Raw genomic sequence first — 230686 nt, forward strand, 5'->3', positions numbered from 1 at the left:
AATATCGACGCGATCGCCACCGCGAGCCCGCGCGTGCAGACGCTGGTGTTCGGCCCTGCCGATTTCATGGCCAGCATCAATATGCGCACGCTGGTGGTCGGCGAGCAGCCGGAGGGCTACGACGTCGGTGACGCCTACCACCACATCCTGATGACCATCCTGCTCGCCGCCCGCGCGCACGGCATCCAGGCGATCGACGGTCCCTACCTGCAGGTTCGCGATGTCGACGGGTTCCGGCGGGCGGCCGGGCGTACCGCCGCACTGGGTTTCGACGGCAAGTGGGTGTTGCACCCCGACCAGATCGACGCGTGCAACGAGATCTTCAGCCCGCGCCAAGCCGATTACGACCGCGCCGAGCTGATCCTGGAGGCCTACGCCTTCCACACCTCCGAGGCGGGCGGCGCGCGTGGCGCCGTCATGCTGGGCGATGAGATGATCGACGAAGCCAGCGCGAAGATGGCGCAGGTCATAGCGGAGAAGGGCCGAACTGCCGGAATGACGCGCACAACGCGTTTCACTCCGCCACAGCCGGTCCAGAACTAGCAGAATGGGACTATGACGAATCCCTTGGGCAACCCGAATCGCGGACGGCAGGCGTTGCCGACGCCGCCGTCGGGCTGGCCGGTCGGCTCGTATCCGACCTACGCCGAGGCGCAGCGCGCGGTCGACTACCTGGCCGACGGGCAGTTCCCGGTGCAGGACGTGACCATCGTCGGCGTCGACCTCATGCAGGTGGAGCGGGTGCTGTACCGGCTCACCTGGGGCAAGGTCATCGGCGGCGGCGTGGTGTCGGGCGCCTGGCTCGGCCTGTTCCTCGGCCTGCTGCTGAGCCTGTTCACCACCACCGGCGGCGCGCTCGGGCCGCTGGTCGTCGGCCTGGTCGGTGGCATCGTGTTCGGCGTGATCACCACCTCGATCCCGTACGCGGCCACCAAGGGCCAGCGTGACTTCGCCTCGTCCATGCAACTGGTCGCGGGCCGCTACGACGTGCTGTGCGACCCGAAGACCGCCGAGCGCGCCCGCGACATGCTGGCCCGATTGGCCCTGTGACGCAATGGATGTGGTGAATTCGGTCCGCACCGCGGTGCTGGACCATTACGGCGTCGAGCGGGCGCAGGTCGACTCGGCCTCGGTCACCTTCCTCGGGCTGGAGCCGATCGAGATCCTGCGCATCCCTGGCGAGGACGCGATCCACTACGCCACCCTGGGCGGATCACGGCACCCGATGGGCGATCCGGCCGACCTGCTCGCCGACCCCGTGCGCGGCCCGCGCGCCGAGCTGGTGCTGACGCTGCTGGCCGGCGCCGGACCGCAGGCGGGCGTCGCGCGCACGCTGGGTGTCCTCGTCGCGACGCCGTCGGTGGAAGGCGTTGTGCTGCAAGCCGACGCGCTGCTGGACCTGGGCGAACCGCTGTGGCACAACGCCGGCTTCACCGCGGTCCTGCTCGGCGAGAGCGACATCACCGAGGTGGCGCTGCCCGAACCCGCCGATCCGGTGCGCTATCTCAGCGTCACCCCGATCACCGCGACCGAGGCCGCCTGGGTGCGCGTGCGCGGTGCGCAGGCGCTGCGCGATGCGTGGTCCGAGGCCGGTATCGATGTGCGCGACCCCGCTCGGGGCGCGGTGAACCTCTAGATCCACTTGTTGCGGCGGAAACTGCGGAACAGCACGGCGCACAACACCACCATGACCGCCACCACCACCGGGTACGCCCACGGCTGGTGCAGTTCCCACATGTAGTCGAAGTTCATGCCGTAGACACCGGCGATCATGGTCGGCACCGCGGCCATGGCGGCGTAGGCCGCGATCTTGCGCATGTCGGTGTTCTGCTGGACGCTGATCTTGGCCAGCGCCGCGTTGACCAGGCCGCTCAGCGCTTCGTCGAAGTAGGCGATGTGCTCGGTGACATTGGTGTGGTGGTCGGCGACGTCGCGCAGATAGCGGCGAATCTCCTTGGGTACCGGCATTTCCTGGTCGTGCACCAGGTACTGCAGCGGCGGCCCCAACGGCGAGACCGCCCGGCGCAGTTCCACCACCTCCCGCTTGAGCTGGTAGATCGCGCCGATGCCGACTTTCGAGGCCGGGGTGAACACCGCCTCCTCCATCTCGTCGATATCGGACTCGACCGATTCGGCGACATCGACGTAGGAGTCGACGACGTGGTCGGCGACGGCGTGCAGCACCGACACCGGGCCGAGTCGCAGGTGATCGGGCCTGCCCTCCAGTTCGCGGCGCACCCCGGCCAGTCCGGTGTGCTCGCCGTGGCGGACGGTGATCGCGAAGTGGGCGCCGGTGAAGACCATGATGTCGCCGGTCTCGACGATCTCGCTGATGGCGTGGATGTCGTGCTCGACGTAGCTGACGGTACGCATCACCAGGAACAGGGTGTTGTCGTAGCGCTCCAGCTTGGGGCGCTGGCGGCCGTGGACCGTGTCCTCCGCCGCCAGGGGGTGCAGGCCGAAGATCTGGGCGACATCGGTCATCTGCCCTTCGTCCGGATCATGCAGGCCGAGCCAGACGAACCCGTCCTCGGTCTTGCCCGCCTCGGTCAGCGCCTGCTGCGGGGTGAAATGTCCGGGCACTCGCTTGCCGTCGACGTAGACGCCGCAGTCGACGATCGCGCGCGCCGTCGGCACCGGGATCCGCGGCCGCGGTGACCCCGGCCTGCTCGGCCCGCGAAACGACGGCATCTGCGGTAGGGAGGGCACGACCTGGATGCTACGGCCAACTGCCGAGTCGGCCCAGGACTGCACCTCCGCCGAGACCGCACTGTAAGACTGAGGGTGTGCGCATCGATCTGCATACCCATTCGACGGCCTCCGACGGCACGGACAGCCCGGCCGAGCTGGTGCGTCGCGCCGCCGCGGCCGGCCTCGACGTCGTCGCGATCACCGACCACGACACGACCGCGGGCTGGGCCGAGGCCGAGGCGGCGCGTCCGCCGGGGCTGACGCTGGTACGCGGCATGGAGATGTCGTGCCAGGGGATGGGCGAGGACGGCAGGCCCGTCCCGGTGCACCTGCTGGCGTACCTGTTCGACCCCACCGACGCCGGTTTCGCCGAGGAACGCGAGCGGCTGCGCGCCGAACGGGTGGCCAGGGTGCGCGCGATGGCCGACAAGATGGTGGCCGACGGCCTGCCCATCGATCCCGACGCGGTGCTGGCCGGCGCCGGTCCCGCGGCGGGCCGCCCGCATCTGGCGCGGGCGCTGGTCGCGGCGGGCGTGGTCGACAGCGTCGACGCCGCGTTCCTGGAACTGCTCGCCCCGCACGGTCCGTACTACGCGGAGAAGGCCGACACCCCGCTGACCAGGGCGGTCCAGCTGATCGCCGCCGCTGGTGGCGTCAGCGTGGTGGCCCATGTGCGCGCACGCAAGCGCGGCAGGCTGCTCGCGCTCGACGAGATCAGGGAGCTGGCGGCGCTCGGGCTGGGTGGGCTCGAGATCGATCACCCGGACCATTCCGACGCCGATCGCGCGGTGCTGACCGATCTTTCGGCCGAGCTCGGCCTGCTGCGGACCGGCTCGTCGGACTATCACGGCAGCAACAAGACCATCGAGATCGGCGCCTGCCGGACCGATCCCGAACAGTTCGAGGCGCTGATCGGCAAGGCGAGCGGGGTGCCGGTGATCGCCCCGTGACGCTGCTGCGCGGGCTCAGCGGCATCGTCGCGGGCGGGGTGGTCGTGCTGCTCTGCGTCGTGGCGGGCGCCGCGGTGATCGGTTCGCGCAGGGACTTTCCCGGGCCCGGTGCCGAATCGCTGACCTGGCATGTGCTGGCCGCGATCGTCGTCGTCGGCGCGCAGGTCTTCGCCGACCGGCGGCGCGGGCCCGCGGCGTTCACGGGGTCGGCGGTAGTCCTGGTCACGACCGGTGTATTGCTTTGGACACAATGGTGGGGCTGACGGCCGCGTAATGGTTGCGCCCGGGTGAACTGTGCCCGAATATTTCTCTTTGTGAGCAACATCGAGACGGATGTTCTGATCCTCGGCGGCGGGCCCGCCGGGCTCTGGGCCGCCGTCTCGGCCGCAGGCTCCGGCGCCAGGGTCGTCCTGGTGGACAAGAGTCGTTGCGGTTCCAGCGGTCCAGCGGTCTACGGCACCACCACCCTGTGGGATATCGCGCCTGGTCAGGCCAGGTCGAACGCGGTCGATCGGGCACTCGCGCGCGGTGGCGGTCTCGGTGACGCCACCTGGCTGCACCGGGTGATCGAGGAGACCCATCGGCGGCTGCAGGTCTGGTCCGGCACCCGGCACCGGGTACCCGACACCGCGGGCGGCGATCCGGTGGTGCACCTGGACGGCGCGAGCTATCTGCGCAGGCTGCGCCGTGGCGCCCTGGAAGCCGGCGTCCGCATTCTCGATCATCATCCGGCGCTGCATCTGCTCGTCGACCCGGCGGGCACCGTGGTCGGCGCCGCAGGCGTCCAGCACCACAACAAGTTCCGGCCGTGGACTGTCCGCGCGGGCGCGGTGGTGCTCGCGACCGGTGGTTGCGCGTTCCTGTCCGGCGGTGCGGGTACCGACGTGAACACCGGCGAGGGCCTGCTGATGGCGGCCGAGGCCGGGGCCGAGCTGTCCGGCATGGAGTTCTCCGGTGCGTACGGACTGGCGCCGGTGCTGTCCCGGGTGCACCCGAATCCGGCTGTCGCCCCCGGACTCTCGGTGCACTTCGCCGTGCTCTACGACGAGTCGGGCGTCGAACTCCCGGGCGCGTACCACCCGGCGGCGCTGGGCGCGCTCGCCGACGGCAGACGGGTCTACGCCGCGCTGCACGAGGTGCCCGACACGGTCCGGCACTGGCTCGGCAGGCACGGGGCGATCGACGCCGCGGGCCGGGTGCCCGTGCGCGCGGTGCTGGAGGGAACGGTCCTCGGGGCAGGCGGCTTGGCGTTGTCGGGATCGGACTGCATGACGACGGTCCGCGGCCTCTTCGCCGCGGGCGCCGTCGCGGGCCGGGAAATCGTCGCGGGTGCCGCGGGTGTGACCGGCGGCCTGCGCGGTGCGTGGGTGCTGGCCTCCGGAACCTGGGCCGGTGCGGGCGCGGCCGCCTTCGCGATGGTCACCGAGCGCGCGACCAGCGCGCGCCCGGTGCCGGGGGCGGGACTCGGTCCGCACGCCCACATCGATCCGCGCTCGGTGATCGGCCTGGTGCAGGAGCACACGCTGCCGCTGCGGCGCAGTTACCGTCGCAGTGCGGGCAGTCTGCGCGACAGCATCGCCGAGCTGGATACGATGTGGCCGGGCGCGCAGTTCGAACTGGGCGGCATCGGCGCCGGGCAGCTGCGGGCCAGACAGGCGGCGGCCCTGCTCGCTGTCGCGCGGTGGGCGGGCTACAGCGCGCTCGTTCGCACCGAGAGCCGCGGCATCCACCGGCGCATCGACCACCCGGACGCGGTCGCGCACTGGCGGGTCAGACAGCGCTGTGGCGGGCTCGACGACGTGTGGGTCCGCCGGGCCGATTCGCCCGATCCGTGGGACGGCGAGCTCACCGCGAGCCGACCCGCCGCGGTGTGATTGTTCACCGGATGTTCCCCGCCAGCTGCGAGTTTTCTCTAACGCCATGGCAATTCGGCGCGGATACCCTCGACACATGACGCTCGGCCGGATGACACACGGGACCGGTTTGGCAACTGGTCGGCCCGGCTGGCAGAATGTTGCGGATTCCCTTCCCTTGCCACCGCCGGGTTCGGGGAACATGGTGACCCTTCGCCTCGCGACGCACCGTCGCGGCCGGGGGTCGACCCGTTTGTCTGCCCGGACCACCCGTCCGGCTCCGCTCGGCGGATCAGTGCCGCGCCGCGCAACCGGCTTTTCCGGTATTCGCCCTGGCTGCGCACCCTATGAGCGTTATGCAAAACCGTAATCCCGATATACCCGGCGGTAACCGTCCCCCGGTTGAGTCCGACTCGAGCAGGAGTGAAATCGTGTCACCTGTGACTGACGCACCGAATGCCACCGCGGCGCCCCAGGCCGATGACGCAGCGAGTCTTGCTGCCATCACCCACGACGAGATCTTCGCGGGTCACCTCGGCGGCAAGCTGTCGGTCGAGCTCAGTGCCCCGCTCGAGACCCAGCGTGATCTGTCCATCGCCTACACCCCCGGTGTGGCGCAGGTCAGCCGTGCGATCGCGGAGGACCCCGCGCTCACCAAGACCTACACCTGGACCGACCGCCTCGTGGTCGTGGTCAGCGACGGCACCGCCGTGCTCGGCCTCGGCGACATCGGCCCGCGCGCCTCGCTGCCCGTGATGGAGGGCAAGGCCGCGCTGTTCAAGAAGTTCGCGGGCCTGAACTCGATCCCGCTGGTGCTCGACACCACCGATCCCGACGAGATCGTCCAGACGCTGATCCACCTGCGCCCGAGCTTCGGCGCGGTCAACCTGGAGGACATCTCGGCGCCGCGCTGCTTCGAGATCGAGCAGCGTGTCATCGAGGCGCTGGACTGCCCCGTCATGCACGACGACCAGCACGGCACCGCCATCGTGGTGCTGGCCGCCCTCAAGGGCGCGGCCGCGCAGCAGGGCCGCGACATGTCGGCGCTGAAGGTCGTGGTGTCCGGTGCCGGTGCGGCCGGTGTGGCCTGCGCCAACATCCTGCTCGCCGCGGGCGTCCCCGATGTGGTCGTGCTCGACTCCAAGGGCATCGTCAGCGCCGGTCGGGACGGCCTCAACGGCGTGAAGGCCGAGCTGGCCGCCCGCAGCAACCCGCGTGGCCTGACCGGTGGCGCCGCCGAGGCCCTCGCCGGTGCCGACGTGTTCCTCGGCCTGTCCGCGGGCACCATCCCCGAGGAGCTCATCGCCTCGATGGCGCCGGAGTCGATCGTGTTCGCCATGTCGAACCCGGACCCGGAGATCCACCCCGACGTGGCCGCCAAGTACGCCGCGATCGTGGCGACCGGCCGCAGCGACTTCCCGAACCAGATCAACAACGTGCTGGCCTTCCCCGGCGTGTTCAAGGGTGCGCTGGACGCGGGCGCGCGCCGGATCACCGAGGGCATGAAGGTCGCCGCGGCCGACGCCATCTTCGGTGTCGTCGCCGACGAGCTGTCCGTCGACCGGATCATCCCCAGCCCGCTGGACCCGCGCGTGGCTCCGGCCGTCGCCGAGGCCGTGGCCGAGGCTGCCCGTCGCGAGGGTGTCGCCTAGTTCCGCAGTGGTCAACCGAGAGCGCCCCGTTCCCCGGAACGGGGCGCTCTCGCGTTGTCTGGGATCATCGGGTGATGACCACGATCACCGTGCAGCTCCCCGACGAGGTGCACGCACAGCTCGCCGAGGCCGCCGATTCCGATGGACTGTCGATGAACGCGGCCGTCGTGACGGCTGTTCAGGAGTGGATCCAGTCGCGGGCCCAGCGGATGCAGGAGCGCGCCCGGATGCAGCAGGTGCTGGCGGCCGATCCGCACTTGCGCGCACTGCTCGGCGACGACTGAACTACTCGGTGAGCAGTGACGCGTCGGTGCCGACGACTGTCCCTCGCGCGAGTCGTCCGCTGCCCGGCGCGCTGACCCAGACCGCCGCCGCCAGAATCGCGTCCAGCACCAGCGCGAGCACCGCCACCAACAGCGCCCCGACCAGGACCAGGTCGTAGCGATAGAGACCGATCCCGTCGAAGATGTAGCGGCCGAGCCCACCGAGGTTGACGTAGGCGGCGATGGTCGCGGTGGCGACCACCTGCAGCGTGGCGCTGCGCAACCCGCCCAGCATCACCGGCAGCGCGTTGGGGATCTCGACCCGGAACAGGATCTGCCGCTCGGTCATCCCCATCGCACGCGAGGCGTCGACCACATCGGCCTGCACATTCGCGATGCCCGCGTAGGCGCCCGCCAGCAGCGGCGGAATGCCGACGGTGATCAGGGCGAGCAGCGGCGGGATCAGCCCGAGCCCGAGCAGCAGCACCAGGAAGGTGAGCAAGCCCAGCGTCGGCAGCGCCCGCATGGCATTGGCGAAACCGACCAACGCGGCGCTACCCCGCCTGGTGTGCCCGATCACCAGGCCCAGCGGCACCGCGATCACCGCCGACAGCGCGACGGCCAGGAAGCTGTACCAGAGATGTTGCAGCAGTCGGGTTTCGATCCCGGCCGGGCCGCCCCAGTTCGCGCCGTCGCTCAGGTACTGCCAGGCGTCGACGAACAGATTCATGCCGGGTCCTCTCGGCGGGCCGTGGTCGGGCGCGGCGCGCTCATCCCGCCGCTGCCCGCGGTGTTCGCTGCCTGCGAGCGTCGGCGCGGGTCCACGGGGTGGCGATCCGGCCGAGCAGGAACACCAGCCGGTCGAAGATCAGCGCCAGCGCCAGCGTGACGATGATGCCCGCGACGATCTGGTCCGGGTAGTCGCGCTGATAGCCCTGGGTGAACAGCTTGCCGAGCCCGCCGACGCCGATCAGCGCGCCGACCGACACCATCGCGATATTGGTGACCACCACGACCCGCAGCGTCGAGACGAACACCGGCAGCGCCAGCGGCATGTCGACGGTGGGCGTGCGGCGCAGCCTGCCGAATCCGATCGCATCGGCCGCGTCGACCACACCGACGGGCACGGTATCCAGCGCGGTCGGCACCGCGATCAGCAGCAGTGCCGTCGAATACACGGTGAGCGCGATGATGACATTCAGGGGATCGATAGCGGAGATGCCGACCAGCGGCGGGATGATCACGAACAGCGCCAGCGACGGAATGGTGTAGGCCAGGCTCGACGCCGTCGTGGTGATCTTCCTGGCCAAGCCGCGGCCGCGGATCACCGCGCCGAACGGGATGGCGATCACCAGGCCGAGCAGCAGCGGCACCAGCGCGAGCACCAGATGCGTGCGGGTGATCGCCATGATCTCGGCGAAATTGTCGATCAGGTATCGCACGCGACGTCCTGGTCGAAGAACTCCCGGTTGCGTTGCGCGTCCTCGATGCCGCGCTGCTCGGCGAGCTGGGTGAGCACGTCGACGGCCAGCAATCCGCCGCGCACGGCACCCGCGTCGTCCACGGCGACCCCGATGCCCGACGGCGAGGAGATCGCCGCGTCCAGCGCCTGCCGCAGATCACCGTCCGGCGTGAACAGCGAACCGCCCGCGGACACGCTCGCTGCCAGGGACTTTCCGGCGCGAACCGCCTCGACGCCGGTGACATCCACCCAGCCGCCCGGCTTGCCGTCGGCGTCGACCACCAGAGCCCATTCGCCCTGTTCCAGCCGCAATCCGGCGACCGCTCCTGCCTCGACGGTCCGGATCGGCGCCAACGCAACGGCATCGGCGGTCCGGAACGACAGCGCGCGGTAGCCGCGATCCCGGCCGACGAACCCCGCGACGAAATCGGTGGCCGGCTGGGCGAGGACCCGTTCGGGCGCGTCGAACTGCTGCAACACCCCACCGCGCCCGAACACCGCGATCTTGTCGCCGAGGGTGATCGCCTCGTCGATGTCGTGGGTGACGAACACGATCGTCTTGTGCAGTTCGGCCTGCAGCCGCTGCATCTCGGACTGCAACTCCGCCCGCACCACCGGGTCCACCGCACTGAACGGCTCGTCCATCAGCAGCACCGGTGGGTCGGCGGCCAGCGCCCGCGCCACCCCGACGCGCTGCTGCTGACCACCCGAGAGCTGCGCCGGATACCGGTCGGCCAGACCGCGATCGAGACCGACCCGGTCGAGCACCTCCAGCGCGGCGGCGCGCGCGGACTTGCGGGACGCGCCGAGCAGCATCGGCACCGTGGCCACATTGTCGATCACCTTGCGGTTGGGCAGCAGCCCGCCGCTCTGGATCACATAGCCGATGCCGAGGCGCAGCTTCACCGGGTCGACCGTCGCGATGTCACGGCCGTCGATCGTGACGGCGCCCGCGCTGGGATTCACCATCCGGTTGATCATCCGCATCGAGGTGGTCTTGCCGCAGCCGGACGGGCCGACGAACACGGTGAACGATCCCGATTCGATCCGCAGATTCAGCTCGCGTACCGCCCGGGTTCCGTCCGGGTAGGTCTTCTCGATATCGCGGAATTCGATGTCGGACAAGGGTTCTCCTAGCGAACGCCGACGTGCCTAGCCGATGGGGGCGTTGAGCCCCTGCGCGGTGATCCAGGCGAGCGCGGCGGCTTTCGGCTCGATCTTGCTGTCACCCGAGACGGCCGTGTTCAGCGAGATCAGCTCGGTGGTGGTGAGTTTGGCCGACACCGCGTCGAGCACCGCCACCGCTTTGTCGGTCTTCTTCGCGGCATTGAACAGCGGCACCACATTCTGGGCCGCGAAATTGTGCTTGGGATCGGCGAGGACGACGAGGTTGTTCTGCGCGATCGCGGGGGAGGTGGTGAAGATATCGGCCGCGGTGACCTGGCCTTCGACGAGTGCGCGCACCGTCGCGGGCCCGCCGCCGTCGGCGATCGGCACGAAATCGGCCTCGCCGATCTCGAGTCCGTAGATCTTCTTCAGACCCGGCAGACCGCCGGGCCGCTGCGCGAATTCCGCGGGCGCGCCGAATGTCACGTCGGCCGAATGCGGGGCCAGATCGGCGATGCTGCGCAGGTTCCACCGGTCCGCGGTCGCGCGGGTGACGACCACCGCGTCGGAATCCTGGCCGGGGGCGGGCGTCGCGATGGCCAGGTCGCTGCCGAGGGCGGCGGTCAGCGCCGCGTTCACCTCGGGCTCCGCGGTGGCGGTGGCGTCGGAGTCCAGGTACTGCAGCAGGTTTCCGGTGTACTCCGGAATGAGCGAGATCGCGCACTGGCGTAATGCTGGGATATAGGCCTCGCGACTGCCGATGTTGAACTTCGTGTCGACCTTGAAACCGTTGATCCGCAGGACCTCGGTGTAGATGTTGGCCACGGTCTCGGACTCCGGGAAATTGGCCGAGCCGATGATCAGCGCGTCACTGGCGCAATCGCCCTTGGCGGCCAGCGGATCGGAGTTGCCGCACGCGGAGATGATCATGGCGGCGGCCAGCGCGACAGCGGCTGCCAGCACCCGGCCCGCCCGTGCCGCGAGGCGGCGCGCCGGGCGACGTTGTCCCTGCGAAGAGGAGGTGAACGCGGTTTTCACTGGTGTCCTTCCGGCAAAGGCGGGCAGTGCGCTGTGCATGCGACCCGGGGGTCGCAGGTACATTCTGGTTGGTAATACTGCCCGCGTCGCGCCGAATTGCGTGGGTTGACCGCAAATACAGGAAGTTGGTGTCGCGGGATGGTGGCGGGATCGGTGCGCCGGACAGTCGCTGCGCTACTGGTCACTACCTGGTCTTTCGCCGCGGTTTCCTGTGCGGCCGAGCAGGCTCGGACGGTGGTCGCGGTTGGCGCGGATTCCTCGACCGAATCAGTTGTGCTCGCCGAGATCTATTCGCAGGCGCTGGCGCGGACCGGTACCGATACCATTGTCGTCCGCGATTCGGCGTCCCCGACGGCTGATCTCGACGCGGGCCGGATCGCGGTGCTGCCCGACCGCAACGGCGGACTGCTCGACCGCTGGAACCCGTCCGCGCAGGCGCGCACACCCGAGGCCGTGGTGGCCGCCGTCAATGCCTCGCTCCCACAGGGTCTGTCGGTCACCGACGCCGCCGACGGGACCGACCTGCGCGCCCGGCTGCTGGTCACCGAGGAGTTCGCGAGCCGCGACGGCGTGCGCGCGGTCGCCGCGCTCGTCCCGCGCTGCGGCGAACTCGCCGCCGGTTACGCCGAGCTCCCCGGACTCGCCGGGGGCGCGCCGTCACCTGGCATGATCTCCGGCTGCGCCTTCGCCACGACTACGCGCTACCCCGATCCGCAGGCGCTGCGAAAAGCATTGCAGGACGGGGAGATCCAGGTGGGAATCGTCAACGGACCACCGGCCGGCGCGGACTCGGCGGGCCTCGTAGTCCTCGACGACCCGAAATTCGCCCTGCGTGCCCAGAACCTGCTCGCCGTCTACCGCTCCGGCATCTTCGACCGCGCTCAGCTGAAGAAACTCAACTACGTCGCCGGCGAACTCACCACCGAGGGCCTGGTCGACCTCGTGCGCCAGGTCGACGCGGGCACCGACCCCGCCGCCGCCGCCCGTACCTGGCTCGACGCCCACGGACTCTAGCGGGTCGAGCTCAACACCCACGGTCTGTCGGATCCGGTAGCCGGGCGCACTCAGCGCGTCGGCCTGCAACACTCTTGCCAGCCTCTGTTCCGCTCCGTATATTCCTACTGGAATATTTGGTGTGGAACAGATCCCGCGCGGGGGCGTGGGAGTGGAGGTGAGCGTTGTGGGGCAGCCGGGGCGCAATGCGATGACGCCGTTGGCGATCGCGGTGCTCGCGCTACTCGACGAGCGACCCATGCATCCGTACGAGATGTATCAGCTGCTGATCGCGCGGCGGGAAGACCTGCTGGTCAAGGTGCGGCCGGGGTCGTTGTATCACGCGGTGGCGCGGCTGGTGGCGGATGAGATGGTGCTGGCCGAAGGGACCGAGCGGGAGGGGAATCGGCCCGAGCGCACCATGTACCGGATCACCGATGCCGGGCGTGAGGCGCTGCGGGGGCGGATCGCCGAATTGCTGCGCACGCCGGTGCCGGAGTACCCGATCTTCCGGGTGGCGCTGGCCGAGGCGCACAACCTCCCGCGGGAACGGGTCGTCGCGTTGCTCGGTGAGCGTGTCGAACAGCAGGGCCAGGCGCTGGCCGATCTCGACGCGATGATCGAGTGGGCGCGGGTCAACGCGGTGCCGCGCCGGTACCGCGTCGTCCTGGAATACATGCGCGCGACGACCAAGGCCGATCTCGACTGGATCCAGCAGTTCACCGCCGAACTCGACAGCGGCGCCGTCGAGTGGGAGCAGTTCGATCCGGTCACCGGCGAACGGCTCACCCTCGACCCGGCCCGTAGCTGACCTCTTCCGATAGGAACGAATTCGATGACCACCCAACGTAATCCGTGGCTGGCGCTGTTCGCGCTGGTGGTCGGGTTCTTCATGATCCTGCTCGACATGACGATCGTGGCGGTCGCCAACCCGGCGATCATGGAAGAGCTCGACAGCGACATCTCCAATGTCATCTGGGTGACCAGCGCCTACCTGCTCACCTACGCGGTGCCGCTGCTGGTCACCGGCCGCCTCGGCGACAAGTACGGCCCCAAGAACATCTATCTGATCGGCCTGGCGATCTTCACCGGCGCCTCGCTGTGGTGCGGGTTGTCCGGCAGCATCGGCATGCTGATCGCCGCCAGGGCCGCCCAGGGCATCGGCGCCGCGCTGATGACACCGCAGACGATGGCCGTCATCACCCGCACCTTCGCGCCGGACAAGCGTGGCGCCGCGATGGGCCTGTGGGGTGGTGTCGCCGGCCTCGCCACGCTGGTCGGCCCGATCCTGGGCGGTGTGCTGGTCGACAACCTCGGCTGGGAGTGGATCTTCTTCGTCAACGTGCCGGTCGGCATCATCGCGTTCGGCCTGGCCGTGTGGCTGGTGCCCGCGCTGCCGACCAACGACCACAAGTTCGACTTCGTCGGTGTCGCACTCAGCGGTATCGGCATGTCGGCGCTGGTCTTCGGCATCCAGGAAGGCAATGCGAACGACTGGTCGCCGCGGATCTGGCTGCTGATCGCGTTCGGCGCGCTCATGCTGGTGGCGTTCGTGGTCAACCAGGCCCGGAACCGGGGCGAGCCGCTGGTGCCGATGAGCCTGTTCCGCGACCGCAACTTCTCGCTGTCGAACACGGCGATCGCCGCGATGGGCGCCGCGGTCACCTCGATGATGGTGCCCTCGTACTTCTACCTGCAGGCGGTGCGGGAGATGTCGCCGACGGTCTCGGCGCTGGTCTTCGCGCCGATGGCGATCGTCACCGGCGTCACCGCGCCGTTCGTCGGCAAGTTCTCGGACCGGCTGCCGCCGCGGCTGGTGCCGACCATCGGCTTCACGCTGTTCGCCGGCTCGGTGTTCGCCTTCGCCGTGTTGATGACACCGGATTCGCCGATCATCCTGTTCCTGATCGCGGCCGGAATCGCGGGCTTCGCCAACGCGTGCATCTGGGCGCCGCTGGCCTCGACCGCCACGCACAACCTGCCGGTCGCCCAGGCCGGTGCGGGCGCCGGTGTCTACAACACCACCCGCCAAGTGGGCTCGGTACTCGGCAGCGCCGCGATCAGCGCGTTGATCGCCGCCCGCCTGACCGCCAACGGCCTCGACGGTGGCGGCCCCGTCGGTGAGGGTGCGGCCACCGGCCCGCTCCCACCCCAGATCCTCGACGAGTTCAGCACCTCGCTGGCCCAGTCGATGCTGCTCCCCGCCGCCATCCTGCTCATCGGCGTCATCGCCTCGGCCCTGTTCGTCGGCCACGGCAAATCCGGCGCAGGCCGGTCACCCGAACCGGCGAAAGCCGACGCGAGCGCCTGACAGCACCTCCCGTCCCCGCTCCGCAAGCCGGGGTCAGGCGACCTGGATGGTCAGGGTGGGGTAGCCGGTGGCGCCGTCGGGGATGACGTCCTGCTGGAGCGCTGTCTGTGGGGTGCCGGTGCTGTCGGTGGTGCGGGCGCGGATGGTGTGCTGGCCGGGGGTGGCGTCCCAGTCGTAGACCCACTGGCGCCAGGTGTCGATGGAGACCTCGGTGGACAGGCGGGCGGGTTGCCAGTCGCCGTTGTCGATCTGGACTTCGACGGCGGTGACGCCGCGGTGCTGGGCCCACGCGACACCGGCGATCGTGGTGCGGCCCTGGGGAATTCGGCCGCGGCCGCGTGGGGTGTCGATGCGGGTGCCGGTTTTGATCGGGCCCTGCGCCGACCAGCCGCGGCGGGTCCAGTAGGCGGTGGCCTTGTCGAAGCGGGTGACCTCGAGTTCGGTGACCCATTTCGTGGCCGAGACATAGCCGTACAGGCCGGGCACCACCAGCCGTGCCGGATAGCCGTGCTGGAGTGGAAGCGGTTCGCCGTTCATGCCGATCGCCAGCAGCGCGTCGCGGCCGTCGGTGAGGGCCGCCAGTGGTGTGCCCGCGGTCCAGCCGTCTTTGCTGGTCGAGAGCACCATGTCGGCGTCGGGCAGGGGGCCCGCCTCGGCGAGCAGTTCGTCGAGCCGGTAGCCGAGCCAGCGGGCATTGCCGATCAGGTCGCCGTTGATCGGGTTGGACACGCAGGCCAGCGTCACCAGCTTTTCGACCGGCGTGCGGCGCGCGAGATCGTCCCAGCTGAGGGTGATTTCGCGGTCGACCATGCCGTGGATGCGCAGCGACCACGAGTCTGTGGACACCTGGGGAACGATCAGCGCGGTGTCGATCCGGTAGAACTCGCTGTTCGAGGTGAGATAGGGGGTCAGGCCGGGAACCCGCAGATCGGCGTCCGGCGGCAGGCCGGGCAGTGGGGTCGCGGGCCCCGGCAGTTCGACGGTCGCCCGCTCGGTCGACACATCGGTGCGCGCCCCGCCCAGCAGGCGCCCGGCCAGCCCGGCGCCGACGGCGAACACGCCGGCGGCCGCGATCCCGCCGAGCACCCGTCGCCGCCCCGTGCTCGCCTGGCCGGTTTCGTCCTCACCGGCATCGGACTGGTCGGCGTCGATCCGCCGGGTCAACCCGCGCAACGCGAGAATCCCCGCGGCGGTACCGATCAGCGCGGGCAGCGCCCCACTGAATCCACCGACCCGGCCCGCCCCGACGACGGCCGCGAGCACCCCGAAGACGCCGAAGGTGATCGACCCGATCGGCCTGCTGACGCGCTCGAGCGCCCCGGCCAGACCAGCGATCACCACCGCCACCACGCCCATGCACACGAACAACACGGCCTTGTCGTTCGTCCCGAAGGTCTGGATCGCCCATTCCCGGATCCCGTCCGGCGTGTGATCGACGACGGTAGCCCCGAGCGCGTACGCGGGCGCACTGCTCGCACCGGTGAACACCGCCACCAGTTCGGCCACACCGAGGACCAGTGCGGCAGCCACGATCCCGGCCACCACCCGCAACAACGCCATGGGGCGAGCCTACTTCCGCCCGCGGTGACCGATTCGTGACGGCCGAACGCCTGCGGAAGGACAGCCCTGAAAACTACACTGCGTAGTAGAGCTGATCCCTGCGGCAGGAGAACCCATGCCCGAGACGATTTCCCCCGAGACCACCCTGTGCATCGCGACGGCCGTCTTCGCCGTCGCCCTGCTCGTCCACGGCGCCGACCACCTACGGCGCGGAATGGATGTCACGTCGGCGTTGGTGAACGCCCTCGGCTCCCTGCAACTGCTGTTCGCGCTGTTCACCGTGTTCCTGGTGTTCCGCAGGCACCCGGCAGCGCCGCGGGCCGCTGTCCTGATCGGTTTCGCGAGCGCGATCGGCTTCACCGTCGTCCACCTGCTGCCCGACTGGTTCGGCCCGCTGAGCGACAGCTTCATCGCCGCCCCGCCCGAGAATCGCGTCACCGGCTTCTCCTGGTTCGCGGCCCTGTTCGAGATCACCGCCGACCTCGCCATCGCCTTCGCTGGTCTGCGGGTCCTGCGCGAGCGCTCGACGGCCATTCCCGCCTGATCCGAGCCGGCGGGTCGCCCGTACTCCGGTGTCTGGGCGGTGACGGCGAAGTATGTTGCACGAGAAGATGATTCGTCGTTCTGGGTGAACCGTCGACCGGGAGGCGCGGATCACCGCGATCCGTCGGCGGCATCAAAATACCGGCGACCGGTCGGTTTCTTCTGTTCATTCTTTTCTCACCGCTGGTGACGAATCGCGGTGCCGGTATGGGGACCGGGCGGATCGGTGACTCGGGTCACCACCCGGCTCGCGGCCGTACCCGCGGTGAGGTTCGCGCCACGCGGCCGTCGGTTCCGGATCACCCGGAATTCACTCTCCTGCGGAACCTTCGCCGCGTATCCGGATCTCCCCGGGCGCTGAGCAGAGGAACCGAAACCGTGACGTCCCAACGTAATCCGTGGTGGGCGCTGGCCGCGCTGATCGTCGGCTATTTCATGATCCTGATGGACATGACCATCGCCGCGGTCGCCAACCCGGCCATCATGAGCGACCTGGACGCCGACGTCACCGAGGTCATCTGGGTCACCAGCGCCTATCTGCTCGGCTTCGCGGTCCCGCTGCTCGCCGCAGGCCGGCTCGGCGACCGGGTCGGACCCAAGTACCTGTATCTCGCCGGCCTGACCGTGTTCACGCTGGCCTCGCTGTGGTGTGGCCTGTCCGGCACCGTCGACATGCTGATCGTGGCGCGCGGCGTCCAGGGCATCGGCGCCGCGCTGCTCGTCCCGCAGACGATGGCGGTGATCGCTCGCATCTTCCCGGCCGATCAGCGTGGTGCGGCGATGGGCGTCTGGGGCGGCGCGGCCGGGCTGGCGACCCTGGTCGGCCCGCTGCTCGGCGGAGTCCTGGTCGACAGCTTCGGCTGGCAGTGGATCTTCTTCCTGAACATCCCCGTCGGCATCCTCGCGCTGGCGCTCGGCGCCTGGCTGCTGCCCGTCCTGCCGACCGGCATGCACCGCTTCGACCTGGTCGGGGTGCTGTTCAGCGGCATCGGCCTGTTCCTGCTGGTGTACGGCATCCAGGAGGGCGAGCATCAGCACTGGTCCGCCCAGGTGTGGCTGCTCATCGGCGGCGGACTGGTGACGATGGTCGTGTTCGTCATCCACCAGGCGCAGGCCGACGGTGAGCCGCTGGTGCCGCTGAGTCTGTTCCGGGATCGCAATTTCGCGTTGTCGAGCCTGGCCGTCGCGGCGATGGGCGTCGGATTCAACGCGGCGATGGTGCCCGCCTACTTCTATTTCCAGGGGGTGCGCGGGCTCTCGCCGACCGCGGCGGCGCTGGTCCTCGCGCCGATGGCGCTGGGCACCGTGGTCTGCGCGCCGCCGGCAGGCCGCTTCGCCGCGCGGCTGCACCCGGCCGTCCTGCCCGGCGCCGGTTTCGCGCTGCTGGCGAGCGTCATCGGCGGACTGGCGCTGCTGGTGGCCGACCCGGATGCCCCGCTGGTGGTCTTCGCGGTGATCGCGGCCTTCGGCGGGGTGGCCAACGGCTGCATCTGGGCGCCGCTGCCCGCCATCGCCACCCGGAATCTGCCCGCGCATCAGTCCGGTGCCGGGTCCGGTGTCTACAGCACCACCCGCCAGCTGGGCGCGGTACTCGGCAGCGCGGCCATCGCCGCCCTGATCGCGGCGCGGCTGTCGGCGCACGGTTTCGACGGCGAGACCGAGGTGCACGGCGCGGTGACCGGCACCGTGCCGCCCGCGCTGCGGGCTGCGTTCAGTGCCGCGATGAGCGAGTCGATGTACCTGCCCGGTCTCGCCCTGCTGGCCGGGGTGATCGCCTCGATGCTGTTCGTGCGCAACCGCCCGGAGCTACTGCCCGCGCCGGCCACCGTGCTCGACCGGGATGCCGAACTCGTCTCGCTGTGATCCGGGAACGCGAAACGGCCGGTCGCCCTGGAAGGCAACCGGCCGTTTCGGCGGTACTGATTACCCGATCACGAGTAGATCTTGTCGACCTCGCCCGCGTACTGCTTCATGACGACGGCGCGCTTGAGCGACATCTTCGGGGTGAGCTCGCCACCCTCCTGGGTCCAGTCGACCGGGAGGATGCGGATCTTCTTGATCGCTTCGGCCTTGGAGACCTTCTTGTTGGTCTCGTCGACCGCGGCCTGCACCTCGGCGACCAGCGCCGGGTTCTCGATCAGGGTCTCGATCGCGGTGTCGGCGGCGACGCCGTTGCGGTCCTTCCAGCCCGGCAGCGCTTCCGGGTCCAGGGTGATCAGCGCGCCGATGAACGGCTGACCGTCACCGACGACCATGACCTGGCTGATCAGCGGGTGCGCGCGCAGGGAGTCCTCGAGCACGGCGGGGGAGACGTTCTTGCCGCCCGCGGTGACCAGGATTTCCTTCTTGCGGCCGGTGATGGTGACGAAGCCGTCGGCGTCGATGGCGCCGAGGTCGCCGGTCTTGAACCAGCCGTCCTCGAACGCTTCCTCGGTGGCCTCGGCGTTGCCCCAGTAGCCGTTGAACACGACCGAACCCTTGAGCAGCAGCTCGCCGTCCTCGGCGATCTTGGCCGCGTGGCCCTGGATCGGGCGACCGACCGAGCCGACCCGGATGAACTGCGGGGTGTTGACGGTGAACGCGGCGGTGGTCTCGGTCAGGCCGTAGCCCTCGTAGATCGTCACGCCTGCGCCACGGAAGAAGTGGCCGAGGCGCGCGCCCAGCGGGCCGCCACCGGAGACCGCGGCCAGGCACTGCCCGCCGAGGGCCGCGCGCAGCTTGCTGTAGACCAGCTTGTCGAAGACGAAGTGCTTGAGCTTGAGCAGCAGGTCGGGGCCGCCCTTGGTCTCGAGCGCGGTGCTGTAGGCGATGGCGGTCTCGGCCGCGGCGTCGAAGATCTTGCCCTTGCCGCCGTCGTGCGCCTTCTGCTTGGCGGAGTTGAACACCTTCTCGAACACACGCGGCACCGAGAGGATGAAGTCCGGCTTGAACTCACCGAACTGCTCGACCAGCGTGGTCCAGTCCGAGCTGTGCCGGATGGTCACCTTGGAATCGAAGGCGATCAGCGCGACCGCGCGGGCGAACACGTGCGCCAGCGGCAGGAACAGCAGGGTCTTCTGGCCCTCGGAGACGAAGGCGGACAGCTCGATGCCGCCCGAACGCGACTCCGCCCACAGGTTCGCGTGGGTCAGCTGCACGCCCTTGGGGCGGCCGGTGGTGCCCGAGGTGTAGATCAGGGTGGCCGGGGAGGCCGCGCCGACCTGCTTGCGGCGGGTGTGCACGACCTCGTCGTCGAGATCGGCGCCGCGCTTGGTCAGCTCGTCGACCGCGCCCTTGTCGATCTGCAGGGTCTCGGCCAGCGCGGGCAGCGAACCGGCTTCGATCTCGTCGATCGTGGCGCGGTGCTTGTCGTTCTCGACGACCAGCAGCTTGGTCTCGGAGTCCTGCAGAATCCACTTGGCCTGCTCGGCGGCCGAGCTGTCGTAGATCGCGACGGTCACGCCACCGGCGGCCCAGATCGCGAAGTCCAGCAGCGTCCACTCGTAGCGGGTGGCCGCCATGATGGCGACGCGGTCGCCCAGCTCGATGCCCGAGGCGATCAGGCCCTTGGCGACGCCGGTGACGGCCTTCTCGAACTGCGCCGCCGTCACGTCGTTCCAGCCGCCGCTGCCGTTCGGGACGTTGAACAACACCGTGTTCGGCGTCTCCTTGCCGAAGCGGAAGACGTTGTCGGAATTGTTCGCATCGTCCGGGATGGTGTAGGAAGCCGGAACTTCGAACTCTCGCATCTGTGCCCTTCCAGTGGGTTCTACTCGCCAGTAATCTACGACACGTTCGCGCGGGTCGCGATATCGCCGCCCGAATTGCCCGTCACCAGGCCTTATCGTAAATCGTCGATCGATACCGGCTGAATTGCTTCTCGCAGGAATTCCGCGAGTTCGCTGAGTGCCAGCGCTGCCTCGGTGACCAGCGCGGCCTGCAGTTGCGCGACGTGCCAGAGGCCGCGGGTTTCGGTGAAGCGGACGTGCACACCCGCCCCACGCAGGGCTGAAACGAGCTGGCAGCACTGATCGTGCAACAGTTCGCTCACATCGGCCTGCACGTAGGTGGGAGGCAGGCCGAGCAGGTTTCCGGTGAGCGGGGCGTAACCCGCATCGGTTGCGGCGCCGTCGCCGAGGTAGTAGGCGGCGCAGGCTTGCGACCACGCCCGGTTGATCACCAGGTCGCGGGCTTTGGCAGGCACCTGGGTCGGGTCGACCCAGGGTGCGATGAGGCCGAGGGCGGCGGGCGTCATCTCGTGCCGTTCGATCAGCCGCTGGGCCAGTGCCAGCGCCAGGCCGCCGCCCGCCGAGTCACCGGCCAGACAGATCTGGTCGGGCCGGTAGCCGACGTTGTGCACCAGGTCCAGGAACGCGGCCTCGGCGTCGTCGAGGCCGGCCGGGAGCGGATGTTCGGGCGCGAGCCGGTAGTCCAGCGCGTAGACCGCGCACGAGGTCTCCTGCGCCAGGTGCGCCACCAGCGAGCGGTGCGTGGTCAGCGAGCCGACCACATAACCGCCGCCGTGCAGGTACAGGATCGCGCCCGCGGCACGCTCCGGCGGGACCGCCCGGGTACGCGAACCCGGGATCGCGGTCTCCGCGATGACCCGCTCGGCCGGGCGGCCCCCCAGCTGCAGGTGCTGCACGACGGAACCGTCGGGCACCAGCTGTATCAGGGAGACCGCGTCGAGCAGAGCGCGCTGCACCGCCACCGGCAGCCGGGTGTTGAGCGTGACCCGGAAGACCGGGTCGAGCAGCACGCGGGCGATCGGCAGCGGAATCTTGAACTCGCGCATGGGGTTACCTGAATTCCGCTCGGGTCAGTGCGGCATGAAGCGGCCGTTGACCACGGCCGAGATCCGGTTGTAGCCCGAGGCGAGGAAGCGCACGCTCACGTCGAGCATCTTGGCCTCCCAGCCGATCAGCACGCGGGCGTGACCCTTGCGCACACCCTCGGTGATGGTCTGCGCGGCCATCTCCGGCGTGTGGATCGCCAGGTACTTGTCGAACAGCGAGGCGGCCTCGGCGCCATCCATGCCTTCGGCATAGGTGGCGTTGCGCGCGACGGCGGTCTTGATGCCGCCGGGATGCACACAGGTGACCTTGACCGGCGCCTTGGAGATCCGCATCTCCTGGTAGAGCGCCTCGGTGAAGCCGCGGACCGCGAACTTGGCCGAGTTGTAGGCCGCCTGGCCGGGCACGGTGACCAGGCCGAACAGCGAGGACACGTTGATCACGTGGCCGTCGCCGGACTCGATCAGCATCGGCAGGAACGCCTTGGTGCCGTTGACGACGCCCCAGAAGTCGACATCCATGATGCGTTCGATGTCTTTGAACTCGGTCTTGATGACATCACCGTGGTAGGCGATACCGGCGTTGTTGTAGATCTGGTGCACGACGCCGAAGTGCGCCTTCACCGAGTCGGCGTAGACGAGGAAGGACTCGCGCTCGGCGACGTTGAGCCGGTCGGACTTGACCTGCGCGCCCAGTCCCTCGACGATGCGCACGGTCTCGGCAAGGCCCTCGGCGTCGATGTCGGACAGCGCCAGCTTGGCGCCACGACGGGCCAGGTTCTCGGCCAGCGCGCGGCCGATGCCGGACCCGGCGCCCGTGATCACACAGACTTTGTTCGTGAAGTAAGCATCATTGCTCACTGTGCTGCCACCACTTTCAGTTCGGTGTCGGTGTCGGTCGAAGTAGTCGTGTCGTAGGCCGCGACGTCGAAATTCTTGGTCAGCCTACGGAACTGGAAGGTGAAATCGGGCCACAGTGTGGTGTTGTTGCCGTGCTTGTCCAGGTACCAGCTGGCGCAGCCGCCGTTCATCCAGACGCTGTCGGCCATCTTCGCCTGCAGTTCGGTGTTGTACGCGCGCACGGCCTCGGGACGGACCTCGACGGTGCGCAGGTTCTGCCTATCGATGGTAGCCAGCGCATCGGCGACGTAGTTGATCTGCGATTCGATCATGTACACCATCGAGGTGTGGCCGAGGCCGACGTTGGGGCCGAGCAGGAAGAACATGTTCGGGAAGTTCTCGATGGCCGCGCCCTTGTAGCCGCGCTGGCCGACCTCGTCGAACTGCTCGGACAGGGTCTGCCCGGCGCGGCCGGTGATGGTCTCGAACGCGGGGGAGTCGGTGACGTGGAAGCCGGTGGCCACGATCAGCGCGTCGATCTCGCGCTCGGTGCCGTCCTTGGTGACGATCGAGCCCGCCTTGACCTCGGCGATGCCGTCGGTGACCACCTCGACATTGTCGCGGTCGATCGCCGGGTAGTAATCGTTGGAGATCAGCATGCGCTTGCACCCGATGCGGTAGTTCGGGGTGACCTTGGCGCGCTTGACCGGGTCGCGGACCTCGGCCAGCAGCTTGCCGCGGGAGATGGTCTCGAAGATCTTCATCAGCGCGGGGTACTTGGCCAGGCCGACGACCTGGGTCTCGCGGGCCGCGTAGATGGCCGCGCGGGACAGTCGCTGCACGCCCGGAATGTACTTGAACGCCAGGCGTTCCGGCAGGAAGTACGGGCGGTCCATGCGCGGCAGCAGCCACGGCGCGGTGCGCTGGTACAGGTCGAGGTGGGCGACCTTGCTCGCGATGGCGGGCACGATCTGGATGGCCGAGGCGCCGGTGCCGATCACGGCGACCCGCTTGCCTGCGAGCTCGACGTCGTGGTCCCAGCGGGCCGAGTGGAAGATCTCGCCTTCGAACTCGTTGATGCCCTTGATGTCGGGCAGCGACGGCTCGCACAGGGCGCCGACCGCGGAGACCACGGTCTCGGCGGTGAAGTCGCCCTTGCTGGTGGTGATGTCCCAGCGGGCGGTCTCGGCGTTCCAGCGCATACCGAGCACGTCGCAGTCGAACAGGTGCTTGTCGAGGACGTCGTTCTGCTCGGCGACCTTGCGGATGTAAGCCTGGATCTCGCCCTGCTTGGAGAACGAGCGCGACCAATCCGGGTTCAGCGCGAACGAGTACGAGTACAGGTGCGAGGGCACGTCGCAGGCGGCACCGGGGTAGGTGTTGTCCCGCCAGGTGCCGCCGACATCGCTGCCGCGCTCGAGAACGAGGAAGTCATCGCGACCCTGCTGATGCAGCCGGATGGCCATACCGAGGCCCGCGAACCCGCTGCCGACGATGATCGTCTTGACATGGCGGGCGGCGCGGTTGCCGACGACTTTGTCTGTAACCTTGCGACTCATGTAAGGCAGCTTACGTTCCTATTGAGCCGGAGTCAACAGCTATTGAGCAGAGTTCAGTAGTGGCTAGGATGGTCGATGTGAGTATCAGGAGTACGGGAGAGACCAAGCGCGTCCGGCTCAGCCCAGAGGAGCGCCGGTTGCAGCTGATCACCCTCGGCGCCGAGATGCTGGCCGAGCGCCCGCTGGAGGACATCTCGGTCGACGACATCGCCAAACAGGCGGGCATCTCGCGTGGGTTGCTGTTCCACTACTTCGCCTCCAAGCAGGAGTTCCACGAGGCGATCGCCCGGCACGTGAGCGCCGAGTTCTACACGGCTGTCATGCCCAACCGTGACCTGTCGTTGTTCGACATGCTGCGCGACTCGATCGAGCGTTTCGTCGACTACGCGACCGAGCACTCGGCGTCCTATCGCTCCGTGCTGCGCGGCCCCGCCAGTGTCACCCCCGACATGGTCAGCTACGTCAACGAAACCCGCGCCGCCATCGCCGATCTCATCGTCTCCGAACTCCCCTTGCCTCCCGACGACCCCGACCTGGCCCGCCTGACCCTGGCCATCCGCGGCTGGATCGCCTTCGTCGAGGAAACGATTATCACCTGGATGGCCGAAAAGCCCATCACCCGTGAGCAATTGGTCGACCTGCTGGTCGAATCGCTTCCCGCACTGGCTCTCAGCCCCGCGCTGATCGCCGCGTTGCAGAGCTGAGCCGCCGCTGTTCGGTTCTGTCGACCGCGATCAGTCGGAGTTCTTGGGGCGGGCTCGGAAGTGGGCTCGTTCGCCCTGTTTGCCGAAGAGGCTGAGGAATTCGACGGGGTGGTCGTCGGCGGCACCGAACCAGTGGGGGATGTGGGTGTCGAATTCGGCGGCTTCGCCGGGGGTGAGGACGATGTCGTTGTCGCCGAGGATCAGGCGCAGGCGGCCGTTGAGGACGTAGAGCCATTCGTAGCCCTCGTGGACCTGGGGTTCGTCGGGGCGGTTGCGGGCGTTGGGGGCGATGATCATCTTGAAGGCTTGGATGCCGCCCGCGCGTTTGGTCAGCGGTAGCATCGTCATGCCGTGGCGGGTGATCGGGCGCATGTGGATGCGTGGGTCGCCGGTGGGTGGGGCGTCGACGAGTTCGTCGAGGGTCACGCCGTGTGCCTTGGCCAAGGGGAGCAGTAGTTCGAGGGTGGGTTTGCGGTCGCCGGATTCCAGGCGCGACAGGGTGCTGACCGAGATGCCGGTCTCGGCCGACAGATCGGCCAGGGTGGTCCGGCGCTGTTTGCGCAGGGAGCGGAGCCGGGGGCCGACCGATCCCAGGGTCTCTTCGAGGTCGTCCATGGTTACCAGTTTGCCATGTCAGCAAGAAATATTGCCACGTGTGCGGGTGTAGATGCACGGTGGTCGCCGAAGGAGGCTTCAGATGACAGAGTTGAACGACACCTACGACGTGGTGGTCCTCGGCGGCGGTGCGGCCGGGCTGAACGGGGCGCTCATGCTGGCCCGCTCGCGGCGCTCGGTCGCCGTGATCGACGGCGGGTCGCCGCGCAACGCACCGGCCGACGGTGTGCACGGTTTGCTGGCGCGGGAAGGGATGCCGCCGCTGGAACTGCTCGAGCGGGGTCGCGCCGAGGTGCGCGGTTACGGCGGGCATGTGGTGTCCGGTCAGGTGGTCGCGGTCGAGCGCAGATCGGGTGTGGAATCGCCAGCGAGCGTGGATGATTCGGCGACAGTCACCGAAACCGAGACGTCGTCGGCGGTAGGGATCCCCGGCGGCGCAGGTCCCGAATTCCTGGTGACACTGGCCGACGGACGCGCGGTGGCGGCGCGCCGGATTCTCGTCGCGACCGGCCTCGCCGACGAACTGCCCGAGGTCGCCGGCCTGCGCGAACGCTGGGGCAACGAGGTCCTGCACTGCCCCTACTGCCACGGCTGGGAGGTGCGCGACCAGCGCATCGGGATCCTGGCGACCGGCCCGATGTCGGTGCACCAGGCCCTGCTGTTCGGTCAGCTGAGCGACGACATCGTGTTCCTGACCCACACGTCCGCCCCGCTGAGCACCGAGGACGCGGAAAAGCTTGCCGCCCGGGGCATTCGGATCGTCGACGGCGAGGTTGTCGAAGTATTGGCGACCGACAAGCTCACCGGCGTCCGCCTGGCCGACGGCACGGTCGTCGACCGCGACGCCCTCGTCGTTGCCCCGCGCATGAACACCCGCGCCACCTTCCTCACCGACCTCGGCCTGACCCCGGAACCGCACCCGTCCGGCATGGGCGACCACATCCCCGCCGACCCGGTCGGCCGCACCGCGGTCCCCGGCGTCTGGATCGCCGGCAATGCCACCGACCCGTCGGCCCAGGTCGGCGCGGCCGCGGCGGCGGGAGCGATGGCCGGTGCGCAGCTCAACGCGGAACTCGTCATGGCTGATACCGGGCGCGCGGTCGCCGCACTCCGGACCGCCCAGGGCGCCGGCGTCTCCGCCTGACCATGTCCTCGGCGCCCGTTCGCCGGGCGCCGAGGACGCCCGGCATGCGAGGCTGAACATAGGTGCGTAAGGGGCGAACTGGCTGAGGAGGGCGCTCGTGAAGGATGGACGACCGTTTCGAGAGCTCGCTGTCGTCACCATGCACCTGAACGGTGGATTCACCAAAGTTGTTCTCGGGCAGGCACACGGCGAGTTCGGTACTGCTTGGGACATCCCCACCGAAACCATTCCCGTTCACCTTCGAGCCATCGGAAGCCGGATGCTCCTCGTCGGTCGATTCCAAGTTCCCGAGGCCGGCGATTCCGGCGAAGACATCAGGCGAGCCCTGCGGCATCCAGAAGTCCTGGAGGTCGACGATCCGACCTGGGCGGGGGATCTGAAGGGTTCGGCGTAGGTCGGTCCGCGCCGGTGAATCCTGTTCCTGCTCAGCGTGTTCGGGCCAGGGCTTCGTCGATCGCGGTGGTCAGCAGAGTGTGGGCGGCTTCGGCGGGGAGTTGGCCGAGAGCGACGTGCAGGGCCAGCCCGTCGAGGAGGGCCAGCAGAGTGTCGGCCGCGGTCACCGGGTCGGGGTGGTCGGGGAGCATGCCCGCGATGTGGTCGCGGAAGGCGCGGCCGTTGGTAGCCAGGGTTTCGGCGACCTGGGGGCGGACCGTGGCGAAGGCGAGGTAGCCGATCAGCGTGCGGGTGTCGGAGGCCGAGTCGGGGTCGGTGGGGAGTAACGCGGTCAGGATGTGGTGCAGGTCGGGGTCGGGGCCCGCGGCGGAGATGCGGGCTGCGATCCGGTCGGCGATGGCGCTCGCCGCGAACTCCATCATCGCGTCCTTGCTGGGGAAATAGTGCTGCACCTGGCCGGGGGAGACGCCTGCCTCGGCGGCGACATGGCGCAGGCTGATCGCCTCGAGGCCGTCGCGCGCGAGCAATCGCAGCACCGCCTCGCTGATCGTCGCCCGGCGTGAGTCGTGGTCCACCCGTTTCGGCATCCGCCCATCTTTTCATGATGCAGTTGTATTGCCATACCGGCCTCGCGCTCTTTACAATGCAGTTGTATTGCGAAGGAGGGCATCATGCGCCCGATCATGCAGCTCGGACGCCGTTTCGTCCGGCTGGAAATCGACATCTGGGTGAGCCTGGCGCGGGCCGTCACCCGCAGGCCCGATACCGCCGACGGCACACTGATTCGCTACGCGGGCGCGGAATCGGCCGTCATCTGGGCATTCATCGTGGTGAGCGTGGTGGAGATCCCCGCGGTGCACCTGCTCATCCCGTGGCCGTCGGTGCGGTTCGCCGCTCTGGCACTAGGCATCTGGGGATTGTTCTGGATGTTCGGCATGCTCGCCGCACACCACATGTACCCGCACGTCCTCGCCCCGGACCGCCTCCGGATCCGCTACCTGCGCCGCACCGAACTCGGTATCCCGCTCGACACCGTCCGCGCTGTGCGCAACGATCTGCGCGCCTACGACGGCTCGAAGTCGTTGCAGCTCACCGGCAACGACACTCTTGCCGTCCAGGTCGGCAGCTCCACGAATGTCCGGGTGGACCTGACCGCGCCGCGGACCTTCACCACCCCGCAGGGTGAGTACACGGTCCGCACCGTCGCCTTCTGGGCCGATGATCCGCGCGCGGCGGTCGCGGCGATCAGGGCGGCGGCGCCGAGTGAACGCTCCGGCGCAGCCTGACCCCGTCAGGTGCCGGGAACCGGTGCGTCCATTCAGCTGGGTGTGATGCGCTGCTGGCGGAATTCGGGGAGCGCGCGAGCGATGGTGAGGAAGTCGGTGTCGTTGTGGACGACGGTGGCGTCATGGCGCAACGCGACCGCGGCGATCTGGACATCGGTGGTCTGTGCGCCGCGGCCTGCTCCGATCTTCCACAGGGCGGTGCGGATGCGGCGGACGTTGTCCTCGACCGTGTCGTCGGCGGGTAGCCAATGGAAGACCGAACCGTAGAGCTCGGTGAGATAGCCGAGGTCGGTGGCGTTGCGTGCGCTGAATCGCGCCTTGTCCATCGTGACCGTCGACGAGCACAACGCTCCGGTGATGGCGAGCTCGTCGATGGCGCGTTCGACCGCGGTGTTTGTCCGATAGTGCGACATGACCGAGTGGTCGAGGAGGTACCTCGGACGGACGGTTGCCGCGCTCACCGGGCCTCGGCGTGATCGGAGGCGAGTTCATCGCCGGTCAGGAACGGGTTGTGATCCATCCGCTTGAGTCGCGCCAGGGCTTCACGCTGGCGATAGCCCTGGACGAGTTCGGACATGGCGAGATTGATGACCGCCTTCTTGGTCGGCAGGCCGGTCAGCCGCAGGGCCTCGGCGAGTAGCTCGTCCGGGATCTCCACCGTCGTCGCCATGATGCCTCCATATTTCGAATCCCCGATATTCATAATATCAAGGATTCGTAATATGGCGGCGGCTGGATCGGCTACTGCGGGCCGAAGGATTCGAGGCCGGTGACGCGGAGGAGGTCGAGGGCGGTCGCGGTGGGGGTGTTCGGGGGCGCGGAGTAGATGATGATGGTCTGGTCGGTGTCGGGGACGTGCATGGCGTCGCAGTCGAGGGTGAGGGTGCCCAGGTGCGGGTGGGCGATGGTCTTGGTGAGGCTGTGCATGACGCTGGAGCGGCCAGCCTGCCAGTGCTGTTCGAATTCGGCGCTGCCGGTGCGTAGTTCGGTGAGCAGCCGGGTGAGGTCGGGGTCGTCGGGGTAGGTGGCCTTGACCGCGCGCAGGCAGCCGACGCAGGCGGCGGCGTTGCTGTCGGCCTCCTCGGGTGTCATCACCACGCGACCCATGCCGGTGCCGAGGAATCGCTGCCACATGATGTTGCGTTGTGCGGGCGGGATCGCGGAGAAATCACCGAGCAGCGCCGCCGACAACGGATTCCAGGCGAGGATGTCGGATTTCGCCGACAGGACCAGCACCGGCAGATCGGCCAGCCGGTCCAGCAGCCGCTGCACGCTCGGCCGGATGACCAGCGGAATGCGCCCGGCCTGCGGCGGTTCGGACCCGGCCAGCCGATAGACCAGATCGCGATCGACATCGGTGAGCCGCAGCGCCCTGGTCAGCGCGCCGAGTACCTGATCGGACGGCTTCGGCCCGCGTCCCTGCTCCAGGCGCACGATGTAGTCGACACTCACCCCGGCCAGGCTCGCCACCTCCTCGCGCCGCAAACCGGGCACCTGCCTGCGCGATCCGGCGGGCAGGCCCGCGTCGGCGGGGGTGAGCCGGGACCGCGCGCCGCGCAGGACCGTCGCCAATTCCGCTCTGTCCACGTTGTCCATGGTGCCGCAGGTCCTCAGGTGCGGGGTGGTACCGCGGATCCCACCCGGACCGCCTGTGGCGCAGACCATGCCGCTGGAATTATACGGGTCCGTATAGATGGCCGGTATGCTGCGTCTTATACGCTTCCGTATAGATGTGAGGGGTTCGTGATGGAGCGACAGAGCGTGAATCGGATGATCAAGTGGGCTGGGGTGGTGCTCGCGATCATCGGCGGCGGACACCTCACCATCGGACTGCTGCTCAGCGCGTCCTCCTTCGACGAATGGCTGTCCTTCGAGCTGTGGGGCCACTGGTGGGAGGACACCCCGGCGGCCAACAGCTTCTGGGCCAACCCCGCCGGTTTCGGCTGGCCGCTGCTGCTCGTCGGCTCGCTCATCGTGTGGATGGACCGGCGCGGCATTGTTCCGCCCGAATTCCTCGGGTGGGCGGTGCTCGGCTGGGGTGTGGTGTGTGCCGTCATCGTCGAACCGACGCCGGGGCCGGTGGTGGTGATCGCCGCGATCGTGCTGCTGCGCGGCATCCGCGTCGCCGGCGCACAGGAAGGGACGCCGGTTCTGGCGTCGTAGGCCCTGGTATCGCCCGTCCTATGCCTCGTCGGCACTGGAGCGCGGCCCGTCGGGGCGCGAATCTGAGTGCATGACAAAGACGATCGCCCTGGTCACCGGGGCCAACAAGGGACTGGGCCGGGAAACGGTCCGCAGGCTGGCCGGGTCCGGCTGGCGGGTGTATCTGGCCGCGCGCGACACCGCCCGAGGCGAAGCGGCGGCGGCCGAATTCACCGCGGCCGGGCTCGATGTCCGGTTCGTCGCGCTGGACGTGACCTCCGACGACTCGGTCGCCGCCGCCGCGGACACGGTGAAAGCCGAGGCGGGCCGCCTCGACGTACTGATCAACAATGCGGCCATCGGCGGCCCGCGCACCGCACCGGGCGACACCAGGCCCGACGACCTGCGCGAGGTGTTCGAGACCAATGTCTTCGGCCCGATCCGGGTGACCGGCGCCTTCCTGCCGCTGCTTCGCCTGTCGCAGCATCCGCGGATCGTGATGGTCTCCAGCGGCATCGGCTCGATCGCCACCATCACCGATCCGAAATGGGCGGGCCTGCTGCCACCGGCTCTCGGCTATCCGAGCACCAAGGCGGCGCTGAACATGCTCACCGTCATGTACGCGAGTGAACTCGACGGTATGAAGGTCAATGCGGTCGATCCCGGCTACACCGCCACGGACCTCAACGGGCACAGTGGGTTCCAGACCGTCACCGAGGGCACCGATGCCATCGTGGCCATGGCGACGGTCGACCGGGACGGGCCCAGTGGCGGCTTCTTCGACCGCGCGGGTGCCACATCGTGGTGAGAGCAGGCGTCCTGTTCGCGACAGTGCTCGCGGGAGTGGGCGTCATCGTGTATCTGATGAGAACGGAGGACGCAGTGGCACAACAGAATCCGCAGACGGTGCTGTCGATCGGCCTGCACCCCAGCGCCGTCGACTATTCGCGCTACCCGCAGCTCGACGAGGCGACCCTGACGGCCCGCATCGCCGCGGGCGAAACCGCGTTGCGCGAAGCGGGTTTCGACCTCGTCAGCTGTCAGCTACCCGCCGACCCCGACGCGGCGGAGGCGAAGCTGCGCGAGTGCGTGGCGGGCGGAGAGTTCCGGGTCGCGATGATCGGCGCGGGCGTTCGGATGGCACCGGAACACACCCTGCTGTTCGAGCGCCTGATCAATGTCACCTCGGAGCTCGTTCCGGGAATCCGGTTCTGCTTCAACACCTCTCCGGAAACGACGATCGACGCGTTGCGTCGCTGGGTGCAGCCGAGCTGAGTGCGGCGACCCGGCCCGCGCCTACTTGTGGCCGCCTCCGTGGTCGTGACCGCCGCAGGTATCGGTGCGCCGACCGTCCGTGGCGCTCGCCTGCCCCGCGCCATGGCCTTCGAGCGCGGCGAACGGTCCGCACTGGTGCGGGGCGATCCAGACGTGCACCATCGGATTGCCCGATCCGGGATTGATCGAGTTGGGCGGGCAATTGCCTGCCGCATCGGTGACGCCCGCGACCTGGGGGCCGTTGTCGCCCGCCTTCCAGCACAGGTTGTCGTGGACATGCCACTGCATCAGCGAACCGGCGTATTCGGTGAGAGCGGGGTCGTCGATCTTCTTGCCCTTGGCGATGTACATGGCCGAGACCAGGGTGCGGTTCTGCCCGTCCACCCGATAGACCAGCGACTCGGGGCGGTTCGCGTCGAGGAAGCTGTCGTCGCGGATGTAGCCGGTGTTGATGTAGTGCTCGTAGCCGGTGGCGGAGTCCCCGATCGAACGGAAGCCGAGCGCGCCGACGGTCGTGACATCGGCGAAGGCGGGCAGCCCGGCCATGGTGCTGCGGATCAGGTCGGCCGCGCGCTGTTCCTGCTCGGCGGTCACGCCGGGCACGCCGGAGACGTCGATCGGCTGGGCCGGGTCGAACGGGCGCGGCCACGCGTCGCCGGTGTCACCGTGCTCGTCGCCCGCCGCGTGCGAATGTCCGTCGCCGCCTTCACCGTGACTGTGCACGTGCCCGACACCGTTGAGCATCGCCGCCACCGCGAGCACACCCACCGCGGCGGCCGCGATCCCGGACCGCATCGGCGGCAGCGTCGCGGCGGGCCGGACCAGCGCGATGGCCGCACCGATTACGGCGAGCGCGGCCAGCGCGGCGCACGCGGTATCGGCGACACCCGGTGACTCCGCGGTCAATCCGGTGACCCACGGGATATCGGCGAAACGGGTGAATCCCCACACCGCCACCGCGAACGCGTTCACCGCGACCAGCGACGTCACCACGAGCTTGCGCTCGCTCAGCAGTACCGCCAATCCGGTGGCGCACTGGATCGCGGCGAGCACGACCATCAGCCGCGCCAGCGTGGCGTGCTCGGTGTGCATTCCGGCCGCCAGGAAATGCACCGCGCCCGCCCCGACCGACGAGATCCCGCCTAGTAGCAGGAATCCGTTTCGTCCGCTCACCTGTGCCACCTCTCCCACTCGATAGTCCGCGGACATTACCGGGCAACAGTGAGGGCCGTGTGCCAGGCGATTAAGAGGACTCTGTGACCCACGTCTCTCCGGCTGTTGCCGCATTGAGACCATTATCGTGGTTAACGATCTCCGGGCGAGTGGCGAATTCCAGAACATGAGTCTGAAAAGCACACAACGTCAACGGGTTTCGGTTCAGGTCGGGGTGGCCGCCGCAGCGGCCGTTGCCGCGCTCGTCGGGTTCAGCGGTCCCGCGACGGCCTTGCCGTCCGATCAAGTCGTCCAGTTCAACCCGACCCTCGCCCGGGTGCCGGGGAACGGCTGCGCGGCCATCATCAACGCCGAAACGGTGCCACAACCACAGGCCGGACAGCTAGGAGTCCGGGTGAAAATCGTCCAGACCGGGGAGAACTGTGAGGGCTACCGAGTCTCGGTGCGGTGGAAGAACCTCGACACCGGCGTCGCGAACGGCCAGTCCCACAAGGTCGACAGCAACGGCGTCATCGAACATGCCCCCGACGGCGTGATCACCGGCATGGGCATGGCGCCCGGCCCCGGCCGCGTCGAGGCGACCATCGTCGCCACCACTGACAGCTACCCGAACCACTGGGACCTGGAACAACTCTCGGGCATGGCCTGGATCACCCTGAACAAGTAGGAAGTAGACGATGGGGGCGGATCCTGAACGGACCCGCCCCCCATCCGGCCGTATAGCGGTGATTACGTACTCGGCCATGTCATCGAGTGACCATCAGAGCGACGGATGACGTCCAGCGGTGCTCGGCAGGCGTCCGTGGATGTGGTCGCCGGGGCGACCAGGAGCGGCCGCCCGCCAGTGAGGGTGGGGCGGCCGCCTGCCGACGGTGGTGAATCGTGCGGGCAAGCCTTCGCGTCGGTCTCCGTGCTCACCCCTGCGCGACGGCACGCGCCTGTCGATCCGCGAGCGCCGTGGTGCGGATGTTTTTGACGATCGCGACGATTCGATCTACATCTTCCTCGGAGAAGATGTCTTCTGGACCACTCGGTGCCACCGACTTGAACGGCGGCTCATACAGCGCGCCCACGTCGATCACGCCATTCTTGGTGAGGAAGTCGACCAGCAGCTTCAGGTAGTGGAGCTGGTTCGCGGTGAGGTTGCGGCCGGTGTGGAATTCGTCGAACTCGGCGGCTGCCGCGGTCGCATCGAGGCCGACGAGGGATCGCAGAAACAGCCCGAGGCCGCCATGAGTGCTGGCGGCGTGTTCGATGTCTTCGGCGGTGCCGAAGCTGTTGTCGAGGAAGATCTGTTCGAGTTCGGCGAGGTCGTCGGAGGTGATCTGCTTGTTGCGCAACAGTTTCTGCACGGCGAGCTTGTCCTCATGGCTGCGCATGTAGGTGCGGACCTTGGACTCGAAGCGTGCCAAGCCCTTGCCGCCGCCGGGCAGTACCGTCATCTCGACATCGGCGACTTCGCCGAGCTCGTCCTGGAAATCGGTGTAGAGCGGATTCTGTGCGCCCTTGGGCGGAATCGCCTTGACCAGACCGCGCAGTCGTCGCCGGAGTGTTTCCAGCATGGCGACGGTGACATCCTCCCACCACGCGTCACCGGCAACATCTTCGAGGAAGTCGTGCCGCTGACGAATGGCGGTGATGGTGTTGAGGCCAGGGTCCAGTAGTGCGCTCGCGATCTCCTGGACCTTCTCGCGCAGCGCGTCGTATCCGGTGTCGCCGGTGAGCCGCGCCAACTGCAAGCGATACGCCAGCAGATCGAACCGTTTGGCCGCGGGGCTCGGATCGTCGTCTCTGAACTGGGTGGGCAATCCGGCCAGTGCGCCGACCTCGACCCGGATCTCCGGAGTGACGATGTCCCAGCTACCCAGTTCGGCGTACTTCTCGACGTGCTGCAGTTGTTTGCGCACCTCCACATTCCGGGTATCCATGCCCGCAACCTCCACCCGGAGATGTTCGGCGAGCTGCCACCGCACGTCCGGCAGGTCCATGGGTTCACGGTCCGGGATCTCGGCGGGCCTACCACCCGGGGGTTGGAGCTGGTCGATGTCGCGCAGGAGGTCGGCGCGGGCGGCGAACACCTTCTCACTCATCGAGGCATGAGTGCGGCCTTCGGCGGTGGGCAGGTCTTGATTGAAGTACTCGACGTTCTGGCACAGGTCGAACACAAGGAACCGTTCCTTGTCCTTGTTCGGTGCGTACAGGTCCGGGCACAGCCGGGTGCCGCGACCGATCATCTGCCAGTACTTGGTGCTGGTGCGTACAGCCTTGGCGAACACCAGGTTCGCGACGGCGGGCACGTCGAGGCCTGTGTCGAGCATGTCGACCGAGACAGCGATGTGGGGTGCCTTGCCCGGGTTCTCGAACTTGTCGATGAGGCTCTGGGCATGGCTCACACTGTGGGTGATCATCTCGATGAAATCGCCCGGCAGGTCGGGATAGAGCACCCGGAATCGTTGCACGATCAGTTCGGCGTGGCGATTGTTGCGGGCGAAGATGATGGTCTTGCCGATGCGTTCCCCGTCGGCGACGCGGTCGCCCTGTTCCATGAGGACGAGCAACATCTGGTCGATGGTGTCGTGGTTGAACAGGAAGCTGTTGAGCGCGTGCGCGTCGACGGAATCGGGGATGTCCTCGTCGTCGCGCCACTCGAGGTCTTCCCAGTATTCTTTCTCGTCCTCGGAGAGTTCGTTGTAGCGGATGCCGGTGCGCAGGAACTTCAACGGCACCGATTTCGCTTCCGGTGCAACGAGATAGCCCTCTTCTACGGCTTGCTTCAGATCGTAGGCGTCGGTCGGCACGCCTTCCTCGAGATGGAACAGCCGGTAGGTATTGCGGTCGATCTCGTCCTTCGGGGTGGCGGTCAAACCCACCAGCAGCGAGTCGAAGTGCTCGAAGATCACGCCGTACTTCTGATACACCGACCGGTGCGCCTCATCGATGACGACGAGGTCGAAGTAGCCAGGCCCGAACCGTCGCTGCTCGGTGTCATCGATCTCGTTGATGAGGTTCAGCATCGTCGGATACGTGGACACGTAGACGCGGGCGTTGTTGTCCTTCTCGGTGAGCAGGTTCACGGTCGGCACGCTCGGCAGATGGGTCTTGAACGCGTTCGTCGCCTGTGACACCAGTACCTGCCGGTCGGCGAGGAACAGCACCCGCTTCACCCAGCCGGCCCGGATCAGCTGATCGACGAGAGCGATCACGGTGCGGGTCTTGCCCGTACCGGTCGCCATCACCAGCAGCGCTTGGCGCTGTTTGTCCTTCTCGAACGCATCGCCGATGCGCCCGATCGCTCGCTTCTGATAATGCCTGCCGGCGATGATCTCGTTGACGGGTTCGGTGGCCAGCGTCTTGCGTCGGGCCCGTCGCTGAATCAGAAGCCGCAGTTGGTCTTTGGTGAAGAAGCCCTGGACCGGGCGGGGCGGGTAGAAGGCATCGTCCCAGATCTGGGTTTCGTAACCGTTGGTGTAGAAGATGATCGGGCGCTGCCCGTGCTGCTGTTCGAGAGCATCGGCGTACAGCGACGCCTGATACTTGCCCGACTCCACGCTTTTGGATGTGCGTTTCGCTTCGACGACGGCGAGCGGCTTGCCGTTGTCGTCCCACAGCACGTAATCGACCTTGCCCTTGCCGCTGTCGGTCGGCATCCCCGTCACCGGGTATTCGCGGTCGTCGGGGCCGTTCAGCGCCCAGCCCGCCTCCATGAGCAGCAGGTCGATCAGCTGAGTGCGGGTCTGCGCCTCGGAGTAGTCGTGGTGATCCGGCACCGTGGCATTGGCGACCTTCGCCGCCTTCACCTCGGCCCGCAGCCGCTTGACCTCGTCGTCGAGTTCCTTGCGCTGCTTCCGCTCTGTTGCCAGCTCTGCCTGCTGCGCCGCGAAATCCGCGGCCATCTGCTGAACCTCGGCGTACTTCTTGCGTTGTACCTCGGCCGGGACCGGGCGCGGGATCAGCGAGGTGTCGAACCGCTGCCCGTCGAACGGCTTGCCTTCCTCGGTGCGCGCGTAGGTGCGGCCCAGCCAATACAGCACATGGAACAGCTCGCCGACCGCGTTCACTGCATCCTGCGCAGGCACCTCACCCGAGCGATGCACCGCGACATTCCCGCGCCGCCGCACCACATCCATCTTCGTGACGATCACCGACCCTGCCACCTGCACCAGGGTCGGTTCCTTGAGCTTGGCGTTCAAATCATCGCGATACGGCATCCGCAACGTGTCATCGGCCTTGAACACCCAGTTGACCGCCAACTCCAACGCCCGCCGCGCGAAGAAGCACGCCACCCGCGGATCACCCACCGCGCTCCGCTCCGCACGCGCAGCCTCGGTGAACAGGTCCGGCCACTCGGCTTGCAGGAAGTCGAAGTTGCTCTTGGCCACGAAAGGTCCTCCCCTTAAAGATCTTTCAGGTCATCTTGCCAGAGTTCCCCGCGGAAGGCGCGGAACTGGATGGAGGCGAAGAGGGTGTCTAGTCGGCGGAGATGTCGTTCCGCAGTGGATCGCGCTTCTCGGATTTGCCGGATGCGCTGCGCGTAGCTTTCTTGCAATCGCAGAGGTGGGAGGGCGACAGGAAGAGACTTGATAATGCCCATGTTCAGTCCGGACATGATCGCCCCCTTTGCGGTCTGTCGAAGGTACTGTTGCGCGATCGGGTGCTGAAGAAAGTAGCTGTGAAGGTATTCGGGTAGACACGCGCGCTGATCTAGCGTAATGCAGCAAAGGTGCTTGGTGTTGATGGCAGTAGGAATATCGTCTGGTACAACCGCGCAACGCCCGCAGGTTCCCATGATTGTGATCAGCACGTCGCCGGGGAATACGGTGTAGCGCTGGAGCTGTCGGTACTTCGTATCTGTAATGTACCGTGACTTGCCCCATTTGAATTCGTTATCGACAGCGTTATCAATGCCGAGAACTGGTACTCCTTCATCTACGAATTCCTCGTGTAGAAGCTGGCTTCCGAAAGGCCCGGTGCGGATGGAGTTCTTGGTTTTTGCAGCGAGTTCCTCGACAGTGGTCGATTGGAGCTCTGAACTTGCGCTGCTAAACATGTCGAGGAAGATCGATTGAGTGAGGTCGTCGAGGAGGGAGATGGACTTCCGTCGCTTCCCCCGCAGCGCATCCACCTGATCCAGCACCTCCGCAATTCGCCGCTGCTCATGCATTGCGGGCAGTGGCACTGCGATTCGAGCCACGAATGCGGGTCGGGCTCGGAGCAGTGAGCCGCCGACGCCAGCCACGGTGTTCATGAACTGTCGATGGAATGCGTCGCTCATGAGGAGATGGCGCAAGTAGTTCGGATCGAAGGTGTTTGATCGGAAGATAATCCACTCGCCCGAGGCGATCAGCCGGGAACCGGTGTGAGGGCTGACTATCCAAGCCCGGCGGATATGAGGAACGATCTTCGAAAGGAGAACGTCGCCGCCTTGGACTATCTGCTTGGTTGATCCGATTTGTGCTCCGGCCGTAATATCTGGTTGTCCCGCGTCGTATGCCGGGATGCTGTACAGCTCAAATATCTCATCGGGATGCTTTGCTGGGTCGACGCTACCGGCGCGGCTGACCATAATTTCCGATAGCTCGACGGATGTGGCAGATGTTGTCATGCCAGCAGGCCCTTCAGGTCGGAAAGGCCTTGCTGAATCTCCGACTCGATCAACTCCAACTCTTCGATGATCTCCAGCGGCGGCCGGTGCTCCGCTTCCTCGTGGACGATCTCCTTGTACCGGTTGAGGCTGAGGTCATAGTCCTGGGCGGCGACGTCGGCCTTCGGCACGCAGAAGCTCTGTTCGGTGCGGGCGCGCTCGCGTTCGGTCGTGGTTCGCTGGGACCAGCGGGCGAGAACATCGGGGAGGTTGTTCTTGGTGTGCTCATTCGCAGTGAGAGTGGCACCCACGCCGAGCTTTTCGTCGGCGAGCAGAGGGTTGCGTTTGTCGTCGAGGCTGAATCCGTCGGCGGCGACGTCGTAGAACCACACCTGGTCGGTCTCGTCATCCTTGGTGAAGAACAGGACTGCCGTCGAGACACCGGCGTAGGGCTTGAATACGCCCGAGGGCAGTTTGACCACGGCGTCGAGGCCGTGCTCTTCAACGAGAAGCTTGCGCAAATCCTTGTGCGCCTTGGTCGAACCGAACAGCACGCCGTCGGGAACGATCACCGCCGCCCGCCCACCGGTCTTGAGTAGGCGCAAGAACAGTGCGAGGAAGAGCAGCTCCGTCTTCTTCGTCTTCACTACCTGGAGCAGATCCTTGGCGGTGGTTTCGAAGTCGAGGCTGCCTGCGAACGGTGGGTTGGCGAGGATCATCGAGTAGCGACCGGCTTCGCTGGCAACGGACTCGGCGAGGGAGTCGCGGTAGCGGATGTCGGGGTGCTCGATCTGGTGCATGAGCATGTTCATGCTGGCGATGCGCAGCATGGTGGAGTCGAAGTCGAAACCGTGGAACATGCTGCGGTGGAAGTGATCCTGCTGTGCGGAGTCGAGCAGGGCGTCGCGGTGGGTGTGCTGGATGTACTCGGCGGCGCCGACGAGGAAGCCTGCGCTGCCGCACGCCGGATCGCAGATCTCGTCGTTGGGGCCGGGCGCCATCATCGCGACCATGAGGTCGATGATGTGGCGTGGGGTGCGGAACTGACCGTTCTGGCCCGCGGTGGCGATCTTGGACAGCATGTACTCGTACAGGTCGCCCTTGACGTCGCCGTCGCCGAGCGGCAGTTCGTCGAGCATGTCGACGGCCTTGGTGAGCAGGCTCGCCGTCGGGATCGTGAACCGGGCGTCCTTCATGTGCTCGCCGTAGGTGGACTCTTCGCCACCGAGCAGCCGCAACCAGGGGAACACGTCGTCGCGGACGGTCCGCAGCAGCTGATCCGGCCCCAGTTCCCGGAACTTCGACCAGCGCAGCGAGTCGGTATCGGCGTCGTAGATCGGGTTCTCGATCGGCCGCCCGCTGCGGTTGGCCTTGCGCTCCTTGCCGGTCTGTAGCTCGTCCAGGCGCTTGAGGAACATCAGGTAGGTGATCTGCTCGATCACCTCCAGCGGATTCGAGATACCGCCCGACCAGAACGCGTCCCACAGCCGGTCGATCTTGCTCCGCACGTCCCCTGTAATCATGCCGATGAGGTTATAGGAGGGCGGTGACTCGACTCTGCAGAGTGGAAGATCGGCCGCCGCTCGGAGGGGCCAACGGACACCCCGAGGTGCGCCTAGCTCGTGAAAGCGGAGACAAGATGCCGCTCATCTGTTCGAATGGTCGACAACGGGGAATCTCGACGGGAACTGGCTGGGCAGGAGCCGATCGTGGATGGGGTGCGAGCGTCGGAGTGGTTGCATCGTGACGGAGACGGGGTCGCGGCGCGCACCGTAGGCCAGATCGTGCGTGAGTATCGACTCGCTGGCGGGTCCAATCAGGCAGCAATCGCTGACGCGTTGGGAATCACCCAGCAGTTCCTGAGCCAGGTCGAGAAGGGAACTCGCAAGGCAACGCTGGAGCAACGGCAGGGGTTTGCTCGGGTACTGGGAATTCCGCCCGAGGAACTGGGTATCGCGAGCCGCGTTCACGGACGCGCAGACACCAACGGCACCCCAGCGGTGTCCACGAGTCGAGGCCGATGGCGAGTCCAGCGTCACTGGATGAACCAGCACCGCCACGATCTGGCAAAGCTTGCGACCCAGTGGTACCCGGCCGAGCATCGTGTATCGAGGACCTCGCTGATCACCCGTGATGGGTGGATGCCCTCCGCACCCGTGGATCTGGATTCGCTCCACCTAGAACTGGACGAAGGACCGCGGGCTGTCGGGATCACTGGAGCCGAAGCTGAGACCGCGCCCGTTCGTCCCCTACGCGCTCCCGGACTCGCCTTCGAGACGTATTCCGCCGCGGTCAAGCATCTTGATCCACCGCAGCTGTTCGAGTCGAGGCCGAGCTACCGGTATCTCGGCGGCACTGTCACCGCTGGTGCGTTGGATTTTGGGCTGGCAACCTACTTCGACAAGCTCGATGTCAGCGAGGCGCTGGCACATGAACTGGCTGCTGCGTATCTGGCTCATCCGACCACCATCATCTCAGACATGAAGGGCCGCTTACGCTTCCGCGAGCTCATCGGTGACCCTTTCGATCCGGCACGCCGCGCAATCATCCCGGCCGTCACCACGTTGACGATTCGGTTGCGCAGGTTCCCGGCACCGCCGTCGTTCCTCTTGCATTGGCGAGATCCGTCGCGCGTTGCCACCGCAGCCGGTGTCTACGATGTGATACCGGCAGGCGAGTTCCAGCCGTCGAGTATTTCGCTGTGGGATCGCCGCAACGACTTCTCCATCTGGCGCAATATGGTCCGCGAGTACTCAGAGGAGGTGCTTGGCTATCCCGAGCACGATGGGACTCGAAGCGCCCCGATCGACTATGCCGAGTGGCCGTTCTACCAGAACCTCTCCGCCGCTCGTGACCAGGGCAAAGTGACGGCGCATCTACTTGGATTCGGTCTCGATGCACTGACGTTGGCGGCGACATTGCTGACGGTTGTCGTCATCGATAATGACGTCTTCGAAGAGTTTTTCGGCGCTGCGGTGCAGTTCAACGAGGAGGGCGAGGTGGTCGGTGTCGGTGATGGTCGAGCCGCCGACGGCGTGCCCTTCACCGAGGACTCGGTGGCGCGGATGCTGGAGTCTGAACCGATGGCCGCGCCGGGAGCAGCATGTCTGGCGCTGGCATGGCAGCATCGACACAGCTTGATCAGCTGAGACGAAGCCGGAGATGCTATGCCCACGCAATCGCGCACGTTGACCGACAGCGAGCAAGCCTGGGCTCGAACACGTTCTTATCTCCGTGAGCACCGAACCGAACTGGACCTCGCTGCTGCGCGCGAGTACGCAGGAACGGACCGCGTGGTCGGTTCTCCGCTCCTCGCGCGACGTGAGTGGATTCCGGCCTCGCCTATCCCGGTGGGTGATATTGCGTTGGAATGGTCACCCACGGAGGCTCTGTCGTCGCCCGCCGATTCGCGGCGGAGTTCCGTCCTGCCTAGGCGTGCCGATGGTGGACAGTATGAGACATATTCCACAGCGGTTGGTGAGATAGCAGCGCCAGCCATCTTCGAGAATCGGCCGACCTACCGTTTGCTCCACGCTGATCTAGCTGGTCGAATGCCGACTTTACGATTCGGGTTGGGGCATTACTTCGACAGCGTGGATGTGGGCGAAGCGGCTGCGCACGAGTTCGCGGTGGCCTATCGCGACGGAGCGGTCGCGCCGGGGGTGCGCGCTGCGATCACAGACCCCTGTGACCTCGGGCAGCGGTTCGCGAATCTTGCAATCAGCACGCTCACGATCCGGCGGGACGTTGATACCGGCGAGCGGACGTTCCTGCTGCATTGGCGGGACCCGAACAAGGTTGGACATGCCGGCGGGATGTACCAGGTAGTCCCGGTGGGCATCTTCCAGCCCTCGGGATACGCCGAGTGGAATGTCGAGAATGACTTCTCGCTGTGGCACAACATGATTCGTGAGTTCGCAGAAGAGCTGTGCGGGAGCGATGAGGATCATGGCAGCGAGCAGGCCCCGATCCGCTACGAGTCGTGGGACTTTGCGTCGAGGCTTACAGACGGTGTCGAAGACGGATCGGTAGCGGCATACTGTCTCGGACTCGGCGTCGATCCGCTGAGCTTTGCCACGGATCTGTTGACAGCCGTTGTGATCGACGGCCCGCTCTTCGACGAGCTGTTCGACGGGATTGGCGCCGACAACGACGAGGGGCGAGTGCTCGAGTTGCAGCCTTTCACCACGGAGCGGATCGAGCAGATCCTCGCTGAGGTTCCGATGCAGGCCGCCGGCGTCGCAGCTCTCCGACTGGCGATCGCCCACCTGTCCTGACCTCGATACAACAGCCTGTTGTACAGCAGCCTGTTGTTGGAACTCAGCACCGCGCCGGAGAGACGCTGGGGCAGTGAATAATTCAGAGAACAGGGCGACCGGTTCCGCGGTCGCGGTAGGTGCGACACAGCTGGAACGGGCCGGCTTCGACCCCGGGAGTGAGGCTCCCATCGCTCTGCTGCACCGGGCTGTCGACGTCGGATTGCGGTTCAAGAACAACCCCGAGATCTTCGGTCGGCGCATGACCACGTGCGAGATTCGAGACACTCTGCTTACCGACCTCCCAGTAGAGCCCACGCGCGGGGAGGAGGTCATGTCCGAGTTCATGGACCGCGTTTTGCCGCTGTGCAAGAACGAGGCCTCGCCGCGGTTCATGGGTTTCGGGGATACCGGCGACGATCCACTGGCGTTGACCGGCAGTGTGCTGGCGGCACTGACACAGCAGAACATGATCAATCAGTCGTTCGACAGCCCGAGTGCGACGTTTGTCGAAATCTCGGTGTTGCGGTGGCTGCGTGACCTGCTCGGATACCGGAATCCGCCGGTCGACGATGTGCGCACGGTGTGGGATGTGGGCGGCATGATCACTCCGGGAGGCACAACTAGCAATACCGTGGCGATGATGCTGGCCCGGGAAGCGAAAGCGCCGGGCACGATGCAGACGGGAGTAACCGACCCGGGTCGGCTGGCAGTGGTGGTTCCGAAAGGAATCGGGCACTACAGCGTGAAGGCGGCGTTGACGTGGATCGGATGCGGTGCACAGGTTATCGAGGTCGACACCGACGGATTCCGATATGACAAACCAGAACTTGCCCGCACGCTGCGGGAGCAGGGTGACCGGGTGATGGCGGTGGTCGCCTACGCCGGTGACAGTCGAACTCAGACGGTAGAAGATCTACGGGCGGTCCACGATCTCGTGCGGGCGGTCGATTCGAACATTTGGCTACACGCCGACGCGTGCTGGGGGCTGCTGGCGGCGTTCAGCCCGGCCCTGCGGCACAAGATCGACGGGATCGCCCAGTTCGACAGCATCACGGTGGATCCACACAAGATCATGGCGGTGCCCTACGGGCTGAGTGCGCTGCTGGTACGTGAGCCCGCTGCAGTGCGGTCGATCTCGACGTACTCGGACCTGATCATGCAGGAGGACTTCGCTTTCGGGCAAGTCACTCCATTTCTCGGCACCAAGGGATGGATGTCGCTGAAGCTGTGGATGATGATGCTCGGCCGTGGCAGATCTGGGCTTGCGGAATTGGCTGACCACCGGTGCCACCTGGTCGCCAAGTTCGCCTCGTTGGTCGACGCACACCCCCGGCTGGTCCGTCTCAACGATCCCGACCTTGCGGCAGTCGTCTTCGCCTACTTGCCCGCAGGTATCAGGGCCGGAGGGCTCGACGAGGTCGGTCTTGCCCGCGTAAACCAACTCAACCTCGCCATCCATGAGCGCATGCTCGCCGAAGGGCATTGGCACCTACACCAATTCAGTTTGCCCGACGACCTGGGCCGCCTCCGTAAGGGTGCAGTCGTGCATCCACTGCGGTTCATGGCCAACAACCCAGGGCTCACCGAATCCCACATGCACGACGTCCTCGCCTACCTCGACCATCTCGCTTCGGATCTGGAGGAACAAGCAGCATGACGAACTCGAGTTTCCGTGCGGTGTACGAGACGGAAGGCACCTACGACAAGCTGCTGTTGCGGCACTTCTACGGCGGTACCGAAGACATCGACCTGGTTGCAGACTGGCTCACAGCGCATTACGTGGCACCCAGCGGTGCGTTGAGGGTGGTCGAATTCGGTTGCGGCACAGGAAGAATTACGGAGGCGATCGCGCCGTACGCGGGCGACTTGATACTGGCCGACTACAGCACGACCATGGTGGCAGCGGTGGCCCAGAAGTTCCCCAACGCGCGAACGATCTGCGCTGACACGAGCGACGCTGTGACCTCGCTGCTGGCGGCAAACCGTCGGGCGAGCTTCGACCTGGTGTCGGCGTTCTGGTCGCTGAGTTACCCGATCGGCGAATTCTTCGAGGAACTGTCGCCCGCTGGTGTGCGGCCGCGGCGCGACCAGGCTGTGGCCACGGGTCAGGCACGGAAGTTCGTGGGCGACCTCGTCAGTTTGGTTGCCCCTGGAGGTCATCTGCTGGCGATGTTGTTCGACGCTGAAAGCCCTGAACAGCAACTGGTGACCCGTGCCTGGGAAACGGTCGCTCCGTTTCCCGACGGTGGCCGGGCATACACCCGGCACGTCCTTGTCGATGCGCTGCGCGACGCTGAGAACCGTGGTGACGGCACGTTGACCCACACCCGGCTCGGCGGTGTGGCGTGGGCGCCGTCGCGTGACGCTGCCCGTGAGTGGTTTTTCGGTGTCCATTTCAAGCACCACCCGCAGCTGCTCGGCGACCCTCAGCTCGAGGAGGCTGTGGAGGATTTCATCGACGAGTATCGAACACCGGAAGGTGGTGTCGCGTTGCCGAGCGGTGTTCATTTCATCGACTTCCACGCAGTCGCGCACCCCCACGCATCGCTTCCCGAGGAGTTGGCCTCGTGACGCCCGAGTTGTTCGCCGCTGCGGCGCAGATTTGTCGCAGGTTCGTCCCGGCCGGCGGGTACGGGTTGGTCTACGGGTCACAAGCCGCCGGAACCGATCGATCGGATTCGGACCTGGACATGGTTTTGCTCGGACGCCCGCGCCTGGGATATCACGCCATGGACGAGTTGATCACCGCGGTGTGCTGCGTCCATGACGATTTCGGTCTGCCCGCCGACACGGAAGTCAGCTACGAGACAAAGCTTTTCGCCACCTATGCCGATGTCGATCGCGCGGTCGGATTGCTGTGCTTCCCGCGGATTGCGGGCGTGCTCAGGCCGGGCCCGGTCGTTGTCGAACCGTCCTGGCTCAACTCGCCGACGTTCGCTCAACGGCTCCTTCTCAATGCCTTGACCAGCGAACATGTGTTCCTAGGTGGAAATGTCGCACGGTATCGCGCCGACCGGTCGAGAGCCGAACAGGCTATCGCGGTGCTGGCGATCTCAATGCTCGAAGGACCTGAGATCACTGTGCCCGACGCGGTCCGGGTGCTCACCGAGGCTCCCAGCGGGGCTCGCGGCAAAGACTTCCTGGGCTACACCCCTGGCTCACGACTGTGTTCGACTGTGCAGTCGGGGTTGGCGTCATTGGTCGCCCGGAACATGGTCGAAGTTGTCGACGGCGCGCGATTCCGGCGGTGTCACGGCCGTGGTGATCAGGTTGGTCCAGGTCATGCCGCGTGATGGACCTGCCACACTAGGTTCACCACTCCCCATCGAAAGGAACCCAAGGTGAGCTCTGCCGGTGTTGTACCGCTGCTCGGACGTGTCGCTGCCGCTGTGTCGGAGGCGATCGCCCGAGTCCGTCCGGAAACGGCGGATGCGGACCCGGTAGTGCGACGATCCGATCGCGCCGATTTCCAATCGAACGCAGCGCTGCCGTTGGCGAAGCGGGTCGGTTTGGCGCCGCAACAGCTCGGTGCCGATCTTGCCGCCGGGGTTGATCTCACCGACGGTGTGATCGCTGACGTAAAGGTGTCGGGCCCAGGGTTTTTGAACATCACCCTGGCCGATTCGGCGGTGTGGGAAACCGTCGCCGCGCGGCTTGCCGATGACCGGCTCGGAGTCCCCACCACCGAAGACGGGCAACGGGTCGTCATCGATTACTCGGCGCCGAACGTGGCGAAGGAAATGCACGTCGGGCACCTGCGGACAACCATCATCGGCGACAGCCTGGCCCGGGTCTTCGGGTTCCTCGGTGCCGACGTTGTACGCGCGAACCACTTGGGCGACTGGGGCACCCAGTTCGGCATGCTCATCCAGTACATCGACGAGCATCCCGAATCGCCTTGGCATACAGAGGAACTGGGCTCGGACACCAGTTCGGTGTCGGCGCTCGACAGCCTGTACAAGGCGGCCCGGAAGCTGTTCGATTCCGATCCGGGTTTCGCCGACCGGGCGCGGACCCGTGTGGTTGCGCTGCAAGCGGGTGACCCGGACACGGTGGCGCGGTGGCGGGAGATCGTCGCCGAGTCCGAGAAGTCGTTCGGCGCGATCTACGACCGGCTCGGTGTGCTGCTCACTCCCGATGACTATGTCGGTGAGTCGTTCTACAACGATCAGCTCGCCGACACGGTCACCGAACTGGTGGACAAGGGCGTCGCGGTCGACAGCGACGGCGCGGTTGTGGTGCTGTCCGAACAGGTCACAGGCCCTGATGATCAACCGGCAGTGCTGATGGCCCGCAAACGCGACGGTGGCTACGGCTATGACAGCACCGACCTGGCGACCATTCGGTACCGCATCGCCTCCCTGCACGCCGACCGGCTGCTGTATGTCACCGACTCGCGGCAGGCGCTGCATTTCCAGCTGGTGTTCGAAGCGGCACGGCGGGTGGGCTGGCTGACCGACGCGATCGAGGTCGACCACGTCGCCTACGGCACCATCCTCGGGCCGGACGGTAAACCGTTCAAAACCCGTGCGGGCGGGACAGTTCGGCTGATGGACCTGCTCGACGAGGCCGTCGCGCGGGTGCGCGCGGTGGTCGCCGAGAAGAACCCGGACCTGTCGTCGGCCGAACTCGACACCATCGCCGAACAGGCGGGGATCGGTGCGGTCAAGTACGCGGATCTGTCGACATCCAGGGTCAAGGACTACAGCTTCGACCCGGACCGGATGACCGCCCTCAACGGCAACACCGGCGTCTACCTGCAGTATGCCCACGCCCGGGTGTGTTCGATCCTGCGCAAAGCAGGCGCCGCAACCCCGGCTGTGGTCGATAGTGCCGGTCCACTCGAGCCGGCGGAGCGGGAACTCGCCTTGGCCCTCGACGGCTATGGAACAGTACTCGCCGAGGCCGCTGACGCGTTGGAGCCGCACCGGCTTGCCGGCTATCTCTACGATCTCGCCCGTGCCTACACCAGCTTCTACGACTCGTGTCCGGTCATCACGGCGGACGAACCGATCCGTTCGAACCGAATTGCACTGTGCCAGTTGACTGCGCGTACTCTCGCGCTCGGCTTGGGGCAGCTGGGAATGGCTGCACCGCAACGGATGTGATCGCCCACCGTGCGGTAGGGATACATCGGTTCGGTTTGCTGGGTGCGGTCGGTCCGTGATCTCCTTATCGGTTCCGAACTTCGGAACTGCTTCCAAGAGGAGATCTTTCGAATGAGTTTCATGGGTAAGGCCGGCTTCGCGGTGGCGGCGTTGGGTCTTGCGGCCGGGTCGGTGCTCGGTGCCGGTTCGGCGAACGCGGCGGGCGATCTGTGGGGTGCGTACGCATTCAGCTCGCAGCAGTGGGAGAGCTGGTCGGCGGTGAACTGGCCCACCGCGGAGGCGGCGGCCGCTTCCGTGCTGGATGGCTGTGGGGGCGGGGATGACTGCCAGGTCATGACGTGGGCCAACGGGTGTGGGGCGTTGGTGTGGAACGACCAGGGGTGGGTCACCGGCGCGTCGGGCCCCACCCGTAGCGAGGCCATTCGCAAGGCCATCGACAAGCTGTCCACCCGCGTCCCGATCGCCGGGCTGGCCAACTTCGGGTCCTCCGAACTCAGTGGCACCGAGGTCGTCGACGTGGTCTGCACGGCGAACGCGCGCTGATCACCGACCGGCCGAATACGGCGAACGCCGGGTGGATCGTGGTGATCCACCCGGCGTTCGCCGTTGTGCGGTAACCGATTACGCGGTCGGCTCGAAGGCCTCGGCGATGATCTCGGCCTGTTCCACGGCGTGCACCTTCGACGAACCCGAGGACGGGGCCGACATGGCGCGGCGGGAGATGCGGCGCAGTTTGCCAAGGCGGTCGGGGAGGACCTCCGGGAGGTTGAGGCCGAAGAACGGCCAGGCGCCCTGGTTGGCGGGCTCCTCCTGGACCCAGGCGATGTCGGTCGCGTTGGGGTACTTGGCCAGTGCCTCGTTGAGGCGGTACGTCGGGATCGGGTAGAGCTGCTCGACCCGGACGATGGCCACGTCCTCGCGCTTCTGCTTGGCCTTCTCCGCGGCCAGCTCGTAGTAGAGCTTGCCCGAGGTCAGCAGGATGCGCTTGACCTTGGTGGTGTCGCCGATGCCCTGCTCGTAGGTGGGCTCGTCGAACACCGAGCGGAACTTCGACTCGGTGAAGTCCTTGATGTCGGAGACCACGGCCTTGTTGCGCAGCATCGACTTCGGGGTGAAGACGATCAGCGGGCGGCGGATGCCGTCCAGCGCGTGGCGGCGCAGCAGGTGGAAGTAGTTCGCCGGCGTCGACGGGACCGCGACGGTCATCGAGCCCTCGGCGCACAGCTGCAGGAAGCGCTCGATACGACCCGAGGTGTGGTCGGGACCCTGGCCCTCGTGGCCGTGCGGCAGCAGCAGCACGACGTCGGAGAGCTGGCCCCACTTGGCCTCACCGGAGGAGATGAACTCGTCGATGATCGACTGCGCGCCGTTGACGAAGTCACCGAACTGCGCCTCCCACAGGACCAGCGCGTTCGGGTTACCCAGCGAGTAGCCGTATTCGAAGCCCACCGCGGCGAACTCGCTCAGCGCCGAGTCGTGCACCGCGAACCAGCCGGGCTTCTCCGAGCCGATGTTGTGCAGCGGGGTGTACTCGTCGGCGTTGAGGCGGTCGATGATGACCGCGTGGCGCTGGGTGAAGGTGCCGCGGCGCGAGTCCTGACCGGTCAGGCGCACATCGTGGCCCTGGTCGATCAGCGAGCCGAAGGCCAGCAGCTCGGCGAAGGCCCAGTCGACCTTGCCCTCGTAGGCCATCTCGCGGCGCTTCTCCAGCACCGGCTTGACGCGCGGGTGCACGTTGAAGCCGTCCGGCGGGGTGTTGAACGCGTCGCCGATGCGCTGCAGGACCGACTTGTCGACCGCGGTCTGCACGGTGGCAGGCACCTTCTGGTCGTCCTCGACGGACTCCGACGGCTCCGGAACGTACTTCTCCAGCTCGCGGACCTCGTTGAACACGCGCTCCAGCTGACCCTGGTAGTCGCGCAGCGCGTCCTCGGCCTCCTTCATGGAGATGTCGCCACGGCCGATCAGCGATTCGGTGTAGGCCTTGCGGACCGAACGCTTGGTGTCGATGACGTCGTACATCTCCGGCTGGGTCATCGAGGGGTCGTCGCCCTCGTTGTGCCCGCGGCGGCGGTAGCAGACGAGGTCGATGACGACGTCCTTGCGGAACTTCTGGCGGAAGTCGACCGCCAGGCGCGCGACCCAGTCGCAGGCCTCCGGGTCGTCACCGTTGACGTGGAAGATCGGCGCGCCGATGAACTTCGCGATGTCGGTGGAATACTCGGTGGAGCGGCTGTTCTCCGGCGCGGTGGTGAAGCCGATCTGGTTGTTCACCACGATGTGGATGGTGCCGCCGACGCGGTAGCCACGCAGGCCACCCAGGTTCAGCGTCTCGGCGACCACGCCCTGACCGGCGAACGCGGCGTCACCGTGGAGCATCAGCGGCATGACCGAGAAGCCCTCGGGACCGTCGCCCTTGTTCAGCAGGTCCTGCTTGGCGCGCACGAGGCCCTCGAGGACGGGGTCGACCGCCTCCAGGTGCGAGGGGTTCGCGGTCAGCGACACCTCGATCTCGTTGTCGCCGAACATCTGCAGGTACTGGCCCTGCGCGCCGAGGTGGTACTTCACGTCGCCGGAGCCGTGGGTGGCGGCCGGGTTCATGTTGCCCTCGAACTCGGTGAAGATCTTCGAGTACGGCTTGCCGACGATGTTGGCCAGCACGTTGAGGCGGCCGCGGTGCGGCATGCCGATGACGACCTCGTCGAGCGCGTGCTCGGCGCACTGGTCGATGGTGGCGTCCATCATCGGGATGACGGCCTCGGCGCCCTCGAGCGAGAAGCGCTTCTGGCCGACGTACTTGGTCTGCAGGAAGGTCTCGAACGCCTCGGCGGCGTTGAGCCGGTTCAGGATGTACTTCTGCTGGGCGACCGTCGGCTTGACGTGCTTCTGCTCGACCCGGTCCTGGATCCACTTGAGCTGCTCGACGTCGAGGATGTGGGTGTACTCCACACCGACGTGGCGGCAGTACGCGTCGCGCAGGATCGACAGCACGTCGCGCAGCTTCATCCGCTCCTGGCCGTGGAAGCCCGCGACGTTGAAGGTGCGGTCGAGGTCCCACAGCGTGAGCCCGTGCTGGGTGACGTCGAGGTCGGGGTGGCTGCGGAACTTGTCCTTGACCAGGCGCAGCGGATCGGTGTCGGCCATCAGGTGACCGCGGTTGCGGTAGGCCGCGATCATCTCGAGCACGCGAGCGCTCTTGTCGACACCGCGCTCGCTGATGTCCTTGCGCCAGCGCACCGGCTCGTACGGCACGCCCAGGCCGTGGAAGATCTCGTCGTAGAACTCGTCGGAGATCAGCAGGTTGTGGATGGTGCGCAGGAAATCGCCCGACTCGGCACCCTGGATGATGCGGTGGTCGTAGGTCGAGGTCAGCGTCATCAGCTTGCCGACGCCGATGTCGGCGAGGCGCTCGTCGCTCATGCCCTGGAACTCGGCCGGGTACTCCATGGCGCCCGCACCGATGATCGCGCCCTGGCCCGGCATGAGGCGCGGCACCGAGTGGACGGTGCCGATGGTGCCCGGGTTGGTCAGCGAGATGGTGACGCCGGAGAAGTCGTCGGCGCCGAGCTTGCCCTCGCGGGCGCGGCGGACGATGTCCTCGTAGGCGGAATGGAACTGACCGAAGCTCATCTCTTCGGTTTCCTTGATGGCCGCGACCACCAGCGAACGGTTGCCGTCCTTACCTGCGAGGTCGATCGCCAGGCCCAGGTTGGTGTGCGCGGGGGTGACCGCGTTGGGCTTGCCGTCGATCTCGGCGAAGTGGCGGTTCATGTTCGGGAACGCCTTGATCGCCTGGACGATCGCGTAACCCAGCAGGTGGGTGAACGAGATCTTGCCGCCGCGGGTGCGGGCCAGATGGTTGTTGATCACCAGGCGGTTGTCGATCATCAGCTTGGCCGGGATCGCGCGCACCGAGGTAGCGGTGGGGATCGTCAGCGAGGCCGACATGTTCTTCGCGATGGCGGCGGCGGGGCCGCGCAGCACCTTGCTCTCGTCGGCAACGGCGACAGCGGCGGCCTTGGGCGCGGCGGCCGGTGCGTTGGACACCGGAGCCGGCGTGGTCTGCGGCGCGCGCACGGTGGCGGGAGCAGGCTTGGGGGCAGGCGCCGGCGCCGGAGCGGGGGCGGGAGCCGGAGTGGGCTTGGGCTTGGGGGCCGCGGCGGCAGGCGCGGGGGCCGGTGCCGGAGCAGCGGCGGGAGCCGGAGTCTGGCTGTTACCGGATTCGGTGGCCTCCGGTGTGTAGTCCGCGAGGAACTCGTGCCAACTCGCGTCGACCGAGGATGGGTCCTGTTTGAACTTCTGATACATCTCGTCGACTAGCCACTGGTTCTGTCCGAACTGGGAAGTTGAGCTGCTCACAGCTGGTGTTCGCCTCATTTCGTTCTTCGCGCTGCGACGTTTGTGACGTGCCCGGCAGGGGTATCAGCGGATGGCTGCCGATGCGCCCTCACCGAGCATATGCCCAGCGGCATACCCGTGTTGCTACTGACCCGATCTCCTCGGTGACGACCGGTCACGCGCCGACAGTATTCCCTCGGCTTCGGCGCCCGCCGCCCAGAGTCGCGCGTAACGTCCGCCCCGGGCCAGCAGTTCCTCGTGCGCGCCGAATTCCACGACCCTGCCCTGCTCGACCACGCCGATCAGGTCGGCGCGTGCCGCGGTGGCCAGCCGGTGCGCGACAACGACGGTGGTCCGGCCCCGCGCCAGCGATCGGCTCGCTACCAGCACCGATGCCTCGGTGTCCGGGTCGAGGGTGGAGGTGGCCTCGTCGAGCAGGAGCAGATCGGGATCGACCAGTTCGGCGCGTGCCAGCGCGATCAGCTGACGCTGCCCGGCGGACAATCCGCGCCCTCTTTCACCGACCGGTTGGTTCATTTTTCGGGGCAATCCGGCGATCATTTCCGCCGCGCCGACCTTCTCGGCCGCGATGCTGATGTCCACCGTTGTGGCGAACGGTTGCCCGAATGCAATGTTGCTCGCGACGTCGCCGGTGAACAGGTGAGCTTCCTGGGGAACAATTCCCAGCCGCGTCCGGTAGTCGGTGAGCACAAATTTACGTAAATCGACGCCGTCGACGCGGATCGAGCCGGCGGCGGGGTCCTCGGGGAGGTCGTAGAGCCGGGCCAGCAGCTTCACGATCGTCGATTTGCCCGCGCCGGTCGCGCCGACGAGCGCCAGTGTCGTCCCGGCGGGGACGGTGAAGGAGACGCCGTCGAGTGCGGGGGTGTTGGCGCCGGGGTAGCGGAAGTGGACGTCGTCGAAGACGATCTCGCCGGCGAGCCGGTCGATGGTCAGCGCGTCCGGCGGATCGGCGGCGATCGAGGACTCGGTACGCAGCAGGTCACCGATGCGGCGCAGGCCGACCCTGGCCTGCTGGTAGCCGTCGAACACCTGCGAGAGCTCCTGGATCGGGCCGAACAGCAGGCCGAGATACAGCACGAAGGCGACCAGGGTGCCGGTGGTCGTTCGCCCGCCGGCCACCGCGTTCGCGCCGAGGTAGACCACCACGGCCAGGGCGAGGTCGGCCCAGGCCAGGCCGAAGGAGAAGTAGGCCGCGATCGCGCGCTGGGCGCGGATGCGAGCGTCGCGATAGCGGTGCGAGTACTCGGTGAAGCGGCGGGCCGCGGTCGGTTCGTTGCGCGCGGCCTGCACCGCGCGCAGGCCCGCGATGTTCTCCTGAAAATCGGCGTTGACCGCGGACACCCGCTCGCGGGAGACGGAGTAGGCCACCGAGGACACCCGGCGGAACGCCAGCGTCGCCAGCAGCATCGGCGGCACCGTGGCCAGCACGATCAGCGCGAGCCCGGCATCGATGAACACCAGGCCGGCGGCGACGCCGATCAGGGTGATCAGGCCGACCAGGCCGGTCGCGACGCCGGTCTGCAGGAACGTCGAGAGCGCGTCGACGTCGGTGGTCATCCTGGTCATGATCCGCCCGGACAGTTCGCGCTCGTAGAAATCCAGGCCGAGCCGCTGCAACTGCGCGTAGCTGCGCACCCGCAGCCCGAACAGCACGCGTTCGCCGGTGCGTGCGGTGAGCACGGTGACCGCGACGCCGACCACCAGCCCGGTCAGCACCAGCCCGATCCCGATCGCGCCGGCGACGGCCAGCGCGGTGCCGTCGCCCGCGGTGACACCGGTGTCGATCGCGTAGCGGACCAGGGGTGGGAAGGCGACGCCGATCAGCGCGTCGGCGATCAGCAGCAGCATGACCGCAGCCACCAGGCCGCGCACCGGGCGCAGCAGCGCGCGCAGGCCGAAGTCGGGCTGGGGAGCGCGTAGGTCGCCGGGCAGGCCGGGTTCCTCGGTGGCCGGTGGCAGCGCGTCGACGGCGGCGCGCAGTTCGGGGGTTTCGCTGAGATCTGCCGAGGCGGCCGACATCGAGCGTGGCCTGCCGCCGTCGGGGAGGCGTTTGGTGAGCGAGGTCGCCACCGGCACCGCCGAGCCGGTGGGCGCGGGCAGCCGGATGACGCGATCGGCCTGGGCCAGCGTGGACTCGCGGTGGGCCAGGATCAGCGTCGTCCGCCCGCCCGGATCGGGCAGTCGGCGGAAGATCTCGGCCTCGGTGACCGCGTCCACCGCCGAGGTGGCGTCGTCGAGGACGAGCACGCGCGGACGGGTGAGCAGCGCTCTGGCCAGGGCGATGCGCTGGCGTTGCCCGCCGGACAGGGTGAGGCCGCGTTCGCCGATGACGGTGTCGTAGCCGTCGGGCAGGGCGGCGATGAACTCGTCCGCGGCGGCGGCGGTCGCGGCGGCCGCGATCTCGGCGTCGGTGGCCTCGGGACGGCCGAGCGCGATATTGGCGGCGATGGTGTCGGAGAACAGGAACGGATCGTCGAAGACGACGCCGAGCGCGCCGCGCAGGTCCTCGGCGCGCAGGTCGGCCAGGTCGGCCCTGGTGCCGTCGGCACCGACCAGACTGATCCGGCCCGCGTCGGGTGCGTAGAAACGGGGCAGCAGCAGCGACAGCGTCGACTTGCCCGAGCCGGCGGGACCGATGATCGCGACCGTCTCGCCGGGCCGCACGGTCAGGTCGAGGTTCTGCAGCACCGGCTGATCGGCGTCGAAACCGAAACTCACCGCGTCGAATTCGATGCCGAGCGGGCCGGGCGGCACCGTGACCGGCTGTTCGGGATCGACCAGCACGGGCGCGGCGTCGATGACCTGGAAGACCCGGTCGACGGCGGCCTTGGTGAGCTGGCCCATGATCACCACCGAGGTGATCGTGCGGGCCGAGGACGTCATGGTGGCCAGGTAGGCGGTGAACGCCAGGAAGGTGCCGACGCCGATCGCGCCGTGCCTGGCCAGCACACCGCCGACGATGATCACCGCGACCAGCCCGGCCTGCGGCAGCGCCGAGACCACCGGCGCGAACCTGGCATTGATCCTGGCGGCGCGCAGCCGCTCGGCGAACAGGCGGCGGCTGTGGTCCTCGAGCACGTCGACCATCCGGGCTTCCTGCCCGAACCCCTTCACCACCCGCACTCCGGTGACGGTCTGCTCGACGTGTTCGGCGAGGTCGGCGGCGCGCTGCTGGGCCGACCAGGTCGCCGCGTACAGCCGCGGCCGCAATCGCAGCACCACCACCGCCATCGCGGGCGCGACCAGCAGCGCTGCCAGCGCCAGCGGCGGGCTCAGCCACACCATCACCACCGCCGACAGCACGAACTGCAGCACCGCCAGCCCCGACCACGGGACCATCGCCAGTAGTCCCTGCACCAGTTGCAGGTCGGTGATCGAGCGCGAGACCACCTGTCCGGTGCGGATCGCGTCCTGGCCGGCTCCGTCGAGCCGTTGCAGGGCGGCGAGCAGCGAAACCCGCAGGCTGTGCTGCACTTCCAGCGACAGCTTGCCCGCCCAGAGCCTGCGCGCGAAGGTGACGAAGAACCGGCCGACGGCGAGCAGCGCGAGCAGCGCGGCGGCGGTGCCGATGACGGTGGTGTCGCCCGCGACGGCGGCGTCGACGGCGCGTTTGGTCGCCAGCGGCGCGGCGATCGACACCGCCGCACCGGCCAGCACCGAGAAAGTGATGCCCGTGAGCAGGCGGGGGTGCTGCAGGCTCAGGTGCCAGAGTCTGCGGATCCAGCCGGGGTCGGTGGCGGCCACCGGCGCTACAGGTCGCGGGTGCGCAGGTCCCACCAGCCCGCGGCGCCGATCGCGGCCGTCCACAGCACGAGCATCACCAGGGCGGCCGGTGTCGGTGCGAAGACCTCGGCCTCCTGGAACGAACCGGCGCTCACCCCGGCGACGGTCGCGGAGACGGGCAGGATGGCCGCGAAGCCACCGGCCCCGAAGCCCTTGGCCACCACCCAGATCAGCGGCTCGAGCACGAACGCCCAGCCGAGCACCAGCCAGATCGCCCCGCTGACCGTGCGCAGCAGCAGCCCGATGCCCGCCCCGATCACCGCCCAGCACATGGCGACCAGCAGGCCGGCGCCGAGCACCTCGATCAGCTGCCAGCCCAGCTCGAACTTGCCGCGCCCGGCGACCAGCAGCGCCAGGAGACTCGCCAGTTCGGCGGCCAGCGCCACGGCGAAGGCGAACGCGGCGGTCGTGGCGTACTTCGCGGTCGCCAGCCGATCGCGGTCGGGCGCGAACAGTACGGTCAGCGCCATGGTCTTGCGCCGGTACTCGCCGCCGGTCGCGGCGATGCCGAGCATCGCGGCCACCACGAACACCGCGATCATCCCGAGATAGAGCCCGATCGTGGCAGCGCCGGTGGCGGGCTGACCCTTCGGATCGGCCGGCCCGGACATGAGCGCGGTGATCAGCGTCGCGACCAGCGCCAGCACGACGGGCGCGCCGAGCAGCAGGCGGGCCGGGCGCACCGCGACGATCTTGCGCGCCTCGGACTCGATGCCGGGCAGGAGATCGGCGGGCAGCACAGAGGTCATCGTGGCATCCCATACGAGGTCGGCGCCGGGGCGAACGCGGCGGGGTTCGCCGCCTGCACGGGCGGGGAGTGCCGGTGCCTGCGCGGTTTGGTCAGCGAGGCGAGCACCCGGTCGGGGTGGATCGGGTCGGTGACGATGCTGCCGATCCGCACCTGCGCGGCCTCGGCGACCGAGCGGATGGTCGACTCGCTCGCCTCGGCGACGGCCAGCCGTCCGTCGGGTCGCATCACCGCGTCGGTGAAGCCCTGTGCGGCCAGCGCGGTGGCCAGCGCGATCGAGGGCGAGGCGGCCACGACCAGCCGGTCGGGGTGCCCGCGCCGCAACTTGGCCGGAGTGCCCTGCCAGACGACGGTGCCCTCGCTCAGCACGACCAGCTGGTCGGCCGTCGACACCACGTCGGCGAGCTTGTCGGAGCTCATCAGCACGGTGCCGCCGCGGCCGACATGGCTGCGTAGCAGTTCGTGCAGCCAGCCGCGTTCGAAGCTGTCGGCGCCGGTGAACGGATCGTCGAGCACGAGCAGCGGGGGATCGGCCAGCAGCGCGGTCGCCAGCGCGAGCCGGGTCTGCTGACCCGGATGCAGCTGGGCGACAACGGTATCGGCGATCGCGGCGAGCCCGGTCTCCGCGAGCACGGCGTCGACGCGCCGCCGCCTCGCTCCGGCGAGCGGGGCGTAGCAGCGCAGATGATCGCGGACCGTGCGCTCCGGATGCAGGCCGCGCGGGCTCAGCACCGCCCCGACCGAGCCCGGACCGGTGCCGGGTACGCCGATGTCGACGCTGCCGGTGGTCGGCTGCTGCAGACCGAGCACGATCCGCAGCAGCGTCGACTTGCCCGCGCCGGTGGGCCCGACGAGCGCGGTGACCGCACCGGCGGGCACCGCGAAGTCGATGTCGTGCACGGCGCCGACCAGGTCGAACTGTTTGCCGACGCCGCGCACTCGCACAGCGTCGCCGGGCCGCCCGCTCACCGCTTCTTCGCCGGCGCGGCGTTCTTCGCCGGGGTGGCGTCGATGGCGGGCAGCGGATCGGCGTCGATGACGCGGTGCAGCGGGGTCGGCCAGAACGCGGGCGCCGGCCCGAAAGCCTTGCGCGCGTTGTCGACCGTTATCCTGCCCAGCGCCCGGTTACCCGCACCGCCGATGGCCGCGCCGATGCCGGCGGGCAGGATCTTGCCCGCCATCAGCGCCGCGCGCTTGGTGATGAACCGCTTGATGAATTGCTGGAGCAGCTTGTTGTTGATGGACGAGAGCCCGGGCACCTTGTTCGCGACCATGCCCGCCCAGTTCTTGGACGAGGTACCGAGGCCCTTCTGCACGATCGCCATGCCGGTGTCGCCGAGCACGACCGCGAGCACCATCGCGCGCCGCGTCTCTTTGTCTTCGGGCTCGATGCCGTGGACGTAGGCCTCGGCGAGGGTGAACAGGGCCGAGGCCTCCATGAAGAACGCGGTCTCCGCGCTGATGGCGCCGAGCGCGGCCAGGGTGCCGATCCCCGGGACAGCCGCGGTCGCGCCGACCGCGGCGCCGCTGCCGGTGACGGCGAGCAGATACTGCTTCTCCAGCCGTTCCACGATCTGGGCGGGGCTCTCACCGGGATGACGTTCACGTAGGAATTCGACGTAGCGACGCACGGCGGGCGCCTGCAGTTTCGAACCGGTGTCGAGTACGTCGACCACGGCCTTTTCGATCGCTTTGTTGAACACGGCGTCGTCCTCCTCTTCGCCCCGACGAAACGAACTGTAGGGCACCGAGGTCCCCGACAGCTCATCATCTCAACGAGCACCGACACCCCGCTGGTTCCGCGTTGTGGGCGCGATCTCTACCCGGCGGGCACTGTCCGGAGAACCGACGCGGGTTCTACGCTGACCGGATGAGTGCAACGCAGCCGACCCGATTGACGCGCGAGTTCACCGAAGCCGGTGCCGAGATCGCGACGATCACCCTCGCCCACCCGCCGCTGAACCTCTTCGATCGCGAGCTCATGAACTCGCTCATCGCCGATATCGCCGCGGTGACCGCGCAGCCGCCGCGTGCGGTGCTGCTCAGGGCCGAGGGCAAGGTCGTCTCCGGCGGCGTCGACGTCAACGTCTTCGACGGGCGCAGTGTCGAGGAGGGCGCGCAGCTGTGGCGTGAGTTGTTCGCCCAGATCATCCACCCGCTCGAGGCGCTGCCGTGCCCGGTGGTGTTCGCCGCGCACGGGCTCACCCTCACCGCGGCCTTCGAGATCTCGCTGGCCTGCGACATCATCCTGGCCGCGCCGAAGGCGAAGTTCGGGCTGGTGGAGACGGTCGTCGGCCTGACCCCGTCGATGGGCGGCCCGCAGCGGCTGGCCGAGCGGGCCGGTTCGGGTCGCGCCCGCGAATTCGTGATGACCGGCGACCTCTACGACGCGGCGACGATGGCGGAGTGGGGCGTGGTCAACGCGATCCACGAGGATCTCGACACCGCCGCCCGCGCGCTGGTCACCCGCCTGGCCGACGGCCCGACCCGCGCGCACGCCGCGACCAAGCAGATCATCGAGGCGTGGCGTTCCGGCGGTGTGGCACACGCGGATTCGGTGACGCCGAAGGTCTCGGGCGAGCTGTTCGCCACCGACGACCTGCGCGGTGCCGTGCGCAGTTTCCTCGAGGTCGGACCCGGTAAGGCGACCTATCGCGGCGAATGACCGCGCCGACTGCCTGACAATACTGTGATCCACGTCATATAGTCACAGGTGCGGTGCTGCATCGACGTACGTGGAGGTCCGGATGGGTCAGAGCGAGCACGAACCGGGCGCGACCATCATCGAGTTCCCTGCCAAGGGCGCGGCCGGGCGGCTGACCAGGGGCTCCGACGGCATCCTGCGCTACGGAGATCTCAGCCCGGCGCTCACCGAGCTGCTCGATCTGCGGGTGCACTCGTTCACCGGGCGGGAGGCGATCGTCGAGGTCGGCGGGCCGCGTCTGACCTATCGGGAACTGTGGCACAGCGCCTCGCGGATCGCGGGCGGCCTGCAGGACCACGGCGTCGGCTACGGCGACCGCGTCGCGGTGCACATGCCGACGAGCGCGCGCTGGGTGCAGGCCTTCCTCGGCGCGCTGCTCTCCGGCGCGGTGCCGGTGCTGGTGCCCGACTCGCTGCCCGCCGCGATCGCCGAACGGGTGATCGCCGACAGCCGCGCCGATTTCGTGCTCGGCCCCGACGGTCCGCTGCCCGACAGCGCCGCCTACATCGATGACGGTGCGGCGCTGGATGATCCGGCGCTGCTCTGCTACACCGGCACCGCGGCCAGGCGGCCGGTGCCCACCGGCGTCGAGCTGACCAACGAGAACCTGCTCTCGGCGGTGTCCTCGGTGATCGGCGCGCTCGACCTGTCCGCCGACGGCATGCGCAACCTGGTGCTGTTGCCGCTGGCCCACGCCAGCGGTTGCGTCGACCAATTGCTGCCGACCTTCGCCGTCGGCGGCACGGTGGTGCTCGCGCCGGGCACGCGCGACCTCGCCGACGTGCTCGAGACCGAGCGGATCGACACCGTCTCGGCCACGCCGCGCATCTTCACCGGACTCCTGCCCGAACTCGCCGCGCGGCCGACCGGCGCCGGCGTGCGGCGGATCAGCAAGGCCTGTCACCGGTCCGAACGGGCCGCCGCCGCGGCGCCTGCCACGCTGACCGCGGCGCTGCGCGGGCTGTTCCCCGCGGCCAGGCAGTGGTCGGTCTGGGGCGCCACCGAGACCAGCGGCATCGGCCTGATGGTCGACGACACCGACCTCGCCGAATCCGGGTCGGCCCTCGGATTCGCCTTCGGTGGCACGGAATTGGCGTTGTCCGGGCCGCAGGCGAGCGCGGGCCGCGGCGAATTGCTGTGCCGCGGACCGAATGTCAGCAGGCGCTACTGGAACGACCCCGACGCCTCGACGGCCCGCTTCAGCGGAACCTGGTTCCACACCGGCAATCTGGTGAGCATCGAGGCCGACGGCCTGGTCCGCGCGGTGCTGCCGGTGCGGCAGCGCCGGGTCAGCGGGCTGTAGGTCAGATCAGGCGGGTGCGCAGGGCCTCGCGCAGCGGGCCGGTGAGCCCGATCGCGCTGAGGTAGCCCTCGGTGCCGCCGTAGGTCTCGTGCACCGAAACGTCGGCGGTGCGCAGGTACTCCTCGTGCACGCCGAGCAGGTCGATCGACAGTGCCCCGTCCGTGGCGATCTTCGGCTCCAGCATCATCCGCAGCGGTTCGACGGCGGCATTGCTGGCGAGGTAGTCGGTGTAGACGTCGTCCTCGGTGACGCCGACCGCGCGCAGCACGGTCGCGACCGCCCAGCCGGTGCGGTCCTTGCCCGCCGCGCAGTGCACCAGCGCGGCGCCGTCGCCCTCGGCGACGGAGGTGGCGAGGCGGATGATCGCCGCGTGCGCCTCCGGCATCACCGGAAACAGCCGGTAGACCTCGATCATGTGCGCCCGCGCGGAGGTCTTCTGCGCCTCGTGCGGCGGCGCCTCGCCCATCCTGGAGTCGAACGGGGTGACGTGCAGGCGCACGCCGTCGGGCAGGGTGTCGTGGCCGATGTGGTCGATCTCGGCGAGGCCGCGCAGATCGTGCACGTCGGTGACGCGCAGTGTGCGCAGGGTGTCGTGGCCCTTCGCGTCGAGTCCGCTCAGCTGAGCCGAGCGCAGCAGCACCCCGGGGCGGGTCGTCGTTCCGTCGGCGGTGCGCAGCCCGCCCACATCGCGGAAATTGAAGGTGCCGCTGATGGCGAACTGGTCGGCAGGAGGCGAGAGAGTCACTTGTCCAGGTTATCGACGCGACGCCGGGCTCCGCGATGGAGTTCGCGGATCCGACACGCACTGTGTGGTGTCCGTTCCGCGGAGTGCCACTGTGCTGTCGCCCACAGACACCCGGGGGCCGCCCGCGGTGACTTGTACACTCGACCAGGGGTCAGATGATGGCGTGGGGGTGCCGGATGCTGGGAATGCGAAGTAATTCAACCGTATGGTCGGTTTTACAAAAGGTCGCATTCGGATAACAAAACAATCTTTCAGTCTGAAAAGGACGGCTGAATCAGTTCGTGAATCCAGAAAACCTTCTAAGATCGAGCTCGCTGGATAGGTTGATCGCACCTGATCGATCTTCTCCACTTAGCTCGCATCGCCGCGGGCAGCGAAATTTGTTGCCGAGGAGTTGTCGTTGAGCGCCAGTCGTGAACTTACCGAAACATCCGTGCGACCTGCCGTATGCCTGGCCGTGGAACAAGCCGCCGCGGGATGCGACGCCACCGGTATCCGGGCGCTGCGCATGCTGCTGCACGCGGGCATGAGCGCCTACTGGCCGTTGGTGAAGGCCACGCCCTCCCGTCAGGTCGAGGCCTACGAGGCCACGCTGCAGACGCTGCGGCAGCGATGGTCGCCCGCGGGCGGCAGCGTCGGCGACCCGACCGCGGCCGCGCTGTTCCATCAGCTCGACGACGAGGCTGCCGCCTTCCTCGGCCTGTGTGCCGAGCGCTCGGGCACGCAGTGGCTGGAGCCGCTGGACTCGGTGGCCACCTACGTGGTCTCGGTCCTCTACGGCGCGGTACTGCGCTGGCTCGCCGACGGCAACGACGAGACCACCCTCGTGGTGATCGACGACCTGGTCGGCTGCCTGACGCTCAAGGCCGTCGAAAGCTGACCCGTCCGATGCTGGACGACTGACCAAATTGGTGGTTCAGTAGTCGCGTGACCCAGACGACACCGCTGCCCGGTCTGCACGCGGCGACCGCCGAACTCGACCCGCCGCTGGCCGCTCTCGACCTGACCGCCCTCGACGCCAATGCCGCCGATCTGGTCCGCCGCGCGAACGGCGTCGCGGTCCGCGTCGCCAGCAAGTCGGTGCGCTGCCGCGCCGTGCTCGAACGCGTCCTCGGTGCCGGCCTCACCGCGCAGGGCGGCTTCGCGGGCATCATGGCCTACTCGCTGCGCGAGGCCATCTGGCTGACCCGCCTCGGCGCCCGCGACATCCTGCTCGGCTACCCGGTCACCGACCGGGCCGCGCTGGCCGAACTCGCCGCCGACCCGCTCCTGCTCGGTTCGATCACCCTGATGATCGACGACGTTGCCCAGCTCGAACTCACCCGTGCCGCACTCGGCACCGATCTGGTCCGCCCCCGCGTCTGCCTCGACGTCGACGCCGCCCTGCGGATCGGCCCGCTGCACCTGGGCACCCGCCGCTCGCCGGTGCGCACCCCCGATCAGGCCGCCGTGCTGGCCACCGAGGCACGCAGGCGCGGGTTCGACGTGGTCGGCGTGATGACCTACGAGGCCCAGATCGCCGGCCTGCCCGACAGCAACCCCGCGGTGCGGGTGGTCAAGCGCCTGTCGGCCGTCGAGATCGGCCGCAGGCGCGGCCAGGTGCTCGACGCGGTGCGCATGGTGACCGGGCCGCTCGAGATCGTCAACAGCGGCGGCACCGGGTCGATCGAGGTGTCGATCACCGATCCCGATGTCACCGAGGTGACCGCGGGGTCCGGGCTGTATGTGCCGACCCTGTTCGACCACTACCGCTCGTTCACCCCGCGCCCCGCGCTGTTCTTCGCCACCCCGGTGCTGCGCAAGCCGACCCCGACCATCGCCACCGTGTTCGCGGGCGGCTACATCGCCTCCGGTCCGGCGGGACCGAGCCGGGTGCCGCTGCCGGTGTGGCCCGCGGGCCTGAAGCTGCTGGGCTCCGAAGGCGCCGGCGAGGTGCAGACCCCGCTGGCGGGCGGCGCGGAACTCGAGATCGGCGATCGCGTGTGGTTCCGGCACGCCAAGGCGGGCGAGCTGTGCGAGCGGTTCGACCAGATCCACCTGGTCGACGAATCGGGTTCGCGGACAACGGTTCCGACCTACCGCGGCGAGGGTCGGTGCTTCGGCTGAGCCGGCCCTAGCCGAGCAGTTCGGTCACCTCGTCGTCGGCGAGCTGATGGAAGTCGCGGTAGGCCAGGCCGACTCCGCCGAGTTCGGCGGGCGTCCACAGGCAGACCAGCTCGTCGCACTCGTGCCGGACCCGGCGCACGGCCTCGGGCGAGGACACCGGCATCGCGACCACCAGCCGCTCGGGATCCTGGGCCCGCGCGACCCGGCACGCGGCCACCACGGTCGCGCCGGTCGCCATGCCGTCGTCGACGATCACCACGGTGCGCCCGGTCAGCGGAACCGGATCGGTCGTCCGCAGCGCGTGCCGCCTGCGGGCGAGCTCGGCGCGTTCGACCCGCTCGACCTCGTCGAAGGCGTCCTGGGAGACTCCGCTGCGGTCGATGACGTCCCGGTTCAGCACGAGCACACCGCCCTCGCCGAGCGCCCCCATCGCCAGCTCCGGTTGCCAGGGCAGACCCAGCTTGCGAACCAGCAGAACGTCGAGCTCACCGCCGAGGACCGAGCACACGCCCGCGGCCACCGGGACACCGCCGCGGGGGAGCCCGAGCACCAGCGGATGCGAGTCGCGCAGGTGTTCCAGGGCCGTGCCGAGGACGCGGCCCGCCGCTGCTCGATCCGGGTAGACCACGTCTCGAACGCTACTCCGCGACGGGCTCCGGTGATACGCGCTCGGTGATCGCGAAGCGGCGCAGCGCCAGGCTCGGGTTGGCGGTGCGGACGCGGGCGATGTGGGCCGGGTCGATCGTCGCGGTGAGCACGCCCGGCTCGTCACCGAGTTCGGCGAGAACGGCACCTGCCGGGTCGACGATCATCGACGCGCCCGCCCCGCGCGGCGCGCACTGATCGGCGGCCGCCACGTAGATCGTGTTCTCGATCGCGCGGGCGCGCAGCAGCGTGGTCCACTGGTCGACCTTCGCCGGGCCGGGAATCCACTGCGCGGGCAGCAGCAACACGTGGGCGCCCGCCGCCGCGACACGCCGACATCCCTCCGGAAAACGGAGATCGAAACAGGTCTGCATGCCGAATATCACACCGTCGATCGCGAAGGTGGCGGGCGCGACGAGCGGACCGGCCTCGACGACATCGGATTCCAGATGGCCGAACGCGTCGTACAGATGCACTTTCCGGTACACCGCGACGCGCGCGCCGTCGGGCCCGTGCGCGACGAGCGTATTGCTGATCCTGGTCGCTCCCGGCGTCGGCTGCTCGACGACACCGGCGACCAGAGAGACCCCGAATTCCGCGGCGAGAGCACTGAGTCCGGTGGTGAACGGCCCGTCGAGGGGTTCGGCGATCGCCACCACCCGCGCGTCGAGCCGGGTCACCGCAAACATCGAGTATTCGGGCGCGAGCACCAGCCGGGCACCCGCCTCGGCGGCCGTGCGGACGTGCTCACGCAGCGTCGCCAGGTTGGCCGCGGGGTCGGTCTGGGGAGCGAATTGGACGACCGCGATCGGCACCGCGTCCGGTGCCGGTTCCTGATGCGCTGACCCGTTCTGCAGTTGCATAGGTCTCACCGTATTCACCCGGTGGCCGGGACAGCTACCGTCAGGCAGTAAACTGCTGGTCAATGAGTACCAATGAGGTCGACAGCGTTCCTGCCGACGACGACAGGCACGAAGAAGGCCCGACATTCGCCGATCTCGGGATCGATGACCGCGTCCTCGCGGCCATCGCCGACGTGGGCTACGAATCGCCGTCCCCGATCCAGGCGGCGACGATCCCCCCGCTGCTGTCCGGCGCGGATGTGGTCGGCCTCGCCCAGACCGGCACCGGCAAGACCGCTGCCTTCGCGATCCCGATCCTGATGGGTCTGGACACCGCCCAGAAGAAGCCGAGCGCGCTGGTGCTCGCCCCGACGCGTGAGCTCGCCATCCAGGTCGCCGAGGCCTTCGGCAAGTACTCCTCGCACATCCCCGGTCTGCACGTGCTGCCGATCTACGGCGGGCAGAGCTACGGCGTGCAGCTGTCGGGCCTGCGCCGCGGCGCGCACGTGGTCGTCGGTACGCCCGGCCGCGTGATCGACCACCTGGAGAAGGGCACGCTGGATCTGACCCAGCTGCGCTACCTGGTGCTCGACGAGGCCGACGAGATGCTCAAGATGGGCTTCCAGGAAGACGTCGAGCGCATCCTGCGTGACACCCCGAACGACAAGCAGGTCGCGCTGTTCTCCGCGACCATGCCGGGCGCGATCCGCAAGATCTCCAAGCAGTACCTGAACGATCCGGTCGAGATCACGGTCAAGTCCAAGACCCAGACCAACACCAACATCACCCAGCGCTATGTGCAGGTGTCGCATCAGCGCAAGCTCGATGCCCTCACGCGCGTCCTCGAGGTCGAGGACTTCGAGGCGATGATCATCTTCGTGCGCACCAAGCAGGCCACCGAGGAGCTGGCCGAGAAGCTGCGCTCACGTGGCTTCTCCGCCGCGGCGATCAACGGTGACATCGCGCAGAACCAGCGTGAGCGCACCATCGGTCAGCTGAAGTCGGGCGCGCTCGACATCCTGGTCGCCACCGACGTGGCCGCGCGTGGTCTCGACGTCGAGCGCATCTCGCACGTCGTCAACTACGACATCCCGCACGACACCGAGTCCTACGTGCACCGCATCGGCCGCACCGGTCGCGCGGGCCGCTCGGGTCAGGCGCTGCTGTTCGTCGCGCCGCGCGAGCGTCATCTGCTCAAGTCGATCGAGCGCGCCACCCGGCATCCGCTCACCGAGATGCAGCTGCCCAGCGTTGACGACGTCAACGCGACCCGTGTCTCGAAGTTCGGCGACATGATCACCGAGAACCTGTCCTCGGACAATGTGGCGCTGTTCCGCAAGCTGATCGAGGACTACGAGGCCGAGCACAACACGCCGCTGGTCGACATCGCGGCGGCGCTGGCCGTCGGCGGCTTCGACGGCGACAACTTCTTCATGGAGCCCGAGCCGGAGCCCGCGCCGCGTCGCGAGCGTGATCGGGACCGCGACCGGGATCGGGAGCGTGCCCCGCGCCGCTACGACGACGAGGACGGTGGCCCCCGTCGTGCCCCGTCGTTCTCCCGGGAGAGCGGCCAGGAGCTGGCGACCTACCGGATCAGCGTCGGCAAGCGGCACCGTGTGGTGCCCGGCGCGATCGTCGGCGCCATCGCCAACGAGGGCGGCCTGCGCCGCAGCGACTTCGGGCACATCAGCATCCGGCCCGATTACAGCCTCGTCGAGCTGCCCGCCGACCTGCCGAACGAAACGCTGGAAGCGTTGCGCCGCACCAGGATCAGCGGTGTGCTGATCCAGCTGCAGCCCGATCAGGGCCCGCCCGCGCAGCGGCTGAACTCGCGCGGCCCGCGCCGCGATCGCGAGGCGCGTCCGCGGACCGAACGGCGCAAGCCGAGGTCCTGACGCCGGGCGCCTTCGCTGGATCGGCGAAGGCACACCCCGTGGCGAAGTTCGACATGTCCGCGGGTAGCGCCCGCCTCGGCCGCGGTGCTGGTTAAGGTGTTTGCCGTCGGGTGTGCGTAAACACAGGAGGGCCGCGTTTGTTCGTGTCCGGTGATCGGGTGATCGGTGCCGTCGGCGACCTCGTGCGCGCCGCGGACTGTGAGTTCGCGCTGCTGCGCGCCGTCGACGCGGCCCTCGGCAACCTCCCCGGCGCGCCGGACGCCGCTGCCTCTGTCATCCGCACGGCCGAGGTCGCGCCGGAGTTGCTGCGCCACTTCGGTGACGCCCTGATCCGCATTCCGTCACCCGAGGTACCGGGCGCCACACCGGCCGCCCGGATCGCCGCCCTCACCACCGCCGCCGAGCAGACCATGGCGGCGCTGCACGACGGAGCCGCCGCCATCCACGGCGCGATCTTCTTCGACGGCCGATTCGCCTGCGGTGCCGGCCTTCTGGTCCGTGATTCCGGATCCCAGCGCTACACGCTGCACACTGCCATCGGCTCTGCCGAGGTCGGGGTGCCTGCCGAGCTGCGCACCGATCGCCCGTCGACAGAGTTCGATACGCCTGCGGCGCCGCACGCCGGGGCTGTGCCGGTCGAGGACTGGCTGTCAGAATCCGACGTCCACCCGCGTGGTGGCATCGGGCCTGACCTGCCCGACGATGTCGACTCCCCGGTGGAAGCTCAGGGGCTTGCGGTCGATGCCGCCGCGGTGGAATCCGTCGAGCAGACGGTGTCCGAGGCGACCGATGCGCGATTCGGTTCGCCCTCGGAGGATTTCCGTGCGCTGCGTCGCGAGCTTGCTACCGGCCGGACGCCGTTCGAGCGGGCCACCGCGTCGGTCGGTGCGCTCGAGGTCGACATACCGCGCGAGTCGTTGCGTGCCCGGATCGCGTTCGCGGCGTGCGCGGAGGCGCTGACCACTGCGGGGGTCGGCCTCGAGCCGTGGGCATTCCTGTCTACGCCGGCCGGCGTGCAGCGCACGCGGACCGAGGAGCTCAGGTCGGTGTATCTGGCGCGTCGGGCGCGGGTTGAGCGGATTGTCGAGGAGAAGCTGACCGAACTGCTGCCGGTGCAGTGGGGGGATCCGCGCTACCTCGCGTGTGGGCGGTGCGCGAGCTGTCGCGTGGCCGCTGCCACCGCGCGGGATCTGTTGCTGGTGGCGGGGGTTCGGCCTACCCAGCGGGCTCGATTGCGCGAAGCGGGCGTGCTGACCATCGACCGGCTCGCCACGACGACGACCCCGGTCGCCGGGCTGGCTCCGCGCACGGTGACCGCGCTGCGCCGCCAGGCCGAGATCCAGGTGCAGCGGGAGCGGACCGGCGAACCGGCTTTCGCCCTGCGCGACGCGACCGCGCTGGGTGCGCTGCCCGCGCCGAGCCGCGGCGATCTCGCGCTGATCGTCGACGTCGACGAGCGCGGCGCCGTCACCGCCGTCGAACTGTCCGACGCGAGCTCGGTCGTCTATCGGCCCACGATCAGCTGGGTGCGCGGGGCGCAGGAATACTCGGATCGGTTCACCGCCGCCGGCTCGGGTGACGTGCTCGACGAACTGCTCGACATCATCGGTGACCACCGCGCGGCGGACCCGAATGTGCGCGTGTACCACTACGGTTCGGCCGTCAGGACGGCGCTGCTGGACTGGTCCGGCCGCCTCGGCAGCGGCGCCGACCTGCTCGACGAGCTGCTGGCCGACGGCGCCCTGTTCGATCTGGCGCCGATCGTGCGCACCGCGCTGCTGATCGGCGAACAGTCCTACGACACCACCGGCTTGGCCGGGCTGTTCCCCGCCACCGAGAGCCGCGCCACCACGGTGCTCGCCCTGCGCGACTGGCTGCTCGCGCGCGCCGCCGACGCGGGTGTCGACGTGCCGGGCACCCGGTTCGCCGTCGCCGAGTCCGACGCGCCGCCGTCGCTGCGACCTGGTTCGCTGGAAGCCGCGCTCGCCGAATTCGCCGCGGCCGCCGAGGGTGACGCGGCCCGCGCCGCCGCCCTGACGGCCGCCGTCCTCGGCTACCACCGCCGCGAACGCCAGCCCCGCTGGTGGGCCCACATCGACCGCCTCGGCCACCCCGTCGGCGAATGGGCCGACGCCCCGGGCGTGCTCGTCGCGGAATGGGGCACCGTCGACACCAAATGGCATCGCACACCCCAGCTTCCGACGATGCGCCGCTACCTGACGCTGACCGGCCGCCTCGGCACCGGCGCGACGCTCACCCCGGGCACCCAGATGGTCACTATCTACGACGGCGCCGCCGCCGCGGGTATGACCCAGACCCTCGGCCGCCGCGCCACTGCCACGGCTACCGTTCTCGGCTGTGCCGTCGACGCGAACTTCGACGACACCGTCCGCCTGGAGGAACTGCTCCCCGCGGGCTGCCCGCCCTACGACGACCTCCCCGCGGCCATCGCCCCCGGCCCGCCCGACGGCGAGGCCGATATCGAAGCGGCACTGGAGTTCACCGCCCAGGACCTGCTCATGACGCTGCCCGCGGTCCCCGAGACCGCCGTCTACGACCTGCTCCTGCGCCGCGCGCCCCGCCTGCGCGACGGGATGGCGCTGCCGCAGGTGCACGGCGACATCGCCGCGGCACTGGCGAACGCGGTGGGCGCCCTCGACGCCTCGTATCTGGCCGTGCACGGCCCGCCCGGCACCGGCAAGACCGGCACCACCGCCCGGGCGATCGAACGGCTCGTCACCCGGCACAAGTGGCGGATCGGCGTGGTCGCGCAGTCACACGCGGTGATCGAGCGGATCTTCGACGCCGTCGTCGAGGCCGGATTGCTGCCCGAGCTGGTGGCCAAGAAGGACGTCGCCTCGGTCGGCCCGGAATGGTCGGCCATCGACGCCGACCGGTACCCGCGGTTCCTCGACAATGCCGTCAACGGGTGCGTGATCGGTGGCACCACCGCCGATTTCGTCGACGACACCCTGATCGCGCCGGAGGCGCTGGACCTGCTGGTCATCGCCGACGCGGGGGAGTGCTCGCTGGCCGACACCGTCGCCGTCGCGGTGAGCGCGCGCAACCTGCTGCTCATCGGCGATCCGGTGCCCTCGCCCGCGCAGGCGGCGCATCCGGAGCGGGTGCAGGTCTCGGCGCTGGAATGGCTGTGCGACGGCGCCGCCACCCTGCCCGCCGAACGCGGCTACTTCCTCGATCGCACCTGGCGCATGCATCCCGCGGTGTGCGAGCCGGTGTCGGCGAGCTGCTACGACGGCAAGCTGCGGGCCAGCGAAACCATCACCCTCGCCCGGGATCTGGCCGGTATCGCGCCCGGCGTGAGCACCGTGCTCGTCGAGCATCGCGGCAGCGCCACCGAATCCGATGCCGAGGCGCGCGAGGTGGTGCGCCGGGTGCGCGCCCTGCTCGGCGAGACCTGGACCTCCGGTGGCCGGGCGCGCCGCCTGCATCCGCACGACGTGTTCGTCGTCGCGCCGTATGCCGCGCAGGTGGCGCGGATCCGGACCCTGTTGGCGCGCGCCAAGATCGAGGACGTCCTGGTCGGGACGCCCGACCGGTTCCGCGGCCGCGAAGCCGCCGTCGTCGTGCTGTCGATGACCACGTCCACGCCCGCCGACGCGCCGTTCGGAATGCGACCGCTGTTGTCGCGCACCGTGATCCACGCGACGCTGTGCCGGGCGATGTGGAAGGCGATCGTCATCCGCTCGCCGCTGCTCACCGAATACCTGCCGGACACCCCGGAAGAGCTGGCCGCGCTGGCCGGCTTCCTGCGGCTGGGCTAGCCGGTCACACGCTGCGCAGCAACCTGCGCAGCCAGTCGGCCGCGCAGTCCGGGGTCGCCGGGGCGATGTCGACGTGATGGGCCGCGTGCACCAGATAGCGCCCGTCGCCGGTGACATCGATCCAGGACAGCACGCCGGTCGGCGCTTCGTCCCGGCCCGCGCCGACCAGGATCTGCCCGATGCCGCTGCGTGGACGCTGCAGCAGTTTGCGGATGCGGGCGGCGTCGGACGGTCCGGCGACGGGCGCGGTGACCAGGTCGCGGCTGTCCTCGCGGACCTTGGCCGCGAGTGCGGAGATCCGGTTGCCGGTCCCGGCGAGCTGCGCGGGAATCCGCGAGAACACCTGGGCGGCAAACCGTTTCGTGCTGCCGACCTGGACGTGGACGCTGCCGCCGCGGTCGTCCGTGCTGCCCGGTGCCTGCACGGCGAGCACGGCCACGTCACCGGTGACGGCACCGAGCATCCGGACCGGCGCGGCGGCCTGCCCGCAGACTTCGACCCGGATCTCCGGCTTGGCGAGCACCCGCAGCGCCGCCGACAGATCGGCGTCCAGGGTCCTGGCGCACCAGGCGTCGAGCGCGGGCTGCTTGGCCGTGCGTTCGGCGGTGTCGCGGGCCGAGGCGCGCACGGCGAGCGGATACGGGATCCGGTCGCCGTCGATGCGCGCCCAGGCCAGCGCGAACTGGTCCGGCGTGAGGTGCCAGTTCACCCCCGCTCGGTCCACTCACCGAGCACGGCGGGACTGGTCGGCTCCATCTTGCCGATCAGCGCGTTCACCTCGTCGGCGGGTTCCAGATAGGTCGGCTCCTCGTCGAGGAACCGCAGGAACTCGTCGTCGTCTTCCTCGTCGTCCTCCTGCGACGGCTGCGGACGCGGACCGTTCGCCGGGCGGGTCGTATCGGCGGCCATCATCGCGCCGCCCATCATCCCGCCGATGGCGCCCGCGCTCATGCCTGCCGCGGCGTCGCCCCCCGCGGCGGCAGTGTCGTGACCGGTCGACGCCGTCGCGGTGTCCGTTCCGGAGCTCGTAGCGCTGGTGGACTGTTGCGCGCCGGTCGAACCCGTCACGGCGGGCTGGGCCGATGCGGATTGGGTTGCCGCGTTCGAGGTTTTGTCGTTCGCGGGCTGACCGGCGGAGGGACGGTCGCGGCGGGTTCGTGGGTTCGCCGAGGGGACGAATCCGGCCGGGGCGGTCGAGGCCGGGCTGGCCGCTACCGAGGTCGTGGCGGTGCCGCCGCTGTTCGACTGCGCGACCTGTGCAACCTGCGTGGGTGCGACCGCAGCCGCGGCAGTCGCGGTCGGCGCAACGGAAGTCCCTGTCGGCGTAGTGTTTCCGCTCACCTGCGCTGCTGCCGCGGCCGTTGCGTCCTCGGCGCCTGCCGTATCCGCGGGGGTTCCGGCAGCCGAGGCGGTGTCAGTCGCGGTCGTGACCGGTGCTGTCACGGCCCCAGGTCCGGTGGTGGCCGGAGCCCCCGCGACACCATTCGGCACGGCCGCAGCGGGCAGAGCCCCTGGCTCCGTGGTGATTTCAGGGAACGACGGCACCCCGGACCCCGTCGGCACGAAAGCCCCGGCGTAGATCGTCTCCATCGCCCGCACAGCGTCGAGGCGAGCGTTCTCGGCCTGCCGCACGATCGCGGCATTGTCGGACGCCTGCTGGGAATCCAGCAATGCCGCGGCCGGATCAGGCTGCACACCGTCGGGTTCCGCGATCGCGGCACGCACCGACTCGGCGGCATCGCCCGCCTGACTGAGCCGAACGCCGACCGCGGTCAGCACATCGGCGATCCGCCTGCCCGCCTGCTCGAAGTCACGCACCGCGTCGCTCGCCTGCTGGGCGGCGGATCCACGCCAGCCGTCGGCGATGGCGGCCCTGATCTCGCTGTGCGCGTTCTCGACCTCGTCACCGAGCCCGGTCGACGCGGCCAGGAACACCTGGCCCGCACCGGCCAGCGCCGCCGGATCGAGCTGCCGGACAGCCTGATAGATCTCGTTGTGCGAGAGATTGTCGAAGACCTCGACGGTGGGGCAGTAGTCAGGATCGGTGCCCGGTGCGGAAATACTACGCATGGCTCGCTCCCGGAACCTCGATCGCGGCGACCGCGCCAGCCAGCGCCTGATCACCCTCCTGATAGGCGACGCCCGCGGCACGGAAGACGGCGGCGAGCGCCCGCGCGGTGCTCGCGTAGGCGCGCAGCTGTTCCAGCGCCTCCCCCGCTTTGCCCTCGAATCCGGTGCGCAGCGCGGCACCCGAGGCGAGTCCGCCGAAACCGGGAATCACCTCGGCGCCGCCGAGCGCCTGCACCTGGGCCTCCACCGCGGCGGCCAGCCGCTCGTAGCGCTGGGCGCAGCGTTCCGGTGCACCGTCGGCGACGAGCACGCCGTCGATCCACAGTCCACCCTCGTCCACGGCCTGGCCGAGGGCCGCCGTATTCGGCAGCCCCGTTCGATTCGGTTGCACCGTTCCCCCTTCGTCGTTCATCGCACCGCGGCCAATACCCACTCCGCGATATCGGCCGTCACGCGCTGCCGTACCGGTTCGTGCAACAGGTCGTGTCCGGCGTCGGCGTACTCGCGCAAATCTACCGATCCGTGCCGCGCTGTCCATAGCCGGATCACATCGATGGGCGCCCGCCGGTCGTCGGCTCCGTGCACCGCGAGAACCGGCAGACGCGGGTCGGGCGCGATCTCGGTCGCGCGGCGCGGTGTGCCGCAGAGGACGAGTCCGCCCAGGTCGCCAGGGTTTTCGGCGGCGACGGCGAGCGCGGTGACGGCGCCGAGCGAATGACCCATCAACACCGGCGCCGCCGCTGTGACCTCGCCGAGCAGTCCCCGTGCGTCGGCGGCGAGCTCATCGATGGTGCCCGGCGCCTCCGGATCGCCTTCGCTCAGGCCCTGACCCGCGGTGTCCAGCGTCCACAGCTCGATCCGCGCGAGCCGTTCCAGCGCGGTGGCGAAGCGGTGATAGTGCCCGCTGTGCTGGCCGGTGCCCGGCAGCAGCACCAGCGTCGCCGCGGGCGAGTCGACGGACCACCGCCGGTAATGCAGCCTGCCACGGGCGCTGTCGAAATAGGGCACGCACCGATTATGACCGCCGGGCCAATTGTCGTGTGCGACAGAACCGGTGCGCGATACCGTTGCTGTGCACGATGCGTGGTGGCGACGTGGTTCGCTGTGCAGAGTGGGCACACCACTACCCGTGGGTAGCCGTTAGACTTCGCGCGTCGAGCTGGGTCAACTGAGTCGAGGTCTTGCATGTCGTCGTTCCGCCGTTGCGTCGCCCACGTTGCTGTCGGCGCGGCCATCGTGACCACCGCTTCGCTCGGTACCGGCCAGGCAGCCGGCGCCCCACTCGCCAACTGCGGTAAAGCGCGCCAAGATGTCGCGATCCGCTCGAGTGTGCCGCTGCTGGACTGGTCGGAGAACTTCGGCCTCGACACCGCCGGGAATCTCTGGGTCGCGCGGGTCATGCGCGGCGAGGTGCAGCGCTACGACCGCGAGGGCAGACTGACCGCCACCGTCGAGGTCGCGGCCCCGGGCGCGGTTCGGCTCGGCCCCGACGGACTGCTCTATGTCGTCACCGGCAATTCGCCGCTGGCGGGCTCGGGTGGGATCGTCCGCTTCGACCCCATGGCGGCCGACCCGGTGCCCACCCCCTTCGCCACCGGCTTCCCGCAGCCCAACGGCGCCGCGTTCGACGCCGACGGCAACCTCTACGTGACGACCGCCAACGGCCTGCACCGGCTGCGCCGCGACGGCAGCGAGGACATGGACTGGTGGGCGCGCGTGAAGGTCGAGGGCTCCAACGGCGTTGTGGTAGCCGGTGATTCGGTCTATGTCACCGCCAACTTCGTCGCCACCGACGGCGCACCGGTCGGCCGGGTCCTTCGCCTGTCCCGCACGAACCCGGCCGACAGCACCACCGTCGCCGACCTGACCTCGTTCGGCGCCCTGCCCGATTTCGTCGACGATCTGGTCGTCCGCGACGGCGCGCTGTACGTCACCACCCTGGCCGGCCACCTCGTCCGCGTCGACCCGAAGTCCGGCGCCGCGTGCAACGTCGTCTCGACCCAGCCGTTGACCGCGGTCGTCGCCGACCCCGCCGACTCGTCGGCCCTGCTGGCCGGATCCGAAGAAGGCACCGTCCTGCGCATCCGCCCGAACAGCTAGCTCGATCCGGCGGGCGTCACCGATCCGGTAGACGCCTGCGCGCGGTCGATATCAGGTAGCCGGTCCGGCGGCATCACCGATCCGGGAGAGGCCTGCGCGGTCGATTGGAACGCCGGCCGCAGGCCGAACGTCGTGGAATCAGCCGTCGACGGTGAGCGCCGACGGCGGGTTGGCCGGAGCCGGCGCGGGCTGCGGTGTTTCGGCGGGCGCGGGAGCCGGTGCCGGAGCGGCGGTTTCCGGTGCGGGAGCCTGCGACTTCGGCGCTCCCGTGCCGGCCTCGCCCGAGCCGGGGCTGGTGGCCTGCGGTGCGGGCGCGGGCGGCACGGCGGGGGCTTCGGTGGCCTGGACCGGCAGGTCGGGGACGACGAAAGTGCCGACGGTCGGGGTCATCACGCAGCGGGCGCCCGGGTAGTCGATCGTGCCCCACATCGAGGCGATCACGGTGCCCGCGCCGCTGTGCACGGTCTTCGACAGCGACGGCAGCTGGAATTCGGTCTGGTCGTCGAGCGCGACGATGCCGCTCTGTCCCGTGTTCACGTTCACCCAGGCCACGCTCAGGCCCGAGGCCAGCGCGAAACCGGTGTGCCGCGGGCTGGCGCTGAACCGGATGTCACCGGGCGCCATGCTCGTCTCGGTGCGCGGGCCAGGCCCCTCGACGGTGGCGGCGGCGATGATCGTGGTGATCGGGCCGTTGCTGCCGCAGCCGAAGGTCGGCGCCGCGTAGGAGAACGGGATGAACTGGGCCGAGATGTCGCGCAGGGTGTCGGCGCCGACCAGCTTGGTGAAGCTGTCCAGCGCGCCGACGCCGGCCTTCGCCGAGACGTCCTCGCCCGCGAGGTGGGTCAGGTGGCCGATGCCGTCCTCGAGCGGGGTCGGGGCCGCGCTCGCGGTCGAGGCCAGCAGTGCCAGCGCGCCGATGCTCGCCGCGGTGACCGCCGCTGCCCTGCCTGCGATGGATCTGCCGTTCACCCGTAACTCCTCGGTGGATGCTCGTCACCGGTTCCCCGGCTCGTCTGGCAACGTACCAGGTCGCCGACCGGGTCGCCGAGCCACCGGCGAGCATGCGACCGCAAGGGCTGAGCATGGGCAAGTGTGATGTAGTCGACACTGGCGTTTACTCAGGGGTAAGTTTTTCTCGACGGCTACCGACGACGCTGGGAGACCCGGATGAAGTTAGCCCTTTCCCCCGAAGAGGTCGCCTTCCGCGACGAGCTCCGGCAGTTCTACAAGACCGAGATCCCGGTCGAAATCCGCGACCGCGTCAAATACGGCCACGAGCTGTCCCGCGACGACATCGTCACCGCGAACAAGATCCTCAACGACCACGGTCTCGCCGTGCCCAACTGGCCGGTGGCCTGGGGCGGCAAGGACTGGACGCCGATGCAGCGCCACCTGTGGCTCGACGAGATGCAGCTGGCCTCGGTGCCGGAGCCGCTCACGTTCAACGCCTCGATGGTCGGGCCGGTCATCGCCCAGTTCGGGTCCGAGGAACTCAAGCAGCGCTTCCTCCCGCCGACCGCCGCGCTCGACATCTGGTGGTGCCAGGGCTTCTCCGAGCCCGACGCCGGCTCCGACCTCGCCTCGCTGCGCACCACCGCGGTCCGCGACGGCGACTCCTACATCGTCAACGGCCAGAAGATCTGGACCACGCTCGGCCAGTACGCCGACTGGATCTTCTGCCTCGTCCGCACCGATCCGAGCGCCCCGAAAAAGCAGGCGGGCATCTCCTTCCTGCTGTTCGACGTGAAGTCGCCCGGTGTCACGATGCGCCCGATCAAACTGATCGACGGCAGCTACGAGGTCAACGAGGTCTTCTTCGAGAACGTCCGGGTGCCCGCCGATCAGCTGGTCGGCGAGGAGAACCAGGGCTGGACCTACGCCAAGTTCCTGCTCGGCAACGAGCGCACCTCGATCACCGGCGTCGGCAAGACCAAGGTCAAGATCGGGCTCGCGAAAGACTATGCGCGCCAGACCAGGACGGGCCACGGCACGCTGCTCGAGGACCCGGTGTTCGCCGCCCGCGTCGCCGAACTGGAGAACGAGCTGCTCGCGCTGGAACTCACCCAGCTGCGCGTGGTCTCCAATTCCGCCGACGGCAAGCCGAACCCGGCCTCCTCGGTGCTGAAGCTGAAGGGTTCCGAGTTGCAGCAGGCGGCCACCGAACTGCTGCTCGAGATCGCGGGCACCGACGCGCTCCCGGTCGACGCCGACGGCATCGCCTCGCCCGCCTGGGCCCAGCACGCCGGTCCCGGCTATCTGAACTACCGCAAGGTCACCATCTACGGAGGCTCGAGCGAGGTCCAGCGCTCGATCATTTCCTCCACGATCCTCGGATTGTGAGGCACTGACATGGATCTCGAACTCACCGACGAACAGACGATGCTGCGCGACACCGTGCGCGAACTGCTGCACCGGTTCTACGACGGCGAAGCCCTGGCGAAGGTCGGCGAGACCGATCCCGGCTGGAACCGCACGGTCTGGAAGCAGCTGGCCGAGCTGGGCGTGCTCGGCCTGACCATCGACGAGGACGACGGCGGCGTCGGCGCGGGCCCGGTCGAGGCGATGCTGGTGCAGGAGGAGCTCGGTCGCGCGCTCGCCCCGGAACCGGTGCTCGACGCGGTCGTGATCCCGGCCGAGCTGCTGAAGCTGACCGGCAGCGCCGAACAGCGCGGCCGCCTGCTGCCCGCGCTGGCCGCGGGAGAGAAGCTGCTGGCCTTCGCGCACGCCGAGCCGGGTATGCGCTGGCCGTCGACCGAGATCACCACGGCCGCCACCGCGCAGGGCGACGGGTACACGCTGACCGGCGTCAAGAACCCGGTGCTGCGCGGTGACTGCGCCGACGAGCTGATCGTCAGCGCGGTGCTGCCCGGCGGCGGGACCGGCCTGTTCCTGGTCGACCCGACCGGGACCGGGGTGACCAAGCGCGCCTACCGGACCTTCGACGGCAGGCGCGGCGCGCAGTTCGACTTCGACGGCGCCACCGGCGAACTGCTGGGCGACACCGTCGACGCGGCCGAGCAGATCGCGCTGGTCCAGGGGTACGCGCAGGCGGCGCTGTGCGCGGAATCGGTGGGGGCGATGGAGATCGCGCTGACCCTGACCACCGACTACCTCAAGACCCGCAAGCAGTTCGGCGTCACCCTGTCGAAGTTCCAGACGCTCACCCAGCGGGCCGCGGACTGCTACGTCTCGCTCGAACTGGCCCGCAGCTTCAGCCTGTTCGCGACGGCGGCGCTGGCCGACGGCGGCAACGATCCGGTGGTGGCCTCGCGGGCGCGGCTGCAGGTCGGGCGCTCGGCCGAGCACATCGGGCGCGAGGCGATCCAGATGCACGGCGGCATCGGCGTCACCGCGGAATATCCGGTGAGCCACTACATCGCCCGGCTGACCGCGATCGGGCAGACGCTCGGTGGCGCGCTGGAACACCGGCGGGTGCTGGCCGACCGGGTCGGCGGTTACGACCTGCCGGAGCTGTAGGACGGATCGGGGATGGTGCGTGCCCCAGGCGGGGTGCGCACCATCGCTGTGTCAGCCCTCGTCGTCGGTGGCGGTCGTCGCCGGCTCGGTGGTCGCGCCCGGCGTCGGGGTGGCGCCGGTGTCGGCCGGGGTGGCGATCGACGGGGTGGTGTGGTCGTGCTCGTGCGTCGTCGGATAGTCCGGCTCGGTGGTCTCCTCGACCGGGGGAGTGGTCCGCGGCGGGGAGGTGCGCGTCGGCACCGGCCGGGTGGTGGTGCTGTGCGGCGAGGTCGTCGTGGACTGGTCCTCGGAGGTGGTCGCGGGCGGACGCGATTCGGTGGTCGCCTCCGCGGGCCGGGACTCGGTCGTCGTCTCGCCCTCGGGCGGCGGTTCCGAGGGTGAGGTCTCGGTCGAGCTGAGGCTGAACGGTTTCCGCGGCGACATGTACGGCGCGATCCGCCAGCTGGGGGAGGGCGGGATCGAGATCCGTACGGTCGTCGAGGACGTCTCCTCGGCGATCCGGCTCGGTGCGGCGGCCAGATTCGCGTTCAGCGGCGGCGGCGGAACGTAGACGTCCTGCTGCCCGACACCACACGCACCGATGACGATCAGTCCGAGTGACACCGCGCCAACAGCGATTGCCGGACCTACGAGCTTGGTCCTGCTGTCATCCATCGCGTGCACTCCTCGTCGGCTTCGAGTCGCCTCACAGTAGTGCAGGACCGGCGATTCGGCAGTACGGGTCCGGTGAATCAGTACTTTTTAAACATTTATGATTCAGATATCGGATTGATTTCGTCAGCGTGTCGCGGGGACGTGTCGCGCGCGAACGGCGTCGCCGAGTCGTAGCGTGTGTGAGCAAAGTTACGCGTGAGACGCCCGGAACGACCACTGACGCGCGAAGGTTGCGCGACGTAAGAATCTGATCGGACGTCATCGAGGAGAATCTGATGGGAGCTTATTCGACACCCCGGCTGAAACCTGCGGCGGCGAACAGCGATTCGGCCGCAGCGGCAAATATTCAGCACGCACTGTCGAACCCGCCGGGCAATCGCGCTGTCGCGGTCGCCGCACGGGTCATGGGCTGGTTGTTCTTCGTCGGCGGTCTCGTCGGCGCCGGGCTCGGCATCGCCGGCCTGCATGTGGAGATCACCGTGGCCGGCCTGATCCTGGCCTGCACCGCGGGTCTGATCCTGCTGAAGCTGCGCACCGACCGGGACGTGCTCGAGAAGGACTGAGCAGCAGCGGAATTCAGGTGCGATCGGCCTCTCTGAGGCCTACCGTCGATGCTGTGCGCATCGACATCACCGGCGACGCCGCCCACTTCCTGGCCGAGGCCGAGAATTTTCTGCGTCGAGACCCCTTGCGGCATACGGTGATCGCCACCGCCGTCGCCAACGAACTCGGCGGCCGGGCGGGCGGCGCGATGACCCGATTCCTGACGGTGCGCGACGACGCTGGTCAGGTCGTCGGCGTCGCGACCAGTGCCTTCGGCGGCAGGGTCTACCTCGGCGAGCTGCCATCGCACAGCATCTCGGTCGTTGCCGACGCCTTCGCGGCGGAGCAGGCGCCGACCAGCGTCGAAGGCGTCCAGGCCGACGCGGCTGCGTTTGCCCGGTACTGGTCGCAGGTGACGGGTGGGGTCGGCGCGGAGTCGTACTCGGCCCGCCTGTTCCGGCTCGGAACCCTGTTCGTGCCCGAGGCGGTGGGCAAGCCGCGTCCGGCCACCGAGCGCGATCTCGCCGTCTGCCGCGCCTTCCTCGAGGCCTTCTGTGCCGAGACCGGTGAGCCGCGCCCGTTCGACGAGGACGCCGCGCTGCGGCGGATCGACGCCGGGTTCTGGTGGCTGTGGGAGCACGACGGGGCGCCCGCCACCTTCGTCGGCCGGAACGCCGAGATCCTCGGCTGGGCCAGGATCGGGCCCGTCTACACGCCTCCGCAACTGCGTGGCAACGGTTTTGCCAGTGCGCTGACCGCCGCCGTTTCCGCGGTCGTGCGGGCCGAGGGGGCCGACGTCTGCCTGTTCACCGATCTGGCCAATCCGACGTCGAACAAGATCTACCAGGCGATCGGATACGAGCCCGTGCGCGACTTCGTGCACTACACGCTGACCGCCGCGGGTTAGGTCAGCGGCGCGGTGTGCCACCACTCGAGCATCTGCGCCTCGTCGGCGATGAACCCGCGGCTGTACATGAGCATGGCCGCGCGGTCCGGGTCGGCGTCGAATCGGGTGACCATGCGCGGTGACTTCGGCTGGCTGTCGTGCAGAACGAAGTTCGTGTAGGCGTGACCGGTGTGCGTCGTGGCCCGGACATCGTGGGCGGGCAGCGCGTCGACGGCCTGCTGTGCCTGGTCGGCGGAGGGGTAGAGGAAGAACTCGTAGATCGCCTTGTTGCCGCCGCCGAAGCAGTGCCACATGACCACCCAGTCGCCCATGTCGGCGTCGGTGGTGTCGCGGCTCGCGGTGGCCCGGTCGTAGGCGAAGCAGCCCGCATTGCCCAGGCCCGTGCCCGCGTGGACCAGGTTGCTCGCGGAGGTGTGCGGCAGCATGCGCGGGAACTGATCGCTGAGCTGCGCGGCGTTCGCCCCGATGACCTTGCGATCGCTGGTCGTCGGCGAGGCGCTCGACGTCGTGCGCTGGGCGACGGAAGTGGCTGTGCGCGACGCCGACTCGGTCGTGGTCGGCGCGCCCGACGAGGTGGTGTCGCCGGGACCGGTCAGCTGACCCACGACCAACCAGGCAACCAGCCCGAGCAGGATGATGAAGGCGGCCCAGCTTACCGGTGACGCCTGCCAACGAGAGTTCCGCTTCGGACCGAGATAGTCCTCGGCGACCTTCGATCGCTCGCCCTCGCCACGCGGCGCCGAAGCATCACGCGGTCGCTCGGCCAGCGCATTCGGCGCGGAACGATTCGGCGAGAAACCGCCCTGCCAAGACCCGTGCTGTACCCCGGCACCCGGCCACGAGGGCTGTTGTGCGCCTCCCGGCCACGCCGCCTGCTGGACGCCTGGCGACGAAGACTGCTGGAAACCGGGCGATGACGGCTGCGGCGCGCCTGGCCACGACGCCTGCGGTATGCCGGGCGATGATGGCTGTTGCATGCCAGGTGACGAAGGCTGTTGCACGCCTGGCCACGACGCCTGCGGCATCCCGGGTGATGACGGCTGCTGCGGGTTCTGCCACGACGGAGTGCCGGCGGCGGGCCACGCGTTTGGCCCGGATGCCGCATCCGAGCCGGTGAACGGGGTCATCCCGGCGACCGGGTAGCCCGGCGCTGGTGTGTAGGGCGAGTTCGGCGGATACGTTCTGGTCTGGGCTGACGCCGGGAACCGTTGTCCTGCCGTCGGATCGGCCAATGCCTGCCCCGCGGCTGCGGCGAATTCGGCGCACGAGGCGAACCGCTCGTCCGGCCGCTTGGCCATGCCTCGGGCCAGCACCGCGTCGAGCGCGGGCGGGAGGTCCGACCGCAGGGTGCTCGCGGGTGGGGGTGGCTGCTGGAGATGGCCCTGGATCACCGCGACCGGGTTGCCCGCCTCGAACGGGGTGGTCCCGGTGAGCAGGCGGAACAGGGTGCAGGCCAGGGAGTACTGGTCGGCGCGGCCGTCGAGCGCGATTCCGGACAGCTGTTCCGGGGAGGCGAAAGCGAGGGTGGCGGTGAAGGTTCCGGTTTGGGTGAGCTTGGCCGCGTTGTCGTCGTGCAGGCGGGCGATGCCGAAGTCGGTGAGGTAGACGCGCTCGCCGCCGTCGACCGGCTCGAGCAGGATGTTCGCCGGCTTCACATCGCGGTGCAGCACGCCCCTGCTGTGCGCGAAGTCCAGTGCCGCCGCGGTCTCGGCGACGATGCGCACCGCCCGCGCCGGGTCGACGGGGGCCGACAGCGAGGCCGCGTCGGCGCCGTCGATGTAGCGCATCGAGATCCACAGCTGGTCGTCCTCGACGCCGCGGTCGTACACGGTGACGATGTTCGGATGCTCGAGCTGCGCGACCAGGTCGGCCTCGCGTTCGAACCTGGCCCTGATCTCGGTGTCGAAGAACAGTTCCCGGTTCAGCAGCTTCATCGCGGTGCGCCGGGGCAGCCGCGGATGACGCGCCAGATACACCGAGCCCATGCCGCCGCGGCCGAGCAGCCGCTCGATGGTGTACCCGGCGAAAACGCCGCCCTCGTCGATCATTCGCTCAGTTCAGCGGTGCCGAGCGCCACCAGCGCAGCACCTCGTCGGCCGTGCCGTAGGCGTCGGTGAACATCAGGAACTGCGCGCGGTCGGGGTCGCCGGTGAACTGGGTGATGATCTTGTTCCCGTTGTCGGTGTACTTGTAGTTGGTGTACTGCTTGCCGCCGTTGGTGTCGACCGACTTGGTGTTGGCGGGCAGCCCGTCGATCACGGCCTGCACGTCGGCCGCCGAGTTGTAGACGTAGAACCGGTAGAACGGATCGTCGCCGCCGCTACCGCCACCGTCGTAGCAGCGCCACTGCCAGACCCACGCGCCGAAGTCGGGGTCGCCGTCGTTGGGCGAGGGGGTGTAGCCGGTGTCGGTCTCCCAGCAGGACGCCCCGTTGTAGCCGGTGTCGCCGTCGGTGTTGGCGGGCACCATCCGGCCGAACTCGGCGCTGATGGCGTCGGCGTCCGGGGTGACGTGCTTGCCCGCCGCGACCGAGGTCGTCGTGGTGGTGGAGCCGCCGGAATCGTCGTCGCTGACCGCGACCCCGATGCCGATCAGCAACGCGAGCACCACGACGACGGCGACGACGATGCCGACGATCAGGCCGGTGTTCGACTTCGACGGCGGTCGCGGCCCCTGCGGGTACTGGCCGAAACCCCCGCCCGTCGGCGGACGCGGCGGAGCGGGCGGCGTCGGATATTGCGGCCGGGACTGCTGGGCGTACGGGTTGTGCGTGGCCGCACCGCCGGTCAGCGGCGACGCCTGATTGGCCATCGGGCCGCCGGTCATCGGGCCAACGGTGCCCATCGGTCCGCCGGTCATCGCACCTTGCGTCGCGGTACCCATCGGCCCACCGGTCATCGGCCCTTGCGCGGCAAGGGGATACGGCGACCCGGTCTGCGGAATCGCGCCGCCGGTGGTCGGACGAGGACCACCCGTGACCGGGATCGCCCCGCCCGTGGTCGGACGCTGGCCGACGATCGGCATGGCCGGCGCACTCGGGTTGTTCAGCGCGGCGATCGCGGCATTCGCGAAATCCGAGCAGGAGTCGAACCGGTCGTCCGGCCGCTTCGCCATGGCCTTGGCCAGCACCGCGTCGAGGGCATAGGAAAGGCCGGGGCGCACGCTGCTCAGCGGCGGCGGCGGTTGCTGCAGATGTCCCTGGATGACCGCGGCGGGATTGGTCGCCGTGAACGGCCCCGACCCGGTGAACAGCCAGAACAGGGTGCAGGCCAGCGAGTACTGATCCGAGCGGTGATCCAGGGAAGCGCCGGTGAGCTGCTCGGGGGAGGCGTAGGCCAGGGTCGCGGTGAACGTGCCGGTCTGGGTGAGATGGCCGGTGTCGTCGCGCAATCGGGCGATGCCGAAGTCGGTGAGGTAGACCCGTTCGCCGCGGCCGGCGCCGGAACGCGCGAGCAGGATGTTGGCCGGCTTCACATCGCGGTGCAGCACACCCATGCCGTGCGCGTAGTCGAGCGCGTCGGCGGTCTCCTTCACGATCTGCAGCGCGCGGGCGGGCGGCAGCGTCTGCGGGTCCACCGACGCGGCGTCGATACCGTCGATGAACTGCATGGAGATCCACAGCTGTTCGTCGTCGAGACCGCGGTCGTAGACGGTGACGATGTTCGGGTGATCCAGGCGCGAGACCAGATCCGCCTCCCGTTCGAACCGCGCCCGCACCTCCTGATCGAAGAACATCTCGCGATTGAGCAACTTCAGCGCAGTCATGCGCGGTAGGCGAGGGTGCTTGGCGAGGTAGACCGAACCCATGCCACCGCGGCCGAGTTGCCGTTCGATGACGTAGCCGGCGAAGACATCTCCGTTGGCCAGCATGTCTGCTCCACTTCCCGCCGTGCGCCGGGACCCACCAGCGCACGCGCGTACAGCAAGAAAGCCGCGGCCGGGTGGCCCGCCACGGGAAAATCAACGAAACCTTAGCAGCAGCCGACCGGGCGGATGGTTGCTCGTATAGCGACCGTCCAGCCCGCGCCGATCACGGTGGCCGCCTCGGCTGCGGCGGCACGATATAGCCGGGATGGTTACGGCCGCCGGGGAAGTCGATGGTGCCCGGCCGCTGCGTCCCTCGTCGCGGCGGGACCCCGCTCGTCGGCGGCCGCGGTACGTGCTGATGCGGTTGGGCCGGGGTGGTCGGCGGCGCCTGCTGATGCGGCTGCGGCGGCGTGGCCGGTCGCGCCTGCGGATACGGCTGTGGCGGCGTGGCCGGTCGCGAATAGTGCTGCTGCGGATACGGTTCGCGCGCTCGCAGCACGACGCCGGTCGCCGTCGTCTGCTGGTGGTGATGCCACGGGCCGGGGACCGCGAACAGCGCGGCCTTGGCGGCCTGGGCGAATTCCGTGCAGCTGGCGTACCGCGCCTCCGGCTGCTTGGCGGTGGCCCTGGCCAGCACGGTCTCCAGGGTCGGCGGCAGATCGGGACGCAGGCTGCGCAGCGGCGGCACCGGCTTGCTCAGGTGCGCCTGGATCACCGCGGCCGGGTTGGGGCCGGGGAACGGCACCGAGCCGGTGAGCATCCAGAACAGGGTGCAGGCCAGCGAGTACTGGTCGGCGCGGTGATCGAGCGGAGCGCCCGTGATGTGTTCGGGGGCGGCGTAGGCCAGGGTGGCGGTGATCGTGCCCGCCGAGGACAGCGTCGTCTCGCTGTCGCGCACGGCCGCGATCCCGAAGTCGGTGAGCACCACCCGTTCCGGGCGCCCGATCGGCGGCTTCGCGAGCAGGATGTTGGCCGGTTTCACGTCGCGGTGCAGGACACCGCCCGCGTGCGCGAAATCCAGCGCGGTCGCGGTCTCGGCGACGATCTGCACCGCCCGGTCCGGGGTGAGCACGTTGACATCGGCCGTCGCGACATCGGTGCCCGCCACGAACTGCATGGAGATCCACAGCTGATCGTCGTCGTTGCCGCGGTCGTAGACGTTGACGATGTTGGGATGCTCGAGCTGGGCGACCAGGTCGGCCTCGCGCTCGAACCGGCGGCGGCTCTCGTCGTCGGCGGACAGCTCGCGGTTGAGCAGCTTCAGCGCGGTGAGCCGGGGCAACCGCGGATGCCGGGCCAGATAGACCACGCCCATCCCGCCGTAACCGAGCACGCGCCGGATCGTGTACCCGGCGAACACGTCGCCTTTGCGCAACACCGCGAAGTCACCCCCTCCAGGGCAGAAGCACCCGTCCGAATTCTACCGATGTATCTCCTGATGCCCGCCCAGTGCAACATCGCCGATCATGTCGGTGCCGCGGATTAGGGTGACATCATGCGCATTGGAGCACACGTTCGCGACGAGAGCGATCCGATCGGCTTCGGTGAGAAGCTCGACGCCGAGGTCATCCAGATGTTCGTGGTCGATCCGCAGAGCTGGGACAAACCGCAGCCGCATCCCAAGGCCGCCGAAATCCTGGCCAGCCCGATCGACGTCGTCGTGCACTCGTCCTATCAGATCAATGTGGCCAGCCTGAACAACCGGCTGCGGATGCCCTCGCGCAACGCGGTGGCCCAGCAGGCGAAGGCGGCCGCCGAGCTCGGCGCGTTCGGCCTGGTCGTGCACGGCGGGCACGTGCGCTCCGACGCCGAGCTCGACACCGGAATCGACAACTGGCGCAAGCTGTTCGAACGTCAGCAGGACAAGGGTGGATTCGCGGTGCCGATCCTGATCGAGAACACCGCGGGCGGCAATCACGCGATGGCCAGGCACTTCGATTCGATCGCCCGGCTCTGGGACGCGGTCGGCGACTACGGCGCGGGCTTCTGCCTCGACACCTGCCACGCCTGGGCGGGCGGTGAGGACCTGGTCGGCGTCGTCGAGCGGATCAAGGCCATCACCGGCCGGATCGACCTGGTGCACCTGAACTCCTCGCGCGACGAATTCGATTCCGGCGCCGACCGGCACGCCAATTTCGCCGACGGCACCATCGATCCGCAGCTGCTGGCCGAGGTCTGCCGGACGGCCGGGGCGCCGGTCATTCTGGAGACGCCCGCCGATGGTGTCGCCGAAGACCTCGCCTACCTGCGGGAGAACCTCGGCTGAGCGTTCCGATCACCCGGAGGGAAAACCTGTCAGTCGAACGGGATTCGCGGTGTGCTTGATGCATATCAACCGATCCACAACGACAGAGGTGATCCCCCATGACGGTCGACCACGCCACCCCCGCCACCGTGACGGTGACCAAGCTCGGCGCCCACATCGGCGCCCAGGTCGACGGTGTTCGTCTCGGTGGTGCCCTCGACGCGGCGACCGTCGCGACGATTCGTCGTGCGCTGAACGAGCACAAGGTCATCTTCTTCCGCGGCCAGCAGCACCTGACCGAGGACGGCCAGCACGAGTTCGCCCAGCTGCTCGGCAGCCCGACCACCCCGCACCCGACGGTGAAGTCGCAGGGCATCAAGAGCCTGGCCATCGATTCCGAGAACGGCCGCGCCAACTCCTGGCACACCGATGTCACCTTCGTCGACCGCATCCCGAAGGCGTCGATCCTGCGCGCCGAGTACCTGCCGACCTACGGCGGCTCGACCACCTGGGCCTCCACCGTCGCCGCCTACAACTCGCTGCCCGAGCCGCTCAAGGCGCTGGCCGAGAACCTGCGCGCGGTGCACACCAACGTCTACGACTACGCCGCCCGCAATGTCGAGCCGCTGCGCCCGAAGTCCGAGGAGTATCGCGCGGAGTTCCAGTCGACCTATTACGAGACCGAGCACCCGGTGGTGCGCGTGCACCCGGAGACCGGTGAGCGCGCGCTGCTGCTCGGCCACTTCGTGAAGAACTTCGTCGGCCTGTCCACCAGCGAGTCGCAGGCGCTGTTCCGCCTGTTCCAGGACCGCGTCACCCGCCTGGAGAACACCACCCGCTGGACCTGGTCCGACGGCGACGTCGCCATCTGGGACAACCGCGCCACCCAGCACTACGCCATCGACGACTACGACGACCAGCCCCGCCGCCTGACCCGCATCACCCTCGCAGGCGACATCCCGATCGGCGTCGACGGCAAGTCGAGCACCGTCATCGAGGGCAACGCCGAGCACTACTCCGTCATCGAGGAGCCGCAACGCCTGGCCAGCTGAGATCCGAACTGGCAACCAACTGACCAGGGGAAGGACATGGGTAACTCCCCAACCACCTCCCACCTGCCGGACACCCGAGGTGAGACCGACAGCCAACGGTCGAGTTGCCGGACGGCACGCCGAAGTCGCGGAGAGGCGGGTGGGCTAGAGTCGCGGGGTGGCGGACAAGTGTATTCGGCCGTTGGACGGAGTGCGTGTCCTGGAACTCGGCAACTATGTTGCCGCTCCCACTGCCGGACGTATTCTGGGCGACTTCGGCGCCGAGGTGATCAAGGTGGAACGCCCCGGAACGGGCGACGAGTTACGGAACTGGCGGCTCTACGGCGGCGACACCTCCATGCTGTATCGCACCGTGAACCGCAACAAGAAGTCGATCGTGCTCGACCTGCGCACCGAGGCGGGTCGCGCGGTGGTGCTCGATCTGCTGCGGCACTGCGACGTGCTGCTGGAGAACTTCCGGCCCGGCATGCTGGAGAAATGGGGCCTTGGTCCCGAGGTGCTCGAGGAGGTGAACCCGAAGCTGGTCATCACCCGCATCTCCGCCTACGGCCAGACCGGCCCGATGGCCGCGCGCCCCGGTTTCGCCGCGGTCGCCGAGGCCGTGGGCGGTCTGCGTGAGCTCGTCGGCGATCCGGATCGCCCGCCGGTGCGGGTCGGGGTGTCGATCGGTGACTCGATCGCGGGCATCTACGCCGCGTTCGGCACCGTGATGGCGCTGTTCCAGCGCGAGCGCGTGTCCGGTCAGGTGCCGCAGATGGAGCGGATCATCGATGTCGCGCTCAACGAGTCGATCCTGTCGGTGATGGAATCGCTGGTCCCCGACCACCTCGCCTACGGCATCAACCGGGAGCGGGTCGGCGGCCGGATGGAGGGCATCGCGCCCAGCAACGCCTACCCGACCAGCGACGGCTACAGCATCATCATCGGCGGCAACGGCGATGCCATCTTCCAGCGCTACATGCAGGTCATCGGCCGCCCCGACCTGGCGGCCGACCCGGAGCTCGCCGACAACGCGGGCCGCTGGCGCAACCGGGAACGCCTGGACGCCTCGATCGCCGAATGGTCGATCCTGCGCACCCGCGACGAGGCGCTGAAAATCCTCGACGACGCCGCCATCCCCTGTGGCCCGATCTACACCGCCGCCGACATCGTGGCCGACGAGCAGTACCGCGCACGCAATATGATCCAGTCGTTCCCCGTCGACGTGGGCGAGCCGGAACCCAAGCAGGTGGGGTTCCCCGGCATCGTCCCGGTGATCGGGGGACAGTCGCTGCCGATCCGCAACGTCGGCCCCGACCTCGGCGAGCACACCAGAGAAGTGCTCGGCGGGCTGCTCGGGATGAGCGAAGATCAGATCGACGCGCTGGAGGCATCGTGAGCAGGCGAGTACACGGCAGACGCCGCCCACCGGTGCGCAGCAAGTGGGAACAGCGCGGACCGGGCCATGTGCGCCCGACCGTGCACCCGACGCCGGCCAGCGTCGGTGACAAACCGTGCGGCGGCGTGATGTGCGTGCCCGCCCAGGAACCGGACCAGCGGCGATGACCGCCCCGCTGCTGCGGGATGTGACCCTGCGTGACGGCTTGCAGCTCACCGGCAAGGTGCTGCCCACCGAGCAGAAGATCGACGTCGTCCGGCGGCTGCTGGCCGCGGGCGTGCCCGCGCTGGAGATCGGCTCGATGGCCCGGCCGGACCTGGTGCCGCCGATGGCCAACTCGCTCGAGCTGATCGCCGCGCTCACCCCGGACGAGCTGGCGAAATGCTGGGTCTGGGTGGCCACGCCCCGGCACATCGAGAAGGCGGCCGCCGCCGGTGCGCGCAACTTCCAGTACTGCTTCTCGGTCTCCGACAGCCACAACAAGGCCAATATCGGCCGCGACACGGAGGCTTCGGTCGCGGCCATGCCCGATGCGATCCGCCTCGCTCAGGAGGCGGGCGGTGAGATCCAGCTCTGCCTGGCCACCAGCTTCACCTGCCCCTTCGAGGGTGCGGTCGACCCCGCGCGGGTCCTGGCCATCGCCAACGATCCGCGCACCGACGGCGCCGCCGACATCGTGCTGGCCGACACCCTCGGCCAGGCCCACCCCGGTCAGGTGAGCGCGCTGGTCTCGGCGGTCCGCGACCGCACACCCTCGCGCCGCATCGTCTTCCACGGCCACGACACCTGGGGCATGGGCGTGGCCAACACCCTCGCCGCCGTCACGGCGGGCGCGACGATGGTCGACGGCTCCCTCGGCGGCCTCGGCGGCTGCCCCTTCGCCCCCGGCGCCAGCGGCAACACCGCCTCCGAGGACATCCTCTTCGCGACCCGCCCCGACTGGTTCACCCCGGCCGCCCTGGCGAGCCTGGTCGGTCTCACCGAGGAGCTGCTCGCCGACCTCGGCGAACCCAATCGTTCCCGCACCGCGGAAGGCGCGCGCTCGAAGGCAGCAGCCTTCGACTGGGTCATCACGTAGGCATCGGGGAGATCCCGGATGGCGCGGTTCCCGGTCGGCAGACAGACTGGACACCATGACTTCGCACGCCATGGGCACCGAGGCCGTCGATGCGGCGGCCGCCACCGAGATCGCGGCCGCCGCGCAAGACCTGGTCAAGTTGTATGGATCGGGAGACACACAGGTCAAGGCCTTGGACGGGGTGTCGGCTGACTTCGCGAAGGGGGAGTTCACCGCGATCATGGGCCCCTCCGGCTCGGGCAAGTCGACGCTGATGCACTGCCTGGCCGGGCTCGACAGCGCGAGCGAGGGCCATGTCCGCATCGGCGACACCCCGCTGACCGGGCTGTCCGACAAGCAGATGACCGCGCTGCGCCGCGACCGGATCGGGTTCGTCTTCCAGGCGTTCAACCTGGTGCCGACGCTGACCGCGCTGGAGAACATCACCCTCCCGCTCGACATCGCGGGCCGCAAGGTCGACCAGGAGTGGCTCGACACCGTCGTCAAGCGCCTCGGCCTCGGCGACCGGCTCGAGCACCGGCCCTCCGAGCTGTCCGGTGGCCAGCAGCAGCGCGTCGCGTGCGCCCGCGCCCTGGTGGGCAAGCCGGAGATCATCTTCGGCGACGAGCCGACCGGCAACCTGGACTCGCACTCCTCCGGTGAGGTGCTCTCGATCCTGCGCGCCTCGGTCGACGAGTTCGAGCAGACCGTCGTGATCGTCACCCACGACCCGCGCGCGGCCGCCTACGCCGACCGCGTGGTGTTCCTCGCCGACGGCCGCATCGTCGACGAGCTGCGCGATCCGACCCAGGATTCCATCCTCGACCGGATGAAGGCGCTGGAGACCCGATGAACAACCCGATGCGCAAGGTCGCCTTGCGCAATCTCGCCGCGCACAAGGTGCGGCTGGCGTTGACCCTGCTGTCGGTGGTGCTGGGCACCGCCTTCATCTCCGGCTCGTTCGTCTTCACCGATACCTTGCAGCGCACCTTCGACGGCATCTTCGAAGGCCAGGCCCAGGGTGTCGACGTGCGCGTCGGCCCCAAGGACCGGCAGTCGCTCGGCGTGCCGACCAATATCGTGGACGCGCTGGCCAAGACCGACGGCGTCGACCGCGTCGCCCCGGCGATGAACGGCCCGGTGGTGCTGCTCCAACCCGACGGCAAGAAGGCCGTGCAGACCGGTGGCGCACCGAGTTTCGGTCTGTCCTACCTGCCGCCGGACAAATCGGTCGAAGAGCCGAACACGTTCGTCGCGGGTGCCGCGCCCACTCAGCCGAACGAGATCGCGCTCAACACCAGCGGCGCCGAGAAGGCCGGGCTGCGGGTCGGCGACAAGACCAAGGTGCTCATCCCGTCCAAGGGTGACCCGTTCGAGGTGACCCTGTCCGGCGTCTACGAGATGCCGGGTACCGAGGGCGGCGGCGTTGTCGCGGTGATGTTCACCGAACCGCAGGCCCGCAAGCTGTTCACCGACGGCTCGCATGTCGCCTACGCCGATATCGCGGCCGCACCGGGCGTCTCGGCCGACGACCTGCGCGACCAGCTCGCCGCCGGCCTGCCCAACTACAAGGTGCAGAACGCCGACGAGGTCCGCGAGGACATGAAGAAGGAGGTCTCCGAGGCGCTCACCTTCATCAACTACTTCCTGCTCGCCTTCGGCGCGATCGCGCTGATCGTCGGCACGTTCATCATCTACAACACCTTCTCGATGATCGTGGCCCAGCGCCTGCGCGAACTGGCGTTGCTGCGCGCGATCGGCGCGAGCCGCCGGCAGGTCGGCCGGTCGGTGGTCGGTGAGGCCGTCGTGATCGGCCTGATCGGCAGCGCGATCGGTCTCGCCGCGGGCATCGGGCTGGCGTTCGGGTTGTCGGCGTTGCTGAACGCCTTCGATCTTGGCCTGCCCACCGGGTCGCTGACGGTGCTGCCACGCACCGCGATCGTCGCCCTGCTCGTCGGCCTGATCGTCACCGTGGCCAGCGCCTACGCGCCTGCTCGCCGCGCCGCGAAGGTGCCGCCCGTGGAGGCCATGCGGTCCGAATTCGCCAGCGCCGGTGACTCGTTGCATGTGCGCACCGCCGTCGGTGCGGTCATGGCCGTGGCCGGTGGCGTGCTCGTATACGTCGGCGCCCAGGGCACCGGCAAGGGCTCGGCGGTGACCGTCGGCATCGGTGCGCTCGGGTTGATCCTGGCCGTGCTGCTCGCCGCGCCCGCGCTGTCGCGGCCCATGGTGCTCGTGCTCGGTGTGCTCACCCGGCCGTTCGGCTCGATCGGGCAGATGGCCCGCAACAACGCCGTGCGCAATCCGCGCCGCACCGCGGCCACCGCGTTCGCGCTCACCCTCGGGCTGATGCTGGTCTCGGCGATCGGCATCCTCGGCGCCTCGGCCAAGACCAGCGTCGGTGTGCTGATCGACAAGGGCGTGAAGGCCGAATACGTGCTCGCCGGTCCGCAGATGATCGGTGCGCCGCTCGGTGCGGTGGACGCCGTGCGCACCCAGGTGCCCGGGGTCAGCGATGTCACCGGGATCAGGGTCGTCGCGTTCAAGGTCGGTGACGAGCAGATCGTCGCCACCTCCCCGGACGGCCCGATCGACCCGGTGATGGACATCGACGTGCTCAGCGGGTCCACCACGATCGGTGCGAACGAGCTGCTCGTCGACGAGACCGAGGCGGGCGATCGCGGCTGGAAGGTCGGCGACAAGATCACCATCACCAGCCTCGACAGCAAGAAGCTCGAGCTCATCGTCGGTGGCGTCTTCGCCAACTCGCCGCTGCTCGGCGCGATGGTCGTCGACCCCGGTGTCTACGAGCAGTTGATGCCGCCGAGCCTGCGCACCAATGCCTTCGTGCTGGTGAAGGCGGAGCCCGGCACCGATCTCACCGCCATGCGAACGAACCTGGAGAAGGCCACCGAACCGTTCGTCGTCGTGCAGGTGCAGGACCACGAGCAGTTCAAGGGCGCACAGGGCCAGCAGATCAACACCCTGCTCGCCATCCTCTACGGCCTGCTGGCGCTGGCGGTGGTGATCGCCGTCCTCGGCATCATCAACACCCTCGCCCTGTCGGTGGTCGAACGCCGCCGCGAGATCGGCATGCTCCGCGCCGTCGGCACCCAGCGATCCCAGGTGCGCCGCACGATCTACCTGGAGTCCATGCTGATCGCCATCTTCGGCGCGATCGTGGGCCTGGTCTTGGGCATCGCCCTCGGCGTCGGCTTCCTACGCACCCTGCGTGACCTGGGCATCGACCAGATCACCATCCCGTGGTCGCAGTTGGTCGCCGTGCTGATCGCCTCCGGTATCGTCGGCGTCCTCGCCGCCGTCTGGCCCGGCGTCCGCGCGGCCCGCACACCCCCGCTGGCCGCCATCGCAGACCTGTAGATCTTCGAACGGGCTCGCTGGTGACGCCGTCGGTGGCGAGCCCGTTCGCAATTAGGCCGGATTACGGGCTGCGGCTGGCGGAATCTACCAGCGAGGCAACAGAGTTCGCGATTGCACTGGCTAAGGTCTCCACCATGAGTGAGCGTGTTGCAGGAAAGACGTTCTCCACGCCTGAAGAGGCTGGCGTTGAAGCTCCTACACCCGAGGAGATCAGGGAGTTTCGGCGCATGTTCGACGAGGCTGAGCGGTTGCGAGATGCAGTCGCGCCAGAAGATCGAATCATGATGGGGCCGAAGTTCTATGACGATATCGCGGGGACCGAATTCGAACAGCGTTGACCTGGTCCCATGCCTGGTATGTGACGGCTTTTTCTGACTTGGGTCGGTCCGTTGTTTCTTCGAGCTACCGGGGTATCGGCCCGATCCGCCTACGCCGGGTACCGGTCGCGCCAGTCCTGGGTGGGTAGTCCGTCGTCGGTCTGGGGTGGGGTGAGGCCGAATTCGGTGCAGTAGTCGGTGGCGAGGCGGTCCAGGGCGGTTCGGGCATCGACGGTGTCGGACCAGCGGCGGGGGAGTGCGGCGCGGCCGTAGCGGGCGCCGAGGAGGCTGCCTGCGATCGAGCCGGTGGCATCGCTGTCCCCGGAGTGGTTGACCGACAACAGGAGTCCCGTGCGGACGATCTCGTTGGCCGCGCCGCCCCGGAATTCTGCGGCGAGCACGGCGAACACGGCGATGGCCAGTGCCTCGGGGCCGATCCAGCCCTGGCCGAGGGATTCGACCTCCTCGGGGGTCGGTCCGCGACCGGCGCGCGCGGTTGCGTCGGCCAGCGCGACCGCGGAATCGAGGGCAGCCGAGGTTTCCTCGTGGTCGGGGTAGGTCGCCAGTTCGGCTCGGGCGCGGGCGAGCGCCGTCGTGGTGTCGTTTCCCCGGGCGAGCTGGTAGATCAGCGCCGACAGGGTGCCCGCGGGCAGCCAGCCGCTGGGATGGCCGTGCGTCAGTGCGGCCGCGTCGCAACCCAATTCGAAGATTGCCCCGGTGGCCGCGCCGGAACGGTCGGCGGCGTAGCCGAATCCACACGGTGCCGCGCGCATCACCGCGCCGCTGCCCTTGGACTGGTTGATCGGCTGTTGGCGGGTGCCCAGCGGTGCGGTGGGTGCGCGTCGCGCCGCGGCCTGCCGCAGGGCCGTGTACACCGAATTCGCCACGCCCCGTTGCTCGATCAGTTCGGGGTAGCCGCTGAGTGAACTGTGCAGCGCGAAGGGTTGGTCGGGCAGCTCGACGACCTGACCTCGTAACCAGACGAGCATGCCCTGCTGCAGCAGGCCCATGGTCGCTCCGCCGATGCCCTTGGCCCGCGCCCGCACCGAACCGCGGATCAGCGCCTCCACCGTGAACGCGGTCAGCTGCGTCTCCTCCGAGATCCGCAGTGGGTCGGCGTCGGTGAGGCCCGCCTGCCCGTAGTGCGCACGGATCTGCCGCAGCGACCTGGTCTCGATCGGTGCGCCGAGCGCGTCTCCGATCGCGCCCCCGATCAGGCAACCGTGCACCGCGTTCAGCCACACCGAGCCTGCACTGGCCACGGCGTCGCTGCTGCGGCGCGGGTATTCGAGCCGGGGTGCCAGGGCAGCCGAGCCGTCACCTCGCTGCCCGGCGCGCCGACCGGATGCCGGGGAGGCAGCGGCGGTGTCGGAGTGCCGGTCCGGGTGCCGGGTGTCGATCCGTGGCCCGCTGCCGACCGACGTCATGCCACGCGCGGTCGGGTCGAGCCGGTGCGACAGGTCCGGTTCCGCGGCTCGACGTGGCTGGGACTCCGTGCGGGCCGGATTCGCGGTACCGGTCGCGGGCCCAGGGCCGCTTCCACGGAGGTCGGGCCCGGGCCGGGATTCCGGGCCTCGGCGGCGGATGGCTTCGGCGAAGGCCGCCGCGAACTCGGTGCAGGTGGGGAACCGCCGGGCGGGTTCCTTGGCCATGGCCTTGGCGAGAACGGCGTCGACCGCGGCCGGCAGCGGAGCCGATCGCCGGGTGCTGGCCCGCGGGGGAACGGCGGTGAGGTGGCCGAGCATGACGGTCGCCGGATTGGGTGCGTCGTACGGACCGGTGCCGGTGAGCAGCCGGAAGATGGTGCAGGCTAAGGAGTACTGGTCGCCTCGACCGTCCAGGGGCGCGCTGCTGAGCTGTTCGGGGGAGGCGTAGGCGATGGTGGCGGTGAACTGGCCGGTGCGGGTGAGGCCGCCGGTGTCGTCGAGGAGTTTCGCGATGCCGAAGTCGGTGAGCAGCACCCGCTCGTCGAAGCCCGCGCCGACGCCCGCGGTCCGGGACAGCAGGATGTTGGCCGGTTTCACGTCGCGGTGCAGCACGCCCTGACGGTGCGCGTAGTCCAGCGCGCTCGCCGTCTGGGTGACGATCTGCGCGATCCGCTCCACCCCGAACTGCTGGGCAGGCACCGCCGCCGCGTCGACACCGTCGACGAACTGCATGGCGATCCACAACCGGTCCTCGTCGACGCCGCGGTCGTAGACGGTGATGATGTTCGGGTGGTCGAGCTGGGCGACCAGATCGGCTTCCCGTTCGAACCTGGTCCGGATCTCGAAGTCGGTGAACAGGTCGCGGTGCATGAGCTTGAGCGCGGTCAGCCGCGGCAGCCGCCGATCACGGGCCGCGTACACCGCGCCCATCCCGCCGCGCCCCAGCTCCCGTTCGATGACGAACCCGGCGAACACCTCCCCGCGCCGCAACATCGCCTCACCCCGTTCACCGAACCCGACCGCTGTGCAGCCTAGCGAAACTCACGGTCTCACACGGCCGGAGCGTGAGTGTCGGCCCAGTGCGTGATGTCGCCGCGGTCCAGGGCGGTGGCCAGCAGGTCGGGGAATTTGTCCGGGGTGCAGGCGAAGGCGGGGATGCCGAGAGCCGCGAGCGCGGCGGCGTTCTCGTGGTCGTAGGCGGGCGCGCCCTCGTCGGACAGCGCGAGCAGGACCACCACCTGCACGCCTGCCTCCTTCATCGCGTTGCACCGGCGCAGCATCTCCTCGCGCACCCCACCCTCGTAGAGATCGGAGATGAGCACGAACAGGCTGTCGGTGGGCCGGGTGATCAGCGACTGCGAGTAGGCGATGGCGCGATTGATGTCGGTGCCGCCGCCGAGCTGGGTGCCGAACAGCACGTCGACCGGATCGCTGAGCTGCTCGGTCAGGTCGACGACCTCGGTGTCGAACACCACGAGCGACGTCTTCAGCGAGCGCATCGACGCCAGGACCGCACCGAACACCGACGCGTAGACGACACTGGCCGCCATCGACCCGGATTGGTCGATCGCCAGCACCACATCGCGCTGGATCGACTGCGCCTTGCGCCCGTAGCCGACCAGCCGTTCCGGGACCACGGTCCGGTGCTCGGGCAGATAGTTGGCCAGGTTCTTGCGGATGGTGCGATCGAAATCGATGTCGCGCAACTTCGGCCGGTGGGTACGGGCAGCGCGATTGATGGCGCCCGAGACCGCGGCGACGGTCTTGGCAGCGATGCGCCGCTCGATCTCACGCACCACCTTCTCCACCACCATCCGCGCGGTGGCCTTCGTGGTCTCCGGCATCACCCGATTGAGGCCGAGCAACGTACCCACCAGATGCACATCGGGTTCCACCGATTCCAGCAGTTCGGGCTCGAGCAGCAACTGCGTGAGATTCAGCCGCTGCACGGCATCGCGCTGCATCACCTCGACCACGGTCGCGGGAAAGTAGGTGCGGATGTCACCGAGCCAGCGCGCCACCCGCGGCGCCGAACCTCCCAGCCCGCCGGACCTTTTCGTCGACCCGCCCGCCTCCCCGGTGTTGTAGAGCGCGCCGAGCGCCTGATCCATCGCCTGATCAGGGCCGGAAGACAGGCCGCCGAGCTGTTCTTCGGCGGCTTGGCCGAGAACGAGCCGCCATCGGCGCGAATGGGTTTCGTCGGTACCGGTCATGCGTACTGCTCCTGGTGATCGAGCGAGGTCGGGTGCGGGGCGTCGGCGCGCGCCATACCGGTCTGGGATCTCCCGCCGGGAACGGGTTCGCTGCTCGCGGGCGGTGAGGTCGTCATCCGGCGGCACCCAGGATCGCGGTGGCGGCGCGCAGGGCCAACTGGCCGCGGGCGGGGTCGATGGCGGTGGCGCCGGTGGGGGTAGGCGGTGTGGAGCCGGTGTCGCGCAGGGCCTGGCCGATGGCGCGGCGTTCGCCGGATTCGAAGGAGCCGAAGGTGCGGCGCAGCAGCGGGAGGGTGGCGACGAACTGGTCCTCGGCGAGTTCGCGGAGCCAATCGTCGATGCGGCGCAACAACTCCCGGTCGTGCACCAGGAGCAGGCCGCGCCCGCCGAGGAAGCCGTCGATCCAGGCGGCCTTGGCGGCGGGGGTGTTGCCGATGGACAGGGCGGCGGCCAGGCGGCGGGCCGAGTCGGCGTCGTCGATGCGTTCGGCGTCGCAGAGCAGGCGGACCGCGCGGCCGCCGATCGCGCCGTGCACATCGTCACGGTCGGCGATGCGCTGCAGAGTCGCCAGCCATTCGGTGGTGGCGTGGTCGTCGTCGCGGGTGCTGATGGCGGTGTGCGCGGCGTCGATCTGGGCGCGCAGGGCCTCGGCCGCGTCGGTGTCGAGACCGGTGACTGCGCCGGGCAGGCCGGCGCAGATCCGCACCAACAGGCCGTCGGCGACATGGGCCAGCGCCTTGGTGTCGGTGCCGCGGACATCGCCGTAGCGCAGCGTACGGGTCAACCCGGGCAGGGCGCCGAGCAGGTGGGTGACGTCGTGGTCGAGGGCGGCGGCCGCTTCGAGCCGGGTGATCAACCCGTCGGTGGCGCCGCCCAGGTCGGCGAGCAGGGCCATCTCCAGCGCGTCGGCGAGTTCGGTGACGGACACGCCGTCCCGGCTCGCGGTGTCGAGGATATTGGCCTCGGCCGCGGTGCGCAGCGTCGTCCCCCACACCGCCGCCTCGACGATGCGGACCTCGAATTCCGGTTCCCAGCGCAGCGTCCAGGTCTCCCGGAAGGTGCCGGTGTTACGGACCTCGCCGACGGTCGGTGTGCCCCAGTCGATGCCGAGCAGCCGCAGCCGGTGCAGCAGATGCGAGCGCTCGACATCGCGCTCCTTGCGCAGGTCCAGATCGACCGTGCGGGCCAGGGCTTCCTGTTTGAGCCGCAGGGTCTTGCTTCGCGCGCGCAGATCCGCCGCCAGCGGCACGGTCGGGGTGTCCTCGGGGACGCCGCCGAGGGTCTCGCCGACGACGAGCTCGTCGACCACCAGCCGCAGCATGGTCTCGTCCCCACCGCACATCACCGCGCGCACGGCCTCGGTGACCTCGGACAATCCGGCCAGCGGACGCCCACGCAGCGCAGCAAGGGTGTCGGCCAGGCGCACCGACTCGATGATGTGCGCGCTCGACACGGGCAGATCGTGTGCCCGCAGGACCCCGGCGACCTTCGTCAGCCATCGCGCGACCGGGCGCTCGGTCTCGGTGAACAGGTGGTGGTACCAGCCCGGTGAGGTGACGCCCGCCCCGTACCCCGAGCCCGCCGCCAGCCGCGAATGCGTCCACGGCACCCAGGTCAGCGCGGTCTTGGTCTTCGGCAATCCCTTGAGCAGCCGCGCGTCCGGCGCGGCTGGTCCGAGTGCCCCGGCCAGGGCGGGTGCGTGCCAAGCGCCGCACACCACGGCCAGCCGCTTCGCCCCGTCCTTGAGCGTCTGCCGCATCACCTGCCGCATGTACGCCTCGCGCCGCAGGGTGTGCCGGTCGACGACCAGCGGTGCGAGCGCGGGGTTCCCGGGATCGGCCGCTAGCGGAGAGCCCGATCCAGGTGCGGGCGAGATGCTGTCTGCTGGTTCAGATGCGGTCGAGGGTGCGCCCGCAGGAGGCGGCGCATCATCGGGTCGCGTCGATGGACTGCGGGGGGCGCTGCCGGCCGTCTCCTGGTCGGAGTCCCCGGCCGGCGCGTGCAGGATCGCGTCTTCGCGCAGGGTGGCCATCGCTTCGGTGATCGCGTCGAAAGCCGCGCTGTCCGGGACGGATTCGACGACGGCATCCCACCAGCGTTCGGCGTCGTCGTAGCCTGCCGCTGAGGCCAGAGCTGCCAGCGGGTCGGTGCGATCGCCGCGGGTATCGTCGTCGGCGGCCAGGACGTTCGTGGCGGGGAGATCGCAGAAGCGAACCGGCACGGCGTGGTCGACGCCGTAGCGCATGGCCTGCCACTCCGGCGAAAACACCGCGAACGGCCAGAACGCCGCGCGAGCAGGGGAATCCGGGACGTAGGCCAGCAGCGCGACCGGCGGGGCCATGGTGTCGGCGGCGACGAACCCGACGAGCGGGTCGGCATCGGCGGGGCCTTCGATCAGGATGGCGTCGGGCCGGAACTCCTCGAGCGCTTGGCGCAGCGACCGTGCCGAGCCGGGCCCGTGGTGACGGATGCCGAATACCCGCGTCACGGCATCGGCATTGCTTGCAGGAGCGGGCACCGCACTCGCCGTGCGGGTCTCCCCGGTCTGTTCACTCATCGAAAACCCCATGTGTGCTGTCTGTGCCGTCCTCCCCGTCGGTCTGGCGTCAGTTCGCGATCTCGCGGCAGGCGCGGTAGAAATCGGCCCAGTCCGGGCGTTCCCGCACCACGGCCTCGAGGTATTCGGTCCAGATCACCGAGTCGGCGACGGGGTCCTTGATCACCGAACCGAGGACGGCGCCCGCGATGTCGGAGGCGCGCAGGACGCCGTCGCCGAAGTGGGCGGACAGGGCAAGGCCGTTGGTGATCACCGAGATCGCCTCGGCGGTGGACAGGGTGCCCGAGGGTGACTTGAGTTTGGTGCGGCCGTCGGCGGTGATGCCGGAGCGCAGTTCGCGGAACACGCGCACGACCCGGCGTACCTCCTCGGCGGCGGCGGGCACCGTCGGCAGCTCCAGGGCGGCGCCGAGCTGTTCGACGCGCCTGGTGACGATGGCGACCTCGGAATCCTCGTCGGCGGGCAGCGGCAGCACCACGGTGTTGAAGCGGCGGCGCAGCGCCGAGGACAGGTCGTTCACGCCGCGGTCACGATCGTTGGCCGTGGCGATCACGTTGAAACCCTTGGCGGCCTGCACTTCTGCACCGAGCTCGGGCACCGGCAGCGTCTTCTCGGACAGGATGGTGATCAGCGCGTCCTGCACATCGGAGGGGATGCGGGTGAGCTCCTCGATGCGGGCGATCGCCCCGGTCCGCATGGCGGTCATCACCGGTGAGGCGACCAGCGCCGCATCGCTCGGGCCCTCGGCGAGCAGCCGGGCGTAGTTCCAGCCGTAGCGAATCGCTTCCTCCGCGGTGCCGGAGGTGCCCTGCACCAGCAGGGTCGACTCGCCACTGATCGCGGCCGAGAGATGCTCGGACACCCAGGTTTTCGCGGTGCCCGGCACTCCGAGCAGCAGAAGCGCACGGTCGGTGGCCAGGGTCGCGACGGCCACCTCCATCAGCCGGCGCGGGCCGACGTACTTGGGCGTGATGACGGTGCCGTCGTCGAGTGTCCCGCCGAGCACATAGGTGACCACCGCCCACGGCGACAGCCGCCAGGACGGCGGACGCGGCCGGTCGTCGACGCGCGCCAGCGCGGCCAGCTCGTCGGCGAAGGCCTGTTCGGCATGGGGACGCAGCAGGGTGGTTGCAGATTCAGCTGTAGTCATCGGCTTGTCGACGTTGCAACTCGGGTTGTTCGAGACCTGGTAGCAACGCCATCTCCTTCTTTACATAGTTGTGTCGTATTGTGTGAGTCCTGTCGAAGGCGGTGAAGCGGGCGTATAAGTTCCGCTTCTACCCATCCCCCGCTCAGCGCGCAGAGCTGACTCGAACATTCGGATGCGTTCGTCTGGTCTGGAACAAGGCTCTCGATGCCCGTACACGGGCCTGGGCAGCCGGTGGACGCAGCACTACCTACGTGCAGGCCTCTGCCGCGCTGACCGAGTGGAAGCGGAGTGATGGGCTGGCATTCTTGAACGAAGTCAGTTCGGTTCCGTTGCAGCAGCCATTGCGCCACCAGCAGGCGGCGTTTGCTGCATTCTTCGCCAAACGCGCCCGATATCCGAGGTTCAAGTCGCGCAAGAAGTCCACGGCGAGCGCGGAGTACACTCGGTCGGCATTCCGATGGCGCGACGGACAGTTGACCCTGGCGAAAATGACTGAGCCGCTCGATATTCGATGGTCGCAGCCCCTGCCCGACCGTGCGATGCCGTCTACGGTCACTGTGTCCCACGATGCGGCGGGCCGCTGGTTCGTGTCGATTCTCGTTGAGGAGACCATCGCTCCGCTGCCGATGGTTGAGGCAACGGTCGGTGTGGATGTGGGACTTTCCTCGTTGGCCGTGCTGTCGACCGGCGAGAAGATCGCCAATCCGCGATACGAGCGCCGCGATCGACGGAAGTTGGCCAGAGCGCAACGGGACCTGTCTCGTAAGCAGGATGGGTCGAACAACCGGAAGAAGGCTCGCCGGAGGGTGGCTCGCGCGTACGCGCGGATCACCGATCGGCGTACCGACTTTCTGCACAAACTGTCCACGAGGTTGATCCGCGAGAACCAAGCGGTTGCCATCGAGGACCTGTCGGTGCGCAATATGATCACCAATCACACTCTCGCCCGTGCAATTTCGGATGCGAGTTGGCGACAACTGCGCAGCATGCTCGAATACAAGGCCGGCTGGTATGGACGCGAGTTGCTGGTGGTGGACCGCTGGTATCCCTCGACCAAGGTGTGCTCGGCGTGTGGTGTGCTCACCGACCGGTTGCCGCTGCAAGTTCGCCTGTGGACATGCCGATGTGGTGCTGGCCACGACCGTGACGTGAACGCGGCCCGCAATATCCTCGCTGCCGGGCTGGCAGAGAGGTGAAACGCCTGTGGAGCCGGCATAAGACCTGGAGGGAGTTTTCCCTTCGGGCGGCTGGTTGTGAAGCAGGAATCCTGGTTCTTCGGGGCCGGGAGCAGTCAATGCAGCTCCTCGAGCATGGTCGCGCGGTCGGTGAGATCGTGGGCGAGTCGGTGGAAGGCCTGTTGCCAGGCGGGGTCCTCGGTGGTGTCGGCGAGCGCGGTGACGCGGGTCGCCAGGTCGACGGGCAGGTGCACGCCCGCGGCGGTGAGCAGGGCACGGTCGGTGTACACGCCGGCGGTGGCGTGCGGCTGGCGGGCCGTGGTGCGGGCGCGCTCGCCGAGCAACCGCAGCACGTGGTCGGCGACCTGCCGCGGCCAGGGATGGTCGAGGCCGGGCAGGATCGCGTGCAGCTCGGTGAGCTGGTGGGCATCGAGGTCGAGCACGTGCTCGATCCGGTCGGCGGCGTCGAGCAGGGTGAACAGTTCGCGGCGGCGCAGCACGGCTTGTTCGGTGGGCGTCGCGTGCGCGAACAACGCTCGGGCCCAAGTGGTGTCGCGCTGGGCAAGGGTGGCGTCGACCCAGCCGTCGACGATCGCCTTGGCGTAGCGCGGCGGCAGGGTCATCGTCAGCGCGGCGGTCGCGGTGTCGGATCCGGTGACGAGTGAAGCCCACGTGGTCAGTGGTGTCGCCGCGATGGCCTGGTGCAGGGTCTTGACCGTCGAATCGGGGGTGTCCCAGCGCATCTTGGGTTGATCGGTGCTGTCGGTGATGCCGTCGCGCCTGGCTTCGGCGTCGACCTCGGCGGGCACCGTGACGGTGACCGTGCCGTCGGCGTCCACCCGGACCCACGAGGACACCCGCGCCGCCATCCGCTGCCCGAAGGCCGAACCCGGCAGCCGGGCAAGCAGCCCCGCCGCGGTGCGCCGGACATCGCCGCGCCGGTCGTCGAGAGCCCGCTCGAGCAGGGGTTCGTCGTCGAGGTTCAGTCCGTCGCCGAGCAGCGCCAGCAATTCGGCCTTGATCGGGCCGGACTCCTTGGCCCAGGCACTGCTCAGCGTCTCGCGGGCGGCGGCGGGATCGGTCCGGCGCAACAGTGCCAGCCAGTCCTTGCGCTCGCCAGGCGCGCCGAACAACCAGATGTCTTGTGTACCAGCAGAGTCGGATTCACCGGCATTCGTCTCGACCGTCGCGGCTCGATCGACCGGGAACGAATCCAGCAGACCCGACCACGCGGGATTGCGAGCCGCGAGCCAGCGGCCGCGCCGACCTGCCAGCCGGAGCAGCGGCGAGCGCAGACCGCTGTCGGAGGCCGCGGTGAGCGCCTGAACACACAGCACATCCGGCAGCCGGAAGTCGAAGGGTGCCGCGGCGGCGAACCATTCGGGCAGGAACGCCGACTTGTCGGCCAGCAGGCGGCTGAGCCGATCGGCCGCCTGCCTCGGCAGCAGGCGCCGCGGATCGTCCAAGGCGGCGTCGGGTTTCGGCGCCGAGCCGGGCAGCCGACCACCGCGCAGGTACAGATCCTGCAGTGCCGCGGTGTCGAGCAGTCGCACGGCGGGCTCGCCGGAGCGCTGCGGCACCGCGGCCGCGACGGCCCCGGCCAGTTCCACACTGTCGGCATTGCGGCGCGCGGTGCCGAGCAGGGCGACCGAAACCAGGTCGGCCAGTTCGGGAGTCGCCGCGGCCTGCGTCGGGAACTCCGTCTCCAGATCGGTCACCTCGCCCGCGGCGAACACCGAGATCGGGTCGAAACCGTCGGCACGCCATTCACCGGTGACCGTCACCGGATGACCACCCGAGACGGCGACCAGCCGCCACGGCCGCGCCCCCGCCGACAACGGCAAGGCCACGCCGTCGGCGTCGACGAGCTGCCAGCCGTGTTCGCCGAGCACCGGCACGACCTCGGTCAGCAGGGCGGGCCAGGCGCGCAGCCAGGGATCGTTGCTCAGCGCGCCCGCGTAGGCGTCCAGCGCGTCATCGATCGTGGTGCCGCCGGTCGAGGGCACGGTGGTGAAAGATTCGGGGGCGCCGTGGCGGGTGCCCCACTGGACGCGCAACGGCGCCGCGCCGGGGTAGTAGTGCAGGTCGGCATCGACCTCGTGGCCGGGCACCGGCACCTCGCCGGTGAAATTCGGTGTGCCGAAGGAATGCTCGATCAGCACCGCCCAGCGCCCGCTGCCGCGCGCCCGCAGCCAGGTACGCCGGGTGTGCAGACGCTCCTCCTCGCTGACGCGCATACCGAGCACCAGCCAGCGATCGCGCACGGCGGGCTCGGCCAGCACGGACTCGGCCTGGGTCGGGTAGCCGACATGGGTGCGGATGCCTGCCTGCAGCGGCTCGGGCAGCGCGTCGAGGGTGCGATGAGCCAGCACCAGCAGATGCAGCCGGGCGTACTCGCGCAACAGCAGCTCGGGCCAGTGCTCGGTGGTCACCACCTGTGCGGGCAGCCGGCGCAGCGTCGCCGCGACACCGGGTGCCTGGGCATCGACCATGCGGGCCGCGATCGCCTCGTAGGCGGCGAACGAGCGATCGGTCTGGGCCAGCCCGGTCCGGATCTGATCGGTGAGCCACACCTCGAGCTCGGTCAGTCCCGCGGATACCCGGGCCCGCCGTTGCTCGACGGTTGCCTGCGAGGGTGTCGCCGCGGCCTTCGCCTTAGGTGGCGCCGCGGCCTTGGCGGCCCGGCCCGCCAGCCACTCCGCGGCGAAATCGGCGGGCGCGTCCTGAACGGGCACCGCGCCACCTGACCAGGTGAGCAGCAGCGACAGCGCGTGCTTGCAGGGGAACTTGCGGCTCGGGCATGAGCACTTGTAGGCGGGCCCGGCCAGGTCGACAATCGTCTGATACGGCTTGGACCCGCTGCCCTGGCACAGGCCCCACACGGCGGTTCCGGCGGCGCCGGTGGCCCGCCAGCGACCGGCCAGCTTGCGTGCGGCAGCCAGTGAGCTCGCGTCCGGTGCGAGAGCGCGGACCTGGTCCTCGGTCCACGGCGCCTGTCGGTCGGTCATCTGTTCCCCCGTTCTCTGTCGCCGAAATATCTACCGCAGCCCACCGACAACTGCCGTCCAGGCGAACGAACCCTCTGGAAAACGCTGCTGCTGTAGCGGATTCGCGCTTCCCGACTTGCCGCCTGCGGAAAAGTCTGGCATTCTGACCTGTTCGGCTCGCCCGGACCGCCCGTGCCGCTCAGCGCAGCGTATCGCGGGTGTGAGCACCTCATCGAGCTGCCCGCCGGGGTGGGCGAGGGGTGGACATCGAGGGCCCGCCGCGGCACCACGATGACCATTCCACTCCCGCGGGCAGATTCGCTGGGGCACTGCGCATCCCCTGGGCGAACGCTCCGCGATCAGGTAGCGTTTGCCGAGGAGGATCTCGTCGGCCTGGCACATCGGCCGCCGCGTTGCGCGCGGGCGCGAAGGGGGATGTCGCACATGTGCTCGGATCGGATCGCCGAGGTGGTCGCGCGCGAGCTCGCGGCCGACCCCGCTGTGGAAGCGCGGGTCGCCGAGTGCGTGCTGGCCGCCCTGTCCGAGGCCGACGACGACCGGGCCGCACCGGAGTCCGGTGATACCGGCGTCTTCCTGCGCTCCATCACCGTGCACGGTTTCCGTGGCATCGGGCCGACGGCCACGCTGGGACTGAACCCGGGACCTGGACTCACCCTGGTGGTCGGCCGCAACGGCAGCGGCAAGTCCAGCTTCGCCGAGGCCGCCGAATTCGCGCTGACCGGTGGCAATCGGCGCTGGGACGGCCGGTCGACCGCGTGGCGGGAAGGGTGGCGCAACCTGCACGAACCCGATCTCGCCCGGATCGAGGTCGAACTGCTCACCGCGGGGGCGAACACCGAGCTCACGGTCGCCACCCACTGGGCGCCCGGCAGCGAGCTGGGCGAGGCGCACTGGACGGAACAGCGTGGATCGGCCCGCCCCGTCCCGGTCGATCCACGCAGCAGGCGCCAACGCCTCGACCTGTACCGGCCGTTCCTGTCCTACAGCGAGCTCGGCGCACTGGTCGACGGCAAACCGAGCGACCTGTTCGACGCGCTGCACCGGCTGCTGGGCCTCGACGAGCTCGCCGCGGCCGCCGAACACATCCGCCTGCGCAAACTGGAACTCGAACGCGCCGTGCGGGATTCACGTCAATCCAGAACCGACCTGCTGGCCGAACTCGCCGAAGTCGACGACGACCGCGCCCGCGGTGTCGCCGACCTGCTGCGTGCCCCCGAACCCGACCTCGACGCGGTGGCGGCCGCGGTGGCAGGTTCGGTGCTCGGCGTCGACGGCCCCGACGGACTGCGCGCGATCCTGCGCCTGGCCCTGCCCGACGCGGCACAGGTCGCGGCGACGGTGGACCGCCTCGCCGATGCGGCCGCCGACCTGTCCCGGCACGCGACCACCGACGCCGAGTCCGACCTCCGTGTCCTCGAATTGCTCACCCGCGCACGCGAACACGTCACCGCGAGCGAAACCTGCCCGTGCCCGGTCTGCGGCCGCGGCGACCTCGATGCCGCCTGGCTCACCGCAGCCGACGCCGAAATCACCCAGCGCAGTGCCCATTTAGCTGCGCTGCGTTCCGCTCGCGCCGAGTTCGACGCCGCGTTGACGGCCGCTCGCTCGCTCACCTCGCGTGTGCCGGCCGAACTGGGCGCGAACTCGATGGCTGTACAGGTGGATGCCTCCGTCTCGGCGGGCCGGACTCCGGCTGCCGGAGCTTCGCTTCTCGGCGCGCGGCTTGCGGCGGTTCGGCGTCTCTGGTCGCTGTGGGCTGAGCTCGGTGAGGCCGATTTCGACGACGGGTTCGCCGCAGGCTTCCGTGCTACGCACGCGGACCTGTCCGCCGAACTCGCAGCCCTGCACCGCGATACGCGCACCGAGCTGGAACGGCTCGACTCGGTGTGGTCGCCCTTGGTGCCGAGAATTCTCGCCTGGCTCGACCCCGCTCGCGCCGTGTCCGCCGACGCGGCCGAGCTGCGCGTGGTGAAGAAGGCGGCCGACTGGCTCAAATCAGCGACGGCGACGATCCGCGGCGAGCGGATGCGGCCGTTGGAGAGCACCGCCAGGTGGGTGTGGAGCACGCTGCGGCAGCAGAGCAATGTGGAGCTCGGCGCGATCCGGCTGCAGGGCAGTGCGGGGACGGCGCGGCGGGTGCTGCTCGATGTCACCGTCGACGAGGTCGACGGCGCGGCGCTCGGGGTGATGAGCCAGGGTGAGTTGCACGCGCTCGGACTGTCGCTGTTCCTGCCGCGAGCGACGATGGCGCACAGCCCCTTCCGCTTCGTCATGATCGACGATCCGGTGCAGGCGATGGACCCGGCGAAGGTCGACGGGCTGGCCAGGGTGCTCGCCGAGGTGGCGATCACCCGGCAGGTGGTGGTGTTCACCCACGACGAGCGCCTCGCCGAGGCCGTGCGCCGCATGCAGCTCGATGCCACGGTGCTCGAGGTCCAGCGCCGCGAACGCTCCATCGTCGAGGTCAGGGTGACCGGCGACCCGGTCCGCCGCTACCTCGACGACGCCCGCTCCCTGCTGCGCACACCCCAGCTGCCACCCGCGATCGCCGACGAACTGGTCGCCACGTGCTGCCGGTCAGCGATCGAAGCGGCCGGGCTGGCGAAGGCCCGTCACGAACTGCTCGCCACCGGCCTCGACCACGCCGAGGTGGAACGGCGCGTGCGCAACGCCCACACCACCCGCGCCATGATCACCCTCGCGATCATGGGTCCCGGCGCCCGCGTCGACGACCTCAACAAGCACCTGAGCGCGGTCGGCGGCCGCTGGCTGGTCGGCGTCCTGCGCGACGCCACCGCGGGCGCGCACGTGCCGATCGACCGGCCGATGCGCGAATTGATCAGCGACACCGAACGATTCATCGTCTGGTTACGCGCCCACGAGCCCGCCGCGGTCCGCTCGTGAATCCGCCGGTGAACCGCAGGCACCGGCCGCGACGCGCGAAGTACACCCCGCGCCCCTCGGTGGCCGAACGGCTGGAGGCGGCCGAACATCTCCTGTCCGGCGCCGTATCGGATGCCGGTGGCGTGTGGTCGCGGGCGGTCGCGTGGATTCTGCGGCTCGCGCTCGAGCAAGCGGTCGACGAACTGTGGGCGCAGATCGCCCCGGAACTCATGCGCTGTCCGATGCGCGCGCAGCTGCTCGCGCTGCGCGTCTACGCGGGGCCGGAGACCGCGGGACAGGTCGGCGCGCTGTGGGCCGCGCTGTCCCGGGCGGCCCACCACCTCGACTACGAGATGGCGCCCAGCGTCACCGATCTGCGGCGCTGGCGTGATCAGACCGCCGACCTCGCCAGGTCGCTCGAACTGGTCCCACTGGCGCACCAGCCCTTCGGCTGAGCCCGCGTGGCCGACGGACGCCGCGACCCGGCAGGATGACCGGCATGGGTGAAGCGAAATCGTGTCCGTGCCGCCGCGGCGAACCGTTCGACAGCTGCTGCGGGCCGATCCTGGCAGGCACGCGACCCGCGCCGACCGCCGAGACCCTGATGCGCTCGCGCTATACCGCCTACGTCGTCGGCGACACCGACTACCTGCTGCGGTCGTGGCACCCGAACACCCGCCCCGACAGTCTGGAACTCGACCCCGACCAGCGGTGGCTGTTCCTGGAGATCGTCGGCACCCAGCGTGGCGGCCCGTTCGACGACAACGGCACCGTCGAGTTCATCGCCCACTACAAACTGGACGGCGTGCGCGACGCGATGCACGAGCTGAGCACTTTCGTGCGGGTCGACGGCGCGTGGGTGTATCTCGACGGCACCTTCCAGGCCTGACACACTGACCTCGTGCCCAGGATCGCGATCGAATACTGCACCCAATGCCGCTGGCTGCTGCGCGCGAGCTGGATGGCACAGGAACTGCTGACCACCTTCGCCACCGACCTCGGCGAGGTGGCCCTGGTGCCCGGCCAGGGCGGCATCTTCCGGATCACCCTCGACGGCGAGCAGCTGTGGGAACGCAAGGCCGACGGCGGTTTTCCCGATATCGCCGTCCTCAAGCAGCGCGTCCGCGACCGCATCGCCCCGGATCGCGACCTCGGCCACGTCGATCGGCGCGACTGAACCTCAGGCGAACAGGACGGCTCCTGCGACCGACAGTCCCAGAATGACCGCGGGCGGTCCGGCATGGCCGAGATCGCGGTGGATGGCATGCGCGATCAGCGCGAGGACGAAGTAGACCACCAGGCCGAGTGCAGCGGCCAGACCCAGCGGCGTCCACCACAATCCGGCCACCAGACCACCCGCCGCCGCGAACAGCACGGCCGCGAGCAGCGGAAGTCTTCGCCGTTCGACCCCGACCCTGGCGTAGGCCGCCACGACCTCGGGCTTCCCCGACAATTTCGCACGGGCCGAGTAGACGAGCAGGGCGGCCAGCAGCAAGGCGACCACGATACGCGCGACGGTCATGGCGCGTCTTCTTCCACGAGCGGATAGGTCTCCTCGATTCTATACGTTTGTATAGATTCGTTCTAGGGTCGAAGCATGAGCCCGCAACCGAGTAACCGCACCGCCTTGCTCGAGGGCGCGCTGCGTTGTCTGGCGCGGATGCCGGTCGATCAGGTCTCCGCCCGCGCGGTCGCCGCCGAATCGGGCGCGAACCTGGCGTCCATCGGCTATCACTTCGGCTCGAAGGACGCACTGGTGACCGCGGCCGTTGTCGCGGGCCTCGATCGCTGGCTGGACGAGATAGCCGCGCGGGCGAGCGTCGTGCGCGCGGGCGCCGATCCGGCCGACCGTTTCCGGCGCGCTGTCGACGCGGCCGACGCCTCGCGTGGCGAACACGAGGGACTGGCCCGTGCCTATGTCGTGGCGCTCGGCCGCGCGCAGCACGACCCGGTCGTCGCCGAGCGGCTCATCGACGGTTTCCGTCGCACCAGACCCGCGGTGGCCTCGGTGCTCGGCCTCGGCGTCGACGATATCGGTGTCGACGCGGGCGCACTGATGCACGCGATGTTCACCGGCCTGCTCGTCCAATCCCTGCTCGACGAGGATCTGGCACTGTCCGGTGACCGGATCGCCGACGCGCTACGGCGCATCGCCGATACCCTTGCGGGCCAAGGCAACTGACCTCAGCAGCAGCCGCCCCCGCCGCAGCAACCGCCACCGGCCGGCCGGGGCGCGGCGACGGGCGCGGGCGCGGCGCCGCGGCCGACGGTTCCGAAGGTGGTCAGCAGTTTGACCGTGTCGTCGTGCCCCGCGGGGCAAGCGGCCGGATCCGAAGCCTGCGCCATCGGCCGGTTCACCTCGAACGTGTCGCCGCAGGAGCGACACCGGAAGCTGTAGTTCGGCATCGGCACAGTGTATGCAGTCGGGCCGAGGTTGTAGGCCGCCGATGTCGGCATACTTTCGGCTATCTCGATGGGGTGTCATCCGGGTGGGGTCTCGGCGCGGGATGGCGACCGTGTGGAATCGATGCTCTGGGTCGCGTCCGTGCCTGAAATCACAGTGTGACCGGTTCGCGGTGCGCTGGAGGGGGAGATTCGCGTGTGTCCGCGAAGTAACTGTTACCTGCGGGAATCGTGCGTTGCGAGGCCGTTCGGGGCGGGCGGACGTACTCTCGTAGTGAGTCACCAGGTGCTGCGGCCTGCGGGAGCAAATACACAGGCACCCGTGGGTTCGCGCCGGCAAGGAGGTGTGCGATGAGCATTCAGTCCGATCTCCACCCCGAAGTGGGGATGCGCGAGGCCGAACCGCTGGCGCGGACCGAGTACGGAATCGTCAGCGGGACCTGGGACGGGCCGATCGCCGTGTGGCGCAGCGTGCCGTATGCCGCGGCGCCTGCCGGACCGGCCCGCTTCTCCCTGCCGCGGCCCCCGGAGCGCTGGGACGGCGTGCGCGACTGCGTCGTCTTCGGTGACATCGCGCCGCAGGCCATGGGCTCGATGGTCCCGGTCGACTCCGATCTGGCCATGGGCGAGGACTGTCTGTGGGTCAATGTCTGGTCGCCGCGACCGGAGCCGAGCGAGGACGAACCGCGGCCGGTGATGGTGTGGCTGCACGGCGGCGCGTACTGCCTCGGCACGGCCGCCCAGACCATCTACGACGGACGCAAACTGGCCGAAGCGGGCGACGTGGTCGTGGTCTCGGTGAACTACCGGATCGGGGTACTCGGCTTCCTTGACCTGTCCTCGTTCGGTGCGCCGTTCACCCCGAACCTGGGCCTGCACGATCAGCTGGCCGCGCTGGCCTGGGTGCGCGACAATATCGCCGCGTTCGGTGGTGATCCGGGCAATGTCACGGTGTTCGGTGAGTCCTCGGGCGCCGGCTGCGTCACCGCCCTGCTCACCTCGCCCGCCGCGGCCGGGCTGTTCCACAAGGCGATCGCCCAGAGCCCGCCCGCCACCACCGTTTTCGGGCAGGAACGCGCGGCTGTCGTCGCCCAGCGCTATCTGGAACTGCTCGAACTCGGTCCCGGCGAGACCGATCGGCTGCTCGAGCTGCCGATCGAGCAGCTCGTCGAGGTCGGCGCGGTGCTGCTGGACGAGGTGCCGATCAAGGAACCGGGCAGGCTCGCGGCGGCGCCGGTCGTCGACGGTGATCTGCTGCCCGGCTATCCGATCGACCGCTTCCAGCAGGGCCGTTCGCATCGAGTGCCGCTGCTGATCGGCACCAATCGCGACGAGGCCTCGCTGTTTCGCGTGCTGCGGTCACCGATCATGCCGGTGACTCCCGACGCGGTGAACGCGATGCTCAACGATGTCGCGGCCTCGCATCCGGAGATGTCGCCCGAGCGGATCGCCGAGATCACCTCCGCCTACCCCGATCTCACGAAAACCCGCGGGGCGCTGGCCATGTCCACCGACGCGGCCTTCCGGATGCCCGCAGCCTGGGTCGCCGAGGGGCACGCCCAGCACTCACCGACCTGGATGTACCGCTTCGACTACGCCACCCCGATGTTGAAGGCGGCGCGCGTCGGCGCCGGGCACGCCACCGAATTGCCTTATGTCTTCGGCAACTTCGGCACGCTGAACCACGATCCGACGTTCTGGCTGGGTGGTCGCAAGGCCTCGGTCGCGGTGTCGGGCCGCATGCAGCGCCGCTGGCTCGCCTTCGCCGAACACGGCGTGCCCGCGGCACTGGACGGCTCCAAGCATTGGCCGCACTACCGGCCCGCCGCGCGCACCACCTTGCTGATCGACACCATCGACCGCGTCGTCGACAACCCCGACGCCGACCTGCACACGGCATGGGGCGACCAGGCCGTCGGCTTCAGCTGATCGGGCCTAGCCGAGCAGACCCGGGATCGGCGCACCGAGCGCGCCCAGCCACTGCGCGAGGGCGCCGAGCGGTCCGTGTACCGAGGCCGCCGCACCCGCGACGGCTGTGGCCGCCTGCGCGATCCGGGGTGGTCGACGAGGCAGGCCAGGAAGCGGAGGGCCTGTCGGCCACCGAGGGTCGAGGCACGCGGCTGAGCGGGCGGATGGTGCTAAATTGGTGCTATGTCGAATCTGAATCTGCGGCTACCCGACGACCTGCATACCGCCGCCGCGGCTGAAGCCGACGCGGCGCACATGTCGCTCAACAGTGTGATTTGCGATGCCCTCCGGGACTGGGTCGCCTTGCGTGCGCTCAGCCGCAAAGAGGATGCCATTCTGGATCGCGTCATGAACGAGGATGCGGATCTGCTCGCGCTGATCCGGGGAATCGAGTAGTGCGTCCAGAAGCGCTGATCAAATGCAACCAGCGAGTCACCGAGGGGGCCGGTGCGATTCGTGATCTGGGCTTGGTCGCCGCGGCCGCGACGAGGGCAGACCAGATCGTGCTGGGTCGCGAGGCCTACCCGACACCGGAGCTGAAGGCCGCGGCGGTCTTCCAATCGGTCATCCGTGATCAAGCATTCACCGAGGGCAACAAGATGACGGCGTGGGTTGCCGTTCGTCTGCTCCTCGGATGCTATGGAATTGTCCCGGGCATCGAGCCCACCGCCGTGGTCGCGCTGATCGACGCCGTCGCGACGGAACGCACCGAGGTCGCCTGGATTGCGACCCAGTTCGCGGTCCGTCCGCATGTCGCGCCTGCGTCGTCGACTGCCTGATCGCCCCTCCGAGCAGGCGGTTTTGCCAGCGGAAACGACGCGGGGCCGCTACCGGGTGTCCGGTAGCGGCCCCGCGTCGAGCAGCTCAGACGTCGGTGGAGAAGCGGATACCGCCGTCGGGAATCTCCACGCCGGGCCACACCCGAGCGCCGCGCAGCAATTCGCAGCGCGCGCCGATATTGGCGCCGTCACCGATCACGCCGTCACGCACCAGCGCGCGCGGACCGATCCGGGCGCCGAAGCCGACGATGGAGCGTTCCACGGTCGCGCCCGCCTCGACGACCGCGCCGTCGAAGATGACCGCACCGTCCAGGCGCGCGCCCGCGCCGATCTCGGCGCCACGCCCGACCACGGTGCCGCCGATGAGCAGCGCGCCCGGCGCGACACCGGCACCGGGATGGACCAGCGACTCGCCACGCTGACCCGGCAGGGCGGGCGAGGGGGCGATGCCGCGGACCAGGTCGGCCGAGCCGCGCACGAAGTCCTCCGGGGTACCCATGTCACGCCAGTAGGAGGCGTCGACATGGCCCTGCACCCGGGCGCCCTCGGCCAGCAGCGCGGGGAAGACCTCGCGCTCGACCGAGACCGGACGACCGGTCGGGATCTTCTCGATGTACTCGCGGCGGAACACGTAGCAGCCCGCGTTGATCTGGTCGGTCGGCGGATCCTGGGTCTTCTCCAGGAACGCGGTGACCCGGCCGTCGGCGTCGGTCGGCACGCAACCGAAGGCGCGCGGGTCGCTGACCCGGACCAGGTGCAGGGTGACGTCGGCGTTGGTCGACTCGTGGGTGTCGAGGATCGCGCCCAGGTCGGTGCCGCCGAGGACGTCGCCGTTGAACACCATCACGTTGTCCGCGCGCAGCTTGGGCAGCACGTTGCGGATACCGCCGCCGGTGCCCAGCGGTTCGGTCTCGGTGACGTACTCGAGCTCGAGCCCCAGCTCGGAACCGTCACCGAAGTGCTCTTCGAACACCTCGGCCTTGAACGAGGTGCCCAGCACCACGTGGGTGATCCCGGCCTCGGCGATGCGGGCCAGCAGGTGGGTCAGGAACGGCAGCCCGGCCGTCGGCAGCATCGGCTTGGGCGCCGAGAGGGTGAGCGGACGCAGCCGCGTGCCCTGTCCGCCGACGAGGATGACCGCGTCGGTGCCTGAGTTGCCTGCCATCGAGTTTCCCCTGTTCACAGTGGACCGGTACCTGCTCAGGCGCCGGTTCGCGCTTTCTCGCGCAGCGCCGATCGAACCGCAATCCGGGAGCGAACCGCAAGTCCGGCGCGCAGCGCGCCCCGCAACGGCGCCTGCCACCAGTGTGGATGCCGGTCGGCCTGGAAGCGGTAGGCGCTGGCGTGGTGGGCGGGCAGCATCAGCTCGGGATGCTTGCCCGCGGCGTGGCCCTTCGCGTGGGTGACCTCGGCGTCGGGGACGAACACGTTGTGCCAGCCGGCCTTGCCCATGCGGTCGCCGAAGTCGACGTCCTCCATGTACATGAAGTAGCGCGAGTCGAAGCCGTCGATGGTGTCGAACGCGGCCCGGCGCACCAGCAGGCACGAGCCCGACAGCCAGCCGACCACCCGCTCGGAGATCTCCTCGTTCTCCTGGCGGTAGCGCACCGACCAGGGGTTCTTCGGCCAGATCGTGCCGAGGATCGCGTGGCCGGCACCGTCGGCGAGGCCGGGGACGCGGCGCGCGGACGGGTAGACGCTGCCGTCGGGCTCACGGACCATCGGCCCGAACGCGCCGGCGCGCGGCCAGCGCTCGGCGGCCTCGAGCATCTTGTCGATGGAGTCGACGCCCCAGCGGATGTCCGGGTTGGCCAGGATCACGAATTCGATCGACGGGTCGATCTCGGCGACGGCCCGGTTGATGGCGCCGCCGTAGCCGATGTTGCCGCCGGTCCGCAGCAGTCGCACGTGCGAATTGGCCTCGGCGACGAGCTCGGGCACGCCGTCGGTCGAGCCGTTGTCGGCCAGGATCACCTGCGGCTTCTCGCTGGTGGCATCGGCCAGAGTGGTGATGAAGTGCTCGAGGTGCTCGCCCGGTGAATAAGTCACCGTGACGACGGCAAGGCCCGCAGGGGCCGCGGAATCGGCTGCGTTCACGACTGCGCAGCCTAGTCGGACACGCGCTGTAGTGCGTCGGCTAGTGCGGAACGCCAAGGCCGCAGCGGGGCGAGGCCCGCCGCGTTCCACGCCGCGGGGGACAGCACCGAATAGGGCGGGCGCGGTGCGGGTCTGGGGAAGGCGCTGGAATCACACGGCAGCACCCGGGCCGGATCGGCGCCGAGCTCGGTGAAAACGGCAACGGCCAGGTCGAACCAGGTGGCGGTGCCGGAATTGGTGGCGTGCAACACCCGGGGTGCGTCGGGGCGGGTGCTCAGCTCGAGCAGCGCGGCGGCCAGGTCGGCGGCGCTGGTGGGGGAGCCGACCTGGTCGTCGACGACGGTGACGGTGTCGCGTTCGGCTTCCAGCCTGCGCATCGTCGCGACGAAATCCCCCTCGACACCGGAGTACACCCAGGCGGTGCGCACGACCTGGGCGCCGAGCTCGAGCACGGCCTGCTCACCCGCCAGCTTCGACTGGCCGTAGACCGTCGCGGGACCGGTGGGGTCGCCGGGTTCGTAAGGAGTGTCGGCGGTGCCGGGGAAGACATAGTCGGTGGACACGTGGATCAGCCGGGCGCCCGCCGCGGCGCAGGCGGCGGCCAAGACGGCGGGTCCGGTGGCATTGGCGGCGAAGGCGGCGTCGCGGTCGGACTCGGCGTCGTCGACGGCGGTGTAGGCCGCGCAGTTGATCAGCACCGCGCCCGGGGTGATGACCGCGTCGACGGCGGCGCGGTCGGTGATGTCGAGTTCGGCCCGGCCGTAGCCCGCGGCATCGGGGGCGAGCCGCAGGATCTCTCGCCCCAGTAGCCCGCGCGCTCCGGTTACGATCAGGCGAGCGGGGGCGGGGAAATCGGTGTGCACGCGGCCAGTCTGGCACGCCGTGACACCTGCGGTTCGGCGCGACTGTGGTAACTGTTGGTTAGCCTGTGATGGCCGGTTGCGGCGGACGAGCCCAGGTGTACGAGATGGCGGGGTTGCCGGGGGGATTCGGAGCCGGGCGCGGAGTTCGTCGAGAGGATGCACGAGTGCGAGAGTCGACACGACCACCCACGGTCGCCACGCAGACCGGTGCGGTCGGCCCGGCGCAGGTGATGGTGGCGATCGCGGCGGTCCTGGTACTTGCCCTCACCGGCTTCGCGTGGCGCAGCGTCGACAATCTCATCGCCAATATCGACCGCATCGGCGGGCTCGGCCTCGGCGGCGGCCGCGACGGCGCGGTCGACATCCTGCTCGTCGGCGTCGACAGCCGCACCGACGCCCACGGCAACCCGCTGACCTCCGCCGAGCGCGCGATGCTGCACGCAGGCGACGAGGTGGGCACCAACACCGACACCATCGTGCTGGTCCGTGTCCCCAACGACGGCCGCTCGGCCACCGCGATCTCGATCCCGCGCGACTCCTACGTCGACATTCCCGGCCAGGGCAAAGGCAAGATCAACTCCGCCTACGGCGCCACCAAGGAGACCGAACGCGCGAAGCTGCTGGCCAAGGGCGGTTCCGACGCCGACGCCGAACGGGATTCGACGAAGGCGGGCAGGCAGGCGCTGATCAAGTCGGTGGCCTCGCTCACCGGCATCACCGTCGACCACTACGCCGAGGTGAGTCTGCTGGGCTTCGTGCTGCTCACCGATGCCGTCGGCGGTGTGGAGGTGTGCCTGAACAACGCGGTCGACGAATGGATGTCGGGCGCCGACTTCCCGGCCGGGCCGCAGCGTCTCGACGGCGGGCAGGCACTGAGCTTCGTGCGTCAGCGTCACGGGTTGCCGCGTGGTGACATCGACCGGATCGTGCGTCAGCAGGTGTTCATGGCCCAGCTGGTCGGGCAGCTGCTCAACGCCAAGGTCCTGGCGAATCCGGGCAAGCTCGGCGAGATCAGCGAGGCGGTCGGCCGGACCGTCGTGCTCGACGAGGACTGGGACGTGCTGGCCTTCCTGCAGCAGCTCAAGGACTTGTCCGGCGGCAAGGTGGAATTCGAGACCATCCCGGTCGCCGACCTCAACAGCATGACCTCGGCGGGCGAATCGGTCGTCCGGGTCGAGCCGAAGGCGGTGCAGGATTACGTCGCCGGGCTCGTCGGCGAGGAGAAGCGGGCCGACGACAAGCCCGAGGTCGACCCGTCGACGGTGTCGGTGAGCGTGTTCAACGCGGGCGGCACCGCCGGGCTCGCCGCCAAGGTGTCGACGGCGTTGACAGGCAAGGGTTTCCGCGAAGGTCTGGTGGGCAATTACACAGGTGGCAGCGTCAGTTCGAGCCGGGTGCTCGCCGCCGACGCCGAGAACCCGAAGGCCGCTGCGGTGGCCGAGGCACTCGGCGGTCTCACCGTGGTCGCGGATCCGTCACTGTCGGCGGATACCGTGAGCGTGGTGCTGGCGAGCGACTATTCTGGTCCGGGCTCGGCCGCGGCAGGCATGTTCGATTTCGACGGAACATCCTCGGCGACCGCGACGCCAGTACCGCCAGCCCCGCCTATCGATGCAGGCCAGAACGGACCGAAATGCGTGAACTGACCCATGGTTGAGCCGAACTCGACCCTCACCGACGCCCTCCTCGACCCGATTCTCGAACGCGACCCCGCCGGTCCCCGTGTCACCTGGTACGACGACTCCACCGGCGCCCGCATCGAACTGTCCGGCCTGACGCTGGCCAACTGGGCCGCCAAGACGGCCAACCTGATCCGTGACGAGTTCGCGCTCAGCCCCGGCGCCAGGGTCGCGGTGCTGCTGCCCGCGCACTGGCAGACCGCCGCGGTGCTGCTCGGCTGCTGGTGGGCGGGCACGGAAGTGGTGCTCACTCCCGATCCCGACGCCGACCTCGCGCTGGTCACCCCCGACCGGCTCGACGACGCCGACGGTGTCGGCGAGGTGGCGGTGCTGTCGCTGGACGCCATGGGCACGCCCGTGCGTGACCTGCCGGTCGGCGTGACCGATTTCGCGACCGCGGTGCGCGTGCACGGCGACCAGTTCCTGCCCGGGGGATTCCGGGCCGCGCTCGACGGGCTCTCGGTCGGCGAGGTGCTCGCGGAGGCGCGAAAGTCTGCCGCGCTGCAGGACATCTCCGCAGGTGACCGGGTGCTGTCGAGCTCGCCGTGGGAGACCGTTCAGGAACTGATCGACGGGTACATCGCGGTCTTGTTCGCCGGTGCCTCGCTGGTGCAGGTCGTCAATCCCGATCCGGCCGCCGTCGAGCATCGGGCCGCCACCGAGCGGGTGACGGTTCGCCGCTGACCCCCGCGGGTCTCCTACCCAGGTATAGGTCGATCTCCGACTGGAACACGTTCCGCACGGTCCGGAAATTTCGTACCGTGGAGGAAACCTTCGGCAGAGCGGCAGGGGTGGCGATGATTGCGCAGTACTGGTTGCGGTGGTCGGCCGAGCACGGAGCGCCGCGGGCGATCCTGCGCTGGCAGGTCCGGCGGGGTGACCCGTTCGCCATCCTGCTCAGCGGACAGCGCGGCCTGCACGACCCCTACCCCCTGATCGACGAACTCCGCGAGCCAGGCGGACTGCTCCGGACGCCGCTGTCCTACGCCGCGTTCGACCACCCGCAGGTGCGGGCCATCCTGCGCGACAGCCGATTCGGTGTGCGGCAGGCGCTCGGCGGCGAGCTGCCCGGACCGTGGCGCAAGCTCGCCGAGCGGGTGACGGTGCCGCCCAATCCGGTCGAGCCGCCGTCGATGCTGGTCCTCGATCCGCCCGAGCACACCAGGATGCGCAAGCCGGTGTCCTCGGCGTTCACCCCGCGCGCCATCGCCCGGCTGCGTGATCGGGTGGAGGTGGTCACCGCCGAACTGCTGGACGCGATGCCCGCGCACGGGTCGGTCGACCTGATCACCGATTTCGCGGCCAGGGTGCCGATCGCCATCATCGCCGAGATGCTCGGCTTCCCCGCGTCCGACCGGGAACTGTTCCTGCGCTGGGGTGACCAGGTGACGCCGCTGCTCGACATCGGCACCTCGTGGCGGTCCTACCGTGGCGCGATGGTCGCGATCGAGTCGATGGACGAGTACCTGGCCGCGCACATCGCGAAACTGCGCCGCGAACCCGGCGAGGACATCCTGTCGACCCTGGTGAGCTCGGGTGATCTCGATCTGCGCGAGCTGCAGGCCGGTTCGAGCCTGCTGATGGGCGCGGGTTTCGAGACGACGGTCAACCTGATCGGCAATGCGATCGCGGCGCTGTCGGCCAATCCGGATCAGCTCGCGATCGCCCAGGCCGATCCCGACCGCTGGTCCGATGTGGTGGAGGAGACCCTGCGCTTCGATCCGCCGGTGCAGACCACCGCGCGTCAGGCGCTCGAGGATGTCGAGATCGACGGCGTCACGGTCCGCGAGGGCGGCACCGTCATCCTGTCGCTGGCAGGCGCCAACCGCGACCCCGCGGTCTTCTCCGACCCGCACCGCTTCGACATCGACCGCCCGAACCTGCGCGAACACGTGGCCTTCAGCAGCGGCATCCACGCCTGCCTCGGCGCGAGCCTGGCCCGCATGGAAGCCGTCCACGCCCTGCGCGCCCTTTACACCCGCTACCCCGACCTGCGCCTGCGCGAGGCGCCGACCCGCCGAAACCTGTTCACCCTGCACGGTTTCGAGCACATGCCGGTCGACCTGGGCCCGGTCGCCCGCACCCCGTCCCCCGACGGGTTGACAGGCGCCGCCCTCACATCCTGACCCCGGCTACGCGCCCGCGCGCCAGCGGTAGCGGGTTTTGGGGCGGCCCGCGCGGCCGTAATCGGCTCGGCGCTCGGCCAGTCCGTCGTCGGCGAGTTTTTCCAGGTAGCGCCAGGCGGTGATGCGGGAGACGCCGACGGCGGCCGCCGCGTCGGTCGCGGTGATGCCTGCTTCGGCCGAGCGCACGGCGCGCGACACCTCCTCGAGGGTGTGCTGCACCACGCCTTTCGGTGCGCCGGCGCGCTGGTCGGCGGTGCGTAGCGCACCGAGGGCGCGGTCGATGTCGTACTGCGACAGGGCCGCCTCGCCCGCGGGCAGTGCGGTGTCGAAATCGCGGTAGCGCTCCAGCTTTTCGCGGAACGCGGCGAAGGTGAAGGGCTTGAGCAGGTAGAGCACCACGCCGTGGGCGACGGCGCTGCGCACCATGTTCAGCTCGCGGGCGGAGGTGATAGCGATGACGTCGGGCCGCGGTTCGAGGCTGTTGAGCGCCGCGGCGACCTCGAGTCCGCTGATGTCGGGAAGGCCGATGTCCATCAACACCAGATGGAACGGCCGGCCGTCGGCGATCGCCTCGGCGGCCAGGCCGAGCGCGTCGCGACCGGTGTGCGCGACGCCGCCGGTGACGAATCCGTCGAGCCGCTCGAGATAGGCCCGGTGTGCCTGGGCGATCAGCGGTTCGTCCTCGACGATCAGGACGCGGATCATTGTTTCTCCCTCAGCGGAATGCGAACGATGACCGCGCTGTGTGGTGCGGCCGTGGTGGTGATGGCGCCGCCGTGCCGATCGACGAGGCGGTGCACGAGTGCCAAGCCGAGTCCGGCGTGGTCGGATTTGGTGGTGTAGCCGCGTTCGGCGGCGCGCACGAACATCTGTGCCGACATGCCAGGCCCGCTGTCGGCGACCCGCACCAGCAGTTCGCCGTCGCGGTGGCACACCGACACCTCCACCCGCTTGTCGACGGTGCCCGCGGCGGCATCGATCGCGTTGTCGACCAGATTGCCGACCAGCGTGACGGCCTCGTGTGCCGACAGCGGGTCGGTGGAGTCCAGCGCGGTGTCCTCGCTGATGGACAGGCTCACCCCGCGTTCGGCCGCCTGATCGACCTTGCCCAGCAGCAGCGCGGCCAGCGCCGCGTCACCGACGGCCGACAGCAGCCGGTCGATGAGGACCTGCGAGAGTTGCAGTTCCGCGGTGGCGAAGGCGACGGCCTCGTCCGGACGGCCCAGCTCGACCATCGTGACGACGGTGTGCAGCCGGTTCGCCGCCTCGTGCGCCTGCGCGCGCAGCGACTCGGCGAAACCGCGCACCGAGTCGAGTTCGCCGAGGACCGCGCGCAGTTCGGTCTGGTCGCGGATGGTGAGCACGGTGCCGATCGGGCGGCCCTCCCAGCTGACCACGTCCTGGTTGACCAGCAGCACCCGATCGGTGGTCACGTGCGTCTCGTCGCGCACGACGCCCCAGCGCATCTGCCGCAGCGAGGTCGGCAGGTCGCTGCGATGCACCGGCCCGTCGGGCAGGTCGAGCAGCGTGCGCGCCTGATCGTTGACCACCTCGGCGGGTCCCGGGCTCGCCCCGAACACCACCAGGCCCTCGTGCACGGAATGCAGCACCGCGTCGTGGTGTTCGTAGAGCGCGCGCAGCTCGTCGGGCGCAAGGCCGTGGGTCTGGCGGCGCAGCCTGCGGCTGATCAGGAACGACGACAGCGCGGCCAGCGCAAGGCCCGCCGCCGAGACACTCAGGATCACCGGCACCTGCGACGCGACCTGGGTGCCGATCCTGGCGCGGGTGACCCCCGCCGAGACCAGCGCGACCACCCGGCCGCTGTCGTAGACCGGGGTGACCGCGCGGATCGACGGTCCGAGCGTGCCGGTGAAAGTCTCGGTGAAGGTCTGCCCGGCCAGCGCGGCGTCGATGCTGCCGGTGAACGGCTTGCCGATCAGCGCGGGATTGGTGTGGGTGTAGCGGGTGCGGTCCGGAGCCATCACGACGATGAAGTCCATGCCGGTGTCGGCGCGGATGCGCTCGGTGGTCGGTTGCAGCAGCCCGCTGGGGTAGGGGGAGTTCACCGCTGCCAGCGTCGACGGCGCGCGCGCCACGGAGACCGCCACGTCGCGGACCTGCAGTTCGGTGGCCACATCGTGGTCGTGACGGGCGTCGAAGACGGCCAGGATGGCCCCGGTGCCGATCATCAGCGCCAGCACCACCAGCTGCCAGACGAAGGCCTGCCCGGCGAGCGACAGCCGCACTCGTCGCATCCCTGACCCTCCGACCTCGTCTTGAACGTTATGCACCAAATGTGATGGGTATCACAGCGGTTGCGCATGCTTGGGCGCCATGAGCACAACCACCGCACCATCGCGGAAACGCGACCATACCCATTGGCTGTACATCGCGGTGATCTTCGCGGTTCTTGCGGGCATCCTGGTCGGCCGGCTGGCGCCGGAATTCGGTCAGTCGCTGGCGCCGCTGGGCACCCTGTTCGTGAACCTGATCAAGATGATGATCGCACCCGTCATCTTCTGCACGATCGTGCTCGGCATCGGATCGGTGCGCGCGGCCGCCACCGTCGGCAAGGTCGGTGGCCTGGCCATCGCCTACTTCCTGGCGATGTCGACGGTCGCGCTCGGCATCGGTCTCGTCGTCGGCAACCTGATCGAACCGGGGACCGGACTCGGCGCGGGCAGTGCGGGGGCGGGCGCCAAGTACGCCGAGCAGGCGCACGGCGCCGGCGGCACGTGGGACTTCATCCAGAACATCGTGCCGACGACCCTGGTGTCCTCGCTGACCGCGGGCAGTGTCCTGCAGGCGCTGTTCGTCGCGCTGCTGGTCGGGTTCGCCGTGCAGGCGATGGGCGAGGCGGGCACGCCGATCCTGCGGGCCGTCGCGCTCGGCCAGAAGCTGGTGTTCCGGATCCTGTCGATGATCCTGTGGCTGGCCCCGATCGGCGCGTTCGGCGCGATCGCCAATGTCGTCGGCCGGACCGGCTGGTCGGCGGTGGTGCAGCTGGCGACGCTGATGATCGCGTTCTACCTGACCTGCCTGGTCTTCGTCTTCGGTGTGCTCGGCGTCGTGCTGCGGGTGGTCTCGGGGGTGTCGATCCTGAAGCTGTGCCGGTACCTGGCGCGGGAATACCTGTTGATCGTGGCGACCTCGTCCTCGGAGTCGGCGCTGCCGCGACTGGTCGCGAAGATGGAACACGCCGGTGTCGAGCGCACGACCGTGGGTGTCGTTGTGCCGACCGGGTATTCGTTCAACCTCGACGGCACCGCGATCTACCTGACCATGGCGTCGATCTTCATCGCCGACGCGATGGGTAAGCCGCTGAGCCTGGGCGAGCAGATCGGCCTGCTGCTGTTCATGATCATCGCGTCCAAGGGCGCGGCGGGTGTCACCGGCGCGGGCCTGGCCACGCTGGCCGGTGGCCTGCAGAGCCACCGTCCCGAACTGCTCGACGGGGTCGGCCTGATCGTCGGCATCGACCGGTTCATGTCCGAAGCCCGTGCGCTGACCAACTTCTCGGGCAATGCGGTGGCCACCCTGCTCATCGGCACCTGGACCAAGACCGTCGACGCCGACCGCACCCGTCGCGTCCTCGATCGCGAATTGCCTTTCGACGAGGAGACGATGGTCGACGACCACCCGGTCGACGCCCCGGCGCTCGAGTCGAAGAAGCCCGTGCCGGTGCAGTGACGTACGCGAAAGGCCCCGCAGCGTCTGCGGGGCCTTTCGATGTGCGCGGGATCAGGCGCGCGCCCACTTCTCCGGGTTCAGGTGGTACTGCACCAGGGCGGTGGCGTGGCCGTGGCCCATGCCGTGTTCGGTCTTGAGCCAGGTGACCAGGGCGGCGTGCTTGGTCTGTTCGGTCGCGGCGAGGAGGGTCAGCCACTCGTCCACGGTGCGGCCGTACTTGGCCTCGATGGTGGGGAAGTAGGACGCGGGGCCGTGCGGTGCGTTCGCCATGGTGGTTCCTCCTCGGTGGATGCTCGTTATGGGTGATGACGGTGGGGCCGAGCGGAATTCATCGCGGCGTGAGCGGGGTCACGCGGCGACGGCGACGCGCTGGTCGGAGGCGGTTCGGCGTTCGCGGATCAACAGGATGCCGGTGAGCGCGACGACCACCGCGGTGAAGCCGTGGACACCGAACGCGGCGGCGGTGGATCCGTTCCAGCTCAGCACCGTGATCATGTCGCCGACCGGAACCAGTGCGGTGACCAGCAGGGTGACGCCGAGCGCGAAGCGCTGCTTGGTGGCGAGCAGGGCGAGGATCACCAGGCCGCTCACCGCGTCGCGCACGCCCTTGAGATTGAGGAAGGCCACCGCGTCGCCGGAGGGCCAGGCGGGCAGGCCGAAGCCGGGCGCCGTGGCCTCGGGGGCGATCAGGTAGCTGATGCCGACGTAGAGGATGAGCGCCGCGCCGAGCAGGGAGAGGGCGGTGGCGATACGCGGGACGGTCATGATGTGCTCCTGGATCTGTATTACGTTGCTCTGAAATCTAGCGGCGCTAGGTGTTGTGGAGAACGATAGCGCGGGCATTGCTATCTTGTCTAGCGTTGCTAGAATTTCGGGCATGAGTACCCAACTGCGCAAGGAACGCGAACGCGCCCAACGACATCAGCAGATCATCGACACCGCGCGGGAACTGGCCGAAGCGGAGGGCTGGGACGCCGTCACCATCCGCAAACTGGCCGAGCGCATCGAGTACAGCCAGCCGGTGCTCTACAGCCACTTCGCGAACAAGGCGGCCATCCTCGGCGCCGTCGCCCTGCAAGGCTGCGTCGAGCTGGCCGAGGAACTGCGTCGCGCGCGCGAGGCCGCCACGACCCGAACCGAGATGTTCGACAACGTCGCCCGCGCCTACCTCGACTTCGCCGCCGCCAACCCGGCCCGCTACGACGCGATATTCGTGCTCACCACCGATCTCACCTTCGGCCTGGACGCGCCCCAGCCGCTGCGCGACGCCTTCGCCGGCCTCGAGGCGATGTTCAGCTCGGGCGCCGAGGGTGACGAACTCGGCGCGCGCACCGAGGTGGCCTGGGCCTCCCTGCACGGCATCGCGACGCTGGAACGCAGTGACAGGTTGCGCCCGGAGTTGCGCGAGCGGCGGATCGCCCTGCTGGTCGAGAGTTGGGCGGCGTTCGCCTGACCGCATCCGCCCGTGCTCGTCCGCGCGGCCCGTCGCGGTGACGGACGACTCGTCGGCGGAGGTCCGCGCGCCGCGTAGGTTGGAGACAACGACGCAGGTCGCCCACGGCGGCCGAGGGCGAAGGGACGACGGATGGCGGAAGTCGTAGTAGTCGGTTCGGGGCCGAACGGCTTGGCCGCGGCGGTGATCGCGGCGCGTGCCGGATTGTCGGTGCGGGTGCTCGAGTCCCAGGATCGGCCGGGCGGCGGGTCGCGGACGGCCGAACTCACCCTGCCGGGATTCCACCACGACGTGTGCGCGGGCGCGCATCCGATGGCCTTGGCGTCGCCCTTCTTCCGCGCGTTCGATCTGGCCGCGCACGGTGTCGACCTGCTCACTCCGACGATCTCGTACGCGCATCCCCTCGACGGCGGCATCGCCGGATTGGCCTGGCGCAATCTCGAATCCACCGTCGCCGACCTCGGTCGTGACGGCCCGGCCTGGCGCGAGCTGTTCGGCCCGCTGGTCCAGCACTGGCCCGATGTCGTCGACCTCGCCATGTCGGACCTACGGCACCCACCGACCCGGATACCGACCGCCGTCCGCTTCGGCCTGCGCCTGCTGGAACAGGGATCACCCTTGTGGAACAACCGCTTTCACGACGAGGTCGCGCCCGCGCTGCTCACCGGTGTCGCCACCCACGCCATCACTCAGCCGCGCGCGTTGCCCGCGGTCGGTGCGGCACTGCTGCTCGGTACTCTGGCGCACGCGGGCGGCTGGGTGATTCCGCGCGGTGGCAGCCAGGCGATCCCGAACGCCATGATCGCCGAGCTGGAACGGCTCGGCGGCGAGATCGTCACCGGACATCGCGTCGACGACTTCGCCGAGCTGGCGACCGCACGCGCGGTCCTGTTCGACACCTCGCCCGCCGAACTCCTGCGCGTCGCCGGTGACCGCCTGCCCACGCGATACCGCAACAGCCTCGGCCGATTCCGCTACGGCGGCGCGGCCTGCAAGGTCGACTTCGCGCTGTCGGGCCCGGTGCCGTGGACCGCCGAGGGCTGCGACCTGGCCGGCACCCTGCACCTGATCGGCACCCGCGCGGAGGCGATGCACGCCGAACGCCGGATCGCCGCGGGCGAATTCGCCGAGCGACCGTATGTCCTCGCGATCCAGCCCGGCGTCGTCGACACCACCAGGGCACCGGAGGGCAAGCACACCTTCTACACCTACGCCCACGTCCCCAACGGTTCCGACCGCGATATCAGTGAGGCGGTGATCGCCCAGGTCGAGCGCTTCGCCCCCGGCTTCCGCGACCTGATTCTGGCGAAACATGTGACACCGGCGGCCTTCATGCCCGCGCACAACGCCAACTACATCGGCGGCGACATCTCCGCGGGCGCGATGACCCTGCGCCAGACCGCCTTCCGGCCACTGGCCCGCTGGAACCCGTACTCCACGCCGATCCCCGGCACCTACCTCTGCTCGTCCTCGACCCCACCCGGCCCCGGCGTCCACGGCATGCCCGGCCTGCACGCCACCCGGCACATGCTGCGCACCCGCTTCGGCATCGTCACCGAGCCGCTGGATCTCCTACGCGGCGCGGCGCCCGCCTACCACTGAATCACGGTGCCGCGCGCACTGATTCGGGCTTGACGACGTCCGGTTCCAGATAGACGGTGCAGGCGTTCGAGGCGGCGGCGCGGATGCGGGTGTCGGCGGCGTCGATGGCTTCGCCGACCTGGCTGATGTCGAGGCCGGGCCGCATCGCGATCTTCGCGTTGACCAGCAGGTCCTCCGGGCCGAGGTACTGGGTCTGGATCCGGATGACGTGCACGATGCGCGGGTCGGCGAGCAGGGCGGCGCGAATCGCGATGTCCTCCTTGGCCGTCGCGCCCTCGCCGATGAGCAGGCTCTTGGTCTCGATGATCAGCACGACCGCGTTCACCCCGAGCAGCAGGCCGATGAGCAGGGTGCCGACGCCGTCCCACACGCCGTTGCCGGTGAGCACCGACAGACTCACGCCACCGAGGGCGAACAGCAGGCCGACCAGCGCGCCCATGTCCTCGAGGAGCACCACCGGCAGTTCGGGATTGCGGGTGTTGCGGATGAAATGCCACCAGGAGTGCTTGCCCTTCAACGGCGCCGACTGCTTGCGCGCGGTGCGGAAGCTACCGCCCTCGAGCGCCATCGACACCAGCAGGATCACGATCGCGACGGCGGGTGACTCGATCTCGTGGGGGAACCGGATCTTGTGGATCGCCTCGTTCACCGCGAACAGGCAGCCCATGGTGAACAGCACCAGCGCCACGACGAACGAATAGAAGTACCGGTTGCGCGAATACCCGAACGGATGCAGCGTGTCGGGGTCCTGCTCGGCCCGGTTGCGCCCGACCAGCAGCAGCGCCTCGTTGCCGGTGTCGGCCACCGAGTGCACGGCCTCGGCCAGCATCGACGACGAGCCCGTGATGAACGCGCCGATGAACTTCGCGATCATGATGCCCGCGTTCGCGGCGAGCGCGGCCAGGATCGCGACCTTGCTGTCTCCACCTTCGGCGGCCATGCCACCGAACGGTACCCGCCGCCCCTGCCCCGGCCGCCCCGCTCGCCGACCGTGTCGGCCCACGTACGCCGATCGCCGCCGCCCCGGACGGGACGACGGCGATCGGTCAGGGCAGAGAGATCAGACGGACTGGGTCCGGTACAGATCGGGCTCGAGGTAGATCAGCCGGGCGGTGGGCACCGCGGCGCGCACCCGCACCTCGGCCGCGTCGATCGCCTCGGCGATCTCGGCGATGTCGAGGTTCGGCGCGATCGCCACCTTGGCGGCGACCAGCATCTCGTCCGGGCCGAGGTACTCAGTCTTGAGGTGGATCACCGAGGTGATCTTGGCGCCGTCGACCAGGTTCTCGCGGACCGCGCGATCCTGCTCCGGCGTGGCGCCCTCACCGATCAGCAGACTCTTCATTTCCACGATCAGCACGATCGCGATGACGCCGAGCAGGATACCGATGGCCAGGGTGCCGATGCCGTCGTAGATCGGGTCGTCGGTGATCATGGTCAGCCCGACCGCGCCGAACGCGAGGACCAGACCGATGAGCGCGCCGGTGTCCTCGAGCAGCACCACCGGCAACTCGGGGCTGCGCGAGTTGCGGATGAACCGCCACCAGCTGGCATTGCCCTTGAGCGGCCTGGATTCCCGCACCGCGGTGATGAAGCTGAAGGTCTCCAGGCCGATCGCGATGCCGAGGATGACGATCGCGACGATCGGCTGACTCAGCTCCTCGGGATGCTGGATCTTGTGGATGCCCTCGTAGATCGCGTACACCGAGCCGAGGGTGAACAACACCAGCGCGACGACGAACGAGTAGAAGTAGCGATTGCGCCCGTATCCGAACTGGTGCAACTCGTCGGCGTCCTTGGCCGCGGCGCGCTGTCCGTACAGCAGCAGGCCCTGGTTCGACGTGTCGGCGACCGAGTGCACCGCCTCGGCCAGCATCGATGCCGATCCCGTGATCGCCGCGCCGATGAACTTCGCCACCGCGATACCCGCATTGGCCGTCAACGCGGCGAGGATCGCCTTCTTGCCACCACCAGCCGACATCTGCCCGCCCTTCTGCTTCGCTCTACACGCTCGTGCCCGCAACAGCCTAAGGGTGTCGTGGCGAAAAGTGCGCGTCGGCGTCAGTTCCCGGTGCCGACGCAGGCGCTGAAAAGCTGCGCGGGCCCGCCGATCGCGCGTGCCTTGATGTCGGTGTCGGCCGCGGAGATCCACGCCGCACCGCCGCGGGCGACGGTGAGCACGCGCCCGTTCTGGGACAGCTCGACGGTTCCCTCGGTGCACAGCACGATGCCTGGCCCGGCATCGGCGAGCGCGACCGGCTCGGCCTCGGCGGACAGGTCGAACCGGCACAGCGCGAACTCCGGTGCGGGCGTGCGGTATCGCACGCTGCCGTCCTCGCCGAGCGCGGGCTCGATCACCGGCAGTTCGATCGGCTCGAAGTCGAGCACCCGCAACAGTTCCGGCACGTCGACGTGCTTCGGGGTGAGACCGCCACGCAACACGTTGTCGGAGTTGGCCATGATCTCCACGCCGACCCCACGCAGGTAGGCGTGCAGGTTGCCCGCGTCGAGATACAGGGCCTGGCCGGGTTCCAGCGTCAACCGGTTCAGCAGCAGCGCCGCGAGCACGCCCGCGTCACCGGGGTAGGCCTCGGCCAGTTCCAGTGCGGTGCGCACCTCGGGGGTGAACTCGCGCGTGCCCTTGCCGGACAGGTACCGCACACAGCCTTCGAGCACCGCGGGCAGCAGGGTCGACAGCGCGGCGGGCGGCAGCGTGATCCAGGTGGTGAACAGCGTCCGCAGCCCGGCCGAATCAGGCTGGGCGGCAAGCAGTTCGGCGTAGATGTTGAGGCCGGGCACGTCGAGCGCGCGCAGCAGGTCCACGGTGCGGTGCGGGTCGCGGAAACCGGCCAGCGCCTCGAATCGATCCAGCGCGACAACGAGTTCCGGCTTGTGGCTGTCGTCGCGGTAGTTGCGCATGGGGGAGTCCAGCGGCACCCCGGTGCGGTTCTCCCGCTCGAAGCCCGCCCGCGCCTGCGCCGAGCTGGGATGCGCCTGCAGCGACAGCGGTTCCTCGGCGGCCAGGATCTTGAGCAGGAACGGCAGCCGGGTACCGAAGGTGTCGGCCACCGCGCCCAGCTCACGCGCCGGGTCGGCGGCGACCACCTCGAGCAGCGAGCGGGTGCCCTCGGCGGCCTTCACGTGCGCGGGGTCGGCGGGATGCGCGCCGAACCAGAGTTCGGCCTCGGGATGGGCCGACGGCACCGGCCGACCGCACAGCCGAGCGAGCGCGGTGCGCGAGCCCCATGCGTAGGAACGCAGCGCACCAACGAGTTCCTGCACTAGTAGTGTCCCCCGTCGTGGTAGCGATCCGGGGGCGCGGTCGCACCGCGCGCGCCCGTCAGTCGGAGATAAGCGGCGGCCATGTCCAGCCGCAGCGCGAGCACCGCCAGTTGCTCGATCTCGCTGCCGTGCCCGCCCCCTGCGGCGGACGCGGCAGCGGCGCTGTCGGTGCTCGGCGTGGCCCCCGGCCCGGCGAGCTGGTCCTGCAGCACGTCGACATCGGCGTGCACCAGATCGGCGTCGACGAGCCCACCGCCCGCGCCGTCGAACACCGCAAGCTTGCGCCGGACGGCGGCCTGATCGGGATGCACACTCAGCGCGAGCACCCGCACCCGGTCGACCGGGGCGGGTCCGTCGAGTTCCTCGTCGTGGAACAGCGGATCGAAACCCGGTGCGGAGCCGCCCGCGGCCTCGGTCAGCCGGCCGACGGCGGCGATGGTGTCGGCCAGGTCGGCGGCCGCGGCCAGCCTGCCCGCCGACTGCAACAGCACCTCGGCGCCGTGCCCGGCCAGTTCGGCCGCGGCCGGTGAGTCGCCGGCCAGGACGACGCCGACGCCGAGCATGCGCGCGGCGAGCGTCTTGGCGGGATTGTGGAAAACCTCGTTGTGCGGGCCGTCGCGCAGCGCCTCGGCGTCGAGCACGTCGGCCAGCGCCGTCAGATCGGGCGTGGCCGGCACGCTGCGCTGGGCGTCGATGCCGCGCAGCACCGCGATGCCGACGGCCAGGAAGCGCAGCAGCCGATTGTGGTCGAGGACGGGCACGCGCGGTTCGAGGACGATCGCGCGGCCTGCCGCTACCGCGCGCAGCGGACCCTCGTTCGGCGCCGCGATCACCACTTCGGCGCTGCGGCGCAGCGCCCGGTCGACGGCGTCGATCAGCCGCGGATCGCCCGCGTCGTCGCCGGCGACCAGCACCACGTCCAGCGGGCCGACCCACGGCGGCAGCGAGGTGACGGGCACGATCGGCAGCCCGGCCCGGTCACCGAGGGTGGCGACCAGCAGCCCGGCGGCGCGGGCCGCCCGGCCCGAACCGGAGACGAGGACCAGACTGCGCGGACGCAACTCGGACAGACGTTCGGTGAGCGAGGTTTCGGCGACCGCCGCGGCCGTCGCCCGCACCTGAGCGCCACCCGAAGCCGCCGAACGTAAGGCGCCGCCGGTGTCGGCTGCCTCCAGCGACGCGGCATCGTCGAGGTCGAATACCGGTGTTCCAGCGATCATCGCCGATCCCACCTCCCCTCATCGCGCTGTGTCGTCTGCCGGCGAGCCGTCGGCGAATACAAGGTCTGTGATTCCACTATTCCAGTCAGGCGCGGACGATGCCCAGGATCTCGGTCACGAGTTCGTCGACTTCAGCCTGCGATCCGGCTTCGACGTTGAGACGAAGCAGCGGTTCGGTATTCGAGGCGCGCAGATTGAACCAGGCATGGGCGCCCAAATCGACGGTCACGCCGTCGAGACGGTCCACCGAGACGGTTCGGTCGGCGAACGCGTCCAGCACCGCCGCGGTGCGCTCGGCGGCGTCGGCGACGGTCGAGTTGATCTCGCCGGAGGCCGCGTAGACGTCGTAGGCCGCCATCAGCTCCGATACCGGACGCTGACCCTCACCGAGCGCGGCCAGCACGTGCAGCGCGGCCAGCATGCCCGAGTCGGCACCCCAGAAATCACGGAAGTAGTAGTGCGCCGAGTGCTCGCCGCCGAAGACCGCGCCCGACGACGCCATCTCCTGCTTGATGAACGAGTGCCCCACCCTCGTGCGCACCGGCTTGCCGCCGAGCTCCTCGACCAGCTCGGGCACCGCGCGCGAGGTGATCAGGTTGTGGATGACGGTCGCGCCCGGCTCCTTGGCGAGCTCGCGCTGGGCGACCAGCGCCGTGATCGCCGACGGGGAGACCGGCTCGCCGCGCTCGTCGACGACGAAGCAGCGGTCGGCGTCGCCGTCGAAGGCGAGGCCGATGTCGGCGCCGCTGCGGCGCACCAGCGCCTGCAGGTCGACCAGGTTCTTCGGGTCCAGCGGGTTGGCCTCGTGATTGGGGAACGAGCCGTCGAGTTCGAAGTACAGCGGCACGATGGTGATCGGGCCGAGCGTGCCGAGCACGGCGGGGACGGTGTGGCCGCCCATGCCGTTGCCCGCGTCGACCGCGATGGTCAGCGGGCGGATGTCGTCGAGGTTCACCAGCTCGCGCAGGAAGCTCGCGTAGTCGGCGAGCAGATCGGTGGTCGTCGCGGTGCCGGGAGCGCCGTCGTAGGCGGGCACGCCGTCTACGACCTCGGCCGCGATGGTGGCCAGCCCGGTGTCCTGGCCGACGGGCAGCGCGTTCGCGCGGCACAGCTTGATGCCGTTGTAGCGGGCCGGATTGTGGCTGGCGGTGAACATGGCGCCGGGACAGCCGAGCTTGCCCGAGGCGAAGTAGAGCTGATCGGTGGAGGCAAGCCCGATATGCACCACATCGAGGCCCTGGGCCCGCACGCCGTCGGCGAAGGCCGCCGCCAGTCCGGGGGAGGACTCACGCATGTCGTGGCCGATCACGACCCGGGTGGCGCCTTCTTCGCGCATCAGCCGGGCGAACGAGGCGCCCACGTCCTTGACGAACCCCGTGTCGATCTGTTCGCCCACCACCCCGCGGACGTCATAAGCCTTGATCACGGCGTTCACGAGTTCGCCAGAGCGCGCGACAGTCGTCATAGGTCACACCCTATCCGGCGCGGAGAGTATTCAGGCTCCACGGGTCAGGGGTGAGGCGGCTACGGATCCGGGAGGACTCGGAGGTGGCCGCGGCGGCCGGTGCGGGTGGTGCGCGGCGCGGCGGGCGTGTTGTCGCGGTAGCCGGGCTGGTCGGCGTCGGCGGGGCGGCGGCGCAGGCCCGCTTCGCGCACGGCCTCGGCCAGTGCGGTCAGGTCGTCGTCGTCGGGAGTGCTCGAGGAGAATCCGCCTTCGTGGCGCACCAGTTCCCAGCCCTTGGGGGCGGTGATGCGGCAGGCGTGGGTTTCGCACAGGTCCCAGGAATGCGGTTCGGCGACGGTGGCCAGCGGTCCGACGACGGCGGTCGAGTCGGAGTACACATACGTCAGCGTCGCTACAGCCGGGTTCTTGCAGCCGGGTCGGCAGCAACGACGCATGGGGATCACGACGTCGAGATTAGCCCTCCGGCCCGCAAAAGTGGATACGGACACGCGGTGATACGCGCCCGTTATCGGCCGCCGCGCTACTCGGGTTCGGGATCGATCAGGTCCGGATCGACGCCGAGATAGGTCGCGATCTGCTGGACGAGCACCTCGCGCAGCAGATCGACGAGATCGTCGGGATCGGCGGCGCGCAGCTCCAGCGGCTTGCGGAACAGCACCACCCTGGCGCGGGTCGCCGCTCCGTGCCGGTCGACGCCGGCGGGGATCAATCGCGACAGCGGCACCGGCCCGTCGGCGACCACCTCGTCCGGCCAGGTGACCGAATCCGGGTGCAGCGGACGGATTTTCGGTACATCGTCGACGGCGATGTCGAGCTTGGTGAGCCGGTCGTGCCAGCGGGTGTCCAGCGGGGCGAACGCCTCGAGCACGAGCCGGTCGAATTTCTGCCCTCTGGTGCGCCACGCGGGAACGGTGGGCGGGAGCATGGGTCCACGGACGCCACGACCGCGGCGGGTCACCGACCGTGCGGTGGGGGCCGGGGAATGACGCCGGGAACGTGCCATGGGAACTCGTCCACCTTTCTCGCGCGTGCACCTCGTCGTGCCCGTCGAACCGGAGGACGGCGCGACTACTGGGCGTTCGCCCGAAGCACCGACGTACTGCGCCTGCGTGCTCCGGGCTGGAGCCTCAGAGTCTACTTTCGAACATTCTCTTAACCGATTCCGCGCTTCAGCCTGCGACGCTCTCGTTCCGAGAGACCGCCCCAGATGCCGAAACGCTCGTCGTGCGCCAGTGCGTACTCCAGGCACTGATCGCGCACCTCGCAGCCCAAGCAGATGCGCTTGGCCTCACGGGTCGAGCCGCCCTTCTCGGGGAAGAACGCCTCGGGGTCTGTCTGCGCGCAGAGAGCGCGTTCCTGCCACTGCTCTTCGATGGACTCGAACATCTCGTCGAAGCCCGTCACGACCAGACTCAGCCGGGGAGCCGCGACTTCGCTTACCACGTCCGGTTCCGGCCAGCTCTCCTCGGCGCAGACAGCGTGAGCTGCGCCTGCTGTGGAATCGGTCGGCGAGACCATGTTTTCGGTCATCGTTCCGCCTCCTCACTATGTGTTAGCGCAGAATGATTCTTTCCGTCGGACCAACACACACCCCGACGGCCCAACACCGCGACGTAGTCTCGCGGGCTTCCCCGAACCTGTCTTCCGGCGAGCCAACACCCTCTCGCAAACGCCCCCGCGCTATGTCTTCTCGCGGTGACCGGAATGACATGTCTGTGATTAGACACGCCGCACTTGCCGGTGGTCAACCCGCCGTCACCCTTCCGTTACACTCCGCACCCGCCTTTCGTGTTGATCTTGTTATGTGCTGTGGCAAATGACCAGCAACTTTGTCGGAATTCGCCGCGAAATCACCCGGCAACCGGCACCGCCTAGGCTGTGACGCTGTGACTGCACAACACGCGGTGCGCGAGCCCAAGATCGCCGTTCTGGTCGGCGGCGTCGGCGGTGCACGGTTCCTTCAGGGCGTCAGGCGGCTACTGCCCGACGCCGATATCTCGGCCATCGTCAATGTCGGTGACGACGTCTGGATGCACGGGCTTCGTATCTGCCCCGACCTCGACACCTGCATGTACACCCTCGGTGGCGGCATCGACACCGAGCGCGGCTGGGGTCACGCGAACGAGACCTGGCACGCGAAAGAGGAGCTGGCGAAATACAACGCCCAGCCCGATTGGTTCGGCCTGGGCGACCGCGATATCGCCACCCACCTCATCCGCACCGAGATGCTGCGGGCCGGATATCCGCTCTCCGCGGTCACCGAAGCGCTGTGCAATCGGTGGCAGCCGGGCGTGCGTTTGATCCCGGCAACCGACGATCGCTGTGAAACCCACGTCGTCGTCAGCGATCCCGACAACGCCGGCGAACGTCGCGCGATCCACTTCCAGGAATGGTGGGTGCGGTACCGCGCGGCGCTCCCGACCCACGGATTTGCCTCGATCGGCGCCGAACAAGCCTCCCCGGCCCCAGGTGTGACCGAAATCATAGCCGCTGCCGACGCTGTGTTGCTGGCCCCCTCGAACCCCGTCGTGAGCATCGGCGCGATCCTCGCCGTGCCCGGAATCAGGGGCGCGCTGCGCACCACCGAGGCCAAGGTGATCGGCCTCTCGCCGGTGATCGACGGAAAGCCGTTGCGCGGCATGGCCGATGAGTGTCTGTCGGTGATCGGCGTCGAGTCCACCGCCGAGGCGATCGGGCGGCACTACGGCGCCCGATCGGCCACCGGCATCCTCGACGGCTGGCTGGTGCACTCCACCGACACCGCCGAGGTGCCCGGTGTCGAGGTGCGCAGCGTGCCGCTGCTGATGACCGACCCCGAGGCGACGGCCGAAATGGTCCGTGCCGCACTGGAATTGGCAGGAGTGAAGGCGTGAGCGTGCTGCCCGACCACGCGGCCGACGAGCTGCGGATCCTCCCGGTCACCGGCTTGCCGGAGTTCCGGCCCGGCGACGACGTCGCCGAACACCTTGCCGCACAGGCGCCGTGGCTGGCCGACGGTGACGTCGTCGTGGTCACCAGCAAGATCATCTCCAAGGCCGAGGGCCGCATCGTCACCGCGCCGACCGACCCCGAGGAGCGCGACACCGCTCGCCGCAAGCTCGTCGACGAGGAGGCCGTGCGGGTGCTCGCCCGCAAGGGCCGCACCCTCATCACCGAGAACCGCCTCGGCATCGTGCAGGCGGCCTCCGGCGTCGACGGCTCGAATGTGGCCGAGGGCGAACTGGTGCTGCTGCCCACCGACCCCGACGCCAGCGCCAAATCGCTGCGCGCAGCACTGGCCCAGCGGCTCGGGGTGGATGTGGCCGTGGTCATCACCGACACCATGGGCCGGGCCTGGCGCAACGGCCAGATCGACGCGGCCATCGGCGCGGCCGGGCTGCGCGTGCTGCACGACTACGCGGGCGCGGTCGACGGACAGGGCAACGAACTGCACGTCACCCAGGTGGCCGTGGCCGACGAACTCGCCGCCGCCGCCGATCTGGTCAAGGGCAAGCTCGGCGGCGTTCCGGTCGCGGTGGTGCGGGGGCTGGTCACCGACGACGACGGGTCGAGCGCGGCGGCACTGCTGCGCGGCGGCATCGACGACCTGTTCTGGCTCGGCACCGCCGAGGCGATCGAGCGGGGCCGCAAAGAGGCTGTGCCGCTGCGTCGTTCCGTGCGCGCCTTCGCCGACGAGCCGATCGACCCGGAACGGATCAGGGCGGCCGTTGCGGCCGGGCTCACCGCGCCCGCGCCGCATCACACCCGGCCGGTGCGCTTCATCTGGCTGCGCAAGCCGAAGCTGCGCGCCCAGCTGCTCGCGGCCATGGCCGAGCAGTGGCGGGCCGATCTCACCGCCGACGGGCTCGAGCCCGAACGGGTGGAGCGGCGCGTCGCGCGCGGGCGCATCCTGTTCGAAGCTCCCGAGGTGATCATCCCGTTCTGTGTACCCGACGGCGCGCACGCCTATCCCGACGCCCGTCGCCAGGCGGCCGAGCAGACGATGTTCACCGTCGCGGTCGGCGCCGCCGTGCAGGGTCTGCTGGTGGCGCTGGCCGCCGACGGTCTCGGCAGCTGCTGGATCGGGTCGACGATCTTCGCGCCGGAGATCACCCGCGACGTTCTCGGCTTGGACGAGGACTGGATGCCGTTGGGCGCCATCGCGATCGGTCATCCGCTCGACGAGCCGGCCCCGCGCACCGTCGGCTCGCCGGGCGCGGGCCTGGTGGAGCTGTGAGCTCGGAGTCGCTGCACGCGTCGGCGACCGAGCTGCTCACCGCCTGGCAGCCCGAGGCCGGGCCGGACCGCTCGCTGCGGGAGGCGATGCTCGCCTTCCTCGGCTCGGCGCCGAACGGGTGCCTGCGCGAACACGCCCCTGGCCACATCACCGCCTCGGCGATCGTGTTGTCGCACGATCGCCGCGAGGTGCTGCTCACCCTGCATCCGCGGGTGGGCCGCTGGATCCAGCTCGGCGGGCATTGCGAGCCGGGTGACGAGACGGTCGCCGACGCCGCGCTGCGCGAGGCGGTGGAGGAGTCGGGCATCCCGGATCTACGGCTGACGCCCGGTCTCTACGGCGCGCAGGCGCACCCGATCACCTGCTCGCTCGGCGTGCCGACCCGACACCTGGACCTGCTGTTCGAGATCGTCGCGCCGCCCGGTGCGGTGCCGGTGCGCAGCGCCGAATCGGCGGATCTGCGGTGGTGGCCGGTGGACGGGCTACCGGCTGGCGCCGACGTGTTGCTGATCCCGTAAAGGCCGCTGAATCCTTCGCTGACCTGTGATGACAGCGACCGTGTCCAGGTGGGCGCGGTCGCTGTTTCGTTATCCGACTGTTGCAGCTTTACAAATCCGCGAATTTGTCTAGACGTCGGACAATTCGGGACCTATCGTCTGTGACAGAGAGTTACGCACATCACAGGTGTGAAGTGTGTCGCAGGATGGAGACGACGATGTCGACAGATGCCAACGCGTCCGAACAGCGGGTGGCGCCCCCGCAGTGGCGCGATTCCAAACGCTATCTCTGGCTGTGGGGCCTCTTCGCCCCGACGGGCCTGTTCACGATCGCGATCCCCCTGATCTGGGGCCTCAATCAGCTCGGCTGGCATCGCCTCGCCGAAGTGCCGTTCTGGCTCGGACCGGTGCTGGTGTATCTGGTGATCCCGCTGGCCGACCTGTTCTTCGGTCCCGACGGCGACAACCCGCCGGACGAGGTGATGGAGTACCTGGAGAACGACAAGTACTACCGGTACCTGACCTACCTGTACCTGCCGTTCCAGTACGCCTCGCTGATCTTCGCCTGCTACATCATCACCGCCGACAACCTGCACTGGCTCGGCTTCCCCGGTGGCGCGAACGTGGTCGACAAGATCGGCATCGCGATCAGCGTCGGCATGATCGGCGGCATCGGCATCAACACCGCGCACGAACTCGGCCACAAGAAGGTCCACCTGGAGCGCTGGCTCGCCCGCGTCGCGCTGGCGCAGTCGTTCTACGGCCACTTCTACATCGAGCACAACCGTGGGCATCACGTGCGTGTTGCCACGCCGGAGGATCCGGCCAGCGCCCGCATCGGCGAGACCTTCTGGGCGTTCTGGCCGCGCACGGTGGCCGGCAGTTTCCGCTCCGCCTGGCACCTGGAGAAGGAGCGTCTGCACCGGCTGGACAAGAGCCCGTGGACGCTGCGCAACGACGTGCTCAACGCCTGGGCGATGTCGGTGGTGCTGTGGCTGGGCCTGATCGCGGTCTTCGGCATCGAGGTGCTGCCGTATCTGATCCTGCAGGCCGTCATCGGGTTCAGCCTGCTCGAGTCGGTGAACTACCTCGAGCACTACGGCCTGGTCCGGCAGAAGACCGCCCGGGGGCGCTACGAGCGGCCAGCGCCCGAGCACAGCTGGAACAGCGACCACATCGTCACCAATATCTTCCTGTACCACCTGCAGCGGCACAGCGATCACCACGCGTACCCGACCCGGCGGTATCAGACGCTGCGCAGCTGGGACGGCGCGCCGAACCTGCCCAGCGGCTACGCGAGCATGATCCTGCTCGCCTACTTCCCGCCGATCTGGCGCAAGGTCATGGACAAACGCGTGCTCGCGCACTACGGCGGCGATGTCACCTTGGCCAATATCGAACCCAAGCGCCGGGAGAAGGTGCTCGCACAGTACGGACAGGAGAATCAGGCATGAGTGCGTACCGTTGCCCGGTCTGTGATTATGTCTACGACGAAACGAAAGGAGCGCCGCGCGAAGGATTTCCGGCAGGCACGGCTTGGTCGTCGGTACCCGACGACTGGTGCTGTCCGGACTGCGGGGTGCGGGAGAAGATCGACTTCGAGGCGGTAGGAGTATCGCAGTGACCGAGTACAAGCTCTACCAGTGTGTGCAGTGCGGTTTCGAATACGACGAGGCGCAGGGCTGGCCCGACGACAACATCGCCCCCGGCACCAAGTGGGAGGACATTCCCGACAACTGGACCTGCCCGGACTGCGGCGCGGCCAAGTCCGACTTCTTCATGGTCGAGATCGAACGTTCGTGAGCGTCGCGGGCACTCCGCGCACCGGATCGCGCATCCCGTACCAGGAGGCGGCGCGGGAACTGCTGCGCACCTCGGTCCTGGACGGGATGCGCGAGCTGCTCACCGAGCGTGATTGGTCCAAGATCACGCTCGGTGACGTCGCGGCCAGGGCCGGCGTCAGCAGGCAGACGCTCTACAACGAGTTCGGTTCGCGCGCGGGTCTGTCCCAGGCCTACGCGCTGCGCCTGGCCGACGAACTCGTCGATCACGTCCGCGAGGCGCTCGACGACAATGTCGGCGACGCCCGCGCCGCCATCCGGGTCGGCATGACCGGGTTCTTCTTCGCCGCCGCGGCCGACCCGCTGGTGCGCTCGCTGCTGGCCGGGGAGATGAAGCCGGACCTGCTGCGGCTGATCACCCTCGACGCGGGCCCGTTGCTCGAACACGCCACCGCGCGGCTGGCCCATGTGTTCCAGCACAGCTGGGTGAACGCGACCGACGAGGAGGCCGATGTCATCGCGCACGCGCTGGTGCGCATCGCGCTGAGTTACATTCCCAACCCGCCGGTGCCCGAACGTGACGCACCGGCGGAGATGAGCGCTCTGCTCAGCCCGTACGTGGAGGCGATCGTGCAGGTACGAGGACTCCGACCCCCCGGCGGTGACGGCGATCACTCCGGTGCGTGAGCGGCTCTGATTCGCCACCGTGTAACCATCACCACGTTTGCCGAACTGCCTCTGTGTAACGCGTCTACCGTCTGTCAGTATTCACATCGGTCGGCGATTGGTCTTTTTACAGCGGAGCGGGTGTGCAAACGGTTGGCAAACCGGGGGGTCTTCGTGATCCCAAACGGTATCTCTGGGCTCTAGGGTTGATCGCTCCGGCGTGCGCGCTGTTGCCTTCCCAGCTCGTGTACCGCACCGGTGCCGAAGTGTTCTGGTGGATCGGGCCCGTGATCGTGCTCATCGCCATCCCCGTCCTGGACTGGATCGTCGGTGAGGACGGCAACAATCCGCGCGACGAGGACTACGAAGCGCTCTCCGCCGACCGGTACTACCGCTGGTGCACCTACCTGTTCCTGCCGATCCAGCTGATCGGCCTCGTCATCGCCTGCGCGATGTGGGCTGGCAACGATCTCGACCTCGTCGACAAGCTCGGATTGGCCGCCACGGTCGGCTTCGTCAGCGGCATCGGCATCAACGCCGCCCACGAATTGGGGCATCGGGTGGAGAGTGCTGAAAGATTGCTGTCGAAGATCGCGCTCGCCCAGTCGGGGTACGGGCACTTCTTCGTCGAGCACAATCGCGGCCATCACGCCAGGGTCGCCACACCCGAGGATCCGGCCAGTGCCCGGCTGGGTGAGTCGCTGTGGGAGTTCTTGCCGCGCAGCATCATCGGTGGCTTCCGCTCGGCCGTGCAGCTCGAACGCGCCCGCCTGGCCAGGAAGGGTCGCGGCTGGTGGAGCACCGGGAACAACATCCTCCAGGCGTGGGCGATGAGTGCGGTGCTCTTCGGTTCGCTGGTGCTGGCGTTCGGCCCGGCGATCCTGCCGTGGCTGGCCCTGCAGGCCGTCATCGGGTTCGGTCTGCTCGAGGCCGTCAACTACGTCGAGCACTACGGCCTGCTGCGCGCCCGCAAGCCCAACGGCCGCTGGGAACGCTGCTCCCCGCGCGACAGCTGGAACAGCGATCGCCTGGTCACCAACATCTTCCTGTTCCATCTGCAGCGCCACAGCGACCATCACGCCAACCCGGGCCGTCGCTATCAGACCCTGCGCAGCAGCAGCGAATCGCCGCAGCTGCCCGCCGGCTACGCCACGATGCTGCTGCTGGCCGCCGTCCCGCCGCTGTGGCGTGCGGTGATGGACCCCAAGGTGGCCGCCCACTACGGCGGCGACCTCACCCTGGCCAATGTCGCGCCGCCCAAGCCGCGGCGTTTGCTGGCCCGATACCGCGCCGCGGCCTGACCGCGGCCTCGAAGGACCGGGGAACGGCGGCGCTCGCACGCGGTAGCCTTGCCTCGGTACTGACTACCAGGAGAGGCTGATGACGACCTCAGAACTTCCCGCGCGCACCGAGCTCACCGCTGACGTCCGCAACGGCATCGATTACAAGGTGGCAGATCTCTCGCTGGCCGAATTCGGCCGCAAGGAGATCCGCCTCGCCGAGCACGAGATGCCCGGCCTGATGGCTCTGCGCCGCGAATACCACAATGTGCAGCCGCTCAAGGGCGCGCGCATCTCCGGATCGCTGCACATGACGGTGCAGACCGCCGTCCTGATCGAGACACTCGTCGCCCTCGGCGCCGAGGTGCGCTGGGCTTCGTGCAACATCTTCTCCACCCAGGATCACGCCGCCGCCGCCATCGTCGTCGGGCCCAACGGCACCGTCGACGAGCCCAAGGGCACCCCCGTGTTCGCCTGGAAGGGTGAGACGCTGGAGGAGTACTGGTGGGCGGCCGAGCAGATGCTCACCTGGCCGAACGAGCCCGCCAACATGATCCTCGACGACGGTGGCGACGCGACCATGCTCGTGCTGCGCGGTGCGCAGTTCGAGAAGGCCGGTGTCGTGCCGCCCGAGGACACCGACCACTCGGCCGAGTACAAGGTGTTCCTCAACCTGCTGCGTGAGCGCCTCGAGACCGACAAGACCAAGTGGAGTGTCATCGCCGACTCGGTCAAGGGCGTCACCGAGGAGACCACCACGGGCGTGCTGCGGCTGTACCAGTTCGCCGCCGCGGGTGAGCTGGTGTTCCCGGCGATCAACGTCAACGACTCGGTCACCAAGTCGAAGTTCGACAACAAGTACGGCACCCGCCACTCGCTCATCGACGGCATCAACCGTGGCACCGATGTGCTCATCGGTGGCAAGAAGGTGCTGATCTGCGGTTACGGCGATGTCGGCAAGGGTTGCGCGGAGTCGCTGGCGGGCCAGGGCGCGCGCGTGCAGGTCACCGAGATCGACCCGATCAACGCGCTGCAGGCGCTGATGGACGGCTACGACGTGGTCACCGTCGAGCAGGCGATCGCCCAGGCCGACATCGTCATCACCTCGACCGGCAACAAGGACATCATCACCCTCGAGCACATGAAGGCGATGAAGGACCAGGCCATCCTCGGCAACATCGGTCACTTCGACAACGAGATCGATATGGCGGCGCTGGAGAGTTCGGGCGCCACCCGCCTCAACATCAAGCCGCAGGTCGACCTGTGGACCTTCGACTCCGGCAAGGCGATCATCGTCCTGTCCGAGGGCCGCCTGCTGAACCTGGGCAACGCCACCGGCCACCCCTCGTTCGTCATGTCGAACAGCTTCTCCAACCAGGTCATCGCGCAGATCGAACTGTGGACCAAGCCGGAGGAGTACGACAACGAGGTCTACCGCCTGCCCAAGCACCTCGACGAGAAGGTCGCCAAGATCCACGTCGAAGCCCTCGGCGGCACGCTGACCAAGCTCACCAAGGACCAGGCCGAATACATCGGCGTGGACGTGGAAGGCCCCTACAAGCCGGACCACTACCGCTACTGATCGGCTTCAGCGACAAGGGCCCGTCGACCATCCGGTCGACGGGCCCTTCGCGCTGTCCGCCGGGTCGGGTGCGACGCCCCGCTACCCGATGATCACGCCGGTGCAGAAGATGTTGTGCTCGCTGCTGATGCCGAGCAGCGCGCACATCACCGAATTGAAGGCCGCCGACGACCCGGCGTCGGGGCCCGCGATCGCCACCGGGGTCTGCGCGGACGCGGTGCCGCAGGCGAGGGCGGCGGTGATGGCAAACGTGGCGGCCGTGGTACGAACGATCTTCTTCATGGCGGAATCCTCGTCGGCGGTCCGATCGCGGACCAGACCGTAGTTCTGGGGTGGTGGCTCAGACGAGCAGCAGGCAGACCGGCAGGGGGATCACGGCTTCCAGCAGGACGCAGGCCGCGAGTTCGGCCGCCGAGCCCGCCGCGGCCGAACCTGCCGAGGCCGAACCGCTCAGCAGGGTGCCGGAACCGCTGTGCGGGCCGGAGTGGTGGTTGCCGCGGCCGACGGGATCGGCGCCGGGAGCGGCGGTCGCGACACCGGCGCCCGCGAAGGCGATGCCGAGCGCGGCGGCGGCCGCGGCGGCGCGGAGAATGGTTCGGTTGGGCATGATGACTCCTGGGTCGAGCGGCCCCGGCGAGGTCGCCGGGGTGGTGAGCGTTCCGGCGGGGAGGACGCGACCGCTCCACCGGAGACGTTGAAATGAGACCACTTCACACAATGGTCAGGGCCGAAACGGGCAATCCGATCCCCGGCCACCCGGCGCGTCGGCCGACACACACGTCCGTGGCGACTCGCCATTACCGCGCCGCTCGCCATGGCGGGGTGAGCCCTGCGACTCCCGCCGGGTAAATTCACCACTCATGGGCGTACTGATTGCGGTGGAAGGCCTCGACGGCGCCGGTAAACGGACGTTGATCGACGGATTGATCGCCGAATTGTCCGCCAAGGGATTGCGGGCGGGCACACTGGCCTTTCCGCAATACGGCCGATCGATCCACGCGGATCTGGCCGCCGAGGCGCTGCGCGGCGGGCACGGCGACCTGGCCGACTCGATCAACGCGATGGCGATCATGTTCGCCCTGGACCGGGCCGCGGCGAGTGCGGAACTATCGAACCTGTTGGACGCCAACGACATCGTCATCCTGGACCGCTGGGTGGCCTCCAATGCCGCCTACTCGGCGGCCCGTGCCGAACAGGGCGCGGACGGCGAAATCGTCGCCTGGGTGGGCGATCTGGAGTATGGCAGGCTGGGACTGCCCGCCCCCGAGCTGACCGTGCTGATCGACATTCCCACCGAGGTCGCGGCCGAACGTGCCCGTCGCCGTGGCGAACTCGACGAGACCAGGGCGCTGGACGCCTACGAGCGGGACGGCGGTCTGCAGCGGCGCACCGGCGAGGTCTATCGTGAGCTGGCCGACCGCGACTGGTTCGGTCGATGGTGGACATACCGATCCGATGACGATAGGCCTGCCCTACTCACCCTCTGCTCGGAAATCTTTGCCGGATAAGGTTGGATACGCGACGGGTTCACACCATTAATGGCGTGGCGGCCCGATCCTGGCCTGGGAGATGACAACATAGGACTATGAAGCCCAAGATTCTGGTCGTCGACGACGATATGGCACTCGCTGAGATGCTGACCATCGTCTTGCGCGGGGAAGGGTTCGACCCGCACGTGGTCGGCGACGGCACGCAGGCCCTGTCGGCGGTGCGGGAGATCCGCCCCGACCTGGTGTTGCTGGACCTGATGCTGCCCGGCATGAACGGCATCGATGTATGCCGGGTGCTGCGGGCCGATTCCGGCGTTCCGATCGTGATGCTCACCGCCAAGACCGACACGGTCGATGTGGTGCTCGGTCTGGAGTCCGGCGCGGACGATTACATCGTCAAGCCGTTCAAGCCGAAGGAACTCGTCGCCCGGGTGCGCGCGCGTCTGCGCCGAACCGAGGACGAGCCCGCAGAGCTGCTCTCCATCGCCGACATCGTCATCGATGTGCCCGCGCACAAGGTGACCCGTGGCGGTGCGCAGATCTCGCTCACCCCGCTCGAGTTCGACCTGCTGGTCGCGCTCGCGCGCAAGCCGCGGCAGGTGTTCACCCGCGAGGTGCTGCTCGAGCAGGTCTGGGGATATCGGCACGCCGCCGACACCCGCCTGGTCAACGTGCACGTGCAGCGACTACGCGCCAAGGTCGAGAAGGATCCGGAGAACCCGGAGATCGTGCTGACCGTCCGCGGTGTCGGTTACAAGGCCGGACCGCCGTGATCGGTACCTGTGAGGCGCCGCTGTGACCGACGGTCGACCTGCCGGTACAGCGTCAGCGCCTCCAGCGCACGGACGTGCGCAAACCTTCGTCACGCAGGTGCGGCGATGGGCGGACCCGGTCATGGCCTGGTTCCAGGCTGTCGGGACCGCGCTGGGCCATCTGTGGCGCCGGTCGCTGCAACTGCGTGTCATCGTGTCCACGCTGACCCTCTCGCTCATCGTGATCACGATCCTCGGTGTCGTGCTGACCGGTCAGATCACCGACCGGCTGCTCGAGGCCAAGATCAACGCGGCCGTCGAGGAGATGGATCGTGCCCGCAGCACGATCGAGGACATGCTCTCCGGCGTCCACGACGCGACCAGTCAGCAGCAGCAGCTCGCCGACGCGCGGGCCGCGCTGTCCAGCCGCGGCGGTACCGGTCAGTCGACGGGTGCCGCCGGTAGTTTCGACTCGGCGCTGGCGATGGTCGGCGGAACTCCGCCACAGGAGATCACCACCGACCTCATCTCCGAGGTGCCGCCCGAGCTGCGCCGGTTCGTCCAGCGCAACCAGGTCTCCTACCAGTTCACCACCGTCGCCGACCCGGACGGCTACCGCGGACGCGCGCTGATCATCGGCAGCCCGAGCGCCGAGGTCGCGACACTGGAGATCTACCTGATCTTCCCGCTGGCCAGTGAGGAATCGAGCCTGTCGCTGATGCGCGGCACGATGCTCATCGGTGGCGTCGTGCTGCTGGTGCTGCTCGCCGCCATCACCGCTCTGGTCACCAGGCAGGTGGTGCTGCCGATCCGGTCGGCCGCGCGGATCGCGGGCCGATTCGCCGACGGCAGGCTCAAGGAACGCATGCTCGTGCGCGGCGAGGACGACATGGCCCGGCTCGCGCAGGCGTTCAACGAGATGGCCGAGAGCCTGTCGAACCAGATCCCCCAGCTCGAGGAGTTCGGCAACCTGCAACGCCGGTTCACCTCCGACGTCAGCCACGAGCTGCGCACCCCGCTCACCACGGTGCGCATGGCCGCCGACCTCATCCACGGCTCGAGCGACGATCTCGATCCGGCGCTGGCCCGCAGCTCCGAACTGCTGGTCAACGAACTGGACCGGTTCGAGGGCCTGCTCAACGACCTGCTCGAGATCTCCCGCCACGACGCCGGTGTGGCCGAACTGCAGGTGGAATCGCTGGACGTGCGGATGTGCGCGCGGGCCGCGATCTCCACGGTGCGCCACCTGGCCAAGGAAGCCGGGGTCGAGGTGGTCATCGATCTGCCCGAGGAACCGGTCGTCGCCGAGGTCGACCCGCGGCGCGTCGAGCGGGTGCTGCGTAACCTGCTCGCCAACGCCATCGACCACAGCGAGGGCAAGCCGGTGCTGATCCGGATGCGCGGCGACGCCGAGGCCAATGCGGTCGCGACCGTCGTGCGCGACCAGGGCGTCGGGCTGCGGCCGGGCGAGGAGAAGCTGGTGTTCAACCGGTTCTGGCGCTCCGACCCGTCCCGGGTGCGTCGCTCTGGCGGCACCGGCCTCGGCCTGTCGATCAGCGTCGAGGACGCCAACCTGCACGAGGGCAGGCTGGAGGCCTGGGGCGACCCCGGCGTCGGCGCCAGCTTCCGGCTGCTGCTGCCGATGGTGCGCGGCCGCAAGCTCGGCGCGAGCCCGCTCGCGCTGGAGCCGATGTTGCGCAAGGTGCCGCCGCTGCCCGAGACCGACCCGGCCGACGAACCCGAGGTGGTGGTCGACCCGGAGTCGGGCGAGCCGTCCGACGACGCAGCGGAATCCGCCGAGCCGACCGCGGCGGCGCGCCCCGAGACCAACGGGCGCGCGGCGACCGAAGCCGACGACGAGGAGCCGATGTCCACCGAAACCGGAGACAGACAGTCATGACGAAAGCTGGTGGTGATCGCCTGCCGCGGCGTGGCGCCGCGCTGCCTGCGGCTGTCCTGGCCTGCTTGCTGGTCCTCACCGGCTGCGCCAGCCTGCCGGAATCCTCGGCGCCCCAGGCGCTGGGCACCATCAACCGCGCCCCGACCTCGGAGGGCCCGACACCGCCGATCCCCGGCCGCGACCCCGACCTGCTGTTGAGCGACTTCCTCACCGCCAGCGCCGATCCCGCCAACCGGCACGCGGCGGCCAGGCAGTACATCGCCGCCGACACCGCGGGCAGCTGGAACGACGAGGCCAGCATCACCGTCGTCGAACGGCCCGACACCCTGCGCGAGTCGCGCTCGGGCGACAGAGCCAGCTACGTGATCCGCGCCCGCAAGGTCGGCGAGCTCGCGAGCGACGGCGCCTACCGGGCCGTCGAGGGCACGCTCGAGAACAAGATCGAGATGAGCAAGATCGACGGCGAGTGGCGGATCACCGAGCTGCCCGACGGCGTCGTCATCGACTCCAGCGCGTTCGACAAGTCCTACCGCCGCTATGTCCTGCAATACGTCGACGCGAGCAGCTCTGTGCTCGTGCCCGACCCGCGCTGGGTCTCGGTCCCGCGCGCGCAGCTGACCGAGCGGCTGATCGGCATGCTCGGCGCGGGCCCGCAGTCCACGATCGCCCCGGTCGTGCGCAACCAGCTCGCACCGCCGATCACCGTGCGCGGCCCGATCACCAAGGCCAACAACGAACCCGGCGAGGTCGGCATCGGCATCGGCGGTGTCCGCATCGACTTCGGCGGCGTCGGCGCCCTCGGCCAGCGCGAACGCGAACTGCTCGCGGCGCAGGTGGTGATGACGCTCGCGGGCGCCGACATCCTCGGCCCGTACGTGCTGCTCGCCGACGGCAAACCGCTCGACGAGCGCTACGCCGGCGGCTGGTCGGTCGCCGACCTCGACCAGTACAGCGCGTCCGCTCCCGGCCAGAATCGGATCGGCCTGCACGCCCTGCGCGACGGCACCCTGGTCCAGGTGACCCCGGACGGCATCGTCACGCCGAACGGATCCTTCGGCGACGCGACCAACCTGCAATCGGTCGGGATCTCCGCCGACGGCCAGTTCGTCGCCGCGGTCGCCGACACCGGCAGGCCCGCACCGGAACCCGGCCGGACCCTGCTGATCGGCAATTACGGCGCGAAGGCGTTCGCGGTCGCCGAGGGCGTCAGCATCGCCCGTCCGTCGTGGACCACCGACGGCGGCGCGGCGTGGACGGTCGTCGACGGCGACCGTGTCATCCGCGCGGTCACCGATCGCGCGACCGGCAACGTCTCGGTGCAGGATGTCGACACCGCCGCGCTGTTCGAGGGTTCGGGTTCGCCGCGTCCGCCGATCAGCGAGATCATGGTCGCGCGCACCGGCGCGCGCGCCGCGCTGATCGCCGACGGGAAGGTCTACGTCGCGGTGATCGAGCGCCGCCCCGACGGCAAGTACGCGCTCACTTCCCCGCTGCCGCTTGCGCTGGGCCTGAGCAGCCGTGCGGTCTCACTGAGCTGGGTCACCGGCGACACCATCATGGTGGCGCGCGAGGGCAACGTCGACCCGGTGTTCACCGTGTCCATCGACGGCTCCCAGTTCACCCCGGTGACCTCGCAGAACCTGACCCCGCCGGTGCGCGTGGTGACCGCGGCGCCCGCCACCCAGTACGTCGCCGACTCCCGCGCCGTGCTGCAGTTGCAGTCCGCCGACCCGGCCCGCAACGACCGCTACTGGCGTGAGGTGCCGGGGCTGACCGGCGAAAGCGTCGTCCCGGTGCTGCCCAGCTGATCTGTCGGTGCGCGCTGTGATACTCACGCGCTATGAGAGCCCTGCTCGATCTGGTGGTGCCCGTCCACTGCGCCGGCTGCGGAACGGCGGGCGTTGCCTGGTGCGCCTGCTGCGCGGTCGAGCTGAGCCTGGATCCGGTGCGGGTCAGGCCGCGCACCGATCCCGGCGTCCCGTGCTGGGCGCTCGGCCCCTATCGCGGTCCTGCCCGGCGCGCTGTGCTGGCCGCCAAGGAACGCGGCAGACGCGATCTGGCCGCACCGCTCGGCCTGGCGCTGGCCGTCGCCCTTGCCCGTTTGCGGGCCCCCGATCGGCCGCTGGTTCTGGTCCCCGCGCCAACGCGTGCCGCGGCCGCCCGGCGCCGTGGCGGCGACCCGGTGGCGCGGTCGGCGGCGGTCGCGGCGCAGTGGCTGATCGATTGCCGGACCGTGCCGCTGCTGCGGATGCGGCCCGGGGTGCGCGATTCGGTGGGCTTGACGACGTATGAGCGCGCGCACAATCTGCGCGACAAGATCACAACGGTCGCCGGTGCCGTCGAACCCGCTGGCCTGGCGCCGAACGCCGAGGTCGTTGTGGTCGATGATGTGCTCACCACCGGGGCAACTGTCACCGAATCGGTGCGCGTTCTTGGTCGAATCGGGGTACGCCCGCGTGCTGTTTTGGTGACCTGCGCGGCTTGACGCGGCGAAATTTGCGTGAACAGTGGCGCGCTTGCCCGTGGCGGACTAGCGTCGCGGACACACACACCGAACGACAAGTTTGGGAGGTGGCGCCGCGGACATCTGGTGCCGAGCGATTCCCGATCGGCACAGCTCAATCCCGCCGCATTCGCTCTATCGTGTGCGGCCATATCCGGGAGGTACGCGTGACGACTTCTTCACGGGCATCAGTGCGAGATGCTGACCCTTCGGCACTGGCTGACAGTGCCCCCGACACGACCGAGAGCCCGAACGCCGAAGTGGTGGTCTCCGGTCGGAATGTCGAAGTCCCCGACCACTATCGAATCCATGTCGCGGAGAAGCTGGCTCGTCTCGAGCGCTTCGATCCGTCGATTTTCCTCTTCGATGTGGAACTGTTCCACGAACGCAACCGTCGTCAACGCAAGGCCTGTCAGCGTGTGGAGATCACCGCGCGCGGCCGTGGACCGATCGTGCGCGCGGAAGCCTGCGCAGACAGCTTCTACGCCGCGCTCGACTCGGCGACCCAGAAGATCGAGACCAGACTGCGCCGGTCCAAGGACAAGCGGCGCGTCGTGCACTACGGCGACAAGACGCCCGTCTCGGTCGCACGGGCCACCGCCACGCTGGTGGACGAATCCCTGTTCACCCAGGCGAACGGCGCTGCCGCGCACGCCCATGCCGAGGAAGCCGAAGACGAAGGCGGTCCCGGCCACATCGTGCGCACCAAGGTGCACACCGCGACACCGATGTCGGTGGACGACGCGCTGTATCAGATGGAACTGGTCGGACACGACTTCTTCCTGTTCCACGACCGCGAGACCGACCGGCCCTCGGTGGTCTACCGCAGACACGCCTTCGACTACGGCCTGATCAGACTGGCCTGACACCGTCACCCCCTCCGGGCATCCGCCACTCCAGCGGGTGCCCGGATCGCGTTCAGCCCCCGAAGGTTTCGTGATGGACGGCCTCGGTGAGCGAACGACCCGAGCGCCACCCGAATCGTTCCAGGTCGGGTACCTGCTGGAACTCGCGGACAGGGCCGACGCACAGCCAGGCCACCGGCTTGATGCCCACGGGCAGGTCGACCAGCTCGCGCAGGAAGTCCGGATCGTAGAACGACACCCAGCCGACGCCGACCTGCTCCGCGGTCGCCGCGAGCCACAGGTTCTGGATCGCCAGCACCGTCGAGTACACCCCGGTCTCGGGCACGGTCGCCCGGCCCAGGATCTGGGGTCCGCCGCGCCGGTCGTCATGGGTGACCACGACGCCGGTGCCGCTCTCGACGATCCCGTCGATCTTGATCGGCTCGAAGGTCTCGGCCCGGTCGGCAGGCAGCGCGTCCCTGAACTCGACCCGCTTGCCCGCGACATGGTCGGCGAAGCGGCGCAGGGTATCCGCCTGCCGGACCACGACGAAGTCCCACGGCTGGGAGTTGCCGACACTCGGCGCGCGATGGGCCGCGTCCAGAATCCGCCAGAGGGTCTCGTCGTCGACGAGCTCGCCGGTGAATTCGGCGCGCACATCACGGCGCAGGCGGATCGCGTCGTAGACGCTCAACTGGTCGGCACACACGCCGACCAGTCAACCTCAGGCCGTCAGGCCATCGAGCGGCGGGCCAGCTTGCGCCCGGCGGCCAGCGCGGTGCGCAGACCGCGGCGACGACCCGTCTCCGGGTCGATGGTCGGGACCGCGTTACCGGCGAACAGCTTCTCGGACTTGGTCTCCGGCGCGTCGTCGGTGGTGTGGCGCAGGTACTTGTTCGGCAGCGCCAGCTTGAGGATCGTGCGCCAGGACTTGAAGTACTGCACCGGCAGCGAACCGGTGGTGTAGGGCAGGTCGTACTTGTCGGCCAGCTCACGCACCCGCACGGCGATGTCGGCGTAGCGGTTGCTCGGCAGGTCGGGGAACAGGTGGTGCTCGATCTGGTGGCTGAGGTTGCCGGTCATGAAGTGCATGACCGGGCCGCCGCTGATGTTGGCGCTGCCCAGCATCTGGCGCAGGTACCACTCACCCTGCGTCTCGTTCTCGATGTCGGCCTTGGTGAACTTCTCGGCGCCGTCGGGGAAGTGCCCGCAGAAGATCACCGCGTTGGTCCACACATTGCGCACCACGTTGGCGGCCATGTTGGCGGTGAGGGTGGTGAGGAACGACGGGCCGGTGAGCAGCGGGAAGATCAGGTAGTCCTTGGCGGCCTGCTTGCCGATCTTCTTGAGCACCAGCTTGCGGTCGGCGTCGAACTGCTGCCACTCCGGGGAGTCCTTGGTCCACTTCTTCTTGGCGACCTTGCCCAGTTCCAGATGCTGGATCGCGACGCCGTACTCGAACAGCATCTGCAGCAGCAGGTTGTAGACCGGGTTGCCCAGGTAGAACGGCATCCAGCGCTGGTCACGGGTGACGCGCAGCAGGCCGTAGCCGATGTCGTCGTCCATGCCGAGGACGTTGGTGTACTTGTGGTGCAGGAAGTTGTGGGTGATCTTCCAGTGCGCCGACGGGCCCGCGTTGTCCCATTCCCACGAGGTGGAGTGGACTTCCGGATCGTTCATCCAGTCCCACTGCCCGTGCATGACGTTGTGCCCGATCTCCATGTTCTCGATGATCTTGGCAGTGCCGAGCAGGGCGACGCCCGCCAGCCACGCGGGCGGCAGGAAGCTGGCGAACAGCACCGTGCGGCCGCTGATCTCCAAAGCTCGCTGTAGCCGGATGACATTGCGGATATATCGCGCGTCGGCGGCCCCCCGCGAAGATTCGATTTCGCGGCGGATCGCGTCGAACTCCGCACCGAGAGCTTCGACATCCGCGGCGGTGAGGTGCGCGTATTCCTTGACATCCGAGATCGCCATGGCGGCTACACTACCGTAGGTTACGAGAGCGTAGGTTGGCGATTTCAGTGCTGGATTGTGTGAAGCGTCCTATTGCGGAAAAGAGGCCGAGATGTTATCTCACCCGCGGCGGCGGGCACGCTCGCCCAGCGCCCGCTTCGCCTCGCGCAGCGCCAGCTTTTCCTGCCGGGCCCGCGCCTTCAGCGTCGCCTTGGCCTCGCGCAGCACTTCCTTCTCGTGCCTGGCCTTGATCTCCAGCGACACCTTTGCGTCATGCAGCGCCGAGCGCAGCCCGAAGCGCTTGCCCGTCTCCGGGTCGACGCGCAGCGCCTCCGGCAGCGAGATGCCGGCGAACTTGTGCTCCGAGGACGTCTCGGGCGCGTCGTGGGCGGTTCGCTTGAGGAACCGGTCGGGCAGCGCCAGCTTGTGGATGGTCCGGAACGCCAGCAGATACTGCTTGCCCAGCGAACCGGTGGTGTAGGGCAGGTCGTACTTGTCGCACAGTTCGCGCACCCGCGCCGCGACCTCCGGGTACCGATTGCTCGGCAGGTCGGGGAACAGGTGGTGCTCGATCTGGTAGCAGAGATTGCCGCTCATGAAGGCCATCACCGGCCCGGCCTTGAAATTGGCGCTGCCCAGCATCTGACGCAGGTACCACTCGCCCTGGGTCTCACCGTCGAGCTGGGAGATCGTGAACTTCTCCGCGCCGTCGGGGAAGTGCCCGCAGAAGATCACCGCGTACGCCCACAGGTTGCGGACCAGGTTCGCGGTCGCGTTGGCCTTCAGTGTCGACTTCCACGCGGGCCCGGTCAGCGCCGGGTACAGCACGAAGTCCTTGACCACCTGGCGGCCCGCCTTACGGGCGAACTCCTTGTTGGGTTCGGACAGCAGCTGCTTCTGCGGAACTCCGGCAAGCTCCTTCTCGATGCCGAGGTCGTGCAGCGCGATGCCCCACTCGAAGGTGGCGGCCAGCAGCAGATTCGCCGCGGGCTGCACCAGGTGCTTCGGATGCCAGACCTCGTCGCGGGTCATCCGCAGGATGCCGAAGCCGAGGTCCTCGTCCTTGCCGAGCACGTTGGTGTAGGTGTGGTGTGAGTAGTTGTGCGCCCGGCGCCACTGGGCCGAGGTCCCGGTCATATCCCACTCCCAGCTGGTGGAGTGGATCTCCGGGTCATTCATCCAGTCCCACTGCCCGTGGCTGACGTTGTGCCCGAGCTCCATGTTCTCGATGATCTTGGCCACCGACAGCAGCGCGGTGCCACCGAGCCACGCCCAGCGGTTACGGCTGCCGAACAGCACCGCGCGCCCAGCCACTTCGAGCGCGCGCTGCGCGGCGATGGTGCGCCGGATGTACTTCGCGTCGCGCGCGCCGCGGGAGGTCTCCACCGAACGGCGGATCGAATCGAGTTCTTTCCCCAGTGTCTCGATGTCGGCCGACGTGAGATGGGCGAAGGCCTGGATATCGGTGATGGCCACCGGGGTCCTCTCTGTTCGATGTGGCGGCTGGTCGGTTCGGTGCAGAATCGAGGCGGGCCGAGAACGGTGCGGCTGCGCCGCTGTTCTCGGCCCTGCTGCGCCGGTCGGCGCGAGGTAGGCCTGGACCAGCCGCTGCCGGCCATTGATATGGCCGGCGCATGACTCCGAGGGTACCTGCTGTCCCCGGTGAGTGGGATGGTCAGACGTCGAGGGTGCAGTCACCCGCCGCGGCCGAGATGCAGGTCTGCACCTTGTCGCCCGGCTGGCGCTCGTCGCCGTTGCGCAGGTCGCGGGCGTGTCCCGCGGTCAGGGTGACCACGCAGGTCTGGCAGATGCCCATGCGGCAGCCGAAGGGCAGCTGCACGCCGATGGATTCGCCGGCTTCGAGCAGGCTGGTCGCGCCGTCGACGGTGAGGGTGCGGCCGGTGGTGCCGAAGGTCACGGTGCCGCCCTCGCCGACCGCGGAACGCTCGACCTCGAAGCGTTCGATGTGCAGCTTGTCGGGGATTCCCGCTGTCTTCCAATGCTGTTCGATCGCGTCGAGCATCGGCGCAGGTCCACACGCCCAGGTTTCGCGCTCGCGCCAGTCGGGGTAGAGCTCGTCGAGACTCGCCAGGGAGAACAGGCCCTGCTCGTCGGTCAGCTGCAGGTGCGAGACGAAGCTCGGGTGCTTGGCGTGCAGCTCGCGCAGTTCGGCGCCGAACATGACATCGGCGTCGGTGGGAGCGGAGTGCACGTGCACCACGTCGCTGACGCCGTTGCGCCGGTCCATCGTCCGCAGCATCGACATCACGGGGGTGATGCCGCTGCCCGCGGTGAGGAAGAGCACCTTCGCCGGCGGCGGCTCCGGCATCACGAACCCGCCCTGGGGCGCTTGCAGGCGCACGATAGTGCCCGCGGCCACCCCGTTGACAAGGTGGCTGGACAACTTGCCCTCCGGCATCGCCTTCACCGCGATGGAGATGAGCCGCTTGCCGCCCTCGCCGGTCCAGTCCGGCGGGCAGGTCAGCGAGTACGAACGCCAGTTCCAGCGGCCGTCGATCAGGATGCCGATGCCGATGTACTGGCCCGGCTGGTACTTGAAGTCGAAGCCCCAGCCCGGCTTGATCACCAGCGTCGCCGAGTCGGTGGTCTCCTTCTGCACCTCGACGATCCGCCCGCGCAGCTCCCGCGCCGACCACAGCGGGTTGGCCAGGTGCAGGTAGTCGTCGGGCAGCAGGGGAGTGGTCACCCGGGCCACCGCGCCACGCAGCACGTTGAGCTTGCCGCCGCGGTCGCCGACCTGCGCGGCCGGTGCTTCGAGCCATTCCCGGAACTTGTTCATGACCATGCTTGCCGTTGTCTCCCTGTGTGCTCGGAGCCGCCGTGGGGTAGCTCGCTCGCTGCCAGGTTACGGCATCGTAGGTTTGGTGGCAGTGGCAGCGGCGGCAGGCGCGTTGATCTCCGGAGATGTCACAGCAGGTCGAGCAGGAACGGCAGCTCCTGGGTGGCGTACCAGGCCAGCTGGTGATCCTCGGCGTCACCGAGGACGAACTCGGCGTCGGTGTCGCCCAGATCGGCGGCGTCGATGACGTCGACGGCCTTGGCGACCTGCGGTTCGGCGTCGGCGAGGTCGACATGCACGGACGCGACCTGGTCGTAGCTGATCGGCCCGGCCAGCTTCACCACCGCGTCGTCGAGGTCGGGCCGCAGCTTCGCGCCGGTGACGTCGGCGGCGATTACCGCGCGCCGGTACACCGGGCTGCCCGGGGTGGCCGCCTCGCCCTCGGCGCCCACGTCGTCGAGACCGTCGCGTTCGGCGGCGAGCAATCGCAGCGAAGCCCTGGCCGCCTCCTGCATCGCGACCTCGGCCAGTTCCTCGTCGTCACCAGCGGCGTAGGCCTCGCGCAGGGCGGGCGTCACGGCGAACGCGGTGGCGCCGAGTGGGAACACCTCCCGCTCGTCGACGAGTTGCCGCAGCATCGGGATCGTCGCCGGGATGTAGACGCGCAACTTGCCGTTCTCAGGGACAGACACCGAGCAACTCCTCCATCGATTCGTGCACCGACGCCGCGAGAACGTCGATGTCGGCCATGGCGTCGCGGTCGGCGTTGAGTCCGTAGAAGACCTGACCGTCGTACGAGGTGAGCCCGAAACTCAACGTCTGATTGCGCAGCAGCGGCGATACCGGATACATCTCCAGCATGCGCGCGCCGCCGATGTACATCGCGGTCTGTGGTCCCGGCGCGTTGGTGATCACCAGGTTGAACGTGTTGTCGGCGAAGGTACTCGCCGCCCGCACACTCATCGCGTGCAGGCTGGCGGGCGCGAACCCGGCCAGGTGCACCAGCGTGCGCGCCCGCACTCCGCGGCGCTGCCGACCCGCGGCTTCGGTGGCGTGCGAGATGTGCGACAGACGCATCACGGGATTCGGTTCGCCCACCGGCAGGTCGATCAGGAACGAGGACACCTCGCTGGCCGGGGTCAGCTGGTCACCGCCGTCGACGTACACCGACATCGGCACGACGGCGCGCAGATTCGTCGACTCGACCAGCGCCTCGTTGCGTGAGAGCAGCCAGTTGCGCAGCGCGCCGGTGACCACGGCGAGCACCGTGTCGTTGATCGAGCAGTCGAAGTGGCGCCGGATGGTGCGGTAGTCGTCGAGGTCGGTACGCACGACATCGAAGCGGCGGCTGCGCGAAGTGCGGGCGTTGAGCGGGCTGTCCGCGACACCCGAGGTCGCGGCGCGCACCGCGTTGGTCGCCGCCTTCACCGCCATCCTGGTGCCCCTGACCAGCCCGAACGCATTCGATCCCGCGTCACGGGCAACCTCGTAGGCCTCGCGCGGCTGCGCGGCGAGGTGCGACAGCGCCCCCGCCAGCAGCTCCACGTCGGTGGGTTCGCGCGGCGCGCGCCACGCGACGTCGGCCAGCTCCCGCGGCAGTGGGCTGTTGTCGAGGATCACGTGCCCGATCTCGAGTGCGGTGTCACCGTCGACGAGCGCGGAATGCGATTTGGTGAAGACGGCGCTGCGCCCGTCGGCGAGCCCCTCGATCAGATACATCTCCCATAGCGGCCTGCCCTGATCCAGCGGCCGGGACGCGAGCCGGGCCACCAGGTCGTAGAGCTGTTCGTCGCTGCCGGGACCCGGCAGCGCGGAGCGGCGGATGTGATAGCTGATGTCGAAGCGACTGTCCTCCACCCACACCGGCCTGCCCAGGGCGAGTGGGATCTCGCGGACCTTGCGGCGGTAGCGGGGGACCAGCGGCAGCCGGGATTCGACCAGATCGATGAGCTTGTCGTAGTCGAGGACCTGGCCGGATGCGTCGGCCTCGGAGTTCTGGAGGATCGCGAGAGAGCCGATGTGGATCGGGTTGCTGCTCGATTCGAGCCGGTAGAACGACGCATCCTGCGGCGTCAATCTCGTGATCACGCGCTCCGATACTCCTTTCGGTGCCATCTGACCCCGACCGGGCACGGGCTACATCCTACGTCACGGCAGGTGAATCGCGGTGCCGGGCAACGAGGCCCGTCGGGCGCCGTGACCAGCGCCGATGTCTGCCTCCGGTACACCGGGCACGGGTCCGCACCGCCGGGTACGGTGGTCTGCGGACTACCATGGCCATCAACACTGTGGCCAACCAGCCGAACACACCCCGACCAGAGGACTGACGAGACCCGTGCCTGCGCTGACACTGACGAGGTTGCTACGGATTGGTGAAGGTCGCACGGTCAAGCGGCTCTCGAACCTCGCCGACGAGGTCATCGCGTACGGCGACGAGATCGAGCAGTTGACCGACGACGAGCTGCGCGCCAAGACCGCCGAGTTCAAGCAGCGCTACGCCGAGGGTGAGACCCTCGACGACCTGCTGCTCGAGGCGTTCGCGGTGGCCCGCGAGGCGTCCTGGCGAGTGCTGAACCAGAAGCACTACAAGGTCCAGATCATGGGTGGCGCCTCGCTGCACCTCGGCAACATCTCGGAGATGAAGACCGGTGAGGGCAAGACCCTGACCTGTGTGCTCCCCGCGTACCTGAACGCGATCTCCGGCGAGGGCGTGCACGTCGTCACCGTCAACGACTACCTCGCCAAGCGCGACGCCGAGTGGATGGGCCGCGTGCACCGCTTCCTCGGTCTCGAGGTCGGCGTGATCCTCGGCGGCATGACCCCGGCCGAGCGCCGCGTCGCCTACCACGCCGATGTCACCTACGGCACGAACAACGAGTTCGGCTTCGACTACCTGCGCGACAACATGACCCACTCGCTGGACGATCTCGTCCAGCGCGGCCACAACTTCGCCGTGGTCGACGAGGTCGACTCCATCCTCATCGACGAGGCCCGTACCCCGCTGATCATCTCGGGCCCGGCCGACGCCTCGTCCAAGTGGTACGCCGAGTTCGCGCGCATCGCGCCGCTGCTGAAGAAGGATGTCCACTACGAGGTGGACATCAAGAAGCGCACCATCGGCGTGCACGAGGCCGGCGTCGAGTTCGTCGAGGACCAGCTCGGCATCGACAACCTCTACGAGGCCGCGAACTCCCCGCTGGTGAGCTACCTGAACAACGCCATCAAGGCCAAGGAGCTCTACACCCGCGACAAGGACTACATCGTCCGCGACGGCGAAGTGATCATCGTCGACGAGTTCACCGGCCGCATCCTGGTCGGCCGCCGCTACAACGAGGGCATGCACCAGGCGATCGAGGCCAAGGAGAAGGTCGAGATCCAGCCGGAGAACCAGACCCTGGCGACGATCACCCTGCAGAACTACTTCCGCCTCTACAACAAGCTGTCCGGCATGACCGGTACCGCCGAGACCGAGGCCGCCGAGCTGCACTCGATCTACAGCCTCGGCGTCGTCCCGATCCCGACGAACAAGCCGATGGTCCGCAAGGACCAGGCCGACCTGATCTACAAGTCGGAAGAGGCCAAGTTCAACGCCGTCGTCGACGATGTGGTGGAGCGGCACGAGAAGGGCCAGCCGGTCCTGATCGGTACCACCAGCGTCGAGCGCTCGGAGTACCTGTCCAAGCAGTTCACCAAGCGCGGTGTGGCCCACTCGGTGCTGAACGCGAAGTTCCACGAGCAGGAAGCCCAGATCATCGCCGAGGCCGGTCGGCCCGGCGCGGTCACCGTCGCCACCAACATGGCCGGTCGTGGTACCGACATCGTGCTCGGCGGCAACGCCGACATCATCGCCGACATCCTGCTGCGCAAGCAGGGCCTGGACCCGGTGAACACCCCCGACGAGTACGAGGCCGCCTGGCATTCCGCGCTCGAGCAGGTCAAGGAGCAGACCGCGGCCGACGCCGAGGCCGTGCGCGAGGCCGGTGGCCTCTACGTGCTCGGCACCGAGCGCCACGAGTCGCGCCGTATCGACAACCAGCTGCGTGGCCGTTCCGGCCGTCAGGGCGACCCGGGCGAGTCCCGCTTCTATCTGTCGCTGGGTGACGAGCTGATGCGCCGCTTCAACGGCGCCGCGCTCGAGGCGATCATGACGCGGCTGAATCTGCCCGACGACGTGCCGATCGAGGCGAAGATGGTCTCCAAGGCCATCAAGAGCGCCCAGACCCAGGTCGAGCAGCAGAACTTCGAGATCCGCAAGAACGTCTTGAAGTACGACGAGGTGATGAACCAGCAGCGCACCGTCATCTACGGCGAGCGCAACCGGATCCTGCGTGGCGAGGACATGGAGGGCCAGGTCCAGAACATGATCACCGACGTGGTCACCGCCTACGTCGACGGCGCCACCGCCGAGGGTTATGTCGAGGACTGGGACCTGGACAAGCTGTGGACCGCCCTCAAGACGCTGTACCCGGTGAGCCTGGACCACAAGGAACTCGCGGGCGAGACCGTCACCGGTGACGCGGGCGAACTCACCCGCGACGAACTCCGCCAAGCCCTGCTCGACGACGCGCACACCGCCTACGAAAAGCGCGAGCAGGAGATCGACGGCCTGGCGGGCGAAGGCGCGATGCGCAACCTGGAGCGCCAGGTCCTGCTCTCGGTCCTGGACCGCAAGTGGCGCGAGCACCTCTACGAGATGGACTACCTCAAGGAGGGCATCGGCCTGCGCGCGATGGCCCAGCGCGACCCGCTGGTCGAGTACCAGCGCGAGGGCTTCGACATGTTCGCCGCGATGCTGGAGGGCCTGAAGGAGGAGTCGGTCGGCTTCCTGTTCAATCTCCAGGTAGAGGTCCAGCAGCCCCAGCCCGAAGGCGTCTCGGTCGGCCAGGGCCTGCGTTCCCCGGTCGGCGCCCCCCGCCCCCAGGACACTCCCGCCGAAACCCAGGCCCCCCCGGCCCTGCGCGCCAAGGGCATGTCGGACGCGTCCCCCCGCGGCCTGAACTACTCGGGCCCTGCCGAGGACGGCCGCGCCGAATCCCACTCCGACGCCCAGGAATACGGCGGCCAGCCCGGCACCCGCCGCGAACGCCGCGAAGCCGCCCGCGCCGAAACCAAGGGCAAGCGCCGCCGCTGAGCGTGCAGTAACCGACCGACAAAGGCTCCCACGGTTATCTGTGGGAGCCTTTGTCGCATCCTGGCGACAAATCCTGATACGGCGCGGCTGCGTCGTGTACGCCACCCGCTAGTGCATGTATAGTTGCATGCATGGTTGCCCTGCAGATTCGCGACGTGCCGGAGCCGCTCCGTGATCAGCTGGTCGCGTTGGCGCGCCAGCGCGGACAGTCGCTGCAGGCATTTCTGTTCGACCTGGTCCGCGATGAAGCTCGGCGCCAGGACAATATCGCGGTGCTCAAACAGTTCAGCCCCGCCGCAATGGACGTGGCGTTCACGGCGCGGGACGTCGTGGTGGCGCTGGATGCCGAACGCGCCGAACGAGATTCGGCGCTGGCCGAGCCGGAGATTCGCGAGTGATCGTGGTCGATGCGTCGGTCTTCGTTCACGCTCTCCTGAACCCCGGCCCGCTCGGCGACGCCTGCCGGGCTGCCCTGGAAGCCGACAACCGCTGGATCGCCCCGCAGCACTGGACCGTCGAGGTTTTGTCGGTGATCCGCCGCTTCACCCGCGCGGGCACGATCACCTCCGTCCAGGCCGACCGTGCTGTCACTGCCCTCGGCAGCCTGGATCCCGAGGTTCCCGTCACCCGCGTACTCGTTTCCAGAATCTGGGACCTCCGTGACAACCTGACCGCCTACGACGCCGCCTATGTCGCAGCAGCCGAAGCCTACGGTTGCGAACTGCTCACCACGGAATCACGTTTGGCGAATGCGCCAGGAATCGCCTGCGCAGTCCGGATTGTGCGGGCGGGTTCAGTGTGAATGCTCTGGCCGGGTTCTGTCGAATCTCCGATCGTGGCGATGCGGGGCGGTCGCTGACCGGATTTCAGGATGTCGGGACGGCGGTTGGTGTCTTGGAGGTCGACGGTGTCGACGAATTCGGGGTGCGCGAGGTGGACGGCGGTGGGGTGCTCGGGCCCGTTGTGGTGCTCGATGTGGTGGTCGGGAGGGGGCCGACGGTGATCGAGCGGGCGGTGGCTTGCCAGGCGGCGGGGAGGTCGCCCTTGTTCGATTTCTCGATGGTGTAGGTGTCGCCCTTGTTGTTGCGGGCGGTGAAGAGGGTGGCTGTCTTGCCGGTGCGGTTGTAGACCGAGACCGTCGCGGCGTCGATGTGCTGGTTGCTCAGGTCGGGGGAGCCGATCTTGAACAGGGACATCTTGCCGGTGCCCTCGCTGCCGGTGAACAGGCAGACGTAGGAGGTGGGGCAGCGGTCGTAGCCGGTGCAGCCGCCGGTCTTGTTGCACCAGTCCTGCGTGACGCTGGTGAAGGTGTTGCCGGTGATCTTGGTGGTCTGCGAGCCCTTGCCGTTGTCGAGGGTGACCTCGTGCTCCTCGTCCGGGGCTTGGCCGAGGCGGTCGAGCAGGTAGGAGCAGGCTTTGCTCAGCACTAGCCCGGTGGCCCCGGCGATGAGTGCCGCCGTCACCGTCACCCCGGCTTTCATCTTCACCAGGACGGCGTCGACGATCGGCACCACCATTTCGCACACGACCTCTTCCACCACCTTGGTGGTGTCCTCGCCGGCGGCGTCGTGCTCACAGCCGACGACGCCGAATCCGACGATCAAGGCGAGCAGCACCGCGAATACCTTCTGCACGGCGATAGAATGCGCGCGGATTACCCACCTGCGCAACGATTTTCACGCGTACGTCACCCGCGCTCGGGCGTGGTTTCGATTTCTCGGTGCAACGAACGAACCGTCACTCCCGGTGCGCCCGATGCGGCGAACCATGAAGCCAACGCGGCACCGTCGAGCCACTGCGGACTGTGCTCGCCCACATCGACGGGCCCGCCGATCGCGCCGACCGCGCCCGCCACCTCGCAACCCGCCAACCGGGCGCCGCGGAAACTGGCATTGTCCATCCGCGCTTCGCGCAGGCTCGCGCCGCGGAAATCGGTGTCGCCGAACGTCGCTCGCCGCAGGTCGGCGCCGGTGAGGTCGGCGCGATGGAAATCGGAGGTCGCGAAGTCGGCCTTCATCAGCCGGGCACCGTGCAGCCGGGCCTCGCGCAGCGTGCAGTCACGGGCTTGGGCCTTGCCGAGATCGGCGCCGGTGAGATCGGCCCCCGACAGATCCGTCGACAACATCCAGGCACCGTAGAGATCGGTGTCGACCAGCCGGACCCCGGTCAGCCGCGCCTCGCCGAGTTCGGCCCCACCGAGATCGAGCCCGGACAGATCACTGCCGCCGAGATCGAGTCCCCAACCGTTGAACAACATTTCGGTGGTCCGCGGCACGGCCGGATCGGTCGGCAGCCGGTCCAGATAGTGCGCCAGCGCCTTCCTGGCATCGGGGTCGCTGGGCCAGCGGGGGACGGTATGCAGCTCGCCTTTCGATCGGCGCCGCCAGAACATCATGAGGCATGTTTACACCCCCCGGTTCTCCTGCGAGAACGATCCCGGGACGAACGCGCTCAGCTGGCCCGATGAATGGGGTGGACCCGAGACAATGCCCGCTTCGCCTCGGCGAGCGAGATCATCTGATCCTCGTCGTCGATCTCGGCGACCGCGGCTTCGGCCCATTCCCTGAGCAGGGTTGATACCCCTACACGTCGCTCGTCGGCGAGATCTTTCAACCGGGAATGCAGGCCGAGCGGCAACCGGATGGAGGTGGTCACCATGATGTCCTCGTTGGCGGGCAGGCGGGGCGGAGCTTCGGCGGGCGCATCGGAGAAACTCAGCCGATCCAGGTAGTCGGCGAGTTCCTCTTTGCTCGATGGATAGTCCTGATCGCTCATGACCGGTTCCCACTTTCCCACTGCTCGAATTGCGCCAGTTCCTCGGCGCGCATCGCTCGTGCGCCGATGATCACCCACGTCCAGTCGTCGCGCTGCCGTGTGACCACGATCAACGGGCGCCCGGCCGTGGTGCGCCCCCACACCGTCAGAACGGTCACCTGGCCGTCGAAGGCCGGGCGTGGCCACCGTCGTGACGCTGCGAGGACCTGCCGAACCTCGCTGGGTTCGACGCCGATCAGGTGAGCGATCGCCCAATCAGGCCACTCGAAACCCATAGGTCAATAATACGCACGTAGTAATAGCGTAGGAAAGCGCTGAGTATGCAGGGGTGTGGATTCATCCAGCTAGGGGTAGCCACTGTGTAGATTTCACCAAGTGTTGACCATCAGCCGTTTAGTCGCCGATCCCGCGCTGGGCTTGCGGATCGTGACGCCGGAGCTCGCCGAACGCCTGTCCGCCGAGATTCGCTGGCTGCACACCACCGAGCTGCCCGACCCGTCGCGCTATATCCGCCCTGGCGAGCTGGTGCTGACCAACGGGCTCTGGTACCCGCGCGTCTCCGCGGAACAATTCGTCGACGCGCTCGTTCGGGCAGGCGCCGCCGGCTTGGTCTTCGGGCTGACGGCACAGACCCCCGCTTTACCGGAAGAACTTGTCGCACTATGCATCGCGCGCGACCTCCCGCTGGTCGAACTGTGCATCGGTGTCCCGTTCGCCGCGCTCACCCGCGCCGCCGCCCGCATCCAGAACGAAGTGCTGCAAGCGGAACTGACCGCGACGGTGCGCCGGGGGAACGCACTGGCGACCGCCTTGTCGCGGGGCAGCGGTGCGGTCGGCGTCCTCGAAATCCTGCGCGGGGACACCGAGTTGCCGCTGCTCGTGGTGGATCGCCGGGGCCGCTGCCTGGCCGCCATCGGCTGTGCGCCGACCGCCGAGCAGATCCGGCTGGCCGCCGCCGCGCTCAATCGCACACCGCCGCCGCTCGAGGTCGACCTGCTCGTTGCCGCACCATCGCCGCTCTATCTCGTCGAGGGCGCGATGGGCGAGATCGATGCTGGGCTCTACTGCCTGGAACCGGCGGCTGCCATGACCGCGGCCGACCGGGAGGCACTGGACCAGGCGGCCCGGTTCCTGAGTCTTGAAGTCACCAAACAGCAAGCGGTGCAAGCCATCGAGGCCCGTTTCGCGGCCGAGCTGCTGGAGATGATCCTGTCCGGACCCGGTCGCACCGGCGAGGTGAGTCAGCGGCTGCGCGCGTACGGCGTGCCGGACGGGTCACTCGCGGTGTTCGCCCTCGCGCCCGCGGACGAGGACGTGCCCCTCGACGACATCGCCGACGCCGCGGGCGCGATCTTCGCCGCCCACGGCATCCCGGTGTTCACCGCCGCGGGCAGCCGGGATGTGGTGGCGGTGTGCCCGTGGGAGCGCACCGCCGCGGAACTGCCGATCTTCGCCGGCGAGCTGTCGGCCGACATCGTCCGGCGCGCGTCGGCGCGGCGCATCGTCATCGGTCTCGGCGAGCTCGCCGCCGTCGCGGGCCTGCGCGAACAGCTGGTGCGGGCCAGGGAGGTCTGCCAGGTGCTGCGCGCGCAGGACGGCCCCGATACGGCCACCTTCGCCGATATCGCCACCCACCGCATGCTGCTCGGCCTGCTTGACCCGCAGGTCCTGAACCGGTTCACCGACCAGGTGCTCGGCGCGGTCCGTGCGCACGACGCCCGCGCGCGCACCGAACTAGAGCACACCCTGCGCGTCTTCCTCGCCAACGACGGTCGCTGGGGCGTCACGGCGGCAGCGCTGCACGTGCACGTCAACACCCTGCGCAACCGGATGGCCAGGATCGCGGAGCTGACCGGCCGCGATGTCGACCGGCTCGCGGACGTCGTCGACCTGTTCCTGGCGCTGACCGGTCCTCAGCGGGGATAGACCTCCGGATCCACGGCGTAGGTGGGCAGCGGACGGACGGCCGTCTCGGCGTCCGCCCGGGCCCAGGCGGCCACGTCCCGGCACCGCGCGAACGTCACGTCGCCGCACTCCTGCGCGTAGCGGATCAGGTTGCGCAGAGCCATCATCCGGCCGGGGCGCCCGGTGAGGAACGGGTGCATGCACACGTTGAACAGGCACCGATAGTGCCGCATCCCGTCGAGCTCGGCCCGCCACATCCGCTCTACCTTGTCCGGCGATTCGATGACCGACCCGATCCGCGGTTCCGGCAGGTACGCGTACTGCTCCCAGTCGTCGAGCGACCAGTGCACCGGCAGCTCCACGACGGGCCTGTGCGCTCCGGGAACCAGGTACGGCCGGTCGTCACCCATCAGCGAGGAGTCGTAGGCCAGGCCGTATTCGGCTACCAGACAGAGGGTTTCGCGACTGGCGCCCCACATCGCCGCCCGGTGCCCGGCGATCTCGATCCCCTGCGCGGCGAAAACATCCAGTGCCCGAACGAAATCCGCGCGCTCGGCGCCGGGCGGCAGCGAGGTCGGCGCCCGATGGCTGTAGGAGTGATGGGCGACCTCGTGCCCGCGGTCCACGATCGACGCGGCCAGTCCCGGCCGCCGTTCTGCCACCCAGCCGGGGACGAAGAACGTTGCCGGAACGGCCATGTCGTCGAGGAGATCGAGGATCCGCGGCACGCCGACATCCGGCCCGTAGGACTGGTGTGACATCACCATCGGGTGCTCGGCGTAGTGCCTGCCCTCGGCGAGGATCGGCGTCTCCGCGTCGACGTCGAAGGTCAGCGTCGCCACGGCGGCCGCGCCACGGGTCCACGAGGTCATCGGCGCGCGCGCCAGGCCGCGGCAGTGTCCAGATTCGCCATGGGGTGCAGCATCTCACGGTCGAACGGGTCCAGCGGCTGCCCGGCCTCGACCCGGCGCGGCAGGTCGGGGTTGGCGAGCGCGCCGGTGCCCAGCGACAGCAGATCCGCGTGCCCGCCGGTGAGCACGTCCGCGGCCTGGGGCAGGGCGTGCATCCCACCGTTGGCGATGACCGGCCTGCCGGACACCTCGCGGGCGAGCTGGGTGATCGTCGACCCGTCGGCCAGGCGCGCTGTCTCCAGGAAATTGCGGCCCTCGCTGGCGATGTGCAGGTAGGACGCGTCGGTCAGCGCGCCGAAGATCACCCGCGCGTCGGCGTCGGCGCCGGGCCAGCGGTAGGTGAAGTCGTTGACCTTGGTCTGCGACAGCCGCACACCGACCGGGAGATCGCCGACCGCGGCGCGGACCGCCTGCAACACCCGCACGGTCAGCCGGATCCGGTTGGCCACCGGGCCGCCGTACTCGTCGGTGCGCTGATTGGTGTAGTCGGTGAGGAACTGGTCGAGCAGATAGCCGTTGGCTCCGTGGATCTCGACGCCGTCGAACCCGGCCGCTCGCGCGTTCGCCGCTGCTGCGGCGAACCCGGCGACCACCTCGTCGATATCGCGCAGGGTCATCTCCCTCGGCGCGCTCCACGGGCCGCCGACGCCGCCGTAGTCGGCCATCATCTGCCCGGGCGGCGCCACGGCGGAGGGCCCGATCGTCTCGGCGCCGTAGGAGTTGCCCTGGGAGATCGCGCCCGCGTGCATCAGCTGCGCGACGATCGGCACTCCCTCGGCGTGCACGGCGTCCACCACCGCCCGCCAGCCGGCGACGTGCGCAGCGGTGACCAGGCCGGGCTGACCGTAGTAGCCCTGGCTGTGCGTGGCATCCGGGTAGATGCCCTCGGTAGTGATCAGGCCGAAGCCGCCCGCGGCGTATTCGCGGTAATACTCGGCCATCCGGTCGGTGGGCGTGCCGTCCGGTGCGGCGGAGATGCGGGTCATCGGGGCGACGGTGAAACGGTTGCGCAGCCGGAGGGTGCCGAGCTCGAACGGCGCGAGGGCGGGGTGGGCCAGGTCGGTGGTGGTCATCGGATCTTCTCCTCGGTGGTGGCGGGCAGGACGGTCAGGGTCAGTGGGCTCGGACCTGCACCGTTGATGACGTTGTGGTCCTGCGGGCAGGACGAGACGACGACGAGACAATCCATCTCGGCGCGGAAGGTGATCGCATCGCCGGGCCGGGTGGGCGCCGCGAACCAGGACAGGTCGCCGTCGGCGCCGACGGGGATGCGCATGAACACGTTGATCGGTTGCGGGATGTGTGGCAGCGCCGGATAGCCGTGCCCGGCCATCGCCAGCGCCAGGTTCTCGGCGCAGCTGGCATGGCCCGGATCGCCGTACGCCGCATAGCGTTCCGGGTCGCAGGCGGCGATGAGCATGTCGTGCGTGCCCGGTGAGGTGTCGTCGAGGTAGGTGAGGATCGGGCGTCGCCGGTTGGTCACGAACGCCTCGCCCAGCGTCGGGAACAGGCGGCTGGTGTGGGTGCGGGTGTGTGCGGCGCTGTGGTACTCGGTGATGTCGTCGGCGTTGTAGGCGAACACGTCACCCACCTGGCCGCCCGCGACATCGGTGATCCGCACTCGGTCGCCGGTGCGCAGGAGTACCGACCTGGCCTGTCTGGCCGGCACGGTGACCGGCTCGGGGTAACTCAACGCTGTCATGCCGTTCAGTCAACCGATCGGCGGCGGGTGCGCGCTATGGATGTATCCACACTCTCTGGCGTATCGGATGGGCATTTCTACATATCCTGCCGTCGGCGTGCGCGATAGCGTGCGAGTAATCCGATTCGACGCTGGGGAGTGCCGCAATCATGACTGCCATCGCGACGGCACAGGTCGTCACCGCCGGCGAGACCACCGCGACTGCTGTGGTCGAGGATGCGATAGCTGCTGCGCACCGACCAGATTCGGCTTCGTCGATGATCGCCGTCACCGATGAGCGCGCCCGCTTCCAGGCCGCCGCGAGCGACCGCAGGGCCCGCCGCGGAATCCGGCGCAGTGTCCTCGACGGTGTGCCGATCGTGTGGAAGGACCTGTTCGACGTGCAGGGCACCGTCACGACGCGCGGTTCGGCCAGTCACCAGCACGACGAACCCGCCGCCGTCGACAGCGAACTGGTGCGGCGGGCGCACGACAGCGGGCTGGTGACGGTCGGCAAGACCAATCTCAGCGAGTTCGCGTTCTCCGGTCTCGGGATCAACACTTGCTTCGGCACACCGGCCAATCCGGTGGATCCGGCGCTGATTCCCGGCGGATCGTCGTCCGGTTCGGCCGTCGCGGTCGCACGCGGCACAGTGGCGCTGGCTGTCGGGACCGACACCTCCGGCTCCGTCCGCGTGCCTGCCGCGCTGTGCGGCATCGTCGGATTCCGTGCCAGCCCAGGCAGATACGGCCCGCACGACTTCGCACCGCTGTCGCCGACCCTCGACAGCATCGGCCTCTTCGCGACCACGGTCGCTGATATCGCCGCGCTCGACGGCGTGCTGATCCCTGCCACGCATCGCGCCATGTACTCACTCGGCCGCGTCGCGGACGACACACAGTGCGTTGCGGACAAGACTCAGCGCGCCGCTGACGACATACAGCGCGCCGCGGACGACACGCAGCGCGTCGTGGCAGGCACGACCGCCGGCATACGGAGGTGTCCGCCGCCACGGTTCGTTGTGCCCACGGGCGAATGGACCGAGGACCTCGCCGCCCCGGTGGCCGACGCCTTCGCCACCACCCTCGCACAGATGCGCACCGCAGGCGCCGATATCGAGGTGCGTCCAATCCCATCGCTGGACGCGGCTCAGCGGCTGATGGACGAGCACGGCACGATCGTCGGCGCCGAGGCCTACCGCCTGCACAGCTACCGCCTGACGTCGACGATGCCCATCGAAGCAGCCACCCGCCGCCGCCTCCACGCCAACGTGCACACCGCCGACACCATCGGCCCGGTGTATGCCGCGATGCCCGGACTCCGTGCCGAATTCGCCGCCGAGCTGGGCAATGCGGTGCTCCTGTGCCCGACGGTGCGCTGCCTCCCACCCCGGATCGCCGACCTGCAGACCGACCCGGACCGCTACGACAGCGCCAACTCGGCGGTCTTGCGCACGACCATGGTGCTCAGCTATCTCGGCAGCTGCGGGATCAGCGTGCCCACGCCGAGCCGAGCGCCGGGGCGGGGTGTCCTGCTGTCTCTGCCGGCGGGTGGGGACGACGCGCTGCTGGCGGCGGCCGCGTGGAGCGAAGAGGTACTGCGTCCCGGCCCGGATCGATAGCGACGCCCGCGGCCGGCGATTCGGCCCATCTCGCGGAAGCGGTCCGGATGGCCCGATATCGGGGGCGCCAGGTCTGTTGCGGCACACCGTGACCGCCGAGGTACCCGCCGAGCGGACGACCCGGCCGTACCCTCGAATGCGCGCGGTCGGTTCGTTGTCCTCCGCGGATCTGGACAAGGTGCGGAGGAAGGGGAGGGCGCCATGGTGCGCGCCGGCGAGATCGATCGCCCGCTGTCGCCGTCGGAACGCTGGTTCTGGCTGGTTGATCAACTGTCCCCGGCCAACTGTGTGGTCCGGTTACGAGTACGTGGCCCGATCGGTGCGTATCGACTGGAGGAGGCGGCGGCCGCCGTCGTCGCCGAATACCCGCTGTTGCGCACGATCGTCGACGACGGTCCCCGATTCGTCCCCTCGGACGACCCGCACCTGCCGGTCCTGCACCGCATCGTCGCCGACCCCGAGGAGTGGCGCACAGTCTTCGACGACCAGCTCACCACACCAGTCGACCTGTCGACGGCACCGGGCCGCCTCGTCGATCTCGCTTGGCGCCCAGGCACTTCCGACGAACTGCACGACCTGATCCTGGTCTTCTCACACGTGCTGATCGACGGCCGTTCGATGGCCTCGCTCGCGTCACGCATCCTCGCCGTCGCCTTCGGCGCGCCCGGTCCCACCGCCACCCGGCCACCGATCCCGGCCGCCGACGACCTGATCCCACCCGCGCACACGCGTCTGCTCCGGTGCCTGCGCGCCAACCTCGCCGGTCAGCTCACCGCGACGGTCCGGCGCCCCGTGGGCCTCCCCGGCGACTTGCCCCCGCTGCCCGTTCGCTGCACCCGCACCGTGCACCGCACCATCGAAGGCGACCAGCTCGCCGAGCTCCGCACCCGCTGTCACCGGGCCGGCGTCACCGTCAATGCCGCGCTCGCCGCCGCCCTCGCCCAGGCGCTGGGCCAACTGAATCGCCCTGGACGATCCGGCGTGGCCGGGATCGGCATCCCGGTCGACCTGCGGTCCCGACTACAACCACCACCCGCCGACGACGAACCCGGCATGTTCACCGCCGTACTCCCGACCTTCGTCCCCTTCGGCTCGAACCACTCACTGTGGGACGCGGCCCGCACCGCGAAAATCCAACTGTCCCAACGTCTCGCCGACCACGCAGACCTGACCGGCCTGGCCGCCATCCGCTACGGCTGCCCCCGTTCGCTCGAATCGGGAAGGCGCGCCGTAGAACTCGTAGACCGCCGCGCCCCCTGGAATGTCACCCTCAGCAACCTCGGCCGCCTCACTCCGCCCGAAACCCCCGAGCCCCTGCCCATCACAGCCCTCACCGTCGCAGGCACCAACTCCTGCGCCAGCGCCCTCACCGTCGCCGTAGCCACCTTCGACACCACCCTCTCGATCACCTTCTGCTACGTCGACACCATGCTCCCGCGCGCAACCATCGAATCCCTCGCCGACCACACCCTCGCGCCGCTCATCTCGAGCAGGCCCTAGGTGAGCCGTTCGCGCAGCAGCTCGCGGAGGGCGGCGCGGTCGGGTTTGTTCGTGCGGCCGCTGACGGGGATCCGGTCGACGCTCACGATGTCGTCGGGGACCGCGGTGGTGTCGATGATCTGCGGCAATCGGGTGCGCAGCAGCGCGGCGACATCGCCTGCGTCCGGGTCGGTGACGACGGCGAGGACAACGCGTTCGTCGCCGATCTCGTCGGGGATGCCGATCATGATCGCCTCGCGGACGCCGTCGATCGCCGTGATCACCGGCTCGTACAGCCCCGGGTAGATGTTGGTCTTCCCGCGGATCATCATGTCCTTCTTGCGTCCGGTGAGCACGAGCTGGTCACCATCCCAGCGCGCCAGATCGCCGGTGCGGACCTCCGAGAGCGGGTCGTCGCCGAGGTAGCCGCGGCACAGATTCGGTCCGGCCAGCACGAGTTCGCCGTCGTCGGCGATCCGGGCCACCACCCCTGGTACGGGAGCGCCGAGCAGATCGCCCTCGTGCGCGAGCTTGGCGACATCGTTGGTGACGGCGACCGGCAGGATCTCGGTCATCCCATAGATGGCGAGAAACTCGGTGCTGGGCAACGACTTCCGTGCCCGCCGCAGCAAGGCGGAGGTGACGGGAGCGCCACCGAGGGCGACTTGGCGCAGGTACGCAGGCGCAGAGATCTCGCCGGACTCGAGCGCGTCGAGCGCGACGGCCAGGTCGGCGGGTGTGTAGAACGCGTGGGTGGCGCTGTGCAGGCCCTGGGTGAACCGGACCGGGTCGATGTGGGTGCCGAAGCGCGGATACGGCGGCATCGCCCAGCGCGCGCCCGCCATGAGCGCGGGCAACCCCATCATCAGCTGTTCGGTGTGCAGGAACGCACCGGGCGCGAGACTGGTCCGTCCGCTCATCGCGGCCAGTCCCGCACCGAGCGAAGCACGAGTGTGCACAACGGCTTTCGGCTCATCGGTGGTGCCCGAGGTGAACACGATCAGCGCGGCTGCTTCCGGATCGGCGGGTACGTTCGCAGCTCCGGCGGCAGCACCGGTGAAGCGGCGCAACGGAATCGAACCGGCCGGCGTCCCCGGCAGCCAGGGACCGCTGTGGATGTGCCGCACATCGAGTGCGCCGAAACGGGGGAGACTCAGCCCGCGCCGACGCCCGAATCCGGCCAGGGGGCCGCTCACCGCGTACAGCAGCGACTCGGTGGCCGCCCAGGCGGGATCAACCAGTTTCACCCGCTGAGCGAACAGCGAGGGCCCGACGCCGGGGTCGACGAAGACGATCGTGCCGCCCGCCGCGATCACCCCGAAGATCAGGGTCACCGAAGCCACGCTCGGCCGGATCGAGAACAGCATCCGATCACCGGGCAGGAACCCGGCCGCCCCGAGGTTGTAGGCGACCCGGTCGACGGTGTCGACGAGCTCGCGATAGGTCAGCGCGCGTTCGCCGACCGTACCGAGGGCGGACGCGTCGGGAATACGGTCGGCCTGCATGGCGAGGCGTTCGAGAAAGTCGGTCGTCATCGAATATCGACGACCTCGGGCCGGTACCGATGGTCGGCGTACCAGGCCAGCGTCTTGCGGATGCCCCACGCACGCACCCGCCGGTTGGATCCGTACACCCGGACATCACGGCGCAACCCGTAGTCGGTGGTGATCGTGCGCACCGCGTTGACCAGCGCGCGATCCTCGTGCAGGTCCTCGATCGCCGTACGCGGGAATCCGCCTGCGGCAAGGTACAACTCGGCGGTGATCGCCATATTGCACCCGGGCGTCATCACATAGGGACCGAGATATTTCGGATCGCGATTACCCGAGCGCACCTTCCCGAAGGCCGACGCCACCTCCAACGCGACCCGGATGACGGTGCGATCCCGCCACGAAACCCCTTCGTCCGTCCGCGGAATCAGCTGCCCGCTGACCAGGCGCAGCCCGGAATCGAACCCGGCCTTGATCCGCTGCGTCCAGTCGGGCGCGGGCAGGCAGTCGGCGTCGGTGCGGGCCAGAAAGGTCGCCCCCTGCGCGATCGCGTACCGCATCCCGGTGTCGGCGGCCGCGCCGGTGCCTTTCTGCGGCTCGGTGATCACCTCGATCGCCGGGACCGGATGCGCCGCGGCGAACGAACGCACGATCTCGACGGTGGCGTCGCTGGAGTTGTTGTCCACCACAACCACCGTGAAGTCGGTATCCCGTTGCGCCGCAATAGCAGTCAACGTCGCGCCGATCCCGCGCTCCTCGTCGAACGCGGGAATCACCACCCAGAGCGCACCGCTGTTCACAGGTCGGCCACCAGCTGGTCGAGACCACCGATCCCGGTGACCCACTCGTGGAAGCGCTCGAGACCGTCGGCGAACGGCACCGTCGGCCGGTAGCCGAGTTCCCGTTCGGCACGGGAGATGTCATAGGTCGCCGACCGCGTGACGAGCGCGACCGCATACCGCGACAACGGCGGCGTCCAGCGCTGCGCGACCGCCGGAATCCGCCACACCGTCTCGATCGCCGCCAGCGCGCCACTCAACACCGGCGGGGGCACGGTGATACTCGGCGCGGCCAACCCGAACCGCTGCGCCACCACGCCCATCGTCGGCCACACCGACACCGGCTCGGCATCGGCGACGAAATAGGCTCGCCCACCGACCTTCTCGGCCTCGAGCGCCAGCTCCACCGCCTGCACGAGATGGTCGACGTAGCACAGCGACGCCCACACCTCCCGGCCGCCGGACAGGTCGGGCAACCGCCCCGCCCGCAACTTCGCCAGAAGCTGCACGATCGGCCCGCGCCGATCACCGGGCCCCCACACCGCGCGCGGCCGCAGCGAGCACGTCGTGAACTCCGGCGTATCGGCCGCCAGCACCAGCTGCTCGGCCACCGCCTTGGTCTCGCAATAGCTGTTCAGGAACCGGGCGGGGTAGGGCGCCGACTCGTCGATGCCGAGCTGGTCGCCACCGTCGGGCGCCATCAGCGCACTCGGACTCCCGATGAAGACGAACCGCGCCGCGCCTGCCGCCGCGGCCTCCTGCATCAGCCGATCGGTCCCGGCCACGTTCACCGCGAAGAACTCCGCGGGCCGCCCGAATTCCCCGAGCAGCGCCGCGGCGTGCACCACGGCACGCACTCCGGACACGGCGCGAGCCAGGGTCGCGGCGTCCGCGAGATCGGCCACCGCCACCTCGGCACCGGCCGGCGCGGACGCGGGGTCGCGCGCCATCGCCCTGACCGGCACACCGCGCGCCAGCAGGCCGCGCACGATCGCTCCGCCGACGAAGCCGCTCGCCCCCGTCACCAGCACAGTCATCGCGTCACCATAAGGCGCGCACGCGGCGCGGACAGCTGGGCACACCGATTCGCGCTGTCGCCGCCGTCCACGCCGGGCTCACCGATCGGCCTCGCCGAGGGTCTTCCACCACGTCGCACCGAACAGCATCGTCATCGCGGCGGCCCGCCCCGGCCCGATTCCCCGCTCGGCGGCCACGCGGCGCGCGGCGGGAATCTGGGCGAGATGCGCGCCGACGCTGAGCGCCAGGTCGATCCAGAACGCGATCTTCAGCAGGCGCGAACGGAACGGCCGCACGACCCCGAGTATCACGAATGCCCAGCCCAGCACAGGGATCGTCCGCAGCGCGAGTACGGTCCCTCGGCTCGGAGCGCTCGCCGTAGCCGCGCGATGTCGTGCCTGGCTCTGTTGCGGTGCCGCCACCGTCCACCTCTCTGTATTTCCGTCCGCTCTCGAAGCGGCGTGTGTTGTCATCACCGCACCCCCGGCCCGCGGTAGGTGACGGCCGCGGCGGTGGGTCCGCCGTCGGCCGCGACGAACAGCAGCGGCCGTTGCGTCAGCCCGGCATCGCGCGCCGCCACATAGGCGGCCGTCAACGCGGACGTGTGCGCGTCACCGGCGAAGTCGTCGGTCACCACGGCGCCGACACCGAGCTCTGCCGCCAGTGCGGCAGCGAAGCCGGGCGTCGGTTTGCCGCACACGAGCACGACCTGGGCCGCGTCGATATCGTCGGCCGCCAGCGCTTCGCGCGCCGCCGCGACCGCGTGCTCGACGAGTTCGGCGGTGTCGGTACCGAGCTCCACCGTCAACGCCGACCGGCCGGTGGAGCCCATCGTCGACAGGTTCACATACCCCTGCGGGTCGGGCAGCGCGTCACCGGCGCTCACATGCACGCCGCCGAAACCGACAGCGTCGGTGGAATTCTCGAGCACCAGTGCCGCGCCCACCGGTTCGAACGGGAAGTCGGCGTCGGCCCGCATCGACGGGTGCGCGTCGCCGGAGACGATGACCACGTGTCCGGCGGGCAGGTCGGCCAGCAGCGACGCGGCGACACCGACGGCATTGACCACGCCGCATGCCCCGTTCATCAGGTCGAACGACAGACACGGCACGTCACCGGGCCGGTACTCCAGGCCGATGCCTGCGGCCTGCTGGATGAGCGCCGCCACGGCCGGTTCGACGAGGTTCGCGTCGCGGTACACCCCGACATTGATCAGCGCGTCGATCTGTTCGGGCGTACAGCCCGCGCCGGTCAGCGCGGCACGCGCGGCCTCGGCCGCCTGGCCCACCGAACTGACTCCGCCGGTCTGCGTCACGGCCGAAGAAATGATGATTCCCATACTGTCCTATACCCGCAGATCGCCGATTGTCACCGACAGGAACCCGGCGACCACCCCGGAGGCGGCAGGCACGAGCAGCACCTTGGACCCCGGCGCGAGCAGACCCTGCCGCACTGCGTCGTGCAACACCACGAAATGCGATGTCGACGCGGTGTTTCCGTATCGGTCCAGCACCGCCAGCTTCGGCGGCATCACCGAGTCGAACTCGCGCTCGGCGATCTTGTCGATCAATTCCACTGCGGGACCGCTGAATTGGTGATGAATCAGGTAGTCGTAACCCTCGTCGGCGAAGCCGGAGCCACGGGCGGTGAGGAATTCACGCTGCCGCGAGGTCCACAGCAGGTACCGCGACTCGTTGTGCATCGCGCGATTGTCGGTGTAGAGCGCCACACCGGGACCCTGATCGCTCGGCATGCCGAGGCACAGTTTCGCGAACGCCGCACTGGTGTTGAGCTCGACGTAATCCAGGCCGGGTCCGTCGGTGCCGTCGAGGATCACCGCAGCGCCCGCGTCACCGACAGTGAGCGAGGCGAACTGCGGGTCGTACTTCTGCGAGATCTCGCGGACCGCGGTGTCGGAGATCGGCGTGATGCACTCGCCGGAGACCACCATGCCCCGCCGGGCCGCACCGGACCGAATCATTCTGTCCAGCAACAGGACTCCGGTCATCATTCCGGCGCACGCATTGGACACGTCGAAGTGGATGGCCCGCGTCGCCCCGAGCGCGTTGCGCAGCAGCAGCGCGAACGACGGCTCGAAGCAGAAGTTCTCGCCGCGGGTGCGGGTGATCGAGCAGGAGATGATCACGTCCAGATCGGCGGCGTCGTACCGGGAATTCGCCAGCGCGCTGCGGGCGGCGGCGAGGGCGATGGTGTACGAGTCCTCCGGCCTGCCGTCCGGGTCGACGCCGCGGACGCGACGCGCCACGACCCCGCTGACCTTCTCCAGATCCAGGGGCGCGTCGACGGCCAATCGGCTCATCAACTCCGCTGTGGTCACCTCGCGGGCCGGCAGATACGCGCCGACGGCTTCGATTGTCGATCTCACCATGTGTTCACTTCCGAATATCGCGCGATGCACAATCCGCCATCAGCGCATCTCGTCGATCCTAGTCACAGACCTTCACTATTCGGTCACGGTCAACTAGATTGTGCCGGGGTGTGGAGTGCCGCCCGACGCCATGAACTCACCCTCCTAGCCGCAGGTCAGCCCTGGCTGCCTGGCGTTCTGCTGCTCGGCAGGATCGCACGGCCGATTCGCAAGGTCCCCAAACTCGGCTGGTTCGTTGCCGATCCGCTGGTCGCGCGCCAGATCTACAACGACAGCACGCACTTCAGCATCGTCTCCGAAGGCGCGGCCGGGCACTGGTGGGCGCAGGTCATCGGCGACTGGGTCGAGGACCTGTTCGAAGGCCCAGGCCATACCGAGCTGCGGACCACAGTGCGCGACCTGTTCACCCTCACCCACACCGATGCCCTCGTCGAGCGCGTAATCGGCCCCGACCTGCGGGATCTGCGGGAGCGGCTGGCCGCGGGCGAGACCGTCGACATCGCCGCCCGCGCCCAGATCCTGGTCGGGCGCAGCGTGTCCGACCTGGTCGGCATGCGCCCCGAGGACATCGCCGCGGCCATCGGCGGCGACCACACCGACGACCTGGACGCGCTGTTCCTGCGGCTGTTCCACCATGTCGAGGAGCTGGTCAACCTCGGTTTCGGCACCATGGCATCGACCACCCTCGACCCGGTCGCGGTGGCCCGCGCGAAGGAGCTGGCCGGGCAGTTGGCTGTCAATGTCCCTAGCGCCTACGCACGCGCGGATCCCGACACCACCCTCGGGCGCTGCCGGGAGCTGGGTCTGGATGTCGAGCACGCGGCGGGGCTGGCGATTCTCATGGCCGTGGCAGGCACCGACACCCTGGCCAGCGCCATGACCAGAATGGTCGCGATCATGCACGACACCGGGCAGCATCGGGCACTGCTCGGCGCGCCCGAGCGGCTGCCCGACGCGGTCCGTGAGACCCTGCGGGTGACCAGTCCGGCCTATCTGGTCGGGCGCTCGGTCACCGCCGACGTGAACATCGCCGGGCGCGAGCTGCGCGCGGGCGAGCACGTCAAGATCCTCACCTGGACGATCAACAACGCGGTCGGCGATTTCAGCGTGCACCGCGACTACGTGCCGGAGACCCGGCAGCTCTGGTTCGGCGGCGGCCGCCATCTGTGCCTTGGCGCGCAGCTCGTCCACTCCGAACTCACCGCGCTGCTCGCGGCGCTCACCGCGGCGGGCACACCGTGGCAGATCGTCGAGCGCCGCTACCGCCGCAAGGTCTTCATCCCCACCTACGAGACGCTGCGCATACGCCTCGCGAACTGAGCACCGCCCTGGCCGGGTAATGGCGACGTTGTCCAGTCGGCGATTAAGCTGAGCATCGTCATGGGAGAGCCGCACACACTGGAAGGATCGCCGGTCGAACTGGGCCGGCGCGCGATCAGCGACGTCGAGATCGCCGCATGGGCTCAGCGATTCGACCTGCTCTCAGACCCCAACCGCCTGGAAATCCTGCTGTGCCTGCACCGCACCCCGGGCATCAGCGTCGGCGAACTCGCCGCCGCCATCGGCCGCACCGAGAACGCGATCTCCCAAGCCCTCCGCATCCTGCGCCACGAGGGCTGCGTCACCTCGACCCGCGAAGGTCGCACGGTCACCAACCGTCTGACCGACCCGATCATCCACGAAATACTCCACACCATCGGCGCCAAACACGCCTGACGTTGCGGCTCAGGGGAATCCGTCGACCTCGTCGGCGGATACCTCGGTCATGCCGACACTCCTTCAGCTCGCGGATCCGGGACGGACGATCATGAGGACGACCACAGCCGTCCAGAGCAGGTTGTAGATGCCTGCCAGCATCGACAGCACCCGCAGGCGCTTGCCGTCGTCGGGTTCGTCCAGTGCTTCGCGTTGCATCGGGTAGATCTGCACGGCGAGCAGACCGCCGGCGATGGCGGTGGTCACCATGGCGGTGGTGATCCAGATTTCGTTCATCCGGCCCTGGATCGTGGCCAGCACGATGCCGATCACCGGGACGATGATCGCGAGTTTGGCGTAGTTGCCGGTGATCCGGTGCAGGGCAACGGCCACGGACTTGCTGCGTACCGACTCGGGGTCGGGGCCGCCCGCGGCGACCGGGGCATAGCGGGGGAACAGGCTGGTCGCGACCGCCGAACCCCCGACGAAGACGATGCCCGCGACCACATGCACGGACAACAACAGATGTTCCACCTACCGACTCCCTCCGGCCTTCAATGTGGCTGAAGCTTAGCGCGAGTTTCAACAACATTGAAGGTCGGATTTGTCACGTCCGGTGACGGCGCGGGTCAGGGCGGCGACGCGCCGGTGAACGCGGCCACGATGGCCGCGCCGACCCGCCGCTGAATCGGGTCGGCCTCGGGCCCGAAAAGCTGAGTGTCCACCTGTGTCACCACTTTTCGTGCCTCACCGAGCAGCTGCGTCCCCGCCTCGGTGAGCTCGATCGCCGACGCGGACCCCGCCCGCGCGGTGCGATCCTGCACCAGCCCCGCCGCGACGAGTGACTTCACCGCCGTGTGCACGCTCTGCACGCTCGTCCCCGACATCCGCGCCAGCTCGCTGAACGACGCCCCCGGCACCCCGTTGATGTGACCGAGCAGCCCGAGCCGGGCCACCGTGAGATCCAGCGGCGCCAAGGCCGCACTCAACTCGGCCTCGACCCGCCGAGACAGTGTGATCACCAAGATGGTCGGGCTCATCGCCGGCGGTCGGGGGCGGGGATTCTCGGTGGTCACCGAGCCATTTTCCCGCATGCGCCCGCGCCCGGCGACGACAGGCCGGACGCGGGCGCGGGCGATCAGATGCCAGAGCGGATCATGCCCTTGCAGCGCATGAGGAATTCGGCGAGGTAGCCGTCGTGCGGTACGCCGGGGCGCAGCCACGTGGTGGGGTTGTCGCCGAGGTAGAGGTTGGTGATCGTCGGGTCGTTCAGGAGGGCGTCGACCAGTTCGCCGCGCGTGGTCATCGCGGTGAGGACGAGCGAATTCCGCAGGGGCGCAATGCCGTCGGTGGTGCGCCAGGGGCCGACCCAGACGCAGGGGAAGGCCAGTTCGACCCCGAGTTGCGGTGCGGTCGCGGAGTCGACCAGGTGTACGGCCGGGCGCAGTACCGCGCCGCCGGAGCGGAGTTCGTCGACGATGGTGTCGCCGCCGAGCAGGGGCCGCGCCGTGCCGGCGACCTCGTGCAGGTACTCGTCGATCGCGGTCACCGTCGCCACCGGTTGCACGGTGAGGATGGCGTCGGGGTGATCGGCGGGCAGGCTCGGGATGCGGGCGAGACGCTCGGCCAGCGCCTGCGCCACCGGCTCCGGATCGCCTTCGACCAGCACCGCGGTGGTGCAGGTGCAGGCGGTGCCGCCCAGGTGGCTCACCGAATCGGCGATCACCTCGATGTGGTCGCGCCAGTCGACGTCGGCGGTGATCAGGATCTTCGACCGGCCCGGCCCCTGGGTGAGCACGCGCGAGCTCGCACCGTACTTGTCGACGACATCCTGGCCGCCGTAGACGATCGCGTAGTCGGCCTCGGCGATGATCACATCGGCGGCGGCGTAGTCGGTGGGCAGCAGGGTGATCGTCTCGGGCGGGAAGCCCGCCATCCGCAGGGCGCTCACCAGCCGGAAGGCGGTGAAGGGCTCGCGCGCCGACGGCCGGACCACGACCTTGTAGCCCAGCGCCAGCGCCTCCGGCCAGAGTCCGTGCACCGCGGGGGTGTTACCTGCCGCGTGTACCGCGAAGACGTCGCCCTTGCGGACCCACACGGCCGCGCCGTCGCGGGTGCGCGCGTCGGACCATTCGGCGACGGCGCCCGGTGGCATCGCCAAAGCCAGTGTGTCGCACTGGGATCGCAGGACCTCGGCGACCCACTCCACCGACTGGCGCACCACCTGCTGCGGCACCCCGGACACCGTCGAGACGATCCGGATGTACTCCTCGGGGTCGAGCCCGCCGATGGTCGCGGTGGTGAACAGCTCGGCGGCCTTCTTCATCAGGGCGAGGCGTTCCTCGGCGGGGACGGTCGGCGCCGACCGCATCGCCGCGATGGCGCGCCGCACGAACAGGGCCGGAACCTGGCCCAGCTCACCGACTTTCGTGCCGTCCAGCGCGGTGATCGGGATGCGCTGCCTGGCGCGGTAGGAGCCGGCGGGGCCCAGGGCGTCGATCTCGATCATCAGTACACACCCTCGATGACGGACTTGTCGGCGAAGGTCGACACCGGGCGCACATCGGCGACCGCGCAGCCCAGCGTGTTCGGCGCGGCCTCGGCGCGCAGCGCGGTGTCGCGCTCCAGATTGTTCGGCAGCAGAGCGTACTTGGTGAGGTGGTTCATCACGACCTGCCCGCGTTCGCCGACCGCGACATCGTCACCGGTGGCCGGGTCGACCACCCGGAACGCGATGTAGGGGCTCGGCGTATCGAACACGGCGAGGCCGTCCTCGCGTTCCTCGTCGCGCTCGCGCGACATGCCGAGGATGGTGGTGCTGCCGTACAGGCCTTTGAGCGGTATGCCGGGAAAGACCTCCTGCCGCAAGATCTCTCGCGTGTCGGCGTCCATGTGCGCCCCGCTCCAGCACAGGAACTTCACCTGCTTGCGCACCGCGTCGACCAGCTCCTCGCGCCGGGCCAGCCGCTCCAGCAGCGGCGGCGTCGCGATGAGGATGCCGACCGACTGGGTCGTCAGGATCGCGGCCGCCTGGTCGATGAGGTGCTCGGCGTAGCGATCGGCGCCCTCGGTGTCACCGGAGCCGATGAGCTGCTTGATCCACCGCGGGTCCAGATCGACGGTGAACTTCACCCCGTTGTGCCTGCGCGCGCGCCGGGAAGCGAACTCGCCGAACATGTGTGGGCCACTGGGCGCGATGGCGAGGGTGTTCGTGGTCCCCAGCTCGGCATAGTGGTGTTCGTCCCACGACAGCGCGAATTCCATCCACCGCTCGAACATCACGAACCGCTTCGGCGCCCCCGTCGTCCCGCCGCTCTCGAAGATCCCCGCGATCTCCCGATCCGCCCCACGCAGCCCCCGCGGAATCAGATCCTCGACCGCGACGTCCCGGAATTCGTCGATCACGTTGGGAAACAACCGCAGATCGTCGAAGGTCCGCACGTCGGCCACCGGATCGAACTCGAGCCCCTCCGCCCGCCGCAACCAGTACGGGCTCCCCGTCTCGGCACCGAAATGCCAGCTCATCAACGCCCGGACGTAGTCGTCGGGATCGACGTCGACAGCGTCCAGATCGAGTATGTCGGAACACATGGCACAGCCTCCGAGGTGCGCAAACAATGGGCGTTCAGCGAGCTCCATCGTTCCGTTCCCACCCCTGTCCGAACCCCCGAGCGGACCCACGTCGATCAGACGATAGGAACGTCCATGGTCCGCCGGTGGCGGTGCGGATTCCGCCTACGCGGGAAGGGCGGGGACGGTGCGGGCGTGGGTTATCTCGGGGGAGACCGTGACGACGTCGCAGGCGGCTAAGAGCGTGTCGGGGAGGTCGGGGCCGAGGTGGGCGAGGCTGGGGGTGACTATGGCGGCGGCTTCGGTGGTGGCGACCACGTCGAGGAGGCGGCCGATGGGGTCGGTGGTGCGGTCGCTGAAGACGACGGTCTTGGTGAAGCGGTAGCCGAGACGTTCGGCTAGGGAGCGGATCTGCGTTTCGTCCCAGGACTGGGCGACACCCGAGATGTCGCGGCGCAGGTATCCGATCGCCGGTGGCTTCATGGGGGAGACGCTACCGGCGCGGGGTGTCCGTTGCCGTGAACGCGGGCGAACGTGAGTCGAATTCGCAATCTGACTGATGCTCATTTCGGAATCTCGTCCGCGGGGGTGCGGCGCCGTGATCTACTGCTCGCCAACTCGGGTGGAACGAGGTCTCGACGACGAGGTCGAGCGGCGCCCGGTGTACGCAGGAGACAACGATGGTGGACAGAAGAATGCAGCGGGCGGCCGGTTCGATGGCCGCGTTCGCGGTGGCGGCGGGTTTCGCGGTGGCCGCGGTTCCGGGCACGGCGGCGGCCGCCCCGGGAACGATCACCTGGAACGACGGGAACAGCAAGTTCACCAGGACGGTGTCGAACACCAACCCGGTCGTCGGCGACACGGTGACCGTCACGACGAAGTTCGAGCGCACCGGCATCCCGGTCGAGTACATCTACAACATCAAGGACCTGCACCCCGCCTGCCTGACCCCGGTCGCGGGCTCGGCGAAGATGGGCGGTGACCAGGTCCAGCTCGACACGTCGTCCTCGGATTGGGTCCGCGCCGAATTCGGGATCACCAAGTACCCGGTGTACCCGAACATCGAGCCGAAATCGCAGACCTTCGAGGTGCAGTACAAGGTGGGCGTCAACTGTGCCCGCGACACACCGCTGCCGACCTCGATGCACTACGGCGGTTCGCTCGGCGACGGCACCTACCAGGGCAAGGGCCCGAACATCACGGTCTCCAGCGACGCCGTGTCGAGCACGGTCATCACAGACGTGACCGGCGCGCAGGTCGGCAAGGCCGTCACCCTGGAGGCGAGCGTGTCCCCGGCGGCGGCGGGCGGCACGGTCCAGTTCAAGGCGGGCGACAACGTCCTGGGCGACATTCCCGTCGCCGCGAACGGCAAGGCCTCCATCGTGTGGACGCCGGGCGCGGCGGGCGCCTACACCATCGGCGCGACGTTCTCCGGCCGCAGCGGCGTGGCGAGCTCGTCGACCACCAAGGTGGTCACCGTGGCCGACGTGCCGACCGATCCCGGCCCGGGTGACGGCGGCGGCACCGGCACCGGATCCTTCGGGTTCTGATCACCCTCCCCGGCACGGAATCGTCTGCTACCAGGTCTCGTTGGAGATCAGTGCGGTCAGCAGCTGACGAATCGCGGCGACCCGCCGTTCCGTGCCGGGGAGCTGGTCCAGCGCGCACTCGGGGTCGGCCGGCGGGCCCAGATGAGTGCAGCCGCGCGGGCAGTCCTCGATGGCGTCGGCGAGGTCGGTGAACGAGGCGATCACGTCGTCGGGCGTGATGTGGGCCAGACCGAACGAGCGCACGCCGGGGGTGTCGATCACCCAGCCGCCCTCGGGCAGCGGCAGCGCCACCGACTGGGTGGAGGTGTGCTTGCCCTTGCCGACACCCGACACCTCGCCCACGGCCCGATACGCATCGGGCACAAGACGATTCACCATCGTCGACTTGCCGACACCGGAGTGCCCGATCAGGGCGGTGAGCCGATCGTCGAGCAGTTCCAGCACCGGCGCCATCGGATCGTCGATCCCCGCGTAGAGGATCTTCAGGTCCAAACCCTCGAAGGCGGCGGCGAATTCGGATTCCGCGACCAGATCGCGTTTGGTGAGCACCAGAATCGGTTCCAGCCCACCGGCATACGCGGCCACCATGGCCCGCTCGACGAAGCCGGTGCGCGGCGGCGGATCGGCCAGCGCGACCACGATGAACAGCTGTTCGGCATTGGCGACGACGATCCGTTCGAACGGATCGGTGTCGTCGGCGGTGCGGCGCAGCACGGTACTGCGCTCGGCGACCCGCACGATCCGGGCGAGGGTGTCGGGCTTGCCGGTCAGGTCACCGACGACGTCGACCTGGTCGCCGACCACGATCGGCGTGCGGCCCAGTTCCCTGGCCCGCATGGCGACGATGCGCCGGTCGGCGTCACCGTCGAGCACACAGCCCCAGCGACCGCGGTCCACCGAGACCACCATCGCGGCCTCGGCGTCGTTGTGCTGGGGCCGGGTCTTGGTGCGCGGACGCGAGGCCTTGCCGGGACGGACCCGGACATCGGATTCGTCGTAGCTGGCTGCGGAGCGGCCTTGGCGGCTCAGTGCGACGCTCCCTCACCCGATAAGGCGGACGCCAGCATCTGCTCCCACAGGGCGACGAAGGTTGGCAGCGTCTTGGCCGTCGTGCCGATGTCCTCGATCTCCACCCCGGGCACCCGCAGACCGAGAATCGCACCGGCGGTCGCCATCCGGTGATCTGCGTAGGAGTGCCACTGTCCGCCGTGCAGCGGGGCGGGCACGATCTCGAGGCCGTCCTCGGTCTCGGTGACATTGCCGCCCAGCCGGTTGATCTCGGCGGAAAGCGCTGCAAGCCGGTCGGTTTCGTGCCCGCGCAGGTGCGCGATGCCGCGCAGGACCGAGGGCGAGTCGGCCAGGGCGGCCAGCGCGGCGACGGTGGGGGTGAGCTCGCCGACGTCGTGCAGGTCGATGTCGATGCCCGCCAGGCGATCCGGGCCGCGCACGGTGAGCACGCCGTCGAAGATGCGGGCCTCGGCGCCCATCCTGACCAGGATCTCGCGGATCACGTCACCGGGCTGGGTGGTGCCGCGCGGCCACATCGGGATGCTCACCTCGCCACCGGTGACGGCGGCCGCCGCCAGGAACGGGGTGGCATTGGACAGGTCGGGCTCGATCTCCCAGTCGACCGCGCGGATCGGGCCGGGCTCCACGGTCCAGGTCTGGGCGCTGCGCGAGTCGGCGGGGGTGTGCACCACCACGTCGGCGCGGCGCAGCATCTCCACCGTCATCTCGATGTGCGGCATGGACGGCAGCGGCTTGCCGTCGTGCTGGACGGTGATGCCCTCGTCGAAGCGGGCGGCCGAGAGCAGCAGCCCGGAGACGAACTGCGAGGAACCCGACGCGTCGATGGTGACCGCGCCGCCGCGCAGGTGACCGGTGCCGTGCACGACGAACGGCAGCGCGTCGCCGTCGACGTCGAGGCCGAGCTTGCGCAGCGCGTCGAGGATGGTGGTCAGCGGGCGGAGCTTGGCCTGCTCGTCACCGAAGAACGCCACATCGCCGGTCGCGAGCGCGGCGGCGGGCGGCAGGAACCGCATGATGGTGCCCGCCAGGCCGCAGTCGACCGCCGTGCTGCGCAGCGGCGCCGGGGTGACCTCGAGGGTCTCGGCGTCACCGAGGATCTCGGTGCCCAGGCCCTGCAGTGCCTTGATCATCAGGTCGGTGTCGCGGCTGCGCAGCGCACCGGTGAGGGTGGACGGGCCATCGGCCAGTGCGGCCAGGATGAGCGCGCGATTGGTGATGGATTTCGAACCGGGCAGGGTCACGGTCGCGTGGACGGGGACCTCGATATGGGGCGCTGGCCAGAAACTCACCCGCCCATCTTCGCGCATGTGCGGTCCGGACACACGGGTGGTGTGGAATTAGGTGCGGTCGCGTCGCTGCCGGGTGTCGGACTCCGGTGAGACGATGGCCCTATGTGCGGACGATATGCGACGACCACGAATCCGGGTCGGCTGGCGGCCGAACTCGACGCGATCGATGAGACCGACCTCGACGCGGACCAGCAGGAATCGACGGTGAGCTACAACGTGGCGCCGACCACCCAGGTGCTGACCGTGGTGGAACGGCACGAGCACGGCGAGCCGGAGGACGACCCGAAACTCCGGGTGCGGCGCATGCGCTGGGGCCTGATCCCGTCCTGGACCAAGGCGGGTGAGCCGGGGGTGCCGGCGAAGGGCAAGCCGCTGTTCAACGCCCGCGCCGACAAGGCGGTCACCGCGCCGTCGTTCCGCGACTCCGCCAAGCACAAGCGCTGCCTGGTGCCGATGGACGGCTGGTACGAGTGGCTGGTCGAATCGGCACCGACCGGCAAGGGTAAGGCCGTCAAGCGGCCGTTCTACATGTCGCACGCGGACGGGTCGCGGCTGTATATGGCCGGGCTGTGGTCGGTGTGGCGCGATCGCGAGGTGCCCGGCGCCGAGCCGCTGCTGTCGTGCACGATCCTCACCACCGACGCCATCGGCGATCTGGCGCGCATCCACGACCGGATGCCGCTGCCGATGCCGCGGGAGCACTGGGACGCCTGGCTCGATCCCGACCATCCCGCGCCCACGGAGCTGCTCGCCGGGGTGTCGCCGGAGGAGGTGGCCGCGATCGTCGCGCGGCCGGTGTCGACGCTGGTGAACAGCGTCCGCAACAACGGTCCGGAACTGCTGGCGCCCGCCGAGGCCACCGATGACGGAGCCGGGCAGATCAGCCTGCTGTGATCGGGCCCGGCTCCGGAGTTGTCGTCAGAGTGTGCAGGGCACCGAATCGGTGGCGATGTTCAAGCTGCACTTGATGATTCCGGTGGCCAAGTCGATCAGCTCGGTGGCGACCCCGCCGCCGAGCTTCTCCGCCTTCTCGGCCTTTTCGTCCGTCTCGTCCTTCTGGGGTGCGGCCTGCGGTGAGTTCTTCTGGGTGCCTGGGCCGTTGAGCGGGTAGTCGCTCGGGTCGGCCGGTGCCGACGGGGCCACCGGCGGAATGGCGGTGGCGGGCGCGGCGAAGGCGAGGGCGCCGAAGGTCAGGACAAGAGCACCGGACAGGGTGGCGATCGTCGAACGAGCGGACATTTCTCGCATCACATCCTCGGGTCGAATCGGTCGTTCCGGGCGCGGAATGCGTCGCAGTGAATTCGGAACGAGACCCCGCTCGGATGGCTGCCGGCCGGTTCAGGCGGTGATCGGCGCCGTCACGGCGTTCGCCGCACGGACCAGATCAGCCGGTGCGAGCTCGATTTCCAGACCGCGCTTACCGGCACTGCACAGCACCCGGTCCCAACCCAGCGCGGACGCGTCGAGAACCGTCGGCAACTTCTTGCGCTGGCCGAGTGGGGAGACCCCGCCCAGGACATACCCGGTGGTGCGTTCGGCCTTGGTCTTGTCGGCCATGCTCGCCTTCGGCGCGCCCAGCGCGGCGGCCGCGGCCTTCAGCGACAACTTGGCGGGCACCGGCAGCACCGCGACGGCGAGCGCGCCGGTCGAGAGCTCGATCACCAGCGTCTTGAAGATCTGCGCCGCCCGCACGCCCAGTTCCGCGCCGAGCGCGTCCACGGCCTCGTCACCGTAGGACTCCGCGCGGGGATCGTGGGCGTAGGCGTGCACCCGGTGCGCGATCCCCGCACCGGTGAGGATCTTGATCGCGGGCGTCGACGCTGCTGCCATGGGCGTCACCCTAACCATGGCGGGCCCCCGGTCGGCAAACATATTTCCGGCGGTGTGGGAACACGGATCCGCGGGTGCATGTTGCACACAAGTGACAAGCCCACCCGCCCGATCGCCGTGAAGGAGAGATAGTGACACTGCTGCTCGAGGAGCGTCCCATCTCGCCGCAGGGTGCGCGATTGCCTTTCGAATCCGTGGTGCCGGTAGATTCGGTTACTACGGCGATCGAAGGGATTGGTGTGACGAGCGACGATGACGTGGTGCCTGCCGAGGCATCCGGCTCAGGAGTCGACGAAGCCGAGCTGGCTGCGCGGTTCGAGCGCGATGCGCTCCCGATGCTCGACCAGCTCTACGGCGCCGCGCTGCGGATGACCAGGAATCCGGCCGACGCCGAGGACTTGGTGCAGGAGACGTATGTCAAGGCGTTCCAGGGATTCAAGTCCTTCAAGGAAGGCACCAATCTGCGTGCCTGGCTGTACCGGATCCTGACCAACACCTACATCAACTCCTACCGCAAGAAGCAGCGCCAGCCCGCGCAGTACCCGACCGACGAGATCACCGACTGGCAGCTCGCGGCCACCGCCGAGCATTCCTCGACGGGCCTGCGCTCGGCCGAGGTCGAGGCCCTCGACGCCCTGCCCGACGACGAGATCAAGGCCGCGCTGCAGCAGTTGCCGGAGGAGTTCCGGATGGCGGTGTACTACGCCGACGTCGAAGGTTTCCCGTACAAGGAAATCGCCGACATCATGGGCACCCCGATCGGTACCGTGATGTCCCGGCTGCATCGCGGCCGCAAGCAACTCAAGGGTTTGCTCGCCGATGTGGCGCGCGAACGTGGATTCGACCGTGGGGAACGCCAGGAGGTTACGAAGTGAGCGACCCCGACATGGAGATGGACTGCACCGCTGTACTCGCGGATGTGTGGCTCATGCTCGACGGCGAATGCGATCAGGCCACCCGTGACCGGCTCCAGGAGCACATGGACCACTGCAGTCCGTGCATCGAGGCCTACGGCATCGAGGAGAAGATCAAGGGCCTGCTCAGCCGCAAATGTGGTGGTGAGCACGCTCCGGAGGGTCTGCGCGACCGGCTGAAGCTGGAGATCCACCGCTCGATCTCGGTCACCAGGATCGAGCGCACCGAGGGCTGAGCGCCCGGGTCAGGACACAGAAAAGGGGCACCCGATCGGGTGCCCCTTTTCACGTTCCGAGCAGAGCTCAGGCGTTGGGCCGCTTGCCATGGTTGGCTGCGTTGCCCTTACGGCTGCGCTTCTTACGTCCACGCTTACCCATAGGTAGCTCCCTTCTGTGGGTCCTCCCCGCCGCAGCGCGGAGCACGATCTGATCGAGAGCCATTGTTTCATGTGTGATTGGCTGTAGCTTCGGCGGATACGGCCACCGCGCACATGCGGTGGCCGAACGACTACTGAACGGGGTGCCATGCCTGAGGAAGTGCGCGCGGAGATGGTCTCGACCGTGCTCGCTGTCGAGGTCGCTGTCGGTGAGCATGTGCGGGTCGACCAGACCCTCGTGCTGCTCGAGTCGATGAAGATGGAGATCCCGGTGCTCACCGAAGTCGAGGGCGATGTCACCTCGATCGACGTGGCGCCCGGACAGGTCCTCCAGGCAGGCGACCTGATCGCCACCATCGCTTAAGGCACACGGGGAAGCGAAGCGGTAGATCCAACGTGGCAACACTGAGCGAGCTCCTGGCCGAACACACCGACCTTCCCGGCACCGCCGTGGATCATCTGCAACGGGTGGTGGGTGACTGGCAGTTGCTGGCCGACCTCTCGTTCTCGGATCTGCTGCTGTGGGTGGGAGCAGGCCCGGTCGCCGACGGCGCCGACGTCGTGTGTGTCGCCCAGATCCGCCCGACGACAGCGCCCACCGTCCATCTCGACGACAAGGTGGACACCACCGCGTCGCGCGCGGACTTCCCGCAGGTGTTCGACGCCCTGCTGAGCGGACAGACGGTGCGCACCGACACCGAGGTGGAGGTCAGCGGGGTCTATCACCCGACACCCGCCCACGCCGTGCGCGAGGCGATTCCGGTGCGCTGCGGCGAGGACGTGATCGCGGTGCTCAGCCGCGACTCCGATCTGGCGCGGTCCCGGGTGCGCAGCACGCTGGAGACGGCCTACGTCTCGTGTGCCGACGACCTGTGCCAGATGATCGCCGACGGCAGTTTCCCGACACCGGAGGATCGCGCGGCGACCCACTCCAGCCCGCGCGCCGGTGACGGTTTCATCCGGCTCGACACCGAGGGCATCGTGGTCTACGCGAGCCCGAACGCGCTGTCGGCCTATCACCGGATGGGGATGCAGGCCGATCTGGTCGGGCAGGATCTCGCGGTGACGACCCGCTCGCTGATCACCGATCCGTTCGACGCGCAGGAAGTCGTGGCCGATATCCAGGCCGCGCTGGCCGGGCGCACCGGCCGCCGGATGGAGGTCGAGGCGCGCGGCGCGACCGTGCTGCTGCGCACGCTGGTGATGCGGCCCGGCGGCGAACTGGCCGGGCCCGCGGTGCTGGTGCGCGATGTCACCGAGGTGAAGCGGCGCGACCGCGCGCTGCTGAGCAAGGACGCGACGATCCGCGAGATCCACCACCGGGTGAAGAACAATCTGCAGACCGTCGCGGCGCTGCTGCGCCTGCAGGCCCGCCGCACCGAGAACCCGGAAGCCCAAGTGGCACTGACGGAATCGGTACGAAGGGTGACCTCGATCGCCTCGGTGCACGAGATGCTGTCGATGTCGGTGGACGAAGAGGTCGACCTCGACGAGGTCGTCGACCGGCTGCTGCCGATCATGGCCGATGTGGCGACGGTGCACACCGCGCGGATCAAGGTCCGCCGGGCAGGCTCGCTCGGGGTGTTCTCCGCCGAGCGGGCGACGCCGCTGGTGATGGTGCTGACCGAGCTGGTGCAGAACGCGATCGAGCACGCCTTCGACGCGGGGCAGAACGGTACCGTGACGATTCGGTCGGAACGGTCGGCCCGCTGGCTCGATGTGATCATCAGCGACGACGGTCGCGGGCTGCCGTCCGGGTTCAGTCTGGAGGGTTCCGACCGCCTCGGTCTGCAGATCGTGCGGACGCTGGTGACTTCGGAACTGGGTGGTTCGATCGGCCTGCACCCCGGCGCCGATGTGGGCACCGACGCGGTGCTTCGGGTCCCGCTCGGCCGTCGCGCCGGGCGCTGAGAAACTTCGAAACCGCAGGTAGGCAACAATAAACCCGGCACCGCGAGGTGCCGGGTTCTCACATGCGTTACCGGGCCGGGCTGAATGGCCCGGTAACGCCTCCTTCGTCGACTAGACGGAGGTACGCGTACGGGTGCGCGCGTTGCGCCGCTTCAGCGCGCGACGCTCGTCTTCGCTCATTCCACCCCACACGCCGGCATCCTGTCCGGACTTCAGGGCCCACGACAGGCAATCGGCAGTGACGGGGCAGCGGGCGCAGACCAGCTTGGCATCGGCAATCTGCGCGAGCGCAGGACCACTGTTACCCACCGGGAAGAACAGCTCGGGGTCCTCATCGCGACAGATGGCCTTGTGGCGCCAGTCCATTCCTCTGCTCCTTTGCGCGGGCGCCACAAAGGGCACCTCTGGTTAGTGGATCGTTCACTTGTGCGACTCGAATGTTTCCGCACGGTTGCTTGTGAATGCTTTCACGAACACCGTAGATGTCAATAGGTGTCCGGCGCACCGTGGGGGAGATCACGCTCTAGAGGACCCGCAAGGGGGACCTGCCCGGTCCTTTGTACTCGCGTCTCCTGGTTTTCGCAGCGCAACCGGGAGATTTTTCCGCGTGTCCGGAGCTCAGGAAGGTTTCGGAGCGACTACATCGAGGATGCCGGGCACCGATGTGAAATGCACCATCTTGCGTTTTCCGATGAAGTCGCCATCGATTTGCAGGCCGATCTCGACGTCGGTCTCGATGTGCACCGACGGCACGTCGTCGGCCCGAAAGAGCGCACCGGCCTTGGGGTTTCCATTCTCGGCCAGCAACTGCCGGGCAAGCAGCAGGGTGCGGGTCACACTCATCGAACGGACCGCGAACACCCCGAGTCCGGATTCGAAGGTCGTTCCCGGATTGGTGCGAATCGGGCGGTCCTCGAGATAGGTCCACGGGCTCGAATTCGTGACAAAGGCGTAATGAACGGCGTCCACCGGATCGTGTCCAGGAACCTCGACTGTGACGCTCGGTTCTCGCCGCCGGGCGCGGAAGAACTGGCGCACCGTTGTCCCCAGGTAGCGCGTCGGAGTGGCCTTGCGACCCTTGGCACGGGCGGCGTCGATCGCCTCGCACACATCGGCGTCGAGACCGACGCCCGCGCTGAAAGTGAACCACCGGTCATCGGCCAGCCCGAGCCCGATTCTGCGGTCGGCATCGCGGGCGAGCAGATCGATGAGCTGGTTGGTTGCTGTGACCGGATCGGGGGAGATGCCGAGGGCGCGGGCGAAGACGTTGGCCGAGCCGCCGGGGATGATGCCGAGGCGTGGTCGCCAGACCTGGTCGTCGCCCACCTGCGGCAGCGGAAGGAAGCCGTTGATGGTCTCGTTGACCGTCCCATCGCCGCCGTGCACGACGATCAGGTCCATCTCCTGCGTGGATGCCCACTGGGCGAGTTCGGCCGCGTGGCCGCGATGCTGGGTGTGCGCAACGGTCAGCTGCGTTCGGCTCTCCAGGGCGTGGGCGAGCAGATCCCGGGTCGCCGGGGTGGTCGAGGTGGCATTCGGATTGACGATGAGCAGCGTCCGCACGGTGTCGAGGGTAATGGGAGACCGTGAACACACGGCGCGCGCCGGGTCGCCACGACAGCTCGTCGTAGGCTGGGGCGCGTGGCGGAGCACGACGTGACTGACGGTGGCGAACAGCGCAAGAAGGAACCGGCGGCGACCGGCGTTCCGGCGACGGTACGAGTGGCGGGCGCGGTGGTGATGCTCGAGGGCCTGGCCGGTGTCGTCACCGCGATCGTGCTGGTGGTGCGGGCGCTGAGCGGGCACGACCAGTCGGTGGCCAGCGGCGTCGGCACCGCGATCTGGTTCGGCGTGCTCTTCGGTGGCGTGCTCGCCGCGGGTATCGCGCTGCTGCGGGGCAAGCGCTGGGGGCGGGCCATCGGGGTCATCGCCCAGGTGCTGCTGCTGCCGGTGGCGTGGTCGCTGCTGACCGACTCGCACCAGCCGCTGTGGGGTAGCTTGCTGGCCATCGTGGTGCTCGGCGGGCTCGGTGCCCTGTTCGCGCCTGCGACGAGCCGGTTCATGGCATTGGATTACGGCGATCTCCCCGACGCCGAGCACAAGGCGTAGTCAGGCCGTCGCCGCGCGCAGCGCCTCGCGGCACAGGTGGTCGGCCCTGCGGGTGGTCTCCGGTTGCCGGAACCCCTGGGTGAGGGCGAGTACCTGCGCGCAGGCGGTGTCGAGGTCGATCAGATGGCCGACCGAGACGAACAGCGGCTTCACCTCGTCGCGGGTGCGCAGTGCCCGGCCGACGACCTCGCCGTCGATGGTCACATCACTGGCATCCCCGCGCCGCGGCCCCGGCTGCCGATATACACCCCACACCGATTTGGCGACACCGATGGTGGGAATTCCGGTCAGCAATCCGACATGGCAGGCCAGCCCGAATCGGCGCGGATGCGCGCGGCCCTGGGCGTCACACACGAGCAGTTCCGGTGTGCGGGTGAGCATTTCCAATGCAGCGACGGTGGCGGGAAGTTCCCGGAACGCGAGCAGCCCCGGCGCATAAGGAAATGTCGAAATTCCCTGTGCCACAGCGGATTCCACGGTTTCCAAGGTGGCGGTGTCGAGAATTACCGCCGCGGTCGCGACGGTGCCGTCCTCGGCATAGGCCGAATCAATTCCCGCCGCCGTCGAAAATTCCGGTCGCCCAGGGTTTTCCGCACGTACCAGGGGGCGCAGTTCGTCCTGCAGGGCGATCGCCTCGTCGGGCGTGCGCGGCCACTCGTGCGGTAATGCGACGCGCATCGGCTCAGCTCGCGGTCGCCGCCAGCGCGGCCAGTTCGGCGCCGGCGAGCCGGTAGCCGATCCACTCGTCCTGCGGTGCGGCGCCGAGGGATTCGTAGAACGCGATGGACGGCGTGTTCCAGGTGAGCACCGACCACGACACCCTGCTGTAGCCGTGCTCGACCGCCTCGGCGGCCAGCGCGGCGACCAGGGCGCGGCCCAGGCCGGTGCCGCGGGTCTCCGGGCGTACGTACAGGTCCTCCAGGTAGATGCCGTGCACGCCGTCCCAGGTGGAGTAGTTCAGGAACCAGATCGCGCAACCTACGACGGCACCGTCGAGCTCGGCGACATGGGCGAACAGGGCGGGCGCGGTACCGAACAGCGCCGAGTCCAGCTGCTCGGCGGTGAGGGCGCACTCCTCGGGCGCCTTCTCGTACTCGGCCAGGTCGTGCACGAGCCCGACCATCGCGGGTACGTCGGCAGGGGTGGCGCGGCGGACCAGCGCGCTCATCGGGTGGCTCCCTCGATCGATTCGGTGCGGGTGGTCAGGTTGTGGCCCCAGACGGTGCGGGCGTCGTGGTCGTAGCCGAGTTCGCTGATCGCGCCGGTCGACATCGCGAACCGGCGGCCCTCGGTCACCGCGAATTCCGCCCAGCGGGCGATCAGCACCCGGGAGAAGTGCCCGTGCCCGACCAGCACCACATCGCGTTCGGACAGCACCGGTTCGACCCGGCTCAGCACCCGGTCGGCTCTGGCGCCGACCTGCTCGGCCGTCTCGCCGCCGGGTACCGGCGCGGTCCACACCGTCCAGCCGGGCACGGTCTCGCGGATCTGCACGGTGGTCAGGCCCTCGTAGTCGCCGTAGTCCCACTCGGTGAGGTCGTCGTCGATCTCGGCGTGCGCGAGGCCGGCCAGGTCGGCGGTCTGCCTGGCGCGCAGGCGCGGGCTGGTGAAGACGAGCGGATCGCGCAGGTCGAGCGACTTGAGCACCAGTCCGGCCGAGCGGGCCTGTGCCTCGCCGAGCGGCGTCAGCGGCAGGTCGGTGTGGCTGGTGTGCCGTCGCTGACTGGACCAGGTGGTTTCGCCGTGGCGCAGCAGGACCACTCGGGCGTCGGATGTGGACATGGGTCCATCATGGCAGGCGGCGTTCTCGTCAGCTGAGGGCGTAGAGCTGGCCGCCGCGGCGCTCGAACACCGTTGAGCCGAGGACCGCCGTGGAGATCGTGTCGCCGCGGTAGTCGGTGCGCTGGATCGGAATCCGGGCGACGGTCTCGCCGTTGGCGGTATCCACCGCGAGCAGGCCGTCGGCGACCGGGACGAGCAGTCTGCCCGCCATCAGCGCCGGGGTGCCCAGCGCGCCACGGACCGTCCACCCCGGCTGCAATGCGCCCGCGCTCAACGCGATCAGGCTGTCGCCGGTGAAGACGTAGATCGCCGAACCGAGCCGGGTCACCGTCGTCGTGCGCTCGTTCCACGGCGCGGCCAAGGGGTACACCGCGGTCTCGTTGCCTGTGCCGTCGTGCACGGCGATCCTGGCGGGTTGGGCGAGACCGGTGGCTGTCGCCGGGGTGGGCGGGTAGTAGACCGCGATCTTGGTGTCCGACACCGCGATCACGCGGACCTCGGGGGAGTCGGCGCCCGGCGCGGTGAGCACGCGCGAGCCGTGCTCCTCGGGGTTGGTCGATTCCTTGGGCGCGGGGTTGAGCACGGTCAGCCGGGCGGACGGATCGGCCGGGCAGCGCTCGAGCACCGCCAGCCGGGACGAACTCGACGCGGCCGAGTGCAGGGTGCACCCGGTGCGCGGTTGGGTGTTCGGATTGACCGGGGCGTCGACGTACCCGTATTCGAGGGTGCGCACCAGATCGGAACGCCACATCTCCAGCCGGTCGGGGCCGAGGGCGAGCAGGTAGGTGCTGTCGCCGGAGACCCGGATCTCGTTGTCCATGTAGCTGCTGCGGGCGACCCTGCGCTCCCCGGTATCGGCCTCGAGCATCGTCGTCTGGCTGCACCCGCGCTGATCGCGGTAGGTGGCGATCACGGCGCCGAACTGGGATTCCACCGCGCACAACGGCATGTCGCGGCGATACCACCACAGCTGCTTGCCGGTGACCGGATCCCGCCCGCTGACGGTGCCGTCGTCGCCGGTCACCGCGACATTGCCGGACGTGAGCGCCCGGCTGCTCGCCCCGTCGGCCGCGTGCCACAGCTCGCCGAGCGTGGCGGGCAGCTGCGTCGCCGCGGTCACCGTCGGCGCGGGGGAGGACGCGGTGACCGAATCGGTCCCGGTGACATCGGCTCGTGCCCACACCACGATCGCCGCCACCACGAGGGTGACGGCGATCGCTACTGCGGCAAAGATATCGGCGCGCGTCCGCCGTTCGGGTGCGAGCACGACAAGGAGTGTACGCAGTGCCGGGTGATGGCCGACTACGCGTCGACCGTCACCTGGCTGTCGGCGGCCGGAGCGTCGGCGGGCTTGCGCCGACGGCGACGGCGGGCGGGCTTCGCCTCGGCGGAGGTGTCATCCGCTGCGGCCGGTGCCGGATCCGCCGGTGCCGATTCGGCTGCGGACTCGGTCGCGGTCGCCTCGCCTGCCTCGCCTGCCTCGCCCGACTCGGCGGGCTTGCGGCGCCGGCGCCGGCGGCGGGCCGGCTTGTCGCCCTCGGTGGTGTCCTCGGCCTGGACCGCGTCCTCGGCGCCCGCTTCGGTCGTGCCCGCTTCGGTGCCCGCGGCGTTGTCGGCCTTGCCGCCGCGGGTGCGGCGACGGCTGCGGGTCGACTTGGGACGCTCGGCGCGCTCCTCGACCACATCGTCTTCCTCGCGCGCCGGCTTCGCCTTGCGGACGACGCCGGTGATGCCCTCCGGGATGCCGAGATCGGAGTACAGGTGCGGCGAGCGCGAGTAGGTCTCGGCCGGATCGGGGATGCCGAGGCCGAGCGCCTTGTCGATGGAGGCCCAGCGGTGCAACTCGTCCCAGTCGATCAGGGTGATCGCGACACCGGTGCGTCCGGCGCGGCCGGTGCGGCCGATCCGGTGGACGTAGGTCTTCTCGTCCTCGGGGCACTGGTAGTTGATGACGTGGGTGACGTCGTCGATGTCGATACCGCGCGCGGCGACATCGGTGGCGACGAGCACGTCGATGCTGCCCTTGCGGAACTTGGTCAGCGCCTTCTCGCGGGCGATCTGGCCCAGGTCGCCGTGCACGGCGCCGACCGCGAAACCGCGCTCGGCCAGGTCGTCGGCCACCTTCTGCGCGGTGCGCTTGGTGCGGGTGAAGATCATCGTCGCGCCGCGGGACTCGGCCTGCAGCACGCGCGCGACCAGCTCGCTCTTGTCCAGCGCGTGCGCGCGGTAGACGAACTGCGCGGTGCGGTCGTGCACCGCGGAATCGTTGGCCAGCTCGGCGCGGATGTGCGTCGGCCTGGTCAGGAACGTGCGGGCCAGGGTGATGATCGGGCCCGGCATGGTGGCCGAGAACAGCATCGTCTGACGCTTGTCGGGGACCATCGACAGGATGCGCTCGATATCGGGCAGGAAGCCCAGGTCGAGCATCTCGTCGGCCTCGTCCAGGACGAGCACGCCGATCTTGCCGAGGATCAGGTGGTTCTGGTTGGCCAGGTCCAGCAGGCGGCCGGGGGTGCCGACGACCACGTCGACGCCGTCGCGCAGCGCCGCGATCTGGGTGTCGTAGGGGCGGCCACCGTAGATGGCGGCGACCTTCAGCGAACCCTGGTGGTTGGTCAGGTACTTGCTCGCGTTCTCCAGGTCCTTGGTGACCTGGATGCACAGCTCGCGCGTCGGCACGATGACCAGCGCGCGCGGGGTGCCGTCGAGCGGGGTGGTGCCGGTGTCGGCGGTCGCGATGCGGTGCAGCAGCGGCACGCCGAAACCGAAGGTCTTGCCCATGCCGGTGCGGGCCTGGCCGATGAGATCCTCGCCCGCCAGCGCCAGCGGCAGGGTCAGTTCCTGAATCGCGAAGGTGCGTTCGATCCCGATCTCGCCGAGTGCGCGCACGATTTCCTCGCGCACGCCCAATTCGGCGAAACTCGGCGGGATGTGGGTGTTGTCCAGTTCGGCCGTCAGCAGGGTGTCGGTCAAACCGGGTTCCTGTTCGACAGTGATCTTGCTCAGGGTTCGTGCCTTCCTCGTCATTGCATCTCGCACGCACGAGGTGGGGCGGGCCGGTCGGCCCGCGACGACCACATATCCGCCTGTGATATTCACCGGGCCTGCACCGATCGCTATCGCGTCATCGGCGCGGCACATCGGTGATGCGGATTCGGTGCGCGCACATTTTCCGTGGCCAACGCCGCCGTCCGCCCGCGCTGGACGCCGGTGGAGCGCAGCGCCCGCGAGAGCGGGAGTGTCGCGCCCGCAGGGTCTGCCGGGGCGAGGAAACTAGCGTTGTCCACGGTGATTGTAGCGTGATATTGTTCGCAACCCGAATTTCGGCGCGACGGACATCGGCGCGAATACCCGGCGCGACATCGCATTGCCGTGGTCCGGCCGTGTGTCACAGCACAATTCGGCGGCCGCGATTTCGCGCGTGTCCGCCGCGTGTAACAGAACTCACTTGGTACCGCCGGTACCGGGTGTGAGACATTCTTGGCGTGAGCATCACCGACACCGTCACCACCGCCGCGCGCAACGCGTGGGCGCTGAGCTTCGGCGCGGGCATCGAACCGCCGAACCCGGCCCCCTCGACCGTGCTGTGGGACGAGCCGCATCGCTTGCTGCGTCGCTACGAATCCGAATCCGCTTCCGCCACAACGGATTCCGCGGTGCTGCTGGTGCCGCCGCTGGCCGCGCCCGCGACCTGCTTCGACCTGCGTCCCGACCAGAGCCTGGCGCGGCACCTGGTCTCGACCGGCCGTTCGACCTACCTCGTCGACTACGGCGACATCTCCTTCGCCGATCGCCGGATGGGTTTCGAGGACTGGGTCACCGACATCCTGCCCGAGGCGATCCTGCGCACCAGCGCCGATCGCGGCGGCGTGCCCGTCGACCTGGTCGGCTGGTCCATCGGCGGCGTGTTCGCCCTGCTCACCGCGGCCGCGAACCCGGAACTGCCGATCCGCTCGGTGACCGGCGTCGGCTCGCCCCTGGACTACAACAAGATGCTCGGCATGCCGCAGCTGCGCGCGGTCGCGAGCCTCACCGGCGGCCAGGCCACCACCGCGCTGGTGCGGGCCGCGGGCGGCATCCCCGCGCCGCTGGTCAAGATCGGCTACCGGCTCGCCGCCTTCGAGCGGGAACTGGCGCGGCCGGTATTCCTCGCGAGCAATATCGCGCGCACCGAGACGCTGGCCAAGATGGAATCCATCGACCGGTTCCAGGCCGCCATGCCCGGCTACCCCGGCCGCTTCTACGGCCAGATCTGGGGCCGGTTCATCCTCGCCAACGACATCGGCAAGGGCAGAATCGAATTGCGTGACCGCACCGTCGAACTCGCCGACGTGCGGGTGCCGGTGCTGCTGGTCGGCGGCACCGCCGACGTGATCACCCCCAAGGCCGCCGTCGAGGCGGGTCTGCGCACCCTCACCGGCTCCCCGTCGGTCACCTACGAGGTCGCCCCCGGCAGCCATCTCGGCATCCTCGCCGGGCCCGACGCGCGCCACACCACGTGGACCTACCTCGACAAGTTCCTGGCGGAGCGCGATTGATCATCGATCGGGACTAAGGTTGATACCCATGGGAGCACAGACCTCTGCCGCGCCGGATGTTGTCTCGACCGAACCGCTCGCCGCGGATCACCCAGGGGTGACCGAGCTGTTCGCCGTCGTCGCCTACGGTGAGATCTCCGCGTTCTACCGGCTGGCCGAAGAGGCCAAGCTGGCGCCGTCGCTGCGCGGCCGGGTGGCCGTCGCCAAGATGGCCGCCGCCGAGCTGGCGCACTTCGAGACCCTCGAGGCCGCCTTGGCCGCGCGGGGCGCCGATCCCGAGGTGTCGATGGCGCAGTACCAGGGCGCGCTGGACTCCTACCACGCCTCTACCGACCCGTCGACCTGGCTCGAGTCGATGGTGAAGTTCTACGTCGGCGACGGTCTGGCCGCCGACTTCTACACCGAGATCGTCGGCGTGCTCCCCGCCGAGGTCGCCGATGTGGTGCGCGATGTACTCGCCGAGACCGGCCACTCGCAGTTCGTGGTCGACGAGGTCCGCAGCGCGGTGGCGGCCAGCCGCTCCGAGCGCGACCGGCTCACCCTGTGGGGCCGCAGGCTCCTCGGCGAGGCGATCACCCAGGCGCAGTACGTGATGGCCCAGCGCGACGAGCTGGCCGAACTGGTCCTCGCCGCGACCGGCGACCTCAACGGCATCGCGACCCTGTTCGACCGCATGCAGGAGCGCCACGCCGCCCGCATGGCCGAACTCGGCTTGTAACTACCCGACGACCGCGCGGCCCGGCACCAGGCGCAGTTCCGGTGCGCGGGCGGCGGCCTCGCGGGGTAGCCAGATGACGACCTGCTGATCGCGATCGGCGGACAGGGTCTGCACGGTGAAGGTGAGGGTGCCGCGGCTGGGGTGTTCGAAGCCGAGAAGGCTGGGGATGTCCTCGGCCAGGCGGTGTGGTTGCCAGCGGCGGGCGAATTCCGGTTCGGTGCACAGGAACGCGATGATCGCCGCGATGCGTTCGTCGTCGGGTCTGCGCAGCCGGGTTCGGGCGAGCTGGTCGGCGAGGTAATCGGCGAACTGGGCCCAGTCGGTGACCGTGGTGCGGGCCAGCGGGTGGCGGAAGGTCCAGACGGCCAGGTTGACCTGGTCCGGGTCGTCGAGCAGACCGAGCGGGGCGGCCAGGTCCTCCCACGCGGAGTTCCAGGCCAGCACGTTGGCGCGCGGGCCGAGCGCGAACGCGGGTGTCGGCGCGAGCGCGTCGAGGACGCTGCGCAACGCGGCGGGCACCTGATCCAGAACCGGATCGAAAGCCGTACTCGGGCACCGGGATTCGCTGCCTGTGGTCAAGGCCAGCCAGCCGAAGTGGGCGCGTTCGGTGTCGTTGAACCGCAGCGCGGTGCCGAGCGCGTCGACCACCGCCATCGACGGATTGGTGTCGCGGCCCTGTTCGAGCCGGGCCAGGTAGTCGGCGCTGACACCGGCGAGCACCGCGACCTCCTCGCGGCGCAGGCCGGGAGTGCGGCGCCTGCCGCCGCCGGGCAGCCCGACGTCCTCGGGGCGCAGCTCGGCGCGACGGGCGACGAGCAGCTCCGCGAATGCCGAACGGGCACCCGGTCGATCTGTCATGTCTTCGCCTGCCATGTCTCGATAGTGCCCGGTCCTGGTTCCCGCAGCCACGCCCTGCCGGGTCCAGGATAAGCGCGGTCTGGCTACCGGACCACGGTCCGGTCAGGGTGGAGTCATGACTTCCTCGACACAGACCCAGCAGCTGAAGACCGGATCCTGGGCGCTCGACGCCAGCCACTCCACGGTCGCCTTCACCGTGCGCCACCTGGGCATCGCCAAGGTCCGTGGCGGATTCACCCGCTTCGAGACCGAGTTCGTCGTCGACGAGACCGGCGCCGCGACCATCGGCGCCACCATCGACCTCGACTCCTTCGACACCGGCAACGCCGACCGCGACGCCCACGTCCGCAATGCCGATTTCCTCGACGTCGCCAACCGCCCGACCCTGACCTTCCGCGCCACCGGGCCGGTCCGGATCGCCGAATCGTTCACCGTCACCGGCGAGGCCACCCTCGGCACCGTCACCAAGCCGGTGACCCTGGACGTCGAGTGGGGTGGGGTCGCCGACTTCATGGACGGCACCCGCCACGCCGGTTTCTCCGCGACCGGCACCATCAAGCGCACCGACTTCGGCGTCGGTGGACCCATGCCGGGCATGCTGTCGGATGCCGTCAAGATCGAACTCGACATCGAGCTCGTCGAGCCGGCCTGACCCGTTCGCTCACAGCGCAGCTGGGCACGGGGACGGCGGTGTTCGCCCTCGACTAGCCTGGAGGCGACAACACAGGACTCTTACGTTCGGAGGTTGGCCGTGGAGGTCAAGATCGGTATTTCGGATAGCCCGCGTGAGCTCGTGATCAACAGCGCGCAGAGCCCTGACGAGATCGAGGAGCTGGTGACCGAGGCGCTGAGCGGCGCGAGTGGCGTCGTCTCGCTGACCGATGAGAAGGGGCGCAAGTTCCTGATCCAGGCGGCGAAGGTTGCCTACGTGGAGATCGGCTCCCCCGCGGTCGGCCGCGTCGGCTTCGCCACGGTCTGAGCGGTTCCGCCACTCCGAAATTCGGCCGACCACTGCGGTGCGGGATGGGTTCCTGATCGGGCCTGCGGGAGAGTTTTCCCAGGGTTCTGGGTGTACCCGGCGAGTTACCCATGTACTCGCGAGATCGGTTGTCCACGTTCGGAAATGGCGAAGGCCTGTCATCCCCCAGGATGACAGGCCTTCGTTTGTTTCGGTCGCTCAGCCGATGGGATGCAGCGGCACGTGCTTCAGGCCGCCCCAGGCGAGGGCGACGGTGGTGTCGACTGCTTCGTCCTTGGGGATCGGGCGGTCGGCTTCGAGCCAGTAGCGGGCGGTGAACTGGCTCGCGCCGACGAGGCCGACGGCCAGGATGCGGGCCCGATAGGGGTCGAGGCCGGAGTCGTGGGCGACCAGGTCGAAGACCGCGTCCACGCAGGCCTCGGTGGCCTGCTCGACCCGGCGCTGCACCTGCGGCTCGCTGGTCAGGTCGGATTCGAAGACGAGGCGGAAGCCCTGCATCTCGTTGTCGACGAAATCGAAGTAGGCGGCGACGGCGGCGCGCACGCGCTGCTTGTTGTCGGTGGTGGAGCGCAGCGCCTGGCGCACGCTCGACACCAGGATGTCGACATAGTTCTGCAGTACCGCCAGGTACAGCTCCAGCTTGCTCGCGAAGTGCTGGTAGAGCACCGGCTTGCTGACGCCGGCCACCTGGGAGATCTCGTCCATGCCCGCGGCGTGGTAGCCGCGCTGCACGAACACTTCGCTGGCCGCGAGCAGCAGCTGCTGGCGCCGCTCGTCACGGGGCAGCCGGGTGCCGCGCTTGGCCGGGACCGTTTCCGGCACCGATCGGCGCGAGGTCATGCGGTCCACGAGGTCTGTCATCTCGGCTCTCTTTGTCGATTACCCCGGCCCAGGGGTGTTCGGTCCGGTATCCCACGAACGATACCCGCACGGTGTTCCCATGAGGTTTCGCCCTGGAAATGTAGTACCAGGCCCCAGGGTTCGCCGGGCCGTAACCGCGCGATCTGCTGCGGCCGCCGCAAGGGCCGGGTTGCGCACTGTGAGAATCTGGTGGGGTGACCGACCGACCGGAACGACCATCCGGCGGCGGGCGCGATGTCGCTCGCCCCACGCAACCCACCGAGTCCGGTTCTGTGACGTCGGCGCCAGAAGGGCGAGAACTGCAGGTTTACGACCCGCTCGGGCTGTATCAGCCCGCCGACCGATCCCGGCAGCCGCTGCGCGCCCGCTGGAACCCCACCGAGACCGACAACGGCAGGCCGCGCAGCCCGCAGCGCGACGCGAAGAAGCAGAGCGCGGTCGGCCGGTTCGTCCGCCGCTACGGCTGGCGGGCCTACGCCCTGCCGGTATTGCTGGCCGTCACCGTGCTGGTGGTCGTCGACGCCCTGCGCGCGAACCCGATGCCCGCCGCAAACGATCCCGGCTTCGGCGCGCTCAGCCCCAAAGTGGCCCAGTCCGGCATCATCGGCGCACCACCCGGGGACGGGAAGTTCCCGCCGAACCTGCCGCTGGGCGCGCTGCCGGAAGGCGGCGACTACGTCGACCGCGGGGCGGGCACCTGGCATGTCGTGCCCGGAACCAGTGCCCAGGTCGGCGCAGGCACCGAACGCGTCTTCCGCTACACCGTCGAGGTGGAGGACGGCATCGACACCGCGCCGTTCGGCGGTGACGCCGCCGTGGCCAAGATGGTCGAGACGACCCTGGCCAACCCGAAGAGCTGGACCCACGACCCCCGCTTCGGCTTCCAGCGCATCGATGCAGGCGAACCGGACTTCCGGCTCTCGCTCACCTCGCGCGAGAGCACCCGCGCCGCGTGCGGATTCGAGATCCCGATCGACTCGTCCTGCTACAACGCCGACATCGACCGCGTGGTGCTCTCCGAGGTGCGCTGGGTGCGTGGCGCGCTCGCCTTCGACGGCGACATCGGTTCCTACCGGCAGTATCAGATCAACCACGAGGTCGGTCACGCCATCGGCTACCACGGGCATCAGCCGTGCGAGACCGACGGCGGTCTCGCGCCGATCATGATGCAGCAGACCTTCGGCACCAAGAACAACGACATCGCGTTGCTCGACCCGCACGGTGTGGTGCCCGCCGACGGCAAGACCTGCCGCTTCAACCCCTGGCCGTACCCGCGCGGATAGGGCAGTCGCCCATGCTGGACCATGGGTGGGAAGAACAGCGCGGCCTCCCACGTTGCATGTACCAGGAAAAGCCGCCGATAAACACAGGAGCTCTGACGTGTCATTCAACGGGTCTCTGCCGCCGCTCGTCGAGCCGGCCGCGGAACTGACCAAGGACGAGGTCGCTCGCTACAGCAGGCACCTGATCATTCCTGATCTGGGCGTCGACGGTCAGAAGCGGTTGAAGAACGCCAAGGTGCTCGTGATCGGCGCGGGCGGGCTCGGTTCGCCCGCCCTGCTGTACCTGGCCGCGGCCGGTGTCGGCACGCTCGGCATCGTCGAGTTCGACGAGGTCGACATGTCGAACCTGCAGCGCCAGGTCATCCACGGCGAGTCCGACATCGGCCGCCCCAAGGCCGACAGCGCCCGCGATTCCGTCCTGGAGATCAACTCCGGGATCGATGTGCGGCTGCACAAGATCCGGCTGGAACCGGACAACGCCGTCGAACTGTTCCGTGAGTACGACCTGATCGTCGACGGCACCGACAATTTCGCGACCCGCTACCTCGTCAACGACGCCGCCGTCCTCGCGGGCAAGCCCTACGTGTGGGGCTCGATCTACCGCTTCGAGGGCCAGGTCTCGGTGTTCTGGGAGGACGCCCCCGACGGCCGCGGCATCAACTACCGCGACCTGTACCCGGAGGCCCCGCCGCCGGGCATGGTCCCGTCCTGCGCCGAGGGCGGCGTGCTCGGCGTGCTGTGCGCGTCGATCGGTTCGGTGATGGTGACCGAGGCGATCAAGCTGATCACCGGCATCGGTGAGACGCTGCTGGGCCGCCTGATGGTCTACGACGCACTGGACATGAATTACCGCACCATCAAGCTGCGCCGCGATCCCGAGCGTCAGCCGATCACCGAACTGATCGACTACGAGGCGTTCTGCGGCGTGGTCTCGGAGGAGGGTATGGCCGCCGCGGCAGGGTCCACGATCACCGCCGCCGAGCTGAAGGATCTGCTCGACGCGGACAAGGTCGAGCTGATCGACGTCCGTGAGCCGGTCGAGTGGGACATCGTCCACATCAAGGGCGCGACACTGATCCCCAAGGACCGCATCCTCTCCGGCGAGGCGCTCGCGGAACTGCCGCAGAACAAGCAGATCGTGCTGCACTGCAAGACCGGTATCCGCTCGGCCGAGGCGCTGGCCGCGCTCAAGCGCGCCGGTTTCGCCGACGCCACGCACCTGCAGGGCGGCGTCGTCGCCTGGGCCAAGCAGATCGATCCGTCGCTGCCGGTCTACTGATCGGATAACTGCACTGTTGCCGACCTCGCCGAAGATTGCGGCGAGGTCGCAAAGTGGAGTGTGCCAGCGTGCCTTCGGGGTTGCGGTGCCGTGGCGGGGTTACGGTACGGCCGTGACCTCAGTCGAACCTCCCGAGCATGTGCGCGCCACATTCGGACTTCGCGAAGTGACACCGGTCTGTCTCGGCGACTGGGACGGTGGCTGGCGATTGGGTGACGTGGTGCTGAGTCCGGTGGCCGATCACGCGCGGGCCGCGTGGTCGGCGAAGGTGCGCGAGACGCTCGCGGTCGACGGGCTGCGGGTGGCGCGCCCGGTGCGGGCCACCGACGGCCGGTATGTGGTCTCGGGCTGGCGCGCCGACACCTACGTCGACGGCGCGCCGGAACCGCGCTACGACGAGGTGGTCTCGGTGTCGCTGCGGTTACACAAGGCGACAGCGCAATTGGACCGTCCCCGCTTCCTGGTCCAGCCCCCGGTCGCGCCCTGGGTCGACGTCGACGTGTTCGTCGCCGCCGACCGCGCCGCCTGGGAACCGGTGCCGCTGCGCAGCCTGCGCACCGGCGGCGTCCCGCTCGGCGAGACTCCCGACGCTCTGCGCAGTCTCGAACTGATCGGCCAGCTCTCGACCCTGCGCAAGCCGGTCCGCAGCCCCGACCAGCTCGTCCACGGCGACCTCTTCGGCACCGTCCTGTTCGCCGGCGCGCACACCCCTGGCCTCACCGACATCACCCCCTACTGGCGCCCGGCCACCTGGGCAGCGGGCGTCGTCGTCGTCGACGCGCTGGCCTGGGGCGGCGGCGACGACGGACTCCTGGACCGCTGGTCCTCCCTGCCCGAATGGCCCCAGATGCTGTTGCGCGCGTTGATGTTCCGCCTCGCCGTGCACGCACTGCACCCGCGTTCCACCCCCGAGGCGTTCCCGGGTCTGGCCCGCACGGCGGACATGGTCCGGTTGGCGCTGTAGGCGGAACCGGCACGGACTGATAGTCCGTCGCAGTGGCTGAATCCCTTGAGACTCAACGCTTCCTGCGACGAGGCGTGCTATTTTCATCGAGCATGACCGCCTTGTGTCCTGCTGCTGATCTGGGGACCCCGCTGCGGCCCAGCACGAGCGGTGAGGACTGCTGCGGTGAGAATCCAGCCCAGACAACAAATCCTGGACATTTGGAGTGCCATGCTCTCGGCGTGCTACCGGGACGGGAAATGGCATTGGGACGGCGTACTCGCCGCGAATTCGATCAGTGATTCCGAACAGCTGCTGTGCCTGTTGTATCCGGCGACCCAGATCGAGAGCTTCGCGCTGGACCGGCCGGAGGCGATGTCGAACGACGTCAGGATCGTGCTCGAAGCCTTCGGCGGACAGGCCAGGATCGGGATCACGGTGCTCGGCCTGGTCGAGGAGTACCTGGCCCGCAACACCGATCCCGACGGGCTGCCCCGCTTCGACGCGGGCAGCTATCTGCGCGCCACGGGCGAGCGGGAACCCACGGCGGCACAGCACACGCTCGAAGTGGTGGACGGCTACTCCATGTCGGTCACGCTGTGCATCGCCGCGCTGGGCTTCGCGCGCGTGTTCGACCGCTGGGCGCGCACCGAGCGGCGCAAGGACATCAGCGCCAGGATCGCCGAACTGAGCGCCGGCCTGAGCACCCGGCTGACGGCCGCGATGACCGGCCTGGTCCGGAGTTTCGTGGTCAACACGGCCTCCCCGCGCTCGCCGTCGGGCAAGGCGATGCTCGGCATGCTCAACCAGTCGGGTCAGCCGGAGAAGGTGGTCGTCGACGCCGTCTCGCGCAGTCTCGATCGTGTTCGCGCTCGCCTGCGCAACGACGTCACGCTGGGCCGGGCACCGGAATCCGAACTCGACGACGAGGATCTGCTGTTCGAGTGCGGCTGGAGCTGGGGCGTCGTACAGGGCGCCGACCCGGTGGACTTCGTGCCGGTGGCGCTCGGCTCCAGCATCGGCTACGCCGACCCGAGGCCCTACCTGTACTTCACCATCACCGCGCTCGACGGCATCAACGACGTGCTCTCCCAGCGCACCAGAGAGCTGGACCTGCTCGACGACACCCAGTATCGCCTGGCCGAGGCGCTGCGCATCCGCTGGGACATCACCCAGCGCTACTGGGCCACGGTCGCCAGGTTCGGCAGCGGCACCTGGCCGCTCGAGGACATCCCGTGGCGCACCTCCGACGGTGAGGAGTCCGACTACTTCTCGCTGATCGTGTCCGCGGTGCTGATCCAGGAACTGGTGGCCCGCACCGCCTCCGACGACGACCTGACCCGCGCGATCGGCATCTTCGACGAACTGGCCCGGCGCGGCCGCATCATCCGCAGACCCACCCAGGACGATCCGTCGGTGGCGCTGCATCACCCCGGCGTCCGGATGACCCTGCGCGGCAGCGAACTCGTCGAGGGTGGCGGTCCCCGGTTGGAGTGGATCGCCTCCGACTTCGCGCCCGTCCTGCTCGAGCGCAGTCTGCAGGCGGCTCGCCTGTCGGGCAACATCACCGCGCGCGACCGGCTGATGGAACTGGCCAAGAAAGTGATGGACCACCTCGACCTGCGCATGATCACCGACGGTGACGCCGCGGGCCTGTGGGACGACCCCGGCGCGGCGTTCGGCGCCGCGGCGAAGGCGGGACAGACCCTGCCGTCGTGGTACATGACAGAACGCGTCATCGAATGCCTGGTCACCGCCGACCACACCTACCGGGAGGCGCCGCTGCGCTCGCCCGCCATGGTCGTGCGCGCCGTGGAACTGCTCAACGAGGCCGAGCATCTGCTCAACCAGGAGATGCTCAATGTCAGCGTCGAGGACACCTCGGCCAACCGGATCGCGCTCGACGGTGTCGAGCAGCAGCTGGCAAGGGCCCGCGACGTGGTGAATCTGCAACCGGGAACCGCGTTCACGCTCGCCTCGGCGGCACTGATCGAACTCGATCGGCTCGCCTACGCTCGTCTCGACGCGATGCGGAGCACCTGACCACATGATCGTTTTCGCCACCTCGGACAAGGGCGGCACCGGGCGGTCGGTGACCAGCTGCAACCTGGCCTACCGGCTGGGATTGCGCGGCATCAGCACGGCCTATCTGGATTTCGACTTCGGCTCGCCCACCGCGGGCGCGCTGTTCGAGATCGGCGCGGTCGAGCGCGGCACCCAGCCGGGCAACGGCCTGCACTCGTACCTGCGCGGTCACAACAGCCTGCCGCAGCGCATCGACGTGCGGGCCGACACCAACCGGGATGCCCTGCGCAGCCGGCGTTCCCGCGGCGGCAAGCTGGTGCTGCTACCCGGCGACGAGGGCGGCGGCGAGGCTTTGTCGGCCAACGATCCGCAGGTGGTGCGCCGCTGCCGGGAACTGCTGCTCGACCTCGACAGCTCGTTCAAGGTGGTGATCGTCGACCTGAGTGCGGGCCGCTCGGTGGCCACGCAGATCGCGCTGGAAGCCACCCGGCCCCAGGGCATGCCGGGCAAGGAGATCTGCTGGCTGGTCTATCACCGCTGGACCCGGCAGCACCTGATGGCGGCGCACGGTCTGGTCCACGGACCCAACGGCTTGCTGAAAACCGGCGTCGAACTCGGCCACGACCCGGACGATCTGCTGCACCGAATCCGCTTCGTGCGCACCGCTGTTCCGCGCGTCACCGACGAGCATCCCGGCATCGGCGGACCACAGGCCGCCTGGCTGCTCAGGCAGAACGACGCGCTGCGCTCGCTCGCGGCGGAGTACCGCCTCGGCGCCGGAGCGCTGCTGGGGGAGACGCCGGTGGAACCGGTCTTGCAATGGCGGGAGCAGATCGTCCTCGACGCGGATGTGAACGCCGGCATCGCCAATCGCGCGACGGTCGACGCGTTCGAGGAACTGGCGCGGCGGCTGTGCGATCGGGCGACATGGGTGTGGATGTAGTCCGAAATAGCCTATCCAACAGTATATTTGGCTGATGAGGCGATGAAAGCCGCCCTCGGACCGCCGGTGTCGGGTAGTTTTATGCCACCGTCGCCTGCGGTACCTGGCGCTGGTGTCGATGTGGGGAGGCGAGATGGCCGACATTCGCACTGCGGCCGAAGCGGACGTGGCAGCTTTGAATGCCCTTGACGCAGTCTGCTTTCCACCTGGCGATCTTGATCGGGAACCCGCCTCCGAGGACGAGCTTCGAAACGGTGTGCAAAACCAGCGCATCTTCGTAGCGACCCGTGGCGATCACATCGTCGGATTCATTCATTTCGAACGGCCGACGCCGGGGCACGTGTACATCTCTGCCCTCGGTGTGAGCCCGCAGGCACGCGGTGCAGGACTCGCCCGTGAACTGCTCCAGCATCTGATGCGCTATCTCCGCAGCTACGAATCAGACGCGCTGCCCTCGATCTCGACGGTCACCAGCCCGCGCAATCACCCGATGCTGCGATTGCTGCTGCGCGAGGGGTTCATCGCGCGCACGGTCATGGTTGGCTACTTCGGGCCTGGCCATGACCGGCTGTACCTGCAGTACAAGGTGCGCGTCGATTATGTGGACCCCGACGAACGATATCTGGTTCCGGTTGTGGCGATGCGACACGTCGAGCAGCTCCTTGCCGATGACAAGTACGTCATCACCGATCTCGTGGAACTTCCGTCGGGTCCTGCGTTCGAATTCTGCCGCTTCGACCGCGACGACCTCGCCGGGCTCGAAGCCGAGGAGACGGCGACCAGTGTCACTTTCGCAGGCACGGTTCTGGCCGCCATCACTTTCGTCCTGGGCACCTCGTTGAGTTCGAGCAGCTATCCCGACCCCGCCCGGGCGCTCCTGCTGGCCGCGGTGTTGGCAACCACCATGGCCCTGGTGGTCTATACGAATGCTGCGGGTGACATCGCGCGGCTGCGTTCGCACGCGTTCGATCTCCATATGCGCGTCGGCAATATTCTCTCCGAATTCGGTGGGGTCTATCCGTTCCTGATTTCGTTGCCGATCACTTTCTTCGTGGTCACCAAATCTGTGTACGCCGGCGCTGTAGCAGCGGGCGTCTTCGCAGTGACACTTACCATCTACGAACGTTCCCGGTTCTCGATTTCCCGGCGATTCGATCAGTCACGAGTGACGACCGCGTTTCGCGGTTTTACTGTCACCGCGCCACTCACCGGGGTGCTTGTGATGCGCTGGCCCATCGCTTCCTGGGCATGGACCGTCGCGGTGGTGCTTGCGCTCTGCTCGCTGTCGTGGATCTTCCTTTTCCGCCGTCCACGTGAGCGACTCGACGGCGACTCCCCGGTCGGACGCGATGCTCGTCGATAGCCGGATGGGGTACCGGGAGAACACGATGTCCGCTCGTGTCGAAGACATTGCGCTGGCTCACGTGTCCATCGAAGTCGGGCATTTCTTCCTGTCCGACCTTCGGGCGGAAGATTCGATCGCCGCCCAATTCCGGCGGATCGCGCTCCTGTGCGAATCTTTCACCGAACTCGCCAGACGAGAGTTCGCGGCGGCTGCGGGTGGTGCGTCCCGGGTGCGGGTGAGTACTTGCTTCTTGCTCGACGACTATTCACACACCGATACCGATCCCCGGGTGATCTTGCCCGAACTCCTGCGCATCGCGGCCGAGTGCGGTGTGCGGATCGACTACCTGGGCAGCGAGGCCGGCTGCAACAAATACCTGCGCCGCCGGCACGACGAGTCGCGGATTCCGCTGGCGCAGATGGTGGCCGACTCGATTGTCGCCGAGCCGGGGCCGGGCAGCACGGGACGGAGGCCACCGACCGCGGAATCCGGCTGGCTGTGCAACGGCGAGCGGTCCAGCGATCACGAGCCGGGACAGGCGATGGAAGTCAACTACCGACCACCGGTCGAGTTCGGCGCGCGCGATCACTCCATCTTCCTCGACGTCGAGATGTGGCGGGACCGCGGCGCGGGCCAGGAGGTGCTCTGGTCGTGCCCGTTCCTGGCGGCGGTGTGGCAATTGCTGCGCCTCGGCATGCTGCGCTACGAGGGTAAGGCAATCGTCGACGCGGAATACTGGGCGCCCGACCGCGAATGGCCCGCGCGCTGGGCGGATTTGCCGAGCGTGATCCGGTTGCAGGAACGGGCGGCGCCGTTCGCCGCGTTCCGGTCGGTGTCGTTGCTGCCACAGCGCTATCTGGAGATCGAGAACGCGGTGCGGATGATTCTCGAACATGTGGAACCGGACCCCGCGGTCGTCGGCCTGATCACCCGCCGGGCGTGCGAGCAGGGAATCGCGATGACCGACGACCTCACCGACCGGCTCTCACATTTCTTCTTCAGCACGGTCTGATCCGATGCCCGCACCTGCGCATCCGGGACACGCTGCAGCAATGCAACTCGGCGGTGGACCGCTGGCACTGCTGGGTGAAGTGCGCACCGGCCTGCTGCCGGAGTCCGCGGCACTGAGCCGCGGGTCGGCGGCGGAATTGCTGACTCTGGTTCGCGGCAGGCGTGTGCAATCGCGGGAGCGGCCGGTCAGCTGGGCGCAGTCCCCGATCATCGCCGAAGGCGTCGACTGCAGGCTGGCGACCCCGACCCGTGGCCGGGTGCGCGCGGTCGGCACCGTCGCCGCGCACGCCGTCGTCACCGGTGGCCGGATCCTGCAGAGCTCGGCCATGGCGACCGTGTCGGCCGGGGAGGGCACCCATCGCCGCAGCTGGGGACACTATCTGGGCCGGATCGGCATCGTCGAGATCCTCACCCGGATACCCGCCGACATCGGCAGTCAGCTCGTCGACGGCTTCCTCGGCCCCGGCGACCCGGCCGTGGCGACGCTCGACCCCGGCGCCATCGCGGCCCGGCTGCACATGCGGGTACGCACCGATCCCATGCTGAATCAGAAGCCGCCGATCCAGGCCAGCGCATCCCGGTTCCGCTGGGCCGCGCGGGTGGAACGTGGTGCGACACCGAGCATGTCGTTCGTGCTGTTCGACGACGAGACCCGGCTCGCCTCGGTCGTTGTCGGGGACGAGACGGAACTTGCTGCGGTGCAACGCTTCTGCGAGGACCTGGCGATGCACGACTGGCTGCTCACGGTGCTCACCGAGGTGATCGACGAGGCGGAGATGGCCGAGCTGTCGCGCAGTTCGCCCGCGCAGGTGCTCACCCCGCTGCTCGAACACCTCGCGCACCTGTGGCTGCCCGGTGCGTTCACCCCGCCGCCGCTGCGCGGGTTGTGGACGAGTCTGGAAATCGATCCCGGGTTCACCGTGCAGTGGAATGCGCGGATCGGGCAGCTGCGCGACCGGGTCGCGGTGGCGACACTGAGCGCGCTGACCCGCAGCCAGGCGCGCTGGTGATCACAGCCGGAACATATTCGGCCAGAAACTGTTCCACACGATGATCGAGTTCGTCGAGCAGCGTGTATTCGGTGGCGGGGCCGGGGGCGCGCTGGAAGTCGGCGACCACGTCGGCGAAAGCACCGGCGTGCCTGCGGATCAGGGTGGTCTTGGAGGCGACGAAATCGCCGAGCCGGTCGTGTTCGGCGTGCTCGGTCATCCTTCGTCAGCCGGTCCGCGGTCTTTGTACCACCGTCGATCGGTCGGGTCGGCCGCCGCCCACTCCTGAGTGATGCGGTGTACCAGCAGGTCTCGCGGCTCACCGGCGCCGAAGTACTGCTCCTCGTGGTCCAGCCAGGTGAAGCCGGATTCCTTGTACAGATTCGTCGCCGGTACGTTCGACGGGCGCACGGTGATGAAGATGGCCTCGACCTGGGACGACCGGCAGCGGGCCACGGCGCGGTCGAGCAGCGACTGCCCGAGCCCGCGGCCCTGATGCCCCGCGGACACGGCCAGTCCGATCAGCCACGCCGAACGCCCGCGGACGGCCACCAACGCATACCCGCAAATCGAGCCGGCCAGATCGGCGACCACCCAGTGCGAGCCGTGAATATCGAACAATTGCCGCAACGCGAAATAGGGGTAGGCCAGCGGCATGAATTCGTGCGATTCGAGCTCGGCGATGGCGGCCAGATCGTCGACGGTGGCGGATCGGAATCGTAGCTCTGCCTGCTCGTTCGAGATGTTCAAGACCGCTCACCTCTCGCCGCCCCGGTGCAAGTCTGAGCTCCAGGGTAAGCGCAGATCGGTGATCGCGGCCATAACCAGGGCCGAAAAGTGTTGGCACACAGCCGGAAGCCACGTTCGGTGAGGGGAGCCGAACGTGGCTTTCGGGTCGGGGTGAGTCGAAGGGAACGACTACACGTTGGCGTAGGCCAGGGAGGGAACCTTCTCGATCGCGAACGATGAGCGCAGGTAGCACCACCAGGTGACGGCGGCCATCACGATGAACGCGACCGCGTATCCCCAGAAAGCGGGGGCCATCGATCCGAAGTTGATATTGGACAGACGCAGCGCCTGTTGCAGGACGAATCCACCGAACGCTCCGACCGCTCCGATCACGCCGATCGCCGCGCCGGCCTGGCGGCGAGCCGTTGCCTGCGTCTCGAGGATGTCGAGGCCGTGCTCCGAGGCGTACTTCTTGGCCGTGGCGCCGAAGATCGAGGGAATCATCCGGTAGGTGGACCCGTTACCGATGCCGGTCAGCACGAACAGCAGCAGGAACGCGGTGAGGTACAGCGGGAAGCTCTTCATCGACAGCGCGGCCATGATCAGGCAGACCGCGACCGACATGCCGGTGAAGACGAAGACGGTGATGCGAGCGCCACCGACCTTGTCGGCGATCCAGCCGCCCACCGGCCGGCTGAACGATCCGACGAACGCGCCGAGGAAGGCCAGGTTGCCGACCATTGTGATCCAGCTGATCTGGGTCAGGTGCGGGAAGTTGGCCTTGATCAGCGTGGGGAAGGCGAACGAGAACCCGATGAACGAACCGAAGGTGCCGATGTAGAGAAACGACATGATCCAGGTATGCGGGTTGGTCAGCGCGAGCTTGTAGGACTTCCCGTCGGCCTTGGCGGAGACGATCGAGTCCATGTACCGCAGCGCGCCGAACGCGGCGACGAGGATGAACGGCACCCACACCAGCACCGCGAGCGTGATGCCGAAGCGGTAGCCCGCGGCGTCCTTGGCCAGCAGATGCGTACCGAGCGTGATCAGCAGCGGCGCGGCGAGCTGCGTCTGGGCGACACCAAGGTTACCGCCCGCGGCGTTGATGCCCAGCGCGGCGCCCTTCTTGCCTTCGGGGAAGAAGAACGAGATGTTCGCCATCGAGGACGAGAAGTTGCCGCCGCCGACGCCCGCCATGGCGGCCAGCAGGACGAAGACCCACATGGGCGTTCCAGGCTGGTTCACGAAGAAGGCCAGGCCCAGTGTCGGGGCCAGCAGCATCAACGCGCTGAACACGGTGAAGGCGCGGCCGCCGAAGCGGGGAACCGCGAACGTATACGGGATACGGAGGGTCGCGCCGACCAGCGTGGGGACCGAGGTCAGCAGCAGCGCATTGGCCACCGCGGTCGGGTTCCCCTTCCCGAGGCCCTCGAGGAACGTGAAGCCGGCGGCGCCCATAGCGGTGACGATGGAGCCCCACAGGACCCAGACGCTGAAGCCGAGGTTCTCGGCGAACACGGAGAACCACAGGTTCTTCTTGGCGGTCTTCTCACCGCCCGATTCCCAGAACTTCGGGTTGTCGGGCTCCCACTGGGTCAGCCAGCGGCCCTTCTTCTGATATTCGAAGGACGGGGATTCCGTCTCCTGGCCGGTGGCGGCGATTGCGGTCATCGGCTTCCTCTCGATCGGGCTCGATAGAAGCGCACCGGATTTCGTGGCGTTCGATGCGCTTCTTGCGGGGTCGAGATAAAGGTAGAAGCCGGTTGTTGCGTGACAATGGCCTCAGGTGACGTTCCCGGCAACTCACGCTCACTGTCGAAAACGCGTACCGGTGACCGGCTGGAAACCTGGATGTAGAAGAGCCGCCGGTTCGCCTTCTCAGCGATCCGGGTACTCGGCGATGAGCGAGCCGAGGAAACAGCGGGTCGCCTGCATCGCCTTGTCGGCGTCACCGTCGATCACGGCCTGCACGAGTTCGGCGTGCTCGGTGTCGTAGGCGTCGTCGGATCGGGCGGTTCGCGCGTGGATCACCTGTTCGATGACCGGCAGCAGCGAATCGTAGAACTCCAGGTATACCGCGTTGTGGCTGGCGACGACGATCGCACGGTGCAGTTCCACGTCGGCGGCGATGGCGACCGGGTCGGGTTCGGTCCAGTTGCGGTTGCTTCGCTCGGCGAGCAGCCGGCGCAGCGTGGCGATGTCGGCGTCGTCGCGGCGGCGGGCGGCCAGGCCCGCGGCGGTGGTGTCGAGCGCCTGCCGGAGTTCGAGGATGTCGCGTTCCTCGGCGTCGGCGAAGAACTTGCCCAGGGTGCCGCCGACCTCGGAGGTGGCGATCACATAGGTGCCCGAGCCCTGTCTGCGTTCGAGCATGCCCGCGTGCACGAGGGCTTGGACGCCTTCGCGGACGGTGTTGCGCCCGGTCCCGGTGAGCTCGGTGAGCTCCGGTTCGGTCGGGATCCGTTGACCGACCGGCCAACGGCCGGAACGGATTTCGGCCCGAAGCTGCTCGGTGACCTGGGCGATGAGGCTGGTTCGCCGGACGGGTTGCACGTCAGCAAGGGTACCGCTGCTCACATATCATTGCACCGATCATGGGGTCATCCTATGATTTCGACGTGACCGCGACCCTCCCCGAGACCCCAACTCTGTCCGACTCCGGTACGCGTAGTCGTACCCGCGCGCTGATCGAAGGCCGCCTGCTCGTGCTGGCGGCCATTGTCATGTCGGCGCTGACGTTGCGGGCCGCGGTCACCGCGTTCAGTCCGCTGGCGGAGGAGATCGGCGCCGATATCGGGTACGGGACCGCGATCGTCGGCGTGTTCGGCATGCTGCCGACCGCGATGTTCGCCATCGCCGGGCTGGTGACGCCGCTGCTGGTGCGCCGGTTCGGGTTGGAGCGCACGGTGCTCATCGCGATGCTGCTGGCCGGGACGGGCTCGCTCACCCGCGTGTTCTCCGCGGGCACCGGCGAGCTGCTGGCCTTCTCCGGCGTGGTGCTGCTCGGGATGGGTATCGGCAATGTGGTGATTCCGCCGCTGGTGAAGCGGTATTTCGCCGATCAGCTGGCCGCGATCAGCTCCCTCTACATCGTGATGGTGCAGCTGAGCACCGTCGTCCCCGCGTTCGTCGCGGTGCCGCTGGCGGAAGATCACGGGTGGCGGATCTCGATGGGCGTGTGGGCGCTGGTCGGCTTCGCCGCCGCGGTGCCGTGGCTGTTCGTCCTGCGTGACCGCAAGGGTCGCGACCGGGTCGACGTCACCGCGCTGCCCGCCGAATCGTCAACGGCCGCAGGCAAAGTCTGGCGTTCGCCGGTGGCCTGGGGGATGGCCGCGATGTTCGGCATGACCTCGCTGACCACCTACGCGATGTTCGCCTGGCTGCCCAAGATCCTGTCCGACGCGGGCGCGAGCGCCGGTTTCGGCGGCAGCATGGTCGGCCTGTTCGCGCTGATGGGCCTGATTCCCGCGCTCGGCGCGCCCACCGTGGTCTCGCGGATGCGCAATCCGTTCCCCGTCGTCGTCGGCTGCATGGTGCTGTTCGTCGTCGCCTTCACCGGCCTGCTGCTCGCGCCCATGGGCGCCCCGGTGCTGTGGGTGGTGCTGCTCGGCCTCGGCCCGAGCACCTTCCCGATGGCGCTGACCCTGATCAACCTGCGCACCCGCACCCCGCATGGCTCGGCCGCGCTGTCCGGGTTCACCCAGGGTGTCGGTTACGCCGTCGCCTGCGTCGGCCCGTTGCTGTTCGGCATGCTGCACACCTGGACCGGCGGCTGGCTGGCGCCGTTCGCGATGCTCCTCGTCGCGCTGGGCGTGCTGCTCGCGGGCGCCTGGCAGGCCTGCAAGCCGCGCATGCTCGAAGACACCTGGAATTGATCGCGAAATCTCACCGTTCGAGTTGCGCGGGTGTGCGTCACGAGTAATGCTGTGTAGGTCACACCCTCACGGGGGTTTCTGACGAATTCATGCCGCTTCCTTACCTGCGGAAATCGTTACGTCACATGCCGGAAACAAAGACTCCGATCTCACCTTCCTGACCGGGCCTCGGTGAGAAACCGTTGATTCGGGCGCAATTTCCCGCAGCATTTCGGCAATACCCATTTCCTACCGTTGGGCCATCGCACTTTTGGGAGGCCCAACTTGAGCACGCTGAAGCGTAACCACGACATCGAGCACTGGGATGCCGAAGATGTCGCGGCCTGGGAGGCCGGCGGCAAGGACGTTGCCAAGCGCAACCTGATCTGGTCGGTCATCGCCGAGCACATCGGCTTCTCGGTGTGGTCGATCTGGTCGGTGATGGTGCTGTTCATGCCCGCCGACAAGTTCGGCATCGACCCGGCGGGCAAGTTCTTCCTGGTCGCCCTGCCGACGCTGGTCGGCGCCTTCCTGCGGATCCCCTACACCGTGGCCACCGCCCGCTTCGGCGGCCGCAACTGGACGATCTTCAGCGCGTTCCTGCTGCTCGTCCCGCTGATGCTGACGCTGTACTTCGTCAACCAGCCGGGCACCTCGTACACGACCTTCCTGATCGTGGCCGCGTTCGCCGGCGTCGGCGGTGGCAACTTCGCCTCCTCGATGACCAACATCAACGCCTTCTACCCGCAGCGGCTCAAGGGCTGGGCGCTGGGCATGAACGCCGGTGGCGGCAACATCGGCGTCCCGGTCATCCAGCTGCTCGGCCTGCTGGTGCTGGTTACCCTCGGTGGCGACTACGCCTACCTCATCTGCGCGATCTACCTGGTCCTCGTCGGCATCACCGCCGTCGGTGCCGCGCTGTACATGGACAACCTGACCAACCAGAAGGCCGACCTGTCCTACATGGGCAAGGCCCTGCAGGTGCCGCAGTCCTGGGCGATCGCCTTCCTCTACATCGGCACCTTCGGTTCGTTCATCGGCTACAGCTTCGCCTTCGGCCAGATCCTGCAGATCAGCTTCAAGGCCGGTGGCGACACCGCCGCCCAGGCCGCCGTGCACGCCGCCTCGATCGCCTTCATCGGCCCGCTGCTGGGTTCGCTGTCGCGGCCCTACGGCGGCAAGATGGCCGACCGGATCGGCGGCAGCAAGGTCGCGCTCGGCACCTTCGGCGCCATGATGGCCGCCGCGCTGATCGTGATCTCCGCCTCGACCATGGCCGACCGCAACAACGGCGTCGCCTCCGGCGCCACCATGACCTTCCTGGTCATCGGCTTCATCGCCCTGTTCGTGCTCTCCGGTTTCGGCAACGGCGCCGTCACCAAGATCATCCCGTCGGTGTTCGAGGCCAAGTCCAAGAGCCTGCCGCTCTCGCGCACCGAGCAGGCCGCCTGGTCGCAGAACACCTCCGGCGCCCTGATCGGCTTCGTCGGCGCGATCGGCGCGCTGGGCGGCGTCGGCATCAACATGGTGCTGCGCTCGTCCTACTCCTCCACCGCCTCGGCCACCACCGCGTTCTGGGTGTTCCTCGCCTTCTACGTGATCTGCGCGGCCGTCACCTGGACGGTGTTCCTGCGCCGTCCCCGCCTGTCCGTGCCTACCGACTCCGATGTCGTGGTCGAGGCCGAGTCCCTGGTCCTCGAGGCCGAAACCAACGCTTCGTCGGCCAATACGTCGGCTCGCTGACTACCGACCACTACCAAGGAGGTCACTCTCATGAACAGCACTCGCAAGACAGTGGTCGTGGTCGGCCACGGCATGGTCGGTCACCGCTTCGTCGAGGCCCTGCGCTCTCGCGACGAGGCAGGCGAATGGCAGATCGTCATCCTCTCCGAGGAGAAGCTGCCCGCCTACGACCGCGTCGGCCTGTCCTACTACGTCGGCAGCTGGAAGGCCGAGGAGCTGGCGCTGCCGGGTAACACCTACGACGGCGACGCCCTGGTCGAGCTGCGGCTGGGCCAGCGCGGCGAGGCCATCGACACTGCGGCCAAGACCGTCACCAGCTCCAACGGCGACGTCATCGCCTACGACGCGCTGGTCATGGCGACCGGTTCCTACCCGTTCGTCCCGCCGGTGCCCGGCCACGATCTGCCCGAGTGCTTCGTCTACCGCACCATCGACGACCTCGACGGCATCCGCGCCGCCGCCGAAGCCGCCGGTCCCGGCGCGCACGGCGTCGTCGTCGGTGGTGGTCTGCTCGGCCTGGAGGCCGCCAACGCGCTGCGGCTGATGGGCATGACTCCGCACGTCATCGAGTACAACGACCGCCTGATGCCCGCCCAGGTCGACGCCGGTGGTGGCGCGATCCTGGAGAAGCTGGTCACCGACATCGGCCTCAACGTGCACACCGGCGTCGGCACCGCCAAGATCGTCTCGATCGAGGAAGAGGGGGCGAACAACGTCACCCTGCACCTGTCGGACGAGTCCGAGATCCACGCCTCGCTGGTGGTGTTCTCGGCCGGTATCCGCCCACACGACGCCCTGGCCAAGGCCGCGGGCCTCGAGATCGGCGCCCGCGGCGGCATCCTGACCGACCTCGCCCTGCAGACCTCGGACCCGAGCGTCTACGCCATCGGTGAGTGCGCCGCGATCGAGGGCGTCTGCTACGGCCTGGTCGCCCCCGGCTACACCACCGCCGAGATCGTCGCCGACCGGCTGCTCGGCGGCGCCGGCGAGTTCCCCGGCGCCGACATGTCGACCAAGCTCAAGCTCATGGGCGTCGACGTCGCCTCCTTCGGTGACGCGCACGGCACCACCGAGGGCGCGCTCGAGGTCGTGCTGCACGACGCGGCCAAGGGCACCTACGCCAAGCTGGTCGTCTCCGACGACGCGCAGACCCTGCTCGGCGGCATCCTGGTCGGTGACGCCAGCCAGTACGCGGCCCTGCGCCCGCTGGTCGGTCGCCCGCTGCCCGCCGACGCCGCCGCGCTGATCTCCCCGGCCGGCGCCGAACTCGGCGCCGACGCGCTGCCCGACGACGCGCAGATCTGCTCCTGCAACAACGTCAGCAAGGGTGACATCTGCGGCGCGATCGCCGAGGGCGCCTGCGACATCCCGGCCGTCAAGAGCTGCACCAACGCGGGCACGTCCTGTGGTGGCTGTGTGCCGATGATCAAGAAGCTGCTCGAGCAGTCCGGTGTCGCGCTGTCGAAGGCGCTGTGCGAGCACTTCTCGCAGTCGCGCGCCGAGCTGTTCGACATCGTCGCCGTGACCGGCATCCGCACCTTCTCCGAGCTGATCGCCAAGCACGGCAAGGGCACCGGCTGCGATATCTGCAAGCCGACCGTCGCCTCGATCCTGGCCTCGACCTCGAGCGACCACATCCTCGACGGCGAGCAGGCGGCGCTGCAGGACACCAACGACCACTTCCTGGCCAACATGCAGAAGAACGGCACCTACTCGGTGGTGCCGCGGATGCCCGGTGGTGAGGTCACCGCCGAGCAGCTGATCGTCATCGGTGAGGTCGCCAAGGAGTTCGACCTCTACGTCAAGGTCACCGGTGGCCAGCGCATCGACCTGTTCGGCGCCACCGTGGAGCAGCTGCCGCTGATCTGGAAGCGCCTGGTCGACGCGGGCATGGAGTCGGGCCACGCGTACGGCAAGTCGCTGCGCACCGTGAAGAGCTGCGTCGGTTCCACCTGGTGCCGCTACGGCCAGCAGGACTCGGTCGGTATGGCCGTGCTGCTGGAGAAGCGCTACCGCGGCCTGCGTTCGCCGCACAAGCTCAAGCTGGCCGTGTCGGGTTGCGCGCGTGAGTGCGCCGAGGCTCGCGGCAAGGACGTCGGCGTGATCGCCACCGAGAACGGCTGGAACCTCTACGTCGGCGGCAACGGTGGTCTGACCCCCAAGCACGCGGTGCTGCTGGCCGGCGACCTGGACGACGAGACGCTGATCAAGTACATCGACCGCTACCTGATGTTCTACATCCGCACCGCCGACCGCCTGCAGCGCACCGCGCCGTGGCAGGAAGCGCTCGAGGGTGGCATGGACTACCTCAAGGCCGTCGTCTGCGAGGACAGCCTCGGCATCGCCGCCGACCTCGAGGCCGCCATGGCCAAGCACGTCGAGGGCTACAAAGACGAGTGGGCCGCGGTCCTCGAAGACGAGAACAAGCTCTCGCGCTTCGTCTCCTTCGTCAATGCCCCTGACGAAGCCGACCCGACCATTTCGTTCGACGACAGCGGCGAGCGCAAGGTTCCAGTGCTTCTCGGCCTGCCGGGCATGCCGGTGGGTGTTGCCTCGAACACAGCAGCAGCCGGGAAATAAGCGCTTAACCCTGCGGAAACAGGGCGCCTGTACCAATAGGTAAGGCGTTCGGAGGAGGAACCGACGATGACCGTTATCGACACACCCACCATCACCACGGAGACGGCGACCTGGACCCAGGCGTGCCGACTCGACTTCCTGATCCCGGGCCGCGGCGTTGCTGTCCTGCTCGCGGGTGGCCGGCAGGCCGCTCTGTTCCTGCTCACGGACGGCACGCTCGCCGCCGTCGGCAACATCGATCCGTTCGGCAGGGCCGCGGTGATGTCGCGCGGCATCGTCGGTGACCGCGGCGGTGTCCCCGTCGTCGCGTCGCCGCTGCTCAAGCAGGCCTTCTCCTTGATCGACGGTCGTTGTCTGGACGACGAGACGAAGTCCATTCCGGTCTACGCCGTACAACTCGACGGTGGCGTCGTCGCGGTATCCAACGAGCCGGTGCAGGTCGCGGCCCTCGAATCCTCGGACGGCTGATTTCATGACTGCTCCCACCGACAGTGGCCCCTGCCTTGCCGGCTTCACCATCGGCGTCACCGCCGCCCGCCGCGCCGAGGAATTCGGCACCCTGCTCACCCGCAAGGGCGCGACCGTGGTGTCCGCCCCCGCCATCCGCATCATCCCGCTGGCCGACGACACCGAGCTCGAACGCGTCACCGAGCTGCTGATCGCCGATCCGCCGCAGATCACCGTCGCCACCACCGGCATCGGTTTCCGCGGCTGGATGGAAGCGGCCGAGGGCTGGGGTCTGGCCGAGGTGCTGCGTGACACGCTGGCCTCCACCCGGATGCTGGCCCGCGGCCCCAAGGCCAAGGGCGCGATTCGCGCCGCCGAACTGCGCGAAGAATGGTCGCCTGCTTCGGAGTCCTCGGCCGAGGTGCTCGATCACCTGCTCGCCGAGGGCGTCGAAGGCGTGCGGATCGCGGTGCAGCTGCACGGCGCGACCACCGAGTGGGAGCCGGTTCCCGACTTCTGCGAGGTGCTGCGCTGCGCGGGCGCCGACGTGGTCCCGGTGCCGGTGTACCGCTGGGAGCCGCCCGCCGATCGCGGCCCGATGGACGCCATGATCGAGTCGATCATCTCCGGCAGCCTCGACTGCGTCACCTTCACCAGCGCTCCCGCGGTGGCCTCGCTGCTGATGCGCGCCAAAGAGACCGGCCTGCTCGAGTCGGTGCTGCACGCACTGCGCGGGCGGGTGCTCGCGGCCTGCGTCGGCCCGATCACCGCGGCGCCGCTGGAAGAACTCGGCGTGCCGACCACCATGCCCGGCCGTGCGCGCCTCGGTGCGCTGGCCCGCCATGTTGCCGAGGAACTGCCGCGCCGGGCGAGCCGGATCTACGCCGCCGGTCATCTGATCAGCGTGCGTGGTGGCTGTGTCGTCGTCGACGGTGAGGTGCGTCAGCTGGCGCCCGCGCCGATGGCGTTGATGCGGTCGCTGGCCCGTCAGCCCGGCCGGGTCGTCTCCCGCGAGGACCTGCTGTCGGCGCTGCCCGGCGGCGGTGACGACACCCACGCGGTGGAGACCGCGATCGCCCGACTGCGGGCGGGCCTCGGCACGCCCAAGGCGATCCAGACCGTGGTCAAGCGTGGCTACCGGCTCGCGCTCGACGCCGCCGACTGCGCCGACACTCCGTCCCGTCCGCCGGTGCAGCCGCCGCATCAGGCGGGCATCGGCACGCCCGCCCGGTCGCCGCGCCCCGCGCAACCGATCGGGGTGTGGTGAGTACCGCGCGGCCGGGTGATCCGGCTCTGGTGCTCGTCGCGCACGGCACCCGCAGCGCGCGTGGCGTGGAGATGATCGCCGCGCTCGCCGACGCGGTGGCCGCCGAGCTCGGCGCCACGGTGTCCGAGCCCGGCACCGAATCGCAAGGGGCAGCGCCGAATACGGCCCTGCGCACCGCCTTCGTCGACGTGCTCGGCCCGTCGCCGTCGGAGGTGCTGCGCGATCTCGACGGGCCCGCCGTTGTCGTGCCCGCGTTCCTCGCCTCGGGCTACCACGTCTATCAGGATGTGCCGCGTGAGGTCGCCGAGAGCGGCCATCCCTCGGTCGCGGTCACCGCGGCCATGGGGCCGGATCCGGCGCTGACCAGGATCATGGCGGTGCGGTTGCGCGCCGCGGGCTGGCGTCCCGGCGACGCGGTGGTCTTCGCCGCCGCGGGTTCCTCCGACGCGCGGGCACGCCAGGACGTGCGCCGGGCGGCGGGCATGCTGGCCGAACAGCTCGGTGCGCCGGTGCGCATCGCCTATGTCGCGACCGGTACCCCACGGGTTCCCGAAGTCGTTGCGTCCCTGCGGGAATCGGGTTCTGGACGCGTCTTCATCGCCTCGTACCTGCTCGCGCACGGCCTGTTCCACCAGCGTCTGCACGACGCGGGCGCCGACGGTGTCGCCGAGCCGATCGGTGTGCATCCCGCGGTGGTCCGGTTGATCGCCGACCGATACCGCACGGCCGCACAGGAACTGGTGCGCGCCGAGGTGCGCTGAGCTCGCACGTCATCTCGCGCGGCGGTCCGGATCCGGCCGGTGCACGCTCCGATAGTCGACCGGTCGGTTTCGGTCCCGGCGACTAGAGTTGGCCCGACTTCACATGGAGGGGGCAGGCACCGTGCCAGATTCGTCCGCAGATCACGAGATCCCGCGGCAGCAGGATGAGCTGACGTCGTATCCCGACGCGGTTCCCCAGCCACCGTCCAGCCCGAGTCCGGCGGTGCCGCAACCGCCGTATCCGCATGCCGCCGGGGGGCCTGCGCCGTATCCGAACGCGGCCGGGGCTCCGTACCCGGCTCCGGCGGTGCCGCAGCCGCCGTATCCGCATGCCGCCGGGGGGCCTGCGCCGTATCCGAACGCGGCCGGGGCTCCGTACCCGGCTCCGGCAGTGCCGCAGCCGCCGTATCCGCATGCCGCCGGGGGGCCTGCGCCGTATCCGAACGCGGCCGGGGCTCCGTACCCGGCTCCGGCGACGCCGCAGCCGCCGTACCCGAACACGGCCGGGGCGCCGTACCCGAGTCCGGTCGCGCCGCAGCCGCCCTACCCGGGTGCGGCGGGGGCTCCGTACCCGAGTCCGGCGGTGCCACAGCCGCCGCATCCGAGCGCCGCGGCACCGCAGGCGATGCCCGGTCCAGCTGGTGCGGCGCCGCCGTATCCGCAGGCAGGCGGTTATCCGGGTGCCCACGCCAACCCACTCGGCAGCCCCTATCCGGTGGCGCCCGGAGCCGAGGCTCGTCCTCGGCCGGTGCCGCAGAACGTGCTGATGGCGTTCTACGTGATGCTGACCGGTGCGGTGGTCACGGTGCTCAGCGCCGCCTACATGCTGACCACGATCGATCAGATCCGCTCGGACGCGCTCGAAGCCTCGGGTGGGGTGTTCCGTGGCGACGACCTCGACATCCTCGTCTACGCGGGTCTGGCGGGCGGGATCCTCACCGCACTGGTGACGGCGGGCCTGTGGGTGTGGCTGGCCTTCGCCTGCCGGGCGGGCAAGAACTGGGCCCGCGTCACCGGCACGGTGTTCTTCGGCATCAATGTGTTGTTCTCCGCCGTCGCCGTGATCAGCACGCTCGCCGCGCCGCGGGCCGACCTGCAGTCACTGGCCTTCACCGTGGTGGGCGTCGTCATCGGACTGGCCGCGGTGATCCTGCTGTGGAACCCCAGGTCCAAGGCCTACTTCGCGCCTGCCCTGCCGCCGGGCTACCAGCCGTATCCCGGCCCGCGGGCCGACGGGTCGTGGTGAAGTTCGCCCGATAGGTGCTCGGCGGAACGCCCAGCTGGCGGATCATGTGCTGGCGCAACGATTCCGCCGACCCGATGCCGCTGTGCCTGGCGACCTGATCGATCGGCAGCGACGTCGATTCCAGCAGTTCCCTGGCCCGGTGGATGCGCTGATGCAGCAGCCACTTCTGCGGGCTGAGCCCGGTCTCCTCGTGGAACCGCCGGGTCAGCGTGCGCACGCTGGTGTTGGCGTGTTCGGCGAGTTCCCGCAGCGACAGGGGAGTATCGAGCCGGGCGAGCGCCCAGGCGCGGGTGGTCGAGAGCGACAGATCGTCGTCGGGCGGTAGCGCGGTGTCGACGAACTGGGCCTGCCCGCCGGGACGCACCGGGGTGACCACGGCGGCCCGCGCCGCCTCGTTGGCCACGGTGGCGCCGTAGTCGAGGCGAATCAGATGCAGGCACAGGTCGATTCCCGCCGCCGCGCCCGCCGAGGTGGTCACCGGACCGTCCTCGACGAACAGCGCGTCGGTGCGCACGCGGACCGACGGGTGCGCGCGGGCCAGTTCGTCGGCCAGTCCCCAGTGCGTGGTCGCGGTCCGCCCGTCGAGCAGTCCGGCCTGGGCCAGGACGAACGCGCCGCTGCAGATCGAGGTGACCAGCGTGCCGCGTTCGACCGCCGCGCGCAGGGCGGCCAGGATCACCGGGTCGGCGCCGGTCCGGCTGCCGGTGCTCGGCACGATCACGGTGTCGGCCGACTCGAGCACGTCGAGCCCGTGCGGGATCACCACATCGAAACCGCCCGAATTAGCGGGCACCACACCGGGTTCGGCGGTGCACACGAGCACCCGGTAGGCGGGTTCGCCGTCGACCAGTACCGACTCCATCAGCGACCCCGGCATCGCCAGGTCGAACGACTTCACCGGGGGCACGGCGACGACGGCGACAGTCTTCATGGCCTGATCCTTGGGATAGCTGGCATTCCGGCCACTAGTCTAGCCCCCGCCCGCGCGGCATTGTTGCCTGTGTGCCCGGCAAGAGCGCCGAGTAGAGCACGAAACATATTGCTGGGAAAGGGAATTCGCATGACCAAGCAGGTCGTGATCGGTCGCGGCGGCACCGCGTCCGTCACCGCACTGGCGCTGGCCGAGTCCGGTGATCACGTGACGGTGATCAGCCGCAGCGGACTCGGCCCGGACCATCCCGGCGTCGACCTGGTCGCGCTCGACGCCCTCGACACCGCCGCCATGACCGAGCACGCCGCCGGCGCGGCGACCGTCTTCAACCTGGCCATGCCGCCGTACCACACCTGGCCGGAAACCGTTCCGCCACTGTTCGGTTCGATCCTGACGGCCACCGAAGCCGTCGGCGCGAATCTGGTGATGATGGGCAACCTCTACGGCTACGGACCCGTCGACGGCGTCGTCACCGAGACGACCCCACTGGCGGCCACCGGCAACAAGGGCGCGGTCAGGGCCAGGATGTGGACCGAAGCGCTGGCCGCGCACGAGGCGGGCCGAGTGCGCGTCACCGAGGTGCGCGCCGGACAGTTCCTCGGCGCGGGCGCGGTGTCGATCTTCTCCCTGCTGGTGCAGCCCGCGGTCCTGGCGGGCGCGCAGGCGAAGGTGCCGCAGGAACTGGATCTGGCGCATTCGTTCACCGCCATCGACGACGCGGCGGCCGCCCTGGTCGCCGTCGCCCGCGACGACCGCGCGTGGGGCCGCGCCTGGCACGCGCCGGTCATCACCACCACCGTGCGCGCGGTCGCGAGCAGACTCGCGGCACTGGCCGGTGCGCCCGAGCCCGAGCTGGCCGTGCTGTCCGACGCCGAGGTCACCGCACTGGCCGAGGACGACCCGTTCTGGGCGGAACTGTTCGAGACCAAGCACATGTCGCACCGCGAATTCGTCGCCGACGACACCGCACTGCGCACCACCTTCGGCGTCACCGCCTCCGCACTCGACGACGTCCTGCGCGGGGTACTTCCAGGCAGCTGAGTCTGTCGGTCCCCCCGGCGCACACCGGGGCCATGGCCTATGACGAGGAACTCGCCGAGCGGATCCGGGCGATCGGCGTCGTCGCTGCTCCGAAAAGGAGGAAGAAAATATCGCGAAGATGTGTCGAACCGGCGTCGTCGGCTCCGACCAGTGGGTGACAGCACGCAGACGCCAACACCCGAGGAGCGCATCATGTCCGTCAACACCTTCCTGTGGTTCGACACCGACGCCGAAGCGGCGGCCCAGCTCTACACCGCGTCGGTGCCGAATTCGCGCATCGTCGAGGTCGCCCGCCAGGGTGACGGCTCGGCCTTTATCGTCACTCTCGATCTCGACGGCCATGTCGTCACGCTGATGAACGGCGGACCGGGGCACCCGCCCACCGATGCCGCGTCGCTGCAGGTCGTCGTGGACACCCAGGACGAGATCGATGAGCTCTGGAACGCCCTCACCGCGGACGGCGGCGTACCCGGCCCCTGCGGCTGGCTGACCGACCGGTTCGGGGTTTCCTGGCAGGTCGTCCCGGCCGTGCTGCCGAAGCTGATGGGTGGCGAATCGGATCGGGTCGTCGCCGTCGGCACCGCGCTGCGGACGATGTCCAAGCTCGACATCGCCGCCCTGCAGCAGGCCTACGACCACGCCTGACCCGGAAACGGCGACGGCCGCCGCGGATCGGTAGTCCGCGGCGGCCGTCGAGGCGCGGTGCGCTAGCCCGCCGAGCCGGTCAGCAGGCCGCCCAGGTCGGCCGATCCGGTGCCGCCGCCGGGCGGGGTGGTCGGCGCTGCGCTGACCTCGACGGTGACGGTCTTGGAGCTGATCAGCTCCTGGACGGCCTTGATCTCGTGCGAGCCGGGGGTCGACGGGGTCCAGGTGATGGTGGCCTTGCCGCCGGAGACCGAGACCGGCTCGCCGATCTTGGTGCCGTTGTCGGTGAAGGTCACCTTGAACAGGAACGACGTCTCGGTGACATCGGCGGTGACGGTGTAGGCGGTGCCCACGTAGTGGGTGGTGCCGCTGACCGTCACGCCCTGGACGAGCGCCGAGGCCTGCGGCGCCACCAGCACCGTGGCCGCGGCGACCGCGGTGAAAGCTGAGAGTCCGAAGCCGGCCCGCCGTGCGTTGGTCTTCATGGTTGTTCTCCTGGTTCGCGCTGTCCCACCGCTGTGGGTGTGCGCGACACTATCGACCGGATCGCCCTGCTGTCCGAAAAACAGAAAAACCAATGTTTTAAACTAGGGCGGGCTGTTTCGTCGCAGGTAGCGCCGGAAATCATCCCGTGCGGATGAGGCGATCGCCGCGGTGCTCGCCGACACTGGGGCACATGCCGACGTCAGGTGCGGTCCGCTATCAGTTCGTCATCGAGGGCGAGCTCACCGACCGTGCCGTCGGGGCTTTTCCCGAACTCCGGCGCAGCGCGCATTCGGCCACCGGCACCACCACCCTCTACGGCGAGCTCGCCGACAACACCGCCATGCGCGGCGTGCTCGCCCGCATCGATGTCCTCGGGCTCACCCTGCTCGGCATGTCCCGGCTGCCCGACTGAAAACGCTGATTGCCGATTGTTAGCCGATCTCGGCATACCCTCATGATGACGTCGATCTGATAACGAGCGCCGCGACCCCGCACGACCCGCAAACGCGCAGGTCGGGTTTCGCCTACCGTCGAACCTGCTGGTGGATCGGCCCCGCAGGGTAGACGACGAGCTCAGGAGTGTGGTGGTGGCAACCTCGTACCGAGCGATAGCTGAATGCCCGTCGGACGTCGATGCGAGCATCCCGGAACTGTCGTTCGCCTCCGTCCGATCGGCCGAGATCAATGCCAGGCTCGACCGTGCCGGCGCCGCCCCCGGGCACACGGTGCTGGTGTCCGGACCGGCGGGCAGCGGCAAGACCGTCGCCCTGGTCGACTGGGTGACCCGGTCGCGGCGCCTGCGTTCGGCCGCGGTCGGCTGGCTGACCGTCACCGACCGCCTGGCCGACAGCGGTGACCTGATCCCGGCGATCGCGCAGATCCTCGACCCGTCGGCCGATGTCGTCGCCGACGGTGCGCTGCGCACACCGGTCGACCAGGCGGCCGACCTGGTCGACGCCATGACGATCACCCTCGATCGCTCGGTGTTGGTCATCGACGACGCCCACCTGCTCACCGACCCGCTGCAACTGGCGGGCCTGGAATACCTGCTCGGGCACCTGCCCGCGACGGTCACCGTGCTGATCGCGGGCCGGTTCGATCCGCCGCTGCGCTGGCACGCGCTGGAATTGGCCGGCAAGCTCACCCGGATCGGCGTCGCCGAACTGACGCTGTCACCGGAGCGGATCGCCCAGCTGTTCATTCAGCACGGCTGCCGGCTCGACAACGCCGAACTGGCCATGGTGCACACCCTCACCCGCGGCTGGGCCGCGCTGGTGCGGATCGCGGCGATCTATCTGGCCGCCAACGCCGAGGACCGCGACACCGCGCTCACCACCCTGGCCAGGCCCTCGCACGCGGTCGCCGATTTCCTCGTCGCCGAGCTGATGCAGTCGCTGCCTGCCCGCACCCTCGAATTCCTGCTCGTCACCGCGATTCCCAGCCGCTTCAGCCTGCCGCTCGCCGAGGAGCTGGCGGGGGAGGACGCGGCACGGATCATCGACGAGTTGCTGCGCGCCAACTTCCCCATGCACACCGTCGCGCACGCGGGGGAGCTGTGGCACACCTACCACCCGCTGTTGCGCGCGTACCTGCTGGCCGAGGCCACGCACACCAGGGCCGATCGCCTGCCCGCCGTGCATCGCCGGGTCGCCGAGTGGTTCGGCGCCGCGGCGATGCCCGGCCCGGCGCTCGACCACGTCCTGGCCGAACCGGGTGCGCCCGGACTTGTCCCGTTCCTGCGGGATTGGGGATTGCGGATGGTCCTCGACGGCACCGGGCACCTGCTGCTCGCCGCGCTCGAGCACGTCCCCGAGCTGGCCGAGGACACCTTCGTACGACTGCTGCGCGCCGCTGTCGCGGTGGAGGCGGGCGAGATCGCCACCGCCGAGGTCTATCTCGAAGCCGCCCATGTCGGGCCCGAGCAGGTCTCACAGCTGGTACCCGTCGGGTGGACCGAGGCGCTCGACCGGGCCGTCAGCGCGGGAGTCGCTGTCCTGGTGGGTGATTCGGCGTCGATGAGCTGGCCGTTGCCCGCGGTGACCGGCCAGCCCGATCTCGACTGCTACGCGGCGATGCACTGCGGCAGCGCGCAGATCTCAGGCGGTGAGATCGACAGCGGCACAGCGGCTTTGCGGCATGCGATCGTGCATGCCGAGGAGACGGGACTCGGCCGCGTCGCGGTGCGCGCGCGGACCGCATCCGCCATCGCAGCGGGACACGCGGGCCGGGTCGGTGAGCTGCGCGCGCTGGCCGACGCCGCGATCGACTGCGCCGACAACTACGACCTCACCCATTCGCCCGAGGCCGCGTTCGCCCGGGTGATCGCGGCCTACGGCGCCTACCACCAGGGCGAGTCCGTCGAGCTGCCACAGCCCGGCCTGCCCGGCGGCCCGCTGGTCGAGGCCACCGCACCGGCGCCGGTCCGCCAGGCCGCGGTGATGACCGGCGTGCTGATGTTCGACGCTGCGCCCGACCGCGCGGCCGCCGCGACCGCGCTGTGCAAGCAGGTGCACCGGCTGCTCGACGATGCTCCGGCACTGCTCGGCATCGGCGCGCTGGTCACCGACGTGCTGTGGGTGCTGCTGCGCCTGCAAGCCAGGGCCGACGCTCAACACCTGGTCGACCACGCGGCCCGGGTTCTCGGCCCGACGCCGCAGACGGCCGTCGCCGACGCGGGCATGGCCGTCTACACCCATCGCCCGGCCGCGGCGTTGACGCTGCTCGAGCCCCTGCTGAGCGGCCCGCCGCAACTGAACACCCGATCGCTGGTCGCGGCCTGGCTGCTGGTCGGCGTCGCCGCCGACCGTCTCGATCGCCCACGCAAGGTCGACGACGCGTTCGAGCAGGCGCTCGCGCTGGCCTGCGGGGAACGGCTGATCCGGCCGTTCCTCGATGTGCCGGGCGCCGCCGAGGTCCTCGATCGGCTGGGCGGGCGCTTCGGCCGCTTCGACGCCTTCGTCGACCTGGTCCGCTCCCATCGCACGCCCGCCGCCGACGCACCCCAGCTCACCGAGACCGAACTCGCGGTCCTGCGCCAGCTCCCGTCCGGCATGACCGCGGCCACCATCGCCGCCAACATGGGCGTCTCGGTGAACACCGTCAAGACCCACCTGCGCGGCATCTACCAGAAACTCGGCGTCAACGCCCGCGCCGAGGCCATCACCAACGCCCGCCGCGTCGGCCTGATCTGAGCCGGGCGGGCCGCTTCGGCCGAAGTTCACCTCGTTCGGGTGAGGGCACGACAGTCGCCGGGTGTGATGCTGCGAGAGCAGCCGACGCACCGAGGAGACACCGGGTCGGCGCGAGTCGCACGTCTCCGCGCGAAAGGGATCTGATGACCAGTCAGCAGAATGCCTCGGCCGGCATCGAAGCAGCCAACGACACGGCATCGCGGACGCTACCGTTCGACGACGCACAGGATTTCGCCGATGCCGAACGCGGATTCGTCGCCGCGCTGACTCCGGG

218 protein-coding genes (2 of these 218 cut by a window edge) are annotated in these 230686 nt (G+C 68.9%); 115 read left to right on the top strand and 103 right to left on the bottom strand.

What is annotated here, in order from left to right; genetic code table 11:
- The 3 genes in view from IEY60_RS10155 to IEY60_RS10165 are tightly spaced (at most 12 nt apart) and all read left to right on the top strand, a layout consistent with a single transcriptional unit that may run on beyond the window.
- Positions 1-543 carry the 3' portion of an HpcH/HpaI aldolase/citrate lyase family protein gene (locus tag IEY60_RS10155; protein WP_189026407.1) on the top strand. The gene continues 414 nt to the left of window position 1, outside the view, so 543 of the gene's 957 nt are visible here — the last part of the coding sequence; the start codon falls outside the window, past its left edge; the stop codon is at positions 541-543.
- Positions 544-555: 12 nt separating this feature from the next.
- Positions 556-1050: a YflT domain-containing protein gene (locus tag IEY60_RS10160; RefSeq protein ID WP_189026409.1), complete on the top strand. Its 495-nt coding sequence runs from the start codon at positions 556-558 to the stop codon at positions 1048-1050.
- A 4-nt stretch (positions 1051-1054) separates the two neighbouring features.
- Complete coding sequence (locus IEY60_RS10165; RefSeq protein ID WP_189026411.1) at positions 1055-1636, top strand: suppressor of fused domain protein; 582 nt, start codon at positions 1055-1057, stop codon at positions 1634-1636.
- On the opposite strand, the gene IEY60_RS10170 is transcribed toward IEY60_RS10165, so the two are convergent.
- The gene (locus IEY60_RS10170) at positions 1633-2691 is read right to left on the bottom strand and encodes a magnesium and cobalt transport protein CorA (RefSeq protein WP_189027470.1); all 1059 of its coding nucleotides are present in this window, start codon (positions 2689-2691) and stop codon (positions 1633-1635) included. The genes IEY60_RS10165 and IEY60_RS10170 overlap by 4 nt on opposite strands.
- Before the next feature lie 95 nt (positions 2692-2786).
- Between IEY60_RS10170 and IEY60_RS10175 the strand changes: the two genes are divergently transcribed.
- From IEY60_RS10175 to IEY60_RS10195, 5 genes are all read left to right on the top strand, one after another.
- Positions 2787-3641, top strand: a complete 855-nt coding sequence (locus IEY60_RS10175) for a PHP domain-containing protein (RefSeq protein ID WP_189026413.1) — start codon at positions 2787-2789, stop codon at positions 3639-3641.
- Positions 3638-3904: a hypothetical protein gene (locus IEY60_RS10180; protein WP_189026415.1), complete on the top strand. Its 267-nt coding sequence runs from the start codon at positions 3638-3640 to the stop codon at positions 3902-3904. Before IEY60_RS10175 ends, IEY60_RS10180 begins: the two co-directional genes overlap by 4 nt.
- A gap of 51 nt (positions 3905-3955) precedes the next feature.
- On the top strand, positions 3956-5515 hold the full coding sequence (locus IEY60_RS10185; protein ID WP_189026417.1) for an FAD-dependent oxidoreductase: 1560 nt from the start codon (positions 3956-3958) through the stop codon (positions 5513-5515).
- Positions 5516-5925: 410 nt separating this feature from the next.
- A complete protein-coding gene (locus IEY60_RS10190; protein WP_373291687.1) occupies positions 5926-7146 on the top strand; it encodes an NAD(P)-dependent malic enzyme in 1221 nt (406 codons plus the stop codon).
- Between the two features lie 74 nt (positions 7147-7220).
- Entirely contained in the window at positions 7221-7430 is a 210-nt protein-coding gene (locus IEY60_RS10195) for a YlcI/YnfO family protein (protein ID WP_189026419.1), read from the top strand.
- Position 7431: 1 nt separating this feature from the next.
- On the opposite strand, the gene IEY60_RS10200 is transcribed toward IEY60_RS10195, so the two are convergent.
- From IEY60_RS10200 to IEY60_RS10215, 4 genes are read right to left on the bottom strand one after another with little or no spacing between them, the layout of a single operon-like run.
- Positions 7432-8139 (bottom strand): ABC transporter permease, encoded by a 708-nt coding sequence (locus IEY60_RS10200; protein ID WP_189026421.1) that lies wholly within the window; start codon positions 8137-8139, stop codon positions 7432-7434.
- 40 nt (positions 8140-8179) lie between these two features.
- A complete protein-coding gene (locus tag IEY60_RS10205; protein ID WP_308426094.1) occupies positions 8180-8851 on the bottom strand; it encodes an ABC transporter permease in 672 nt (223 codons plus the stop codon).
- A complete protein-coding gene (locus IEY60_RS10210; protein ID WP_189026423.1) occupies positions 8839-9996 on the bottom strand; it encodes an ABC transporter ATP-binding protein in 1158 nt (385 codons plus the stop codon). The genes IEY60_RS10205 and IEY60_RS10210 overlap by 13 nt, the downstream gene beginning before the upstream one ends.
- Before the next feature lie 27 nt (positions 9997-10023).
- The gene (locus tag IEY60_RS10215) at positions 10024-10908 is read right to left on the bottom strand and encodes an ABC transporter substrate-binding protein (protein ID WP_229739763.1); all 885 of its coding nucleotides are present in this window, start codon (positions 10906-10908) and stop codon (positions 10024-10026) included.
- A gap of 342 nt (positions 10909-11250) precedes the next feature.
- Between IEY60_RS10215 and IEY60_RS10220 the strand changes: the two genes are divergently transcribed.
- The 3 genes from IEY60_RS10220 to IEY60_RS10230 all read left to right on the top strand — a co-directional run bounded on the left by IEY60_RS10220 (position 11251) and on the right by IEY60_RS10230 (position 14320).
- Positions 11251-12030 (top strand): glycine betaine ABC transporter substrate-binding protein, encoded by a 780-nt coding sequence (locus tag IEY60_RS10220; protein WP_229739684.1) that lies wholly within the window; start codon positions 11251-11253, stop codon positions 12028-12030.
- A gap of 157 nt (positions 12031-12187) precedes the next feature.
- Complete coding sequence (locus tag IEY60_RS10225; RefSeq protein ID WP_229739685.1) at positions 12188-12820, top strand: PadR family transcriptional regulator; 633 nt, start codon at positions 12188-12190, stop codon at positions 12818-12820.
- 24 nt (positions 12821-12844) lie between these two features.
- A complete protein-coding gene (locus IEY60_RS10230) occupies positions 12845-14320 on the top strand; it encodes a DHA2 family efflux MFS transporter permease subunit (RefSeq protein WP_189026428.1) in 1476 nt (491 codons plus the stop codon).
- A 33-nt stretch (positions 14321-14353) separates the two neighbouring features.
- Here IEY60_RS10230 and IEY60_RS10235 read toward each other — a convergent pair whose 3' ends face one another.
- Complete coding sequence (locus tag IEY60_RS10235; protein ID WP_189026430.1) at positions 14354-15880, bottom strand: molybdopterin-dependent oxidoreductase; 1527 nt, start codon at positions 15878-15880, stop codon at positions 14354-14356.
- A gap of 115 nt (positions 15881-15995) precedes the next feature.
- On the opposite strand from IEY60_RS10235, the gene IEY60_RS10240 reads away from it, so the two are divergent.
- The gene (locus tag IEY60_RS10240) at positions 15996-16424 is read left to right on the top strand and encodes a hypothetical protein (protein WP_189026432.1); all 429 of its coding nucleotides are present in this window, start codon (positions 15996-15998) and stop codon (positions 16422-16424) included.
- A gap of 377 nt (positions 16425-16801) precedes the next feature.
- A complete protein-coding gene (locus IEY60_RS10245) occupies positions 16802-18286 on the top strand; it encodes a DHA2 family efflux MFS transporter permease subunit (RefSeq protein WP_189026434.1) in 1485 nt (494 codons plus the stop codon).
- A gap of 68 nt (positions 18287-18354) precedes the next feature.
- On the opposite strand, the gene IEY60_RS10250 is transcribed toward IEY60_RS10245, so the two are convergent.
- From IEY60_RS10250 to IEY60_RS10265, 4 genes are all read right to left on the bottom strand, one after another.
- Entirely contained in the window at positions 18355-20151 is a 1797-nt protein-coding gene (locus IEY60_RS10250) for an AMP-dependent synthetase/ligase (RefSeq protein ID WP_189026436.1), read from the bottom strand.
- A gap of 92 nt (positions 20152-20243) precedes the next feature.
- A complete protein-coding gene (locus IEY60_RS10255) occupies positions 20244-21197 on the bottom strand; it encodes an alpha/beta hydrolase (RefSeq protein WP_189026439.1) in 954 nt (317 codons plus the stop codon).
- Positions 21198-21221: 24 nt separating this feature from the next.
- Positions 21222-22055: an SDR family NAD(P)-dependent oxidoreductase gene (locus IEY60_RS10260; protein ID WP_189026441.1), complete on the bottom strand. Its 834-nt coding sequence runs from the start codon at positions 22053-22055 to the stop codon at positions 21222-21224.
- Positions 22052-23593, bottom strand: a complete 1542-nt coding sequence (locus IEY60_RS10265) for a flavin-containing monooxygenase (protein WP_189026443.1) — start codon at positions 23591-23593, stop codon at positions 22052-22054. Before IEY60_RS10265 ends, IEY60_RS10260 begins: the two co-directional genes overlap by 4 nt.
- Positions 23594-23661: 68 nt before the next feature.
- Between IEY60_RS10265 and IEY60_RS10270 the strand changes: the two genes are divergently transcribed.
- Entirely contained in the window at positions 23662-24297 is a 636-nt protein-coding gene (locus IEY60_RS10270) for a TetR/AcrR family transcriptional regulator (protein WP_189027477.1), read from the top strand.
- A gap of 30 nt (positions 24298-24327) precedes the next feature.
- On the opposite strand, the gene IEY60_RS10275 is transcribed toward IEY60_RS10270, so the two are convergent.
- Positions 24328-24912 carry a helix-turn-helix domain-containing protein gene (locus IEY60_RS10275; RefSeq protein WP_189026445.1) on the bottom strand — a complete coding sequence of 195 codons (585 nt, stop codon included), beginning with the start codon at positions 24910-24912 and terminating at the stop codon, positions 24328-24330.
- Between the two features lie 82 nt (positions 24913-24994).
- Here IEY60_RS10275 and IEY60_RS10280 point away from each other — a divergent pair, with 82 nt between their 5' ends.
- Together IEY60_RS10280 and IEY60_RS10285 are read left to right on the top strand one after the other, a co-directional pair.
- Positions 24995-26056, top strand: a complete 1062-nt coding sequence (locus IEY60_RS10280) for an NAD(P)/FAD-dependent oxidoreductase (protein WP_189026447.1) — start codon at positions 24995-24997, stop codon at positions 26054-26056.
- A gap of 97 nt (positions 26057-26153) precedes the next feature.
- A complete protein-coding gene (locus tag IEY60_RS10285) occupies positions 26154-26450 on the top strand; it encodes a hypothetical protein (protein ID WP_189026449.1) in 297 nt (98 codons plus the stop codon).
- A 31-nt stretch (positions 26451-26481) separates the two neighbouring features.
- On the opposite strand, the gene IEY60_RS10290 is transcribed toward IEY60_RS10285, so the two are convergent.
- Positions 26482-27036 (bottom strand): TetR/AcrR family transcriptional regulator, encoded by a 555-nt coding sequence (locus IEY60_RS10290; protein WP_189026451.1) that lies wholly within the window; start codon positions 27034-27036, stop codon positions 26482-26484.
- An 84-nt stretch (positions 27037-27120) separates the two neighbouring features.
- On the opposite strand from IEY60_RS10290, the gene IEY60_RS10295 reads away from it, so the two are divergent.
- Positions 27121-27735 carry a hypothetical protein gene (locus IEY60_RS10295; RefSeq protein WP_189026453.1) on the top strand — a complete coding sequence of 205 codons (615 nt, stop codon included), beginning with the start codon at positions 27121-27123 and terminating at the stop codon, positions 27733-27735.
- A gap of 32 nt (positions 27736-27767) precedes the next feature.
- Here the strand turns inward: IEY60_RS10295 and IEY60_RS10300 are convergent, their stop codons facing one another.
- The 3 genes from IEY60_RS10300 to IEY60_RS10310 form a co-directional block, all read right to left on the bottom strand.
- Positions 27768-28196: a PIN domain-containing protein gene (locus tag IEY60_RS10300; protein WP_268241465.1), complete on the bottom strand. Its 429-nt coding sequence runs from the start codon at positions 28194-28196 to the stop codon at positions 27768-27770.
- Complete coding sequence (locus IEY60_RS10305) at positions 28193-28405, bottom strand: type II toxin-antitoxin system VapB family antitoxin (protein WP_189026457.1); 213 nt, start codon at positions 28403-28405, stop codon at positions 28193-28195. The genes IEY60_RS10300 and IEY60_RS10305 overlap by 4 nt, the downstream gene beginning before the upstream one ends.
- A 71-nt stretch (positions 28406-28476) precedes the next feature.
- A complete protein-coding gene (locus tag IEY60_RS10310; RefSeq protein ID WP_189026459.1) occupies positions 28477-29331 on the bottom strand; it encodes a helix-turn-helix transcriptional regulator in 855 nt (284 codons plus the stop codon).
- 174 nt (positions 29332-29505) lie between these two features.
- Between IEY60_RS10310 and IEY60_RS10315 the strand changes: the two genes are divergently transcribed.
- The 3 genes from IEY60_RS10315 (at position 29506) to IEY60_RS10325 (ending at position 31152) form a co-directional block, all read left to right on the top strand.
- Positions 29506-29898 carry a DUF6463 family protein gene (locus tag IEY60_RS10315; protein WP_189026461.1) on the top strand — a complete coding sequence of 131 codons (393 nt, stop codon included), beginning with the start codon at positions 29506-29508 and terminating at the stop codon, positions 29896-29898.
- 70 nt (positions 29899-29968) lie between these two features.
- A complete protein-coding gene (locus tag IEY60_RS10320) occupies positions 29969-30685 on the top strand; it encodes an SDR family oxidoreductase (RefSeq protein WP_189026463.1) in 717 nt (238 codons plus the stop codon).
- 74 nt (positions 30686-30759) lie between these two features.
- Positions 30760-31152, top strand: a complete 393-nt coding sequence (locus IEY60_RS10325) for a hypothetical protein (protein ID WP_229739686.1) — start codon at positions 30760-30762, stop codon at positions 31150-31152.
- Between the two features lie 21 nt (positions 31153-31173).
- Here IEY60_RS10325 and IEY60_RS10330 read toward each other — a convergent pair whose 3' ends face one another.
- Complete coding sequence (locus IEY60_RS10330) at positions 31174-32325, bottom strand: hypothetical protein (protein ID WP_189026467.1); 1152 nt, start codon at positions 32323-32325, stop codon at positions 31174-31176.
- Between the two features lie 166 nt (positions 32326-32491).
- Here IEY60_RS10330 and IEY60_RS10335 point away from each other — a divergent pair, with 166 nt between their 5' ends.
- Complete coding sequence (locus IEY60_RS10335; protein WP_229739687.1) at positions 32492-32992, top strand: hypothetical protein; 501 nt, start codon at positions 32492-32494, stop codon at positions 32990-32992.
- A gap of 247 nt (positions 32993-33239) precedes the next feature.
- Here the strand turns inward: IEY60_RS10335 and IEY60_RS10340 are convergent, their stop codons facing one another.
- Genes IEY60_RS10340 through IEY60_RS10350 form a run of 3 tightly spaced genes read right to left on the bottom strand, consistent with a single transcriptional unit; the run spans position 33240 to position 39429 of the window.
- Complete coding sequence (locus IEY60_RS10340; protein ID WP_189026469.1) at positions 33240-36704, bottom strand: DEAD/DEAH box helicase family protein; 3465 nt, start codon at positions 36702-36704, stop codon at positions 33240-33242.
- Positions 36705-36718: 14 nt separating this feature from the next.
- Positions 36719-37927, bottom strand: coding sequence for a restriction endonuclease subunit S (locus IEY60_RS35625; RefSeq protein WP_229739688.1), 1209 nt, complete (start codon positions 37925-37927; stop codon positions 36719-36721).
- On the bottom strand, positions 37924-39429 hold the full coding sequence (locus IEY60_RS10350) for a type I restriction-modification system subunit M (protein ID WP_189026471.1): 1506 nt from the start codon (positions 39427-39429) through the stop codon (positions 37924-37926). The genes IEY60_RS35625 and IEY60_RS10350 overlap by 4 nt, the downstream gene beginning before the upstream one ends.
- Before the next feature lie 135 nt (positions 39430-39564).
- Here IEY60_RS10350 and IEY60_RS10355 point away from each other — a divergent pair, with 135 nt between their 5' ends.
- The 7 genes from IEY60_RS10355 to IEY60_RS10385 all read left to right on the top strand — a co-directional run bounded on the left by IEY60_RS10355 (position 39565) and on the right by IEY60_RS10385 (position 47816).
- Positions 39565-41055: a helix-turn-helix domain-containing protein gene (locus IEY60_RS10355; protein ID WP_189026473.1), complete on the top strand. Its 1491-nt coding sequence runs from the start codon at positions 39565-39567 to the stop codon at positions 41053-41055.
- A 423-nt stretch (positions 41056-41478) separates the two neighbouring features.
- Entirely contained in the window at positions 41479-42183 is a 705-nt protein-coding gene (locus IEY60_RS35630; RefSeq protein WP_229739689.1) for a hypothetical protein, read from the top strand.
- Between the two features lie 241 nt (positions 42184-42424).
- Positions 42425-43822, top strand: a complete 1398-nt coding sequence (locus tag IEY60_RS10365; protein ID WP_189026477.1) for a pyridoxal phosphate-dependent decarboxylase family protein — start codon at positions 42425-42427, stop codon at positions 43820-43822.
- Entirely contained in the window at positions 43819-44736 is a 918-nt protein-coding gene (locus IEY60_RS10370) for a methyltransferase domain-containing protein (RefSeq protein ID WP_189026479.1), read from the top strand. Before IEY60_RS10365 ends, IEY60_RS10370 begins: the two co-directional genes overlap by 4 nt.
- An 8-nt stretch (positions 44737-44744) precedes the next feature.
- On the top strand, positions 44745-45458 hold the full coding sequence (locus IEY60_RS10375; protein WP_189026481.1) for a hypothetical protein: 714 nt from the start codon (positions 44745-44747) through the stop codon (positions 45456-45458).
- Positions 45459-45554: 96 nt separating this feature from the next.
- Complete coding sequence (argS, locus tag IEY60_RS10380; RefSeq protein ID WP_229739764.1) at positions 45555-47273, top strand: arginine--tRNA ligase; 1719 nt, start codon at positions 45555-45557, stop codon at positions 47271-47273.
- A 111-nt stretch (positions 47274-47384) separates the two neighbouring features.
- Positions 47385-47816 carry a DUF4189 domain-containing protein gene (locus IEY60_RS10385; protein ID WP_189026485.1) on the top strand — a complete coding sequence of 144 codons (432 nt, stop codon included), beginning with the start codon at positions 47385-47387 and terminating at the stop codon, positions 47814-47816.
- Between the two features lie 78 nt (positions 47817-47894).
- Here the strand turns inward: IEY60_RS10385 and IEY60_RS10390 are convergent, their stop codons facing one another.
- From IEY60_RS10390 to IEY60_RS10410, 5 genes are all read right to left on the bottom strand, one after another.
- Positions 47895-51650 (bottom strand): multifunctional oxoglutarate decarboxylase/oxoglutarate dehydrogenase thiamine pyrophosphate-binding subunit/dihydrolipoyllysine-residue succinyltransferase subunit, encoded by a 3756-nt coding sequence (locus IEY60_RS10390; protein ID WP_189026487.1) that lies wholly within the window; start codon positions 51648-51650, stop codon positions 47895-47897.
- A gap of 105 nt (positions 51651-51755) precedes the next feature.
- Positions 51756-55379 (bottom strand): ABC transporter ATP-binding protein, encoded by a 3624-nt coding sequence (locus IEY60_RS10395; RefSeq protein WP_189026489.1) that lies wholly within the window; start codon positions 55377-55379, stop codon positions 51756-51758.
- A 5-nt stretch (positions 55380-55384) separates the two neighbouring features.
- Positions 55385-56167 carry an ABC transporter permease gene (locus tag IEY60_RS10400; protein WP_189026491.1) on the bottom strand — a complete coding sequence of 261 codons (783 nt, stop codon included), beginning with the start codon at positions 56165-56167 and terminating at the stop codon, positions 55385-55387.
- Positions 56164-57135: an ATP-binding cassette domain-containing protein gene (locus IEY60_RS10405; RefSeq protein ID WP_189026493.1), complete on the bottom strand. Its 972-nt coding sequence runs from the start codon at positions 57133-57135 to the stop codon at positions 56164-56166. The genes IEY60_RS10400 and IEY60_RS10405 overlap by 4 nt, the downstream gene beginning before the upstream one ends.
- Positions 57132-57869, bottom strand: a complete 738-nt coding sequence (locus IEY60_RS10410; protein ID WP_229739691.1) for a hypothetical protein — start codon at positions 57867-57869, stop codon at positions 57132-57134. Before IEY60_RS10410 ends, IEY60_RS10405 begins: the two co-directional genes overlap by 4 nt.
- A gap of 167 nt (positions 57870-58036) precedes the next feature.
- On the opposite strand from IEY60_RS10410, the gene IEY60_RS10415 reads away from it, so the two are divergent.
- Both IEY60_RS10415 and IEY60_RS10420 read left to right on the top strand, forming a co-directional pair.
- Positions 58037-58831, top strand: a complete 795-nt coding sequence (locus IEY60_RS10415; protein ID WP_189026496.1) for an enoyl-CoA hydratase/isomerase family protein — start codon at positions 58037-58039, stop codon at positions 58829-58831.
- An 82-nt stretch (positions 58832-58913) separates the two neighbouring features.
- A complete protein-coding gene (locus tag IEY60_RS10420) occupies positions 58914-60173 on the top strand; it encodes a class I adenylate-forming enzyme family protein (protein WP_189026498.1) in 1260 nt (419 codons plus the stop codon).
- Between the two features lies 1 nt (position 60174).
- Here IEY60_RS10420 and IEY60_RS10425 read toward each other — a convergent pair whose 3' ends face one another.
- A complete protein-coding gene (locus IEY60_RS10425; protein ID WP_189026500.1) occupies positions 60175-60918 on the bottom strand; it encodes a tyrosine-protein phosphatase in 744 nt (247 codons plus the stop codon).
- Positions 60919-61351: 433 nt separating this feature from the next.
- Between IEY60_RS10425 and IEY60_RS10430 the strand changes: the two genes are divergently transcribed.
- Positions 61352-61798: a TetR family transcriptional regulator gene (locus IEY60_RS10430; protein WP_229739692.1), complete on the top strand. Its 447-nt coding sequence runs from the start codon at positions 61352-61354 to the stop codon at positions 61796-61798.
- Between the two features lie 47 nt (positions 61799-61845).
- Positions 61846-63024 carry an amino acid deaminase/aldolase gene (locus tag IEY60_RS10435; protein ID WP_189026502.1) on the top strand — a complete coding sequence of 393 codons (1179 nt, stop codon included), beginning with the start codon at positions 61846-61848 and terminating at the stop codon, positions 63022-63024.
- Positions 63025-63031: 7 nt separating this feature from the next.
- Here the strand turns inward: IEY60_RS10435 and IEY60_RS10440 are convergent, their stop codons facing one another.
- Both IEY60_RS10440 and IEY60_RS10445 read right to left on the bottom strand, forming a co-directional pair.
- A complete protein-coding gene (locus IEY60_RS10440) occupies positions 63032-63652 on the bottom strand; it encodes a phosphoribosyltransferase (protein WP_189026504.1) in 621 nt (206 codons plus the stop codon).
- Positions 63653-63662: 10 nt separating this feature from the next.
- Positions 63663-64532 (bottom strand): carbon-nitrogen hydrolase family protein, encoded by an 870-nt coding sequence (locus IEY60_RS10445; RefSeq protein WP_189026506.1) that lies wholly within the window; start codon positions 64530-64532, stop codon positions 63663-63665.
- A 62-nt stretch (positions 64533-64594) separates the two neighbouring features.
- Between IEY60_RS10445 and IEY60_RS10450 the strand changes: the two genes are divergently transcribed.
- Both IEY60_RS10450 and IEY60_RS10455 read left to right on the top strand, forming a co-directional pair.
- Complete coding sequence (locus IEY60_RS10450) at positions 64595-66406, top strand: DEAD/DEAH box helicase (protein ID WP_189026508.1); 1812 nt, start codon at positions 64595-64597, stop codon at positions 66404-66406.
- Between the two features lie 143 nt (positions 66407-66549).
- The gene (locus IEY60_RS10455) at positions 66550-70191 is read left to right on the top strand and encodes a bifunctional RecB family nuclease/DEAD/DEAH box helicase (protein WP_229739765.1); all 3642 of its coding nucleotides are present in this window, start codon (positions 66550-66552) and stop codon (positions 70189-70191) included.
- 4 nt (positions 70192-70195) lie between these two features.
- Here the strand turns inward: IEY60_RS10455 and IEY60_RS10460 are convergent, their stop codons facing one another.
- The 4 genes from IEY60_RS10460 to IEY60_RS10475 are packed head-to-tail and all read right to left on the bottom strand — an operon-like array spanning position 70196 to position 73269.
- Positions 70196-70900 (bottom strand): ESX secretion-associated protein EspG, encoded by a 705-nt coding sequence (locus tag IEY60_RS10460; RefSeq protein WP_189026510.1) that lies wholly within the window; start codon positions 70898-70900, stop codon positions 70196-70198.
- On the bottom strand, positions 70897-72261 hold the full coding sequence (locus IEY60_RS10465; protein WP_189026512.1) for a WXG100 family type VII secretion target: 1365 nt from the start codon (positions 72259-72261) through the stop codon (positions 70897-70899). Before IEY60_RS10465 ends, IEY60_RS10460 begins: the two co-directional genes overlap by 4 nt.
- Positions 72254-72652, bottom strand: a complete 399-nt coding sequence (locus IEY60_RS10470; RefSeq protein ID WP_229739693.1) for a hypothetical protein — start codon at positions 72650-72652, stop codon at positions 72254-72256. The genes IEY60_RS10465 and IEY60_RS10470 overlap by 8 nt, the downstream gene beginning before the upstream one ends.
- Before the next feature lie 17 nt (positions 72653-72669).
- On the bottom strand, positions 72670-73269 hold the full coding sequence (locus tag IEY60_RS10475; RefSeq protein WP_189026515.1) for an alpha/beta hydrolase: 600 nt from the start codon (positions 73267-73269) through the stop codon (positions 72670-72672).
- A 228-nt stretch (positions 73270-73497) separates the two neighbouring features.
- Between IEY60_RS10475 and IEY60_RS10480 the strand changes: the two genes are divergently transcribed.
- Positions 73498-74361, top strand: a complete 864-nt coding sequence (locus IEY60_RS10480) for an SMP-30/gluconolactonase/LRE family protein (RefSeq protein WP_189026517.1) — start codon at positions 73498-73500, stop codon at positions 74359-74361.
- Positions 74362-74499: 138 nt separating this feature from the next.
- Here the strand turns inward: IEY60_RS10480 and IEY60_RS10485 are convergent, their stop codons facing one another.
- On the bottom strand, positions 74500-75330 hold the full coding sequence (locus tag IEY60_RS10485) for a hypothetical protein (RefSeq protein ID WP_189026519.1): 831 nt from the start codon (positions 75328-75330) through the stop codon (positions 74500-74502).
- A 198-nt stretch (positions 75331-75528) separates the two neighbouring features.
- Between IEY60_RS10485 and IEY60_RS10490 the strand changes: the two genes are divergently transcribed.
- Positions 75529-76701 (top strand): acyl-CoA dehydrogenase family protein, encoded by a 1173-nt coding sequence (locus tag IEY60_RS10490; protein WP_189026521.1) that lies wholly within the window; start codon positions 75529-75531, stop codon positions 76699-76701.
- A gap of 9 nt (positions 76702-76710) precedes the next feature.
- Entirely contained in the window at positions 76711-77838 is a 1128-nt protein-coding gene (locus IEY60_RS10495) for an acyl-CoA dehydrogenase family protein (RefSeq protein WP_189026523.1), read from the top strand.
- A 51-nt stretch (positions 77839-77889) separates the two neighbouring features.
- On the opposite strand, the gene IEY60_RS10500 is transcribed toward IEY60_RS10495, so the two are convergent.
- On the bottom strand, positions 77890-78492 hold the full coding sequence (locus tag IEY60_RS10500; protein ID WP_189026525.1) for a hypothetical protein: 603 nt from the start codon (positions 78490-78492) through the stop codon (positions 77890-77892).
- 275 nt (positions 78493-78767) lie between these two features.
- Here IEY60_RS10500 and IEY60_RS10505 point away from each other — a divergent pair, with 275 nt between their 5' ends.
- The gene (locus IEY60_RS10505; protein WP_189027593.1) at positions 78768-79055 is read left to right on the top strand and encodes a hypothetical protein; all 288 of its coding nucleotides are present in this window, start codon (positions 78768-78770) and stop codon (positions 79053-79055) included.
- A gap of 53 nt (positions 79056-79108) precedes the next feature.
- The gene (locus IEY60_RS10510) at positions 79109-79942 is read left to right on the top strand and encodes a GNAT family N-acetyltransferase (protein WP_229739694.1); all 834 of its coding nucleotides are present in this window, start codon (positions 79109-79111) and stop codon (positions 79940-79942) included.
- Here the strand turns inward: IEY60_RS10510 and IEY60_RS10515 are convergent.
- The 3 genes from IEY60_RS10515 to IEY60_RS10525 all read right to left on the bottom strand — a co-directional run bounded on the left by IEY60_RS10515 (position 79939) and on the right by IEY60_RS10525 (position 85127).
- Positions 79939-81990 carry a serine/threonine-protein kinase gene (locus IEY60_RS10515; protein ID WP_189026527.1) on the bottom strand — a complete coding sequence of 684 codons (2052 nt, stop codon included), beginning with the start codon at positions 81988-81990 and terminating at the stop codon, positions 79939-79941. The two genes, IEY60_RS10510 and IEY60_RS10515, sit on opposite strands and share 4 nt — an antisense overlap.
- Before the next feature lie 4 nt (positions 81991-81994).
- Entirely contained in the window at positions 81995-83812 is a 1818-nt protein-coding gene (locus IEY60_RS10520; protein ID WP_189026529.1) for a serine/threonine-protein kinase, read from the bottom strand.
- Positions 83813-83972: 160 nt separating this feature from the next.
- Positions 83973-85127 carry a serine/threonine-protein kinase gene (locus IEY60_RS10525; protein WP_189026531.1) on the bottom strand — a complete coding sequence of 385 codons (1155 nt, stop codon included), beginning with the start codon at positions 85125-85127 and terminating at the stop codon, positions 83973-83975.
- Positions 85128-85244: 117 nt separating this feature from the next.
- Here IEY60_RS10525 and IEY60_RS10530 point away from each other — a divergent pair, with 117 nt between their 5' ends.
- From IEY60_RS10530 to IEY60_RS10560, 7 genes are all read left to right on the top strand, one after another.
- A complete protein-coding gene (locus IEY60_RS10530) occupies positions 85245-86015 on the top strand; it encodes a deoxyribonuclease IV (RefSeq protein WP_189026534.1) in 771 nt (256 codons plus the stop codon).
- A gap of 98 nt (positions 86016-86113) precedes the next feature.
- Entirely contained in the window at positions 86114-87046 is a 933-nt protein-coding gene (locus tag IEY60_RS10535) for a TauD/TfdA dioxygenase family protein (RefSeq protein ID WP_189026536.1), read from the top strand.
- 172 nt (positions 87047-87218) lie between these two features.
- Entirely contained in the window at positions 87219-88424 is a 1206-nt protein-coding gene (locus tag IEY60_RS10540; RefSeq protein ID WP_229739766.1) for a CaiB/BaiF CoA transferase family protein, read from the top strand.
- A gap of 163 nt (positions 88425-88587) precedes the next feature.
- Positions 88588-89502 carry a hydroxymethylglutaryl-CoA lyase gene (locus tag IEY60_RS10545; RefSeq protein WP_189026540.1) on the top strand — a complete coding sequence of 305 codons (915 nt, stop codon included), beginning with the start codon at positions 88588-88590 and terminating at the stop codon, positions 89500-89502.
- Between the two features lie 55 nt (positions 89503-89557).
- Positions 89558-90334 (top strand): ABC transporter ATP-binding protein, encoded by a 777-nt coding sequence (locus IEY60_RS10550; RefSeq protein WP_229739695.1) that lies wholly within the window; start codon positions 89558-89560, stop codon positions 90332-90334.
- A gap of 8 nt (positions 90335-90342) precedes the next feature.
- Positions 90343-92862, top strand: coding sequence for an ABC transporter permease (locus tag IEY60_RS10555; protein WP_189027495.1), 2520 nt, complete (start codon positions 90343-90345; stop codon positions 92860-92862).
- A 134-nt stretch (positions 92863-92996) separates the two neighbouring features.
- Positions 92997-93200 carry a hypothetical protein gene (locus tag IEY60_RS10560; RefSeq protein WP_189026542.1) on the top strand — a complete coding sequence of 68 codons (204 nt, stop codon included), beginning with the start codon at positions 92997-92999 and terminating at the stop codon, positions 93198-93200.
- Between the two features lie 89 nt (positions 93201-93289).
- Here IEY60_RS10560 and IEY60_RS35635 read toward each other — a convergent pair whose 3' ends face one another.
- The 4 genes from IEY60_RS35635 to IEY60_RS10585 all read right to left on the bottom strand — a co-directional run bounded on the left by IEY60_RS35635 (position 93290) and on the right by IEY60_RS10585 (position 100526).
- Entirely contained in the window at positions 93290-95599 is a 2310-nt protein-coding gene (locus tag IEY60_RS35635; RefSeq protein WP_229739697.1) for an ADP-ribosylglycohydrolase family protein, read from the bottom strand.
- 56 nt (positions 95600-95655) lie between these two features.
- The gene (locus IEY60_RS10575; RefSeq protein WP_189026544.1) at positions 95656-96819 is read right to left on the bottom strand and encodes a VWA domain-containing protein; all 1164 of its coding nucleotides are present in this window, start codon (positions 96817-96819) and stop codon (positions 95656-95658) included.
- 112 nt (positions 96820-96931) lie between these two features.
- On the bottom strand, positions 96932-99376 hold the full coding sequence (locus IEY60_RS10580) for a DUF5682 family protein (protein WP_229739698.1): 2445 nt from the start codon (positions 99374-99376) through the stop codon (positions 96932-96934).
- 49 nt (positions 99377-99425) lie between these two features.
- Entirely contained in the window at positions 99426-100526 is a 1101-nt protein-coding gene (locus IEY60_RS10585) for an ATP-binding protein (protein ID WP_189026548.1), read from the bottom strand.
- A gap of 101 nt (positions 100527-100627) precedes the next feature.
- Here IEY60_RS10585 and IEY60_RS10590 point away from each other — a divergent pair, with 101 nt between their 5' ends.
- Positions 100628-101722, top strand: coding sequence for an RNA-guided endonuclease InsQ/TnpB family protein (locus tag IEY60_RS10590; RefSeq protein WP_229739699.1), 1095 nt, complete (start codon positions 100628-100630; stop codon positions 101720-101722).
- A 95-nt stretch (positions 101723-101817) separates the two neighbouring features.
- Here the strand turns inward: IEY60_RS10590 and IEY60_RS10595 are convergent, their stop codons facing one another.
- Positions 101818-104709 carry an SWIM zinc finger family protein gene (locus tag IEY60_RS10595; RefSeq protein ID WP_189026550.1) on the bottom strand — a complete coding sequence of 964 codons (2892 nt, stop codon included), beginning with the start codon at positions 104707-104709 and terminating at the stop codon, positions 101818-101820.
- Between the two features lie 423 nt (positions 104710-105132).
- Here IEY60_RS10595 and IEY60_RS10600 point away from each other — a divergent pair, with 423 nt between their 5' ends.
- Genes IEY60_RS10600 through IEY60_RS10615 form a run of 4 tightly spaced genes read left to right on the top strand, consistent with a single transcriptional unit; the run spans position 105133 to position 108769 of the window.
- Complete coding sequence (locus IEY60_RS10600) at positions 105133-107613, top strand: AAA family ATPase (protein ID WP_189026552.1); 2481 nt, start codon at positions 105133-105135, stop codon at positions 107611-107613.
- Complete coding sequence (locus IEY60_RS10605) at positions 107610-108047, top strand: hypothetical protein (RefSeq protein ID WP_229739700.1); 438 nt, start codon at positions 107610-107612, stop codon at positions 108045-108047. Before IEY60_RS10600 ends, IEY60_RS10605 begins: the two co-directional genes overlap by 4 nt.
- A 35-nt stretch (positions 108048-108082) precedes the next feature.
- Positions 108083-108481 carry a YchJ family protein gene (locus IEY60_RS10610; protein ID WP_189026554.1) on the top strand — a complete coding sequence of 133 codons (399 nt, stop codon included), beginning with the start codon at positions 108083-108085 and terminating at the stop codon, positions 108479-108481.
- 12 nt (positions 108482-108493) lie between these two features.
- Complete coding sequence (locus IEY60_RS10615; RefSeq protein WP_189026555.1) at positions 108494-108769, top strand: Rdx family protein; 276 nt, start codon at positions 108494-108496, stop codon at positions 108767-108769.
- A 3-nt stretch (positions 108770-108772) separates the two neighbouring features.
- On the opposite strand, the gene IEY60_RS10620 is transcribed toward IEY60_RS10615, so the two are convergent.
- Positions 108773-109114, bottom strand: a complete 342-nt coding sequence (locus IEY60_RS10620) for a DoxX family protein (protein ID WP_189026557.1) — start codon at positions 109112-109114, stop codon at positions 108773-108775.
- A gap of 75 nt (positions 109115-109189) precedes the next feature.
- On the opposite strand from IEY60_RS10620, the gene IEY60_RS10625 reads away from it, so the two are divergent.
- Positions 109190-109774 carry a TetR/AcrR family transcriptional regulator gene (locus IEY60_RS10625; RefSeq protein WP_189026559.1) on the top strand — a complete coding sequence of 195 codons (585 nt, stop codon included), beginning with the start codon at positions 109190-109192 and terminating at the stop codon, positions 109772-109774.
- 2 nt (positions 109775-109776) lie between these two features.
- On the opposite strand, the gene IEY60_RS10630 is transcribed toward IEY60_RS10625, so the two are convergent.
- A complete protein-coding gene (locus IEY60_RS10630; RefSeq protein ID WP_189026561.1) occupies positions 109777-109998 on the bottom strand; it encodes an FmdB family zinc ribbon protein in 222 nt (73 codons plus the stop codon).
- 348 nt (positions 109999-110346) lie between these two features.
- Here IEY60_RS10630 and IEY60_RS10635 point away from each other — a divergent pair, with 348 nt between their 5' ends.
- The 3 genes from IEY60_RS10635 (at position 110347) to IEY60_RS10645 (ending at position 112742) form a co-directional block, all read left to right on the top strand.
- A complete protein-coding gene (locus tag IEY60_RS10635; RefSeq protein ID WP_189026563.1) occupies positions 110347-111924 on the top strand; it encodes a carboxylesterase/lipase family protein in 1578 nt (525 codons plus the stop codon).
- Positions 111925-112146: 222 nt separating this feature from the next.
- Complete coding sequence (locus IEY60_RS10640; protein WP_189026565.1) at positions 112147-112359, top strand: toxin-antitoxin system HicB family antitoxin; 213 nt, start codon at positions 112147-112149, stop codon at positions 112357-112359.
- Positions 112359-112742 (top strand): type II toxin-antitoxin system death-on-curing family toxin, encoded by a 384-nt coding sequence (locus tag IEY60_RS10645; RefSeq protein WP_189026567.1) that lies wholly within the window; start codon positions 112359-112361, stop codon positions 112740-112742. The genes IEY60_RS10640 and IEY60_RS10645 overlap by 1 nt, the downstream gene beginning before the upstream one ends.
- An 85-nt stretch (positions 112743-112827) precedes the next feature.
- Here IEY60_RS10645 and manB read toward each other — a convergent pair whose 3' ends face one another.
- Genes manB through rfbD form a run of 3 tightly spaced genes read right to left on the bottom strand, consistent with a single transcriptional unit; the run spans position 112828 to position 115702 of the window.
- On the bottom strand, positions 112828-113907 hold the full coding sequence (gene manB, locus IEY60_RS10650) for a mannose-1-phosphate guanylyltransferase (RefSeq protein ID WP_189026569.1): 1080 nt from the start codon (positions 113905-113907) through the stop codon (positions 112828-112830).
- A gap of 35 nt (positions 113908-113942) precedes the next feature.
- Positions 113943-114839, bottom strand: a complete 897-nt coding sequence (locus tag IEY60_RS10655) for a glycosyltransferase family 2 protein (protein WP_189026571.1) — start codon at positions 114837-114839, stop codon at positions 113943-113945.
- An 11-nt stretch (positions 114840-114850) separates the two neighbouring features.
- Positions 114851-115702 (bottom strand): dTDP-4-dehydrorhamnose reductase, encoded by an 852-nt coding sequence (gene rfbD, locus IEY60_RS10660; RefSeq protein ID WP_189026573.1) that lies wholly within the window; start codon positions 115700-115702, stop codon positions 114851-114853.
- A 230-nt stretch (positions 115703-115932) separates the two neighbouring features.
- On the opposite strand from rfbD, the gene IEY60_RS10665 reads away from it, so the two are divergent.
- The 3 genes from IEY60_RS10665 (at position 115933) to IEY60_RS10675 (ending at position 119507) form a co-directional block, all read left to right on the top strand.
- A complete protein-coding gene (locus IEY60_RS10665; RefSeq protein ID WP_189027504.1) occupies positions 115933-117348 on the top strand; it encodes an LCP family protein in 1416 nt (471 codons plus the stop codon).
- Positions 117349-117351: 3 nt separating this feature from the next.
- A complete protein-coding gene (locus IEY60_RS10670; RefSeq protein ID WP_189026576.1) occupies positions 117352-118065 on the top strand; it encodes a TIGR03089 family protein in 714 nt (237 codons plus the stop codon).
- A gap of 113 nt (positions 118066-118178) precedes the next feature.
- On the top strand, positions 118179-119507 hold the full coding sequence (locus IEY60_RS10675; RefSeq protein ID WP_189026578.1) for a cytochrome P450: 1329 nt from the start codon (positions 118179-118181) through the stop codon (positions 119505-119507).
- Between the two features lie 6 nt (positions 119508-119513).
- Here the strand turns inward: IEY60_RS10675 and IEY60_RS10680 are convergent, their stop codons facing one another.
- The gene (locus tag IEY60_RS10680) at positions 119514-120212 is read right to left on the bottom strand and encodes a response regulator (protein WP_189026580.1); all 699 of its coding nucleotides are present in this window, start codon (positions 120210-120212) and stop codon (positions 119514-119516) included.
- Positions 120209-121762, bottom strand: coding sequence for a sensor histidine kinase (locus IEY60_RS10685; RefSeq protein ID WP_189026582.1), 1554 nt, complete (start codon positions 121760-121762; stop codon positions 120209-120211). The genes IEY60_RS10680 and IEY60_RS10685 overlap by 4 nt, the downstream gene beginning before the upstream one ends.
- 79 nt (positions 121763-121841) lie before the next feature.
- Here IEY60_RS10685 and IEY60_RS10690 point away from each other — a divergent pair, with 79 nt between their 5' ends.
- Entirely contained in the window at positions 121842-123197 is a 1356-nt protein-coding gene (locus IEY60_RS10690; RefSeq protein ID WP_189026584.1) for a cation:dicarboxylate symporter family transporter, read from the top strand.
- 51 nt (positions 123198-123248) lie between these two features.
- Here IEY60_RS10690 and IEY60_RS10695 read toward each other — a convergent pair whose 3' ends face one another.
- Together IEY60_RS10695 and IEY60_RS10700 are read right to left on the bottom strand one after the other, a co-directional pair.
- Positions 123249-123467, bottom strand: a complete 219-nt coding sequence (locus IEY60_RS10695; RefSeq protein WP_189026586.1) for a DUF4287 domain-containing protein — start codon at positions 123465-123467, stop codon at positions 123249-123251.
- 78 nt (positions 123468-123545) lie between these two features.
- Complete coding sequence (locus IEY60_RS10700) at positions 123546-123962, bottom strand: DUF4267 domain-containing protein (protein ID WP_189026588.1); 417 nt, start codon at positions 123960-123962, stop codon at positions 123546-123548.
- Between the two features lie 112 nt (positions 123963-124074).
- On the opposite strand from IEY60_RS10700, the gene IEY60_RS10705 reads away from it, so the two are divergent.
- Positions 124075-124650 (top strand): TetR/AcrR family transcriptional regulator, encoded by a 576-nt coding sequence (locus IEY60_RS10705; RefSeq protein WP_189026591.1) that lies wholly within the window; start codon positions 124075-124077, stop codon positions 124648-124650.
- A gap of 132 nt (positions 124651-124782) precedes the next feature.
- A complete protein-coding gene (locus IEY60_RS10710) occupies positions 124783-126252 on the top strand; it encodes a phytoene desaturase family protein (RefSeq protein WP_189026593.1) in 1470 nt (489 codons plus the stop codon).
- 1 nt (position 126253) lies between these two features.
- On the opposite strand, the gene IEY60_RS10715 is transcribed toward IEY60_RS10710, so the two are convergent.
- The 8 genes from IEY60_RS10715 to IEY60_RS10750 form a co-directional block, all read right to left on the bottom strand.
- Positions 126254-127192: a cation diffusion facilitator family transporter gene (locus IEY60_RS10715; protein WP_189026595.1), complete on the bottom strand. Its 939-nt coding sequence runs from the start codon at positions 127190-127192 to the stop codon at positions 126254-126256.
- 120 nt (positions 127193-127312) lie between these two features.
- The gene (locus IEY60_RS10720; RefSeq protein WP_189026598.1) at positions 127313-128233 is read right to left on the bottom strand and encodes a cation diffusion facilitator family transporter; all 921 of its coding nucleotides are present in this window, start codon (positions 128231-128233) and stop codon (positions 127313-127315) included.
- Positions 128234-128313: 80 nt separating this feature from the next.
- The gene (gene manA / locus IEY60_RS10725; protein ID WP_189026600.1) at positions 128314-129534 is read right to left on the bottom strand and encodes a mannose-6-phosphate isomerase, class I; all 1221 of its coding nucleotides are present in this window, start codon (positions 129532-129534) and stop codon (positions 128314-128316) included.
- A complete protein-coding gene (locus IEY60_RS10730) occupies positions 129534-130754 on the bottom strand; it encodes a tobH protein (protein WP_189026602.1) in 1221 nt (406 codons plus the stop codon). Before IEY60_RS10730 ends, manA begins: the two co-directional genes overlap by 1 nt.
- A gap of 85 nt (positions 130755-130839) precedes the next feature.
- Entirely contained in the window at positions 130840-132219 is a 1380-nt protein-coding gene (locus tag IEY60_RS10735; RefSeq protein ID WP_189026604.1) for a phosphomannomutase/phosphoglucomutase, read from the bottom strand.
- A 59-nt stretch (positions 132220-132278) separates the two neighbouring features.
- A complete protein-coding gene (locus tag IEY60_RS10740) occupies positions 132279-132653 on the bottom strand; it encodes a DUF3499 domain-containing protein (RefSeq protein ID WP_195826244.1) in 375 nt (124 codons plus the stop codon).
- 86 nt (positions 132654-132739) lie between these two features.
- Positions 132740-133222: a metallopeptidase family protein gene (locus IEY60_RS10745; RefSeq protein WP_194497705.1), complete on the bottom strand. Its 483-nt coding sequence runs from the start codon at positions 133220-133222 to the stop codon at positions 132740-132742.
- A 149-nt stretch (positions 133223-133371) separates the two neighbouring features.
- On the bottom strand, positions 133372-133605 hold the full coding sequence (locus tag IEY60_RS10750) for a WhiB family transcriptional regulator (RefSeq protein WP_133733920.1): 234 nt from the start codon (positions 133603-133605) through the stop codon (positions 133372-133374).
- A 500-nt stretch (positions 133606-134105) separates the two neighbouring features.
- Here IEY60_RS10750 and cofD point away from each other — a divergent pair, with 500 nt between their 5' ends.
- The 9 genes from cofD to ahcY all read left to right on the top strand — a co-directional run bounded on the left by cofD (position 134106) and on the right by ahcY (position 142241).
- A complete protein-coding gene (gene cofD / locus IEY60_RS10755; protein ID WP_229739701.1) occupies positions 134106-135092 on the top strand; it encodes a 2-phospho-L-lactate transferase in 987 nt (328 codons plus the stop codon).
- A complete protein-coding gene (locus IEY60_RS10760; protein ID WP_189026608.1) occupies positions 135089-136435 on the top strand; it encodes a coenzyme F420-0:L-glutamate ligase in 1347 nt (448 codons plus the stop codon). Before cofD ends, IEY60_RS10760 begins: the two co-directional genes overlap by 4 nt.
- On the top strand, positions 136432-136953 hold the full coding sequence (locus IEY60_RS10765; RefSeq protein WP_189026610.1) for an NUDIX hydrolase: 522 nt from the start codon (positions 136432-136434) through the stop codon (positions 136951-136953). Before IEY60_RS10760 ends, IEY60_RS10765 begins: the two co-directional genes overlap by 4 nt.
- Positions 136954-137150: 197 nt before the next feature.
- The gene (locus tag IEY60_RS10770; protein WP_189026612.1) at positions 137151-138386 is read left to right on the top strand and encodes an alkane 1-monooxygenase; all 1236 of its coding nucleotides are present in this window, start codon (positions 137151-137153) and stop codon (positions 138384-138386) included.
- A complete protein-coding gene (locus IEY60_RS10775; RefSeq protein WP_189026614.1) occupies positions 138383-138556 on the top strand; it encodes a rubredoxin in 174 nt (57 codons plus the stop codon). The genes IEY60_RS10770 and IEY60_RS10775 overlap by 4 nt, the downstream gene beginning before the upstream one ends.
- Complete coding sequence (locus tag IEY60_RS10780; RefSeq protein ID WP_189026616.1) at positions 138553-138735, top strand: rubredoxin; 183 nt, start codon at positions 138553-138555, stop codon at positions 138733-138735. The genes IEY60_RS10775 and IEY60_RS10780 overlap by 4 nt, the downstream gene beginning before the upstream one ends.
- The gene (locus IEY60_RS10785; RefSeq protein WP_229739702.1) at positions 138732-139400 is read left to right on the top strand and encodes a TetR/AcrR family transcriptional regulator; all 669 of its coding nucleotides are present in this window, start codon (positions 138732-138734) and stop codon (positions 139398-139400) included. The genes IEY60_RS10780 and IEY60_RS10785 overlap by 4 nt, the downstream gene beginning before the upstream one ends.
- A 122-nt stretch (positions 139401-139522) precedes the next feature.
- Entirely contained in the window at positions 139523-140680 is a 1158-nt protein-coding gene (locus IEY60_RS10790) for an alkane 1-monooxygenase (RefSeq protein ID WP_189026619.1), read from the top strand.
- A 79-nt stretch (positions 140681-140759) separates the two neighbouring features.
- Positions 140760-142241 (top strand): adenosylhomocysteinase, encoded by a 1482-nt coding sequence (ahcY, locus tag IEY60_RS10795; protein ID WP_189026621.1) that lies wholly within the window; start codon positions 140760-140762, stop codon positions 142239-142241.
- A gap of 81 nt (positions 142242-142322) precedes the next feature.
- Here the strand turns inward: ahcY and IEY60_RS10800 are convergent, their stop codons facing one another.
- Both IEY60_RS10800 and IEY60_RS10805 read right to left on the bottom strand, forming a co-directional pair.
- The gene (locus tag IEY60_RS10800; protein ID WP_189026623.1) at positions 142323-142523 is read right to left on the bottom strand and encodes a hypothetical protein; all 201 of its coding nucleotides are present in this window, start codon (positions 142521-142523) and stop codon (positions 142323-142325) included.
- 58 nt (positions 142524-142581) lie between these two features.
- On the bottom strand, positions 142582-142848 hold the full coding sequence (locus IEY60_RS10805) for a hypothetical protein (RefSeq protein WP_189026625.1): 267 nt from the start codon (positions 142846-142848) through the stop codon (positions 142582-142584).
- 253 nt (positions 142849-143101) lie between these two features.
- Here IEY60_RS10805 and IEY60_RS10810 point away from each other — a divergent pair, with 253 nt between their 5' ends.
- The 6 genes from IEY60_RS10810 (at position 143102) to hpf (ending at position 149752) form a co-directional block, all read left to right on the top strand.
- Positions 143102-143749 (top strand): dTMP kinase, encoded by a 648-nt coding sequence (locus IEY60_RS10810; RefSeq protein WP_189026627.1) that lies wholly within the window; start codon positions 143102-143104, stop codon positions 143747-143749.
- 77 nt (positions 143750-143826) lie between these two features.
- Complete coding sequence (gene mtrA, locus IEY60_RS10815) at positions 143827-144504, top strand: MtrAB system response regulator MtrA (protein ID WP_019048752.1); 678 nt, start codon at positions 143827-143829, stop codon at positions 144502-144504.
- Positions 144505-144625: 121 nt separating this feature from the next.
- A complete protein-coding gene (gene mtrB, locus IEY60_RS10820) occupies positions 144626-146383 on the top strand; it encodes an MtrAB system histidine kinase MtrB (RefSeq protein WP_189026629.1) in 1758 nt (585 codons plus the stop codon).
- The gene (lpqB, locus tag IEY60_RS10825; protein WP_189026631.1) at positions 146380-148191 is read left to right on the top strand and encodes an MtrAB system accessory lipoprotein LpqB; all 1812 of its coding nucleotides are present in this window, start codon (positions 146380-146382) and stop codon (positions 148189-148191) included. The genes mtrB and lpqB overlap by 4 nt, the downstream gene beginning before the upstream one ends.
- A gap of 32 nt (positions 148192-148223) precedes the next feature.
- A complete protein-coding gene (locus tag IEY60_RS10830; protein ID WP_189026633.1) occupies positions 148224-148868 on the top strand; it encodes a ComF family protein in 645 nt (214 codons plus the stop codon).
- Positions 148869-149053: 185 nt separating this feature from the next.
- Positions 149054-149752: a ribosome hibernation-promoting factor, HPF/YfiA family gene (gene hpf, locus IEY60_RS10835; RefSeq protein ID WP_189026635.1), complete on the top strand. Its 699-nt coding sequence runs from the start codon at positions 149054-149056 to the stop codon at positions 149750-149752.
- 52 nt (positions 149753-149804) lie between these two features.
- Here the strand turns inward: hpf and bluB are convergent, their stop codons facing one another.
- The 6 genes from bluB to IEY60_RS10865 all read right to left on the bottom strand — a co-directional run bounded on the left by bluB (position 149805) and on the right by IEY60_RS10865 (position 156575).
- The gene (gene bluB / locus IEY60_RS10840; protein WP_189026637.1) at positions 149805-150440 is read right to left on the bottom strand and encodes a 5,6-dimethylbenzimidazole synthase; all 636 of its coding nucleotides are present in this window, start codon (positions 150438-150440) and stop codon (positions 149805-149807) included.
- Between the two features lie 23 nt (positions 150441-150463).
- The gene (locus IEY60_RS10845) at positions 150464-151708 is read right to left on the bottom strand and encodes a fatty acid desaturase family protein (protein ID WP_189026639.1); all 1245 of its coding nucleotides are present in this window, start codon (positions 151706-151708) and stop codon (positions 150464-150466) included.
- 99 nt (positions 151709-151807) lie between these two features.
- Complete coding sequence (locus IEY60_RS10850; RefSeq protein ID WP_189026642.1) at positions 151808-153163, bottom strand: fatty acid desaturase family protein; 1356 nt, start codon at positions 153161-153163, stop codon at positions 151808-151810.
- 199 nt (positions 153164-153362) lie between these two features.
- Positions 153363-154493 (bottom strand): ferredoxin reductase, encoded by a 1131-nt coding sequence (locus IEY60_RS10855; RefSeq protein WP_189026644.1) that lies wholly within the window; start codon positions 154491-154493, stop codon positions 153363-153365.
- Positions 154494-154615: 122 nt separating this feature from the next.
- Complete coding sequence (locus IEY60_RS10860; protein ID WP_373291706.1) at positions 154616-155155, bottom strand: DUF6912 family protein; 540 nt, start codon at positions 155153-155155, stop codon at positions 154616-154618.
- Between the two features lie 10 nt (positions 155156-155165).
- Positions 155166-156575, bottom strand: coding sequence for a WS/DGAT/MGAT family O-acyltransferase (locus tag IEY60_RS10865; RefSeq protein WP_189026646.1), 1410 nt, complete (start codon positions 156573-156575; stop codon positions 155166-155168).
- A 247-nt stretch (positions 156576-156822) separates the two neighbouring features.
- On the opposite strand from IEY60_RS10865, the gene secA reads away from it, so the two are divergent.
- From secA to IEY60_RS10880, 3 genes are all read left to right on the top strand, one after another.
- Positions 156823-159618, top strand: coding sequence for a preprotein translocase subunit SecA (gene secA, locus IEY60_RS10870; RefSeq protein ID WP_189026648.1), 2796 nt, complete (start codon positions 156823-156825; stop codon positions 159616-159618).
- Between the two features lie 131 nt (positions 159619-159749).
- Positions 159750-160016 carry a hypothetical protein gene (locus IEY60_RS10875; protein ID WP_189026650.1) on the top strand — a complete coding sequence of 89 codons (267 nt, stop codon included), beginning with the start codon at positions 159750-159752 and terminating at the stop codon, positions 160014-160016.
- On the top strand, positions 160013-160420 hold the full coding sequence (locus tag IEY60_RS10880; RefSeq protein ID WP_189026652.1) for a type II toxin-antitoxin system VapC family toxin: 408 nt from the start codon (positions 160013-160015) through the stop codon (positions 160418-160420). The genes IEY60_RS10875 and IEY60_RS10880 overlap by 4 nt, the downstream gene beginning before the upstream one ends.
- 64 nt (positions 160421-160484) lie before the next feature.
- On the opposite strand, the gene IEY60_RS10885 is transcribed toward IEY60_RS10880, so the two are convergent.
- From IEY60_RS10885 to IEY60_RS10900, 4 genes are read right to left on the bottom strand one after another with little or no spacing between them, the layout of a single operon-like run.
- The gene (locus IEY60_RS10885) at positions 160485-161252 is read right to left on the bottom strand and encodes a peptidase inhibitor family I36 protein (RefSeq protein WP_189026654.1); all 768 of its coding nucleotides are present in this window, start codon (positions 161250-161252) and stop codon (positions 160485-160487) included.
- A gap of 53 nt (positions 161253-161305) precedes the next feature.
- Positions 161306-162013, bottom strand: a complete 708-nt coding sequence (locus tag IEY60_RS10890; RefSeq protein ID WP_189026656.1) for a pentapeptide repeat-containing protein — start codon at positions 162011-162013, stop codon at positions 161306-161308.
- Between the two features lie 56 nt (positions 162014-162069).
- Positions 162070-162393, bottom strand: a complete 324-nt coding sequence (locus IEY60_RS10895) for a hypothetical protein (RefSeq protein ID WP_189026658.1) — start codon at positions 162391-162393, stop codon at positions 162070-162072.
- Positions 162390-162668, bottom strand: coding sequence for a hypothetical protein (locus tag IEY60_RS10900; RefSeq protein WP_189026660.1), 279 nt, complete (start codon positions 162666-162668; stop codon positions 162390-162392). The genes IEY60_RS10895 and IEY60_RS10900 overlap by 4 nt, the downstream gene beginning before the upstream one ends.
- Positions 162669-162768: 100 nt before the next feature.
- Between IEY60_RS10900 and IEY60_RS10905 the strand changes: the two genes are divergently transcribed.
- Positions 162769-164319 (top strand): PucR family transcriptional regulator, encoded by a 1551-nt coding sequence (locus IEY60_RS10905; RefSeq protein ID WP_189026662.1) that lies wholly within the window; start codon positions 162769-162771, stop codon positions 164317-164319.
- Here IEY60_RS10905 and IEY60_RS10910 read toward each other — a convergent pair.
- The 3 genes from IEY60_RS10910 to IEY60_RS10920 are packed head-to-tail and all read right to left on the bottom strand — an operon-like array spanning position 164307 to position 166911.
- A complete protein-coding gene (locus IEY60_RS10910; RefSeq protein ID WP_189026664.1) occupies positions 164307-165170 on the bottom strand; it encodes a polysaccharide deacetylase family protein in 864 nt (287 codons plus the stop codon). The genes IEY60_RS10905 and IEY60_RS10910 overlap by 13 nt on opposite strands.
- Entirely contained in the window at positions 165167-166282 is a 1116-nt protein-coding gene (locus tag IEY60_RS10915) for an oxidoreductase (RefSeq protein WP_189026666.1), read from the bottom strand. Before IEY60_RS10915 ends, IEY60_RS10910 begins: the two co-directional genes overlap by 4 nt.
- Positions 166279-166911, bottom strand: a complete 633-nt coding sequence (locus tag IEY60_RS10920) for a DUF1989 domain-containing protein (RefSeq protein ID WP_189026668.1) — start codon at positions 166909-166911, stop codon at positions 166279-166281. The genes IEY60_RS10915 and IEY60_RS10920 overlap by 4 nt, the downstream gene beginning before the upstream one ends.
- A gap of 149 nt (positions 166912-167060) precedes the next feature.
- Between IEY60_RS10920 and IEY60_RS10925 the strand changes: the two genes are divergently transcribed.
- Both IEY60_RS10925 and IEY60_RS36205 read left to right on the top strand, forming a co-directional pair.
- Positions 167061-168512, top strand: a complete 1452-nt coding sequence (locus IEY60_RS10925) for an amidase family protein (protein WP_189026670.1) — start codon at positions 167061-167063, stop codon at positions 168510-168512.
- 201 nt (positions 168513-168713) lie between these two features.
- Positions 168714-170012 carry a phthiocerol/phthiodiolone dimycocerosyl transferase family protein gene (locus tag IEY60_RS36205; RefSeq protein ID WP_268241466.1) on the top strand — a complete coding sequence of 433 codons (1299 nt, stop codon included), beginning with the start codon at positions 168714-168716 and terminating at the stop codon, positions 170010-170012.
- On the opposite strand, the gene IEY60_RS10935 is transcribed toward IEY60_RS36205, so the two are convergent.
- The 6 genes from IEY60_RS10935 to IEY60_RS10960 all read right to left on the bottom strand — a co-directional run bounded on the left by IEY60_RS10935 (position 170009) and on the right by IEY60_RS10960 (position 175666).
- A complete protein-coding gene (locus tag IEY60_RS10935) occupies positions 170009-171526 on the bottom strand; it encodes a class I adenylate-forming enzyme family protein (protein ID WP_189026672.1) in 1518 nt (505 codons plus the stop codon). The two genes, IEY60_RS36205 and IEY60_RS10935, sit on opposite strands and share 4 nt — an antisense overlap.
- Positions 171523-172281 (bottom strand): glycosyltransferase family A protein, encoded by a 759-nt coding sequence (locus tag IEY60_RS10940; protein WP_189026674.1) that lies wholly within the window; start codon positions 172279-172281, stop codon positions 171523-171525. Before IEY60_RS10940 ends, IEY60_RS10935 begins: the two co-directional genes overlap by 4 nt.
- On the bottom strand, positions 172278-173297 hold the full coding sequence (locus IEY60_RS10945) for an NAD-dependent epimerase/dehydratase family protein (RefSeq protein ID WP_189026676.1): 1020 nt from the start codon (positions 173295-173297) through the stop codon (positions 172278-172280). Before IEY60_RS10945 ends, IEY60_RS10940 begins: the two co-directional genes overlap by 4 nt.
- 78 nt (positions 173298-173375) lie before the next feature.
- A complete protein-coding gene (locus tag IEY60_RS10950) occupies positions 173376-173573 on the bottom strand; it encodes a hypothetical protein (RefSeq protein ID WP_229739703.1) in 198 nt (65 codons plus the stop codon).
- Between the two features lie 176 nt (positions 173574-173749).
- The gene (locus IEY60_RS10955) at positions 173750-174592 is read right to left on the bottom strand and encodes a beta-ketoacyl-[acyl-carrier-protein] synthase family protein (protein WP_229739704.1); all 843 of its coding nucleotides are present in this window, start codon (positions 174590-174592) and stop codon (positions 173750-173752) included.
- 30 nt (positions 174593-174622) lie between these two features.
- Positions 174623-175666 carry a 3-oxoacyl-ACP synthase III family protein gene (locus IEY60_RS10960; protein ID WP_189026680.1) on the bottom strand — a complete coding sequence of 348 codons (1044 nt, stop codon included), beginning with the start codon at positions 175664-175666 and terminating at the stop codon, positions 174623-174625.
- A 108-nt stretch (positions 175667-175774) separates the two neighbouring features.
- On the opposite strand from IEY60_RS10960, the gene IEY60_RS10965 reads away from it, so the two are divergent.
- The gene (locus IEY60_RS10965) at positions 175775-176986 is read left to right on the top strand and encodes a cytochrome P450 (protein ID WP_229739705.1); all 1212 of its coding nucleotides are present in this window, start codon (positions 175775-175777) and stop codon (positions 176984-176986) included.
- Between the two features lie 60 nt (positions 176987-177046).
- On the top strand, positions 177047-177382 hold the full coding sequence (locus tag IEY60_RS10970) for an ArsR/SmtB family transcription factor (protein WP_189026682.1): 336 nt from the start codon (positions 177047-177049) through the stop codon (positions 177380-177382).
- Between the two features lie 63 nt (positions 177383-177445).
- Here IEY60_RS10970 and IEY60_RS10975 read toward each other — a convergent pair whose 3' ends face one another.
- The 5 genes from IEY60_RS10975 to IEY60_RS10995 all read right to left on the bottom strand — a co-directional run bounded on the left by IEY60_RS10975 (position 177446) and on the right by IEY60_RS10995 (position 181414).
- Complete coding sequence (locus IEY60_RS10975) at positions 177446-177895, bottom strand: hypothetical protein (protein WP_189026684.1); 450 nt, start codon at positions 177893-177895, stop codon at positions 177446-177448.
- 95 nt (positions 177896-177990) lie between these two features.
- Positions 177991-178437: a MarR family winged helix-turn-helix transcriptional regulator gene (locus tag IEY60_RS10980; protein ID WP_189026687.1), complete on the bottom strand. Its 447-nt coding sequence runs from the start codon at positions 178435-178437 to the stop codon at positions 177991-177993.
- Between the two features lie 62 nt (positions 178438-178499).
- A complete protein-coding gene (locus IEY60_RS10985) occupies positions 178500-179870 on the bottom strand; it encodes an aldehyde dehydrogenase family protein (RefSeq protein WP_189026689.1) in 1371 nt (456 codons plus the stop codon).
- Positions 179870-180952, bottom strand: coding sequence for an AMP-binding protein (locus tag IEY60_RS10990; RefSeq protein ID WP_189026691.1), 1083 nt, complete (start codon positions 180950-180952; stop codon positions 179870-179872). Before IEY60_RS10990 ends, IEY60_RS10985 begins: the two co-directional genes overlap by 1 nt.
- A gap of 144 nt (positions 180953-181096) precedes the next feature.
- Positions 181097-181414 (bottom strand): hypothetical protein, encoded by a 318-nt coding sequence (locus IEY60_RS10995; RefSeq protein ID WP_189026693.1) that lies wholly within the window; start codon positions 181412-181414, stop codon positions 181097-181099.
- A 197-nt stretch (positions 181415-181611) separates the two neighbouring features.
- Here IEY60_RS10995 and IEY60_RS11000 point away from each other — a divergent pair, with 197 nt between their 5' ends.
- Positions 181612-182481, top strand: a complete 870-nt coding sequence (locus IEY60_RS11000) for an Ig-like domain-containing protein (protein ID WP_189026694.1) — start codon at positions 181612-181614, stop codon at positions 182479-182481.
- Positions 182482-182508: 27 nt separating this feature from the next.
- On the opposite strand, the gene rsgA is transcribed toward IEY60_RS11000, so the two are convergent.
- Positions 182509-183510 (bottom strand): ribosome small subunit-dependent GTPase A, encoded by a 1002-nt coding sequence (rsgA, locus tag IEY60_RS11005; protein ID WP_229739769.1) that lies wholly within the window; start codon positions 183508-183510, stop codon positions 182509-182511.
- Positions 183507-184817 (bottom strand): 3-phosphoshikimate 1-carboxyvinyltransferase, encoded by a 1311-nt coding sequence (aroA, locus tag IEY60_RS11010; RefSeq protein ID WP_189026698.1) that lies wholly within the window; start codon positions 184815-184817, stop codon positions 183507-183509. Before aroA ends, rsgA begins: the two co-directional genes overlap by 4 nt.
- A gap of 84 nt (positions 184818-184901) precedes the next feature.
- Between aroA and IEY60_RS11015 the strand changes: the two genes are divergently transcribed.
- Positions 184902-185693 carry an SOS response-associated peptidase gene (locus IEY60_RS11015; RefSeq protein WP_189026700.1) on the top strand — a complete coding sequence of 264 codons (792 nt, stop codon included), beginning with the start codon at positions 184902-184904 and terminating at the stop codon, positions 185691-185693.
- Between the two features lie 24 nt (positions 185694-185717).
- On the opposite strand, the gene IEY60_RS11020 is transcribed toward IEY60_RS11015, so the two are convergent.
- Both IEY60_RS11020 and ybaK read right to left on the bottom strand, forming a co-directional pair.
- Positions 185718-186038, bottom strand: a complete 321-nt coding sequence (locus tag IEY60_RS11020) for a hypothetical protein (RefSeq protein WP_189026702.1) — start codon at positions 186036-186038, stop codon at positions 185718-185720.
- Between the two features lie 99 nt (positions 186039-186137).
- Positions 186138-186629 (bottom strand): Cys-tRNA(Pro) deacylase, encoded by a 492-nt coding sequence (ybaK, locus tag IEY60_RS11025; protein ID WP_189026704.1) that lies wholly within the window; start codon positions 186627-186629, stop codon positions 186138-186140.
- Positions 186630-186868: 239 nt separating this feature from the next.
- Between ybaK and IEY60_RS11030 the strand changes: the two genes are divergently transcribed.
- Together IEY60_RS11030 and rsrA are read left to right on the top strand one after the other, a co-directional pair.
- Positions 186869-187504: a sigma-70 family RNA polymerase sigma factor gene (locus IEY60_RS11030; RefSeq protein ID WP_189026706.1), complete on the top strand. Its 636-nt coding sequence runs from the start codon at positions 186869-186871 to the stop codon at positions 187502-187504.
- A gap of 11 nt (positions 187505-187515) precedes the next feature.
- Positions 187516-187779: a mycothiol system anti-sigma-R factor gene (rsrA, locus tag IEY60_RS11035; RefSeq protein ID WP_189027517.1), complete on the top strand. Its 264-nt coding sequence runs from the start codon at positions 187516-187518 to the stop codon at positions 187777-187779.
- Between the two features lie 67 nt (positions 187780-187846).
- Here the strand turns inward: rsrA and IEY60_RS36460 are convergent, their stop codons facing one another.
- Complete coding sequence (locus IEY60_RS36460) at positions 187847-187921, bottom strand: 50S ribosomal protein bL37 (protein WP_022597109.1); 75 nt, start codon at positions 187919-187921, stop codon at positions 187847-187849.
- A 147-nt stretch (positions 187922-188068) separates the two neighbouring features.
- Between IEY60_RS36460 and IEY60_RS11040 the strand changes: the two genes are divergently transcribed.
- Positions 188069-188284, top strand: a complete 216-nt coding sequence (locus IEY60_RS11040) for a biotin/lipoyl-binding carrier protein (RefSeq protein ID WP_189026708.1) — start codon at positions 188069-188071, stop codon at positions 188282-188284.
- A 32-nt stretch (positions 188285-188316) separates the two neighbouring features.
- A complete protein-coding gene (locus tag IEY60_RS11045) occupies positions 188317-189831 on the top strand; it encodes a sensor histidine kinase (protein WP_189026710.1) in 1515 nt (504 codons plus the stop codon).
- Positions 189832-189942: 111 nt separating this feature from the next.
- Here the strand turns inward: IEY60_RS11045 and IEY60_RS11050 are convergent, their stop codons facing one another.
- Positions 189943-190197 (bottom strand): WhiB family transcriptional regulator, encoded by a 255-nt coding sequence (locus tag IEY60_RS11050; RefSeq protein ID WP_022567051.1) that lies wholly within the window; start codon positions 190195-190197, stop codon positions 189943-189945.
- A gap of 252 nt (positions 190198-190449) precedes the next feature.
- Complete coding sequence (locus IEY60_RS11055) at positions 190450-191394, bottom strand: diacylglycerol/lipid kinase family protein (RefSeq protein ID WP_189026712.1); 945 nt, start codon at positions 191392-191394, stop codon at positions 190450-190452.
- A gap of 177 nt (positions 191395-191571) precedes the next feature.
- On the opposite strand from IEY60_RS11055, the gene IEY60_RS11060 reads away from it, so the two are divergent.
- On the top strand, positions 191572-191940 hold the full coding sequence (locus IEY60_RS11060; protein ID WP_229739770.1) for a hypothetical protein: 369 nt from the start codon (positions 191572-191574) through the stop codon (positions 191938-191940).
- On the opposite strand, the gene IEY60_RS11065 is transcribed toward IEY60_RS11060, so the two are convergent.
- From IEY60_RS11065 to IEY60_RS11085, 5 genes are read right to left on the bottom strand one after another with little or no spacing between them, the layout of a single operon-like run.
- Complete coding sequence (locus IEY60_RS11065) at positions 191941-192618, bottom strand: endonuclease V (RefSeq protein WP_189026716.1); 678 nt, start codon at positions 192616-192618, stop codon at positions 191941-191943.
- A 4-nt stretch (positions 192619-192622) separates the two neighbouring features.
- Entirely contained in the window at positions 192623-193108 is a 486-nt protein-coding gene (locus IEY60_RS11070; RefSeq protein ID WP_189026718.1) for a GNAT family N-acetyltransferase, read from the bottom strand.
- Positions 193105-193722: an acid phosphatase gene (locus IEY60_RS11075; protein ID WP_189026720.1), complete on the bottom strand. Its 618-nt coding sequence runs from the start codon at positions 193720-193722 to the stop codon at positions 193105-193107. Before IEY60_RS11075 ends, IEY60_RS11070 begins: the two co-directional genes overlap by 4 nt.
- A 28-nt stretch (positions 193723-193750) precedes the next feature.
- Positions 193751-194989 (bottom strand): Rv3212 family protein, encoded by a 1239-nt coding sequence (locus IEY60_RS11080; protein ID WP_189026722.1) that lies wholly within the window; start codon positions 194987-194989, stop codon positions 193751-193753.
- A 35-nt stretch (positions 194990-195024) separates the two neighbouring features.
- Complete coding sequence (locus IEY60_RS11085) at positions 195025-196749, bottom strand: DEAD/DEAH box helicase (protein ID WP_189026726.1); 1725 nt, start codon at positions 196747-196749, stop codon at positions 195025-195027.
- A gap of 458 nt (positions 196750-197207) precedes the next feature.
- Between IEY60_RS11085 and IEY60_RS11090 the strand changes: the two genes are divergently transcribed.
- Together IEY60_RS11090 and IEY60_RS11095 are read left to right on the top strand one after the other, a co-directional pair.
- Positions 197208-198260 carry a polyhydroxyalkanoate synthase family protein gene (locus IEY60_RS11090; protein ID WP_189026728.1) on the top strand — a complete coding sequence of 351 codons (1053 nt, stop codon included), beginning with the start codon at positions 197208-197210 and terminating at the stop codon, positions 198258-198260.
- A 28-nt stretch (positions 198261-198288) separates the two neighbouring features.
- Positions 198289-198978 carry a ferritin-like fold-containing protein gene (locus tag IEY60_RS11095; protein ID WP_189026730.1) on the top strand — a complete coding sequence of 230 codons (690 nt, stop codon included), beginning with the start codon at positions 198289-198291 and terminating at the stop codon, positions 198976-198978.
- On the opposite strand, the gene IEY60_RS11100 is transcribed toward IEY60_RS11095, so the two are convergent.
- Positions 198979-199836 (bottom strand): helix-turn-helix transcriptional regulator, encoded by an 858-nt coding sequence (locus IEY60_RS11100; RefSeq protein ID WP_189026731.1) that lies wholly within the window; start codon positions 199834-199836, stop codon positions 198979-198981.
- A gap of 115 nt (positions 199837-199951) precedes the next feature.
- On the opposite strand from IEY60_RS11100, the gene IEY60_RS11105 reads away from it, so the two are divergent.
- Together IEY60_RS11105 and IEY60_RS11110 are read left to right on the top strand one after the other, a co-directional pair.
- Positions 199952-200488 carry a YceI family protein gene (locus IEY60_RS11105; protein ID WP_189026732.1) on the top strand — a complete coding sequence of 179 codons (537 nt, stop codon included), beginning with the start codon at positions 199952-199954 and terminating at the stop codon, positions 200486-200488.
- A 99-nt stretch (positions 200489-200587) separates the two neighbouring features.
- Positions 200588-200815: a DUF3107 domain-containing protein gene (locus IEY60_RS11110; protein ID WP_189026733.1), complete on the top strand. Its 228-nt coding sequence runs from the start codon at positions 200588-200590 to the stop codon at positions 200813-200815.
- Positions 200816-201013: 198 nt separating this feature from the next.
- On the opposite strand, the gene fasR is transcribed toward IEY60_RS11110, so the two are convergent.
- A complete protein-coding gene (gene fasR / locus IEY60_RS11115) occupies positions 201014-201676 on the bottom strand; it encodes an HTH-type transcriptional activator FasR (RefSeq protein ID WP_019048689.1) in 663 nt (220 codons plus the stop codon).
- Positions 201677-201870: 194 nt separating this feature from the next.
- Between fasR and IEY60_RS11120 the strand changes: the two genes are divergently transcribed.
- The 8 genes from IEY60_RS11120 to IEY60_RS11155 all read left to right on the top strand — a co-directional run bounded on the left by IEY60_RS11120 (position 201871) and on the right by IEY60_RS11155 (position 211515).
- Entirely contained in the window at positions 201871-202959 is a 1089-nt protein-coding gene (locus tag IEY60_RS11120) for a DUF3152 domain-containing protein (RefSeq protein WP_373291688.1), read from the top strand.
- Between the two features lie 97 nt (positions 202960-203056).
- Positions 203057-204238, top strand: a complete 1182-nt coding sequence (gene moeZ, locus IEY60_RS11125) for an adenylyltransferase/sulfurtransferase MoeZ (protein ID WP_189026734.1) — start codon at positions 203057-203059, stop codon at positions 204236-204238.
- A 112-nt stretch (positions 204239-204350) separates the two neighbouring features.
- Positions 204351-205202 (top strand): TIGR02569 family protein, encoded by an 852-nt coding sequence (locus tag IEY60_RS11130; RefSeq protein ID WP_189026735.1) that lies wholly within the window; start codon positions 204351-204353, stop codon positions 205200-205202.
- A gap of 165 nt (positions 205203-205367) precedes the next feature.
- Positions 205368-207224 (top strand): SCO2524 family protein, encoded by a 1857-nt coding sequence (locus tag IEY60_RS11135; protein ID WP_229739706.1) that lies wholly within the window; start codon positions 205368-205370, stop codon positions 207222-207224.
- A gap of 4 nt (positions 207225-207228) precedes the next feature.
- Positions 207229-208149 carry an SCO2523 family variant P-loop protein gene (locus IEY60_RS11140; RefSeq protein WP_189026736.1) on the top strand — a complete coding sequence of 307 codons (921 nt, stop codon included), beginning with the start codon at positions 207229-207231 and terminating at the stop codon, positions 208147-208149.
- A gap of 133 nt (positions 208150-208282) precedes the next feature.
- Positions 208283-209512, top strand: a complete 1230-nt coding sequence (locus IEY60_RS11145; RefSeq protein WP_189026738.1) for a GNAT family N-acetyltransferase — start codon at positions 208283-208285, stop codon at positions 209510-209512.
- A 4-nt stretch (positions 209513-209516) separates the two neighbouring features.
- Positions 209517-210506: an SCO2522 family protein gene (locus IEY60_RS11150; RefSeq protein WP_189027520.1), complete on the top strand. Its 990-nt coding sequence runs from the start codon at positions 209517-209519 to the stop codon at positions 210504-210506.
- A 40-nt stretch (positions 210507-210546) separates the two neighbouring features.
- Complete coding sequence (locus tag IEY60_RS11155; protein ID WP_189026740.1) at positions 210547-211515, top strand: SCO2521 family protein; 969 nt, start codon at positions 210547-210549, stop codon at positions 211513-211515.
- 195 nt (positions 211516-211710) lie between these two features.
- Here IEY60_RS11155 and IEY60_RS11160 read toward each other — a convergent pair whose 3' ends face one another.
- The 3 genes from IEY60_RS11160 to IEY60_RS11170 all read right to left on the bottom strand — a co-directional run bounded on the left by IEY60_RS11160 (position 211711) and on the right by IEY60_RS11170 (position 214773).
- Positions 211711-212244, bottom strand: coding sequence for a GNAT family N-acetyltransferase (locus IEY60_RS11160; RefSeq protein ID WP_189026742.1), 534 nt, complete (start codon positions 212242-212244; stop codon positions 211711-211713).
- Positions 212245-212412: 168 nt separating this feature from the next.
- Entirely contained in the window at positions 212413-213894 is a 1482-nt protein-coding gene (locus IEY60_RS11165; RefSeq protein ID WP_189026744.1) for an MFS transporter, read from the bottom strand.
- A gap of 207 nt (positions 213895-214101) precedes the next feature.
- Positions 214102-214773, bottom strand: a complete 672-nt coding sequence (locus IEY60_RS11170) for a FadR/GntR family transcriptional regulator (RefSeq protein ID WP_189026746.1) — start codon at positions 214771-214773, stop codon at positions 214102-214104.
- Positions 214774-214838: 65 nt separating this feature from the next.
- Between IEY60_RS11170 and IEY60_RS11175 the strand changes: the two genes are divergently transcribed.
- From IEY60_RS11175 to IEY60_RS11205, 7 genes are all read left to right on the top strand, one after another.
- A complete protein-coding gene (locus IEY60_RS11175; protein ID WP_189026748.1) occupies positions 214839-216095 on the top strand; it encodes a CynX/NimT family MFS transporter in 1257 nt (418 codons plus the stop codon).
- A gap of 264 nt (positions 216096-216359) precedes the next feature.
- Entirely contained in the window at positions 216360-217817 is a 1458-nt protein-coding gene (locus tag IEY60_RS11180) for a nitrate/nitrite transporter (RefSeq protein WP_189026750.1), read from the top strand.
- A 30-nt stretch (positions 217818-217847) separates the two neighbouring features.
- Complete coding sequence (nirB, locus tag IEY60_RS11185; RefSeq protein ID WP_189026752.1) at positions 217848-220397, top strand: nitrite reductase large subunit NirB; 2550 nt, start codon at positions 217848-217850, stop codon at positions 220395-220397.
- A 66-nt stretch (positions 220398-220463) separates the two neighbouring features.
- Complete coding sequence (gene nirD / locus IEY60_RS11190; RefSeq protein ID WP_189026754.1) at positions 220464-220865, top strand: nitrite reductase small subunit NirD; 402 nt, start codon at positions 220464-220466, stop codon at positions 220863-220865.
- 4 nt (positions 220866-220869) lie between these two features.
- Complete coding sequence (locus IEY60_RS11195; protein WP_189026756.1) at positions 220870-222111, top strand: uroporphyrinogen-III synthase; 1242 nt, start codon at positions 220870-220872, stop codon at positions 222109-222111.
- Positions 222108-222872, top strand: coding sequence for a sirohydrochlorin chelatase (locus IEY60_RS11200; protein WP_505827106.1), 765 nt, complete (start codon positions 222108-222110; stop codon positions 222870-222872). The genes IEY60_RS11195 and IEY60_RS11200 overlap by 4 nt, the downstream gene beginning before the upstream one ends.
- A gap of 121 nt (positions 222873-222993) precedes the next feature.
- Positions 222994-224118 carry a hypothetical protein gene (locus IEY60_RS11205; RefSeq protein WP_189026758.1) on the top strand — a complete coding sequence of 375 codons (1125 nt, stop codon included), beginning with the start codon at positions 222994-222996 and terminating at the stop codon, positions 224116-224118.
- On the opposite strand, the gene IEY60_RS11210 is transcribed toward IEY60_RS11205, so the two are convergent.
- Positions 224000-225049, bottom strand: coding sequence for a GlxA family transcriptional regulator (locus IEY60_RS11210; RefSeq protein ID WP_189026760.1), 1050 nt, complete (start codon positions 225047-225049; stop codon positions 224000-224002). The genes IEY60_RS11205 and IEY60_RS11210 overlap by 119 nt on opposite strands.
- A 129-nt stretch (positions 225050-225178) precedes the next feature.
- Here IEY60_RS11210 and IEY60_RS11215 point away from each other — a divergent pair, with 129 nt between their 5' ends.
- Both IEY60_RS11215 and IEY60_RS11220 read left to right on the top strand, forming a co-directional pair.
- Positions 225179-226090, top strand: coding sequence for a Rossmann-fold NAD(P)-binding domain-containing protein (locus tag IEY60_RS11215; protein WP_189026762.1), 912 nt, complete (start codon positions 225179-225181; stop codon positions 226088-226090).
- A gap of 192 nt (positions 226091-226282) precedes the next feature.
- Entirely contained in the window at positions 226283-226735 is a 453-nt protein-coding gene (locus IEY60_RS11220; protein WP_189026764.1) for a VOC family protein, read from the top strand.
- A gap of 62 nt (positions 226736-226797) precedes the next feature.
- On the opposite strand, the gene IEY60_RS11225 is transcribed toward IEY60_RS11220, so the two are convergent.
- Positions 226798-227220 carry an Ig-like domain repeat protein gene (locus IEY60_RS11225; RefSeq protein WP_189026766.1) on the bottom strand — a complete coding sequence of 141 codons (423 nt, stop codon included), beginning with the start codon at positions 227218-227220 and terminating at the stop codon, positions 226798-226800.
- 191 nt (positions 227221-227411) lie between these two features.
- Here IEY60_RS11225 and IEY60_RS11230 point away from each other — a divergent pair, with 191 nt between their 5' ends.
- The 3 genes from IEY60_RS11230 to IEY60_RS11240 form a co-directional block, all read left to right on the top strand.
- Positions 227412-227633 carry a DUF8691 family protein gene (locus IEY60_RS11230; protein WP_189026768.1) on the top strand — a complete coding sequence of 74 codons (222 nt, stop codon included), beginning with the start codon at positions 227412-227414 and terminating at the stop codon, positions 227631-227633.
- A 175-nt stretch (positions 227634-227808) separates the two neighbouring features.
- The gene (locus IEY60_RS11235) at positions 227809-230412 is read left to right on the top strand and encodes a winged helix-turn-helix domain-containing protein (RefSeq protein ID WP_189026770.1); all 2604 of its coding nucleotides are present in this window, start codon (positions 227809-227811) and stop codon (positions 230410-230412) included.
- A gap of 143 nt (positions 230413-230555) precedes the next feature.
- Positions 230556-230686, top strand: the 5' end (the start) of a protein-coding gene (locus IEY60_RS11240) for an alkyl/aryl-sulfatase (protein WP_189026772.1). 1765 nt of this gene lie beyond the right edge of the window; only the first 131 of its 1896 coding nucleotides appear in the window; its start codon is at positions 230556-230558; its stop codon lies off the right edge, out of view.

Origin of the sequence: Nocardia rhizosphaerihabitans, assembly GCF_014646295.1 — a bacterium.
Lineage (GTDB): Bacteria > Actinomycetota > Actinomycetes > Mycobacteriales > Mycobacteriaceae > Nocardia > Nocardia rhizosphaerihabitans.

Excerpts from the sequence above, each read along its gene's own strand:
- IEY60_RS10160 (WP_189026409.1), top strand. The coding sequence starts at position 556 with ATGACGAATCCCTTGGGCAACCCGAATCGCGGACGGCAGGCGTTGCCG.
- IEY60_RS10165 (WP_189026411.1), top strand. The coding sequence starts at position 1,055 with ATGGATGTGGTGAATTCGGTCCGCACCGCGGTGCTGGACCATTACGGC.
- IEY60_RS10170 (WP_189027470.1), bottom strand. The coding sequence starts at position 2,691 with ATGCCGTCGTTTCGCGGGCCGAGCAGGCCGGGGTCACCGCGGCCGCGG.
- IEY60_RS10195 (WP_189026419.1), top strand. The coding sequence starts at position 7,221 with ATGACCACGATCACCGTGCAGCTCCCCGACGAGGTGCACGCACAGCTC.
- IEY60_RS10200 (WP_189026421.1), bottom strand. The coding sequence starts at position 8,139 with ATGAATCTGTTCGTCGACGCCTGGCAGTACCTGAGCGACGGCGCGAAC.
- IEY60_RS10215 (WP_229739763.1), bottom strand. The coding sequence starts at position 10,908 with ATGATCATCTCCGCGTGCGGCAACTCCGATCCGCTGGCCGCCAAGGGC.
- IEY60_RS10230 (WP_189026428.1), top strand. The coding sequence starts at position 12,845 with ATGACCACCCAACGTAATCCGTGGCTGGCGCTGTTCGCGCTGGTGGTC.
- IEY60_RS10235 (WP_189026430.1), bottom strand. The coding sequence starts at position 15,880 with ATGGCGTTGTTGCGGGTGGTGGCCGGGATCGTGGCTGCCGCACTGGTC.
- IEY60_RS10240 (WP_189026432.1), top strand. The coding sequence starts at position 15,996 with ATGCCCGAGACGATTTCCCCCGAGACCACCCTGTGCATCGCGACGGCC.
- IEY60_RS10250 (WP_189026436.1), bottom strand. The coding sequence starts at position 20,151 with ATGCGAGAGTTCGAAGTTCCGGCTTCCTACACCATCCCGGACGATGCG.
- IEY60_RS10255 (WP_189026439.1), bottom strand. The coding sequence starts at position 21,197 with ATGCGCGAGTTCAAGATTCCGCTGCCGATCGCCCGCGTGCTGCTCGAC.
- IEY60_RS10265 (WP_189026443.1), bottom strand. The coding sequence starts at position 23,593 with ATGAGTCGCAAGGTTACAGACAAAGTCGTCGGCAACCGCGCCGCCCGC.
- IEY60_RS10270 (WP_189027477.1), top strand. The coding sequence starts at position 23,662 with ATGGTCGATGTGAGTATCAGGAGTACGGGAGAGACCAAGCGCGTCCGG.
- IEY60_RS10275 (WP_189026445.1), bottom strand. The coding sequence starts at position 24,912 with ATGGACGACCTCGAAGAGACCCTGGGATCGGTCGGCCCCCGGCTCCGC.
- IEY60_RS10280 (WP_189026447.1), top strand. The coding sequence starts at position 24,995 with ATGACAGAGTTGAACGACACCTACGACGTGGTGGTCCTCGGCGGCGGT.
- IEY60_RS10290 (WP_189026451.1), bottom strand. The coding sequence starts at position 27,036 with ATGCCGAAACGGGTGGACCACGACTCACGCCGGGCGACGATCAGCGAG.
- IEY60_RS10295 (WP_189026453.1), top strand. The coding sequence starts at position 27,121 with ATGCGCCCGATCATGCAGCTCGGACGCCGTTTCGTCCGGCTGGAAATC.
- IEY60_RS10305 (WP_189026457.1), bottom strand. The coding sequence starts at position 28,405 with ATGGCGACGACGGTGGAGATCCCGGACGAGCTACTCGCCGAGGCCCTG.
- IEY60_RS10310 (WP_189026459.1), bottom strand. The coding sequence starts at position 29,331 with ATGGACAACGTGGACAGAGCGGAATTGGCGACGGTCCTGCGCGGCGCG.
- IEY60_RS10315 (WP_189026461.1), top strand. The coding sequence starts at position 29,506 with ATGATCAAGTGGGCTGGGGTGGTGCTCGCGATCATCGGCGGCGGACAC.
- IEY60_RS10320 (WP_189026463.1), top strand. The coding sequence starts at position 29,969 with ATGACAAAGACGATCGCCCTGGTCACCGGGGCCAACAAGGGACTGGGC.
- IEY60_RS10335 (WP_229739687.1), top strand. The coding sequence starts at position 32,492 with ATGAGTCTGAAAAGCACACAACGTCAACGGGTTTCGGTTCAGGTCGGG.
- IEY60_RS35625 (WP_229739688.1), bottom strand. The coding sequence starts at position 37,927 with ATGACAACATCTGCCACATCCGTCGAGCTATCGGAAATTATGGTCAGC.
- IEY60_RS10350 (WP_189026471.1), bottom strand. The coding sequence starts at position 39,429 with ATGATTACAGGGGACGTGCGGAGCAAGATCGACCGGCTGTGGGACGCG.
- IEY60_RS10355 (WP_189026473.1), top strand. The coding sequence starts at position 39,565 with ATGGTCGACAACGGGGAATCTCGACGGGAACTGGCTGGGCAGGAGCCG.
- IEY60_RS10365 (WP_189026477.1), top strand. The coding sequence starts at position 42,425 with ATGACCACGTGCGAGATTCGAGACACTCTGCTTACCGACCTCCCAGTA.
- IEY60_RS10370 (WP_189026479.1), top strand. The coding sequence starts at position 43,819 with ATGACGAACTCGAGTTTCCGTGCGGTGTACGAGACGGAAGGCACCTAC.
- IEY60_RS10385 (WP_189026485.1), top strand. The coding sequence starts at position 47,385 with ATGAGTTTCATGGGTAAGGCCGGCTTCGCGGTGGCGGCGTTGGGTCTT.
- IEY60_RS10390 (WP_189026487.1), bottom strand. The coding sequence starts at position 51,650 with ATGAGGCGAACACCAGCTGTGAGCAGCTCAACTTCCCAGTTCGGACAG.
- IEY60_RS10400 (WP_189026491.1), bottom strand. The coding sequence starts at position 56,167 with ATGACCTCTGTGCTGCCCGCCGATCTCCTGCCCGGCATCGAGTCCGAG.
- IEY60_RS10415 (WP_189026496.1), top strand. The coding sequence starts at position 58,037 with ATGAGTGCAACGCAGCCGACCCGATTGACGCGCGAGTTCACCGAAGCC.
- IEY60_RS10420 (WP_189026498.1), top strand. The coding sequence starts at position 58,914 with ATGGGTCAGAGCGAGCACGAACCGGGCGCGACCATCATCGAGTTCCCT.
- IEY60_RS10445 (WP_189026506.1), bottom strand. The coding sequence starts at position 64,532 with ATGCAACTGCAGAACGGGTCAGCGCATCAGGAACCGGCACCGGACGCG.
- IEY60_RS10450 (WP_189026508.1), top strand. The coding sequence starts at position 64,595 with ATGAGTACCAATGAGGTCGACAGCGTTCCTGCCGACGACGACAGGCAC.
- IEY60_RS10465 (WP_189026512.1), bottom strand. The coding sequence starts at position 72,261 with ATGCGTAGTATTTCCGCACCGGGCACCGATCCTGACTACTGCCCCACC.
- IEY60_RS10490 (WP_189026521.1), top strand. The coding sequence starts at position 75,529 with ATGAAGTTAGCCCTTTCCCCCGAAGAGGTCGCCTTCCGCGACGAGCTC.
- IEY60_RS10495 (WP_189026523.1), top strand. The coding sequence starts at position 76,711 with ATGGATCTCGAACTCACCGACGAACAGACGATGCTGCGCGACACCGTG.
- IEY60_RS10500 (WP_189026525.1), bottom strand. The coding sequence starts at position 78,492 with ATGGATGACAGCAGGACCAAGCTCGTAGGTCCGGCAATCGCTGTTGGC.
- IEY60_RS10505 (WP_189027593.1), top strand. The coding sequence starts at position 78,768 with ATGGGAGCTTATTCGACACCCCGGCTGAAACCTGCGGCGGCGAACAGC.
- IEY60_RS10515 (WP_189026527.1), bottom strand. The coding sequence starts at position 81,990 with ATGATCGACGAGGGCGGCGTTTTCGCCGGGTACACCATCGAGCGGCTG.
- IEY60_RS10520 (WP_189026529.1), bottom strand. The coding sequence starts at position 83,812 with ATGCTGGCCAACGGAGATGTCTTCGCCGGCTACGTCATCGAACGGCAA.
- IEY60_RS10530 (WP_189026534.1), top strand. The coding sequence starts at position 85,245 with ATGCGCATTGGAGCACACGTTCGCGACGAGAGCGATCCGATCGGCTTC.
- IEY60_RS10535 (WP_189026536.1), top strand. The coding sequence starts at position 86,114 with ATGACGGTCGACCACGCCACCCCCGCCACCGTGACGGTGACCAAGCTC.
- IEY60_RS10545 (WP_189026540.1), top strand. The coding sequence starts at position 88,588 with ATGACCGCCCCGCTGCTGCGGGATGTGACCCTGCGTGACGGCTTGCAG.
- IEY60_RS10550 (WP_229739695.1), top strand. The coding sequence starts at position 89,558 with ATGACTTCGCACGCCATGGGCACCGAGGCCGTCGATGCGGCGGCCGCC.
- IEY60_RS10555 (WP_189027495.1), top strand. The coding sequence starts at position 90,343 with ATGCGCAAGGTCGCCTTGCGCAATCTCGCCGCGCACAAGGTGCGGCTG.
- IEY60_RS10560 (WP_189026542.1), top strand. The coding sequence starts at position 92,997 with ATGAGTGAGCGTGTTGCAGGAAAGACGTTCTCCACGCCTGAAGAGGCT.
- IEY60_RS35635 (WP_229739697.1), bottom strand. The coding sequence starts at position 95,599 with ATGTTGCGGCGCGGGGAGGTGTTCGCCGGGTTCGTCATCGAACGGGAG.
- IEY60_RS10575 (WP_189026544.1), bottom strand. The coding sequence starts at position 96,819 with ATGACCGGTACCGACGAAACCCATTCGCGCCGATGGCGGCTCGTTCTC.
- IEY60_RS10580 (WP_229739698.1), bottom strand. The coding sequence starts at position 99,376 with ATGAGTGAACAGACCGGGGAGACCCGCACGGCGAGTGCGGTGCCCGCT.
- IEY60_RS10585 (WP_189026548.1), bottom strand. The coding sequence starts at position 100,526 with ATGACTACAGCTGAATCTGCAACCACCCTGCTGCGTCCCCATGCCGAA.
- IEY60_RS10595 (WP_189026550.1), bottom strand. The coding sequence starts at position 104,709 with ATGACCGACCGACAGGCGCCGTGGACCGAGGACCAGGTCCGCGCTCTC.
- IEY60_RS10600 (WP_189026552.1), top strand. The coding sequence starts at position 105,133 with ATGTGCTCGGATCGGATCGCCGAGGTGGTCGCGCGCGAGCTCGCGGCC.
- IEY60_RS10610 (WP_189026554.1), top strand. The coding sequence starts at position 108,083 with ATGACCGGCATGGGTGAAGCGAAATCGTGTCCGTGCCGCCGCGGCGAA.
- IEY60_RS10620 (WP_189026557.1), bottom strand. The coding sequence starts at position 109,114 with ATGACCGTCGCGCGTATCGTGGTCGCCTTGCTGCTGGCCGCCCTGCTC.
- IEY60_RS10625 (WP_189026559.1), top strand. The coding sequence starts at position 109,190 with ATGAGCCCGCAACCGAGTAACCGCACCGCCTTGCTCGAGGGCGCGCTG.
- IEY60_RS10630 (WP_189026561.1), bottom strand. The coding sequence starts at position 109,998 with ATGCCGAACTACAGCTTCCGGTGTCGCTCCTGCGGCGACACGTTCGAG.
- IEY60_RS10635 (WP_189026563.1), top strand. The coding sequence starts at position 110,347 with ATGAGCATTCAGTCCGATCTCCACCCCGAAGTGGGGATGCGCGAGGCC.
- IEY60_RS10640 (WP_189026565.1), top strand. The coding sequence starts at position 112,147 with ATGTCGAATCTGAATCTGCGGCTACCCGACGACCTGCATACCGCCGCC.
- manB (WP_189026569.1), bottom strand. The coding sequence starts at position 113,907 with ATGGCAGGCAACTCAGGCACCGACGCGGTCATCCTCGTCGGCGGACAG.
- IEY60_RS10665 (WP_189027504.1), top strand. The coding sequence starts at position 115,933 with ATGGTGGCGATCGCGGCGGTCCTGGTACTTGCCCTCACCGGCTTCGCG.
- IEY60_RS10670 (WP_189026576.1), top strand. The coding sequence starts at position 117,352 with ATGGTTGAGCCGAACTCGACCCTCACCGACGCCCTCCTCGACCCGATT.
- IEY60_RS10675 (WP_189026578.1), top strand. The coding sequence starts at position 118,179 with ATGATTGCGCAGTACTGGTTGCGGTGGTCGGCCGAGCACGGAGCGCCG.
- IEY60_RS10680 (WP_189026580.1), bottom strand. The coding sequence starts at position 120,212 with ATGATCCGCGTCCTGATCGTCGAGGACGAACCGCTGATCGCCCAGGCA.
- IEY60_RS10685 (WP_189026582.1), bottom strand. The coding sequence starts at position 121,762 with ATGCGACGAGTGCGGCTGTCGCTCGCCGGGCAGGCCTTCGTCTGGCAG.
- IEY60_RS10690 (WP_189026584.1), top strand. The coding sequence starts at position 121,842 with ATGAGCACAACCACCGCACCATCGCGGAAACGCGACCATACCCATTGG.
- IEY60_RS10695 (WP_189026586.1), bottom strand. The coding sequence starts at position 123,467 with ATGGCGAACGCACCGCACGGCCCCGCGTCCTACTTCCCCACCATCGAG.
- IEY60_RS10700 (WP_189026588.1), bottom strand. The coding sequence starts at position 123,962 with ATGACCGTCCCGCGTATCGCCACCGCCCTCTCCCTGCTCGGCGCGGCG.
- IEY60_RS10705 (WP_189026591.1), top strand. The coding sequence starts at position 124,075 with ATGAGTACCCAACTGCGCAAGGAACGCGAACGCGCCCAACGACATCAG.
- IEY60_RS10710 (WP_189026593.1), top strand. The coding sequence starts at position 124,783 with ATGGCGGAAGTCGTAGTAGTCGGTTCGGGGCCGAACGGCTTGGCCGCG.
- IEY60_RS10715 (WP_189026595.1), bottom strand. The coding sequence starts at position 127,192 with ATGGCCGCCGAAGGTGGAGACAGCAAGGTCGCGATCCTGGCCGCGCTC.
- IEY60_RS10720 (WP_189026598.1), bottom strand. The coding sequence starts at position 128,233 with ATGTCGGCTGGTGGTGGCAAGAAGGCGATCCTCGCCGCGTTGACGGCC.
- IEY60_RS10730 (WP_189026602.1), bottom strand. The coding sequence starts at position 130,754 with ATGATCGCTGGAACACCGGTATTCGACCTCGACGATGCCGCGTCGCTG.
- IEY60_RS10735 (WP_189026604.1), bottom strand. The coding sequence starts at position 132,219 with ATGACGACTGTCGCGCGCTCTGGCGAACTCGTGAACGCCGTGATCAAG.
- IEY60_RS10740 (WP_195826244.1), bottom strand. The coding sequence starts at position 132,653 with ATGCGTCGTTGCTGCCGACCCGGCTGCAAGAACCCGGCTGTAGCGACG.
- IEY60_RS10745 (WP_194497705.1), bottom strand. The coding sequence starts at position 133,222 with ATGGCACGTTCCCGGCGTCATTCCCCGGCCCCCACCGCACGGTCGGTG.
- IEY60_RS10750 (WP_133733920.1), bottom strand. The coding sequence starts at position 133,605 with ATGTTCGAGTCCATCGAAGAGCAGTGGCAGGAACGCGCTCTCTGCGCG.
- IEY60_RS10770 (WP_189026612.1), top strand. The coding sequence starts at position 137,151 with ATGTCGACAGATGCCAACGCGTCCGAACAGCGGGTGGCGCCCCCGCAG.
- IEY60_RS10775 (WP_189026614.1), top strand. The coding sequence starts at position 138,383 with ATGAGTGCGTACCGTTGCCCGGTCTGTGATTATGTCTACGACGAAACG.
- ahcY (WP_189026621.1), top strand. The coding sequence starts at position 140,760 with ATGACGACCTCAGAACTTCCCGCGCGCACCGAGCTCACCGCTGACGTC.
- IEY60_RS10800 (WP_189026623.1), bottom strand. The coding sequence starts at position 142,523 with ATGAAGAAGATCGTTCGTACCACGGCCGCCACGTTTGCCATCACCGCC.
- IEY60_RS10805 (WP_189026625.1), bottom strand. The coding sequence starts at position 142,848 with ATGCCCAACCGAACCATTCTCCGCGCCGCCGCGGCCGCCGCCGCGCTC.
- IEY60_RS10810 (WP_189026627.1), top strand. The coding sequence starts at position 143,102 with ATGGGCGTACTGATTGCGGTGGAAGGCCTCGACGGCGCCGGTAAACGG.
- mtrA (WP_019048752.1), top strand. The coding sequence starts at position 143,827 with ATGAAGCCCAAGATTCTGGTCGTCGACGACGATATGGCACTCGCTGAG.
- mtrB (WP_189026629.1), top strand. The coding sequence starts at position 144,626 with ATGGCCTGGTTCCAGGCTGTCGGGACCGCGCTGGGCCATCTGTGGCGC.
- lpqB (WP_189026631.1), top strand. The coding sequence starts at position 146,380 with ATGACGAAAGCTGGTGGTGATCGCCTGCCGCGGCGTGGCGCCGCGCTG.
- IEY60_RS10830 (WP_189026633.1), top strand. The coding sequence starts at position 148,224 with ATGAGAGCCCTGCTCGATCTGGTGGTGCCCGTCCACTGCGCCGGCTGC.
- IEY60_RS10845 (WP_189026639.1), bottom strand. The coding sequence starts at position 151,708 with ATGGCGATCTCGGATGTCAAGGAATACGCGCACCTCACCGCCGCGGAT.
- IEY60_RS10855 (WP_189026644.1), bottom strand. The coding sequence starts at position 154,493 with ATGGTCATGAACAAGTTCCGGGAATGGCTCGAAGCACCGGCCGCGCAG.
- IEY60_RS10875 (WP_189026650.1), top strand. The coding sequence starts at position 159,750 with ATGGTTGCCCTGCAGATTCGCGACGTGCCGGAGCCGCTCCGTGATCAG.
- IEY60_RS10890 (WP_189026656.1), bottom strand. The coding sequence starts at position 162,013 with ATGATGTTCTGGCGGCGCCGATCGAAAGGCGAGCTGCATACCGTCCCC.
- IEY60_RS10895 (WP_189026658.1), bottom strand. The coding sequence starts at position 162,393 with ATGAGCGATCAGGACTATCCATCGAGCAAAGAGGAACTCGCCGACTAC.
- IEY60_RS10900 (WP_189026660.1), bottom strand. The coding sequence starts at position 162,668 with ATGGGTTTCGAGTGGCCTGATTGGGCGATCGCTCACCTGATCGGCGTC.
- IEY60_RS10910 (WP_189026664.1), bottom strand. The coding sequence starts at position 165,170 with ATGACCTCGTGGACCCGTGGCGCGGCCGCCGTGGCGACGCTGACCTTC.
- IEY60_RS10915 (WP_189026666.1), bottom strand. The coding sequence starts at position 166,282 with ATGACCACCACCGACCTGGCCCACCCCGCCCTCGCGCCGTTCGAGCTC.
- IEY60_RS10920 (WP_189026668.1), bottom strand. The coding sequence starts at position 166,911 with ATGACAGCGTTGAGTTACCCCGAGCCGGTCACCGTGCCGGCCAGACAG.
- IEY60_RS10925 (WP_189026670.1), top strand. The coding sequence starts at position 167,061 with ATGACTGCCATCGCGACGGCACAGGTCGTCACCGCCGGCGAGACCACC.
- IEY60_RS36205 (WP_268241466.1), top strand. The coding sequence starts at position 168,714 with ATGGTGCGCGCCGGCGAGATCGATCGCCCGCTGTCGCCGTCGGAACGC.
- IEY60_RS10935 (WP_189026672.1), bottom strand. The coding sequence starts at position 171,526 with ATGACGACCGACTTTCTCGAACGCCTCGCCATGCAGGCCGACCGTATT.
- IEY60_RS10945 (WP_189026676.1), bottom strand. The coding sequence starts at position 173,297 with ATGACTGTGCTGGTGACGGGGGCGAGCGGCTTCGTCGGCGGAGCGATC.
- IEY60_RS10960 (WP_189026680.1), bottom strand. The coding sequence starts at position 175,666 with ATGGTGAGATCGACAATCGAAGCCGTCGGCGCGTATCTGCCGGCCCGC.
- IEY60_RS10970 (WP_189026682.1), top strand. The coding sequence starts at position 177,047 with ATGGGAGAGCCGCACACACTGGAAGGATCGCCGGTCGAACTGGGCCGG.
- IEY60_RS10985 (WP_189026689.1), bottom strand. The coding sequence starts at position 179,870 with ATGATCGAGATCGACGCCCTGGGCCCCGCCGGCTCCTACCGCGCCAGG.
- IEY60_RS10990 (WP_189026691.1), bottom strand. The coding sequence starts at position 180,952 with ATGTGTTCCGACATACTCGATCTGGACGCTGTCGACGTCGATCCCGAC.
- IEY60_RS10995 (WP_189026693.1), bottom strand. The coding sequence starts at position 181,414 with ATGAAGCCACCGGCGATCGGATACCTGCGCCGCGACATCTCGGGTGTC.
- IEY60_RS11000 (WP_189026694.1), top strand. The coding sequence starts at position 181,612 with ATGGTGGACAGAAGAATGCAGCGGGCGGCCGGTTCGATGGCCGCGTTC.
- aroA (WP_189026698.1), bottom strand. The coding sequence starts at position 184,817 with ATGCGCGAAGATGGGCGGGTGAGTTTCTGGCCAGCGCCCCATATCGAG.
- IEY60_RS11015 (WP_189026700.1), top strand. The coding sequence starts at position 184,902 with ATGTGCGGACGATATGCGACGACCACGAATCCGGGTCGGCTGGCGGCC.
- IEY60_RS11020 (WP_189026702.1), bottom strand. The coding sequence starts at position 186,038 with ATGTCCGCTCGTTCGACGATCGCCACCCTGTCCGGTGCTCTTGTCCTG.
- ybaK (WP_189026704.1), bottom strand. The coding sequence starts at position 186,629 with ATGGCAGCAGCGTCGACGCCCGCGATCAAGATCCTCACCGGTGCGGGG.
- rsrA (WP_189027517.1), top strand. The coding sequence starts at position 187,516 with ATGGAGATGGACTGCACCGCTGTACTCGCGGATGTGTGGCTCATGCTC.
- IEY60_RS11040 (WP_189026708.1), top strand. The coding sequence starts at position 188,069 with ATGCCTGAGGAAGTGCGCGCGGAGATGGTCTCGACCGTGCTCGCTGTC.
- IEY60_RS11050 (WP_022567051.1), bottom strand. The coding sequence starts at position 190,197 with ATGGACTGGCGCCACAAGGCCATCTGTCGCGATGAGGACCCCGAGCTG.
- IEY60_RS11060 (WP_229739770.1), top strand. The coding sequence starts at position 191,572 with ATGCTCGAGGGCCTGGCCGGTGTCGTCACCGCGATCGTGCTGGTGGTG.
- IEY60_RS11065 (WP_189026716.1), bottom strand. The coding sequence starts at position 192,618 with ATGCGCGTCGCATTACCGCACGAGTGGCCGCGCACGCCCGACGAGGCG.
- IEY60_RS11070 (WP_189026718.1), bottom strand. The coding sequence starts at position 193,108 with ATGAGCGCGCTGGTCCGCCGCGCCACCCCTGCCGACGTACCCGCGATG.
- IEY60_RS11075 (WP_189026720.1), bottom strand. The coding sequence starts at position 193,722 with ATGTCCACATCCGACGCCCGAGTGGTCCTGCTGCGCCACGGCGAAACC.
- IEY60_RS11085 (WP_189026726.1), bottom strand. The coding sequence starts at position 196,749 with ATGACGAGGAAGGCACGAACCCTGAGCAAGATCACTGTCGAACAGGAA.
- IEY60_RS11095 (WP_189026730.1), top strand. The coding sequence starts at position 198,289 with ATGGGAGCACAGACCTCTGCCGCGCCGGATGTTGTCTCGACCGAACCG.
- IEY60_RS11100 (WP_189026731.1), bottom strand. The coding sequence starts at position 199,836 with ATGACAGATCGACCGGGTGCCCGTTCGGCATTCGCGGAGCTGCTCGTC.
- IEY60_RS11105 (WP_189026732.1), top strand. The coding sequence starts at position 199,952 with ATGACTTCCTCGACACAGACCCAGCAGCTGAAGACCGGATCCTGGGCG.
- fasR (WP_019048689.1), bottom strand. The coding sequence starts at position 201,676 with ATGACAGACCTCGTGGACCGCATGACCTCGCGCCGATCGGTGCCGGAA.
- IEY60_RS11140 (WP_189026736.1), top strand. The coding sequence starts at position 207,229 with ATGATCGTTTTCGCCACCTCGGACAAGGGCGGCACCGGGCGGTCGGTG.
- IEY60_RS11145 (WP_189026738.1), top strand. The coding sequence starts at position 208,283 with ATGGCCGACATTCGCACTGCGGCCGAAGCGGACGTGGCAGCTTTGAAT.
- IEY60_RS11150 (WP_189027520.1), top strand. The coding sequence starts at position 209,517 with ATGGGGTACCGGGAGAACACGATGTCCGCTCGTGTCGAAGACATTGCG.
- IEY60_RS11155 (WP_189026740.1), top strand. The coding sequence starts at position 210,547 with ATGCAACTCGGCGGTGGACCGCTGGCACTGCTGGGTGAAGTGCGCACC.
- IEY60_RS11165 (WP_189026744.1), bottom strand. The coding sequence starts at position 213,894 with ATGACCGCAATCGCCGCCACCGGCCAGGAGACGGAATCCCCGTCCTTC.
- nirB (WP_189026752.1), top strand. The coding sequence starts at position 217,848 with ATGAACAGCACTCGCAAGACAGTGGTCGTGGTCGGCCACGGCATGGTC.
- nirD (WP_189026754.1), top strand. The coding sequence starts at position 220,464 with ATGACCGTTATCGACACACCCACCATCACCACGGAGACGGCGACCTGG.
- IEY60_RS11195 (WP_189026756.1), top strand. The coding sequence starts at position 220,870 with ATGACTGCTCCCACCGACAGTGGCCCCTGCCTTGCCGGCTTCACCATC.
- IEY60_RS11210 (WP_189026760.1), bottom strand. The coding sequence starts at position 225,049 with ATGAAGACTGTCGCCGTCGTCGCCGTGCCCCCGGTGAAGTCGTTCGAC.
- IEY60_RS11215 (WP_189026762.1), top strand. The coding sequence starts at position 225,179 with ATGACCAAGCAGGTCGTGATCGGTCGCGGCGGCACCGCGTCCGTCACC.
- IEY60_RS11220 (WP_189026764.1), top strand. The coding sequence starts at position 226,283 with ATGTCCGTCAACACCTTCCTGTGGTTCGACACCGACGCCGAAGCGGCG.
- IEY60_RS11225 (WP_189026766.1), bottom strand. The coding sequence starts at position 227,220 with ATGAAGACCAACGCACGGCGGGCCGGCTTCGGACTCTCAGCTTTCACC.
- IEY60_RS11230 (WP_189026768.1), top strand. The coding sequence starts at position 227,412 with ATGCCGACGTCAGGTGCGGTCCGCTATCAGTTCGTCATCGAGGGCGAG.